This is a genomic window from Sphingopyxis sp. (assembly GCF_034380315.1).
In the GTDB taxonomy this organism is placed as follows: Bacteria; Pseudomonadota; Alphaproteobacteria; order Sphingomonadales; family Sphingomonadaceae; genus Sphingopyxis.
Map to the genome: position 1 here is coordinate 109,581 of NZ_JAXMPB010000003.1, position 230,686 is coordinate 340,266.

At 64.4% G+C, this 230,686-nt stretch carries 191 protein-coding genes, 2 tRNA genes, 1 other RNA gene and 2 riboswitches (2 of these 196 only partly in view); of the genes, 89 read left to right on the plus strand and 105 right to left on the minus strand.

What is annotated here, in order from left to right:
* Positions 1-1,851, minus strand: partial view of a S9 family peptidase gene (locus U0S50_RS06550; protein ID WP_322307964.1) — the 5' portion only. The gene continues 144 nt to the left of window position 1, outside the view; only the first 1,851 of its 1,995 coding nucleotides appear in the window; the start codon lies at positions 1,849-1,851; its stop codon lies off the left edge, out of view.
* 184 nt (positions 1,852-2,035) lie between these two features.
* Between U0S50_RS06550 and U0S50_RS06555 the strand changes: the two genes are divergently transcribed.
* The 5 genes from U0S50_RS06555 to U0S50_RS06575 all read left to right on the plus strand — a co-directional run bounded on the left by U0S50_RS06555 (position 2,036) and on the right by U0S50_RS06575 (position 6,796).
* Positions 2,036-3,721, plus strand: coding sequence for a M28 family metallopeptidase (locus U0S50_RS06555; protein ID WP_322307965.1), 1,686 nt, complete (start codon positions 2,036-2,038; stop codon positions 3,719-3,721).
* A gap of 210 nt (positions 3,722-3,931) precedes the next feature.
* Entirely contained in the window at positions 3,932-4,915 is a 984-nt protein-coding gene (locus U0S50_RS06560) for an agmatine deiminase family protein (RefSeq protein ID WP_322307966.1), read from the plus strand.
* Positions 4,912-5,265, plus strand: a complete 354-nt coding sequence (locus U0S50_RS06565; protein WP_322307967.1) for a TonB family protein — start codon at positions 4,912-4,914, stop codon at positions 5,263-5,265. The genes U0S50_RS06560 and U0S50_RS06565 overlap by 4 nt, the downstream gene beginning before the upstream one ends.
* Before the next feature lie 2 nt (positions 5,266-5,267).
* Positions 5,268-6,119: an N-carbamoylputrescine amidase gene (gene aguB, locus U0S50_RS06570; RefSeq protein ID WP_322307968.1), complete on the plus strand. Its 852-nt coding sequence runs from the start codon at positions 5,268-5,270 to the stop codon at positions 6,117-6,119.
* A 29-nt stretch (positions 6,120-6,148) separates the two neighbouring features.
* Positions 6,149-6,796 (plus strand): FABP family protein, encoded by a 648-nt coding sequence (locus U0S50_RS06575; protein WP_322307969.1) that lies wholly within the window; start codon positions 6,149-6,151, stop codon positions 6,794-6,796.
* 24 nt (positions 6,797-6,820) lie between these two features.
* Here U0S50_RS06575 and U0S50_RS06580 read toward each other — a convergent pair whose 3' ends face one another.
* On the minus strand, positions 6,821-7,492 hold the full coding sequence (locus U0S50_RS06580; RefSeq protein WP_322307970.1) for a PilZ domain-containing protein: 672 nt from the start codon (positions 7,490-7,492) through the stop codon (positions 6,821-6,823).
* A gap of 262 nt (positions 7,493-7,754) precedes the next feature.
* On the opposite strand from U0S50_RS06580, the gene cobO reads away from it, so the two are divergent.
* The 11 genes from cobO to cobU all read left to right on the plus strand — a co-directional run bounded on the left by cobO (position 7,755) and on the right by cobU (position 17,892).
* Positions 7,755-8,363, plus strand: a complete 609-nt coding sequence (gene cobO / locus U0S50_RS06585; RefSeq protein WP_322307971.1) for a cob(I)yrinic acid a,c-diamide adenosyltransferase — start codon at positions 7,755-7,757, stop codon at positions 8,361-8,363.
* A gap of 59 nt (positions 8,364-8,422) precedes the next feature.
* Positions 8,423-8,610, plus strand: a riboswitch (cobalamin riboswitch).
* Positions 8,611-8,752: 142 nt separating this feature from the next.
* Entirely contained in the window at positions 8,753-10,717 is a 1,965-nt protein-coding gene (locus U0S50_RS06590; RefSeq protein ID WP_322307972.1) for a TonB-dependent receptor plug domain-containing protein, read from the plus strand.
* On the plus strand, positions 10,717-11,265 hold the full coding sequence (locus U0S50_RS06595) for a hypothetical protein (protein WP_322307973.1): 549 nt from the start codon (positions 10,717-10,719) through the stop codon (positions 11,263-11,265). The genes U0S50_RS06590 and U0S50_RS06595 overlap by 1 nt, the downstream gene beginning before the upstream one ends.
* Position 11,266: 1 nt before the next feature.
* Positions 11,267-11,674: a DUF1636 domain-containing protein gene (locus U0S50_RS06600; RefSeq protein WP_322307974.1), complete on the plus strand. Its 408-nt coding sequence runs from the start codon at positions 11,267-11,269 to the stop codon at positions 11,672-11,674.
* Positions 11,671-12,687: a nicotinate-nucleotide--dimethylbenzimidazole phosphoribosyltransferase gene (gene cobT / locus U0S50_RS06605; RefSeq protein WP_322307975.1), complete on the plus strand. Its 1,017-nt coding sequence runs from the start codon at positions 11,671-11,673 to the stop codon at positions 12,685-12,687. Before U0S50_RS06600 ends, cobT begins: the two co-directional genes overlap by 4 nt.
* Positions 12,684-13,253 carry a histidine phosphatase family protein gene (locus tag U0S50_RS06610; protein ID WP_322307976.1) on the plus strand — a complete coding sequence of 190 codons (570 nt, stop codon included), beginning with the start codon at positions 12,684-12,686 and terminating at the stop codon, positions 13,251-13,253. Before cobT ends, U0S50_RS06610 begins: the two co-directional genes overlap by 4 nt.
* 24 nt (positions 13,254-13,277) lie before the next feature.
* The gene (locus U0S50_RS06615; RefSeq protein WP_322307977.1) at positions 13,278-14,009 is read left to right on the plus strand and encodes an adenosylcobinamide-GDP ribazoletransferase; all 732 of its coding nucleotides are present in this window, start codon (positions 13,278-13,280) and stop codon (positions 14,007-14,009) included.
* Positions 14,006-14,989 carry an aminotransferase class I/II-fold pyridoxal phosphate-dependent enzyme gene (locus U0S50_RS06620; protein ID WP_322307978.1) on the plus strand — a complete coding sequence of 328 codons (984 nt, stop codon included), beginning with the start codon at positions 14,006-14,008 and terminating at the stop codon, positions 14,987-14,989. The genes U0S50_RS06615 and U0S50_RS06620 overlap by 4 nt, the downstream gene beginning before the upstream one ends.
* Positions 14,982-15,923 (plus strand): adenosylcobinamide-phosphate synthase CbiB, encoded by a 942-nt coding sequence (gene cbiB, locus U0S50_RS06625; RefSeq protein ID WP_322307979.1) that lies wholly within the window; start codon positions 14,982-14,984, stop codon positions 15,921-15,923. The genes U0S50_RS06620 and cbiB overlap by 8 nt, the downstream gene beginning before the upstream one ends.
* Positions 15,908-17,377 (plus strand): cobyric acid synthase, encoded by a 1,470-nt coding sequence (locus U0S50_RS06630; RefSeq protein WP_322307980.1) that lies wholly within the window; start codon positions 15,908-15,910, stop codon positions 17,375-17,377. The genes cbiB and U0S50_RS06630 overlap by 16 nt, the downstream gene beginning before the upstream one ends.
* Complete coding sequence (gene cobU / locus U0S50_RS06635; RefSeq protein ID WP_322307981.1) at positions 17,374-17,892, plus strand: bifunctional adenosylcobinamide kinase/adenosylcobinamide-phosphate guanylyltransferase; 519 nt, start codon at positions 17,374-17,376, stop codon at positions 17,890-17,892. Before U0S50_RS06630 ends, cobU begins: the two co-directional genes overlap by 4 nt.
* Before the next feature lie 43 nt (positions 17,893-17,935).
* Here cobU and U0S50_RS06640 read toward each other — a convergent pair whose 3' ends face one another.
* On the minus strand, positions 17,936-18,229 hold the full coding sequence (locus U0S50_RS06640) for a hypothetical protein (RefSeq protein WP_322307982.1): 294 nt from the start codon (positions 18,227-18,229) through the stop codon (positions 17,936-17,938).
* Between the two features lie 42 nt (positions 18,230-18,271).
* Positions 18,272-21,382, minus strand: coding sequence for a bifunctional proline dehydrogenase/L-glutamate gamma-semialdehyde dehydrogenase PutA (gene putA / locus U0S50_RS06645; protein ID WP_322307983.1), 3,111 nt, complete (start codon positions 21,380-21,382; stop codon positions 18,272-18,274).
* A gap of 86 nt (positions 21,383-21,468) precedes the next feature.
* Between putA and U0S50_RS06650 the strand changes: the two genes are divergently transcribed.
* The gene (locus U0S50_RS06650) at positions 21,469-21,924 is read left to right on the plus strand and encodes an Lrp/AsnC ligand binding domain-containing protein (protein ID WP_322307984.1); all 456 of its coding nucleotides are present in this window, start codon (positions 21,469-21,471) and stop codon (positions 21,922-21,924) included.
* Between the two features lie 158 nt (positions 21,925-22,082).
* Here the strand turns inward: U0S50_RS06650 and U0S50_RS06655 are convergent, their stop codons facing one another.
* The 3 genes from U0S50_RS06655 to U0S50_RS06665 all read right to left on the minus strand — a co-directional run bounded on the left by U0S50_RS06655 (position 22,083) and on the right by U0S50_RS06665 (position 27,933).
* The gene (locus U0S50_RS06655; protein ID WP_322307985.1) at positions 22,083-23,714 is read right to left on the minus strand and encodes an amidohydrolase; all 1,632 of its coding nucleotides are present in this window, start codon (positions 23,712-23,714) and stop codon (positions 22,083-22,085) included.
* 99 nt (positions 23,715-23,813) lie between these two features.
* On the minus strand, positions 23,814-25,499 hold the full coding sequence (locus tag U0S50_RS06660) for an amidohydrolase family protein (RefSeq protein WP_322307986.1): 1,686 nt from the start codon (positions 25,497-25,499) through the stop codon (positions 23,814-23,816).
* A 106-nt stretch (positions 25,500-25,605) separates the two neighbouring features.
* A complete protein-coding gene (locus tag U0S50_RS06665) occupies positions 25,606-27,933 on the minus strand; it encodes a TonB-dependent receptor (protein ID WP_322307987.1) in 2,328 nt (775 codons plus the stop codon).
* Positions 27,934-28,252: 319 nt separating this feature from the next.
* On the opposite strand from U0S50_RS06665, the gene U0S50_RS06670 reads away from it, so the two are divergent.
* From U0S50_RS06670 to U0S50_RS06680, 3 genes are all read left to right on the plus strand, one after another.
* Positions 28,253-28,735: an N-acetyltransferase gene (locus tag U0S50_RS06670; RefSeq protein ID WP_322307988.1), complete on the plus strand. Its 483-nt coding sequence runs from the start codon at positions 28,253-28,255 to the stop codon at positions 28,733-28,735.
* Positions 28,736-28,931: 196 nt separating this feature from the next.
* The gene (locus U0S50_RS06675) at positions 28,932-30,605 is read left to right on the plus strand and encodes a sulfatase-like hydrolase/transferase (protein ID WP_322307989.1); all 1,674 of its coding nucleotides are present in this window, start codon (positions 28,932-28,934) and stop codon (positions 30,603-30,605) included.
* Positions 30,606-30,649: 44 nt separating this feature from the next.
* The gene (locus tag U0S50_RS06680) at positions 30,650-32,164 is read left to right on the plus strand and encodes a lipopolysaccharide biosynthesis protein (RefSeq protein ID WP_322307990.1); all 1,515 of its coding nucleotides are present in this window, start codon (positions 30,650-30,652) and stop codon (positions 32,162-32,164) included.
* A 12-nt stretch (positions 32,165-32,176) separates the two neighbouring features.
* On the opposite strand, the gene U0S50_RS06685 is transcribed toward U0S50_RS06680, so the two are convergent.
* From U0S50_RS06685 to dgcN, 4 genes are all read right to left on the minus strand, one after another.
* Positions 32,177-33,109 (minus strand): glycosyltransferase family A protein, encoded by a 933-nt coding sequence (locus U0S50_RS06685; protein ID WP_322307991.1) that lies wholly within the window; start codon positions 33,107-33,109, stop codon positions 32,177-32,179.
* 150 nt (positions 33,110-33,259) lie between these two features.
* Positions 33,260-34,144, minus strand: coding sequence for a LysR family transcriptional regulator (locus tag U0S50_RS06690; protein WP_416194971.1), 885 nt, complete (start codon positions 34,142-34,144; stop codon positions 33,260-33,262).
* A gap of 121 nt (positions 34,145-34,265) precedes the next feature.
* Positions 34,266-35,255, minus strand: coding sequence for an N-acetyl-D-Glu racemase DgcA (gene dgcA, locus U0S50_RS06695; protein ID WP_322307993.1), 990 nt, complete (start codon positions 35,253-35,255; stop codon positions 34,266-34,268).
* A complete protein-coding gene (gene dgcN, locus U0S50_RS06700) occupies positions 35,213-36,250 on the minus strand; it encodes an N-acetyltransferase DgcN (protein ID WP_322307994.1) in 1,038 nt (345 codons plus the stop codon). The genes dgcA and dgcN overlap by 43 nt, the downstream gene beginning before the upstream one ends.
* 259 nt (positions 36,251-36,509) lie before the next feature.
* Here dgcN and U0S50_RS06705 point away from each other — a divergent pair, with 259 nt between their 5' ends.
* From U0S50_RS06705 to dacB, 3 genes are read left to right on the plus strand one after another with little or no spacing between them, the layout of a single operon-like run.
* Complete coding sequence (locus U0S50_RS06705; protein ID WP_322307995.1) at positions 36,510-38,039, plus strand: permease; 1,530 nt, start codon at positions 36,510-36,512, stop codon at positions 38,037-38,039.
* Positions 38,036-39,052, plus strand: coding sequence for a serine hydrolase (locus U0S50_RS06710; protein ID WP_322307996.1), 1,017 nt, complete (start codon positions 38,036-38,038; stop codon positions 39,050-39,052). The genes U0S50_RS06705 and U0S50_RS06710 overlap by 4 nt, the downstream gene beginning before the upstream one ends.
* A complete protein-coding gene (gene dacB / locus U0S50_RS06715; RefSeq protein WP_322307997.1) occupies positions 39,049-40,548 on the plus strand; it encodes a D-alanyl-D-alanine carboxypeptidase/D-alanyl-D-alanine-endopeptidase in 1,500 nt (499 codons plus the stop codon). Before U0S50_RS06710 ends, dacB begins: the two co-directional genes overlap by 4 nt.
* Positions 40,549-40,582: 34 nt before the next feature.
* Here dacB and U0S50_RS06720 read toward each other — a convergent pair whose 3' ends face one another.
* Positions 40,583-42,973, minus strand: a complete 2,391-nt coding sequence (locus U0S50_RS06720; RefSeq protein ID WP_322307998.1) for a penicillin acylase family protein — start codon at positions 42,971-42,973, stop codon at positions 40,583-40,585.
* Positions 42,974-43,413: 440 nt separating this feature from the next.
* Between U0S50_RS06720 and U0S50_RS06725 the strand changes: the two genes are divergently transcribed.
* The gene (locus tag U0S50_RS06725; protein WP_322307999.1) at positions 43,414-46,287 is read left to right on the plus strand and encodes a TonB-dependent receptor plug domain-containing protein; all 2,874 of its coding nucleotides are present in this window, start codon (positions 43,414-43,416) and stop codon (positions 46,285-46,287) included.
* Between the two features lie 337 nt (positions 46,288-46,624).
* Here the strand turns inward: U0S50_RS06725 and U0S50_RS06730 are convergent, their stop codons facing one another.
* Positions 46,625-47,044: a DUF3703 domain-containing protein gene (locus U0S50_RS06730; RefSeq protein WP_322308000.1), complete on the minus strand. Its 420-nt coding sequence runs from the start codon at positions 47,042-47,044 to the stop codon at positions 46,625-46,627.
* Positions 47,045-47,241: 197 nt separating this feature from the next.
* Positions 47,242-47,326, minus strand: a tRNA-Leu gene (locus U0S50_RS06735).
* A 163-nt stretch (positions 47,327-47,489) separates the two neighbouring features.
* Here U0S50_RS06735 and U0S50_RS06740 point away from each other — a divergent pair.
* Complete coding sequence (locus tag U0S50_RS06740) at positions 47,490-48,728, plus strand: AI-2E family transporter (RefSeq protein WP_322308001.1); 1,239 nt, start codon at positions 47,490-47,492, stop codon at positions 48,726-48,728.
* 2 nt (positions 48,729-48,730) lie between these two features.
* On the opposite strand, the gene U0S50_RS06745 is transcribed toward U0S50_RS06740, so the two are convergent.
* Positions 48,731-50,182, minus strand: coding sequence for a coniferyl aldehyde dehydrogenase (locus U0S50_RS06745; protein ID WP_322308002.1), 1,452 nt, complete (start codon positions 50,180-50,182; stop codon positions 48,731-48,733).
* Positions 50,183-50,455: 273 nt separating this feature from the next.
* Here U0S50_RS06745 and U0S50_RS06750 point away from each other — a divergent pair, with 273 nt between their 5' ends.
* Positions 50,456-51,643, plus strand: a complete 1,188-nt coding sequence (locus U0S50_RS06750) for an acetyl-CoA C-acyltransferase (RefSeq protein WP_322308003.1) — start codon at positions 50,456-50,458, stop codon at positions 51,641-51,643.
* A 240-nt stretch (positions 51,644-51,883) separates the two neighbouring features.
* Positions 51,884-52,351 carry an RcnB family protein gene (locus U0S50_RS06755; RefSeq protein WP_416194966.1) on the plus strand — a complete coding sequence of 156 codons (468 nt, stop codon included), beginning with the start codon at positions 51,884-51,886 and terminating at the stop codon, positions 52,349-52,351.
* A 76-nt stretch (positions 52,352-52,427) separates the two neighbouring features.
* Here U0S50_RS06755 and U0S50_RS06760 read toward each other — a convergent pair whose 3' ends face one another.
* A complete protein-coding gene (locus U0S50_RS06760) occupies positions 52,428-52,886 on the minus strand; it encodes an SH3 domain-containing protein (protein WP_322308004.1) in 459 nt (152 codons plus the stop codon).
* Positions 52,887-53,014: 128 nt separating this feature from the next.
* On the opposite strand from U0S50_RS06760, the gene U0S50_RS06765 reads away from it, so the two are divergent.
* Positions 53,015-54,013 (plus strand): D-glycerate dehydrogenase, encoded by a 999-nt coding sequence (locus tag U0S50_RS06765; RefSeq protein WP_322308005.1) that lies wholly within the window; start codon positions 53,015-53,017, stop codon positions 54,011-54,013.
* A 77-nt stretch (positions 54,014-54,090) separates the two neighbouring features.
* On the opposite strand, the gene U0S50_RS06770 is transcribed toward U0S50_RS06765, so the two are convergent.
* From U0S50_RS06770 to U0S50_RS06780, 3 genes are all read right to left on the minus strand, one after another.
* Complete coding sequence (locus U0S50_RS06770; RefSeq protein ID WP_322308006.1) at positions 54,091-55,494, minus strand: NAD(P)H-dependent flavin oxidoreductase; 1,404 nt, start codon at positions 55,492-55,494, stop codon at positions 54,091-54,093.
* Positions 55,495-55,602: 108 nt separating this feature from the next.
* Positions 55,603-56,790 carry a glycosyltransferase family 4 protein gene (locus U0S50_RS06775; protein WP_322308007.1) on the minus strand — a complete coding sequence of 396 codons (1,188 nt, stop codon included), beginning with the start codon at positions 56,788-56,790 and terminating at the stop codon, positions 55,603-55,605.
* Positions 56,787-57,701, minus strand: coding sequence for an alpha/beta fold hydrolase (locus U0S50_RS06780; protein WP_416194967.1), 915 nt, complete (start codon positions 57,699-57,701; stop codon positions 56,787-56,789). Before U0S50_RS06780 ends, U0S50_RS06775 begins: the two co-directional genes overlap by 4 nt.
* Before the next feature lie 135 nt (positions 57,702-57,836).
* Between U0S50_RS06780 and astD the strand changes: the two genes are divergently transcribed.
* The 6 genes from astD to U0S50_RS06810 all read left to right on the plus strand — a co-directional run bounded on the left by astD (position 57,837) and on the right by U0S50_RS06810 (position 63,458).
* Positions 57,837-59,288 carry a succinylglutamate-semialdehyde dehydrogenase gene (gene astD, locus U0S50_RS06785; RefSeq protein ID WP_322308008.1) on the plus strand — a complete coding sequence of 484 codons (1,452 nt, stop codon included), beginning with the start codon at positions 57,837-57,839 and terminating at the stop codon, positions 59,286-59,288.
* A 139-nt stretch (positions 59,289-59,427) separates the two neighbouring features.
* Complete coding sequence (cobA, locus tag U0S50_RS06790; protein WP_322308009.1) at positions 59,428-60,225, plus strand: uroporphyrinogen-III C-methyltransferase; 798 nt, start codon at positions 59,428-59,430, stop codon at positions 60,223-60,225.
* Positions 60,222-60,518: a DUF2849 domain-containing protein gene (locus U0S50_RS06795; RefSeq protein ID WP_322308010.1), complete on the plus strand. Its 297-nt coding sequence runs from the start codon at positions 60,222-60,224 to the stop codon at positions 60,516-60,518. Before cobA ends, U0S50_RS06795 begins: the two co-directional genes overlap by 4 nt.
* Before the next feature lies 1 nt (position 60,519).
* Positions 60,520-62,151, plus strand: coding sequence for a nitrite/sulfite reductase (locus U0S50_RS06800; RefSeq protein ID WP_322308011.1), 1,632 nt, complete (start codon positions 60,520-60,522; stop codon positions 62,149-62,151).
* Positions 62,144-62,557, plus strand: a complete 414-nt coding sequence (locus U0S50_RS06805) for a DUF934 domain-containing protein (RefSeq protein ID WP_322308012.1) — start codon at positions 62,144-62,146, stop codon at positions 62,555-62,557. The genes U0S50_RS06800 and U0S50_RS06805 overlap by 8 nt, the downstream gene beginning before the upstream one ends.
* 127 nt (positions 62,558-62,684) lie before the next feature.
* Positions 62,685-63,458 carry a phosphoadenylyl-sulfate reductase gene (locus tag U0S50_RS06810; RefSeq protein ID WP_322308013.1) on the plus strand — a complete coding sequence of 258 codons (774 nt, stop codon included), beginning with the start codon at positions 62,685-62,687 and terminating at the stop codon, positions 63,456-63,458.
* Positions 63,459-63,522: 64 nt separating this feature from the next.
* On the opposite strand, the gene U0S50_RS06815 is transcribed toward U0S50_RS06810, so the two are convergent.
* From U0S50_RS06815 to U0S50_RS06840, 6 genes are all read right to left on the minus strand, one after another.
* Positions 63,523-65,127 carry a long-chain fatty acid--CoA ligase gene (locus U0S50_RS06815; protein ID WP_322308014.1) on the minus strand — a complete coding sequence of 535 codons (1,605 nt, stop codon included), beginning with the start codon at positions 65,125-65,127 and terminating at the stop codon, positions 63,523-63,525.
* Positions 65,128-65,229: 102 nt separating this feature from the next.
* On the minus strand, positions 65,230-65,637 hold the full coding sequence (locus tag U0S50_RS06820) for a GFA family protein (RefSeq protein WP_322308015.1): 408 nt from the start codon (positions 65,635-65,637) through the stop codon (positions 65,230-65,232).
* 4 nt (positions 65,638-65,641) lie between these two features.
* Positions 65,642-69,142, minus strand: a complete 3,501-nt coding sequence (dnaE, locus tag U0S50_RS06825; RefSeq protein ID WP_322308016.1) for a DNA polymerase III subunit alpha — start codon at positions 69,140-69,142, stop codon at positions 65,642-65,644.
* A gap of 100 nt (positions 69,143-69,242) precedes the next feature.
* Positions 69,243-69,719 (minus strand): glutathione peroxidase, encoded by a 477-nt coding sequence (locus tag U0S50_RS06830; protein WP_322308017.1) that lies wholly within the window; start codon positions 69,717-69,719, stop codon positions 69,243-69,245.
* A gap of 113 nt (positions 69,720-69,832) precedes the next feature.
* Positions 69,833-70,510, minus strand: a complete 678-nt coding sequence (locus tag U0S50_RS06835; protein WP_322308018.1) for an ABC transporter ATP-binding protein — start codon at positions 70,508-70,510, stop codon at positions 69,833-69,835.
* Positions 70,503-71,753, minus strand: coding sequence for a lipoprotein-releasing ABC transporter permease subunit (locus U0S50_RS06840; protein ID WP_322308019.1), 1,251 nt, complete (start codon positions 71,751-71,753; stop codon positions 70,503-70,505). The genes U0S50_RS06835 and U0S50_RS06840 overlap by 8 nt, the downstream gene beginning before the upstream one ends.
* 440 nt (positions 71,754-72,193) lie before the next feature.
* On the opposite strand from U0S50_RS06840, the gene ruvX reads away from it, so the two are divergent.
* From ruvX to U0S50_RS06860, 4 genes are read left to right on the plus strand one after another with little or no spacing between them, the layout of a single operon-like run.
* Positions 72,194-72,655, plus strand: coding sequence for a Holliday junction resolvase RuvX (ruvX, locus tag U0S50_RS06845; RefSeq protein ID WP_322308020.1), 462 nt, complete (start codon positions 72,194-72,196; stop codon positions 72,653-72,655).
* A complete protein-coding gene (locus tag U0S50_RS06850) occupies positions 72,652-73,002 on the plus strand; it encodes a DUF1294 domain-containing protein (RefSeq protein ID WP_322308021.1) in 351 nt (116 codons plus the stop codon). The genes ruvX and U0S50_RS06850 overlap by 4 nt, the downstream gene beginning before the upstream one ends.
* Before the next feature lie 13 nt (positions 73,003-73,015).
* A complete protein-coding gene (locus tag U0S50_RS06855) occupies positions 73,016-74,011 on the plus strand; it encodes an aspartate carbamoyltransferase catalytic subunit (protein ID WP_322308022.1) in 996 nt (331 codons plus the stop codon).
* A complete protein-coding gene (locus U0S50_RS06860; protein WP_322308023.1) occupies positions 74,008-75,219 on the plus strand; it encodes a dihydroorotase in 1,212 nt (403 codons plus the stop codon). Before U0S50_RS06855 ends, U0S50_RS06860 begins: the two co-directional genes overlap by 4 nt.
* A 3-nt stretch (positions 75,220-75,222) precedes the next feature.
* Here the strand turns inward: U0S50_RS06860 and U0S50_RS06865 are convergent, their stop codons facing one another.
* The 3 genes from U0S50_RS06865 to U0S50_RS06875 are packed head-to-tail and all read right to left on the minus strand — an operon-like array spanning position 75,223 to position 78,768.
* The gene (locus U0S50_RS06865; protein ID WP_322308024.1) at positions 75,223-76,596 is read right to left on the minus strand and encodes a HAMP domain-containing sensor histidine kinase; all 1,374 of its coding nucleotides are present in this window, start codon (positions 76,594-76,596) and stop codon (positions 75,223-75,225) included.
* Positions 76,593-77,495, minus strand: a complete 903-nt coding sequence (locus U0S50_RS06870; RefSeq protein ID WP_322308025.1) for a hypothetical protein — start codon at positions 77,493-77,495, stop codon at positions 76,593-76,595. The genes U0S50_RS06865 and U0S50_RS06870 overlap by 4 nt, the downstream gene beginning before the upstream one ends.
* Positions 77,496-77,553: 58 nt before the next feature.
* Entirely contained in the window at positions 77,554-78,768 is a 1,215-nt protein-coding gene (locus tag U0S50_RS06875) for a hypothetical protein (RefSeq protein ID WP_322308026.1), read from the minus strand.
* 314 nt (positions 78,769-79,082) lie between these two features.
* On the opposite strand from U0S50_RS06875, the gene gyrA reads away from it, so the two are divergent.
* Both gyrA and U0S50_RS06885 read left to right on the plus strand, forming a co-directional pair.
* The gene (gene gyrA / locus U0S50_RS06880; RefSeq protein ID WP_416194972.1) at positions 79,083-81,770 is read left to right on the plus strand and encodes a DNA gyrase subunit A; all 2,688 of its coding nucleotides are present in this window, start codon (positions 79,083-79,085) and stop codon (positions 81,768-81,770) included.
* Complete coding sequence (locus U0S50_RS06885; RefSeq protein WP_322308028.1) at positions 81,767-82,075, plus strand: DUF952 domain-containing protein; 309 nt, start codon at positions 81,767-81,769, stop codon at positions 82,073-82,075. The genes gyrA and U0S50_RS06885 overlap by 4 nt, the downstream gene beginning before the upstream one ends.
* Before the next feature lie 12 nt (positions 82,076-82,087).
* Here the strand turns inward: U0S50_RS06885 and U0S50_RS06890 are convergent, their stop codons facing one another.
* Entirely contained in the window at positions 82,088-82,570 is a 483-nt protein-coding gene (locus U0S50_RS06890; protein WP_416194968.1) for a DUF6456 domain-containing protein, read from the minus strand.
* 88 nt (positions 82,571-82,658) lie between these two features.
* On the opposite strand from U0S50_RS06890, the gene U0S50_RS06895 reads away from it, so the two are divergent.
* Positions 82,659-83,219 (plus strand): helix-turn-helix transcriptional regulator, encoded by a 561-nt coding sequence (locus U0S50_RS06895; protein WP_322308029.1) that lies wholly within the window; start codon positions 82,659-82,661, stop codon positions 83,217-83,219.
* Between the two features lie 100 nt (positions 83,220-83,319).
* A complete protein-coding gene (locus U0S50_RS06900; RefSeq protein WP_322308030.1) occupies positions 83,320-84,486 on the plus strand; it encodes a glycosyltransferase in 1,167 nt (388 codons plus the stop codon).
* A gap of 93 nt (positions 84,487-84,579) precedes the next feature.
* Here the strand turns inward: U0S50_RS06900 and secF are convergent, their stop codons facing one another.
* Genes secF through yajC form a run of 3 tightly spaced genes read right to left on the minus strand, consistent with a single transcriptional unit; the run spans position 84,580 to position 87,573 of the window.
* Complete coding sequence (gene secF, locus U0S50_RS06905; protein ID WP_322308031.1) at positions 84,580-85,560, minus strand: protein translocase subunit SecF; 981 nt, start codon at positions 85,558-85,560, stop codon at positions 84,580-84,582.
* Between the two features lie 13 nt (positions 85,561-85,573).
* Positions 85,574-87,187, minus strand: a complete 1,614-nt coding sequence (gene secD, locus U0S50_RS06910; RefSeq protein ID WP_322308032.1) for a protein translocase subunit SecD — start codon at positions 87,185-87,187, stop codon at positions 85,574-85,576.
* A 56-nt stretch (positions 87,188-87,243) separates the two neighbouring features.
* Complete coding sequence (gene yajC / locus U0S50_RS06915; RefSeq protein WP_322308033.1) at positions 87,244-87,573, minus strand: preprotein translocase subunit YajC; 330 nt, start codon at positions 87,571-87,573, stop codon at positions 87,244-87,246.
* Positions 87,574-87,845: 272 nt separating this feature from the next.
* Here yajC and U0S50_RS06920 point away from each other — a divergent pair.
* Both U0S50_RS06920 and U0S50_RS06925 read left to right on the plus strand, forming a co-directional pair.
* A tRNA-Pro gene (locus U0S50_RS06920) sits at positions 87,846-87,922 on the plus strand.
* A 76-nt stretch (positions 87,923-87,998) separates the two neighbouring features.
* Positions 87,999-88,772: a TSUP family transporter gene (locus tag U0S50_RS06925; protein ID WP_322308034.1), complete on the plus strand. Its 774-nt coding sequence runs from the start codon at positions 87,999-88,001 to the stop codon at positions 88,770-88,772.
* Positions 88,773-88,776: 4 nt separating this feature from the next.
* On the opposite strand, the gene U0S50_RS06930 is transcribed toward U0S50_RS06925, so the two are convergent.
* Positions 88,777-89,754, minus strand: a complete 978-nt coding sequence (locus U0S50_RS06930; protein ID WP_322308035.1) for an NADPH:quinone oxidoreductase family protein — start codon at positions 89,752-89,754, stop codon at positions 88,777-88,779.
* A gap of 69 nt (positions 89,755-89,823) precedes the next feature.
* Here U0S50_RS06930 and U0S50_RS06935 point away from each other — a divergent pair, with 69 nt between their 5' ends.
* Both U0S50_RS06935 and U0S50_RS06940 read left to right on the plus strand, forming a co-directional pair.
* Positions 89,824-90,393 carry a glycoside hydrolase family 108 protein gene (locus tag U0S50_RS06935; RefSeq protein ID WP_322308036.1) on the plus strand — a complete coding sequence of 190 codons (570 nt, stop codon included), beginning with the start codon at positions 89,824-89,826 and terminating at the stop codon, positions 90,391-90,393.
* Between the two features lie 64 nt (positions 90,394-90,457).
* Positions 90,458-90,871, plus strand: a complete 414-nt coding sequence (locus tag U0S50_RS06940; protein ID WP_322308037.1) for a holin family protein — start codon at positions 90,458-90,460, stop codon at positions 90,869-90,871.
* Between the two features lie 50 nt (positions 90,872-90,921).
* Here the strand turns inward: U0S50_RS06940 and U0S50_RS06945 are convergent, their stop codons facing one another.
* The 12 genes from U0S50_RS06945 to dapA form a co-directional block, all read right to left on the minus strand.
* The gene (locus U0S50_RS06945; RefSeq protein ID WP_322308038.1) at positions 90,922-91,368 is read right to left on the minus strand and encodes a hypothetical protein; all 447 of its coding nucleotides are present in this window, start codon (positions 91,366-91,368) and stop codon (positions 90,922-90,924) included.
* Positions 91,365-94,010: an alanine--tRNA ligase gene (alaS, locus tag U0S50_RS06950; RefSeq protein ID WP_322308039.1), complete on the minus strand. Its 2,646-nt coding sequence runs from the start codon at positions 94,008-94,010 to the stop codon at positions 91,365-91,367. Before alaS ends, U0S50_RS06945 begins: the two co-directional genes overlap by 4 nt.
* Before the next feature lie 72 nt (positions 94,011-94,082).
* Entirely contained in the window at positions 94,083-94,667 is a 585-nt protein-coding gene (locus U0S50_RS06955) for a hypothetical protein (protein WP_322308040.1), read from the minus strand.
* A complete protein-coding gene (locus U0S50_RS06960) occupies positions 94,657-95,283 on the minus strand; it encodes a glutathione S-transferase family protein (protein WP_322308041.1) in 627 nt (208 codons plus the stop codon). Before U0S50_RS06960 ends, U0S50_RS06955 begins: the two co-directional genes overlap by 11 nt.
* Positions 95,284-95,298: 15 nt before the next feature.
* Positions 95,299-96,114, minus strand: a complete 816-nt coding sequence (speB, locus tag U0S50_RS06965) for an agmatinase (RefSeq protein WP_322308042.1) — start codon at positions 96,112-96,114, stop codon at positions 95,299-95,301.
* A gap of 159 nt (positions 96,115-96,273) precedes the next feature.
* Positions 96,274-97,350, minus strand: a complete 1,077-nt coding sequence (gene recA, locus U0S50_RS06970; RefSeq protein WP_322308043.1) for a recombinase RecA — start codon at positions 97,348-97,350, stop codon at positions 96,274-96,276.
* A gap of 123 nt (positions 97,351-97,473) precedes the next feature.
* On the minus strand, positions 97,474-97,827 hold the full coding sequence (locus U0S50_RS06975; protein ID WP_322308044.1) for a response regulator: 354 nt from the start codon (positions 97,825-97,827) through the stop codon (positions 97,474-97,476).
* On the minus strand, positions 97,824-100,205 hold the full coding sequence (locus U0S50_RS06980; RefSeq protein WP_322308273.1) for a response regulator: 2,382 nt from the start codon (positions 100,203-100,205) through the stop codon (positions 97,824-97,826). The genes U0S50_RS06975 and U0S50_RS06980 overlap by 4 nt, the downstream gene beginning before the upstream one ends.
* 88 nt (positions 100,206-100,293) lie before the next feature.
* Entirely contained in the window at positions 100,294-102,360 is a 2,067-nt protein-coding gene (locus tag U0S50_RS06985; protein WP_322308045.1) for a M13 family metallopeptidase, read from the minus strand.
* Positions 102,361-102,456: 96 nt separating this feature from the next.
* On the minus strand, positions 102,457-103,035 hold the full coding sequence (locus U0S50_RS06990) for a DUF2062 domain-containing protein (RefSeq protein ID WP_322308046.1): 579 nt from the start codon (positions 103,033-103,035) through the stop codon (positions 102,457-102,459).
* A gap of 32 nt (positions 103,036-103,067) precedes the next feature.
* Positions 103,068-103,553, minus strand: coding sequence for an SsrA-binding protein SmpB (gene smpB / locus U0S50_RS06995; RefSeq protein ID WP_322308047.1), 486 nt, complete (start codon positions 103,551-103,553; stop codon positions 103,068-103,070).
* An 11-nt stretch (positions 103,554-103,564) separates the two neighbouring features.
* Complete coding sequence (gene dapA, locus U0S50_RS07000) at positions 103,565-104,440, minus strand: 4-hydroxy-tetrahydrodipicolinate synthase (RefSeq protein WP_322308048.1); 876 nt, start codon at positions 104,438-104,440, stop codon at positions 103,565-103,567.
* Between the two features lie 101 nt (positions 104,441-104,541).
* Here dapA and U0S50_RS07005 point away from each other — a divergent pair, with 101 nt between their 5' ends.
* From U0S50_RS07005 to U0S50_RS07015, 3 genes are all read left to right on the plus strand, one after another.
* Positions 104,542-106,575, plus strand: a complete 2,034-nt coding sequence (locus tag U0S50_RS07005; protein WP_322308049.1) for a lytic transglycosylase domain-containing protein — start codon at positions 104,542-104,544, stop codon at positions 106,573-106,575.
* Between the two features lie 19 nt (positions 106,576-106,594).
* On the plus strand, positions 106,595-107,080 hold the full coding sequence (greB, locus tag U0S50_RS07010; RefSeq protein WP_322308050.1) for a transcription elongation factor GreB: 486 nt from the start codon (positions 106,595-106,597) through the stop codon (positions 107,078-107,080).
* 88 nt (positions 107,081-107,168) lie between these two features.
* The gene (locus U0S50_RS07015; RefSeq protein ID WP_322308051.1) at positions 107,169-107,813 is read left to right on the plus strand and encodes a hypothetical protein; all 645 of its coding nucleotides are present in this window, start codon (positions 107,169-107,171) and stop codon (positions 107,811-107,813) included.
* A 55-nt stretch (positions 107,814-107,868) separates the two neighbouring features.
* On the opposite strand, the gene U0S50_RS07020 is transcribed toward U0S50_RS07015, so the two are convergent.
* The 9 genes from U0S50_RS07020 to U0S50_RS07060 form a co-directional block, all read right to left on the minus strand.
* Positions 107,869-108,024, minus strand: a complete 156-nt coding sequence (locus tag U0S50_RS07020; protein WP_322308052.1) for a hypothetical protein — start codon at positions 108,022-108,024, stop codon at positions 107,869-107,871.
* A gap of 65 nt (positions 108,025-108,089) precedes the next feature.
* Positions 108,090-108,479, minus strand: an RNA gene (gene rnpB / locus U0S50_RS07025) — RNase P RNA component class A.
* Between the two features lie 37 nt (positions 108,480-108,516).
* Positions 108,517-109,206, minus strand: a complete 690-nt coding sequence (locus U0S50_RS07030) for an N-acetylmuramoyl-L-alanine amidase (RefSeq protein ID WP_322308053.1) — start codon at positions 109,204-109,206, stop codon at positions 108,517-108,519.
* Between the two features lie 67 nt (positions 109,207-109,273).
* Entirely contained in the window at positions 109,274-110,131 is an 858-nt protein-coding gene (locus U0S50_RS07035) for a protein-glutamate O-methyltransferase CheR (RefSeq protein WP_322308054.1), read from the minus strand.
* Positions 110,128-111,246, minus strand: coding sequence for a chemotaxis-specific protein-glutamate methyltransferase CheB (gene cheB / locus U0S50_RS07040; protein ID WP_322308055.1), 1,119 nt, complete (start codon positions 111,244-111,246; stop codon positions 110,128-110,130). Before cheB ends, U0S50_RS07035 begins: the two co-directional genes overlap by 4 nt.
* Before the next feature lie 10 nt (positions 111,247-111,256).
* The gene (locus U0S50_RS07045) at positions 111,257-111,631 is read right to left on the minus strand and encodes a response regulator (RefSeq protein WP_322308056.1); all 375 of its coding nucleotides are present in this window, start codon (positions 111,629-111,631) and stop codon (positions 111,257-111,259) included.
* Positions 111,632-111,708: 77 nt separating this feature from the next.
* On the minus strand, positions 111,709-112,146 hold the full coding sequence (locus U0S50_RS07050; protein ID WP_322308057.1) for a chemotaxis protein CheW: 438 nt from the start codon (positions 112,144-112,146) through the stop codon (positions 111,709-111,711).
* Positions 112,143-114,536 carry a chemotaxis protein CheA gene (locus U0S50_RS07055; protein WP_322308058.1) on the minus strand — a complete coding sequence of 798 codons (2,394 nt, stop codon included), beginning with the start codon at positions 114,534-114,536 and terminating at the stop codon, positions 112,143-112,145. Before U0S50_RS07055 ends, U0S50_RS07050 begins: the two co-directional genes overlap by 4 nt.
* Positions 114,537-114,615: 79 nt before the next feature.
* Positions 114,616-115,257, minus strand: coding sequence for a histidine phosphotransferase family protein (locus U0S50_RS07060; protein ID WP_322308059.1), 642 nt, complete (start codon positions 115,255-115,257; stop codon positions 114,616-114,618).
* Positions 115,258-115,383: 126 nt separating this feature from the next.
* On the opposite strand from U0S50_RS07060, the gene U0S50_RS07065 reads away from it, so the two are divergent.
* The 6 genes from U0S50_RS07065 (at position 115,384) to mtgA (ending at position 120,963) form a co-directional block, all read left to right on the plus strand.
* Positions 115,384-116,340, plus strand: coding sequence for an RluA family pseudouridine synthase (locus tag U0S50_RS07065; RefSeq protein ID WP_322308060.1), 957 nt, complete (start codon positions 115,384-115,386; stop codon positions 116,338-116,340).
* Positions 116,341-116,419: 79 nt separating this feature from the next.
* A complete protein-coding gene (rpoH, locus tag U0S50_RS07070) occupies positions 116,420-117,322 on the plus strand; it encodes an RNA polymerase sigma factor RpoH (protein WP_322308061.1) in 903 nt (300 codons plus the stop codon).
* A 43-nt stretch (positions 117,323-117,365) separates the two neighbouring features.
* Positions 117,366-118,211, plus strand: coding sequence for a LytTR family DNA-binding domain-containing protein (locus U0S50_RS07075; protein WP_322308062.1), 846 nt, complete (start codon positions 117,366-117,368; stop codon positions 118,209-118,211).
* A gap of 93 nt (positions 118,212-118,304) precedes the next feature.
* Positions 118,305-119,408 (plus strand): M23 family metallopeptidase, encoded by a 1,104-nt coding sequence (locus U0S50_RS07080; RefSeq protein ID WP_322308063.1) that lies wholly within the window; start codon positions 118,305-118,307, stop codon positions 119,406-119,408.
* A gap of 76 nt (positions 119,409-119,484) precedes the next feature.
* Positions 119,485-120,192 (plus strand): hypothetical protein, encoded by a 708-nt coding sequence (locus U0S50_RS07085; protein ID WP_322308064.1) that lies wholly within the window; start codon positions 119,485-119,487, stop codon positions 120,190-120,192.
* Between the two features lie 60 nt (positions 120,193-120,252).
* Positions 120,253-120,963, plus strand: coding sequence for a monofunctional biosynthetic peptidoglycan transglycosylase (gene mtgA / locus U0S50_RS07090; protein WP_322308065.1), 711 nt, complete (start codon positions 120,253-120,255; stop codon positions 120,961-120,963).
* Positions 120,964-120,994: 31 nt separating this feature from the next.
* On the opposite strand, the gene U0S50_RS07095 is transcribed toward mtgA, so the two are convergent.
* From U0S50_RS07095 to U0S50_RS07125, 7 genes are all read right to left on the minus strand, one after another.
* Entirely contained in the window at positions 120,995-121,531 is a 537-nt protein-coding gene (locus tag U0S50_RS07095; protein ID WP_322308066.1) for a J domain-containing protein, read from the minus strand.
* A gap of 213 nt (positions 121,532-121,744) precedes the next feature.
* Positions 121,745-122,536, minus strand: a complete 792-nt coding sequence (locus tag U0S50_RS07100) for a polyphosphate kinase (protein WP_322308067.1) — start codon at positions 122,534-122,536, stop codon at positions 121,745-121,747.
* A gap of 85 nt (positions 122,537-122,621) precedes the next feature.
* Complete coding sequence (locus tag U0S50_RS07105; RefSeq protein WP_322308068.1) at positions 122,622-123,569, minus strand: hypothetical protein; 948 nt, start codon at positions 123,567-123,569, stop codon at positions 122,622-122,624.
* An 88-nt stretch (positions 123,570-123,657) separates the two neighbouring features.
* On the minus strand, positions 123,658-124,530 hold the full coding sequence (locus U0S50_RS07110; RefSeq protein WP_322308069.1) for an alpha/beta hydrolase: 873 nt from the start codon (positions 124,528-124,530) through the stop codon (positions 123,658-123,660).
* 3 nt (positions 124,531-124,533) lie between these two features.
* Positions 124,534-126,315, minus strand: a complete 1,782-nt coding sequence (gene aspS / locus U0S50_RS07115; protein ID WP_322308070.1) for an aspartate--tRNA ligase — start codon at positions 126,313-126,315, stop codon at positions 124,534-124,536.
* A gap of 103 nt (positions 126,316-126,418) precedes the next feature.
* Entirely contained in the window at positions 126,419-127,930 is a 1,512-nt protein-coding gene (locus U0S50_RS07120; protein WP_322308071.1) for an FAD-binding protein, read from the minus strand.
* Positions 127,930-128,259 carry a hypothetical protein gene (locus U0S50_RS07125; RefSeq protein WP_322308072.1) on the minus strand — a complete coding sequence of 110 codons (330 nt, stop codon included), beginning with the start codon at positions 128,257-128,259 and terminating at the stop codon, positions 127,930-127,932. The genes U0S50_RS07120 and U0S50_RS07125 overlap by 1 nt, the downstream gene beginning before the upstream one ends.
* A 109-nt stretch (positions 128,260-128,368) precedes the next feature.
* Between U0S50_RS07125 and rnd the strand changes: the two genes are divergently transcribed.
* Positions 128,369-129,574, plus strand: coding sequence for a ribonuclease D (rnd, locus tag U0S50_RS07130; protein ID WP_322308073.1), 1,206 nt, complete (start codon positions 128,369-128,371; stop codon positions 129,572-129,574).
* A gap of 29 nt (positions 129,575-129,603) precedes the next feature.
* On the opposite strand, the gene U0S50_RS07135 is transcribed toward rnd, so the two are convergent.
* From U0S50_RS07135 to U0S50_RS07150, 4 genes are read right to left on the minus strand one after another with little or no spacing between them, the layout of a single operon-like run.
* Positions 129,604-131,043, minus strand: a complete 1,440-nt coding sequence (locus tag U0S50_RS07135) for a Ppx/GppA family phosphatase (protein WP_322308074.1) — start codon at positions 131,041-131,043, stop codon at positions 129,604-129,606.
* Between the two features lie 55 nt (positions 131,044-131,098).
* The gene (locus tag U0S50_RS07140) at positions 131,099-133,267 is read right to left on the minus strand and encodes an RNA degradosome polyphosphate kinase (RefSeq protein ID WP_322308075.1); all 2,169 of its coding nucleotides are present in this window, start codon (positions 133,265-133,267) and stop codon (positions 131,099-131,101) included.
* Entirely contained in the window at positions 133,258-133,917 is a 660-nt protein-coding gene (locus U0S50_RS07145) for an HdaA/DnaA family protein (RefSeq protein WP_322308076.1), read from the minus strand. The genes U0S50_RS07140 and U0S50_RS07145 overlap by 10 nt, the downstream gene beginning before the upstream one ends.
* Positions 133,917-135,200 carry a heavy-metal-associated domain-containing protein gene (locus tag U0S50_RS07150; protein WP_322308077.1) on the minus strand — a complete coding sequence of 428 codons (1,284 nt, stop codon included), beginning with the start codon at positions 135,198-135,200 and terminating at the stop codon, positions 133,917-133,919. The genes U0S50_RS07145 and U0S50_RS07150 overlap by 1 nt, the downstream gene beginning before the upstream one ends.
* Before the next feature lie 85 nt (positions 135,201-135,285).
* Here U0S50_RS07150 and purM point away from each other — a divergent pair, with 85 nt between their 5' ends.
* Positions 135,286-136,392, plus strand: a complete 1,107-nt coding sequence (gene purM / locus U0S50_RS07155; RefSeq protein WP_322308078.1) for a phosphoribosylformylglycinamidine cyclo-ligase — start codon at positions 135,286-135,288, stop codon at positions 136,390-136,392.
* Between the two features lie 39 nt (positions 136,393-136,431).
* Complete coding sequence (gene purN / locus U0S50_RS07160; protein WP_322308079.1) at positions 136,432-137,379, plus strand: phosphoribosylglycinamide formyltransferase; 948 nt, start codon at positions 136,432-136,434, stop codon at positions 137,377-137,379.
* Between the two features lie 79 nt (positions 137,380-137,458).
* Here the strand turns inward: purN and ndk are convergent, their stop codons facing one another.
* The 4 genes from ndk to U0S50_RS07180 form a co-directional block, all read right to left on the minus strand.
* Positions 137,459-137,881, minus strand: coding sequence for a nucleoside-diphosphate kinase (ndk, locus tag U0S50_RS07165; protein WP_322308080.1), 423 nt, complete (start codon positions 137,879-137,881; stop codon positions 137,459-137,461).
* Positions 137,882-137,977: 96 nt separating this feature from the next.
* Positions 137,978-138,490 (minus strand): hypothetical protein, encoded by a 513-nt coding sequence (locus tag U0S50_RS07170; protein ID WP_322308081.1) that lies wholly within the window; start codon positions 138,488-138,490, stop codon positions 137,978-137,980.
* 14 nt (positions 138,491-138,504) lie between these two features.
* Positions 138,505-138,954: a DNA polymerase III subunit chi gene (locus U0S50_RS07175; RefSeq protein ID WP_322308082.1), complete on the minus strand. Its 450-nt coding sequence runs from the start codon at positions 138,952-138,954 to the stop codon at positions 138,505-138,507.
* Positions 138,955-139,071: 117 nt separating this feature from the next.
* Positions 139,072-140,523: a leucyl aminopeptidase gene (locus U0S50_RS07180; RefSeq protein WP_322308083.1), complete on the minus strand. Its 1,452-nt coding sequence runs from the start codon at positions 140,521-140,523 to the stop codon at positions 139,072-139,074.
* A gap of 132 nt (positions 140,524-140,655) precedes the next feature.
* Here U0S50_RS07180 and U0S50_RS07185 point away from each other — a divergent pair, with 132 nt between their 5' ends.
* The 4 genes from U0S50_RS07185 to rsmA all read left to right on the plus strand — a co-directional run bounded on the left by U0S50_RS07185 (position 140,656) and on the right by rsmA (position 146,287).
* Positions 140,656-142,959 carry an LPS-assembly protein LptD gene (locus U0S50_RS07185; RefSeq protein ID WP_322308084.1) on the plus strand — a complete coding sequence of 768 codons (2,304 nt, stop codon included), beginning with the start codon at positions 140,656-140,658 and terminating at the stop codon, positions 142,957-142,959.
* A 135-nt stretch (positions 142,960-143,094) separates the two neighbouring features.
* Entirely contained in the window at positions 143,095-144,435 is a 1,341-nt protein-coding gene (locus U0S50_RS07190) for a peptidylprolyl isomerase (protein ID WP_322308085.1), read from the plus strand.
* A complete protein-coding gene (pdxA, locus tag U0S50_RS07195) occupies positions 144,435-145,454 on the plus strand; it encodes a 4-hydroxythreonine-4-phosphate dehydrogenase PdxA (protein ID WP_322308086.1) in 1,020 nt (339 codons plus the stop codon). The genes U0S50_RS07190 and pdxA overlap by 1 nt, the downstream gene beginning before the upstream one ends.
* Positions 145,454-146,287, plus strand: coding sequence for a 16S rRNA (adenine(1518)-N(6)/adenine(1519)-N(6))-dimethyltransferase RsmA (gene rsmA / locus U0S50_RS07200; protein WP_322308087.1), 834 nt, complete (start codon positions 145,454-145,456; stop codon positions 146,285-146,287). Before pdxA ends, rsmA begins: the two co-directional genes overlap by 1 nt.
* Positions 146,288-146,338: 51 nt before the next feature.
* Here rsmA and U0S50_RS07205 read toward each other — a convergent pair whose 3' ends face one another.
* The 9 genes from U0S50_RS07205 to U0S50_RS07245 form a co-directional block, all read right to left on the minus strand.
* A complete protein-coding gene (locus U0S50_RS07205; RefSeq protein WP_322308088.1) occupies positions 146,339-146,878 on the minus strand; it encodes a hypothetical protein in 540 nt (179 codons plus the stop codon).
* A 179-nt stretch (positions 146,879-147,057) separates the two neighbouring features.
* Positions 147,058-147,879 (minus strand): glycine zipper domain-containing protein, encoded by an 822-nt coding sequence (locus U0S50_RS07210; RefSeq protein WP_322308089.1) that lies wholly within the window; start codon positions 147,877-147,879, stop codon positions 147,058-147,060.
* A gap of 120 nt (positions 147,880-147,999) precedes the next feature.
* Entirely contained in the window at positions 148,000-148,497 is a 498-nt protein-coding gene (locus tag U0S50_RS07215; RefSeq protein ID WP_322308090.1) for a GAF domain-containing protein, read from the minus strand.
* Positions 148,498-148,513: 16 nt separating this feature from the next.
* Positions 148,514-150,676, minus strand: a complete 2,163-nt coding sequence (locus tag U0S50_RS07220; RefSeq protein ID WP_322308091.1) for a prolyl oligopeptidase family serine peptidase — start codon at positions 150,674-150,676, stop codon at positions 148,514-148,516.
* 186 nt (positions 150,677-150,862) lie between these two features.
* Complete coding sequence (locus tag U0S50_RS07225) at positions 150,863-151,411, minus strand: tetratricopeptide repeat protein (RefSeq protein WP_322308092.1); 549 nt, start codon at positions 151,409-151,411, stop codon at positions 150,863-150,865.
* Between the two features lie 13 nt (positions 151,412-151,424).
* Positions 151,425-152,612 (minus strand): RsmB/NOP family class I SAM-dependent RNA methyltransferase, encoded by a 1,188-nt coding sequence (locus tag U0S50_RS07230; RefSeq protein ID WP_322308093.1) that lies wholly within the window; start codon positions 152,610-152,612, stop codon positions 151,425-151,427.
* Between the two features lie 117 nt (positions 152,613-152,729).
* Positions 152,730-154,187 carry an IMP dehydrogenase gene (guaB, locus tag U0S50_RS07235; protein WP_322308094.1) on the minus strand — a complete coding sequence of 486 codons (1,458 nt, stop codon included), beginning with the start codon at positions 154,185-154,187 and terminating at the stop codon, positions 152,730-152,732.
* A gap of 186 nt (positions 154,188-154,373) precedes the next feature.
* Positions 154,374-154,730: a hypothetical protein gene (locus U0S50_RS07240; protein ID WP_322308095.1), complete on the minus strand. Its 357-nt coding sequence runs from the start codon at positions 154,728-154,730 to the stop codon at positions 154,374-154,376.
* Between the two features lie 27 nt (positions 154,731-154,757).
* Positions 154,758-155,147 carry a hypothetical protein gene (locus U0S50_RS07245; protein WP_322308096.1) on the minus strand — a complete coding sequence of 130 codons (390 nt, stop codon included), beginning with the start codon at positions 155,145-155,147 and terminating at the stop codon, positions 154,758-154,760.
* Positions 155,148-155,258: 111 nt separating this feature from the next.
* Here U0S50_RS07245 and U0S50_RS07250 point away from each other — a divergent pair, with 111 nt between their 5' ends.
* Positions 155,259-156,497, plus strand: coding sequence for an MFS transporter (locus U0S50_RS07250; protein ID WP_322308097.1), 1,239 nt, complete (start codon positions 155,259-155,261; stop codon positions 156,495-156,497).
* On the opposite strand, the gene U0S50_RS07255 is transcribed toward U0S50_RS07250, so the two are convergent.
* Together U0S50_RS07255 and U0S50_RS07260 are read right to left on the minus strand one after the other, a co-directional pair.
* The gene (locus U0S50_RS07255) at positions 156,487-157,437 is read right to left on the minus strand and encodes a winged helix-turn-helix transcriptional regulator (protein ID WP_322308098.1); all 951 of its coding nucleotides are present in this window, start codon (positions 157,435-157,437) and stop codon (positions 156,487-156,489) included. The genes U0S50_RS07250 and U0S50_RS07255 overlap by 11 nt on opposite strands.
* Positions 157,438-157,544: 107 nt before the next feature.
* Entirely contained in the window at positions 157,545-159,833 is a 2,289-nt protein-coding gene (locus tag U0S50_RS07260; RefSeq protein ID WP_322308099.1) for a TonB-dependent receptor, read from the minus strand.
* Between the two features lie 126 nt (positions 159,834-159,959).
* Here U0S50_RS07260 and U0S50_RS07265 point away from each other — a divergent pair, with 126 nt between their 5' ends.
* From U0S50_RS07265 to U0S50_RS07285, 5 genes are read left to right on the plus strand one after another with little or no spacing between them, the layout of a single operon-like run.
* A complete protein-coding gene (locus U0S50_RS07265; protein WP_322308100.1) occupies positions 159,960-160,934 on the plus strand; it encodes a nitronate monooxygenase in 975 nt (324 codons plus the stop codon).
* Entirely contained in the window at positions 160,931-162,427 is a 1,497-nt protein-coding gene (locus U0S50_RS07270; protein WP_322308101.1) for a carotenoid oxygenase family protein, read from the plus strand. Before U0S50_RS07265 ends, U0S50_RS07270 begins: the two co-directional genes overlap by 4 nt.
* A gap of 1 nt (position 162,428) precedes the next feature.
* Entirely contained in the window at positions 162,429-164,120 is a 1,692-nt protein-coding gene (locus tag U0S50_RS07275) for a class I adenylate-forming enzyme family protein (RefSeq protein ID WP_322308102.1), read from the plus strand.
* A 1-nt stretch (position 164,121) separates the two neighbouring features.
* Entirely contained in the window at positions 164,122-165,351 is a 1,230-nt protein-coding gene (locus tag U0S50_RS07280) for an acetyl-CoA acetyltransferase (RefSeq protein ID WP_322308103.1), read from the plus strand.
* Between the two features lie 4 nt (positions 165,352-165,355).
* Entirely contained in the window at positions 165,356-166,516 is a 1,161-nt protein-coding gene (locus tag U0S50_RS07285; protein ID WP_322308104.1) for an acetyl-CoA C-acyltransferase, read from the plus strand.
* A 24-nt stretch (positions 166,517-166,540) separates the two neighbouring features.
* On the opposite strand, the gene U0S50_RS07290 is transcribed toward U0S50_RS07285, so the two are convergent.
* Genes U0S50_RS07290 through cyoA form a run of 7 tightly spaced genes read right to left on the minus strand, consistent with a single transcriptional unit; the run spans position 166,541 to position 173,297 of the window.
* Positions 166,541-167,074 (minus strand): response regulator transcription factor, encoded by a 534-nt coding sequence (locus U0S50_RS07290; protein WP_322308105.1) that lies wholly within the window; start codon positions 167,072-167,074, stop codon positions 166,541-166,543.
* Positions 167,074-168,378 (minus strand): ATP-binding protein, encoded by a 1,305-nt coding sequence (locus U0S50_RS07295; protein ID WP_322308106.1) that lies wholly within the window; start codon positions 168,376-168,378, stop codon positions 167,074-167,076. The genes U0S50_RS07290 and U0S50_RS07295 overlap by 1 nt, the downstream gene beginning before the upstream one ends.
* Positions 168,375-169,100: an SURF1 family protein gene (locus tag U0S50_RS07300; RefSeq protein ID WP_322308107.1), complete on the minus strand. Its 726-nt coding sequence runs from the start codon at positions 169,098-169,100 to the stop codon at positions 168,375-168,377. The genes U0S50_RS07295 and U0S50_RS07300 overlap by 4 nt, the downstream gene beginning before the upstream one ends.
* Positions 169,097-169,465 (minus strand): cytochrome o ubiquinol oxidase subunit IV, encoded by a 369-nt coding sequence (cyoD, locus tag U0S50_RS07305; protein WP_322308108.1) that lies wholly within the window; start codon positions 169,463-169,465, stop codon positions 169,097-169,099. Before cyoD ends, U0S50_RS07300 begins: the two co-directional genes overlap by 4 nt.
* Positions 169,462-170,091, minus strand: a complete 630-nt coding sequence (gene cyoC, locus U0S50_RS07310) for a cytochrome o ubiquinol oxidase subunit III (RefSeq protein WP_322308109.1) — start codon at positions 170,089-170,091, stop codon at positions 169,462-169,464. Before cyoC ends, cyoD begins: the two co-directional genes overlap by 4 nt.
* Positions 170,092-170,095: 4 nt before the next feature.
* The gene (gene cyoB / locus U0S50_RS07315; RefSeq protein WP_322308110.1) at positions 170,096-172,102 is read right to left on the minus strand and encodes a cytochrome o ubiquinol oxidase subunit I; all 2,007 of its coding nucleotides are present in this window, start codon (positions 172,100-172,102) and stop codon (positions 170,096-170,098) included.
* Between the two features lie 16 nt (positions 172,103-172,118).
* Entirely contained in the window at positions 172,119-173,297 is a 1,179-nt protein-coding gene (cyoA, locus tag U0S50_RS07320) for a ubiquinol oxidase subunit II (protein WP_322308111.1), read from the minus strand.
* A 175-nt stretch (positions 173,298-173,472) separates the two neighbouring features.
* Between cyoA and U0S50_RS07325 the strand changes: the two genes are divergently transcribed.
* Positions 173,473-174,798 carry an MFS transporter gene (locus tag U0S50_RS07325; RefSeq protein WP_322308112.1) on the plus strand — a complete coding sequence of 442 codons (1,326 nt, stop codon included), beginning with the start codon at positions 173,473-173,475 and terminating at the stop codon, positions 174,796-174,798.
* 54 nt (positions 174,799-174,852) lie between these two features.
* Here U0S50_RS07325 and U0S50_RS07330 read toward each other — a convergent pair whose 3' ends face one another.
* From U0S50_RS07330 to U0S50_RS07345, 4 genes are all read right to left on the minus strand, one after another.
* Positions 174,853-178,059, minus strand: a complete 3,207-nt coding sequence (locus tag U0S50_RS07330) for a CusA/CzcA family heavy metal efflux RND transporter (protein ID WP_322308113.1) — start codon at positions 178,057-178,059, stop codon at positions 174,853-174,855.
* Between the two features lies 1 nt (position 178,060).
* Positions 178,061-179,194: an efflux RND transporter periplasmic adaptor subunit gene (locus tag U0S50_RS07335; protein WP_322308114.1), complete on the minus strand. Its 1,134-nt coding sequence runs from the start codon at positions 179,192-179,194 to the stop codon at positions 178,061-178,063.
* Positions 179,191-180,459, minus strand: coding sequence for a TolC family protein (locus U0S50_RS07340; RefSeq protein WP_322308115.1), 1,269 nt, complete (start codon positions 180,457-180,459; stop codon positions 179,191-179,193). The genes U0S50_RS07335 and U0S50_RS07340 overlap by 4 nt, the downstream gene beginning before the upstream one ends.
* A gap of 61 nt (positions 180,460-180,520) precedes the next feature.
* Positions 180,521-180,850 carry a hypothetical protein gene (locus U0S50_RS07345; RefSeq protein ID WP_322308116.1) on the minus strand — a complete coding sequence of 110 codons (330 nt, stop codon included), beginning with the start codon at positions 180,848-180,850 and terminating at the stop codon, positions 180,521-180,523.
* A gap of 129 nt (positions 180,851-180,979) precedes the next feature.
* Here U0S50_RS07345 and U0S50_RS07350 point away from each other — a divergent pair, with 129 nt between their 5' ends.
* The 4 genes from U0S50_RS07350 to U0S50_RS07365 all read left to right on the plus strand — a co-directional run bounded on the left by U0S50_RS07350 (position 180,980) and on the right by U0S50_RS07365 (position 188,633).
* Positions 180,980-182,788, plus strand: coding sequence for a diguanylate cyclase (locus U0S50_RS07350; protein ID WP_322308117.1), 1,809 nt, complete (start codon positions 180,980-180,982; stop codon positions 182,786-182,788).
* Positions 182,789-183,024: 236 nt separating this feature from the next.
* A complete protein-coding gene (locus U0S50_RS07355) occupies positions 183,025-184,143 on the plus strand; it encodes an efflux RND transporter periplasmic adaptor subunit (RefSeq protein WP_322308274.1) in 1,119 nt (372 codons plus the stop codon).
* A gap of 7 nt (positions 184,144-184,150) precedes the next feature.
* Entirely contained in the window at positions 184,151-187,228 is a 3,078-nt protein-coding gene (locus tag U0S50_RS07360; protein ID WP_322308118.1) for an efflux RND transporter permease subunit, read from the plus strand.
* Positions 187,221-188,633, plus strand: coding sequence for a TolC family protein (locus U0S50_RS07365; protein ID WP_322308119.1), 1,413 nt, complete (start codon positions 187,221-187,223; stop codon positions 188,631-188,633). Before U0S50_RS07360 ends, U0S50_RS07365 begins: the two co-directional genes overlap by 8 nt.
* Before the next feature lie 118 nt (positions 188,634-188,751).
* On the opposite strand, the gene U0S50_RS07370 is transcribed toward U0S50_RS07365, so the two are convergent.
* Positions 188,752-190,431 (minus strand): DUF885 family protein, encoded by a 1,680-nt coding sequence (locus U0S50_RS07370; RefSeq protein ID WP_322308120.1) that lies wholly within the window; start codon positions 190,429-190,431, stop codon positions 188,752-188,754.
* 49 nt (positions 190,432-190,480) lie between these two features.
* Complete coding sequence (locus U0S50_RS07375) at positions 190,481-191,650, minus strand: pyridoxal phosphate-dependent aminotransferase (protein WP_322308121.1); 1,170 nt, start codon at positions 191,648-191,650, stop codon at positions 190,481-190,483.
* A 137-nt stretch (positions 191,651-191,787) separates the two neighbouring features.
* On the opposite strand from U0S50_RS07375, the gene U0S50_RS07380 reads away from it, so the two are divergent.
* The 7 genes from U0S50_RS07380 to U0S50_RS07410 are packed head-to-tail and all read left to right on the plus strand — an operon-like array spanning position 191,788 to position 198,143.
* Complete coding sequence (locus U0S50_RS07380) at positions 191,788-194,091, plus strand: bifunctional salicylyl-CoA 5-hydroxylase/oxidoreductase (RefSeq protein ID WP_322308122.1); 2,304 nt, start codon at positions 191,788-191,790, stop codon at positions 194,089-194,091.
* Between the two features lies 1 nt (position 194,092).
* Positions 194,093-194,854, plus strand: coding sequence for an SDR family NAD(P)-dependent oxidoreductase (locus tag U0S50_RS07385; protein WP_322308123.1), 762 nt, complete (start codon positions 194,093-194,095; stop codon positions 194,852-194,854).
* Positions 194,851-195,348 carry a MarR family transcriptional regulator gene (locus U0S50_RS07390; RefSeq protein ID WP_322308124.1) on the plus strand — a complete coding sequence of 166 codons (498 nt, stop codon included), beginning with the start codon at positions 194,851-194,853 and terminating at the stop codon, positions 195,346-195,348. Before U0S50_RS07385 ends, U0S50_RS07390 begins: the two co-directional genes overlap by 4 nt.
* Positions 195,345-196,154, plus strand: coding sequence for an enoyl-CoA hydratase family protein (locus U0S50_RS07395; protein ID WP_322308125.1), 810 nt, complete (start codon positions 195,345-195,347; stop codon positions 196,152-196,154). Before U0S50_RS07390 ends, U0S50_RS07395 begins: the two co-directional genes overlap by 4 nt.
* Entirely contained in the window at positions 196,154-197,320 is a 1,167-nt protein-coding gene (locus tag U0S50_RS07400) for an acyl-CoA dehydrogenase family protein (RefSeq protein ID WP_322308126.1), read from the plus strand. Before U0S50_RS07395 ends, U0S50_RS07400 begins: the two co-directional genes overlap by 1 nt.
* Complete coding sequence (locus tag U0S50_RS07405) at positions 197,320-197,736, plus strand: thioesterase family protein (protein ID WP_322308127.1); 417 nt, start codon at positions 197,320-197,322, stop codon at positions 197,734-197,736. The genes U0S50_RS07400 and U0S50_RS07405 overlap by 1 nt, the downstream gene beginning before the upstream one ends.
* The gene (locus tag U0S50_RS07410; RefSeq protein WP_322308128.1) at positions 197,733-198,143 is read left to right on the plus strand and encodes a RidA family protein; all 411 of its coding nucleotides are present in this window, start codon (positions 197,733-197,735) and stop codon (positions 198,141-198,143) included. Before U0S50_RS07405 ends, U0S50_RS07410 begins: the two co-directional genes overlap by 4 nt.
* 96 nt (positions 198,144-198,239) lie before the next feature.
* Here U0S50_RS07410 and U0S50_RS07415 read toward each other — a convergent pair whose 3' ends face one another.
* Positions 198,240-199,586: a M24 family metallopeptidase gene (locus U0S50_RS07415; RefSeq protein WP_322308129.1), complete on the minus strand. Its 1,347-nt coding sequence runs from the start codon at positions 199,584-199,586 to the stop codon at positions 198,240-198,242.
* A gap of 487 nt (positions 199,587-200,073) precedes the next feature.
* On the opposite strand from U0S50_RS07415, the gene U0S50_RS07420 reads away from it, so the two are divergent.
* The 5 genes from U0S50_RS07420 (at position 200,074) to U0S50_RS07440 (ending at position 205,618) form a co-directional block, all read left to right on the plus strand.
* Positions 200,074-200,478, plus strand: a complete 405-nt coding sequence (locus U0S50_RS07420) for a MarR family transcriptional regulator (RefSeq protein WP_322308130.1) — start codon at positions 200,074-200,076, stop codon at positions 200,476-200,478.
* 184 nt (positions 200,479-200,662) lie between these two features.
* Positions 200,663-201,442 (plus strand): cyclase family protein, encoded by a 780-nt coding sequence (locus U0S50_RS07425; protein WP_322308131.1) that lies wholly within the window; start codon positions 200,663-200,665, stop codon positions 201,440-201,442.
* A gap of 3 nt (positions 201,443-201,445) precedes the next feature.
* The gene (locus tag U0S50_RS07430) at positions 201,446-203,578 is read left to right on the plus strand and encodes an indolepyruvate ferredoxin oxidoreductase subunit alpha (RefSeq protein ID WP_322308132.1); all 2,133 of its coding nucleotides are present in this window, start codon (positions 201,446-201,448) and stop codon (positions 203,576-203,578) included.
* Complete coding sequence (locus U0S50_RS07435; protein ID WP_322308133.1) at positions 203,578-205,029, plus strand: indolepyruvate oxidoreductase subunit beta family protein; 1,452 nt, start codon at positions 203,578-203,580, stop codon at positions 205,027-205,029. Before U0S50_RS07430 ends, U0S50_RS07435 begins: the two co-directional genes overlap by 1 nt.
* 118 nt (positions 205,030-205,147) lie before the next feature.
* The gene (locus U0S50_RS07440; RefSeq protein WP_322308134.1) at positions 205,148-205,618 is read left to right on the plus strand and encodes a MarR family winged helix-turn-helix transcriptional regulator; all 471 of its coding nucleotides are present in this window, start codon (positions 205,148-205,150) and stop codon (positions 205,616-205,618) included.
* An 11-nt stretch (positions 205,619-205,629) separates the two neighbouring features.
* Here U0S50_RS07440 and U0S50_RS07445 read toward each other — a convergent pair whose 3' ends face one another.
* From U0S50_RS07445 to U0S50_RS07475, 7 genes are all read right to left on the minus strand, one after another.
* Complete coding sequence (locus U0S50_RS07445) at positions 205,630-206,931, minus strand: FAD-binding oxidoreductase (protein WP_322308135.1); 1,302 nt, start codon at positions 206,929-206,931, stop codon at positions 205,630-205,632.
* A gap of 144 nt (positions 206,932-207,075) precedes the next feature.
* Positions 207,076-207,975, minus strand: a complete 900-nt coding sequence (locus U0S50_RS07450) for a bile acid:sodium symporter family protein (RefSeq protein ID WP_322308136.1) — start codon at positions 207,973-207,975, stop codon at positions 207,076-207,078.
* A gap of 12 nt (positions 207,976-207,987) precedes the next feature.
* Positions 207,988-208,467 (minus strand): DUF3830 family protein, encoded by a 480-nt coding sequence (locus U0S50_RS07455; RefSeq protein WP_322308137.1) that lies wholly within the window; start codon positions 208,465-208,467, stop codon positions 207,988-207,990.
* 10 nt (positions 208,468-208,477) lie between these two features.
* Positions 208,478-210,151: a DUF885 family protein gene (locus U0S50_RS07460; protein ID WP_322308138.1), complete on the minus strand. Its 1,674-nt coding sequence runs from the start codon at positions 210,149-210,151 to the stop codon at positions 208,478-208,480.
* Between the two features lies 1 nt (position 210,152).
* Positions 210,153-212,390, minus strand: coding sequence for a prolyl oligopeptidase family serine peptidase (locus tag U0S50_RS07465; protein WP_322308139.1), 2,238 nt, complete (start codon positions 212,388-212,390; stop codon positions 210,153-210,155).
* Positions 212,391-212,483: 93 nt separating this feature from the next.
* The gene (locus U0S50_RS07470; RefSeq protein WP_322308140.1) at positions 212,484-215,321 is read right to left on the minus strand and encodes a TonB-dependent receptor plug domain-containing protein; all 2,838 of its coding nucleotides are present in this window, start codon (positions 215,319-215,321) and stop codon (positions 212,484-212,486) included.
* A 634-nt stretch (positions 215,322-215,955) separates the two neighbouring features.
* Positions 215,956-218,955, minus strand: coding sequence for a TonB-dependent receptor domain-containing protein (locus U0S50_RS07475; RefSeq protein ID WP_322308141.1), 3,000 nt, complete (start codon positions 218,953-218,955; stop codon positions 215,956-215,958).
* Between the two features lie 179 nt (positions 218,956-219,134).
* On the opposite strand from U0S50_RS07475, the gene U0S50_RS07480 reads away from it, so the two are divergent.
* The 4 genes from U0S50_RS07480 (at position 219,135) to U0S50_RS07495 (ending at position 224,556) form a co-directional block, all read left to right on the plus strand.
* Positions 219,135-220,037, plus strand: a complete 903-nt coding sequence (locus U0S50_RS07480) for a LysR family transcriptional regulator (RefSeq protein WP_322308142.1) — start codon at positions 219,135-219,137, stop codon at positions 220,035-220,037.
* A 171-nt stretch (positions 220,038-220,208) separates the two neighbouring features.
* Complete coding sequence (locus U0S50_RS07485) at positions 220,209-221,606, plus strand: serine hydrolase domain-containing protein (RefSeq protein WP_322308143.1); 1,398 nt, start codon at positions 220,209-220,211, stop codon at positions 221,604-221,606.
* A complete protein-coding gene (locus tag U0S50_RS07490) occupies positions 221,603-223,222 on the plus strand; it encodes an N-acyl-D-amino-acid deacylase family protein (protein WP_322308144.1) in 1,620 nt (539 codons plus the stop codon). Before U0S50_RS07485 ends, U0S50_RS07490 begins: the two co-directional genes overlap by 4 nt.
* Positions 223,223-223,287: 65 nt before the next feature.
* Positions 223,288-224,556 carry an FAD-dependent oxidoreductase gene (locus U0S50_RS07495; RefSeq protein WP_322308145.1) on the plus strand — a complete coding sequence of 423 codons (1,269 nt, stop codon included), beginning with the start codon at positions 223,288-223,290 and terminating at the stop codon, positions 224,554-224,556.
* A gap of 83 nt (positions 224,557-224,639) precedes the next feature.
* Here the strand turns inward: U0S50_RS07495 and U0S50_RS07500 are convergent, their stop codons facing one another.
* The 4 genes from U0S50_RS07500 to U0S50_RS07515 all read right to left on the minus strand — a co-directional run.
* Positions 224,640-225,833: a dicarboxylate/amino acid:cation symporter gene (locus U0S50_RS07500; protein ID WP_322308146.1), complete on the minus strand. Its 1,194-nt coding sequence runs from the start codon at positions 225,831-225,833 to the stop codon at positions 224,640-224,642.
* 200 nt (positions 225,834-226,033) lie between these two features.
* On the minus strand, positions 226,034-226,606 hold the full coding sequence (locus U0S50_RS07505) for a TMEM165/GDT1 family protein (protein ID WP_322308147.1): 573 nt from the start codon (positions 226,604-226,606) through the stop codon (positions 226,034-226,036).
* 18 nt (positions 226,607-226,624) lie between these two features.
* A riboswitch (yybP-ykoY riboswitch) is annotated at positions 226,625-226,803 on the minus strand.
* Entirely contained in the window at positions 226,782-227,138 is a 357-nt protein-coding gene (locus U0S50_RS07510) for a hypothetical protein (RefSeq protein ID WP_322308148.1), read from the minus strand. It overlaps the preceding riboswitch by 22 nt.
* A protein-coding gene (locus U0S50_RS07515; protein ID WP_322308149.1) for a translocation/assembly module TamB domain-containing protein crosses the window boundary here: on the minus strand, positions 227,138-230,686 show its 3' portion. Its footprint extends 702 nt past the window's final position; the window shows 3,549 of its 4,251 coding nt (coding positions 703-4,251); its start codon lies beyond the right edge, outside the window; its stop codon occupies positions 227,138-227,140. Before U0S50_RS07515 ends, U0S50_RS07510 begins: the two co-directional genes overlap by 1 nt.

Consider the following 230,686-nt stretch of genomic DNA (forward strand, 5'->3'; position numbering starts at 1 on the left):
TTCGATCGCAACATTCCGGTCGAAGCTGCCATGGAACATCAGTACCGGCGCCTTGATCGCCTCGGCATTTTGCGCCGGCGATCCTTCGCGCACATGCGGCCCCGACCCGATGAAGCGGGCATCGATTCTCGACCGGCCCTCCGCAGATGCGTCCGATTTCAGCTCCGCCAGATCGGTGACCGGCGCGATCGCCACGATTGCCCGGAACAGATCGGGCGCCACCACCCCCGATTGCAGCGCGGCATAGCCGCCATAAGACCAGCCGACGATCGACAGCTTGGCCGCATCCGTGCCCTGCGCCGACACCAGCCAGCGCCCGCCGTCGGCGACATCGCCGATCGCGGTGCGCCACGACTGAAAGCCATTATTCTGATACCATTGGTCGCCATATCCCGACGAGCCGCGAAAATTGGGTTGCAGCACCGCATAGCCCGACTGGGCGAAATATTGCGCGAGCCAGTCGAAGCCCCATTCGTCGCGTGCCGAAGGGCCGCCGTGCGGCATGACGATGGCAGGCAGGCCCTTTGCATCGCTGCGTCCCGGCGGCAGCGTCAGATAGCCGGGGATCATCGTGCCGTCGGCCGCCGGATAGCGGATAGGCGTCACCGGCGACAGCGTAAGCTTGGCAAGGGCATCGCGCGCACCGAGCAAGGGACGCAGTTCGCGGGCGGCCGGGGTGTAGAGATAATATTGGCCGGGATCGGTATCCGAATTCGCCCAGATGAGATAGCGGCTCTCGTCCGCTGCGGCGTCCACCACCAGCACCTGCCGGCCGCCCAGCGCCTTTGAGAGCGCGCCGGTCATCTTTGCGACCCGCTCGTCGGTCATAACCGCCTGGCGCTTTTCGGTCACGAACGAGGCCCCGACGATCCGGCCATTGCGCCCGATCCTAATGATATCGTCCACATCGACCTCGGGATGGGCAAAGATGGTCGTCGTCGCCCCCGATCCGTCGAGCGCCATCGCGACGATGGCCTTGCGCCCGTCGATCTTCTGGAACCCGTAAACACGGTCGGTCGCCGGATCGACGGCGCTGGCCAGAAAGCCCTCTTCGGTCGTGATGTTATATTGGGTCAGCGACGTCCAGCGCCCGCCATCCTTTGGACGAAACATATAGCGAATATTGGGATCGAGTTGGCCAGTACTCGAATTATACCCCTGAACGCCCATGATCCGCACATTTCCATGCCCGTCGGACAGATAGCCGATCGCGTTGGTACTGGGCGACACGACGCGCTTGCCTTTGCCCGTCGACGTGTCGACCCGGTCGACGCCCAGCCCTTCCTCATTGCTGGCGATGAGCGTTCCCACCGTACTTTCCGGGACATAGCTGCGCGTCATGAGCAAAGAGCCATCACCCTCCGATGACCAGTCAACGACCGTTCCGCCGCGCAGATCGTGATAGAGCGACCGGTAATTTCGGCGGTTGCTGAGGCTCTGAATCTTTTTACCGTCGGCCTCGATCGCCACCATCGCAGAGGAGGTAAGGACATCGCCCGTGATGTCGGTTCGGTAATAGGTCTGACAAGCCAATCGCTTGTTCGTCACCCACCCGCACCAGGAAAGGCTGCCGTCCTCGCCACCGTTGCTTTTCAGGAGGCTTTGCGGGACAGCACCCTCGCGCGTGTCGACCACCAGCAGCCGCCGCTTCTGATCGGGCAGATTCTCGATATAAGCGAGGCGCTGGCCGTCGGGGGACAGGCTGACATCCCGAATCGCCTCCAGCGCACCGAAGCGCATGGCATTGTCGATGGTGACGCTGCCTTGCGCCGCAGCCGGGACCTCCGTCAGCACAGCAGCCAGCACCGCCGCGGACGCCAGAATCTGGCCCAAAAACTTTGATCGTTTCAAGAAGCATCCCCCGAATTCAAATATTCCCGAAGAAAGAAACAACCCAGACGCCCCCGAAAATCAAGAAAAATTCGTTTCAATTCTGCTTACTTAAGCGAGGCGTCTTATCCGGCCGCGCGGCTTGCATGTCGTGGCGGCGGCTGGCACAAACGCGCCGTCGCAAACGAAAGCCCAAGGAATTTTCATGCTTCGCTTCCCCAGAGCCGCCGCGGCTGCCGCGGCCCTTTTGTCGCTCGCGGCGTGCAACGCCGCCGACGACGGCACCCAGGCGGGCAACGCCGCCATTCCCGACGTGTCGATTCCCGACATCTCGCTGAAGACCATGCAGGATGTCGTCGGTGCCCTCGCATCGGACGAGTTCGAAGGCCGGGCGCCCGGCACCGAAGGCGAAGAAAAGACCGTCGGCCTGTTGATCGAACGCTTCAAGGCGGCGGGGCTTGAACCCGGCAACAACGGCAGCTGGACCCAGGACGTGCCGCTGGTCGAAATGACCGCCGACAAGGTGTCGCCGCTGAGCTTTACCGGCGGCAAGGCACCGCTTTCGCTGGCGTTCGGGACCGATTTCGTCGCGGGAAGCTATCGCGTCCAGCCGAACATCTCGATCAAGGACAGCGATGTCGTTTTCGTCGGCTATGGCATCAACGCCCCCGAAAAGGGCTGGAACGATTATGCCGGGCTCGATGTGAAGGGCAAGACGGTCGTGATCCTGGTCAACGACCCCGACTGGGAAGCCAAGGAAGCCAAGGGCGAGTTCAACGGCCGCGCCATGACCTATTACGGCCGCTGGCCCTATAAATATGAAGAAGCCGCGCGCCAGGGCGCCGCGGCCGCGTTGATCGTCCACGACACCGAACCGGCCGCCTATGGCTGGAACGTCGTCCAGTCGAGCTGGACCGGCACCCAATATCTGGCCGCGAGCGAGAATAATGGCGCCGACCAAACCGCCGCCAACGGCTGGATCCAGCTTGGCAAGGCCAAGCAATTGTTCGCCGACGCCGGGCTGGATTTCGACAAGCTGCGCGCCGATGCGAAGAAAAAAGGGTTCAAGCCCGTTGCGCTGACCGGCGTGAAGGCATCGCTGTCGTTCGACAACAAGATCGAACGCAAGATGTCGAAGAATGTCATCGCCGTGTTGCCGGGCGCCAAGCGCCCTGACGAATATGTCCTCTATACCGCGCATTGGGACCATCTGGGCAAGTGTGAAGCCGTCGATGGCGACGGCATCTGCAACGGCGCGATCGACAATGCGACCGGCACCGCGGCGCTGGTCGCGATCGCCGAGGCGCAGAAGAAGGCGGGCGCACCCGACCGCAGCCTGGTTTTCCTGGCCGTCACCGCCGAGGAATCGGGCCTGCTGGGGTCGAAATATTATGCCGACAACCCGGTCTTCCCGCTCGCCCGCACGGTCGGCGGCGTCAATATGGACGCGCTGTCGGGTGCCGGTGCGGCGAAGGACATCGTCGTCGTCGGACGCGGCAAGTCGGAACTGGAAGCCTATCTGGCCAAGGCCGTCGCGATGGAAAAGCGCACGATCGTCGACGAACCGACCCCTGAAAAGGGCTTTTACTATCGCTCCGACCATTTCAGCTTTGCCAAGCGCGGCGTGCCGATGATCTATTTCGACGGCGGTGAAAATCTGGTCGAGGGCGGCACCGACGCGGGCAAGGCGTGGGCCGAAGCCTATACCGCCAAACGCTATCACGCACCGTCGGACGACATGTCGGCGATCACCAGCTGGGACGGCATGATGGCGGACCTGCGCCTTTACTATGCCGTCGGCCGGATGCTCGCGATGACGACCGCATGGCCGAACTGGAACGAAGGCGACGAGTTCCGCAAGGCACGCGACGAAAGCCGCAAGGGCGCCTGACGCCCACGCCGGGGGAACCTCGACGATGCAGGCCAGGCGGCCCGCCGTTCACCCGAACGGCGGGCCGCTTTGTTTTTGCGGCTGGGTTTCCCGGCGGGTCTCGTTTCTTTCCAACCCGCCCGCCCCGCCCTTGCCCGCCGCGCGGGATTGGCGCATGCACCGGGGCGACGGGCGGCCGGTCGCCGCCGAATCGTGACGCAGGATATTCGCATGACCTTGACCATGCCCGCCGAATGGGCGCCGCACGAAGCCGTATGGATCGGCTTTCCGCACCTTGCCGACGAATGGTCGGGGCAGATTGACGCGGCGCGCGCCGACGTCGCGGCCTTTGCCAACGCCGTCCATGACGAAGGGCGCGGCGAGGAGGTGCGGCTGGTGGTCAATGACGAGAGGCAGGCGCAGATCGCCGCGAAGCTGGTCGATCCCGGCGTGCGCATCCTCGTTCAGCCGCTCGGCGATATCTGGCTGCGCGATACCGGGCCGATCATCGCGGGGCGCGGTGCCGCGCGGCGCGCGCGCAATTTCGAATTCAACTGGTGGGGCGAGAAGTTCGTGATGCCCGGCGACAAGGAGGTCGGCGCGGCGCTGGCCGCGGCAAGCGGCCTGCCGGTCGACGAGCAGGACTGGGTGCTGGAGGGCGGCGGGATCGACGTCGATGGCACCGGCCTCGCCGTCACCACCGAGGAGTGCCTGCTCAACCCCAACCGCAATCCCACGCTGACCCGCGCGGACATTGCGGCGCGGCTGCACCAGTCGCTGGGGATCGAGCGGTTGCTGTGGCTGGGGGACGGGCTGATCGGCGACCACACCGACGGCCATGTCGACAATCTGGCGCGCTTTGTTGGCGAAGGGCGGCTCGCGCTGCCCGTCGCGGCGGGCGATGATGATCCCAACGCCGCCATCTATGCCGACGCCCGCGCGCGAACCGCCGCGTTCGGCGGGATCGAGATTGTCGACCTGCCCTCGCCCGGCCGGGTCGAGATGGACGGCGAGATTGTCGCGGCAAGCTATATGAATTTCTATATCGGCAACAGCGTCGTTGTCGTCCCGACCTATGGCGTCGCGAATGACGCGGCGGCGGTCGCGGCGCTCGCCGCGCTGTTCCCCGATCGCCGCGCGGTCGGCGTGCCCGCGCACGGGATTATCGCGGGCGGCGGCAGCTTCCATTGCTCGAGCCAGCAGGTGCCGAAATGATCAGGCATTCGATAATATCGTTCGGACTCTTTTGCACCATAAGCAGCGTCGCCTACGCGCAGCCCAAATATCAGGCAAACGAGACCTATCCCGCCGCGGCTCTGGCCGCGGGAGCACAAGGAACTGCCGCCTTCGAAATAGTGGTGGGCAAGAATGGTCAACCAAAAAGTTGTCGAATTACTCAGTCAGCCGGCCACCCTGATCTGGACAACGCAACATGCGAAATAATGATGCGGCGCGGCAAATTTCATCCCAAATTAGACGATGCGGGCGAACCTATAGAGTTCACCTATAACAACCGCATGCGCTGGGAGATTCCCGACACAACACAGGCAGCGAAGAGCAAATAAGCATGACCCGTTCGATCACCGTCGCCGCATTGCAGCTTCCCCTGCCCGGCCCCGTCCAGCCGAATATCGAGGCCGTCAGCGCGCTCGTCGAGGACGCCGCCGCGAAGGGCGCGCAGATCATCCTGCCGCCCGAGCTGTTCGAAGGACCCTATTTCTGTCAGGTCGAAGAGGAGGCGCTGTTCGCCAATGCGCGGCCGACCGCCGAGCATCCGAGCGTGCTTGCGATGCAGGCACTTGCGGCGAAACTGAAGGTCGCGATCCCGACGAGCTTCTTCGAACGCGACGGCCATCATTATTACAACACGCTGGCGATGATCGGCCCCGATGGCAATGTGATGGGGACGTATCGCAAGAGCCATATTCCCGATGGCCCCGGCTATGAAGAGAAATATTATTTCCGGCCCGGCAACACCGGGTTCAAGGTGTGGGACGTTTTCGGCACCCGCATCGGCGTCGGGGTGTGCTGGGACCAATGGTATCCCGAATGCGCGCGCGCGATGGCGCTGATGGGCGCCGAGCTGCTGTTCTATCCGACCGCGATCGGCAGCGAACCCTATGACGCCGACCTCGACACCAGCCGCATGTGGCGCCGCGCGATGCAGGGCCATGCGGTGTCGAACTGTATGCCGGTGATCGCCGCCAACCGCATCGGGTCCGAAGGCGAGGCCAATTTCTATGGCCACAGCTTTATCAGCGACGAGTGGGGCGATTTGACCCAGGAGTTCGGCGCGGGCGAGACAGGCGTGCTGGTCGAAACGATCGACCTCGACCGTGCGGCCAGGCATCGCGCCGGGATGGGATTTTTCCGCGACCGGCGCCCGCAGCTTTACGGACGGCTGGCCGAGGATATCTGAAACGGCGCCTTGGGAGGGGAGCGACGACGATGGACCTGCCCGACGATATTTTCACCGAGCCCGAAGACGTCGATCCCGACACCCTCGCCAATCTTGGCCCGCTGCGCCGCCTGGCCGGTGTCTGGGAGGGGCAACGCGGGGTCGACATCAACCCCAAGGCCGACGGCCCCGAGACGCGCGAATATTATGAGCGGATCGAGATGCAGCCGATCGACCCGCAAGCGAACGGGCCCCAGCTGTTCTATGGGCTGCGCTATCATATCCATGTCAACACGCGCGAGGAGGCGATCAGCTTTCACGATCAGGTCGGATATTGGCTGTACGAACCCGCGACGGGCCTGATCCTGCAGACGCTGACGATCCCGCGCGGACAGACCGCGATCGCCGCGGGCCATGCCGAACCCGATGCCGGAAAATTGGTGGTGCGCGCCGAACGCGGCAGCAGCGAATATGGGATTTGTTCGACCCGGTTCCTGGACCAGGCCTTTCGCACCGACAGCTATGAACTGACGGTCGAATTTCACGACGATGGGTCGTGGAGCTATGTTTCGGATACGATATTGATGGTGAAGGGCCGCGACGAACCCTTTGTGCATCGCGATCGCAATCATCTGATCAAGGTCGCCAGTCCCGACCTCAATCCATGGTTGAAGATCACGCGCGATCAACGGTCCTGAAGGCGCCCCCCGCGCCTTCGTTGTTCAGGAACCGGCGAAGCGGCGAATGCTTTCCAGATCGGCACGGTCGAGCGGCTGGGTCAGCCAAAGGCCGCCGCGGGTCCCGCGCGACCAGCGCACGATCGCCTTGCGCCGGATATCCTTGCCAAGCACCAGCTCCAGTTCCTTGCCGACCTCCAGATGCCCGTCATGAATGAAACCGGCGCCGTTCTGCGAAAGGTCGACCAGTTCGATGCTGGTCGTCACGCGGTCGGTAACCGCCTGTGCCAGCGTATGCACCTCGAGCCGGGGCTGGCGATATCCCGTCGCCCGCTGTTCCGCCGCCAATTGCTTCAGCATATGGGCGACATCGACCTCGTCGTCGAAGGCGACACCGCAGCGGCCATCGTCCGACCAGACGACCTTCCCCGCCACGACAACCGTATCCGACAGCGCGATCTCCAGCCGTTCGCCCACGGCGATCGGAACATCGGCGGCGAGCATCATGCCGCGATTGGAAATATTGCGCACCCGCCACAATCCGGCATCGCCGTCGCGGACGACCTTTGCGATCCGCCATACAGTCCGATAACGGTCGCCTGCACGACGATCACTATCAACTTGCCCGTTCCCTGCCCCCGAAATTGAACTTCCGGGATCCGGTTCAGAACGGAAAGCATTATTCATAGCACCCTCCTGATACGAAATGGCGCCCATTACTGAAGGGTGACACCCCTTTCTCTTTCGACATAATGCTATAACTTGACCTATACATACCGCAATTTTATTCCCCGTTCAATTGGGCGTTTGCCATAGTTAAAATCGCATTGGCATGCCCATCGCCACCCCGATCAATCTGTCCCTAAAGTATGAATAAAATGCCCAATTTTCCTTATTTAACGGCGCCACAACGGTGACATTAAATGCTAAAATGGACATAATTGACCGATTGCACGGCCGAGCGCCGACAGGAGAGATGATGACCGAACGCACCGAAGCGCAGCATCGCGAGAAAATGAAGAAGGTTCAGGCCGCCCACGGCCGCAAGATCGCCACCAAGACGGTCGAAAAAGGACTGGTGATCGTTCACACCGGGCCGGGCAAGGGCAAGACGTCCGCCGCGCTGGGCATGGCGGTGCGCGCGATCGGCCACGGCATGAAGGTCGGCGTGATCCAGTTTGTGAAGGGCGCGATGGCGACCGGCGAAAAGAGCGTTTTCGATCGCTTTCCCGACCTGATCGAATTCAAGCCGATGGGCGAAGGCTTTACCTGGGACACCCAGAATCGCGAACGCGACATCGAGGTCGCCCGCGCCGCATGGGACGAGGTAAAGCGCATGATCGCCGATCCCGCCTATCGCATGGTCGTCGCCGACGAACTGAATATCGTGCTGCGATACGGATATCTGCCGGTCGAGGAGGTGCTGGAAGCGCTGGCAGCCAAGCCCGCGATGACCCATGTCGTCATCACCGGCCGCAACGCGCCGCAACCGCTGATCGATGCCGCCGACCTTGTCACCGAAATGACACTGGTGAAGCACCCGTTCCGCGAACAGAATGTAAAGGCGCAGCCCGGAATCGAATTCTGATCCCGCCGTGCGCAATTATATCGCAACGCAGCAATTGACCCCCGCCCCGAAAAGGGAGTAACGCCCGCCCCGCGACAGGTTCCCCCGGAAACGGGGGATGAAAAGGGAACGGGAAAAACCCGGCTGCCCCTGCAACTGTACGCGGCGAGCCACCGGCCAATTGCCATTGGGACTGATCGTCCTGAGAAGGCGGCCGGGCGGCGATGACCCGCAAGCCAGGAGACCTGCCCGTCGCCGTCGTCTTTCGCGCGGACAGGGTGTGCCGAGCGAACGGGGGTGAACCCGAATGGCGACACTATTGGCCGTGCCGACGCGCGGGCCGATGGCGTGCGCCCGCAATGGCACCGCCATCGACCGTGCGCCGGAACGGTCTTGTCGATGGGGTCATCATGCGTAAGAATATCGTTCCAGGTTCCGTTTCCCTTGCCGTCCTGTTGATCGCGGCACCCGCGCAGGCGGCCGAAGCCGGCGACGCCGCATTCGATGCCGGCGCCGATGCCGGCGAACATATCATCGTCACCGCGACCCGCGTGCAGTCCCCGGTCGAAAATGTTCCGGCGTCGATCACCGTCCTCGACAAGCAGGCGATCGACCGCGCGCAGGACATGGGCGTCACCGAATTGCTGCTGCGCACGCCCGGCGTCAGCTTTTCACGCAACGGCGGCTATGGCACCGCCACATCGCTGCGGATCCGCGGCGCTGAATCCGACCACACGGTCGTCGTCATCGACGGGGTGAAGGTCAACGATCCCTCGTCGGCGGGCGGTGGGTATAATTTCGCCAACCTGCTGACCGGCGACATCGACCAGATCGAAATCCTGCGCGGGCCGCAATCGATCCTGTGGGGCAGCCAGGCGATCGGCGGGGTCGTCCATATCGTGTCGGCAACCCCCGAAAAGCCGCTGGAGGGCAGCTTTGACCTGGAAGCCGGATCGCGGAGTACGGTCAATGCCCGCGCCGCCATCGGCGGACGCAGTGGGCCGCTGGCCTGGCGGATCGGCGCCCAGAATTTCGTGACCGACGGCGTGTCGGCGCTCGCCCCCGCCTTTGGCGGCAAGGAAAGCGACGGATATCGCAACCGCAGCCTGTCGGGACGTGCCGAACTGTCGCTGACCGACAATGTCAGCATCGACCTTCGCGCCCATTATTCGCGGACCCGCGTCGAGTTTGACGGGTTCAACGCCGACAGCGCCGATTATGGCCTGGGCCGCGAGTTCATCGGTTACGCCGGGGTGAATTTCGACCTGTTCGGCGGGCGGTTCAAGAACCGGATCGCTTATACGCACACCGACACCGACCGCGATCATTTCAACCCCGACCGCGCCCGCCTGCGCAGTTTCGAGGCCGAGGGCAGCAACCGCCGCTGGGAATATCAGGGCGATTTCACGGTCAGCGAACAGATCGTCGCGACGCTGGGCATCGAGAATGAACGGTCCGATTTCAAGAGCCGCTCGCCGTCCGCGTCGCCGTCGACCCCGCTGCCCGCCTTTGCCGTGGGCAAGGCGGAGATCAACAGCGCCTATGGCCTGCTGAAGCTTGAACCGGTCGATGGCGTCACCCTGACCGGCGGCGTGCGTTATGACGATCACGACCGTTACGGCGCCCGGACGCTGTTCTCGGCCGGCGGGCTGTGGCGTCTGTCGACCGGCACCACCCTGCGCGCCAGCTATGGCGAAGGGTTCAAGGCGCCGACGCTGTATCAACTGTACAGCGAATATGGGAATGACGCGCTGGCCCCCGAAAAGGCCCATGGCTGGGAAGCCGGGATCGAACAGAGCCTGTTCGGAAACGCGCTGACCGTCGGGGCGACCTGGTTCGACCGCACGACGACGAACCAGATCGTCTATAATGGCTGTGTCCCCGGCACGACCAACCCCTTGTGCTTCGTGCCCGGCGCCCCGGCGACGCCTCGCTTCGGATATTATCTGAACGTCGCGCGCAGCGAAACGCGCGGCATCGAAGCAGCAGCGGCGCTGTCGCTCGGCGGCCTGACCCTAGACGGCAATTACAGCTGGATCGTCGCCGAGGATCGTTCGGCGGGAACCGCCAATTTCGGAAACTGGCTGCCGCGCCGCCCGCGTCACGCGGCCAATGCGTCGGCAAGCTACAGCTTCGACTTTGGCCTGACGCTGGGCGCCGCCGTGCGCTGGTCGGGGAAAAGCTATGACAACGCCAGCAACGCGCGCCAGCTCGACGATTATACGCTGGTCGATCTGCGCGCCGAATATGCGCTGTCGGACAATGTCCGCCTGTTCGCCCGGGCCGAAAACCTGTTCGACGAGCAATATATGACGGCCTATCGCTATGGCTCGCCGGGCCGCAGCCTTTATGCCGGCATTCGAGGGCGCTTCTGATGTTCGCGCCCCGGACCGAAGGCGGGACCGCCGCGCTGTGGGTGTCGCTGTTCATCGCATCGAGCACCGCAACGACCATCGCGCTGGCATGCGCGACGCCCTTTTCCTCGCTCGCGGCACTCGCGGCGGTCCATATGCGGCCGCGCGAGGGCTTTGCCCTGATGGGGTTGAGCTGGGCCTTTTCCCAACTGGTCGGCTTTGCGCTCCATGATTATCCGCGCGGCCCCGAAACGATCGGCTGGGCGGCATGCCTCGCAACCGCGGCGATCGCCTCGCTATGGGGCGCGCAGGCGGCGCTGCGCCGGATGGGCCCTGCCTCGACCGGGTGGCGACTGGGGGTCGGCTATGCCGCCGCCTTCGTCGCGTTCAAGCTGGTGGTGGTCGGATGGGCGCTGTTTCTGGGCAGCCTCGACAGCGTGATCGACCCCGCCATTCTGGCGCGGCAGTTCGCGCGGAACGGCGCGATACTGATCGGCCTGTACCTGTTGTACCGCCTGCTCGTCGCCGCGGGGGTTCCCGCCCTGCGGCGCCCGCTGGCCACGGCATGACATGCTGACGCGGGTTGATCCCGGCCCGGCGGTGGTGGTGTGCAACAGTTGCCGCCGCCACCCCGACGCCCGCACCGGCCCCGACGGCCTGACCGGCGGTCAGACGCTCGCCGGGGCTTTGCGCGAGGCGCGCGCCGAGCAGCCCGCCTATGCCGCCATCGCGGTACAGGAGATGCCGTGCCTGTTCGCCTGCGCCGATCATTGCACGGTCCACCTGCGCGCACCGGACAAGATCGGATATGTCCTCGGCCGCTTTGCGCCCGACAAGGCATCGGCGCACGCCATCCTCGATTATGCCGTGCATTATGCCGAAAGCCCCGATGGCCGCGTGCCCTATTCCGCATGGCCGGAGGGGGTGAAGGGCCATTTCATCGTGCGGGTGCCGCCACCGGGATTCGTCGCCGAATGAACCATTTCCCCTCCCCCGCCGCCTTTGAGGCCGCGCTGGCCGCGCTGCCGCCCGCTTCCACCGCCGCGCGCGCCGCCGCCGAAGCGCGCCAGTCGCGCCTGACCAAACCCGCCGGGTCGCTGGGGCGGCTGGAAGATATCGCGATCTTCCTCGCCGGTTGGCAACAGCGCGAACGGCCGAAGATCGAGCGCGCCCGCGCAATCGTCTTTGCCGGAAACCATGGCGTCGTCGCCCGCGGGGTCAGCGCCTTTCCCCCCGGCGTGACGGCGCAGATGGTCGCCAATTTCGAGGCGGGCGGCGCGGCGATCAACGCGCTGTGCCTTGCCGCCGGAATCGACCTCAAGGTCGTGGCGATCGATCTCGACCGCCCCACCGCCGATTTCGCCGAAGCCCCCGCGATGAGCGAAGCCGAATGCCTGGCAGCGCTGAACGCGGGCGCCGCCGCCGTCGAGGCCGATCTGGACCTGCTCATTCTAGGCGAGATGGGCATCGGCAATTCGACCGCCGCCGCCGCGCTTTGCGCGCGCAGCCTTGGCGGCGACGGCGCCCTGTGGGTCGGCCCCGGCACCGGGGTCGATGCCGAAGGCATTGCCCGCAAGCGCGAGGCCGTCGATCGCGCGCTGGACCTGCATCGCGGCGCCCCTGCCACCCCCTTCGACACGTTGCGCCGGGTCGGCGGACGCGAGATCGCCGCCATCGCGGGAGCCGTGCTGCGCGCCCGGCAGGCCGCCATTCCCGTCGTTCTCGACGGCTTTATCTGCTGTTCGGCCGTCGCGCCGCTCCACGCGGCCCAGCCCGGCATCGTCGCGCACTGCCTGGCGGGCCATTGTTCGGCCGAACCCGGTCATGCCCGTTTGCTGGAGCAACTGGGGCTTGACCCACTGTTGGCACTGGACATGCGGCTGGGCGAGGCGAGCGGCGCCGCGGTCGCGGCCATGGTGATCCGCGCCGCCGTTGCCGCCCACGACCGCATGGCGACATTCGACGAAGCATCGGTGTCGGCCGGATTGTGACGGGTTACGCGCTCCATCTGCTGCGCCACGGCGCACCCGAACAGACGGGGTTGCTGATGGGACGAACCGATTGCGCGCCCACCCCGACGGGGATCGCGGCCTGTGTCGCCAAGGCAAGCGGGCTGAACGTCGCGCACCTTTACGCATCGAACCTGGCGCGGTGCCGCCAGGCCGGCGAAGCGATCGGCACCGCCATGAACCTGCCGGTCACGATCGACCCGCGCTGGCGCGAGCTGGACTTCGGCGACTGGGACGGCCGGGCGGGCGCCGAGATCGATTCGGACGCGCTGGCCCGTTTCTGGGCCGACCCCGACGCGCACCCGCCGCCGCACGGCGAACGCTGGTCGGCGCTGGCCGCGCGCGTCGGCGCGGCGCTGGACGACCTGCCCCCGCGTCCGACGCTGATCGTCACCCACGGCGGAGCCATTCGGGCCGCGCTGCACCGGCTGTGCGGTTTCGACCGCCGCCAGCTATGGTCGTTCGACCTGCCCTATGGCGTTCTCGTCTCGTTGTCCGTTTGGCCCGGACCGCGCCCGAACGCCCAGATCGCGAGCATCCAGCCATGACCACACGAGCATGACGGAGCGGCCGTGAAGGGACTGATCATCGCCATCCAGTTTCTGACCCGCCTGCCGACCCCGCGCGTCGACGCGACGGGGGCGCAGTTCGCGGCGTCGATGCGCTGGTTCCCCGCCGTCGGCCTGATCGTCGGGGCGATCGTCGCGGGCGGTGGATGGGCCGGGGCGCGGATCGACCCGTGGACGGGGGCGCTCGCCGCGCTGTTGCTGTGGGTCGGCATCACGGGCGCGCTTCACCTCGACGGGCTGGGCGACGTCGCCGACGCAGGCGGCGCGGCCCACAAGCTGAAGGCCGATCCCGAACGGCTGCGCGCCGTGCTCGCCGATCCGCATGTCGGAAGCTTTGGCGTGACGGCCATCGCTCTGCAAATCGCAGCGAAGCTGGTGCTGCTCCACGCGCTGATCGCCGCGCAGGCCTATGCGGTCATCGCGCTGTGCGCCTTTGCCGCGCGGATCGGCCCGCTGTTCTGGTCGCGCTGGCTGCCCGACCTGCACGCGGGGCTCGGCGCGCGGTTCCGCGGTGCGGTGCGCCCCGTGGACCTTGGCCTTTGGGGCCTTGCCCTTGCCGGGGCGGCGGCCTTTGCCTCCCCCTCGCTTGTCCTGCTGCCCCTGATCCTGCTGGGGTGGAGCCGCTGGCTGCGCCGCACCCTGGGCGGAATATCGGGCGACGGCCACGGCGCAGGCATCGAGATATGCGAAAGCCTGTTGCTGTTATTCGCCTTGCTGTGGATCCACATCGCGTGACGGCGGACTGGACCTGGCATGGCGGCGCCCTCGACGCGGCGAAGCGGCGCTTCGGCCAGCGCGACGCCGACTGGATCGACCTGTCGACGGGGATCAACCCCGCCGCCTGGCCGGGGGCGGACGATGTGGCGATCGACTGGCGGCGACTGCCCGAAAGCGGCGCGATCGCGGCACTCGAAGCCGCGGCAGCCGATGTTTTTGGCGTCGATGCGCAGCGGGTCTGCGCGGTGCCAGGGACCGAAATCGGCCTGCGCCTGGTGGGCCGGATGATCGGGGATGCGCCGGGTGGCGGCGCGCATCACATGATCCCCTGTTACCGCACCCATGGCGAGATGATGCCGCACAGCATCGCGGTGCCGCGCGACGAGGCGGCGGCGACCGAAGGCAGCCTGCTGCTCGCCAACCCCACCAATCCCGACGGCCATGTGACGACGGCGGACGAGATGCGCCGGCTGGGTGCGCGCGACGGTTGGCTGATGATCGACGAGGCCTTTGCCGATACCGATCCGGCGATCAGCATGGCGCCCCAAGTGGCCGACGACCGGCGGCTGATCGTCTTTCGCTCGTTCGGGAAATTCTTTGGTCTCGCGGGGGTGCGCCTGGGCTTTGTGATCGCGCCCGGCGCCATTCTGGACGGCTTGCGCGCGATGCTCGGCGCCTGGCCGGTATCGAGCGGCGCAATCGCCATCGGCACCGCCGCCTATCGCGACAGCGGCTGGATCGCCGCGATGCGTGCCGCGTTGCCGCGCGAGGCCGCCGGGCTCGACGCGCTGCTCGCCCGGCACGGCCATGTCGCCATCGGCCGGTGCCCGCTGTTCCGCCTGATCGAGACCCCGCACGCCGCGGCGCTGTTCGACCGGCTGGCGCATTCCGCGATCCTGACGCGCCCCTTTGCCGAGCGGCCCGACTGGCTGCGCATCGGCCTGCCCGCCGATGCGGCGGCGGCGGCGCGGCTCGATGCGGCGCTGGCCGATGGCTGAGCCGCTGGCGCTGACCGCACTGGCGCTGGACGCCGCGCTCGGCTGGCCGACGGCGTTCTATCGCCGGATCGGCCACCCCGTCGGCCTGTTCGCCCGCGTCATCACGGCCTGCGAGCGGCGCTGGAACCGCCCCGACCGCAGCGCCCGCACCCGCCGCCTGCTGGGCATCGTCACGCTGGCGCTGCTGATCCTCGGCACCGGGGGCGCGGCCCTTGCCGCGGAGCGCAGCCTTTTGGCCTCGTTCGGGGCGGTCGGATGGCTGGCGGTCGCCCTGCTCGCCTGGCCCGCATTGGCCCAGCGCAGCCTGTACGATCATGTCGAGGCAGTCGCGCGGCCCTTGATCGCGGGCGACATCGCAACCGCACGCGGCGCGGTCGGCGCGATCGTCGGGCGCGATACCGCCACACTCGACGAGAGCGGCATCGCCCGCGCCGCAATCGAAAGCCTTGCCGAAAGCTTTTGCGACGGCGTTGCCGCGCCGCTGTTCTGGCTGTTGATCGGCGGGCTGCCGGGCGTCTGGATATATAAGGCGGTCAACACCGCCGACAGCCTGATCGGCCACCGCGAACCGCGATGGCGTGCCTTTGGCTGGGCGGCGGCGCGGGTCGACGATGCGATGAACCTGATACCGGCGCGGCTGTGCGCGGTGCTGATCGCCATCGCCGGGCACGGCGGGTGGCGGGTGATGATGCGCGATGCCCGCCAGCACGCCTCCCCCAACGCCGGCTGGCCGGAGGCCGCGATGGCCGGGGCGCTGGACGTGCGGCTGGCCGGGCCGCTGTCCTATGACGGTGTTGCGATGGCCAAGCCGTGGATCGGCGGCGAAGGGCGCGACGCCCGACCCGGCGATATTCGCCGAGCACTTCGCCTCTATGGCCGCGCCTGTCTGCTGCTATGGCTGATCGCCGGAGGTGCCGTATGGCTGCTGCCCTGATGTTGCAGGGAACCGGGTCCGATGTCGGAAAGTCGGTGCTGGTCGCCGGGCTTTGCCGCGCCCTGTCGAACCGGGGGCTTTGCGTGCTGCCGTTCAAGCCGCAGAATATGTCGAACAACGCCGCCGTCACGATCGATGGCGGCGAGATCGGACGGGCCCAGGCGTTGCAGGCGCTTGCCTGCCGCGCCGAGGCGCACAGCGACATGAACCCGGTGCTGCTGAAACCGCAGGCCGACCGGACGTCGCAACTGATCGTGCACGGACAGGTGCGCGGCACGCTGGGCAGCGGCAATTTTCGCGCGGCGCGCGGCGCCTTGCTGGACGAGGTCATGGCAAGCTATCGCAGGTTGCGCAGCCGGTGCGACCTGGTGCTGGTCGAAGGCGCGGGATCGCCGGCAGAGATCAACCTGCGGGCGGGCGACATTGCGAACATGGGCTTTGCCCGCGCGGCGAATGTACCGGTGCTGTTGGTCGGCGACATCGACCGTGGCGGCGTGATCGCGGCGATCGTGGGCACGCAGGCGGTGATCGACCGCGACGATGCCGCGATGATCAAGGGCTTTCTGATCAACAAGTTCCGCGGCGACCCGGCGCTGTTCGACGACGGTTATCGCGCGATCGAGGAGCGTAGCGGATGGCGCGGCATGGGCGTCATTCCCTGGATCGCCGCCGCGAGGCGGCTGCCGAGCGAGGATGCCGTGATCCTGGAAAGGCCCGCCGACCCGCGCGAGGGACGGCGCATCGTCGCCTGTCCGATCCTGCCGCGCATTTCGAATTTCGACGATCTCGACCCGTTGAAGCACGAACCCGCGATCGAAGTGGTGATGGTGCCGCCGGGACAGCCGATCCCCGCCGAGGCGGCGGCGATCATCCTGCCGGGGTCGAAGGCGACGATCGCCGACCTTGGCGCCTTGCGCGCCGAAGGCTGGGACATCGACATCGCGGCCCATCATCGGCGCGGCGGAATGATCATCGGGCTGTGCGGCGGATATCAGATGCTGGGGCGGCGCATCGCCGATCCCGACGGGATCGAGGGCCGTCCGGCGACCGTCGACGGGCTGGGCCTGCTCGACGTCGAAACCCGGCTGGCGCCCCACAAGACGCTGCGGCGGGTGCACGGCACCGCACTGGGCGCCCCGGTCGAAGGATATGAAATGCATATGGGCGAAACCACCGGATCCGGCACGCAGCGCGGCTTTGCGATGCTGAACGATGGCCGCGCCGACGGGGCGGTCGATGCCCGCGGGCTGGTGATCGGTTCCTACCTTCATGGCCTGTTCGGATCGGCGGCGCTGCGCCAGGCGCTGCTTGCACGGATCGGGCTGGCCGGAAACGGGCGCGACCATGCCGCCGATGTCGACGCAGCGCTGGACGAGATTGCCGACGCGATGGAGCGCCATGTCGATATCGATGCGATGATCGCGCTGGCCCGTACCGCCGGACCCCCGGCATGAGCGGCCGCCGCCTGTTCGTGATCGGCGGGGCGCGGTCGGGCAAGAGCCGCCATGCGCAGGCCCGCGCCGAAGCCCTGCCGGGACCGCTGATCTTCGTCGCCACCGCCGAAGCGCACGACGACGAGATGCGCGATCGCATCGCCCACCACCGCGCCGATCGCGACCGGCGCTGGCGCACGGTCGAGGCGCCGCGCGACCTGCCCGCCGCGATCGCCGCGCTCGATGCGCCCGATGCCGTGCTGCTGGTCGATTGCCTGACGCTGTGGGTGTCGAACCTGATGCTGGACGACGCCGATATCGACGCGGCGACCGATGCGCTGTGCGGCGCGGTCGGCCGTTTTTCGGGACACATCATCCTGGTCGCCAACGAGGTCGGGCTGGGCATCGTTCCCGACAATGCGCTCGCCCGCCGGTTTCGCGACCTGGCGGGGCGCGTGAATCAGCGGACGGCAGCGATCGTCGACGAGGTGATATTGATCGCCGCCGGATTGCCGCTGACGCTGAAAGCCTCCTGATCGCGCGGCACGGGGCGCACCGGCCCCACCCCATGCCCGCCGATCAGGATGCCGACGACAGCAGAAAGGCGTCGTCCAGCGCGTCGCGATCGACGCCGCCGCATTCGGACGGAAACTTCCGGCCCAGCGTTTCGACCTGTTCGGCATTGGCGACCACGCGCGCCTTCAGCCGCTGCGCCAGCGAATAGCGCACGGGATGACCGCCGTTGATCTTTATCCATGTGTTCCAGCTGATCCCGATCCGCCGCATGATGTCGGCCTGGCCACCGACCAGCGGCGCGATGTCGTCGACGAGCGCCGGGTTGATCACACACATGCGCTGCTTTACCTCTTTCACTGTTACCTTTCCTCCTGTGGTGCCGGGGGGCGATGGGCGAACTCAGCCGACGGGTTCGTCGATTTCGAGCGCGAAGAGACTCGCGTTGCCGCCCGCCGAGGTCGTATCGATCGAAATGGAACGTTCTGTGACAAAACGCAGAAGATAATGTGGACCGCCGGCCTTGAACCCGGTGCCCGACAATCCTTCGCCGCCAAAGGGTTGCGACCCCACCACCGCGCCGATCATCGAGCGGTTGACATAAAGATTGCCGACCCGGGCCCGCGCCCGCACGGTTTCGAGCGCGGTGTCGAGGCGGCTGTGAAGCCCCATCGTCAGGCCATAGCCGCTGGCGCCGATCCGTTCGACCAGCCGGTCGAGGTCGCCCGCCTTCCAGCGCACGACATGCAGCACCGGCCCGAAAATTTCGTGCCGAAGCGCCTCCGGACCATCGAGCGCAATGACCGCCGGGCCGACGAAATGGCCGTCGAGACCGGCGGGAACGGGAAGCTGAACGACCAGCCGCTCGCGGTGCGCCGCGATATGCGCCTCGATCCGTCGCTGCGCCTCGGCGTCGATCACTGGGCCGACGTCGCTGGTCGCCCGCCCCGGATCGCCCAGCGTCAGTTCCTGCATCGCCCCCGTCAGCAGTTCCAGAACCTGGTCGGCGATATCATCCTGCAGACAGAGGAGACGCAGCGCCGAACAGCGTTGCCCCGCGCTTTGAAACGCCGAGGTGATGACATCGGCGACAACCTGTTCGGGCAGAGCGGTGGAATCGACAATCATCGCATTCAGCCCGCCCGTTTCGGCGATCAGCGGAACGAGCGGACGCCCTTCGTCATCGAGCAGGCTGCGGGCGATCTGGCGCGCGGCGGCGGTCGAACCGGTGAAGGCGACCCCCGCGACACGGCGGTCGGCGACCAATGCGCGGCCGACGTCGGGGCCGCCCGGCAGCAGGTGGAGAACATCGACCGGGACGCCCGCCGCATGGAACAGGCGCACCGCGGCCGCAGCAATCAGCGGGGTTTGCGGCGCAGGTTTTGCGACCACCGCATTGCCCGCGACCAGCGCCGCCGAAACCTGTCCCAGGAAAATGGCGAGCGGGAAATTCCACGGGCTGATGCAGGCAAAGACGCCGCGCGCCGCGAGCGTCAGTTCGTTGCGTTCCCCCGTCGGTCCGGGCAGGCTGTCGACGACGAACCGGCGCCGCGCCTGATCGGCATAATAACGGCAGAAATCGACGGCCTCGCGCACCTCGCCCACCGCGTCGGCGATCGATTTTCCGGCTTCGCGAACGACCAGCGCGTAATATTGTTCGCGCTGGTCTTCCAAGAGGTCGGCCATGCGATCGAGACAGGCGCCGCGTTCGGCGACGGCGCGCGCGGCCCAGCCGGGCGCCGCCGCCGCCGCGCCGGCCAGCGCCCGTTCGATATCGGATGCCGCCGCTTCGACAACCTGTCCGATCGCCGCCCCGGTGGCGGGATCGTGGACCGGGATCGCCTGTCCGGTCGCGGCGCGGCCGCCGACGATCGGCGCCGCGCGAGACATGTCCGCCGGGACGGCGCGCACGGCCGCCTCCGCCGCGTCGATCGATAGGCGGTCGTTCAAATCATAACCCTCCGAATTGCGGCGTTCTGCGCCGTAAAGATGCTGCGGCAGCGGGATCGCCGGATGCGGCGCGCCGCCAGTGCGCGAGATAAGATCGACCGGATCGACGATCAGCGCCTCGACGTCGCAATCGGCATCGCCGAACTGGTGGACGAAGCTGGTGTTGGCACCATTTTCGAGCAGCCGCCGGACCAGATAGGGCAAGAGGTCGCGGTAGCCGCCGACCGGGGCATAAACGCGAACGCGAAGCCCGCTGTTCGCCAGGGCCGCGCGATAGAGTGGTTCCCCCATGCCGTGCAGGCGCTGAAATTCGACGTCGCGACGGTCGCCGATCCATTCGAGCAACGTCGCGACCGTGACCGCATTGTGGGTGGCAAAGGCAGGGGCGATATGCCTCGCCGCCAGCATGAGGCGCGCGCAGGCGAGATAGCAGACGTCGGTTGCGTCCTTGCGGGTAAAGACCGGATAGCCGGGCACCCCCTGTTCCTGCGCATGTTTGATCTCGCTGTCCCAATAGGCGCCCTTGACCAGCCGCACCGCGATTTTTCGGGCCGTACGCGCCCCCAGCGCATCGACCCATTCGATCACCGCGGGCGCGCGCTTTTGATACGCCTGGACCGCCATTCCCAGGCCGTCCCATCCCGCAAGCGACGGCGCCGCGGCGATCCCGGCGATCAGGTCGAGCGACAGTTCAAGCCGGTCGGCCTCCTCGGCATCGATGGTGATGCCGATGCCCCCGGCCCGCGCCTGTTCGGCGAGCGCGACGACCGCCGGGACAAGCTCTGCCATCACCCGGCCGCGCTGCGCCTCTTCATAGCGGGGGTGCAGTGCCGACAATTTGATCGACACCGAATGGCGGTTCAGATGATCCTTGCCGACGCCGACAACCGACGCCGCCGCGATCGCCCCCTGATAGGCGCGGAAATAGCGGGCCGCATCGGCCGCCGTACGCGCCGCCTCTCCCAGCATGTCGAACGAGCAGACATAATGGTGGCGCGCCGCGCGCTTCAGCGCCTCTTGGGCGGTGCGGCCGAGCACGAATTGCCCGCCCATCACCTGCATCCCCGTCGCGACGGCGCGGCGGATCACCGGATCGCCGAGCCGGGCGGCGAACGTCCGCATCGCGCCCGCCCCCGGAGCCTGCAGGGCCCGGGCCAGCATCAACCCGCGCGTCGCGCCGTTGACGAGCGCCGCGTTCGATCGGCCGCGGTGGATCGCCCAATCGCCCGCGGCGAATTTGTCGGCGATCAGGCGGCTTGCGGTCGCCCGGTCGGGGACGCGCAAATAGGCCTCGGCCAGCGACAGCAGCGCGACGCCCTCTGCACTGCCCAGCGGATATTCCTGCATGAAGCGTTCGACGAGCCCGCCGCGATCCTGGCGCAGGCGCGGCAACAGGTCGCGCAACCGGGCATCGATCGCGGCGTGCTCGGCCGGGGTCCGGCGCGCCATCGGCAAAAGCGCAGCGATCACGGCCCGCTCATCGCCGTAATGCAGCGCGGCGCGCGCGGCATGATCCGGGCCGGCCTGCCCTGCCCCTTCGCCGCGATGAACTTTCGGATCCATTGACATAAATTCTATTTATCCCTGGATTTTTCACATAATTATGGAAATATTGAACGGGAATCGCCGCGATTTCCGGAGAACAGCCGATGCTGAACGATGCCGACCGCCGCATCCTGAAGGTCATCCAGACCGAGGGGCGTATCACCAATCAGGAACTGGCCAGCCGCTGCGGCCTGTCGCCCTCCGCCTGTTTCGACCGGCTGAAACGCCTGCGCGAACAGGAATATATTCTGGGATTTCATGCGCGGCTCGATCCGACCAAGCTCGACCGCGCCTTGCTGATCTTCATCGAAGTGCTGATGGACCGGACGACCGGCGACGTGTTCCAGGAATTCGCCTCCGCCGTTTCGATCATGCCCGAGATACTGGAGTGCCACATGGTCGCGGGCGGTTTCGATTATCTGATCAAGGTCCGGGTGCGCGACATGGCGGCCTATCGCTCCTTTCTGGCCGACACGCTGGTCCATGTCCCCGGCGTGCGCGAAACCCGCACCTACGCCGTGCTCGAAGAGGTCAAGAACACGACCAACCTGCCGCTTTAGACCGGGCGATTCCAGCGGGAACGGAGCGAGGGATACGGACATGAGCTTCCCCTTCCCGGCGACACATGGGGCCGGGTGACGATCGATCGGAATGAAACGGGCGGTCGAAAAGCGACGGGAGCCGCGCAAAGCGGCGGCCCCCATCGGGCGGCGGCCGCCTATTCGCCGAGGCGGGCCTTTTCCGATTCCACCATCGCGGCAACATCGGCCAGCAATTGCTGGGCGTCATAGACGATGCCGTCCTTGACGGTGTATTTCACCCCGCCGACCTTTTCCTGCCGGTTGGTTTCCGAGTTGAGCCGCATGAAGCCCGTTCCATAGAGCGTCTTCAGATTTTGCAGCGGATTTTCCGGCACGATCACGAGGTCGGCGAGCATCCCCGCGCGCACCGCCCCGATCGGCGGTTTTTCACCGCGCGGTTCATAAAGCGTCTCGGCGCCCATCATCGTCCCGGCACGGATCGCCTCGAGCGGGGTAAAGCCCGCCTCGCGCAGCAGTTCGAGTTCCTCGACATAGGCAAAGCCATAGACCTTGTAGATAAAGCCCGAGTCCGTACCCACCGTCACGCGGCCGCCCATATTCTTGTAATCGTTCACGAGACGGAAGAAGAGGCCATAGAATTTCTTCCACGCAAATTCGTTCTCGGTCGTCCAGTCGAAGAAATAGGAACCGTGATTGTCGCGCGTCGACTGGAAATATTTCCAGAGCTGGGGTGTCGTATAGCGACCGTGCCAGTCGGCGTTGCGCGCCCGCATCAGGTCGCGCGAGGCGGCATAGATGTTGAAGGTCGGATCGAAATTGACGTGGTTCGCCTTTTGCGTTTCGAGATATTCGCGCCATTCCTTGGTTTCGGGACCATAGACCTGGTTCCAGATTTCCGCGACCTCGCCGAAACGGTGCTGTTCGTTGTTATAGTCATAGTTCGACGGGAAATCCTGGATCGCCCGATCCTTGAGCAGCGATTCCAGATGGCCGTAATAATGGGTGATGGTGTTGAGCCCCGCGGCCCCCGCCTGGCGGCCGTTGAAATTGGCCACACCGATCTGGCTGAGGTGCGCGGTGGTGCCGAGCCCGAGTTTCTGCGCTTCGTCGAGCGCGGCGGTGAAGACATCGGGGGTTTCATTCTCGCGGTTGAAGAATTTGATTCCGTCGATGTTGTTCTTGGCCGCCCAGCGCACCCATTCGCGCGCCTTCAGCGGGGTATCGACCACGCCGCCCGACCAGCCGGCACCCAGCGTCTGATAATTGAAGATGCGGGGCGCCGCGATCTCGTTGCGCGCCGAGCGGTTCTTTTCGTCGCTGGCCACCGTCGGCGCCGCAAGCGGCACCCCGCGCACCGTCGTCACACCATGCGCAAGCCACAGCTTGTACGCATAGCTGGCGTCGGGGGCCTTGTCCGGCCCCGGCAGGTGGACGTGCATGTCGGTGAAGCCCGGCATCACATACATGCCCGTGGCGTCAATTTCATAATCGGCATCGTGCGGCGCCCGATTGGCCGCCGACGGCAAGCCGGGCCAGCCCGACTGGGTGATCGAGGCGATGCGGTTGCCCTCTACCACAATGTCGAAACGCCCGCGCGGCGGTGCGCCGGTCCCGTCGATGATCGTCGCGTTGCGAATGACCATCTTGCGAAACGGCCCGGCGCCTTCGCCCGCCTTGCGCGCCGGTGCGCCCTTGCTGACCGGAAAGGCCGCAGCCGCCGGGGCCTTTTTGTCGGCCGCCTGGTGCGCGGCGGCGGGCGCGGTAAAGACCAGCGCGGCAAGTGCAAGCTTCGCGATTTTCGACTTCATAGATCCTCTTTCCCCGATTCAATTATATGATGGGCCGGTGGCCCGTTCGATTGCCTTTGGAAAAGGACGGCACCGCCGACACGGCACCGCCCCATCGGTTCAGGGCAAGGGAACCCCTTCCTCGGGCAGCCCCATCCGACGTTTTTCCGCCTTCACCATCTCTGCGACATCGGCGAGCAGCTTTTTCGCGTCATAGACGATGCCGTCCTTGATCGTGTAGCTGACCCCGCCGACGCGCTCCAGCCGTTGCGTCTGTTCGTTGAGGCGCAGCGCGCCGGTGCCGTAGAGCGTCTTGAAATTCTGGAGCGGGTTTTCCTTGACCAGCACCATGTCGGCGAGCTTGCCCACGCGCACGGTGCCGATCGGCGGCGCGACGATGCCCTTGGGTTCGTACAGCGTCAGCGCACCGTTGAGCGTCGCGGCCTGTACCACCTGCGATGGATTGAAGCCCGCTTCCTGCAGCATCTCCAGTTCCTCGACATAGCCGAAACCATAGGTTTTGAAGATGAAGCCCGAATCGGACCCCGTCGTCACCCGCCCGCCCATATTCTTGTAATCATTCAGCAATGCCATGAATTTCTTGTAGAAATTCCGCCAGCGCACCTCTTTTTCCGTCGTCCAGTCGAAAAAATAGGAGCCGTGATTTTCGCGCGATGACTGAAAGAAGCTCCAAAGCTGCGGCATGGTGTAGCGCGCGTGCCAGTCGGCGTTGCGCGCGTGCATCAGATCGCGCGAGGCGGCATAGATCGTCATGGTCGGGTCAAAGGTGACGCCGTTCGCCTTCTGGCTTTCCAGATAGGCTTTCCATTCGTCGGTGCCGGGCTCAAAACTTTCGCGGTACAGGTTGGCGACATCGGCGAAGCGATGCTGTTCGTCCATGTAATTATAGGACGGATCCCAGTCCTGAACCGGCCCGTTCTTGAGCAGCGATTCCATATGGCCATAGAAATGGGTGACGGTGCCGAGCCCCGCCGTTCCGGCATGGCGCGCGTCCATGCGCGCGACGCCGATCTGCGACAGATGCGCGACGGTGCCGATATTCTGCCTGGCCGCTTCGTCGAAGATCGCCTCCAGCACCTCTGGCGGCTGGTTGGCGTCGGCGGTCAGCTTGACCCCGTCGATCCCGGCCTTGGTCGCCCAGCGCACCCATTCGCGCGCCTTTTCGGGCGTGTTGGTGAGGGCGCCGTTCCAGCCGCGCCCCTGTCCCGGCCGGTGATAGGAAAAGATGCGCGGCGCGACGATCTCGTTGCGCGCCGACCGCGCCCGCTCGCTGAGCGCGATTTCAAAGGGCGCCAGATCGACGCCGCGCACGGTCGTCACGCCATGCGCCAGCCACAGCTTGTACGAATAGCTGAGGTCGGGGGCCTTGTCGTCGCTCGATCCGTGAACATGCATGTCGACGAAGCCGGGCAGCATGAACAGCCCCGTCGCATCGAGTTCATAGTCGAAATCGCGCGGAGCCCGGCCGGCGACCAGCGGCAGGCCGGGGGTGCCCGCCGCCTCGATCGCGGTGATGATATTATTCTCGACCACCACATCGACCGGACCGCGCGGCGGCGCGCCGCTGCCGTCGATCAGCGTGACGCCGCGAATGACCATCTTGCGGAAGGGGCCCGCCCCTTCGCCCGGCTGACGCGCCGGCGCCGGAACCGCGCCCGCCCGCGGCTTTACCGCCTGGGCCGCGGCCTCCGTGGGCGCCTGCCCGGAAGCCGGCCCCACCAAAAACAAAAATGCTGCCGAACCGGCCAACAGACCGCGCCGCGCGGCCAACCCCAAACCCTTCATGACGACCTCCTGCTGGGAATGCTTGAATCCATGCTGTCGGCGCCGCAGCGCCGTGCGCGCGGGGGCGGGCAACGATTGCCGCGCCGCCCCCCGCTCCGCCGTGTGATCAGCGGAAACGCTTGGTCAGATTGATGCCGATCGTCCGCGGCGGTGCGCCGTGGGTGATCGTCAGGCCACCATTGTTCGAGCTGCTCGATTTGGTGGTGATCGCCAGCGCATCGAATATATTGTTCACATAGAGATGCGCCGACCAGTTGCCGTCGGGGGCCTGGACGCCGAACCGGGCGTTGACCAGCCCGTAGCTGTCGACCTTGCGGCGGAAAGCGTCGGTCGCGGCGAGGGTCGAATAGGACGAGCCGACATAGCTGCCGTCGATCCGTGCCAGCGCCTCCAGACTGTCGCTGAGCGGCCACATATATTCGGCCGACGCGCTGAGGTTCCATTTCGGCACGAACGGCAGCCGGTCGCCCTTGCGCCCGGCCGCGACGACGATCGTGCTGACCTGATCTTCCGACAGTTTCGCATCGGTATAGCCGACATTGGCGATCAGCGAGAGACCGGGCAGCGGCGTCGCGTTGAGTTCGGCCTCGACACCCTTGATGCGCGCCGCACCGACGTTCGATATCAGCCCGAACACCGATCCGGTGCCCGACGTGCGCGCCGACACCTGCATGTTCGTCCAGTCGATCTGATATCCCGTCAGGTTGAAATAGACGCCCCGGACCGGCTGGCTCTTCATCCCGATTTCATAGTTCCACAGGCTGTCGGCGCTGTACCCCGCCATCGCGGCGGGCAGACCGATGACCTGGTTGACCCCGCCGGGACGAAAGCCCTCGGCCGCCTGGGCATAGATCATGAAATCGCGGCTGAATTCATAGGCCAGGTTGAATTTGAAGACGAAGCCATTCTCCTTCGACCGCGCCTCGGTATAGGAGGTTGGCACCGACGCATAATGGATCTGGCCCTTTTCGACGACGCCGCCGACGGTCTTGTCATATTCATACCAGCGCGTGCCAACCGTCGCCGTCAGTTTTTCGAAGAATTCGTAGGACAGCTCGGCAAACAGCGCCTTTTGCTTCAGATGGTCGCGGATCGTGCGGTCGTAATAGATATTCTCGTCGACGAAGGGCAGCAGTTCGCCCGACTGGGGATTGGCCGCCAGCAGCGTCGATCGCACGCTCGACTTGCGATCTTCCATATAGCCGCCGACCGTCCAGTTGAACGGCCCGCCGTCGGTCGAGCTGAACCGGATTTCGTTCGACCAGTTCTTGACGCTCTGCGGCTGATAAAGGCTGGAATAGAGAATAGTGTTGGTCAGCGTGAGATAGGATGCCAGCTGATCGGCGGTGCAGGTGGCCGCCGTGTTGCGCAGCAGATAGCGCGAGCAGCCCGCCGAGGTCGCACGGCCGTTGAACGTGTCGCTGACGTCGCCGACGACGATGCGGTCGCGGTCGAAATAGGTCGATACCGCGGTCAGCGCGACCGGGCCGAAATCATAGCGCAGCGTCCCGCTGTAGATACGGTTCTTGTCGTAATTTCCCGATTCCGCGCGGGCATTGGTCGTGTGACGCCGGCCGGTTTCGAAGAACCAGCGCGAGGAATCGGTCGCGACCTTCGTATAATAGGCGCCGAGATCGATCGTCAGATCCTCGGTCGGGGTGAAACGAAGCAGCGCGCGGCCGCCGTACGAATAGCCGTCGTTGATATTCTTGGTGCCGTAGAAGCTGTTGTCGATATAGCCCGCGAACTGCTGGTACGAGCCGACGACGCGCAGCGCGAGCTTGTCGGTCGCGATCGGCAGGTTGACCATCGCGTCGACCGACGCGCCGGGGCTGCCCCCCTTCACCGCCGACAGATTGACGCTTCCCGCACCTTCGAGTTCGTCGGTCTTCGGCTTTTCATAGATGATGCGCACGGTGCCGCCCATCGACCCCGATCCGTAGAGCGTACCCTGTGGGCCGCGCAGAACTTCGGCGCGTTCGACATCGAATACGCGGAAATCGGGAGTGCTGCCCGCCGCGTCGCTGGTCGTACCGACCGAACCCGACACCGGCGATTCGTCATAATAGACGCCGACGGTGGGCTCGCCCGACCCGACCACGCCGCGCAGGATGACGCGGCGGTTGCCGGGGCCATTGTCGACGATCCGCAGGCTGGGCGTATCGGAGGTCAGTTCGGTAAAGCTGGTGGTGCCGGCGCGTTCGAGCGCGTCACCCGTGACCGCCGAAATGGCCAGCGGCGTATCCTGAAGGCGGGTTCCGCGCTTCAGCGCCGTCACGACGATCTCGCCGCCGGTCGCCTGTGCGGTTTCCTCGCTCTGCGGCGCGTCCTGCGCATGGGCCGGCACCACGCCCACCACGGCCATGGCCGACGCCAACAGCGACACGCGGGTTGCCCCGGCCACACCACGCACAGATATTCCACCGATAGACATTCAGCGATCCCCTCTTTTTAAGATTTGCCCCTATTTTGGAATATTATGATGCTAACATCGCCCCCGCCGAAGGTGCGTTCTATTTTCGCTGGAAAGCAGTGAATTATTCCCGATTTCATCAAAATTCTGGATAATCTTCGGATTTGGCGTTTTCACTCCTGTTATAACATCTCCAAGCGCAGCCATTCCGCGTTGTTTTTCCGCTACGTAAGGCTGAGACCCATGAGAATCCGGGACATCTTCCATCCGATTCGGGTGATAATGCACGGAATTCCGCACACTTATTGCGAAGAGGAACGATCGGAGTAGGATGATTGCCATGCTGATTCGCCGCGCAACCGCCGAAGATCGTTCGGCCATCTGGTCGATCATCGCCCCCGTTATCCGCGCGGGCGAAACCTATACGCTCGATCGCGACATGAGCGAGGCGGAGGCGCTGTCCTATTGGCTGGCCCCCGACAAGGAAAGCTTCGTCGCCGAAGACGACGGGGCCATATTGGGCACCTATTATATCCGCGCCAACCAGGCAGGCGGCGGCGCCCATGTCTGCAACTGCGGCTATATGACCGCAGCCGCGGCATCCGGGCGCGGCGTGGCCCGGGCGATGTGCGACCATTCGCTGGCCGTCGCCCGCGACCGGGGCTTTCGCGCGATGCAGTTCAATTTCGTCGTATCGACCAACGAACGCGCGGTCCGCCTGTGGGAAGCCATGGGCTTTTCCATCGTGGGCCGCCTTCCCGGCGCCTTTGCCCACCCCCAGCGCGGCGACGTCGACGCGCTGGTCATGCACCGGAGGCTGTGACCAAAGGCTGTGAAACGCCGGGGCGAACGGCGCGCGCCGCCCATGCAGAAACGACGCTGAGCCATCGCGGCCAACGCCGTGCCGCGTCCGGCCAACAGGAAAACACCCTTTTTCAACGAACTCGCGCTATCGCCGTGCGATGGTGAATTTTTCCGCAACCCTGATGCGCCGGATCGCGCGCGCGGGCGATCCCCGCATGCTGATCAAAAGCGCGCTGGTCGGGGTCGCGCTGATCCTTGACCTGCCCGCGATCGGCGACCGCATTGCGATGCTGGGCCTGACGCCGCCGCTGATCCTCTTTTTCGGCCTGTACGCGCTGCTTGCCCTTGCGCTGTGGGGAAGCGCGTTCATCCGTCCATCGGCGCTGCGGTGGGGCTGGGCACTGATCCTGTCCGGCGGCGCGATGGTCGTCGGCAGCTATCAGACGGCGAGCGCCGACGTCATGAGCTATGACGCCTTTGTCACCATGATGCTGTCGGTGGGGTTCGCCGACGATGCCCTGCGGCAATATGGCGCCGCGATCGGCTGGACCCTGGCCGGGACCCTGCCGCTGTTGCTGGGGATCGGAATCAGGCCCGGGACGAGGCCCCGCCTTCCCGGCGCGGTGACGATCCTTGCCCCGATGGCCGGGCTGTTGCTTTTGTCGCTGCTGCTTTTCGCACGCGGTGGCGAAGGCGGACGCGGCCTTCCCAATGCGTGGGTGGGCAGCGCCTATTCGGCGCTGTTCGCCTATGAGGCCGCAACCCTGCCCGCGCTGTCGCGCCAGCCGGTCGCCATCGCGCGAACACGCCCCGCCGCCTATCGCGACATCGTGCTGATCATCGACGAAAGCATCGCGGGCCGCTATCTCGACATCAACGACCCCGACGGCGTGCGATCGGGCCTGACCGCAGCGCCCCGCGACGTGTCGATCGCCAATTTCGGCCTGTCGGCATCGATTACCCATTGCAGTTTCGGCAGCAATATGACGCTGCGCCACGGCGGCACCCGTGACGCCTATCAGCATATCAACGCCGTCATGCCCTCGATCTTCGCCTATGCGAAGAAGGCGGGCTATGCGACGCTGTATATCGACGCGCAGCGTACCGGCGGCGCCTATCAGAACGGTATGGACGACCGCGAAAGACGCAGCATCGACAATTTCATCCAGTTCGACGACACACCGGTCGTCGATCGCGACATGGCGGCGGCGACCGCGCTGGCGGCGGCGCTGAACAACGACCGGCGCGAGTTCATCCTGATCAACAAGATGGGGGCGCATTTCCCGGTCGCCGACAAATATCCCGATGCGGCGATGGCCTATCGCCCCGCCCTGCCCCGCAACCGGTCGGCGAACGTCACCGAAATGCAATTGCCCGAAAATCTGTATAGCGGGGCCGAGAGCTGGCGACTGTATCGCAACGCCTATCGCAACACCGTCGGCTGGACCGTCGGCGGGTTTTTCGACCGCCTGTTCGCACACGCCCGCCTCGACGGCGCGCTCGTCATCTATACCTCCGACCATGGCCAGAATTTGCACGAACGCGGCGACGCGGGCACGACCACCCACTGCAGCGCCGCGCCGGCCAGCGAGGAAGGCGCGGTCCCGCTGGTGATCATCGACGCACCGGGACGCTGGGACGCGGCGGCCAAACGCCACTTCGACCGGTCGAGCCAGTATCGCATCTTTCCGACCCTGCTGGATGCGATGGGATATGATCCGGCATCGGTGCGCGCGACCTATGGCCATGCGCTCGACGCCGACAGCGCCGACCCGAACAGTTTCAACGCGCTGTTCAATGCGCGGCTGGGGCGCGCGCCGCACTGGGTCGCGGTGCGCCGCGGCGACATCGCCCGGCCGCCCCCCACCGATCAGGCGGCCGCGCCGTGATGCCGCGCAACCCTTTTCCAACCAATCTATGCTAGGGCCCGGTCATGGAAGGCCAGACACTCCCCGACGATCCTGACATGCGACCGGCGCCCGCGACGGCAGCGCAATCGTCGGACTTTGGCCAGCGCATACGGCGCGCCGTGATCTGGCGTTCGGGATCGCAGATCGCCGGCCAGGTCATCGCATGGGCATCGACCTTTCTGGTCATCCGCATATTGACGCCAGAGGATTATGGGCTGTTCGCCCTGACCCAGGTGATGCTGATGCTGTTCACCATGCTGAACGGCCACGGCCTGGCCAGCGCGGCCATCCAGCGCGACGATATCGGACCGCGCGAGATGCGCCAGATTTTCGGGCTGCTGCTGCTGCTCAACGGCGCGCTGGCACTGGCCCAGATCGCCTGCGCGCCGCTTGCCGCTGCCTATTACCGCGAACCGATGGTCGCCGACCTTCTGCGCGTTCAGGCGCTGATCTATCTGACCATTCCCTTTTCCTCGCTCGCTTATGCCAAGCTGGCCCGCTCGCTGGAATTTCCCCGACAGGCCCAGGTCAACCTGCTCTCGGCGCTGGTCGGCGCAGGGGTCGCGCTGGGCGGCGCGCTCGCCGGATGGGGCGTGTGGGCGCTGGTATGGGCCCCGATCGCAATGTTCGCCAGCCGCGCCCTGGGACTGACCATCGCGGCGCGAAGCTGGATGTGGCCCAGTTTCGATTTTCGCGGCATCGGCACCATCGCCCGCTATGGCGGGTTGATCGCGGTGGGGCAGATTTTCGCCTTCATCCAGACCCAGTCCGACATTCTGGTCGCTGGACGCTGGTTCGATGCCCATCTGGTCGGCCTTTACACGACCGCGCTGTTGCTGACCCAGATCTTCAACAACAAGGTCGTGCCGCTGCTGAACGAGGTCGCCTTTGCCGCCTATTCGCGCATGCAGGACGACCGCGCGGCGCTGGCGCAGGCCTTTGCGCGATCGGCACGCGCGATCATGGTCGCGGCGATGCCCTTTTTCCTTGGCCTGGCCGCCGTTGCGGAGCCGCTGGTCCTGACCCTGCTCGGCGAAAAATGGCGCGACATCGTGCCATTGCTGCTGCCGCTCGCGCTGGCGATGCCGTTCTGGACGCTTTTCACCCTGTTGCAGCCCGCGACCGATGCGCTGGGCCGTCCGGGCATCGCATCGAGCAATGCGATCGTCGGCGCGATTCTGATGCCCGTCGCCTTTCTGATCGGCGCCCAGTGGGGCATCAGCGGGATCGCCTGGGCCTGGATCATCGCCTATCCCCTGCTCCTTATCCTCGCCGCCGCCCGCTCGCTGCCGGTGATCGGGCTCAAGGCCGAAGCCTTTGTCCGCGCGGTGGCCCCGCCGATCATCGCCGCCGCCGCGATGGCGCTGGTCGTCCTGTTCGTCGACCGGATGCTGCCCGCGCTGCCGCCGCTCGGGCGGCTCATCCTGTTGGTCGGCACGGGGGCGCCCATCTATTGCCTGTGGCTGTTCCTGTTCGCCCGCGAGACGGCAAACGACCTCATCCGCATGATACGCGGCCGCCGCGGCGAAGCCGCCTGACCGCTTCGTCGATCAGCGCGCGCTGAGCGACCGCACGGCCCGGCGGGTCGCGTCGATATAGGTATGGCCGCTGAACCGATAAGTGCCGATGAAATGGACGAAAGCCGCCCCCTGCGGCACGCCTTCGTCCCAGAAATTGAGATAGCGGTCATAGGGAAGCAAGAGCGCGTCGGGTTCGTTCGCGACGACCATGTTCGACGTCACCTGCTCGCTGCCCCATCGCGCCCAGCGTTCGGCGCCGAGAAGCTCGGCGGCGCCGCGCGAAAAGCTTTCGGCGAGCGTCCGGCCGCCAGCGCCGCGCGCAAAGCCCGCGAACCCCGAACAGCCGCGCACATAGAGCGGCGGATCGAGCATCGGCATCGGCACGCGGTCCAGTCCCGATTCAATCGCCCCCTGGACATGCGCCGCGGGGTTGAACAGGAAGGCGGCATCGTCGGTCATGCTGGCCATTTCGTCGAACGGCATGATCCGCGCCACGGCATCGCCGCGCAAGGTGAAGCTGCGGTTCGCCGCGATTGCGGCGGCGATTTCCGATACGTCGCCCAACGTCACCGTATCGGAATCGAGCTGGATCACATAATCGTCGGCCCGCAGGTCGAGCAGCGTCAGCAGCCGTTCCCACGTCCCGCCGCGCGGGCATGGTCCGGTATCGACGTCGGCGATGGCGATGATGCGCGGATGGCCGAGATGCGCCGCCAGGATCGCACGATCGCGATCGGTCAGCGTTCCATCGTCGAGGATCACGATACGGCCACGCTGCAACCGGGCATGGAGCGATTTCACCGCGACGAGATAAGGCAGCAGCACGCGCGTCCCGATCATCGAGAACAGGATCAGTCCGTCGTCGGAGGGCTCAAGCGGCGGTGTATCCAACACCTTTTTCGCCGCGGCATGCAGGCGGCGCTCTTTCCACATCGCGTTGAGCTTGTTGACTATTCGGTTCATCCGACCGCCCTAACATGCCACATTCGCCTTTGATAGGGGCGAAAACCCTTGGAAAATGTAGCTGGATGACATGGAAGGGCCTGTCCCGCTCCGGCACATTTCACGCAAAGGATAGCGGATTTTTCCGGGCGGCCGGGCCGGATCAGAGGGTCAGATATCGTCGATGATCTGCGCGACGACCTTCAGGAAATCGGTCGCAAGCGCAGTCGGCGGGCGATTGTGCAGATACATGGCATAAAGATCGAAGGCGAGCGGCGGGGTCAGCGGACGGATCGCCAGCCCCGGCGCCAGCGCCGCCTGTGCGGTAAAGCTGTCCACCACGGTCAACCCGACCCCCGCGCGCACCAGCGCGGTCGCGATGTAAAAGGTGCGCGCCGACATCGCATGATCGAACTCCAGACCTAGGCGCCGCTGTTCCTCGACGAACATCTGGCCGATGGGGCCGCTGGCCGCGACGCTGATGAAGCGATGTTCGCGCAGGTCGCCGAGCGCGAGCCGCGGCGGGGCATCGGGAATATCGGCTTCGCGGTACAGGACGACAAGCTCGCCCTCGCCCAGCCAGCGGCTGCCGATCGGCGCATTCTGCGGCACCTCTACCGCGATGGCGACATCGGTTTCGCGCTCGTGCAGCTTGCGCACCAGATCGTCATGATGGACCGTCTGAAGGTCGAAATTCATATTGGGGTGGTCGCGCAGGAAGCGGGCCACCGCTTCGGGCAGCACCCCGAGCGCCAGCGAGGGCAGCGCCGACACGCGCAGCATCATGCCGCTGCCGCGTCGCAGATTGCGCGCGCCTTCGCGAAAGGCGTGAACGCGATCCTGAATATCGCTGACTTCGGCGAACAGGATATGGGCATCGTCGGTCGCGACAAGTCGGCCGTTCGCGCGTTCAAACAGGGGAATGCCCAATATCGCCTCGGCGTGGCGGAGCGTCTTGGATACCGACGGCTGGGAAATGTTCAGCGAGCGGGCCGCCGCGCTGACCGAGCCGTTCGTATAGACGGCATAGAATATCTCGATATGGCGCAGGTTCATTGGCGACATCGTGGCCGCCGTGCCATCGCGCGGCAAGACAATTTATGCGCCCCTTTCGCCAGCCGCAATCGTCCCGCCGTCGTCCATGAACACCCCCCAATCCATCGCCGCTTTCGCCGCGTCAAACAGTCCCCCAGAAACCCGGCGACGGCGGTTCGAGAACGCCGTCGGTTCCGCGTACCCCGCCATCGCGGTCGGCCGCAAGCCACAAGGGGCCGTCCAGATCGACGAAGGCCGACCGGGCCGCGATGACCAGCGCCGGCGCGATCGATAGCGAGGTCGAGATCATGCTGCCCGTCATGACGCCAAGCCCGGCGGCCGCGGCGGCATCGGCAAGCGCGAGCGCCCCGGTCAGTCCGCCGGTCTTGTCGAGCTTGATATTGATGACCTGATATTTTCCCGCCAGCACGCCGACATCGCCCGCCACATGCGCCGATTCATCGGCCGCAATCGGAACCAGCGGGCGAAACCCATCGAGCCCGTCATCGGCGTCCGCAGGCAAGGGTTGCTCGAGAAGGTCGACCCGCAGTTCGGCGAGCAGCGGCTGCAACGCTTCGACCTCCGCCATCGTCCAGCTTTCGTTCGGATCGACGATAATCCGCGGGTTGGGCGCGACCGCGCGCACCACCCGTATCTGTTGGGCGGGGTCGGTGCGATCGACCTTGATCTTGATCAGCGGAACATCGGCCAGCGCGCGCGCCGCCGCCGCCATTGCCGGCAGCGTATCGAGCCCGACCGTCATCGCGGTCGGCGTCGCGCCGATGGCGGGCATTCCCAGCCGGTCGGTGACGCTGTGCCCCGAAAGCTTCGTTTCCAGATCCCATAGCGCGCAATCGACGGCATTGCGCGCAGCGCCGGCGGGCATGACGGCCAAAAGCTCGTCGCGGGTCGCACCAGCGGCGACGGCGTCCCGCGCCAGCGCGATCTGGTCGAGCGCGCCCGCGATCGTCTCTCCGTAGCGGGGATAGGGAACCCCCTCCCCGCGCCCGATCGCGCCGTCGGCGGCAATTTCGACGGTGATCACGTCCGCCACCGTCTTTACGCCGCGCGATATGCGAAACGGGCGGGCTAGTGCGAAAGCGTCGGCTCGCGCGACGAGGGTTCGAAGCATTCCTTGATCCTGTCGATGATGGGGTCGACCCCATGGGCATAGGGGTCGGTACAGGGCAATCCCAGCGCGTCGGACGTTTCGGCGCACAGCCGCGCCGCGTCGGCCGCCGACATCTTGGAGGTGTTCAGCGCCACGCCCACCGCCTGCACGCGCGGATTGGTCAGCCGCGCAACGCCGAGATTGGCATCGAGCGTCTCCCGCAGCCCCGGCGGCGTATAATGCGGCAGCCCGCGCATATGCTGGCGCATGGGATCATGGCACAGCAGCAGGGCATCGGGCTGGGCCCCATGGAGCAGTCCGGTGGACACCCCCGCAAAGGACGGGTGAAACAGCGATCCCTGTCCTTCGATCAGATCCCAGCCGTCATCGTCGCGTGCCGGCGAAATCTGTTCGATCGCGCCCGAGATGAAATCGGCGATGACCGCATCGAGCGGTACGCCGCCGCCCGCGATCAGGATGCCGGTCTGTCCGGTCGCCCGGAAATCGGCCGTCATGCCGCGCGCGCGCATCCCCTTTTCCAGGCAGAGCGTCGCATACATCTTGCCCACCGAACAATCGGTGCCGACCGTCAGCAGGCGTTTTCCCGCGCGCGGCTTTCCGTTTCCGATCGGAATGTCGGGTCGCGGATCGCGAACATCGTGGAGGGTGCGCCCGTGCCGCGCCGCCGCCGCAACCAGCGCCGGTTCGTCGCGGAGCCGGTTGTGCAGCCCCGAGGCGATATCGAGCCCCGCCTCGATCGCGGACACCGCATCGCGGACGAGGTCGTCGCCAAGCTTGCCGCCCGCATTGGCGATGCCGAGGATCAGGGTTTTCGCACCCGCGGCCACCGCCTCGGCAAAGTCCATGCACGGCAGCCCGAGCGTCAGTTCGCAATCGTCGTATCGAAATTCGCCGACGCACGCATCGGGCCGGAACACGGCAAGGCCGCGCGACGTCTTGATCCCGACTTCATCATTCACATGACCAAGATACAGAAGATATGGGCTGGCAATCATGACATGCCTCTCAACGGAAGATTGCGCATCATGGGTGAAGACGAAGGCCGACGCGCTTTCATTTATGGATGAGGCCTATAGCTGGCGGTTATAGGGGCGATCCGGGGCATCTTGACGCGCGGTTCCGGCTTGCACAGGATCACGCGCTTGGGGTCGATACGAACAAGATCGGGGCGAATGGGTCGATGAGAGCGGTGTTTCGCGGCGGAGCCGCTGTTCACATGTCGCGGGGAAGCGCGATCGCCCCGGAGACCGGCGCGTGACCGCCTCCGCCATCGATGCGGCGGGCGCGCCGGGCGCGGGCGCTTCGCCCTCCGATCAGGGCGCACCAGCGGCACAGCCCTCGCGGCGCCGGTTGCTCGGCCTCTACCTGCTTCTGGGCTTTGCCGCCGGGCTGCCCTTTTACATGTTCAACGCGGTCCTGACGCTCCGGCTGTCGCGGCATGGTGTTGATATCGTTATTATCGGTTTCTTTGCCTGGATCGCCCTGTTGCCGACGTTCAAATTCGCGTGGGCGCCGCTGGTCGAGCGATATGACGTCCCCGGTTTCGCGCGATTCTGGGGGCGGCGTCGCGGGTGGATCATGCTGTCGCAGCTCGGCATTTTCCTGTCGATGGTCGCAATGGCCTTTACCTCGAACGACGAGAGCCTGCCGCTGACCGCCCTGTTCGCGATCCTGCTGGCCTTCTGGACGACGACGCTGGAGGTGGCGGCCGATGGCTGGCGCATCGAACTGGCGCCCACCCAGGCCGAACAGGCGCCGATCGTCGCGGCCAATCTGTGGGGGTATCGCAGCGCGATGGTCGCGGCGGGCAGCGGCGCGATTCTGGTCGCCGCCTGGGCCGACTGGACGGTCGCCTATCTGGTCATCGCCCTTGCCGCCTTTGCCCCCTTTCCCCTGCTGGCCGCCATGCGCCCCGAGCAAATGGGCACGCGCGGTCGCGGCCGCGCGCTGGCGACCGGCATAGCCGCAAGCCTTGCGATCCTGTCGGCGGTAGCGCTGATCACCGCGCTGGCCGGTGCCGCGCTGCTGTCGGCGGCGCAAGGCGCGGGCCTGTCGGCCAAGACCAATGTGACCCCCATCGTCCTTGGCGTCGCGCTGTTGCCCTTTGCCGCGCTGGCGCTGGCGCTGCCCCGGATCAACCGCCTGCCCGCCGGGGCCCACGCCAATATTTCGGCCTTTGCCGCCCCCTATGTCGAGCTGTTCTGGCGCTATGGCTATGCGATGCTGGCGGTGCTGGCCTTCGTCTCTCTCTATCGCATGGGCGACGTGCTGACGCTGACGCTGTCGCACCCGTTGTGGAACGAAGCCGGATACAGCCTTGAACAGATCGGCGTCGCCGACGGCGTCGTCGCGCTGTCGGCCAGCATGGCGGGCGTCGCACTGGGCGGATGGCTGTCGACACGCATGTCGCTAGGCTGGACGCTGGCGATCGGCGCGGTGACGGCGGCGGCGGGCAACTGGATCTATATCTGGCTGTGGCACAGCGACCCATCGCCCTTCGTCCTTTATACATCGGTCGCGGTGGATCAGTTCGGCAACGGATATGCCGGAGCGGTCTTTGTCGTCTATCTGTCGATGCTGGTCAGCCCCAATTATCCGGGCGCCCAATATGCCCTGCTGTCGGGTTTTGCCTTTCTGTTGCCGCGCCTGCTCGCCGGGGCGTCGGGGTCGATGCAGACCGCGATCGGCTATGACGGCTTTTTCCTGTTGTCGGGTGCGTTGAGCTTTGCCGCCATCTTTCTGCTGCCGCTGATCGTCCGCGTGAAGGCGCGCGTGCCGGCATGACGATCGACACGATCTGCGAACAGGGATTTGCGCCCGCGCGCGCGGCGGTCGAGAGCGGGCGCATCCCCGCCGCCGCGCTGGGCGTGGTCAGCGCCGACGGACGCCGCGCGATCCGCTTTGCCGGCATGGCCGCGGTCGTCCCCGAACCCGAGGCGCTGACCCACGACCATTGGTTCGACCTCGCCTCGCTGAGCAAGGTCATCGCGACCACGACGATGATCCTGAAGCTCGCCGAACAGGGACGGATCGACATCGACCGGCCGCTGACCGACGCCATACCGGACCTGCGCCAATATGATGTCGCGGGCGCGGCCGAGCGCAGGCTGACCTTTCGCGACTGCCTGATGCACCGCACCTTCCTGCCCGCGGTCGAGCCCCTTTACACCTATGGCGACGACCCGGCCCGGCTGCGCGCTTTTGTCTTGCAATATGTATGGCCCCATGGACCGCCGGTCTATTCCGACATCAATTTCATCCTGCTGGGCATTGCGATCGAACGGATCACCGGCGCCCCCCTGTCGGACTGGCCGATCGGCGACGGGCTGGCGTTCGGGCCGCCCCCCGGCCCATCGGTCGCAACCGAGCAATGCCATTGGCGCGGCCGGGTGATGAAGGGCGAGGTGCATGACGAAAATGCCTTTGCCCTGGGCGGCGCGCCGGGCCACGCCGGATTGTTCGGGACGACCGACGGCGTTCTGGACTTCGCCCACGCGATGCTCGACGGATCGATGCTGTCGGCCGCGATGATGGCCGAAGCCCGCACCGCAAACGAGGCGCACCGAACCTGCGGCTGGGAACGCGCCTTTTCCGGGTGGCACGGCGGGGCGGCCTGTTCGGCCGACACGATCGGCCACACCGGCTTTACCGGCACCGGCCTGTGGATCGATTTCGATCGCGGGCTTGCCTGGACATTGCTCACCAACCGGGTCCACCCGACCCGCCACGCCGACAGCGGCATCCAGACCCTGCGCCCGCTGGTGGGCGAACAGGTCATCGCAGCATGGGACGCATGAACACCGATATGACGACACCGATAAAAAGCATCGCCCTTTCCGCCGCCTTTGCCCTGTCGCTGGCCCTGAGCGCCGCCCATGCCGAGGCCCCGGCAACGCCGCAGGGCAGCGCGCTGTCGAGCGCGGTCGAACGGCATCTGGCGGACAGCCCGCCGGGCGCGCGCCTTGGCCTTCTCGTCACGACGCTCGATGGCGAAACGCTGGTATCGCTCGCCCCCGACCAGCGTTTCATCCCGGCATCGAACACCAAGATGTTCACGACCGCGATCGCCTTTGCCGAACTGTCGAACCCCGGCCACATGCTGAAGGGCACCGGCGTTCGGCTGGAAACCGCCCCCGGCAACGTCGTCGACGTCGTCCTGCACGGGCGCGGCGATGCCGCGCTGTCGAGCGACGATCGCTGCACCGTCGATTGCCTGCAGACGCTGGCCGACGCGGTGGCCGCCAAAACGCGCCGCGTGCGTCACGTCATCGGCGACGACAGCCGCTTTCCCGACGAACGCTGGAGCCCGGGAATGAGCTGGAACAACATCCAGTCGCGGTACGGCACGGGCATATCGGCGCTGTCGCTGGACGATAATGAACTGGTCGTCGGCCTGACCCCGGCCGCGGTCGGCCGCGCGCCAGCGGTGCAATCGTCCGGATATTACCAGATCGAGAACCGGGTCGTCACCGTCGCGGGCGCCGAAGAATCGGTATCAGCCGACCGTATGCCGAACAGCCGCACCCTGTATCTGACCGGAACCATCGGAGCCGACGCGCCGCCGCTGACGCTGCGCTATGGCATCGACGACCCCGCCCATTATGCCGCTTGGCGCCTGGCGGCGCTGCTGCGCGCGCGCGGCGTCGAGGTCGGCGGAGACATTGCGGTCCGGCATCGGCCGCTGACCCCCGCCGACGACCCGGAAAACCGCGACGGCGCCCCCGCAACGGTTCCCGCCGAACCCGCCATGCTGGCCGAACTGCCCTTTCCCGCGCTGTCCGTAACGATGACCCGGATCAACAAGGAAAGCCAGAATCTGCATTCCGAACTGATGCTGCGCCTGGTCGCGCGGCAGTCGGGCAGCGGTTCGATCGCCGACGGACAGGGGGTGATGCGGCGGGTGATGACCGAGGCCGGATTGCCCGTGACCAGTTATGACTTTTCCGATGGGTCGGGCATGTCGACCTATAACCGCATCACACCGCGCGCCGCGGTCGACCTGCTGACCTGGATCGCGCGGCAGCCGTGGGGTGCGGCGTGGCGCGACACGCTGCCGATCGCCGGGCACGACGGCACGTTGCAGCGCCGGTTCAAGGGGACGCTGCTCGAAGGAAAGCTGGTCGGCAAGACCGGGTCGCTCAACGCCTCGCGCGCGCTGTCGGGCTATTTCACCACCCGCAGCGGCAAGACGCTGGTGTTTTCGGCGCTGGCGAACGACATGCCCGACGGCACCGACGATCAGGCGACCGCCGCGCTCGACCGCGCGCTGGTCGCCATCGCCGAAGCTCTGTAGGATCCTGGCCGAAGCGGCCCCGGGGGAGCCCCCCCTAGGGCCGCGGATCGGCGGGCGCCACGATCGTCCGTTCGGCCGCGTGGCGTTCGACCGCCGCCTTGCTGAACCAGAGCGGCTGCATTTCGCCGGCAAGCCATTTCGGATAGAAATCCCGATAATGGCGCGAGGCGGGGTCGGCCGATTGGCCGGGCAACAGCAGAAAGCGGCTGTTGTCCCAGGCACCGACATCGGCGACGAACAAATAGCTGGCCCCGTGCGACACGTTGAAACCGCGCCGCGCGTTGAACCCGCGCGCCATCGGCGTGGTTCCGTCGCCGCCCGACCGGCCACCCTCGATCTTTGGAAAAGCGGCCGCAATCGACGGATTGCTCGACAGGAAATGCGAGATGGAGACGCGGTGCAGGTCGCCCCAGCGCCATGCCGCCGGATCGGGTCCGCCCTCGACCAGCGCGCGTTTCCAACCCGCCACCAGCGCCCGGTCGATCATCGCATCGCGCGCCGCCGTCGGATCGTCGCCCAGCCGCTTGTCGGGCGATGCCAGGATGTGCAGCATTTCGGCAAGATTGACGGTGGGGATCAGATCCTTTGCCGCCGCCGGGACCATGCGGTCGCGGAAATCCGCCGACAGCGCGATCATCACCATTTCGTAGAGCAGCGCGGCGGCGCTGTCGGCCTCTATCCCGCAATCCCAGCGACGTAGCAGAGCAGCGGCCGGCGCCGCTTCGACCGACAGCTTGGCCGGCAGCAGCTTGAGCAGCGCGCGCGCCGGAAGCGACTGGACATCGTGCTGAAGCGCGATGCTGTCCTCTATCCGGTGGCGCGGCTGGCGGCGGAGCACCTCTGCGACGCGATTGTATCGAAAGGGGTCGCTCCAGCTGAAACTGATGATCCGTTCGCGATAGGGATAGGCGGCCGGCAGGTTCATCTCGTTCGCCGACGCGAACCAGCCTTCGGGCGGGTTATAGACATGCGGCATGTCCTGAACCGGCAACAGCCCGGTCCAGTCGAAATCCCCGTCGCCGGGCGCCGGAAACAGGCCGTCGTGCCGGGGACGACGCGGGGTAAAGCCGATCGTCTGCCATCCCGTATTGCCGTCGATATCGGCATAGTGGAAATTGGTGGGCGAGACGTGCAGCTTGAACGCCTGTTGCAGCGAAGCCCAGTCCCTGGACAGGTTGATCGCGATGATGGCGAAGCGCATGTTCGCGCCCGGCAACATGCTGACGGTGGCAAAGGCCACCGCGCGGTCGCGCGCGGCATCCTGTGACACGATCGGACGCCCGTCGGCATAGCGCAGCGTGACCCGTTCGGCGGGTGCGCCCTTTACCGGTATCTCGTCCTCGAACGTCTCGAACGCCTTCCATTCGCCCCGGTGCCAGTAAAGGTCGGGATTGTCCTTTTGCGTGCGCAATATGAACAGGTCGGTCTGGTCGATATGGAAATTGGTGCGGCCAAAGGCGAAGCGGTCGGTATGCCCCTGCATGATGCCGGGCAGCCCCGGCGCACCCGCGCCGATGACGTCGAGCCCCGGCGCCGACAGGTGCATCATGTGCCGCGGGCTCGCCCGCCCGATACCAAGATGCGGGTCATTGGCCAGGATCGGCCGCCCGGTGGCGCTGCGCGACGCCGCGATGGTCCAGGCGTTGCTGCCGAGCGCGAAGCGATCGCCCGACGAAAATTCGCGATCGAACCGCGCCTCCTCTATGGCATCGAAATCCACCGGCCGGTTCGCGGGATCGAGAACGCCCAGATCGCTCTCGTCCACCTCCGCGCAATCGAGCCCTTCGGGAACCGTAAAGGACCAGGCAGGGCGCAGCGGCATCATCAGCTGATCGGCGTCGAGCAGGCCGCGTGCCTGAAGCTGGGCCCGGCGCACCTCGTCATCGGCGTCGCCCATGCCGATCCCGCGTTTTTGTACGAGGTCGCGAACGTCCCAGCGCAGCGGGCGGATCCCCAGGATGCGATATTCGGGCGGCAGACGCGCCGGATCATCCTCCAGCTCGGCGATCCGGGCGTTCACCCCCGCGACATAGCCGCGCGCGCAGTCCAGCACGTCGGCGGGCAAGGCGGCCAGTTCGGCGTCGATATCGCCGCGATAATGGAACAGCCGCGCCGCCCGGTCGGCGGCAACGAATCGCGGCCCGAAAGCCTCTGCCATCCGGCCCATGTCGCGGCGATGCTCGATATCGATCTGGAACAGGCGGTCGCGCGCGACCAGATAGCCCTGCCCGAAAAAGGCGTCGTGGATCGACGCGGCGCGAACGTGCGGAACGCCCAGTTCATCCTCGACGATCTCGATCGGCGCCCGCGCGCCCGACAGGCGCAACCGGTGGGTCAGCCCCTTGATTCTCGGCGTTGCAGAAAGGGTGCCCGGTATTGTAACAAAGGCAACCGAGGCGAGAAGGAAAGCACGGCGCTCGATCAACAGGATCCCTCCGCAAGATGTTATTGACGTTGACGCCGCCGACTGTATCGCCCGTTGGCACCGGGTAGCCATAACAAGTAGGCGATGCCCTATAACTGCAGGCTATCCATGCTGCCGCCAGAACGGCGGAGCACCCCATTCATTCGGGTTATATATCCATATGCGCGGGTTAACGGCCTAGCTGTTGACCTGCTGCAACCGGCCTGTAACCTCGATGTCACGAAACGGGCTGTCCGCGCAAGCTTGTCATGATAAGGGCCGGGCCGCTACGACGGAAATAACAAGAAGCACACAAAGAATCATAATAATATGACGACGGCGGGTCGAGGCATCCGCCAGCGGCCAGGTAGGAAAATTGGGGCAAAGCCATCCGGAACCGACGCAGGGGCATGCATCGGGCCGCAGACGGCTTCGCTCGGGAAAATGGGGAGTTCAAGACAATGCGTGATGTTGGAAAAATTAGCCGGTTGCCACGCCGTGCGGGCCGCCTTGGCGCGACCATGACCGCGCTGGCGCTGGTCCATGCCGCTCCGGCGATGGCCCAGGATGCAGCCGCCGACGGCAGCACCGCCGAAGCCGCCGACCAGATCGTCGTCACCGGAACGCGCGTCGCCCGCGACGGTTTCCAGGCGCCGACCCCGCTGACGGTGCTGACCCAGGACGACATTCAGAACCAGTCGCCCACCAACAACATCGCCGACTTCGTCAACCAGGTTCCGGCGTTGGCAGGAAGCACTCGCCCCTCCAATTCCCGCCTCGCGATCAGCTCGGGCCTTGCTGGCGTGAACACGATGAACTTGCGCAACCTGGGCGAAGTTCGCACGCTGGTGCTGCTTGACGGTCGTCGTTCGGTCGGCTCGACAATCACCGGCCTTGTCGACATCAACACCTTTCCCCAATCGCTCATTAAGAGCGTCGAAATCGTGACCGGCGGCGCATCGGCCGCTTATGGATCGGACGCGGTTGCGGGCGTCGTAAACTATGTGCTCGACAAGAAATTTTCCGGCCTGAAGCTGGATGCCGACATCGGCATCACCGACGAAGGCGACGGCTTCAACTACAGCTTTTCCGCCGCAGCCGGCATGGCCTTCGCCGACGGCCGGGGCCATGTTTTGCTCGCAGGCGAATATGCGCATCGCGACGGCATTTTCCAGGTCGATCGCGAATGGAACCAGCTGGGCTATCGCACCGTGGCGAATTCAGCGGCGGCCATCGCGGCCGGCGGGCCCGCCAGCTTGGTCGTGTATGGCGCCGGCACCTGGAACAGCACGCCGGGCAGCATCATTCGTTCGCAAGTAGGGACGGGCGCCAGCCTGCGCGGTATCTATTTCGACCAGGGCGGAACCGTCAAAAACTATCAGTTCGGATCGCTCACCGACAGCTCGCAAACGGTTGGCGGCGATTGGCAGATCAACGACACATCGCGCCGGATCGGCCTGGACGCGACAGACGATCGCCGCGGTGTATTCGGCCGCGTCAGCTTTGACGTCGCCGACTGGATCAGCGTCTTTGGCGAGGCGTCCTACAACTGGAACAAGACCCTGTTCAACTCTGGCCCGCAGGCGGCTAGTTTTACCTTGCAAGCCGACAATGCCTATTTGATCCAGGCACTTGGTGCTGCGCAGCTGGCCGGCGTGACCTCGGTCAATCTGGGGACGTCCGCCGCCGACCTGCCGTTCCGCAAAAACAACAGCGCGCGAGAAGTTCAACGCTATGCCATCGGCGCGAACGGCGAGTTCGAAATGTTCGGCAACAAGGCGGTTTGGGGCGCCTATGTCCAATATGGACAAACCGATACGCGCGAACAGATCCGCGACATCATGAACAATAGCCGGATGGCGCTGGCGACGGATGCGGTGTTCGCACCCGCGGGCAATACGCTTGGCGTTCCGGCGGGAACGATTGTCTGCCGCTCTACGCTGACGGAGCCCACCAACGGCTGTATTCCGCTTAACCGCCTGGGCATCGGCGTGGCCAACCCCGACGCCATCGAATGGGTGCTGGGCGACCCCTATCGCAATCAGAAATTCAAGCAGACCGTGGCCGGCATCAACCTGTCCACGACGCCGTTTGCGACCTGGGCCGGCGATGTCAGCATCGCCGTCGGCGGCGAGTATCGCAAGGAAGAGGTGTCGGGCTTCGTCCCGCTCGAATTCCAGTCAGGTTGGTCGGTCGGCAATTTCCGGCCCACGATTGGCAGCTACGACGTCAAGGAAGCCTATCTTGAAACCGTCGTTCCGCTGGGCCTTGGCGCAGAATTCAACGGCGCCGTGCGCGCTACCGACTATTCAACCGCTGGCTATGTGACAACCTGGAAAACCGGGCTGACCTGGCAACCGATTGACGACATCCGCCTGCGCGGGTCCCTCTCGCGCGACATTCGCGCCCCCAACCTCAACGAACTGTTCCAGTCGGGACAGTCGCGCACCAATACCTTTAGTACAAATGTTCAGCTGGTTGGTGCCACCTATGCCGGCAAGAATTATCAGGAAATCACAACGGGCAATTTGAACCTGAAACCGGAAAAGGCCGACTCGCTGAGCGTCGGCGCCGTAATCCAGCCGCGCTTCCTGCCCGGCTTTGCCTTTTCGGTCGATTATTTCCGGATCGAAGTTAAGGATGCGATCGCCCAGTTTTTCGCCGGCGACATCGCACAACGCTGTAATGAAGGGCGTCAGGAATTCTGTAACGCCATTACCCCGGACGTCAGCGGTGCCCGCGATTTCATCGTCGCGGCCAGCCCCTTCAACTTTGCCCGCGTCAAGGTTCGCGGCATCGACTATGAGGCGAGCTATCGCATCCCGCTCGACCGGATTTTCGACAATAGCTCGAGCAGCCTGACTCTGCGCGGCACGGCAACCAACTATCTGGAAAATCTTGTCGATAACGCTGTCTCGACGCCGAGGAACAGCGTTGGCCAAAATAGCGGCCAGACCAGCGGCACACCCAATTGGATTTTCCGTCTGTCGGCGATGTTCGACACGCCGAATTATTCGATTTCGGCGGTGGGTCGGGGCGTGAGCTCGGGCACCTACGATAACAGGTACGTCGTTTGTCAGTCCGCCTGTCCGCCGAGCACGGCGGCCGCGCCGACGGTCAACAACAACCATGTTGATGGGACCTTCTACACCGACCTCAACTTCACCGCGAAGATCAAGGTCGGGGAATCACAAGGTCAGCTTTTCTTCAACGTCACCAACCTGTTCGACAAAGACCCCATCCTGCTTCCGGAAACCGGCTTGTCGGCCAACTCGACCTTCAGCGACCTGCTCGGCCGTTCGTTCCGCGTCGGCGTCCGTTTCAAGACCCGGTAACGCGCCAACGACAGGCTCGTCATCGGGCGCCCCGGAACCGCATTTCCCTTGCGGTTCCGGGGCGCCTTTTTCTTTCCGACAGCGCCATGTGGCGACGTGAAGCTGCCGAGAACGCGCCATTCCCTCTGGCGCCCAGCACGATCCACGCGCGCCTTGCACAGATGTGTATGACGCTTGCAGGCGAGGGTCCCCCTCGCCGCGCGGTCTGCCGCTGCGCCGCCTCTTCAGGGTCGCGGGGGCTTGTCCGGCGCGGGCGGAAGCCACCCCGTGAACGAGAGACTGGACGCGGCGGCGACGGTGCGGTTCTGCTCTGGGCTGAGCGCCCGGGCCTCGCGGCCTATCGCATGAAAAACAGCCACGCCGCGACCAGCCCGGCGAGGAACAGGGCGCGGATGATCAACCCCTTGCGAAGCGGATTGTCTTCCAGATGTTGCGCGAGGTCGGATGGGATGGGCATCGGCAACGTGGCGGAGACGTCCGCTCCGCCGGTATTGCCGACCGGCACCCAGCCCGCCATATGGAAGGGGCCCGCCCCCACCAGCCGCACAAGCTGCCCGCGCGCCTCGCTGGCATCCGATTGCCTGAGCGCGAGGCGCAACATGCGATAATGGGTTTTCACATGCGCGACATACCAGCATTGGCCGAGGATGTGCGCACGTTCCAGATGATGTTTGGCAAGCGCGAAATCACCCGCCGCCTCGGCCGCCGAGGCGCCGGCCATTTCCCCGTCAAAGGCCGCTTTCACACTCGATTTCATATCAGGCGCCTCCATAATCCGACGGCAAGGCTAGCACAGCCCCTGCCCCGCCAACGAGCGCCCAACTGAACCAGTACATCGCGCGCACAGGCTTCATGGACCGGCTGGCGCTGAACGGGCGAAGCCCGAGGACTTTCGGCCGGAGCCTTTCCCAATCCTGGCAAAAAGGACTTAGCCACAGGTGCTTAGAAAAATGGTGGTGCCCCTGGCCGGACTCGAACCAGCACTCCTTGCGGAACTCGATTTTGAGTCGAGCGCGTCTACCAATTTCACCACAGGGGCCCGTGGATGCCGCCCGGCGGGATCGATTCTCCGTCCCGGACGCCATTGACGGAGGCCCGTTGCCACAAAACACCACGGCGCGTCCAGCGAATAGCGGCAACGGGATCGACTTCGCTTTCCAGCAAGCTGTTGCGCGCTATCGTCGCGGCGATATGGTGGCGCGATGACCAAGAGCCGCAAGCCGCCGCGCACCGCGCCATCCCCTGCCCCCACCGGCCCTGCCCGCGCTGCCTCTACCCGCGCCGCTCCCGCCCGCGCTTCATCATCGGCCCGCGCCTCTACGTCGGCGCCGACCGCGGCGCCCGATCCCGCGGCGGGCGAAGTTTCACCCAAGGGTGCGCGCGCGGGTACCGATGCGGCCAGGGCGACGCCGGGTTATGGGCAGGCCCGCGTCGCCGCGACGACGCTGACCGTGCTGGCGATTGGCGCCGCCGCGTGGATGGTCGTCGAACTGACCCGTTTTTTCATGCTGGTGTTTGCCGCCGTCGTCCTGGGCGCGGTGTTCGATGCGATCGCCAGCTGGCTGTGCCGCCGGACCGGCATCGGTCGGCCGCTGGCGCTGGCCCTGTCGGTGGCGGGGATCATCGGGCTGTTCGTCGGCGTATTCGCGCTGTTCGGATCGCAGCTCGCGAACGAGTTCGATACCATCCGCCAGACGGTCCCGGCCGCGATCCAGAATGTCGAGGCGTTTCTCGATCGTTATGGCTGGGGCGACCGGATGCGCGAGCTGACCCAGATCGGCGGCGCCGACGTGTCGCGGCTGCTGTCGCAGGCGGGCGGCTATGCCATTGCGGCGGGCAGCGGCATCGCCGATTTCCTGCTCGTGCTGGTCGGCGCCATCTTTCTGGCCGGCGACCCCGCCACCTATCGCCGCGGTCTGCTGTTGCTGTTGCCCAGGCGGGCCGAGGATACGGCGGCGCTGGCGATCGACGATGCCGGGCGCGGGCTGCGCGGCTGGATGGTCGGTCAGGCGGTGTCGTCGCTGGTCGTTGCGGCGCTGACCTGGGCGGGGCTTGCCCTGCTCGGCGTTCCGGCGGCAGGCGGTCTTGGCCTGATCGCCGGATTGCTGGACGTCATTCCGATGGTCGGACCGGTCATCGCCGGTTTCCCGGCGGTGCTGCTGGCCTTCACCGTGTCGCCGGCCACCGCGCTGTGGACGCTGATCCTGTTCCTGGTCATCCAGCAATTGCAGGGCAATTTCCTGCAACCGATGATCCAGCGCCAGGCGGTCGACGTGCCGCCGGCGGTGCTGTTGTTCGCGGTCGTCGCGGCGGGGTTGCTGTTCGGTTTCCTCGGCGTGCTGCTGGCCGCGCCGCTGACCGTCGTGGTCTATGTCCTGGTCCAGCGGGTCTATGTAAAGACGCTGCTGGGCAAGGACATCAAGGTTGCCGGGCGGGACTGATCCTATTTCTTGAGTTCGCGCGCCAGCGTTTTGGCCGTCGCCTTGCCATAGGGCGGCTTGAAACCCGCAAGGCCCGCCACGTCCATCTTGGGCTGGCGATAGACGGCGCGCGCGTGGCTGAAGGTGCGAAAGCCATCCAGCCCATGATAATTGCCCATGCCCGACGGTCCGACGCCGCCGAACGGCAGATCCTCCATCGCATTGTGGAACAAGACGTCGTTGACCGTCACCCCGCCCGAAATGGTGCGCGTGAGCACACGGTCCTCCTCGCTCTTGTCCTGCCCGAAATAATAGAGGCCGAGCGGACGGTCGCGGTCGTTCACATAATCGATCGCCTCGTCGATATGCTTGTATGTCCGCACGGGCAGGATGGGGCCGAAGATTTCTTCCTGCATCACCTTCATCGCGTCGGTCGGATTGCGGACGATGTGGAGCGGCATCTTGTGCCCGTTCGAACTCGAAAAATCCTCATTCCCCGGATTGACCTCGATCACCTCGGCGCCCTTGTCGCGCGCGTCGGCGAGATAGGATTGCAGCCGGTCGTAATTGCGCGTGTTGACGACCGAGGTGTAGTCGTCATTGCCGAGCAGCGTGGGATAGAGCGCCGCCGCGCCCTTGCTGATGCTGTCGATCACCGCGCCTTCCTGATCGTCGGGAACGAGCAGATAATCGGGGGCGAGACAGATTTGCCCGGCGTTCATCATCTTGCCGAGCGCGACGCGCTGTCCCACCAGATCCTTGTTGGCGCTGCGGCCGATGAAGGTCGGCGACTTGCCGCCCAGCTCCAGCGTCACCGGCACCAGATTGTCGGCGGCGGCGCGCATGATATGCTTGCCCACGCTGGTCGCGCCGGTGAAGATCATATGGTCGAAGGCGAGCTTTGAAAAAGCGATCCCGACCTCTGCATCGCCGGTGAACACCGCCATCTCGGTTTCGTCGAAATAGTCGGGGACGAGCCGCGCCATCAGCGCCGATACATTTTCTGTGAACTCGCTGGGCTTGATCATCGCGCGGTTGCCCGCCGCAAGAATGCCCGCCATCGGCACGAACACCATGCCGACCGGGAAATTCCAGGGCGCGACGACCCCGACGACGCCCTTTGGCTGAAAGACGACCTCGGCCCTGGCGCCGAGCAGGCCGAGCGGGAAGGTCGGCTTGCGCTTTTCGCCCTTCGACCAGGCAGCCATATGCTTCTTTGCATGTTTGAGCGCGCTGACCGACGGCATGATATCGGTCATCAGCGTCTGTTCGCGGCTGCGGTGCCCGAAATCCTCGCTCACCGCCTTGGCGAATTCCTCCGCATTGTCGACCAGCAGCGCGATCGCGCGGTCGATGCGGTCGGCGCGCACCGACAGGCTTTCGGGCATTGCGGCGGTAAAGCTGGCCCGCTGCGCCGCGAGCACCTGCTGCATCCGCTGAATTTCGTCTGCGATACCGACTGCGACCGTTGCCATGGTGTTGCCCCTTTGCTTGCTCCTGCCTGTTTGATCATGAGCGCGGGCGCGTTGCAAGATGAAACCGGCTGGTGCGGACGCAAGCGATATATCTCAAAGCGCATCAAAGCATGGCGCCCTTTCCCCGGGCAGCCGGCCCGATGCGATCTTCTGCGCCATGGCGGGCAACGGGCACGGAGGTTCGCCCCCGCTTTCCCACTCCCCCTTTCGCAGTTGCAGCATTTCCGCTAGTCCCCCGCGTGACCTGATCTTTCTCCACCGGAGTCTTTTGTCATGACCGCCACCGATCCCGTTGTTTTCCTGTCCTTTGCTCGCACGCCCATGGGCGGCATGCAGGGCGCGTTGTCGGACGCGAGCGCGACCGACCTTGGTGCGACCGCGGTGAAGGCGGCGGTCGAGCGCGCTGGGGTTTCCGGCGACGATATCGAGCGCATCTATATGGGCTGCGTGCTGCCCGCCGGCCTGGGCCAGGCCCCGGCGCGCCAGGCCGCGATCAAGGCGGGCCTGCCCAAGTCGGTGCAGGCCACGACCGTCAACAAGGTGTGCGGTTCGGGCATGCAAACCGTCATCATGGGCGCCGAGGCGCTGGCCGCAGGCAGCATCGACCTGGTGGTCGCGGGCGGCATGGAATCGATGACCAACGCCCCCTATCTGCTGAAAAAGCATCGTTCGGGCGCGCGCATCGGCCACGACACCGCCTATGACCATATGTTCCTCGACGGGCTGGAAGACGCCTATGACGCCGGCCGCGCGATGGGCACGTTCGCGCAGGATACCGCCGACGCCTATCAGCTCAGCCGTCAGTCGATGGACGATTATTCGATCGAATCGCTGCGCCGCGCCCAGGCCGCGATCGCCGACGGCGCCTTTGCCGCCGAAATCGCGCCGGTGACGCTGACCACCCGCAAGGGCGAGGTCGTCGTCGACACCGACGAGGCGCCGGGCAAGGGCAACCCCGACAAGATTCCGACGCTGCGCCCCGCCTTTGCCAAGGATGGCACGATCACCGCCGCGACCAGCAGCTCGATTTCGGACGGCGCCGCCGCCGTGGTGCTGACGCGGCAGTCGGTCGCCGACGCCAAGGGCGCAAAGCCGGTCGCCAAGCTGGTCGCCCATGCCGCGCACGCGCAGGAACCCAAGGATTTCACCGTCGCCCCGGTCGGCGCGATCAACAAGGTGCTGGCCAAGGCGGGCTGGTCGATCGGCGACGTCGACCTGTTCGAAGTCAACGAAGCCTTTGCCTGCGTCGCGATGTTCGCGATGCACGACCTTGGCATTCCGCATGACAAGATCAATGTCCACGGCGGCGCGACCGCGCTCGGCCACCCGATCGGCGCCAGCGGCACGCGCATCATCACCACGCTGATCGCCGCGCTCCAGCGCCACGGCAAGACGCGCGGCATCGCCAGCCTGTGCATCGGCGGCGGCGAAGCCACGGCGGTCGCCATCGAGCTGCTTTGATCGGGGCCTGACCCCCATCATTGCGCGACCCCGGCGAAAGCCGGGGAAAGCCATCCAGGGGCGGCGTTCGCGAAACGTGGCGCCGCACCCGATTGCCCCGCCGCATCTTCGCGACAAATTGCGACACTAATGTCCTCAAAATAAACGCGGCATTCCGTTTCGGTTCAAGGGCCGCCGCCTATTCCCTTTCCTGTCATCGGGCAGATCCCCTCCCCCCTGACGGTATGAAAGGAATGGCAAATGAAGATGACCAAGCTGCTTACCGCCGGCCTGATCGCCGCGATGATGGTTCCCGCCGTCGCGCAGGCCCAGACCCGCGAAATCGAACGCGATCGCCGCGAAGTGCGCGAGGAGCGCCGTGACTATCGCGATGCACAGCGCCACGGCGACCGCCGGGACGTGCGCGAGGCACGCCGCGATTATGACGACGCGCGGCGCGACCTGCGCGAAAGCCGCAACGAATGGCGCCGCGACAAGCGCTATCAGCATTATCGCGCCCCGTTTCGTTATCAGTCGTTCCGCGTCGGATCGATGTTGCGCCCGGCCTATTACGCCCCCGCCTATCGGCTGAATTACGACAGCCGCTGGGGCTTGCCGCGCGCCAACCGCAACCTGGCCTATGTGCGCCATTACAACGACCTGCTGCTGGTCAATGTCCGCAGCGGAAAGGTGATGCGGGTTTACCCCAATCATTTCCGCTGGCGCTAAGCCGCGGCCATGATGAAAGCCATGGGGCCGGGCGGGAAACCGTCCGGCCCTTTTTCGCGCGCCGGACCCTCGGCCGTCAGTCGCCCCAGATATGGTCGGTGCGGATCCAGCCCTTGCGCCCCTTGACGTCGAACAGGCACCAGCCATTCTTGCAATCGCTGATCCGCCCGACGACGCCGGGTTCGGCGCGATAGCTGATCGGCGCGCCCGCGTCGGCGGCGGCGCGCATCACGCGCACGTCACCGATGACGATCGCGGTGCGCGTCCGGCTGAGCAGGCGGGCGGCCATCCAGCCCTGGGTCCCGTCGGGATCCTCGACCTTGCGCCAGTTTTCGTGGCGCGCGATCACCCGTACCGGCAGATCCTTGCGCCGATATTCCCAGATCACCGGCACGTCCTGCGACGGCCCCTTGCGCATCCGCGCCTCGTCGACGCTGATCGACGCCCAATAGGGCAGTTCGGGATCGGATTGGGCGGCGGCGGGAAAGGCGGTCGCGGCGGCGACAAGAACGACGAAAAACGGACGGCTGGTCATTCCCCTGCCTTGTCAAACTCCGCCCCGATTTTCAACCGCGCGCATCGGCTTTTGCGCACACTGTCCACAGGCTCGCGGCCGCCCTTCCCCTCTTGACCCCCGTGCGCTGGCGCGCTCTATCGGCGGCCATGTCCGATTCATCCCGCCCGAAACGCCCCCGCGTCATCGTCACGCGCCAGTTGATGCCGCATGTCGAGGCCCGCATGGCCGAATTGTTCGACGTCGCGCTGTCGGCGCACGACCATGCTTTTTCGGAGGATGAACTGAAACGGGCGGTCGCCGATTGCGATGTGCTGGTCCCGACCGTGACCGATCGCATCGACGCCGCGATCATCAATGCCGCGGGCGAGCGGCTGAAACTGATCGCCAATTTCGGCGCCGGGGTCGATCATATCGACCTTGCCGCCGCCCGTGCGCGCGGCATCATGGTCGCGAACACGCCGGGCGTGTTCACCGAGGATACCGCCGACATGACGATGGCGCTGATCCTCAGCGTGCCGCGCCGCCTGGCCGAGGGCGAAAAGCTGATGCGGTCGGGCCAGTGGCAGGGCTGGGCGCCGAGCGCGATGCTGGGCCACCGGGTCGGCGGCAAATTGCTCGGCATCATCGGCATGGGACGGATCGGCCTTGCGGTCGCACGGCGCGCCCGCGCCTTTGGCCTGTCGATCCATTACCACAATCGCAAGCGCCTTCCCGCCGCGCTCGAAGAGGAATTGGGCGCGAGCTATCACGCCAGCGTCGACACGCTGCTGCGGATCAGCGACGTGGTGACGATCCACTGCCCGCACACCAACGAAACGCACGAGATGGTCAGCGCGGCGCGGATCACGGCGATGAAGCCCACCGCTTACCTCATCAACACCGCGCGCGGCGAGATCGTCGATGAAAAGGCGCTGATCGCGGCGCTGAAGGCCCGCCGTATCGCGGGCGCCGGGCTCGACGTCTATACCCACGAGCCCGCGGTCGACCCCGACCTGCTGGCGCTCGACAATGTCGTGCTCCTCCCCCACCTCGGCTCGGCGACGATCGAAGGACGCGAGGCGTCGGGCGAAAAGGTCATCGCCAATATCCGCGCCTGGAGCGACGGCCACCGCCCGCCCGATCAGGTGCTGGAGGGGTGGGCCTGAACTTGACTGCAACGGCCGTTAAGGGCTGACCTTGGATTGCCTCCCCCGGCTTTCGCCGGGGTCGCAATGACGGGGGATCAATCCCCCGTCAGGATCCGGTCGACGAGCTCCTTCACCGTCGGGGTGAAGTTGTTCGAATAAAAGGGATCGGTCTTGAAATTGAACGCGGCGTGGCCCGCGAACATCAGATTCTGTTCGACATCCCCGTCATGCGCGATGTCCTGCAACGTTTTTTGAATGCAGAAGCTGCGCGGATCGGCGAGATAGCCGGTGGTGTAATCGTCATGGTCCTTCCACGCCGAAAAACCGCAGTGCGACAGACAGCCCATGCAGTCTGTCTGGTCCTTGCGGATCACCGCCTTGTCGGTTTCGGTGACGAAAACGACGGTGTTGTCCGGCGTCTTGAGCGCGCTGGTATAGCCTTCGGCAACCCAGTCGCGCGCGCGGTCGCGGTCGTGCGGCGTCACCCAGAAATTCTTGCCCTTCACCCCGGCATCGAGCTGCGCGACATGGTCGCCCGCTTCCTGTTTCGAATAGGGGATCTGGCGTTCCGAGCGCGCCTCGAGATCGCGCAGAAAGGGATTGCGCACCGCGCTGGAATAAAAGCCGGTGGGCGAGAAACGGTGGAGCAGCACGTCGCCTTCGTCGAGGGTGCGGAGGCGATCCTTCCACTGCTGCGGGATCGGGCTTTCGTGCGTCAGCAGAGGGCGGGTGCCGTACTGGAAGGCGATCTGGCCGAGTTCGGGATTGTCGATCCAATGTTCCCAGTCGCGCAAGTACCAGACGCCGCCCGCCATGACGATCGGCACATCGTCCGAAATCCCTTCGGCGCGCATCGTGTCGCGCAGCGCCTTGACGCGCGGATAGGGATCTTCGGGTTTCAGCGGGTCTTCGGCGTTCGACAGGCCGTTGTGCCCGCCCGCCAGCCACGGATCCTCATACACCACCGCCGCCATCAGGTCGGCGACCTTGTGATAGGCGCGTTTCCACAGCGCGCGGAAAGCGCGCGCCGACGAGATGATCGGCAGATAATGGACATTGTGCCGCGCCGCGATCTCGCTGAGCTTGTACGGCATGCCGGCGCCGCAGGTGACGCCGGTGACGAGGCCCTTGGCGCGTTCGAGCACGCCTTCGAGAACCTGCTGCGCGCCGCCCATTTCCCACAGGACGTTGATGTTGATCGCGCCCTTGCCGCCCGCGATGTCATGGGCGCGCTTCACCTGTTCGACGGCGCCGTCGATGGCATAGGCGATCAGTTCCTCGTGCCGTTCGCGGCGCGTTGCAGCACGATAGATTTGCGGGATGATCTGGCCATCGGCGTCATAGCTGTCGGCATTGACCGCCGAAACGGTGCCGATGCCGCCCGCGGCCGCCCAGGCGCCGCTCGACAGATGGTTGGTTGCCGACACGCCCTTGCCACCCTCGACCAACGGCCAGACTTCGCGTCCGCCGTACAGGATGGGCTTCAAACCTTTGAACACTGTAAAACCTCTTTCTCTCCACCGGCCGCCTTCGCGGCGCCGGCCCCCAGTTCCCGCTTCCGTAAGAGGAAGTCGGCCCCACTTGTCAATCAAAGCCTAGGGTAAAACCTAGGATTCCGCCCCCGGGGATCGCCCCGAAAAAACATCATAGCCGTCCAGCGCGCGAGCATAGAGCTTTTGATAGTCGCCGACCATCACTGATTCGTCGAAGCGCTTCGCCGCGACCCGCCGGTTTTCCTCGCCGATTTCGGCCCGCAGCGCCGCATCGCCGACCAGCCGCGACAGCGCCGCGCGAAAGCCGTCCTCGTCGCGCGCGACAAAAGGCCGGTTCGCCGTCCCGACCATCGCCGCGACGTCGCCGACATCGGGACTGACGACCGGCAACCCCGCCGCCATCGCCTCGATCACCGCAATCGGCGCCTGTTCGCTGCGCGACGAAAGGGCGAGCAGGTCGAAATGACCGATCCAGCGCGCCGGATGCGCCATGAAACCGGGCAGGACCAGCCGGTCGCCAAGGCCGCACGCCGCCGCCTCTGCCGCAACGGCGTCGCGCTCCGGGCCTTCGCCGACGATCACCAGCCGGACATGGCCGGGCAACGCGGCGACCGCGCGCACCAGCCGCGGCAGATCCTTGACCTTGCGCAGGCCCGCGACGGTCCCGACGACGACCTCGCCGGGCCGCCGTTCCAATCCCGGAATCGCGACCGACGGACCACCCGCATAAGCCGCGACGTCAATGCCGTTACGGATCAGGTGAACGCGGTTCGCCACCTTCCATTCATCGGCGGCGATCCCGGCGAGCAGCGTCGAGGGGACGACGACCGCCCCGGCCGAACCCAGCGCATGACGGCGGAACAGATTGCGTTTCCAGTTGCGCCGGACGCTTTCATCCTCGTTGAACCCGTCTTCGTGATGCACCAGATTGGGCGGCATGTCGTACCACCGGCGGCGCCAGAACAGGCGGTGCGCCATCACCCCGTCCATCGCGCCCCAATTATAGCTGAGCGCGAGGTCGAAGCGATAGATATAGGAGGCAAGCGCGCGATACCGGCCCCACGACGGCCGCCCGGCGAGCGACGGCGCGTCGGTTGGAAAGCGCACGTCGATGCCTGGATCAATCGCATCGCGCGCGCCGAGCGCCCCCGGCACCGCCGACAGGATCGTGTGCTGTGCCCGGTCGCCCATCAAATTCATCAGCCGGACCGCGCGGGCTTCCTTGCCGCCCAGCGAAAAGCTGGAATGCAGGTGGACGATGCGGACCGGACGGTCGCCCCGCGCGGGGTCGCCGGGCGTCACGCCGCGGGCAGCCCGGCCGCCCAGGCATCGATCGCGGCGCGCGACTTCGCCTCGTCCATCGTCGGGGCGTGGCCGACTCCCGGCACCTCGACCAGCCGCGCGTTCGGCAGCCGCTTCACCATTTTTTGCGCCGCCCCCTTCGCCAATATGTCGGACAAGGCGCCGCGCAGGATCAGCACCGGAATGTCGCCCAGCGCTTCATAGGCAGGCCACAGGTCGATCCCGGCCTCGTCGCTGGCGAGGCGCAGCGGCGCTGCGATCTGCTTGTCATAATCGGCGACGACACGCCCCTCGGGCGTCAGGCGGTGCGTCCGCTTGGTGATGCGCAGCCAGTCGTGAATGCCATAACCGGGATAGACGGCGGCGTTGGTTTCGGCATAGGCCCGCGCCGCGTGCATCCAGGTCGGCTGGCTGCCGCCCGCGCCGATATAGTCGCGAATGCGGTCGAGCCCGGCCTTTTCCAGTTCGGGACCGACATCGTTCAACAATACGCCAACCAGCCGCCCCGGCAGACTGGCCGCCATCAGCATCGACACCAGCCCGCCGAGCGAGGTGCCGACCGTCGCAAAGCGACCGATCGCCATTTCGTCGAGCAATGCCACGACATCCTGAACATAGGTCAGCGGCACATAGGTCATCGGATCCTTGGCATAGGCGCTCTCGCCCCGCCCCCGGAATTCGAGCACGACGACCCGGCGCCACTGTGCAAGATGCGGCGCCAGCGCCTCGAAATCGCGGGCGTTGCGGGCCAGCCCCGGCATGCACAGGATCGGCGGCGCATCCACCGCAGCGTCGGGGCCGGCATAGATTCGCGCGTGCAGCCGCACCCCGTCGGCCGACCACCAGAAATGATCCGTCCAGTCGCGACTTTCCTGTTTGAGCGAAATGGGTCGTCCCCTTGGTAGCATCATCTGGCGTCGAGCGGCGCCGCGTGCGCCTTTCAGCCGTCTATCGCGAACCCGGCGGCGCGGTGCAAGCCATCGCGTGCCGTTCCTGTGTGGGACAGGTTGCCGCCACCATCATTCGCCGATAAGAGGCGGTTGACCATGAGCGACGAACTGCTTTCCTTTGAGCCAGCTACCGGCGAGGAGCTGTGGCGCGGCCCGGCAAGCGATGTCGACGCCGAAGTGGACATCGCACGCCGCGCGTGGCCCGAATGGGCGTCGAAACCCGTCACCTTTCGCACCGAAACGCTGCGCCGCTTTGCCGACCGGGTGAAGGCGGAGGGCGACGCCCTCGCCGATCTGATCGCGCGCGAGACCGGAAAGCCGATGTGGGAAGCGCGAACCGAGGTGGAATCGGTCGCGAACAAGGTCGATATTTCGGTCAAGGCCTATGCCGAACGCACCCCCAACCGCCGCATCGAAGGCGCGATGGGCCTGCGCAACGCAGTGCGGCACAAACCGCATGGCACGCTCGCGGTGCTCGGCCCCTATAATTTCCCTGCCCATCTGCCGAACGGTCATATCGTCCCGGCGTTGATCGCGGGCAATTCGGTGCTGTTCAAACCGTCCGAAAAAACCCCGGCGACCGGCGCACGGCTGGTCAAACTGTTCCACGAAGCCGGCGTACCGAAAGAGGCGCTGCGGCTAGTGATCGGCGGCCCCGAAACGGGCAAGGCGCTGGCCGGTCATCCCGGCATAGACGGCCTGCTGTTCACGGGATCGGCGCGCACCGGCATCGCGATCAACCGCCAGTTCGCGAGCAATCCGGGCAAGATCGTCGCGCTCGAAATGGGCGGCAACAATCCGATCGTCGTGTGGGACACGGCCGATATCCGCACCGCCGCGACGCTGGTTGTCCAGTCGGCCTTTCTCAGCGCCGGGCAAAGGTGCAGCAACGCCCGCCGACTGATCGTCAAGCAGGCGCTCGCCGACGGGTTGATCGAGGAAGTGCGCAATCTTTCCAATCGCCTGATCGTCGACCATCCGCACGCCGACCCCGCACCCTATATGGGTCCGGTGATCGATAATGAAGCCGCCGACGGGCTGACCGAAAGCTTTCTTGTGCTGATGTCGAACGGCGGCCAGGTGATCCGCCACATGACGCGCCCCAATCCGGCGCGCCCCTTTTTGACCCCCGGCATCATCGACGTCACCGCGATGCCCGAACGCCCCGATATCGAGCTGTTCGGCCCGCTGCTCCAGGTCATCCGGGTCGACAGTTTCGAAGCCGCGATCGCCGAGGCGAACAACACCGCCTTTGGCCTGTCGGCGGCGCTGATCGGCGGCACGCCTCAGCTTTACGACCAGTTCTGGGCCAATGCCCGCGCCGGAGTGATCAACTGGAACCGCCCGACCAACGGCGCCTCGTCCGCCGCGCCCTTTGGCGGTATCGGCCTGTCGGGCAATCACCGGCCGAGCGCCTTTTATGCCGCCGACTATTGCGCCTATCCGGTCGCAAGTTCCGAAAGCGACGCCTTGCGCGCCTCGATCGGGGTCGGCCTGCGCGACGATCCGAACGAAGGGCCGAAGCTGGTCCGCAAGGGCTTTCTCTAGCGATCTCAGGCAATTTTGTGGCCATGCACCGCGTCATGGCGCGCGAAGCGAAGCAAAATGGCTGCCCGGCAAGTTTGACTTCATCGGGGGCAACAAAGCCTGCTTTGCGATTTTCCGGGGCGCGGACCATCTTGCCGCCATGGATAGAGACCCAACTTTGGCCCCGCGCCCGGGCAAGCTGTGGTTGGTCGGGGCTGGCCCCGGCGACCCCGACCTGCTGACGCTGCGCGCCGCGCGCCTGCTGGCAAGCGCCGATATCGTCGTCCACGACGGGCTGGTCGGCGACGGCGTGCTCGCGCTGATCCCGCCGCATGTACCGCGCATCAGCGTCGCCAAGCAGCGCAGCCGCCACACGATGAAGCAGGAGTTGATCAACGAACTGATCGTTCGCGAGGCGCTGGACGGCAAACAGGTCGTGCGCCTGAAGGGCGGCGACCCGTTCATCTTTGGCCGCGGCGGCGAAGAGCTTGATGCGGCGCGCGACGCGGGCGTCGCGTGCGAGGTCGTTCCCGGCATCACCGCCGCGGCGGGATGCGCCGCGCAGGCGGGCCTCCCCCTCACCCACCGCGACGATGCGAGCGCGGTCAGCTTTGTCGCCGGCCAGTGCAAGGATCTGTCCGATCAGGACTGGTCGGGGCTGGCGGGGCATGGCCGCACCCTTGTCATCTACATGGGCCTCGCGACCGCCAGCGCGATCGCCGACAAGCTGATCGCCGACGGCGTCGCGCCGGACCTGCCCGTCGCGGTGATCGAGCGCGGTACCACCGCCGATGCGCGCGTGCTGCGCACCCTTCTCACCGACCTTGGCGACCTGGTCGCACGCGAGGCGGTGCAGAGCCCGGCGCTGATCGTCGTGGGCAAGGTCGCGGCGCGCGCCGACGCGCTCGACTGCCTCGGCGCGCCGGGCATCGCCGAACAGATAAAGGATCTGACATGAAGCTTTTGACAGGCAATGACCTGAAGACGGGATTTGTCACCTGGTGGACCGGCAGCGACTGGTCGATCCACATCGAGGACGCCGCCGACGTCGGCGACAAGGGCGAGGCGATCGCCGCCGCCGAGGAAGGCGCGCGGCGGGTCAACGCCCCCTATATCATCAATGGCGAAGCCACCGCCGAAGGGCCGCGCCCCGCGCATATCAAGGACCGCATCCGCGCCCTTGGCCCGACGGTGCGCCCCGACCTGACCTTGAAACCTGCCGACCCCCATGCCGGCGACTGGGTGATCTGACATGTATAAATATGACCAATATGACCAGGCGATGGTCGAGGCGCGCGTCGCCGAATTTTCGGACCAGGTCCGCCGCCGCCTGGCGGGCGAGATCAGCGAGGATCAGTTCAAGCCGCTGCGGCTGATGAACGGCCTCTATCTCCAGCTTCACGCCTATATGCTGCGCGTCGCCATCCCCTATGGCACGCTCGACAGCCGCCAGATGCGGATGCTCGCCCATATCGCGCGCAAATATGACCGTGATTACGGCCATTTCACCACCCGCCAGAACATCCAGTACAACTGGATCAAGCTGGAGGATGCGCCCGCCATCCTCGCCGACCTCGCGTCGGTCGAGATGCACGCGATCCAGACCAGCGGCAATTGCATCCGCAACATCAGTTCGGACCAGTTCGCCGGGGCGGCCGCCGACGAGCTGACCGACCCGCGCCCGTGGGCCGAGCTGCTGCGCCAATGGTCGAGCTTTCACCCCGAATTCAGCTATTTGCCGCGCAAGTTCAAGATTGCGGTGATCGCCGCCGAGGAGGATCGCGCCGCGATGCGCCTCCACGACATCGGCATCCGCATCGTCGAGAAGGACGGCGTCCACGGTGCCGCTTTCTATGTCGGCGGCGGCATGGGGCGCACCCCGATGATCGCACCGCTGATCAAGGATTTCGTGCCGCTCGAGGATATGTTGAGCTATACCGAGGCGTGCCTGCGCGTGTACAACCGCTATGGCCGCCGCGACAATATGTACAAGGCGCGGATCAAGATCCTGATCCACGAGCTGGGCGCCGCCGAATATGCACGCCAGGTCGAGGAAGAATTTGCGCATGTGAAGACGCTGGGCATCGACCCGCCGCGCGCCGAATTCGACCGCATCGCCGCGCAATTCGCGCCGCCCGCGCTCGACGCCTCGGCACCCGACGCGGTCGACCGCAGCGATCCCGACTTTGCGGTGTGGGTCGACCAGAATGTCGCGGCACACAAGGTTGCCGGCCACGCCGTGGTGACGATCAGCCTGAAGCCGGCCGGCGGCATTCCGGGCGACGCAAGCTCGGCGCAGATCGACCTGATGGCCGACCTCGCGGAAAAATACAGCCATGACGAGCTGCGCGTCACCCATGCGCAGAACATCGTCCTGCCGCACGTCCGCAAGGCCGACCTTTACGCGATCTGGCAGGCGCTCGACGCTGCGGGCCTGGCGACGCCGAACCTCGACCTGATCAGCGACATCATCGCCTGCCCCGGCCTCGATTATTGCAGCCTCGCCAACGCACGCTCGATTCCGGTCGCACAGAAGATCGCGGCGCGCTTTGCCGACCTTGGCCGCCAGCGCGAGTTGGGCGAATTGAAGCTCAAGATTTCGGGCTGCATCAACGCTTGCGGCCACCACCATGCCGGCCACATCGGCATATTGGGCGTCGACCGTAAGGGCACCGAAAATTACCAGCTGCTGCTCGGCGGATCGGGGGCCGAGGATGTGTCGCTCGGCGCCATCACCGGACCCGGTTTCGACGAGGATGGCATCGTCGATGCGATCGAGCGCGTCACCGACAAATATCTGGCCGAACGCAGCGACGGCGAACGCTTCGTCGACACTTTCCGCCGCGTCGGCATGGCCCCGTTCAAGGAAGCAATCTATGGTTGAGCATCTGCACAGCGACGGCGAGGAACCCTGCGTCACGCTCGACGCCTTTCTGGAACAGTCGAACGCCACCGCGGTACGGCTGGAACCCGATGAGGATGCGCGCGCGCTGATCCCGCATCTGGACCGGCTGGCGCTGATCGAGGTCGCGTTTCCCAAGTTTCGCGACGGGCGCGGTTATTCGTCGGCGCGTATCCTGCGCGAAGCGGGATTTGCGGGCGAACTGCGCGCACAGGGCGACGTTCTGGTCGATCAGATCGCCTATATGAAGCGGTGTGGTTTCGACAGCTTTTCGCCAGAAAAGCCGCTCAATGCCGCCGATGTCGAGGCAGCGCTGACCCGCTGGCCCGAACATTATCAGACCGCCGCCGACGGCGCGGTGCCCATATGGAAATTACGCCATGGCTGATGCCGGAAAAGCCGTTGGTGCTGCGGAGGGACCGAGCTTGTCGAAGGCCCGTCTCGATGCATCGCTGGCAGCCCTTCGAGACGCCGTTTCGACAGGCTCAACGGCTCCTCAGGACGAACCCAGGAAGATGACCGAGCCCCGCACCCGCGACCGGATCGACGTGGCGCCGCGCTTTACCCAGGCCGACGTCATCCGGCTCAACAATCTGTTCCGCGGACAGGATGCGGCAGAGGTTGTCGCCAGCGTCATCGGCGCCGGGCTGATCGGCGACAGCGCCATCGTTTCGAGTTTCGGCGCCGAAAGCGCGGTGCTGCTGCATCTGGTGACGCGGGCGGCGCCCGACATGCCGGTGCTGTTCCTCGACACCGGCAAGCATTTCCCCGAAACGCTTGCCTATCGCGACACGCTCGCCGCGCGGCTGGGGCTGAATATCGTCACCCTGACCCCCGATGCGGCGGAACTGGCGGCGAAGGACGCAACCGAGCTGCGCTGGTCATACGACCCCGACGGCTGCTGCGACATCCGCAAGGTCAAACCACTCGAAAAGGCGCTGACCAATTTCGACACCTCGATCACCGGGCGCAAGGGGTTCCAGTCGTCGACCCGCCAGGGGCTGCCGCGCTTCGAACTCGACGGCGACAGCGGGCGGCTGAAGTTCAACCCGCTCGCCAACTGGACGCGCGAAATGCTCGACGCCTATTTCGCCGAACATGACCTGCCGCGCCACCCGCTGGAGGCCGAAGGCTATCCGTCGATCGGCTGTTCGCCCTGCACGTCAAAGGTCAAGCCGGGCGAAGACCCGCGCTCGGGTCGCTGGCGCGGCTGGGACAAGACCGAATGCGGTATCCACAGCGCGGTGACGCCGCTGGACGACGATCCCGCGAACGACCCGGCCTTCTGACCCGCCCGCGGCTGATCCGGCGGCGGACCAGCGGGGCGAAGTGCCCGCCAGTCCGCTCCGGCCGTCAGGCGTCGGTCAGCGAGCGTAGCTTGTAATCCTTGTAATCGTCGCGAAGCTGGCGCTTCAATATCTTGCCGGTCGCGGTGTGCGGCAGTTCGTCGACGAAAACCACTTCGTCGGGCAGCCACCATTTGGCGACCTTGTCCTTCAGATAATCGAGGATGCCTGCCTCGCTGGCCTCTGTGCCCGGCTTCTTGACGATCAACAGGATCGGGCGTTCGTCCCACTTCGGGTGATAGACGCCGACCGCCGCGGCCTCCTGCACCCCTGGCGCGCCGACCGCGGCATTTTCGAGCTCGATCGAACTGATCCACTCGCCGCCCGACTTGATGACGTCCTTGGCGCGGTCGGTGATCTGCATGACCCCGTCGGGGTGGATCACCGCGACGTCGCCGGTGTCGAACCAGCCGTCGGCGTCGGTCGCGTCGCTGTCAGCCTTGAAATAGCGCTTGATGATCCACGGTCCGCGGCATTGCAGCCGGCCGCTGCTCTTGCCGTCGCGGGGCAGCGGCTGGTCGGCATCATCGACGATGCGCAGTTCGACGCCAAAGGGCGGGCAACCCTGGCGGCAGACGATATCGACCTGTTCGTCAAAGCCGAGATCATCCCAGTTCCACGGCCGCTTGCCCATCGTCCCGATCGGGCTGGTTTCGGTCATCCCCCAGGCATGGCCAACGACGATTCCCGCCTTCATGAAACGTTCGATCATCGCGCGCGGCGCCGCCGACCCGCCGATGATCACCCGCTCCAGCTTGCCATAGCCGGTGCCGCTGGCGTCCATATGCGCGAACATCGCGATCCACACCGTCGGCACGCCCGCGCTGTGGGTGACGCCCTCCTGCTGCATCAGGTCGCACAGCCCCTCGGCATCGTTTGTCGCCGAAAAGACAAGCTTGGATCCCACGGTCGCCGCGGCAAAGGGCACGCCCCAGCTGTTGGCGTGGAACATCGGGACGATCGGCATGATCACGCTGCGGTTCGACAGGCCGAAAACATCGGGCTGAATTTCGGTGATCGCGTGGATCACATTCGAACGATGTTCGTACAGCACGCCCTTGGGGTTCCCGGTCGTGCCGCTGGTATAGCACAGCCCGACGGGATCGCGTTCGTCGAGTTCGACCCATTGAAAGTTGCCGTCCTCGGCATCGATCAGGTCGCGATAGGAAGAATATCCCTCGCGCGCCGGGGCGTCGAACAGGATGAAATGATCGATGGTCGGCAATTGGTCGCGCAGCCGTTCGACGATCGGCAGAAAGGCCGCGTCGAACAACAGAACCCGATCCTCGGCATGGTTGATGATATAGACGAGCTGTTCGTCGAACAGGCGCGGGTTCACGGTATGCAACACCCCGCCCATCCCCGCGCTGCCGTACCAACTGACCAGGTGATGGCCGTGGTTCATCGCCAGCGTCGCGATGCGATCGCCCTTGTTCATGCCAAGCCGGACCATCGCCGCGGCAAAGCGGCGCGCGTCGCGCCCGACCTCTCCCCAGCTGGTGCGCGTCTGGCTGCCGTCGGCCCAGCGCGACACGATCTCGCGATCGCTATGTTCGCGCGCGGCGTGGTCGATCAGGCTGGTGACGAGTAACGGCTGACCTTGCATTCCCATCGGTTCGGCATCCTCTTCCTCTTTATGGCTTTGTCCAGCGATAAGGGCAGCAGGGCGCGGCGCGCAAGGCCAAAGGCGCATTTCGTCGCCATCGCGCCGCGGTCAGCCCGGCAGGCCGTCCAGCCTGGCGACATGCTCCAGCCCATCGTCCCAGTCCGCCCGGCTGGCACAGCTGATATGCGCCGTCGGCTGGATCGCGATCGGATCGTCGAGGCATCCCGCCGGAACCACCAGCAAGGCGCCGTCCATCTGCACGCCCGGCAGCGCGCTGCCGCACGCGCCGCAAAAGCTCCGCTCGTGGCGGCTTTCCGGAACGCGCCAGCTTTTGACCTGCTCGCGCCCCGCCAGCCAGGCGACCGCCGCGCTGGAAGAAAAAAGATTCGCGGCATGGGCCGAACCGCTGCCCTTGCGGCATCGTGAACAGTGGCACAGGAAAAAGGCGTCGAACCCGCCCGAAACCTCGAAGCGGACAGTGCCGCAAAGACAGGAACCCGATATCGCCTGCGTCATCGGCCTAGCGTACCCTGAAATCCTTTGGCGCGACAAGCGACAGCCGTGGATCGACGATCCCCGCCACCGTGTCGAGCCGCGCGACGAGATCGGGGTTCAGGACGAAGCGCCGCCCCAGCTCGATTCGAATATCGGCCCCGGTTTCGGGGTCGGGGGTGGTAAGAATGATGCGCCCGCGCGCCTCATCATTCGTCGTCGCAAAGCGCGCGATGTCGTCGATCGCCTCCGCCGCATCAACCCGGCATTCGAGCTGAAGCGCTGCCTTTGCCGCGATATCGACCAGCGCCTGCGCACCGCGCACGGTGACGCGCGGGGTTTCCTCGCCCTCCAGCAGGTCGAGCTCGACCGACAGCATCGCGCAGCCACCGTCGCTCGCCAGCGCCTCCAGCACCTTGCCGGCGCCTTCGTCGAAACAGCTCGACTGGAACTGGCCGCTGCGGTCGGACAGAGTCAGGTTGAGGAAACGGTTGCCGCGTTGCGACACGCGCGGGCGGGCGCTTTCGACCATCGCCGCCATCACCATCGGGATGCGGGTGCCGGGCGTCATGTCGACATTGTCGCAAATATCGCCATAGGTCCGCGCGCCGCGCGCGGCCAGGATCGCTTCATACTGTTCGACCGGGTGCGACGAAAAATAGAATCCAAAGGCTTCCTTTTCGCGCCCCATGCGCTCGGCCAGCGTCCAGGGCGCGGCGGCGGGAAGCTGGAGCACCGGCGCCAGGTCGACGTCGCCGCCGAACAGCCCGCCCTGCCCCGTCGAGCGTTCGTGCGCGCTGCTGCTCGCGCAGGCGAGCAGCGCCTCGGCCCCGGCAAAGACGCGCGGCCGATCGGGCTCGATCGCGTCGAACGCCCCCGCGCCCGCCAGCGCCTCGATCTGGCGGCGGTTGAGCAGTTTCGGATCGATGCGCCCGGCAAAATCGTCGAGGCTCGCAAAATCGCCCCTTGCCTGACGTTCGGCGACCAGCGCCTCCATCGCCTTTTCACCGACGCCCTTGAGCGCGCCGAGCGCATAGCGCACGGCGAGGCCGCCGCCCTGCTCATCCCCGCTGCGGCTGACCGAGAAATCGGCCTCGCTGTCGTTGACCGACGGCGGCGCGACCGCAATGTCCAGCCGCCGCATATCGTCGATGAACACCGACAATTTGTCGGTCTGGTGGCTGTCGAACGACATCGAGGCGGCGAAGAATTCGTGCGGATAATGCGCCTTCAGCCACGCGGTCTGGTACGACAGCAGCGCATAGGCGGCCGCGTGGCTCTTGTTGAAGCCATAGCCCGCAAATTTGTCGATCAAATCGAACAGCTCGTTCGCGGTCTTGGCGTCGATCTGATTATGTTCGGCGCAGCCCGCGACAAAGCTTTCGCGCTGCGCGTCCATTTCAGCCTGGATCTTCTTGCCCATCGCGCGGCGCAAGAGGTCGGCGCCGCCCAGGCTGTAACCGGCCAGGATCTGCGCCGCCTGCATCACCTGTTCCTGATAGACGAAGATGCCATAGGTTTCGGCAAGAATGCCTTCGAGCAGCGGGTGCGGATAGGCGATCGGCTCGCGCCCGTTCTTGCGCGCCCCGAACAGCGGGATATTGTCCATCGGTCCGGGGCGATAGAGCGCGACGAGCGCGACGATGTCGCCGAAATTGGTCGGCTTCACCGCCGACAGGGTGCGCCGCATCCCTTCGGATTCCAGCTGGAACACCCCGACCGTGTCGCCGCGCTGGAGCAGTTCGTAAACCTGCGCATCGTCCCAGCCAAGCGTGTCGAGATCGACGTCGATCCCGCGCAGCGCGAGCAGCCGCCGCGCCTCCTTCAGCACCGACAGCGTCTTGAGGCCGAGGAAGTCGAATTTCACCAGCCCCGCGGTTTCGACATATTTCATGTCGAACTGCGTCACCGGCATGTCCGAGCGCGGATCGCGATAGAGTGGGACGAGCTGGTCGAGCGGACGGTCGCCGATCACCACCCCGGCGGCGTGGGTCGAGCTGTGGCGCGGCAGGCCTTCCAATTGCCGCGCCATGTCGAACAGGCGGCGGACCCCGTCGTCCTGCTTATATTCGGTCATCAGCTCGGCAACGCCGTTCAGCGCGCGTTCGAGCGTCCAGGGGTCGGTCGGATGGTTGGGCACCAGCTTCGCCAGCCGGTCGACCTGGCCATAGCTCATCTGGAGCACGCGCCCCGTATCCTTCAGGACCGCGCGCGCCTTCAGCTTACCAAAGGTGATGATCTGCGCGACGGTATCGCGGCCGTATTTTTCCTGCACATAGCGGATCACCTCGCCGCGGCGGGTTTCGCAAAAGTCGATGTCAAAGTCGGGCATCGACACGCGCTCGGGATTGAGGAAGCGTTCGAACAGCAGGCCAAGCTTCAAGGGGTCAAGGTCGGTGATGGTCAGCGCCCAGGCGACCAGGCTGCCCGCCCCCGAACCGCGCCCCGGCCCGACCGGAATATCATGCGCCTTCGCCCATTTGATGAAGTCGGCAACGATCAGGAAGTAACCGGGAAACCCCATCTGGGTGATGACATCGACCTCGAAATCGAGGCGTTCGACATAGGCTTGACGCTCGTCGTCGGACAGATCGGCATAGGGGGCGAGCCGCGCCGCCAGCCCGGCGTGGGCGTCGGCTTTCAACTGCGCCGCCTCGCCCTCGCGGTCGCCGGCCAGGCTTGGCAGGATCGGCTTGCGCTTCGGCGCCATGAAGGCGCAGCGCTGGGCGATGACCAGCGTGTTGCGGATCGCCTCGGGCAGGTCGGAAAAGGCGTCTTCCATTGCCTCGGCGGGTTTCAGCCACGCCTCCGGGCTGCTGACGCGGCGGTCCTCGCTTTCGACATAGGCCGACTGGGCGATGCACAGCATCGCATCATGCGCGGCATGGAATTGCGGTTCGACGAAATTGGCCGGATTGGTCGCCACCAGCGGCAGCGCGCGGGCATAGGCCATGTCGATCAGCGCGGCTTCGGCCGCCTGCTCGACCGGATCGCCGCGCCGCGACAATTCGACATAGAGCCGCCCGCCGAACAGCGCCTCCAGCTGCTCGACATAATCGTCGGCGGCGCTTTTCTGTTCGTCGGCGAGCAACCGCGCCAGCGCCCCTTCGCCGCCGCCGGTCAGGCAGATCAGGCCATCGGTCTTGCCCGCAAGCGCCGACAGCGCGACATGCGGGTCCTGTTCGACCGGCCGGTCGAGGTGCGCCGCCGATACCAGCGCGCACAGATTGTCATAACCCGCCTCGTCCTGCGCATAGAGGGCGAGCCAGTCGATCAGCGGCGCGCCGTTCGGCAGCCTCTGCCCCGGCCGCGCGACGCTGAGCAGCGCGCCGACCACCGGCTGCACCCCGGCCGCCTTGCACGCATCGCCAAAGGCCATGACGCCATAAAGCCCGTTGCGGTCGGCCACCGCCACTGCGGGAAAGCCGCGCTCGCGCGCCGCTTTCGCAATCGCCTTGGGGTCGATCGCCCCCTCCAGCATGGTGAAACTGGAAAAGACGCGCAGGGGAACAAAGGGGCTGTAGGCCATGGAATGACGCTAACGCCGCGCCCGCGATTCGACCACCGCCTCGTTTCACAAAAACGTCATTGCGAGCGCAACGACCGGGCAGAATGCCAGAGCGGAAGGTTTACCCCAACAGCGCCTCAATCTCCTTGCGCAGATGCTCGGGCTTGGTCGTCGGGGCGTGGCGCGATACCACCTTGCCGTCGCGATCGACCAGAAATTTGGTGAAATTCCATTTGATTCCGCTTCCGATCAGGCCGCTCTTTTCCTTTTTCAGATGCTTGAAGATCGGGTCGGCGTCATCGCCATTGACGTCGATCTTGGCCATCAGCGGAAACGACACATCATAAGTCAGCGAACAGAAATTGGCGATCTCCGCGGCATCGCCCGGCTCCTGCGCGCCGAATTGGTTGCACGGAAAGGCCAGCACCTCGAACCCGCGATCCTTGTAATCGCGGTACAGCGCCTCGAGCTCGGCATATTGCGGGGTGAAACCGCATTTCGAAGCAGTGTTGACGATCAGCAGCACCTTGCCGCGATAATCGGCCATCGATTGCGCCGCGCCGCCGGGAAGCTTCGCCGAAAGATCGTAGAATGCCATGTTCCTGCCCCCTCTCCCATTGCCGTTCGCTTCGCGCGAAATCGAGATGCCCCTCCGCCCTGCATCCAGCTAGGTGCCTCAACCGTGCTCGACACCAACGGAGGGATTTCAGCCTACGCCTCGATATGCCCTTCGTGCAAGCGCAGCACCCGGTCCATCTTGGCGGCCAGCCGCTCGTTATGCGTCGCCACCAGCGCCGCCGAGCCATGGTCGCGCACCAGCTTGACGAACTGGTCGAACACCCGGTCGGCGGTCGCCTCATCGAGATTGCCGGTGGGTTCATCGGCGAGCACCAGCAGCGGCCGGTTCGCCAGCGCGCGCGCCACCGCGACGCGCTGTTGCTCGCCGCCCGACAGCTTGCTCGGCTTGTGATGCAGTCTTTCGCCCAGCCCCAGCCGGCCGAGCAGGTCGGCGCCGCGCGCCTCCGCTTCGGCCTGGTTCGCGCCGCGGATCAGCTGCGGCAGCACGACATTCTCGATCGCGTTGAAATCGGGGAGCAGATGGTGGAACTGATAGACGAAACCGATCTTTTCGCGCCGCGTCCGCGTCCGTTCGCCCTGGCCAAAGCGGGTGACATCCTCGCCGTCGATGCGGATCGTCCCGTCAAAGCCGCCTTCGAGCAGGCCGACCGCCTGCAGCATCGTCGACTTGCCCGACCCCGAGGGCCCGAGCAGCGCGACGATCTCGCCGCGTTTCAGATGCGCGTTGACGCCGCGCAGCACGTCGATGGTAACATCGCCCTGGGTAAAGCTGCGCCTGAGGTCGATCAGTTCGAGCGCGAAATCATTCATAGCGCAGCACCTGCACGGGGTCGGTATTGGCGGCCTTCAACGCCGGATAAAGCGTCGCCAGAAAGCTGAAGACGATCGCCATCACCGCGATCCCGATGATCTCGAACGGATCGGGCTTCGACGGCAATTCGGTGAGGAAGCGGATCGACGGATCCCACAAAGGCTGGCCGGTGATAAATTCGACCGCGCGCAGCACCCCCTGGCGGAAATAGAGCAAGCTGAAACCGGCGATCATGCCGACGGCGGTTCCCGCGATGCCGATCGACAGGCCGATCGCCATGAAGATGCGCAGCACCGCATCGCGCGGCGCCCCCATGGTGCGCAAAATCGCCATGTCGCGGGTCTTGGCGCGGACCAGCATGATCAGCGACGACACGATATTGAACGCCGCGACCAGCACGATCAGCGACAGGATGACGAACATCGCGACGCGCTCGATCGACAGCGCCTCGAACAGGCTGCTGTTCATCGAACGCCAGTCGGAAACCACCGCCTGCGCCGCGACCTTTTCTTGCAGCGGCGCCAATATCTCACCAACCTTGTCGGGGTCGGTCGTCTTGACCTCGATCATCCCGACCTGATCGCCGGTGAGCAGGAGAAGCTGCGCATCCTCCATCGGCATCACCACATAGGCCTTGTCGAAATCATAGACGCCAATCTCGAAAATCGCCGCGACGCGATAGCTGATCTCGCGCGGCACGGTGCCGAAGGGGGTCGATCGGCCGGCGGGATTGATGATCGTGATGTTCGATCCCACCGTCGCGCCCAGATTCTTGGCGAGTTCGGTGCCGATCGCGACGTTGCCCGATCCCGGCGTCAGCGCGGCCAGGCTGCCCTGCTGCACCTTGCCGTTCAGCACATCGTTGCGGCGGATGTCCTGGACCAGCATACCGCGCACCAATATCCCCTCGACCCGCCCGTTGAAGGTGGTGAGCAGCGGCTGTTCGATCAGCGGCGTTGCCGAGGTAACGCCCGGGGTTGCCTTTGCCTGTTTCAGCACGTCGCGCCAGTCGTCGAGGCGGCCGCCGAAACCCTGCACCACCGCATGGCCGTTCAGCCCAACGATCTTGTCAAACAGGTCGGAGCGCACCCCGTTCATCACGCTCATCACGATCACCAGCGCCGCAACGCCGAGCATTACCGCGGTAAAGCTGAACGCCGCAGCGACGAAGATGAAACCTTCGCCGCGTTGCGGGAGCAGATAGCGTTTGAAGATGGTGCGCTCATAGGGACGCAATATCATGGGGCGTAGGGCCTTTGCAGCGCGGGGCGCAGGATGGTCATGCCCCGCTTTACGGAGCCGCCGCCGCACTGGCAATGGCCCGCAAGCCGCGACGCCGATGCGAATGAATCGCAAAACCTGTTGCCGAATGGCCACAGCCCTCCACAAAAGGACGCCGCATGTCCCGCAAAAGGGTGACAAAAGCCACCCCACACCCTAGCCCCATGACTTCTGGTTCAACGCGGCCCAAAGGCCCGGCTCCAGGGAGTGCAGATCCTTCGCCGGTCTGCGCAAAAGGGGGATGGCGAGTGTTCGTCACAGGCGCCCGGGTCTCTTCACGAGGCCCGGGCGTTGTGATTCCGGGACGACTTTGGCGGCCCACCGCCTCAGATGGCGATGCGCATTCACCCCAGCGCGCGACAGGACTTCGCTTTGCGTGCCATGCCCCTTATGGGGGAGCGATGATCACCACCGCCACCACCGATTTCGCCGCCGCACTTCCCGATGGTGGCCGCCTTGCCGGGCTCGATGTCGGGACCAAGACGATCGGCGTCGCGCTGTGCGACGCGGGCTGGAGCTTTGCGAGCCCCGACAAGACGATCATCCGCAAGAAATTCGCCGCCGATCTCGATGCGCTGCGCCAGCTGGTCGCCGCCCAATCGGTTGCCGGGCTGGTCGTCGGCCTGCCGCTCAACATGGACGGCAGCGACAGCCCGCGCACCCAGAGCGTCCGCGCCTTTGCCCGCAATCTCGCGCCGCTGGGCTTGCCTCTGCTGCTGTGGGACGAACGCTGGTCGACCGCCGCGGTCGAGCGCGCGATGATCGCCGCCGACGTCAGCCGCGCCAAGCGCGCCGAGCGGATCGACAGCGCCGCCGCCGCTTTCATCCTGCAGGGCGCGATTGATGCGTTGGTGTGCGCATGACCGAATATATCATCTATGGACTGATCGCCGCCAACGGGATCGCCTTCATCCTCATGGTGTTCGACAAACGCTATGCCGAAAATGGCAGCCGCCGGGTCCCTGAAAGCACCCTGCTGTTCTGGGCCTTTGCCGGCGGGGCGTTCGGGACGGTCGCCGCGTCGCGCCTCGTCCGCCACAAAACGCGCAAGCGGCCCTTTGCCACCTGGATGATGATCTGGTTCTGGCTGCAACTGATTCTGCTGCTGCTCTGGGCCCTGGGAATATTGGAGCCGCTGCTGCTCTGGGCTTTCGGAATATTGAAAGCGCTCGTCACCGCGGGACTTGCGGAAATCACCGGCGCGGCATAGAGGCTCGGCTTTAATGACAAGCGCAACTATCCGACCCGTCAGCGACTATCCGCCCGGCGGCGATGCTTTTCGCCATCGCCATCTGATCGGCATCGCCCAGCTCACCCCGTGGGAGATTTCCTACGTCCTCGACGCCGCCGAGCAATGGGTCGAAATGAACCGCGCCGGCGCCGCCAAGCATGATGATGCGCTCGCCGGGCTCACCATCATCAACGCCTTTTTCGAAAATTCGACCCGCACCCTGTTGTCGTTCGAAATCGCCGGCAAGCGGCTCGGCGCCGACGTCGTCAACATGCACGCCGCGCAGTCGAGCGTGAAAAAGGGCGAAACGCTGATCGACACCGCGATGACCTTGAACGCGATGCGCGCCGACGCGATGGTGATCCGCCACCAAAGCTCGGGCGCGGTGCAGCTGATCGCCGACAAGGTCGATTGCCCGGTGCTCAACGCCGGCGACGGCCGCCACGAACATCCGACCCAGGCGCTGCTCGACGCGCTGACGATCCGCCGCCGCAAGGGGCGAGTCGAGGGGCTGACGATCGCCATCTGCGGCGACGTGCTGCACAGCCGCGTCGCGCGCTCGAACATCCTGGCGCTCACCCTGCTCGGCAACGAGGTGCGGATCGTCGCGCCGCCGACGTTGGTGCCGCCCGCGATCGACCGCATGCACGTGCGCGTCTTTACCGACATGGACGAAGGGATCCGCGGCGCCGACGTCGTGATGATGCTGCGCCTTCAGAATGAACGGATGGACGGCGCCTACCTGCCTTCCGCGCGCGAATATCATGCGCTTTACGGCCTGACGCCGCAGCGGCTGGACAAGGCAAAGCCGGACGCGATCGTCATGCACCCCGGGCCGATGAACCGCGGGGTCGAAATCGACAGCAGCGTCGCCGACGATCCGGCGCGCTCGACGATCACCGAACAGGTCGAAATGGGGGTCGCGGTGCGCATGGCCTGCCTCGACATATTGACCCGCCGGACGCGAAAGGTGCCGGGATGGGCATGACGATGTTTCTGATCGACAACGCCCGCCTGCTCGGCGGCGAGCGCGGCCGTCTGCTGATCCAGGACGGCGTTATCGCGGCGCTCGACCCCGCCGATGTCCCCGCCGCGGCCGAACGCATCGACGCGCGCGGCCAGTGGCTGGCGCCGGGCATCATCGACCTTGGCGTCTTTGCAACCGACAAGCCGGCCTTTCATTTCGGCGGCATCAGCCGCGCCGCGCTGATGCCCGACGGCGGCCACCCGCTCGATCATCCCGGCATGGTCGAACGCGCAGCAAAGGGCGGCAAGCCCGACCTGTGGGTCCACCCGATCGCCGCCGCGACCAAGGGGCTGGCGGGCAAGGAGCTCGCCGAAATCGCGCTGATGAAGGGGGCGGGCGCGCGCGCCGTCGCCACTGGCCGGGCGCGGATCGCCGATGCTGGCACAATGCGCCGCGTCCTGTCCTATGCCGCCGCGCTCGACCTCGTCGTGATCGCCCATGCCGAGGATGAAGGGCTGACCGCGGGCGCGGTCGCCACCGACGGCGAAATGGCGACGCGGCTCGGCCTCGCCTCCGCCCCCGCAATCGCCGAGGCGATGGCGATCGCCCGCGACCTCATGTTGGTCGAGGAAACCGGCGCGCCGATCCATTTCCGGCAGGTCACCACCGCGCGCGGGCTGGAGCTGGTCCGCGATGCGAAGGCAAAGGGGCTGCCCGTCACCTGCGGCATCACCCCCGCGCATCTGTTTCTGTCGGACACCGCGATCGGCGATTTTCGCACCTTTGCCCGGCTGTCGCCGCCGCTGCGTTCAGAGGATGACCGCCACGCCTGCCTCGCGGCGATCAAGGACGGCACCATCGACGTCCTCGCCTCGGGCCACGACCCGCGCGGCCCCGAGGACAAGCGCCTGCCCTTTGCCGAAGCGCAGCCGGGCATGGCGGGGGCCGAAACACTGCTCGCGATGGGGCTCCAGCTCGTCCGCGACGGCCATATCACCCCGGCGCGGCTGTTCGACCTGCTCGCCGCCAATCCGGCGCGGCTGCTCGGCCTCGATGCCGGCCGCCTCGAAGCGGGGCTCGACGCCGACCTTATCCTGATCGACGAAGGCACGCCGTGGCAGGTCGATGCCAAGAAAATGGCCGCATGGGCGGGCAACACCCCCTTTGACGGTATGCCGGTGCAGGGCCGCGCCACCGCGCTGTGGAAGGGCGGCCAGCGGATTCGCTAAGCGTCAGGCGACATCGCGCGCGGGCAGGCTCAGCGTGAAGCGCGCGCCCTGCCCCGGCGCGCTGTCGACCGTCAGGTCGCCGCCCATCGCCCGCGCGAGGCGGCGCGCGATATAAAGGCCGAGACCCGATCCGCCGCTGTCGGTGCGCCCCAGCCGTTCGAATTTTTCGAACACGACGTCCTGCTGGTCCGAGGCGATCCCCTGCCCCTGGTCGGCGACGGTGACCATCGCGCGGTCGCCCTCGCGGTCGACGCGAATCCATATCTGCGAATGGTCTGGCGAATAGCGGATGGCATTGCCCAGCAGGTTGAGCAGCACTTGCAGCACCCGGCGGAATTCGCCGGTCGCGGGCATCTTGTCGTCCAGCTTGGGCACGTCGATGCGGATGCCCTTTTCCTCGGCCTTCATGCCGAGCAGGCCGACCGCCCGGCGCGCCAGGTCGCCAAGGTCGATTTCATCCGCCGCCGCCTTGAACCCCGGCCGTTCGATATTCTGCAAATCGGCCAGATCGTCGACCAGCCCCAGCAGATGGCGCCCGGCGTGCGCGATATCGCCAGCATAGCGTGCGTAATCGGCGCGGATCGGTCCGTCGAACTGCCCCGAAATCGTCTCGGCGGTCGCGATGATGCGGCTCAGCGGCCCGCGCAGCGCGCCGTCGATTCGCCGCCCGAATTGCGGATCGGATAGCGGCAGCGAACCAAAGGCCGGGTCGGTCAGATTGGGCGCGGCAGTGGCGGCAGGCGCGTCCTCGGCCGGAACCGCGATCCCGCGAAACCCCGAAAAGCGGCCGGTCGCGTCGAACTGCGGATCGCCCGACAATATCATCTGCGCCCGGTCGGCCGCGCCAGCGCGCACTTTCTGATTTTCGAACCGCGTCTGGCGGGCCAGCGCGTTCAGCACCGCGAACCGGCCGTCACCGTCGGGTTGCAATTCGAACAATTCGGACAACGAACGTCCGGCCCAGCCATCGGGAATGGGCGGAGCAGCGCGCCCGGCACGCAGCGCGATCATGCGCAATTGCTGGTCGCATTCCCACGTCCAGTCCTGCGGCGTCGGTGCTCGCTCGGGAACCGCCGCACTTGAAGGCTGGACGACCGGCCGTGCACGCCAATCGCTGATTTCGAGGTCCGCCCCCTCGGCATCGGGCATGATGCGCACGAGCGCCTGAATGTCGCTGTGGTCGTCCGCGGTATAGAGCGGCCGCGAAATGTCGCGCTGCAAGCGCATCGCCAGCATCGAAAGCCGGGCCAGATGCGGCAGCGCCAGCGGCTTGCCAGTGCCGGCGCCGGCGCGCTGTTGCAGACGCAGCAACGGCGGATCGGCGCTGATCAGCACCCCCGCCCGGTCGATGCGTCCGCGGATGATGCGCTCGCTCATCCTCCGCTCTCCTCCGACACCGCGCGTGCAGGCAACAGGGCAAGCGACGCCTCGACCGGCGCGATCGCCGCGCTGTCGAGACGCAGCGGAGCGAGCAGCGACGGCAACGCCGCCGCCTCTGCCGTCAGCAACGACAGCGCCATTTCCTGATAGCATCGATTCGAGGCGGCAGCCGCCAGGCCGATCAGCGTCGGCCAGTTATGGCGCGCCGCGGCGGTCGCGGCAGCCTCGTTCAACCGCCCTTCGGCGACCAGCAGATCATGATAGGCGCGCGCGGCATCGTCGATGCCCTTCTCCCTCGCCTGGGCGCTCATGGCGCTGCGAACGGCATCGCCCAATCCGGCCGCCAGCGCCTTGCTGCCGCTCAACTGCTCCAGCCGCCACGCGGCAACATCGTGCAGAAGCGCGCGGAACAGTCCGGCATCAAGGTCGGCGGGTGCGAGCGCCGGATGCCCCTGCGCGTCGAATCGGCGCCGGTCGGCGATTTGCAGGACAAGATGGGCGTCGTCGAGAATGGAGATGGCCGCGTCCGGCGCCTTGTCGGGCGCCACGGCGTCGGCCTCTTCGGCGTCCGCTGGCGCCGGATCGCCCCGCTGCGCCGACAGGTCGCGCCAGCGTTGTTCCTCCACACGCGCAAAGCAATGTGCGGAAAGCTGGTCCGCGCCCGGCAATCCCCGGCGCATCCAGTCGCTCCAGAGCATGGTCGCGTCGATCGCCGGATCGAGCCGCCCGGCGACTTCGACCACCAACCGCCGGGCGACGCCCAGCGACAACGCGCGCTGTTCCTCGGTCAACCGCCCGGACGCAGGCGCGGCAAAAAAGCCCGCCAGCTCGCGCAGGCGCGCCGTCAGCGTCGGCGACGGCAGGTCAATGCCGGACGGGGCGAGCGATTCATTCATGCGCCTGTGCCAATAGCAGCACTGCGTTAATGCCCGCTAAACCTTGAAGCGCTTTGTTTTACTTCGGCTCGGGGCGGCGCGCGAGACGCAGCCACAGCAGAATCTGCAACATGGCCAGCAAGGGCAGAATCGCGAACATCAGCGGCGCAAAGCCGAACAACAGCGCCGGGGCGAGCATGATCCACGCCTGATCGGCGTCGGGCAACAGCCAGTGGAAACGGCGCTTTTCTCCCGCATCTTCGTACAAGCTGCGCGCCAGAAGAATCGCCGCCGCGAGACAGGGCGCCAATGCGGCTTCGGAAAAGGGCGGCATCCGGTGCTCCGGTCCCGCCAGCGACAACAGCCATGGGAACAGCGCCAGCAACAGCCAGGCGAAAACACGGATCAGGTCGCGCGCACGATCCTGCGCCGCGCTTTCGGCACGAAAGGACGATAAATAGCGCATGGCGGCAAGGCAAAGCCCGGCCAGCACCGCGACGAGCGCCCCCGCCGCCGCCAGTCCACTTGCCGCCAACAGGGCGACGACAATCCACAGCAGGGCGGTCACATAGGGAAGATATCGGGCGGTCGCCGGCGATTTGACCAGCCATGGTCCGGCCAGCCGCACCAGCGGCATCATGATCGCCGATCGGCCTAGCCCCATGCCGCCATATTCGACCTGCTGCAAACTCGACTGTTCGATCAGCGCAGCGGTCGGGCGGTCGGTAACGATCGCGATCTCCCCCTGTTCGAACAGCGCCGGTTCGCAATAAAGCCGCCGCGCGCCGCCCTGGACCGCCAGCCGCAACAGCGTCAGCATCATGTCCCATTCACCGGGCATCGCAGCCAACTCGCCGACCATCGCGCTCGTCACGCTCGCCAACCCACCCCAGCGCCGCGTCGCGTCGATCCGCTCGAACATCTGGGTCAGCGGCGTGTCGCCGGTCACAAGAATGGCGGGCGATCCCGGCTTGGCGATGGCCGCATAGTGCATCCCGCCTGCGCGCAGCCCGTCGGCGACCAGAATGATGCGATCATCCTCGGCGACCAGCGCGCGCAGGTCGGCGGCGCTGCGCACCGGCGTCACCTTGATCCCGCGGCGGCCAATGCGGTCGCACGTCGCCAGCAGCTCGGCCGGCACCGCGCCGACCGCAACCGCGATTTGGGTCACACCCGCGTCGACCAGACGTACCGCCTGCCGCTCGATCAGCGTCTCGCCCGCCACGGTGACGAGCGCCCGCAGCCCGCCATCGGGCAATATTTCGCTGGCGCCGACCAGCGCGATCAGGGCCACCGGCACCCCCCAGGCAGGCTTTTTCTCATCGCCGGCGACCTTTAGGGACGATGACCGGATTGGCAAGGTGCGATCTTGCACCATGGCGTCATGACCCGCCCGATGATTAGCCCTTGTTTCGCGGCGATTTGGTCCCTGTCATCGGCCTTAAAAAATCCGCCGAAAATTGACCGAATCGCTGGTGTTTGCCCCAGCCATGGGCTAGGTCCGAAACATCTCCTGAAAGAGCGAATGAAGGCCGGGTCTTGACCGAAGAAAATACGCATTTGCCTCCGTCTGACGATGGCGTGTCGCCGATCAACATCGTCGACGAAATGAAGACATCCTATCTCGATTACGCGATGAGCGTGATCGTCAGCCGCGCGCTGCCCGATGTGCGCGACGGTCTGAAACCGGTGCACCGCCGCATCCTTTATGCGGCGCAGGAAGGCGGCTTCGTCCCCGGCCGGCCGTACAAGAAATCGGCGAAGATCGTCGGCGACGTGATGGGTAACTATCACCCGCACGGCGACAGCGCGATCTATGACGCGCTCGCCCGCATGACCCAGGACTGGTCGCTGCGCGTGCCGCTGATCGACGGTCAGGGCAATTTCGGATCGATGGATCCCGATCCGCCGGCGTCGATGCGTTACACCGAGGCGCGCCTTGCCAAGACCGCGATGGTGCTGCTGGGCGATCTCGACAAGGACACCGTCGACTTCCAGCCCAACTATGACGCCAGCCGCGAGGAACCGACGGTTCTGCCCGCGCGCTTCCCCAATCTGCTCGTCAACGGCGCGGGCGGCATCGCGGTCGGCATGGCCACCAACATCCCGCCGCACAATCTGGGCGAAGTGATCGACGCGACGCTCGCGACGATCGACAATCCGGCGATCACGCTCGACGAATTGATGCAGATCGTCCCCGGCCCCGATTTCCCGACCGGTGCGATGATGCTCGGTCAGGGTGGCGCGCGGAACGCATACGCCACCGGACGCGGTTCGATCATGATGCGCTCGACGTACATCATCGAAGAAGGCCGGAACGATCGCCAGTCGATTGTATTGACGTCGATTCCCTTCCAGGTCGGCAAGTCGGGCCTGGTCGAGAAAATCGCCGAAGCGGCGCGCGACAAGCGTATCGAGGGCGTCGCCGATATCCGCGACGAATCGAACCGCGAAGGCGTCCGCGTCGTCATCGAACTCAAGCGCGACGCGACCGCAGAGGTCGTGCTGAACCAGCTCTGGCGCCACACGCCGGCGCAGTCGAGCTTCCCCGCGAACATGCTCGCGATCCGCGGCGGCCGCCCCGAAATGCTGGGGCTGAAGGATATTCTCACCGCCTTCATCGCCTTCCGCGAAGACGTCATCACGCGCCGCTGTAAATTCGAGCTCGCGAAAGCGCGCGACCGCGCGCACATCTTGCTCGGCCTCGTCGTCGCGGTCAGCAACCTCGACGAAGTCGTGCGCATCATCCGCGGATCGCCCTCTCCCGCCGCCGCCCGCGAAGCGCTGCTCGCGCGCGAATGGCCGATCGGCGAGATCGCGCCCTATATCCGCCTCGTCGAAGCGATCGAGGGCGAGATGGAGGAAGCCGCCACCTATCGCCTGTCGGAAGTGCAGGTAAAGGCGATCCTCGACCTCCGCCTCCATCGCCTCACCGCGCTCGGCCGTGACGAAATCGGCAAGGAACTCGGCGAATTGGCGACCGAGATTGAGGAACTGCTTTCGATCCTCGCCGACCGCGTCAAACTTTATGCTGTGATGCGCGAAGAACTGGTCGCGGTGCGCGACGAATTCGCGACGCCGCGCAAGACGCTCGTCGCCCCCGCCGCCGACGGCATCGACGACGAGGATTTGATCGAGCGTGAGGAGATGGTCGTTACCGTCACCCTCGACGGCTATATCAAGCGCACCCCGCTCGAAACCTTCCGCGCCCAGCGCCGCGGCGGCAAGGGCCGCGCCGGCATGGCGACCAAAGACGAGGATGTCGTCACCAACCTGTTCGTCACCTCGACCCACACGCCGGTGCTGTTCTTCTCGACCGCGGGCAAGGTGTACCGAATGAAGGTGTGGCGCCTGCCCGAAGGCGGCCCGGCGACGCGCGGGCGGCCGATGATCAACCTGCTGCCGCTGGCGCAGGGCGAAACCATCTCGACCGTGTTGCCGCTGCCCGAGGATGAGGATGAATGGGGCAAGCTGCACGTCATGTTCGCCACCGCCAAGGGCAGCGTGCGCCGCAACAGCATGGACGCCTTCACCAACGTTCCCTCGAACGGCAAGATCGCCATGAAGTTCGAGGGCGACGATGAAGACGACCGGCTGATCGGCGTCGCGCTGCTCGACGAAAGCGACGATGTGCTGCTCGCGACGCACCAGGGCAAGGCGATCCGTTTCGCGGGCGAGGATGTCCGCGAATTCCAGAGCCGCAATTCGACCGGGGTGCGCGGGATGAAGCTCGCGCCGGGCGATGCGGTGATCTCGCTCTCGATCCTGCACAAGGTCGGCACGACCAGCGAGGAGCGCGAAGCCTATCTGCGCGCCGCGCCGTGGAAGGACAATGAGAATGAACCCACGCTCGACGGCGAGCGGATGGCCGAACTGGCGGCGCGCGAGGAATTCATCCTGACCGTCTGTGCCAACGGCTATGGCAAGCTGTCGTCGGCCTATGAATATCGCCGCACCGGTCGCGGCGGCCAGGGGATCACCAATATCGACAATATCGGCCGCAACGGGCCGGTGGTCGCCAGCTTCCCCGCCACCCAGGCACATCAGTTGATGCTCGTCACCGATCAGGCAAAGCTGATCCGCATGGGCCTCGACAGCCTGCGCGTCATCGGCCGCGGCAGCGCGGGCGTGCGATTGTTCGATGTCGCCAAGGACGAGCATGTCGTTTCGGCGGCACTGATCGAGGAAAGCGACGAAGAAACCGAAGGCGTCGAAGGCAGCGAAGGCAGCGAGGAATCCGCCGCCGAGGCGGGCGCCCCCGCGGCCCCGGCCGGAGACGGCGCCGCCAGCGAATGAACGCCGTCACCGCCTTCAAGATTCTGACCGCGCCGCAATGGGCGGACTTTGAACGCGAAGGCCGGTTCGGCGGCGCGCCGGTGGATATCGCCGATGGCTATATCCACCTGTCGACCGCTGAACAGCTGAGCGGCACATTGGCAAAGCATTTCGCGGGCCAGACCGGGCTGATCGTCGCCGAAATCGACCTTGCCCGGCTGGGCGATACCGTTCGCTGGGAAGCGGCGCGCGGCGGCGCGCTCTTTCCGCACATCTACGGCGATTTGCCGATGGATGCGGTGTTGGCGGCTCGGCCGCAGGGGTAAGGGCGCACCGGCTCATCCCGTTCCGTAAAAGCGCGCAAGCCTGTCGAGCGCGAACCCCAGTACCAGCTTTCCCGACCGCGCGGGCCAGCCCAACGCTTTTTCCGCACCGCCCACGCCCTCTCCCGCACAGATCACCCGCCAGCATATGTCGGCAAGACCCGGCCCCGCGGCATCGAGCGCGGCGTGGAAGCGCCGATGCGCGTCGATGCGCGCCAGCGATGCGTCGCTGGCCCGAACGCCGCCCTGTCGCCGCGACGGGGGCGCCGCATCCCAGCGCATCGTCACCCGCGCCTCCAGCCCCGCACGATGATAGTCGGCGCGAAGCCTCTCCCCCGCACAAAGCTGCGCCGCGCTCAACAACCCCCGCGCGGCAAGCCAGGCCAACGGACTTTCGGCAAGGTTGACCGTCACATGCCGCATCACTTGTGGCCCCGCCTTTTCCGGGTCGAGCGTGTCATCGGGGTGGGGACGAGTCGCGAGGCGGCGTGCATTCATATCCTGCTCCTTCCGGGATCGAAGCGGACTTGACATTGGAATATTTTGTAGGAAAGAAAAAACCAAATCGGTTATTGAAGGATGGGCGATGATCAACAGCATCCGCAGCGTGCGCCGCGCCAGGGGTTTGACGTTGGACGAGGTGGCACAGCGCTGCGTTCCCCCGACCACCGCGCAAACGATCGGCCGCCTCGAAACAGGAACCCGCACCCTGTCGCTTGGCTGGATGAACCGCATCGCAGCGGCGCTCGATGTCGATGCCGCCGAACTCGTCCGCCTGCCCCAGGACACACAGCTCAATATCACCGCCCTGCTCGGCGCCGATGGCGCAGCGGCGCCCACCCGGGTGGAACAGGCGCTGACCGCGCGCCCGAGCGAGGATATGGTCGCGGTTCGCGTTACCTCTTCGATCGGCGACTATCGGGCAGGCGACGAAATCTGGTGCCGCCGTATCGCGGGCGACTGGTCGGCGGCCCTCAACCGCGACCTGCTCGTGCCGCGCCCCGCCGGCCGCTTTTTCTTTGCGCGCCTGCTCAATATCGATGGCGAAAAGCTGCACCTCCTGCCCCTCGGCGCCGGACAGCGGCAACAGGTGGTCAGCAATCCGCCATGGGCGGCGGTCGCTGTGCGACTGATCCGGACGCTCTGATTCTCCCTTCCCTGGCGCCGCATATCTGCGCGCCCTTTTTCGGCTGCAAAGGAACGACCGTGATTCGACACGCGCGCCGCGACCGGATGAAGGCTTCGACATGACCTCCTTGCGCGTCCTTTCGATCGCCACACTGTTTCCCGATGCGGCGCGGCCGAACTTCGGCCTGTTCGTCGAAAAAAGCCTGCGCGCACTCGCCGCGCAGCCCGGCATCGAACTCACCGTCGTCGCGCCGCTGGGTCTGCCGCCCTTCCCGCTGTCGCTGCACCCGCGTTACCGGGCGCTGCGCGACCTGCCCCACCACGAGCCCTGGAACGGCCTGTCGGTCCATCGTCCGCGCTTCACGCTGCTCCCCCGGTTCGGAACACGGCGCAATCCGGCACAGGTCGCGGCCGCGGTGCTCGCCGCGGTCGATGGACAGGCGTTCGACGTCATCGACGCGCAATTCTTCTATCCCGATGGCCCTGCGGCGATGCGCGTGGCTGCGGCATATGGCCTTCCCTATTCGATCAAGGCGCGCGGGGCAGACATCAGCCATTTCGGCCATGACCCGGCGAGCGCCCCCCAGCTTCTGGCGGCGGCGGGATCGGCGGCCGGATTGCTCGCTGTTTCGGACGCGATGCGCCGCGACATGGCGGCGATCGGTATCGATGCGCAAAAGGTCACGGTCCATTATACAGGCATCGACCGCGCGCGCTTTTCGCCGGGCGACCGGGCGGACGCCCGCCGGGCGATCGGCATGGGCGACGCCCCGGCAATACTGACCGTCGGCGCCCTCATCCCGCGCAAGGGGCAGGCGCTGGTCATCGAGGCGCTGCCCATGCTGCCCGACGTTCATTACTGGCTCGCCGGTGCGGGCGAAGAGGAAGGCCGCTATCGCGCGCTGGCGTCACGGCTCGGGGTTGCGGACCGGGTGCATCTGATGGGGCCGGTCGCCAACGCCGACCTTCCCTTGCTGTATCGTGCGGCCAACGCCGTCGTCATGCCGTCGGTCAGCGAGGGCCTGGCGAATGCATGGGTCGAGGCACTCGCCTGCGGAACCCCCATCGTGATCAGCGATGCCGGCGGCGCCGCCGAACTCCTCACCACGCCCACGGCGGGCCGCATCGCCGCGCGGACCCCCGATGCCATTGCCGCCGCAGTCAGCGCCATTCTTGACGCCCCGCCGGCTGCCGAAGCGGTGGCCGCCAGCCTCGGCGATCGTTTCGACTGGGATCGCAACGGCCGCGAACTCGCCGCGCATCTTGCCCGCTGCGCCGGGCGCTGACCCGCCAAAAATGAAGGGCCCGCCTGCCGCTCGGTCAAGATCGAGCGGCAGGCGGGCCCATTACTGTTTAACATGCGCTGCGGGCGGCGTGGATCAGACCACGGCACCGTCGTCGTTGCGCGTCACCCGTTCGGCGCCTTCGGTCGCCGCCGTGGTGCGTGGCACGAAGCTGTCGGGGCCAACCTTCAGCCACACGAGGATCGGCGCCGACATGTAGACCGACGAATAGGTGCCGACGAAAATGCCGAGCAGCATCGCGGCGGTAAAGCCGAAGATCACATCGGGACCGACCCACAGCAGCACGGCCAGGGCAATCAACATGGTCAAGCTGGTCATCACCGTGCGCGCCAACGTCTCGTTGATGCTGAGATCAAGCAGCGGGATGATTTCCATCTTGCGATATTTCTTCAGATTTTCGCGGATGCGGTCGAACACGACGATCGTATCGTTCAGCGAATAACCGATGATGGTCAGCAGCGCCGCGACGATATTCAGGTCGAACTGCATCTGGGTCAGCGCAAAGAAACCAAAGGTCAGCGCAACGTCGTGGAACAGCGCGAACAACGCCCCGACCCCGAACTGCCATTCGAAGCGGATCCAGATATAGATGGAGATGGCGACCATCGCGAGCGCAAGGCTGAGCGCGCCTGTCCGCAGCAATTCGCCCGACACCTTGCCCGACACGGTTTCCACCGATCCGGTCTTCGCGGTCGGGAACGCCTTTTGAATCCCGTCGACCAGCTGCTTTCCGGCCCGGTCGGCGGCGGCCTTGTCGCCTTCGGGCAGCGCGGTGCGGATCGACACCGCCTTGTCCGACCCGAATTGCTGGATGGTCGCTTCGCCGAGGCCGATATCGCCTACCTTTTCGCGAATCTCATCGATCGGCGGCATTGCCTGGGTGAATTCGACACGGACCGACTGGCCGCCGACAAAGTCGACACCAAAATTCAGCCCGCGAACGGCGACCAGCACGATCGATGCGATGATCATCAAAAAGCTGATCGCCATGGCGACGTTGCGCCATTTCAGGAACTGGATGTTCGTGCCTTCGGGGACGAGTTTCAGCAAACGCATGGGTCGATCCCTATCAAATATTCAGCGTGGTCGGGCGCGTCTTGTGCAGCCAGCGGGCGGCGAACAGGCGCGTGACGGTCACGGCGGTAAAGACGCTGGTGATGATACCGATGGTCAAAACCACGGCAAAGCCCTTGATCGGGCCGGACCCGAACCAGAACATCAACCCTGCCGCGATGACGTTGGTGATATTGGCGTCGAAAATGGCGCGGCTGGCTTCCTTATAGCCGATTTCGACGGCCTGGAACACGCGACGCCCGCGTTTCAACTCTTCGCGAATACGCTCGTTGATCAGCACGTTGGCGTCGACCGCCGCACCGATGGTGAGGACGAAGCCTGCGATACCGGGCAGGGTCAGCGTCGCGTTGAACGCGGCCATGATCGCGATGATCAGGCCGATGTTGAAGATCAGCGCGATATTCGCATAAATCCCGAAGCGGCCATAAACGACGATCATGAACGCCAGCACAGCCACCGTCGCGATGATCCCGGCGATCGCGCCCTTGCGGATCGAATCGGCACCAAGCTCGGGAGTCACGGTGCGCTCTTCGACCACCGCCATCTTCACCGGCAGCGCGCCCGATCGCAGAGAAATCGCCAGCGCATTGGCGCTCGCAACACTGAAATTCCCCGAAATCTGGGCGCTGCCGCCCAGGATCGGTTCGTTGATCGACGGCGCCGACAACACCTTGCCGTCGAGTACCATCGCAAAGCGCTTGTTCACATTCTGTGCGGTGACGCGGGCAAAGGTGCTCGACCCCGCCGAATCGAACCGGATGCTGACGACCGGCTGGTTCGATTGCGGGTCATAGCTCTGCTGGGCGTTGATCAACTGTTCGCCGCTGATCATCACCTGGCGGCGCAGCACCTCGAACTGGGCGCCATTCCCCTCGCCCTCGGCATAGGGAACGATTTCGCTGCCCACCGGCACCCGGCCGGCAAGCGCTTCATTGGGGTCGGCATTGGCATCGACCATGCGGAATTCCAGCCGCGCGGTCTTGCCGATCAATTCCTTCAGCGCCGCCGGGTCCTGAAGCCCCGGCACCTGCACCACGATGCGATCGTCACCCTGTCGGATGATGGTCGGTTCACGGGTACCAAGCGCGTTGACGCGGCGGTCGATGATGTCGCGCGCCGTGTCCATGGCGTTGGCAACCGCCTGCGTGCGCCCGGCGCTCGTCGGGGTCAGGACGATACGGGTCGTATCGATAACGTCGATGTTCCAGTCGCGCTGGCCGGTCAGGCCCGCACCCTGCGTGACGCTGAACAACCGCTCGCGGGCGGCATCGAGCTGCGCCTGGTCGCGGACCAGAAAGCTGATCTGTCCATTGGCATTCGACAATTCCCCGATAGCGATATCATCGTCGGAGCCCCGCTCGCCGCGCATCGCCGCGCGGACGGTCTTTTCCATATTGGCCAGCTGCGTCTTTTCGAGGTCGGCAAGATCGGCCTCGAGCAGCAAGTGGCTTCCGCCCGCAAGGTCGAGGCCCAGATTGACCTTCGCCTGCGCGAAACCGGGCAGATTTTCGAACTGCTTTTCAGGCAGAAAGCTGGGAATGGAAAAAAGAATGCCGAGCAGCAGGATGATGCTGATGCCGACGGTTTTCCAGCGGGGGAAATCGAGCATGGATGAATTCCGCTTGCCAGGGCTTGCCCGCCGCGACCGCGGCGAGCCTTGCCGCGTCAGTCGTTGGCGGGCTTGCCGCCGGGCTGGAGAACGTCGGACAGGGTCGATTTGACGACCTTGATCTTCACGCCCTGCGCGATTTCGACATCGGCGAAATCATCGTCGACGCGCGTGACCTTGCCGACGATTCCGCCGCCGGTGACGACCTGGTCGCGCGGCTTTACCGCCGCGACCTTGGCGCGATGTTCCTTCATCCGCACCTGCTGCGGGCGGATAAGGAAGAACCAGAACACCACGAAGATCAGCAGATAGGGCACCAGCATCAGGAAACCGGCTGCCCCGCCGCCCGATCCGGCCGCCTGGGTCAGAAGCAATTGCGTCGACATGGATGAAAGACTTTCCGTTCAGATGGCGTACGCCGCTCGCACGAACGACCACGCAAAATATGGCGCGGCGCCTATCACGCAGGCGCGCGGCGCGCAACCAATGGCTGCATGCCCTCCCCCCTCGTCTCGGCCCCGCTGTTGCAGGTGTTTGCAAAATGGGGAAGCGGTTCGCGGGATCAAGGGCAGCCACGCAATCTTCACCACCGATGCCATCGCCGCTTGCATCGCGATCGAAGCCGCGCTAGGGGCCTCGCCTGCCCAACAGGGCCGGTCGGGACGTAGCGCAGCCTGGTAGCGCATCACACTGGGGGTGTGGGGGTCGGAGGTTCGAATCCTCTCGTCCCGACCAATTATTCCACTTAATCGACAATTTCTTTCGATCGGCGGCTGGCCTGCCGGTCGCGGTCGCCCTATGGGCGCCATCCATGGAATTTGCAGTCGAAACCGTCGCCCTTCTGATGGCCGTGGCCTTTGTCGCGGGAACAATCGATGCGATGGCGGGCGGCGGCGGGTTGCTGAGCATCCCCGCACTGATGGCGGCCGGCGTGCCGCCCGTTGCGGCGCTCGCCACCAACAAGCTGCAAAGCATGATCGGCACTGCCTCGGCCTGCTACACCTTCTGGCGCAACGGTCATGTCGACCTGGCGCGCTTTGCCTGGCCGGTCGCGGCCACCTTCGTCGGCGCCTTCATCGGCGCGACCACGGTACAGTTCATCAGTTCGGCCTTTCTGGGAGCACTCGTCCCGGTGCTGCTGATTGCCATGGGGCTCTATTTCCTGCTCGCGCCGGCGATGAGCGGGGTCGATCGCCACGCCCGCGTCGGACCGGTGGGGCTTGCCCTCATCACCTTTGCGATCGGCTTCTATGACGGCTTTTTCGGCCCCGGAACCGGCTCTTTCTTCACGCTGGCGCTGGTCGCGCTCGCGGGGCTCGGGCTGGTTCGGGCGATCGGCAATGCCAAGCTGCTGAACCTGACGACCAATGTTGCCGGTCTGATCGCCATGGGCGTCGGCGGTCATGTGCTGTGGACGCTCGGCCTGATGATGGCGGCCGCCAATGTCGCGGGCAACCAGCTCGGCGCGCGCCTGGCCATTCGTTTCGGCGGACGCGGCGTGCGTCCGGTGCTCGTCCTGATGTCAGCGGCGCTGGCGATCAAGCTGCTCAGCGACCCCGCTAATCCCATCTGGACGCTGTTCTGACCCATCAGGGTTTCAGCACCAGCTTTCCAATCACCTCGCGCCGTTCGATCATCGCAAAGGCCGCGCGCCAATCGGACAGGTCGAGCGCGGCGTGGACGCGCGGGGCAATCCCGCCCCTGGCGGCCAGCGCGTCGACCGCAGCCTGATTCTCTGCGCCGCGGGCGGGAAATTTTCGGCCATATTCGCCCGCGCGCACCCCGATCACCGCAAACCCCTTGATCAGCGCCCGGTTGACGGGAAGTTCAGGGATCCGTCCCGACGCGAAGCCGACCGCCAGCAGCCGCCCGCCAAAGGCGATGCAGCGCGTCGATTCGTCGAACACATCGCCGCCGACGGGGTCGAATATCACGTCGGCGCCCATCCCACCGGTCAGCGCCTTCACCTCCTCGTGAAAGCCGGGCGCCGCCGCGATCACCGCATCAGGCGCGTACAGACGCGCGATCGCCGCGCGCTTTTCCGCGCTGCTCGCCGCCGCGATGACCCGCGCGCCGCGCGCTCGGGCAAGATCGACGGTCGCAAGGCCAACGCCGCCCCCCGCGCCATGCACCAGCACCCATTCGCCCGCCTCCAGCCGTGCGCAGCGCACAAGCGCGACATGGGCCGTCAGATAGGCGACCGGATAGGCGGCGGCTTCATCCCAGTTCAGCCGCTCGGGCTTGGCCCGCAACGACGATGCCGGAACCACCGCATATTCGGCCATCGCTCCGCAGCGAGCGCCGCCGACCACCGCCGCTCCGGCCCGCCAACCGACGACGCCCTCGCCCACCGCATCGACTTCGCCGGAGAACTCCAGGCCAAGGACAAAGGGCGGTTCGGGGCGATATTGATAGGCGCCGCGCGTCATCAACAGATCGGGAAAATTCACCGCGGCGGCGCGCACCCGCACCCGTACCTCGCCCGCACCGGGTTCCGGAACCGCCAAGTCGGCAATCGATGCGCCGCGGTGATCGGGCAGATATTCGGAAACCTGCAGCGCGCGCATCGACAAACCTTTCCTACAATATCCCAATATGGTTCGTTTTCATAACACAGCAAACCAAAGGAGCGAATCATGACCGACGCCGCCCAATCGCGGTTCGACCCCGACACGCTTGTCGATGCCGTCATCGACCGCGAAGGCCCTTATGTAAACCACCCTGCCGATCGCGGCGGGCCGACCTGTTGGGGCATTACCGAAGCGGTTGCCCGGTCCCAGGGTTACACCGGACCGATGCGCAGCCTGCCGCGCGATGAGGCTGCCTCCATCTATCGCCGCATCTATTGGCTGCGCCCGGGGTTCGACCGGATTGCGTTGCGGGCACCGCGAATTGCGGCAGAGCTTTTCGACACCGGGGTCAATATGGGTTGCGCCACCGCTACCGGGTTTCTCCAGCGCGCACTCAACGCATTGAACCGCACCGCGCGCGATTATCCCGACATCGCGGTCGACCGCGCGATCGGTCCGCGTACCCTCTCGGCGCTCGACGCCTTTCTCCGCACGCGCGGCAAGGGGGGCGAGAATGTGCTGCTGCGCGCGATAGAGGCGCTGCAGGGCGAACGCTACATCGCGCTCGCCGAACGCCGCCCGAGCCAGGAGGCCTTTCTCTATGGCTGGCTCGCCCATCGCATCGGCCAGCCCTGATCCCGTTCAAAAAGTGAATCGCGAGTAAAGTTGCGCAGTTTTCCTAGCAAAATGGAGAATCGAAATGAGCATCATCGAAGGGTTGATCGGCCCCATTGCCAAGCTGATCGACAAGATCATCCCCGACCCCGAAGCGCGCGACCGCGCCAAGCTTGAGCTGCTGAAGCTCGAGGGCAGCCAGGAGATGGAGGCGATCCGCACCCGGATGACCGCGATCGTCGCCGAAGCCAGCAGCACCGATCCCTGGACCAGCCGCGCCCGCCCCAGCTTCCTCTATGTCATGTACGCGCTGTTGCTGTGGGCGATCCCGATGGGGCTGATCGCCGCCGCGCGGCCCGAGATGGCCGCAAGCATCGCGCGCGGCATGAATGCCTATCTCGCGGGTATTCCCGAACCGCTCTATGCGCTCTTCGGGACCGGCTATCTCGGCTACACGGCGGCGCGCGCCTGGAGCAAGGCCAAGGGGGTCGAGGCGTAACCGCCCGCCCGCCGAGCGGACGCCCGATGGGTCGCCCGATCGCAGCAGATTTATTCGGCCGGCGGCGCCCCGCGTGCCGCTGCCAGGCCAACCGGACCCGCGACCCGCTTTAACGGCTGCGATACCACGCCATCCCCCCAATCGGCGGTCAGCTCGACCGTGTCGGCGCCGTCGGGGGTGATGGCGACATCGACCGTCCGCTCACCCGCGACAAAGGCAAAGGACACACCGTTCAACCCGCGGCGCAGCGGCTGGCGCTCGACCTGCCCGCACCAGCCGTCGCAGCGCACGATTTCGATCGTCTTGCTCTCGCTGCCCTCGGCCAGATGCACTTCGACCCCGCGATACTCGCCGTTATCGGCGCCCTGGGCGACATTGCTGTAGAATCCGGGCGCGATACTCCACCCGTCCGCCGATGCGGCGGGATCGTCGCCGCCGGCGGAACAGCCGCCAAGCAAGATCAAGACCGCAACCGTCCGGATATGGCGCGGCCTCACGCCGCCAGCGCCGCCTTCACCGCCGCCACCGCCGCATCGCCCGCGGCGCCGTCGGGACCGCCGCCCTGCGCCATGTCGGGGCGGCCACCGCCGCCCTGCCCGCCCAGCGCCGCGACCGCCAGCTTGACCAGCTCGACCGCATTGTGGCGCGCGATCGCATCGTCGGTGACACCCACCGCGACCGAGGCGCGGCCGTCATTGACCGCGACCAGCATCGCGACGCCGCTGCCGACCTGTTTCTTCAGATCATCGACCGCGCCGCGCAGCCCCTTGGGGTCGAGCCCCTCGACGACCTGCGCCAGGAATTTGGTGCCGCCGATCTCTTCGACCGCCGGGCCGCCGCTCGCGCCGCCGCCGCCCATCGCCAGCGCCTTTTTCGCTTCGGCGAGTTCGCGCTCGGCTTTTTTCAGCGCCTCGGCCATCGCCGCGACGCGCGCCGGGACATCGTCGGGCGACGTCTTGAGCGCCGCCGCGGCCGCCTTCAGCGTTTCGTCGCGGCCATTCAGCCACGCCCGCGCCGCCTCGCCGGTCAGCGCCTCGATACGCCGTACGCCCGATGAAACCGCACTTTCGCTGACGATCTTGAACAGTGCGATATCGCCCAGCGCGCGGACATGAGTGCCGCCGCACAGTTCGACCGAATAGCTGTGATCGTCGGCCTTGCCCATCGACAGGACGCGAACCTCGTCGCCATACTTCTCGCCGAACAGGGCCATCGCGCCCGCCGCGATCGCATCGTCGGGGGTCATCAGCCGCGTCGATACCGGTTCATTGGCGCGGATCTGGGCGTTCACCGCCGCCTCGATATCGGCGATTTCCTCGACCGTCAGTGCCTTGGGGTGCGAAAAGTCGAAACGGAAGCGATCCTCGGCGACCAGGCTGCCCTTTTGCGTGACATGATCGCCCAGCCGCCCGCGCAGGGCCGCATGGGCGAGGTGGGTCGCGCTGTGGTTGGCACGAATGCGATCACGCCGCGCCGCATCGACGCTGAGATGCACGGTGTCGCCGACGCGCAACGTGCCGCTCTCCAGCGTGACCTGATGCGTATGCAGCCGCCCGAGCGGCTTGCCGGTATCGCGTACCGCGCCCTTCGCGCCTTCCAGCGTCGCGATCGTCCCGGCGTCGCCCATCTGGCCGCCGCTTTCGCCATAAAAGGGCGTCTGGTTGGTCAGCACCACCAGTTCATCACCCGCCTCGGCCGTATCGACCGGCGCGCCATCCTTGACCAGCGCGATCACCGTCCCCTCGCCCTCGGTCGAGCCATAGCCGGTGAATTCGGTGCTGCCGTTGGTCTCGGCGAGGTCGAACCAGATTTCGTCCGACGCCTTTTCGCCGCTGCCCTTCCACGCCGCGCGCGCCGCCGCTTTCTGTTGCGCCATCGCGGCGTCGAAACCGCCGCGATCGACGGCGATGCCCTGCGTACGCAGCGCATCTTCGGTCAGGTCATAGGGGAAACCATAGGTGTCATAGAGTTTGAACGCGACGTCGCCGGGCAGGGTCGCGCCCTCGCCCATGCCGCTCGTCGCCTCGTCGAGCAGGCGCAGCCCCTTGTCGAGCGTCTGGCGGAACTTCGTTTCTTCGCGTTCCAGCGTTTCCGCGATCAGCGGCTGGGCGCGGATCAGTTCGGGATAGGCGGCGCCCATCTCGGCGGTCAGCGACGGCAGCAGCCGGTACATCAGCGGGTCCTTGGCGCCCAGCAGATGCGCGTGGCGCATCGCGCGGCGCATGATCCGCCGCAGCACATAACCGCGCCCTTCGTTCGACGGCAGCACGCCGTCGGCGATCAGAAAGCTCGCCGCGCGCAGATGGTCGGCGATCACCCGGTGGCTCGCCTGCCGCGCCTTGTCGGCGGGAACCCCGGTCAGATCGACCGATGCCGCGATCAGCGCCTTGAACGTGTCGGTATCATAATTGTCGTGGACGCCCTGCATCACCGCCGCGATGCGTTCCAGCCCCATGCCGGTGTCGATGCTGGGGCGCGGCAGATCGACGCGCTCGCCGCCGGGCAGCTGTTCATATTGCATGAACACCAGATTCCAGATCTCGACGAAACGGTCGCCATCCTCTTCCGGCGATCCCGGCGGGCCGCCCCAGATATGGTCGCCATGGTCGTAAAAGATTTCGCTGCACGGCCCGCACGGCCCCGTGTCCCCCATCGACCAGAAATTGTCGCTGGTCGGAATCCGGATGATGCGCTCTTCGGGCAGCCCCGAAATCTTGCGCCACAGATCGAACGCCTCGTCATCGGTGTGATAGACGGTCGCGGTCAGCTTTTCGGGCGACAACCCCCAGGTGCCGGTGATCAGGTTCCAGGCATGGTGGATCGCCTGTTCCTTGAAATAGTCGCCAAAGGAAAAATTCCCCAGCATTTCAAAGAAAGTATGGTGCCGCGCGGTAAAGCCGACATTGTCGAGGTCGTTGTGCTTGCCACCCGCACGCACGCATTTCTGCGACGAAGCGGCGGTGCTGTACGGCCGCTTTTCCAGGCCGGTAAAGACATTTTTGAACGGCACCATCCCCGCGTTGACGAACATCAGCGTCGGGTCGTTGTGCGGCACCAGCGGCGCCGATGGTTCGATATGGTGCCCCGCCCCGGCAAAATGGTCGAGGAACGAGCGGCGAATGTCGTTGGTCGATGTCATGCGCGCGAATTAGGGACTTTGGCGCCATGTCACAAGCCGGGAAACGTCGATAAGTTCCATCGAATGTTCCGGTCAAAAAGCGGTGGCGATCCCCTTGCCGAGATAACAGGGCAATTGATGCAGCACGTCGACCTTTGGCACCCCATCCTCCATCAGTGCGCGGGGCACTTCGGACGTGTCGGTGCGCACCACGGTGAAATCGCCCCCCGGCGCCGCACGATGCACCACGACATAGCCGCAATCCATCGTGCCGTCCTGGCGGTCGCCGCGAAAATCCAACGCCGCGTACAGGCCGGGCGGCTGGCCCGCGGGGTCCTGATACCAGCTGAGCCGCACGACCCGCAGCGTCCCGTCGCTCCACAGCGCGGCTCGTTTGCGCAGGTTCATTTCCCATTCAAGCCGCGGGTTCGCCGCCTGGAACGACAGGCGCAGCATCGCATAGGCGGCCGCATAGTCGCGCTTCGCCAGCGCCATGACATAGGCCGCGAAGCGCTCCGATGCCGCCTTTTCATCCGCCGCCGACGCGGCAAAGCCGCTGCCTTCCGTCGCATGAACCACGCGTTCGGCTTCGGGTCCGACAACCTGCGCCCTCGCCAGACCGGTTCCGGCGACGAGCATCGCCGCGGCGCAGGCAAGGCCGATACGCTCAATAACCATAATAGGCGCCGCCCTTTTCCCGCGCGCGTTGCCAGGCCGGACGGGCGTGGCAGGCGGCCACAAAGGCGGCGAGCTTGGGATAGCGCGGCGCCATGCCCTGCATCACCGCAATCTCGGCAGGAAAGCTCAGCATGATGTCGGCGGCAGACAGGGCATCGCCAATAAAATGACCAGCGGCCCCCAACTCGCCCTCCATGTAGGAAAAATGCGCATCGAGCTGCTGCGCGATGCGCGGTTCGAGCGGCGCCGCCGCCTCGCCCAGTCGCGCCGTATAGATACGCAGCAGGATCGGGGTCATCGCCGACCCTTCGGCAAAGTGCAGCCATTCCAGATGACGGACATGCTCGTCGCTGCCGCGCGGCGGAACTAAGTGCGCGCCGCCGTGGCGCTCGCACAGATATTCGGTGATCGCCCCGGATTCGATGATCGCCCGGCCGTCATCCTCCAGCACCGGCGATTTGCCAAGCGGGTGGACAGCCAGCAGTTCAGAAGGCGCCAGATTGGTCACCGGATCGCGGTCGTAGAAACGAATCTCATAAGGAGCGCCGATTTCCTCGAGCAGCCACAATATGCGCTGCGACCGGCTATTGTTCAGGTGGTGGACGATCAGGCTCATCGAACATTCTCCCTTTCAGTGTCCGGCCGCACCATTGCGGTCGATCAGCGCGGCAAGCTCGCGCACCAGCTTTGCCCCGACGATCGCGGTCACGCCCCCAACGTCGCGCGACGGATTATACTCAACAATGTCCGCGCCGACGATCGGTGCGCGCTGGCGATGGAGGACCGCGATCAATTCGCGCACCGTCAGCCCGCCGGGTTCGGGATGCGCAACGCCGGGGGCCGCCGAAGGGTCCAGCCCATCGAGATCGATCGAAATATAGAGCGGGCCGTCCAGCACCGGCACCGTCTCCGGCACAAAAGCGGCCATGGGCACGACCTCGACGCCGAAGCGCGCGGCCTGCGCGCGGCAATGACTGTTCATCGTGCGGATACCGACCTGCACCAACCGGGCCGCATGTCCTGCTTCGCAAATGCGCGCAAAGGGCGAGGCATGGCTGCGCGGATTGCCACCGAAATCGTCATAAAGATCGGGATGCGCGTCGATGTGAAGGATGTTCAGCGGTCCGAAGCGTTCGGCGGTCGCGGCGATCAGGGGAAAGGACACCGCATGATCGCCGCCAAGCGCGATCGGAATTTCGCCATTGCCGTGAACCAGCGCGACATGGCGGCGGATCATCGCATCGTCGCGCGGCGTATCCTCGACGAGCGGCAAATCCCCGTCGTCGCAAAAGGCGATGTCGGTCCCGATTTCAGGACCCAGTTCGCTTGCCAGATTGCCACGCTCGCTTCGCAGTTCGGCGCGAATGGCGGCGGGGCCCGCTGCAGCGCCGCGCTCAAAACTGCTGTTGATGTCGGTTGGAAGGCCAAAAAGGCGGATAGCAGACATGCCCTGCTTCTAGACGCTGGCTGCCACCATGCAAGCAAGCGCATGGCCGAGGTGCGTAAACGGCGGGCGGGCCGACCTGCAAGCTATGCAGGATCAAGGGGCAAGGAGCCCGCCGCCGTTTCCGGCCGGTCGCTAGGAGAGGGAACCGGCCGGAGCTTGTCAGTCGTCGCCGTCCTCGTCGCCGGGCCCGACCATCATCTCTTCTGCCACAGCGTCGGTGCGGCTGCGGATCGCAGCTTCGAGCCGCTGCATCAGCTCCGGATTCTCGGTGAGGAAATTCTTGGCATTTTCACGCCCCTGACCGATGCGGATCGAGTCATAGCTGAACCAGGCGCCAGCCTTCTCGACGATCCCGGCCTTGACGCCGAGGTCCAGAATTTCACCGATTTTCGAAATACCCTGGCCGTACATGATATCGAACTCGACCTGTTTGAACGGCGGCGCGACCTTGTTCTTCACCACCTTCACACGGGTCGTATTGCCGACGATTTCATCGCGATCCTTGATCTGGCCGGTGCGGCGGATGTCGAGCCGAACCGAAGCATAGAATTTGAGCGCGTTGCCGCCGGTCGTGGTTTCGGGGTTGCCGTACATCACGCCGATCTTCATGCGCAGCTGGTTGATGAAGATCACCATGCAGCGCGAGCGGCTGATCGAGCCGGTGAGCTTGCGCAGCGACTGCGACATCAATCGCGCCTGCAGGCCGACGTGGCTGTCGCCCATCTCGCCCTCGATTTCGGCGCGCGGGACAAGCGCCGCAACCGAGTCGACAACCAGCACGTCGATCGCGTTCGAACGCACCAGCGTATCGACGATTTCGAGCGCCTGCTCGCCCGTATCGGGCTGCGACACGATCAGCTCATCGATATCGACACCAAGCTTCTTTGCGTAAACCGGATCGAGCGCATGTTCGGCGTCGACGAAGGCCGCGGTGCCGCCCATTTTTTGTGCCTCGGCGATGCAATGCAGCGCGAGCGTCGTCTTGCCCGAACTTTCGGGACCATAGATTTCGATGACGCGGCCGCGCGGCAGACCGCCGACCCCCAATGCGATGTCGAGCCCGAGCGACCCGGTCGAGATGGCCTCGACCTGCATCGCTTCCTTCGACCCCAGCTTCATCACCGAGCCTTTGCCAAAGGCGCGATCAATTTGTGCGAGCGCAGCGTCGAGCGCCTTCTGCCTGTCCGTTCCGTTCACTGATTTCCCCGATTCGACGAGTGACAATTGTCCGGCCATGACCGTCCCTTTCCTGCTCTAGAGCGAAGGCAGAACCATCGCAACGCCGGACCCATGTACGACATTTGTTCCGAAAGAACAAGTGAGGAACAAAATATGTTCCGCGAAAGGAATAATGGGAACTTATTCAGCCGAAAAGCCGCGCAGAACAGCCTCTATGTCATTCAGGCGAAAGGGCTTGCTGACAAGTTTTCGATCACTGTGCGCCGGCGGAATGACGTCGCCGCCCCCTGAGGTAAAGGCAAAGGGAATCCCGCGTTCGGCCAGCGCATCGGCGACCGGCCATCCCTTTTCCTCTCCCAGATTGATGTCGACAAGCGCGCCGCCGATCGGCTCCGAGGCCAGGATCGCCAGCGCCTCGGCGTTGCTGGTGGCCTGCGCCGGTTCGGGAAAGCCCAGAACATCGAACATGTCGACCAGCATCATGCCGATCAGAACATCGTCCTCGACGAGCAGGATGCGGCAATCGTTACTCATGCCTGAGCCCGATGCGCGGCATCGTCCAGCGCCGCCGACGTCGCCTCGGCGAGTTGCGCCACCGAAAAGGGTTTGGGCAGAAAAGCGACATTGTCGATGTCGATCGACTGGCGAAGCTGTTCCTCGGCATAGCCCGACATGAACAGCACCGGCAGATCGGGACGCCGGGCGCGCATCGCGCGCACCATTGCCGGGCCATCCATCGTCGGCATCACGACGTCGCTGATGATCAAGTCGACCTTCTCCATCTGCTCGAACCGTTCCAGCCCTTCTTCGCCCTGCGAAGCGGTCACGACCGTATAACCCGCACGGGTCAATGCGCGTTCCGCGACGGCCCGCACCATATCTTCATCCTCGACAAGCAGGATGGTTCCGGTTCCCCACTGGCTTTTTCTGGGCTTGGCGGGCGCCGTGGGCGGCGCGCTTGCCTCTCCCACCGCCGCGCGGTGGACGGGCAGATAGACGGTGAAGCTGGTCCCCTGCCCCGGCTTGCTGTCGGCAAAGATAAAGCCCGCAGACTGTTTGATGATGCCATAGACGGTCGACAGGCCAAGCCCCGTTCCCTTTCCGACATCCTTGGTCGTGAAAAAGGGTTCGAAAATCTTGGGCAACACGTCCGCAGGAATGCCGGTCCCCGTGTCGCTGACCTTAAGCGCGCTATAATCGGCGGGCGGCATGAATTCATTGCCCATCTGGCGCACCTCGGCAGCCGATACGGGATAAGTCTCGATCGTCAGCGTCCCGCCGCCCGGCATCGCATCGCGGGCATTGACCGCCAGGTTGATGATCACTTGCTCCAGCTGGCCTGGGTCGGCCCGCACCGCCCCCAATCCGCGCCCATGGTGAACCGCAAGCTGAACGGTGTCGCCGATCAGTCGCTTCAGCAAATGCGACACTTCCGAAATCACATCGGGCAATTGCAATATCTGGGGCCGCAGCGTCTGCTGACGCGAAAAGGCGAGCAATTGCCGCGTCAGGCTCGCAGCGCGATTGGCATTGCTGCGAATCTGCTGGATGTCGTCATAGTCACTGTCCCCGGGGGTATGGCGCATCAGCATCAGGTCGCAACTGCCAAGCACGGCGGTCAGTATATTGTTGAAATCATGGGCAACACCGCCAGCAAGCTGGCCCACCGCCTGCATCTTCGACGCCTGCGCCACCTGACGCTTCAACCGCGATTCCTCGCTCGAATCCTTCAGGCTGAGAAGCACTGCCGCCTCGCCCAGTCCGCGCACGCCAACGATACGCATCGACACGGGATCGTCGCCCTGCCCCGCAAGCCGGATCGACAGGTCGCCGCCAACCTGCTGGCCGCTGCTGTGACGGCGGATCATGTCGGCCAGCGGCCCCTTGTCCTCGCCCACCACCAGATCGCCCGGATAACGCGGCATACGGCCGTCGGCGACCCCGGCGGCCCGCATGAAAGCACGGTTCATGTAAAGGAAGCGACCATCGCGATCGACCATCGCCAGGCCAAAGGGCAGCAGCGACAGCAAGGTTTCGACATAGGTTTGCGCGGTGCCGCGATCAGCAGGGCCCATTTCCTCGTCGAGCATCGCGATCAGCACCGGGCCGTTCTCATCGGCCGGCGCCAGAGGAATCTGCAGCATCCGCAGCGGCGTCGCGCGATCCCCTTCGCGCGCGAAATACAGCGCACCTGCATCGTCGAGACGCAGCATCGGCGCGACATCGCGCCCCGCATAATGAACGGCATCGGTTTCGCCCAGCGCGCGCAGCAAGAAGGGCTGGTTGGCGACACGCAGCCGCCCTTCGGCATTCACCAGCGCCGCCATGATCCCCGCCTGCCCCAATGTCCGCCCAGCCGGGCCGTCGAGGTGGCGCATGACTTCGGACGCAAGGTCCAGCCGTTCGATCGCGGCGAATCGCCACACCAGATAATCTTCGGCCTGGCCGGCACGATTGACTTGGGCGCGCAGCCTCAGCGGGCCGACAGACACCTCTTCGACGCGGCCCTCGCCGTCGCGCCAGGCGGTTCGCCCCGCATTTTTGAGGAGATCAGCCCCGCGCCCATCGAGCGGCAGACCGGGCGGCGTCACGAAACCGCCCATCCAGGTTGCGAACAGATCATTCGCGCAGACCAGTCGGCCCGCGCGGTCGGTGACCGCGATGGCGACATCGTCATGGTCGACCGCCTGTCGCAACATGGTCCAGTCGGGCGCAGCGGCCTCTCCCGCCACAGCCGAAGGAAACAGGCGCCGAAAAAGTATCAGGCCAGCCGATGCAAGGGCGAGTCCGGCCAGAAAACCGCCCGCCAACAACGCATCCCGCGTTGCCCAGAAGAGCAGCGCAACCGACAGCAGGGCAAGCCCCGCAACAATCGCGATATCGATGCGCGACAGTTTCGGGGGATTGAGCAAGGCCGCAGCAGAGCCCGCCCCCCTGCTGAAGTCTAAATCAGCGGAAAGCGGACTTTGCGCGGTCAATGATGTCAATCCCTTGTTGGCGTCACCAGATGTGGACGCGATCCTTCGGCGCCAGATACAACTTCTGACCTTCCTTCACCTGATACGCCTTATACCAAGGGTCAAGGTTGCGCGAGACCCAAGTCCGCTGGATCGACGGGGAATGCGGATCGGTCGTGATACGCTGCGACAGATTCTTCTCGCGGTAATTGCGGCGCCAAACCTGCGCCCAGCCGAGGAAAAAGCGCTGGTCGCCGGTCATGCCGTCGATCACCGGCGCCTCCTTGCCGCCCAGAGACGCCTTATAAGCGTCATAGGCGATGGTCAGCCCGGCCAGATCACCGATATTCTCACCCAGCGTGAACTTGCCGTCCAGATGCTCGCCCGGAAGCACTTCATAGGCACTATACTGGTCGATCAGGGCCTGACCGGCGGCCTCGAACGCCTTGACGTCTTCGGGCGTCCACCAGTCGGCCAGCTTTCCGGTCTCGTCATATTTTGCGCCCTGATCGTCGAAATGATGGCTGATCTCGTGGCCGATCACGGCGCCGATGCCGCCATAGTTGATCGCCGCATCGGCGTGCGGATCGAAGAAGGGCGGTTGCAGGATCGCGGCGGGGAAAACGATCTCGTTCATGCCGAAATTGGCATAGGCGTTCACTTCCATCGGGGTCATGAACCATTCCCAGCGGCGGATCGGTTCGCCAAGCCGCCCGACATTGTCGTCATGGGCAAACTGGCGCGAACGCAGCAGGTTGCCGAACAGATCGTCCGACCGAACCTCAAGCTTGCTATAATCCTTCCAGCGGTCGGGATAGCCGATCTTGGTCGTGAAATTGGCAAGTTTTTGCCGGGCCTTGACCTTGGTCTGCGGCTGCATCCAGCTCAGCGCATCGATACGACGCCCCATGGCGGCGAGGATATTCTTGACCAGCTTGTCCATCTCCGCCTTGGTTTCAGGCGGATAATATTTGGCGACATAATCCTGACCGACCGCCTCGCCCATATTGTCGGTGGTAAAATCCACCGCGCGCTTCCACCGCTCCTGCATCTCGGGCGTTCCCGACAAGGCGGTGCCATAAAAGGAGAATGCCTCTTTCGCGACGGCATCGGGCAGCACATTGGCAAAGCTGTCGATGCTGCGAACGGTCAGAATATCGCGAACCAGCGCGATGGGCGCGGCGGCGATCAGTTTGGCTTCACCGGTAAAAGCGCTCGGCTGCGACACCAGCAGCGTATCCTGGCCAACGCCGACGCCGCGAACGAAGCCAGCCCAGTCGAAGCCCGGCGCCGCTTTCGCGAGATCCGCGATCGTCATCTTGTTATAGACTTTGGTCGCGTCGCTGCTGTCGTTCTTGTCCCAGTGAACCGCCGCGACCTGCTTTTCAAAGTCATAGATCGCCTTGGCCCGCGACGCGGCATTCGCCTCGCCCGCCAGCGTCAGGACATTTTCCAGATGCTTGAGATAGGCGGCTTGCAGCGCAGTGTTCCGCTCATTGTCTTTCAGATAAAAGTCACGGTCGGGCATGCCCAGGCCGCCCTGATACATCGTATAGATATAGACGTCGGGGTTCTTGTCGTCCTGCCCGACATAGCCGCCGAAGAAATGCTGGATGCCGTTGCGGTCGGCTTCGGCGAGCAGCTTGGCAAGCCCGGCCTTGTCGGTGGCGCGGACCTTGGCCAGCCACGGCTGAATCGGCGCCAGCCCCTTTGCCTCGACCGTCGCGCTGTCCAGATAGGAGCTGTAAGCGCGGCCGATCATGCTGCCCGGATCGTCCTTGGCGGCGTCCAGAATTTCGCGGGTACGCTTTTGCGACAGGTCGGCGAGCGCGGTGAACATGCCATAGTTCGACTTGTCGGCCGGAATCGCGGTGTTCTTCGCCCATGTGCCGTTGGCATAGGCATAGAAATCGTCGCCAGGCCGCACACTCTTGTCCATGCCGGTCGCGTCGAAACCATAGGTTCCCAGCTCGGGCTTGGCTGCCTGGCTTGCTGGCGCCTCGGCTTTGCCCTTTGCGCCATCCTTGGCGACAACGGGCGCTGCTCCCAACAACAAGGCGCTAAATGCCGCGGTCGCCATCAGGCGCGAAAATTGGATCGAGTTTTTCATGATGCTCCCCAGTATCAGGTCCAGACCGCGCCGCCATCCCCGACTGCGGAGAGGTGCACGTCGATAGCAACAGCTATACGCCCGGACGGCGGGGGTTCAACCGGCGGGCGTGTCGCTCGTCGATGCCTCAAGTCGTTGGTCGCCCGCGCGGCGCAATTTGCGCCGCCAGCGCAGCCGAATCCAATTGTCCCAGATCAGCGCAGCCAGAATATAGCCGACGACAGCCGAGACGACCGAAATGACGAACAGTCCCGCGACCAGCGCGGGCGCCGCGTCGGACAACAGCCAACCAAGCCATTGGGTCACAGAGGCGCCATTTTCGAGCATCGCCGAAAAGGTCGCGACATTGGCGTGCAACCCGAACATGCGATCGCCCAGCCACACCGACGCCGCAATGATCAGCGGCGTCGTCACCGGGTTGGACAGGAACGTCATCGCTGCGCCGATAGGGATATTGGCACGGCACGGCAAAGCGAGCAGCGCGACCCCCAGTATCTGAACGCCGGGAATCAGAAAGAAGATACCGACGAACAGCCCCAGCGCGGTGCCGCGCGGCACCGAGGTCCGTGTAAAACGCCACAAATGACTATGCGCCACGCGGTGCGCGAACGGCTTGATGAAGCGGCTTTCCAGCAGCTCTTCGCGCGATGGCGAGTGGCGGCGGATCCAGTTCATGACCGCCGCCTTGTCCCGGGGCTTGCCCCCGCTCATCCGCGGTCCTTCATCAGGCGCTGTTTGTCGCGCTTCCAGTCGCGTTCCTTGATCGATTCACGCTTGTCGTGCGCCTTTTTGCCCTTGGCCAGCGCCAGTTCCACCTTTGCGCGCCCACGGCTGTTGAAATAGACCGAAAGCGGCACCAGCGTCATGCCCTGCCGCATCACTCCGGCGTGCAGCTTGTTGATCTCACGTCCGTTGAGCAGCAGCTTGCGGGGCCGCCGTGGCTCATGGTTGAAGCGGTTTCCGTGGCTGAATTCCGGGATGTTGGCGTTGATCAGCCATACTTCGCCGCCCGTCACCTCGGCATAGCTTTCGGCGATCGTCCCTTCGCCAAAGCGCAGCGATTTCACTTCGGTCCCGTGCAGAGCGATCCCCGCCTCGAACACCTGTTCGATGGCATAGTCGAAGCGCGCGCGCCGGTTCTCGGCGACGATCTTCTTCTTGTCGAATTCGGCTGCGGACTGAGGACGGGCCATGGCGATAAAACTTACAACACTCCTGCCGCGGAGAGAGCGGCGTCGACGGCAGCGCGCGATGCGGCCGATGCGGGGATGATAGGTAGGCGCACTTCGGCAGAAAACCAGTCATGAACGCGCGACAGCGCATATTTTACCGGAGCGGGCGATGCATCGGTGAACATCGCATGGTGCAAGGCGAACAACCGGTCATGCAGTACCAGCGCCAGCGGCCAGTCGCCCGCCGCCGTGGCCGCAGCGAAATCGGCACACAGGCGCGGCGCGACATTGGCCGTTACCGAAATGCAGCCCACCCCGCCCATCGCGGCGTGGGGCAACCACAGATCGTCATTGCCGCTGAGTTGGCAGAAATCGCTCCCCGTTCCCAGACGCTGGATTGTGACGCGCGCAAGGTCGCCGCTGGCATCCTTGATCGCAACGACCGAAGGAATTTCGGCGAGCTTGCACATCGTTTCGGCGCTGATGTCGGTCACGGTGCGGCCGGGAACATTATAGACGACGATCGGCAGGTCGCTGGCATCGGCAAGCGCCTGATAATGCGCGAGCAGCCCCTCCTGCGTCGGCCGGTTGTAATACGGCGCGACGACCAGCGCAGCGGTCGCGCCGGCTGCCTGGGCATGGCGCATATGGCGAATCGCGGTTGCGGTATCGTTCGATCCGCACCCGGCGATCACCGGAACCCGGCCCTCCGCTGCTTCGATACAGGCATCAATCACCTGATAATGCTCGTCGAAACCCAGCGTCGGGCTTTCTCCGGTCGTGCCGCAGGGGACAAGAGCGCTCGTGCCTTCCTCGATCTGCCATTTGACGAAGCGCGCAAAAGCAACGGCGTCGAACGCACCGTCGCGAAATGGCGTCACCAAGGCAGGGATCGAGCCCGAAAACATGTTTGCGCTCCTTTACAAAAACCGGCCGCGACCGATAGGATCGTGCGGCGCGCCCGCTCATGGACGCCTATTCAGCGCCCCGCAAGGAGTTTGCCACTAAAATGGCTGTCATGTTTACGTTAGCCCCCATTTCCCGCCTGGCGCTTGCCGCCGCCATGATGCTGCCGACCGCCGCGATGGGGAGCGAACTGACGCCCGAACAAATGGCCTGGTACCGGGCCCAGATGGGGCTGGCCTCCGCCTCCGCCTCGCCGCCGCTGACGACCAGTTCGGTCGGCGATGCGGTTATGGAATGGCGCCGCCTGACCCAGAACAGCAACGCCTCCTTCGACCAGCTCTCACGCTTTCTGATGGCCAACCCAGGGTGGCCCGAAGGCGACAAGATGCGTGCTCGCGCCGAAAAGGCGATTGCGATCGACAGCTTCGATCCGGCCCGCACTCTCGCCTATTTTCAGGCCTATCCGCCGCGCACGCCCAGCGGCGAGCTGCGTCATGCACTGGCGCTCAACGCCAGCGGTCGCCGCGACGAGGCCAATGCGGCGGTCCGGCGCGCCTGGATCGGCGGCCCGCTGGACGAGGCCGAGACGAACCGTATCCTGACATTTTTCCCGGGTGCGCTGTCCCCTGCGGACCACGACGCACGCATGGATCGCCTGTTGTGGTCGAACAACACCGCCGCCGCCGCTCGCCAGCTCAACTTCACCTCGCCAGCGAAGCGCACCGTCTTTGCGGCGCGACTGGCCATGCGGTCGGGCGCCGTCGATGCCGCGATGCAAGCCTCGGCCGCCGAAAGCGCCGATCCCTCGCTGACCCGTTCCGACCCCGGCTATATCACCGCCAAGGCAACCTGGCTGCGCAAAGCCGGGCGGGCTGGAGAAGCGCGCGCGCTGCTTTCCGCACCGCGGGCGTTGAAAGCGCCTCCGCTCGATGCGGAAGAATGGCTGGAAACGCTGCTCACCAATGCCCGGCTGGCCGACAATGGCGGTGACAAGCTTACCGCTTACAATATTGCGCGCCAGATTGACGACGCGCTGCCGCCGGGCACGGTAATACGCGAAACCTCGCTCGGCGTGCGCGACGATTATACCTCGCTGGCCTGGCTCGCGGGTCAGCTTGCGTTGAACGATCTGCGCCGCCCGGCGGAGGCGGTGCGCCTGTTCCGCGCCTATGGCGAGGCCGCGCGGTCGGCGCAGACCCGAACCAAGGGCTTTTACTGGGCGGGGCGCGCTGCGCTGGCCGCCGGGGACCGATCGACCGCCAACACGCATTTCGCGGACGCCGCCCAGCATTATGACCAGTTTTACGGCCAGCTCTCGCTGGAACGGCTCGGCCAGGCGCAGCCGCGGCCAAAACCCGTCCCGACCATCGCGGTGAACGATCAGGAAAAACGCTCTTTCGAGGACGACCGTCTGGTTCGTGCGGCGCGCGCGCTGGGCGAAATCGGCGCCTGGCGCGACCAGTCGCTGTTCCTGCGCGCTCTGGCGCAAAAAGCGACGTCACCCGCCGACCATGTACTCGCCGGACAATTGGCGGCATCGATCGGCCGCCCCGACCTTGGCGTGATGATCGGCCGCAGCGCCCAGGCAAACAGCCTCGACGCCGTCGAGGTTTCCGGTTTCCCGACCGTTCGCGTACCCGCGGGCCACGAGAGCAACTGGACGTTCATCCATGCCATCACCCGGCAGGAAAGCCAGTTCGACCGCGCCGCGATCAGCCATGCCGGCGCGCGCGGCATGATGCAGCTCATGCCCGGCACCGCACGCGAGGTCGCCGGCAAGCTGGGACTGAGCTATGATGCGTCGTCGCTTACCACCGACACCAATTACAACATGACCCTGGGCTCGACCTATTTCCAGCAGATGCTGCGCTATTATGGCGGCAGCTATCCGCTGGCGATCGCAGCCTATAACGCCGGACCGGGCAATGTGAACAAATGGCTGCGCGCCAATGGCGACCCGCGCACCGGCGGCATCGACATATTGGACTGGATCGAAGCGATCCCGATCTTCGAGACGAAAAACTATGTCCAGCGCGTCCTAGAAAACGCCGTCGTGTACGACACGCTGCAATCCGGTGATCGCAAATTGCCCAATGCTCCGCTCAGCTTTTACCTCGGCAAGCGTACGCCGGGGTAATCGAAGGATTGAAAACCCGATGGCGGGCGAAAAGACCAACATCATCAGCCCGGCCGGCTTTGCCGCATTGCGCTCCGAATATCAGCTCTTGCTAGGACAGGAGCGCCCCAAGCTGGTCGAGGTGATCAGTTGGGCGGCGGGCAATGGCGACCGCAGCGAGAATGGCGACTATATCTATGGTCGCAAGCGGCTGCGCGAAATCGATCGGCGGCTAGGCTTTCTCGCGCGCCGAATGAAGGCTGCCCGCGTGGTCGATCCGGCCGCGCAGGCCGATCGCAGTCGCGTCTGGTTTGGCGCCACGGTCGAACTGGCCGATGACGATGACTCACGGCGCACCGTCACGCTGGTCGGCGACGACGAAGCGGATGCGGGCACGGGACGGATCGGGTGGAACAGCCCGCTTGCCCGCGCCCTGCGCGGCGCCGCCGTGGGCGATCTGCGCACCGTACAGCTTCCCGCCGGACCCAAGGAATGGGAAGTGATGTCGGTCGCCTACCCGTCCTGACGGGCGCCCCCGCCCCCTGTGATCGCCATCACAGCGGTCGAAATTCGTTTCGGTCATGCTGGCCGGATCGAGATTGGTCGGGGAGAGCGTGAAGATGCGAAACCTTGTCGTTGCCGCAATGCTGGCACCGCTGCTTCATTCGCCCGGCCTCGCAGCCCAGCCGCTGAACGAGCGGCAGGTTCAGGGCCTCCTGACCGCGACTGAGAGCATCGAGAACCGCATCGACGGCGACCTCAACGGCGACGGTCGGGCGGACACGGCCTTTGTCACCGCTGCCGGGACCGATGGCCCTCGTTCGCTCAAAGTGTTTTTCGCAGGCCAGGGCGCCGCGCCGCATGCGGCGGGGCAACTGAGCTTGCCGCAATCGCCGATCGGCCCCGCCGAGCTCACCGTCGAGAACGGCGTTCTGGTTGTGCATGACGTGACCGGCGGCACCACGGCGGTTGCCGCCACCTATCGTTTTCGCGGAGAGCCGGGTGCGGCGCGAATGCGGCTGATCGGCATCGATGCCAAATATCTTAGCCGGACCTTTGCGCACGATGGCAGCGAACTGAGCTGGAATCTGCTTACCGGCGACGTCATTTCATCGCAGCTCAAGGCCCCGTCGCCCGGAACCGAGAGCGGCTATCAAAAAACCGGGCTCAAGCGTACCCGGCGCTCGGTCAGCACCATCTATATGGAAGATACGCCCGACGCCGAGGACCTGTTCGCGGCGATCCCGCCGCCGCGCTGACAAGGCCGGACTCGACACCTGCGATCCTGCCAACTACCGTCGACCGCGGCCCTGGTCAGCGATCCAAAAGCGCCGGGATGATCCAAACCGCCGACATCAGCAGAATGGTCAGGATCAAAGAAATCGCCAGAACATAGCGAACGCCGTGCCCCTTGACCGCAGAGCTGGCTTCCTCGTCGGACATTTCGACGTGATTATCGACGACTTTCATGGTTCGTCTCCCGCATGGCTGCACTCGACCGGAAACGCTCCGCCACCCGTGCGGTTCCGAAAAAGCGTGCCAGAGGGTCTGTAAGCCGGGTTCTGTCCACCCCTGTAGAAGGGGATAGGCGATCATTCCTCTAGGCGTTCGATTGCCCGAACGCTCAAGCAGTCAACCCGGACGGCGGGGCCGGAACCAGCCCTGGAAATCAATCCGTGCCATCCCTATTCGACCTTGCTCCCAGTGGGGTTTGCCGTGCCGCGTCCGTTACCGTCCGCGCGGTGCGCTCTTACCGCACCCTTTCACCTTTCGCCGGGCCGAAGCCGTTGGCGGTCTGCTCTCTGTGGCACTTTCCCTGACTCCCTTTCAGGAGCCGCCGGACGTTATCCGGCACCGTGGTTTCCGTGGAGCCCGGACTTTCCTCCCCCTCGCTTGCGCGAAGCGGCGATCGCCCGACCCTCTGGCAATATCATTATACGCCCTGCCTCACGGCTTTGCGAGTCAATTGCCTTCGGGCTGAGGCAACAAAAGCGCCAGCAGGATCGCCCGGCATTCACCATCGATCGTGCCGTCGATCAGTTCGGGACGGAAACGACGCTGAAACGCGACCGTTGCGGCAAAGCCATCGGTCACGTCATAGCCGAACCGTTCCAGCGCGAGCAGGAAACCCGCGTCGGTCCACAAGGGGTCGGTCAACTTCTTCGTCGGACGCGGCAGTGCGAGGCGGCGGCGCGCCAGTTCGTCCCACGGAAACAGCTCGCCCGGGTCCTGCTTGCGCGTTGGCGCCACGTCCGAATGACCCACGATGTTGCCGCGGGTGATCGCGTGGCGATCCTTGATCATATGCACCAACCGCACGACCGACGCCACCTGCGCCGCGGGAAACGGAACATAGCCCAGCTCGTGCCCCGGATTGACGATCTCGATCCCGACACTCGCCGAGTTGATGTCGCTGACCCCGCGCCAGTGCGATCGTCCGGCGTGCCAGGCGCGCTTGTCTTCAGGCACCATCTGGGTGATCTGCCCATCGTCGTCGACGACATAGTGCGCCGATACCTTTGCTTCGGGATCTGCAAGCCGATCAAGAGCTTCGGCGCCGTTCTTCATCCCGGTATAATGAAGCACGATCATCGAAACCGGCAAGGCACGCTCGTCGAAATTGGGAGACCAGCGCTCGATGAAATCCTTCATGCCTGTCGTTGCCCGTTCCTAGCCAACACTCGGCCCCGCTTGGGCCAGCGCGGGGCAAATTGCAAGGTCAGGCCGCAACCGGACGGCGCAGCTGTTGCTCCGCCGGTTCATAAAGACCGCGCAGACGTGGGCTGGCAACGAACTGGTCGGTCTGTCCCAGCACCGTCTCCCCCGCCCCCAGCACCAGAAAGCTTTGCGGTGCTGCGGCGACCCGCAGCCGCGCAAAGGCCTTGTGCCGCATCGCCGGCGAGAAATACAGCAACAGATTGCGGCAGAAGATCAGGTCGGCGGGACGCGCCAGCGGCGGCCGGTCGGTGAGCATATTCTGCACCGAAAACTCGACCCGGCGCCGAAGGTCCGCCTTGGCCAGCCATCCGCCCTCGGTCTGGTCGAACCAGCGCACCATGCGTTGGATCGGAAGCCCCCGCTGGATCTCGAACTGGCTATAGAGACCGACCCGAGCCCTGGAAATGGCGTGATAGCTGACGTCGGTCCCGATGATCTGCACCTGCCAACCCGCCCATTTCGACTCCTGCTCGGCGAGCAGCATCGCCATGGAATAGGCCTCCTGCCCGGTCGAAACACCGCAATGCCAGATTGTCAGGCTGCGTCGCTGCGCATTGATTTCCCGTAGTTTTTCCAACGCGGTCGCCGCGATGTCGTCAAAAACGCTGTGCTCGCGATAAAAATATGTCTCGTTGTTCAGCATGGCGTCGACGGTGTCGTCGAGCAATTGCCGGTTGGTCGAGGTGACGAGCGCCGCGACCAGTGCGTCGAGATCCGCCACGCCGTGCCGCTGCATCACCGGCTTCAGCGACATTTCGATCCGCCAGATACGATTGGGCGACAATGTTTGGCCGGTTCGCGATTCCAGCACCCCCATCAGGATGCGATAAGCCGATTCACTGGCACCGCCATCAATCATCGACCGCCACCTCCCCGACGAAAGCCACCCAGAACGAGGGCAATGGCATCGGGATTGAGCGTCGCGGTCGCCAGTCCCGCCTTTGCCACGGCACCCGGCATTCCCCAGATGACGCAGCTTTCCGGCGCCTGAGCGAAAACCGCTCCGCCCGCCTGTTTCAACCGCTCGGCACCAAGCGCCCCATCACGTCCCATACCGCTCAGGATCACGGCGACAGCCCCCCGGCCATAGGCCTCCGCAACCGAATAGAGCATCGGGTCGGCCGACGGACAGCAGCCATTCTCCACCGGCCGCCTGTCCAACGCGATCTCATGCCCACGATGCCCGGTCACGACCGTCAGATGGGCATCGCCGGGCGCAAGATAGATATGATTCGGTTCGACCGTCATTCCGGGCTGCGCCACGCAGGCGATCCGGCTCGTCATCGTCGCGATCTGCCGGGCGTAAAACTCCATGAATGCGTCAGGCAGGTGCTGGGTGAGGAGGATCGGCGCGGTAATCCGCGGATCAAGATTGGCAAGAAATGTCGTAAAGGCGGGAATTCCCCCCGTCGAGGCCGCAACCGCGATGCAATCGATCGGATGCTCGGCCGCCGCGCTCACCGCCGCGGGTGTGGCAACGGGGCGCGCGCCCTCGCAAACCGGTGACAGATGTGCTCTCGGCTGCTGCCCTAGCGACAGGATGCGGTCCGTCAGCACATCGGCAAAGCGGCCGGAAAAGCTTCCGCGCCCCGGCTTTGCCAGCGTGTCGCTTGCGCCGAGCGACAGCGCCTCGATTGCCGCAGGACCGCCTTCCACGCAATTGGACGACAGGATCAGGACTCGCGCGTTCGCCGCCTGTTCGATGATATGGGGCAAGGCTGCTAGCCCGCTCATCCCGGGCATTTCGATATCGAGGATGATCACATCGACCGCATTGTCGGCCAGAAAGGCTAGCGCATCATGCGCCGATGCCATCGAGGCGCAGACCTTCAGCCCCGGACGTTGATCGATGATGCGTTCCAATATGCTGCGAACGACCAGACTGTCGTCGACCAGCATGACGCGGACCGCCCGCGCCGGGCTCGCGGCCCGTCCCGGCTCCGGATCAAATGGATTGGGTCGGAGGCTGGCCACCGAAGCCGCCTCAGGCGACGCCGACGAGCTGCAGCTTGCCTTCGAGCGTTTCGCGGTCGAAGGGCTTCATGACATATTCGTCCGCGCCGGCTTCGATCGCGGCACGAATGTGATCGATGCTGTTTTCAGTGGTACAGAACACTACCCGTGGCCGCTCTTCGACACCATAGTCCAGATCGTTGAAAGCCCCCAAAAACTCCATGCCGCTCATCACCGGCATATTCCAGTCGAGCAGGATCACGTCGGGACGATTTCCCTGACAGAAAATCAACGCTTCCTGACCGTCGGCGGCTTCATCCACCGCAAAGGACATGCTTTCAAGGATATGGCGCGCGACCTTGCGTATCACCTTGCTGTCATCGACGACCAAACAGGATTTCGACATTCTCTTTTACTCCGACCCCCCGGGGCTTTCGGGACTGTAAGGTGAACTCGTGTCCAGCCCGTTAACGCAAATTGCGATCATGCCGCGCGCGCTGTGGGTAAGGATATGAAATGTGACGGATCCACGACCAGCAACGAGGCGCCCTGATGCTCGATCACGGCATCGGCCACGCGGGCCCATCCTTCGGTGAGTTTTCCGGCAACGCGCGTTTCGGGTTCATCGATGAAGCAGACATCCTCGACCTCATCGGCGAGAAGGGCGTAACCATGGTCCGCGACATCGACCACGATCACCCGTTGGCCGGATGCGACGGGCACCGGAGGAAGGCCGATCACCACATGCGGGTCGATCAGGGTAAAGACCCGACTGCGCAGCGCAAACAGCCCCGCGACATGCGGCGGCGCCGCTGGCACTTCGACCGGCGTCCCTACCGCGACAACCGAGTGGATCGCCCGGCTGCGCAATGCCACGCGGGTGTCCGCAATGCGCGCGATCAGATAGAGCTTGTCCATCATCGTCCCCCCTCTCCGACCTGGCGGCGCAGTGCGTCGAGCAACGCCGCCCGATCATAGCGATAGACGCTGGCATCCTCCGGCCCCGTCGATGTCGCGTCGGCGCGAAGGCGGATGACGGGGACGCCGCCTTGGGCATGAATGCAAGCGCCATCATCGGCCGACAGGCACAGCAGAACATCGGGCCGCTCCGCGCTGTCGTCCTGAGCAGGCGCGACGCGATATCCTGCGCTTTGCAGGAGCGGCGTCAAAAAATTCGCGCCCCAACCGTCATGATCATCGGCAAGGTGGCAAAGCGGTTCGCGGGCCGGTGCCTTTTGCATGGCGCTGCCGCTGTTCTCCATCAACCAATAGGGATCGATCAACTCGACAGGTTTGCCCGCCACCAGGGCGACTCCGGCGATCAGGCCCGGCGTGACCGCGGCCTGAAAACTGTCGGGCAGGCGCACGATGTCGTTGACCGCAGCGATCGGATAGCAAAGCGCCGATCGGCCATCGTGGAGGCGGAGCAACTTGATCTCTCCGCTTCCGTCCGGTGCGCGGGCAGCATGAACCGGCAAAATTTCGCCGCCGATTTGCACCCGCACCGTGCCGGCCGTTTCGAACAGCGTATCCACCGGCACTTCCTCGACCCGCTCGACCACCGAAAGGCGTACACCGCGAAGACGCCCGCACATATCCTGGAACAACAGCAGTTGCGCCGCATTGCGCGCTGCGATGGCCTCCGCCTCTGCCCCATCATCATTGTCGCGATTGCGGCCCGCCTCGCTCGCATCGATTCCCGACGCGACCAGCAGCCCCTGCACGTCGAGCAACAGGACCGGACGGCCGTTATCGGGAAGCGTGGTTCCGGCGTATAATCCAGTCGCCATGATCATCGGCGCCGCTGGCTTGATGACCAGTTCTTCCTGATCATGGATTGCAGCGACACTGAGAGCATAGCTTTGCCCCTGCCCCGGACGCACGATGACCAATGCACGGTCGTCGGGATCGTCGGCAGGGTCAGGATTGCGCGCCAAAATGGATTCGAGCCGCAACAACGGATAACGCGCCCCGCGAACGGTCGCGATTTCGCCCCCGCCGATCCGGTCGAGGCGCACCGTGTCGCTGCTTTCGAGCAGGATTTCGCGAACCGATCCACGCGGAATAGCGAACTGATGCCCCGCGGCGTGAACCATCAACCCCGAAATGATCGTCAGCGTCATCGGAACGCGTAGCAGGATCGTCAGCCCGCGCCCCTCGTCATTCCGCAGCTCGACGACACCACCGATCTTTTCGACATTGGCCTTGACGATATCCATGCCGACGCCGCGGCCCGAGATTTCCGTAACCTCCGCCGCCGTCGAGAAGCCGGCCCGAAAGATAAGCTCCAGCTTTTCACGAGGGCTAAGCAGGCGCGCATCGGCGGCGGTCAACATGCGCGCCGCCACCGCCTTGGCCACCAGTGCGTCAGGCGACAGCCCGCGTCCATCGTCGCTGACCGCGATTTCGATCTGATTCCCCGATTGGCGCGCCGAGACCGCGATCGTTGCGGTATCGTCCTTGCCCGCGGCGGCGCGCACGGCGCTCCTCTCGACGCCATGGTCGAGCGCATTCCGGATGATGTGGATCAACGGATCGCGGATATTTTCCATCATCTCGCGATCGAGTTCGACCTCCCCGCCGCTCGTCTCGAATCGGACCTTTTTATCAAGTTCGCGGGCAAGGTCGCGAACGATGCGCGGCAGCGGCGCAAATAATTTATCGATCCGTTGCATCCGCATCTGGCTGACCGACTGGCGCATCCCGGCGATCGAATCCGACAGGCGATCGAACGCCGCGATGACCGACGGTTCCGCGCCCGATTCGCGCAGCATACGGGCGAATTCGTTGCGGGCCAGCACGATATCGGTCACGCCCGTCATCACCGAATCCAACAGTTGCAGTGGCACGCGGATCGACCGCCACCCCTGCAGATCGGAACCGAAATCATCCTCACGGCGCAATGGCACGCCGGCCACCTCGAACGACGTATCGGAGACGGCGTCTTGGGCAGTCAGCACATTGATCGCGTCGCTGTCGTCTCCGACCGGTTCGCTGCCCTCGCTACCCAGGATAGCGCACAGTTGGTTCAGGCGGTCGATAATTCCTAGGACAGCCGTGATCAACCCCGGGGTCGCGGGCCGCTTGCCCTGACGCACCTGATCGAGCGCATCTTCGGCGGCATGCGACAATGCTGTGACTCGCGGGAGCGCCAGAAAACCCGAGCTGCCCTTTATAGTGTGAACGAAGCGAAAAATGGCGTCGAGCTGTGCCCGGTCGTCAGGGTCGGCCTCCCACGCGACCAGTGCCCCACCGGCATCGGCGAGGATTTCGGTCGTTTCAGCCAGAAAGTCGTTCAGCAGATCGTCCATTGCGGTACCGGCGCGCCCCAAAATCGAAGCGTGACCATGACCGACAATGGTTAATGGAGAGTTTGCATATCGCCCAGAATCAACCGCGAAGCACCGCTCCGACCAACAAGGATGTCGGCGTTTCGCGCGCCAACATCACCGTCCCGCCGTTCTGCTTGGCGACAGCCTGTACCAGCACGGCCGGTGCCGTTCGCGAGGTCATGGCGGCGGCGGCCTCGCCTTCCTTCAGGATGCGTTCGACATCGGCATCGACAAGGATACGTTCGGCCTCCGCGTGGAGCGCGATTTCAATCGATCCGTCGGCCTGGCGTTCGCATCCGATGTCGAGCCGCCCGCCCCGTACCAGCGCATCGACCAGAATCAAGGCAAGGTTGAGGATGATCTTCACGGCAGGCTTCGGCAAAGGGTCGTCGCCGATCATCCAGTTGAGGGTGATCGGCCGGTCCGCCATGATCCCTTCGATCGTCGACCTGGCCTCGCTCGGCGGCACAGCCTCTCCGAAACCGCCGGCGGATCCAAAGGCGAGGCGAAAAAACTTCAGTTTCGCCGCCGACGTGCGAGCGCTTTGTTCGAGCAGGTCGATACAGCGCGCCCGCATGTCCGGATCTTTTTCATCGGCCAACAACTCTAGCCCATTGGCAAAGGCTCCAACGGGGCTGAGCAGGTCGTGACACAGGCGCGAAGCCATCATGGAGGCGAAATCGACGCGGTCGTCGGTCATGGATGAAAAGGCTCCCCAGCGCAGCGTCCGGATAATCCGGCTTGTCGCCGCTCCTAGGGCAGGCGCCCCCCAAAGGGCAAGCGCGATCCCCTTGAATTCGGTCGGCCGAAGCCCACATTCGCTTCAATGCAGGGGGACGACCAGATTTTGACGGTGACGCTGGGGGATGGTTCAGCTGGACTGCGGCTCGACCGGGCCCTGGCTGAAGCCCTTCCCAACCTGTCACGCGAGCGTCTGAAAATGTTGATCAAGGGCGGCCGCGTCGCCGACCTCGGCGGGGCCGTACTTCAGGACCCCTCCGCGAAAACTGCGGCCGGGATCACCCTTGCCCTCCGCCTTCCTGCCCCGGCCCCCGCGCAAAATGCCGCGCAGGATCTTGACCTCGTCATCGCCTATGAGGATGCCGACCTGATCGTCGTCGACAAGCCTGCGGGGATGGTCGTCCATCCCGCGGCGGGCAATCTCGATGGTACGATGGTCAACGCGCTTCTACACCATTGCGCAGGACAATTGTCGGGGATCGGCGGGGTTGCACGGCCTGGCATCGTCCACCGGATCGACAAGGACACCAGCGGGCTGATCGTCGCCGCAAAGCACGACAAGGCCCATGAAGGACTGGCGAAGCAATTCGCCGCGCACAGCATCGACCGCCGCTACATCGCCATCGCAACCGGCCGGCCGATGCCCGCCAGTGGTGCCATCGACGCCGCGCTCGGCCGCTCGTCCACCAACCGCAAGAAAATGGCGGTGGTCGCGGCAGGACGCGGCAAGCATGCGATCACCCATTATCGTACCGTCGAACCGCTGCGCGGCGCGACGGTCATCGAATGCCGGCTGGAGACCGGCCGAACGCACCAGGTGCGCGTTCATATGGCGCATATCGGCCACCCACTGGTCGGCGACCCGGTATATGGCCGCGCCAGAAAGCCGCTTTCAGAGCTGCTGAAGGCCCGGAATTTCGTAAGGCAGGCATTGCACGCCGCCCATTTGGGTTTTATTCATCCGGTGAACGGTAACAGAATTGCGCTCGACAGCGAAATCCCAGCGGACATGCGGGAACTGATCGATGAACTGCGCGTTTAGGTTTCGATTGAAAATCTATTTTGATCCGCGGAACCAACCGCGGCAGAATATTCTCAGGTTTTAGGGAAGACACTCTCCGATGGCTAATAAAAGCAATGTTCCGGCCGTAGTGCCCGCGCTGGGTGGTGAAGCCAGCCTGAACCGCTACCTGGCCGAAATCCGCAAATTTCCGCTGTTGACGCCCGAGCAGGAATATATGCTTGCCAAGCGTTTTCAGGAACATGGCGACAATGAAGCTGCGGCGCAGCTCGTGACGTCTCACCTGCGCCTCGTCGCAAAGATTGCGATGGGCTATCGCGGTTATGGCCTGCCGGTCAGCGAACTGATCAGCGAAGGCAATATCGGACTGATGCAGGGAGTGAAGAAATTCGATCCCGAACGCGGCTTCCGCCTGGCGACTTATGCCATGTGGTGGATTCGCGCCTCGATTCAGGAATTCATCCTGCGTTCGTGGAGCCTTGTCAAAATGGGCACCACCGCAGCGCAGAAAAAGCTGTTCTTCAACCTCCGCCGGATGAAGAACAATCTCGAAGCTTTCGAGGATGGCGACCTGAGCCCCGAAAATGTCGCGAAAATCGCGAAAGATCTGGGGGTCACGGAAGAAGAAGTCGTCAGCATGAATCGTCGCATGGCGATGGGCGGCGACACGTCGCTCAATGTGCCGATGGGCGAGGATGGCGACAGCCAGTGGCAGGACCTGCTGGGCGACGAAGGCCCGTTGCAGGATGAGCGCGTGGCAGAGGCGCAGGAACGCGACGTACGGCACGAACTGCTTACCGAAGCGCTCGAAACGCTGAATGAGCGCGAACGCCATATTCTGACCGAACGGCGCCTGACCGACGACCCCAAGACGCTGGAAGACCTTAGCCAGGTCTATGACGTCAGCCGCGAACGTGTCCGCCAGATCGAGGTTCGCGCGTTCGAAAAGCTGCAGAAGGCGATGCTCAAACTAGCCGGCGAGCGTCGGCTGATCGCCACCTGATCGCTCTGGCCCCGGACAGGCCCGACGCGGGGCGCGGCGACTGATGGTTCCTGCCCGCCCCGCTTGGCCGCCCAAGACGGCCGTCGGCTGGAGCCTGGCGCTTGTCCTGATTTGGTCGCTGGTTGCGCTTGCACAGGCGGGACAGGCGCAATTGGTCACCGAATATCGCGGATCGCCGCAAGCGTGGTGGCCCAGCCTGGGTTACGCCGCCGCCATATATTCGATCTGGGCGCTGCTGAGTTGGCCGGTCATCGGCGCCGTTCTTGCGATCCACCAATGGAAGGCGCCCCGATGGACGCGCCTTGCGGCCTATCTTCTGCTCTGGCCGCCGACGGCAGCCTCGCATATCAGCCTGTTCGCGCTGCTCTATTGGCCTCTGTACCGCAGCGAAGCCACCCCGACCCGCAGCGCCATGGCTGACGCGATGTTCGTGCGCAATTTCGATACCAATTCAGTATTCTACGCGGTTCTGGTCGCCGCCACGCTGATTTGGCAGCGCGCGCGGCAACGGCAGGCCAACGAGGGCGCGGCGACACCGAAGCCTGGCGTTGGCGCGGTCGAAATCCGTAACCGCGGGCATCTGACCCGCATCGCGCCGGAACGGATCGACTGGATCGGTGCGGCGGGCGATTATGCCGAAATCCATATGGGCGGCGAAACACGGCTGATCGACGAATCGCTGACGTCGCTCGCCCGCCAGCTCCCGGCCGACGATTTTGCCCGCATCCATCGCGGCACGCTCGTCCGGGTCGATCGCATCGACCGGATCGTTCCCCTGGGGCGCGGCGATGCCCTTGTTTGCCTGTCCGATGGGCAAGAACTGCGGTTGAGTCGTCGCTATCGCCGGAACCTCGCTTCGCTGATCACAGCTGCGCCGCCGCCCGCATAGCGGTCTCAGCGATCCCGCTCGGCGATTCCCGCTGGCGCGGCGCCCTCCATTGCGAACAGCCTCTCGCTCCCACACTTTGCGAAAGGATGTTCCGTGCTGCCCCTGTTTCTTGCCCTTCTATCCGAAATTCCGCCGCAAACCGCGAATGATATCGCACGCTCCGACGCCCCCCATGCCTTTCATTCCCTCCATCTCGAAATGCCGTACACTCCTTCGATCGCGCGCATCGATGGTGACGACCGGCTCGTTTACGAGCTTCATGTCACCAATTTTTCCGCTCGCCCCTTGAAGCTAAGCCGCATCGAGATACGTACGGAGGCAGATGGCACGTCGATAGCCGAACTCGATCCAGCCGCCGCAATGCGGCGCCTCGGCCCGACGGAGGGCGCACCCGGCCTCCTCGCTCCGGGCCAACGAGGCATATTTTACCTGTCCTTTCGCTGGCCCCGCCCTGCCCCCGCCTCGCTCGTCCACCGGATCGCTTTGGTCTCGTTGGCGGCGCACGATACGGGCCGTCGGGTCATGATCGAGGGCGGGCAATTCACCCCGTATCGTGCATTCACGGCGGCGCTGGGCGCACCGCTGCGTGGCGGCCCCTGGACGGCGGTGTGGTTGCCCGACATCGACAACGGCCACCGCCGGTTCCTTTATGCGGTGCGGGGCAGCGTACGCGTGCCGGGCCGTCATGCGATTGACTGGATGCCCGCGCATGGCTTCGTTCCAGCGACGGCGGGCACCGCCACCTCACCCGACGGGTCGGGCGCCGATGTGCTGGCCGTAGCCGATGCCGAAATCGTCGCGGTAAAGGACGGCAGGGTCGATCCCGCACGTCCTGATGTCGAAGATGAAACCGGCGCGATGATCGTCCTGAAATTGCCCGATGGCCGCCATGCATTTTACCAGCATCTGGCGCCGGACGTCGCAGCAACTCCCGGCACCCGCGTCCGAAAGGGACAGGTGATTGGCCGGGTGGGCGCAACAGGCCATGTGACCCGGCCGCATCTGCACTTTCATGTCGCCGATGGCATCGCCCCGCTCGACAGCGAAGGCTTGCCCTATCGCTTCGCGGCTGGTCATATTGTCGGCCGCTATGCTGCACCGACCGATTTCGACAATGGATCGGCGTGGGAAATCTCCCCCTCACGCGCCATCGACGGCATGCCCGCTGCCTTTTCGGTCATCCGCTTTGACGAATAGCCCGTTCCTCGGGCGTTTGACTTGCCGCCACGATGGGTTAGCCTTCATCCCATCTTTGACAGGAGGGGGAAATCCGATGTGGAAGTGGATCCGTGTTCCCAAGGCCGTCGCATTGCTGGCATTTTTGCTGCCGTGGATGACCGTCAGTTGCTCCAACCAGAAAATAGCCGAAGCGAGCGGAATCGGCCTTGCCTTTGGCCGGGTAACGGCAATGGGACGCGCTTCCGGGGCAGGTGACGGCGCTGCCATGAATATCTGGCTCATTCTTGCCATATTGGTGATCGCTGGCGGACTGTTCCTTCTTTTCACGCGCGGACGCGAAACGGCAAAGCTCGTACTCGGCACGTCGGCCGCCGCCTTGGTCCTTATCCTGATCGGCACCTGGCGTTACAGCAAGGACGCAATCATGGCCCAAGCTGCAAAAAATGGCAGCGGCGGCGACCTGGATCGCGCCGCGATGGCGATGATCCAGATTAATTGGGAATTCGGCTATTGGCTTGCCTTGATCGCGCTCGCAGCAGCGGCTGGCATGGCCTGGCTTGTCATGAGCGGCAAGGAGGCCGAGGCAGAAGCCAAAATGCGCGCACTCGCTGCAGAGGCAGCGGACACCGCCAAGGCCGCCGCGACAAAAGCCAGCGAGGCGGCAAAGGATGCCGCTGCCAAAGCGAACGAAGCGGCAGGTACCACCACAAAGGATGACAGGGCCAATTCCGGCGATGGCGGGACCAAGGCGGAGGACCCCGCTCCCGATGCAAAGCCAGGAGACAAGGCACCCAAAAGCTAAGCCCAGCACCTATCCCAATCAGCCGCTTGCCGCACGGCGGCGAGCGGCTATGGAATGTTCATGCCTACCGCCACTCGCAAGCCGAAAAGCCGCAAACTTCCCTGGTATCTCCGGCCTTTCAAATGGCTGCTCTGGTTCGTGGTGCTCTCGATTCTGTGGGTTCTGATCTACCGGATCGTCCCGCCTCCCGTCACCTTCACCATGCTGGCCGACAGCAATGGCATCACCAAGGACTGGACCAGCCTGTCCGCTATCGACCGGAACATGGTCCGCGCCGTTATTGCCGCCGAAGACGGCAAATTCTGTAGCCACGACGGCTTCGACCGCGACGCGATCGAACAGGCGATCGAGCGCAACGCCAAGGGCAAAAGGATGCGCGGCGGATCAACGATCAGCCAGCAGACCGCAAAGAACGCCTTCTTGTGGCAAGGTAGCGGCTGGACCCGGTACATCCGCAAGGTCCCCGAAGTGTGGTTCACCTTCCTGATCGAAAAATTGTGGAGCAAACGCCGGATCATGGAAGTCTATCTGAACGTCGCGGAGACCGGCATCGGCACCTATGGCGTCGAAGCGGGCGCACAGCGTTATTTCAAACATGGTGCCGGCAAGCTGACCCCAGCGGAAGCCGCCCGAATCGCCGCGATCCTGCCGCTGCCCAAAAAGCGCGAAGCGATCAGCCCGTCGGGCTTCACCCGCCGCTACGGCAACACGATCCACGCCCGGATCGGCGTCGTCCGGCGTGACGGTCTCGACGCCTGCGTCTACAACTAAGTCCCAGCAACCACGGCTGACATTCGACAGGTCAGTCAGGCTTCCAGCTTTTCCTGTCTTCGGCCTGCTTCAACACCTCGAACGCCGCCTGCCCGGCCGCAAAGCGCTTTGCGGCATCGGCATCGCCCGGTTTGACGTCGGGGTGACATTCCTTGGCCAGCGCGCGCCAGGCTTTTTTGGTCGCTTCGAAATCGGCGTCGGGATCGAGACCCAGTACCTCGAGCGCGCGCATCTCGTCTGCGCTGCGCGTTCCGTCGCCGGAACCGCCCCAGGCATAATGTTGGGCCCGGGCGTAGCTGCGCGTTCCGCGCTCTTCGTCGGCGGCCCGCTCCGCCGCTTCCTCGGCGGACAGACCGGCAAAATAGTCCCATCCACGGTTATATTCGGCAGCATGTTCGGTACAAAAATACCAGCGCTCGGGGCTGTTCGGCGATTTTGGCGCCGGACAATTTCCCGGCTCGCTGCATCCATGGCGGTCGCACAACCGTACCTGTTGCGCTTCGCGCCCGACGCCGTAGGGGCGCCAGCGGGGAAAGCCCCAATCGTCGGATCTCTTCGCACGGCTCATCCCGGCCCATGTAACAATTGGAGGCGGCGCTGGCTACCCGCCCACAGCCGAGGGCCACGGAAAATATCGCTTTCCTATGTAGTTTCGCCGTGTCAGTCGTCGGCTTTGCGCTCTTTCAAGGGTTGAACTTCATCGCTGCCGATCGAGCCTCGCGATGCGCCATCAAAGCCCCAAAACGACGTTCACACGGTACGCGCAAAGGTCCTTGTGGCTTTAGTCGCCATTCTTAGGAGCATAGCCAAACGCCTTTTTGGCCAGTTTGACGATTGCCGGGTCCTGCGCGGGGGGCGTCATCGGCACCGCCTTTTCCAATATATCGACCACGTGGGTCAACGCAGCGATCCGGGCCGCCTTCTTGTTGTTCCCGTCGATTACCTTCCACGGCGCCCAGCGCGTGTCGGTCTGCTGGAACATATCGTCCATCGCCGGCAGATAATCTGCACGTCGCGCCCGGTTGCGATAATCATCGGCGCCAGTTTTCCAGCGCTTCCACGGATCGTCGAGCCGGTCGGCGAAGCGCCTGTCCTGTTCCTCCTGCGTCACATGGACGAACAGCTTGACTAGATTGGTATTGCTGCCCGTCAGTTGCGCCTCGAACTCGTTGATTTCATCATAGCCTTTGCGCCACTCGGCCTCGGTCGCGAAACCCTCGACCCGTTCGACCAGCACCCGGCCGTACCAGCTGCGATCAAAGATCGACATTTCGCGCGTTCCTGGCAGGCGCTTCCAGAAACGCCACAGAAAGTGGCGGGCGCGCTCCTCCTCGCTGGGAGCTCCGATCGGCCACACCTCGAAATAACGGGGGTCAAGATGGGCCGTCATCCGTTTGATGATCCCGCCCTTGCCCGCCGCATCCCATCCTTCGAGCATGATCACGCTGCGCTGGCCGTGGGCGATGTGCGCCGACTGCACCCGTTCCAGCCGGTCCTGAAGCGCGGCGAGATCATCCCCATAGGCACCGGCATATTTGGCGCCCGATTCATGGTCGGAAAGCGAAATGGTCATGGCGTCTTCTTAATGCAGACACGCGCCCCGGGCCATGCCCGCAATCGATATTGTCCGCTTCCGGCACAGGTGCCGACGCCCTTTGTCAAAGTGCGCCGTCAACCATCGATTGCTGACGCACGGACCAGTCGGCCTCCGCACGGCGGGTCGCGGCCACACGTTCCAACGCTTCCGTTACCAGGCGCCCCCGCGTTCCCAAGCGCTGCGCCTGACCATACCAGTCGGTGGCGGCGCGCAAATCCCCGTCCATCTCTGCACACAGGCCAAGGTTATAGGCAAGGGCGCCGGTTGGCGCCGCCTCGCGGGCCATGGCTTGCCAGCTCGCGCAAGCTCCCAACGGGTCGCTCTTCGTCTGTCGGATCGCGGCCTTGAAACCTTCCTGCGCCGCCTTGGGCATCCCTTTTCGATTCTCGTCGACACGGACGTCGGTCCGATATTCGTCAGGAACGATGTCGCGGCGGATAGAGCCCACCTGTTGGCGCAGCGCATCGGTCACAAAATCGTCGATCGTCCGCCCGCCATCGCGATCAGGACAAAAAACCTGTTCATCGCGCGACGACAGTGGCCGCGAATAGCGGATGGCTCCATCCGACGCCGCGGCGAGCCGCACCGTCGTCGATACCGTCACCACGCGCCGCTGGCACCGAATGTCGACATCCACCTCTTTCAGACATTTTTTCTTGTCCCTGGGATCATGCTCGACGCAGCGCTTGCGATTCTCGGTCACGCGGTTCTCGCTAATGCTCGTTCGCACCGTGCCCGACACGATTGCATCGAAAGGAGCGCCGGTTTCGATTGCGATCATCCGGAAATAGGGGCGCCCTGCAAAGCGCGCGGACCCCAGTGCCGCTTCGACGGCCTGCGTCAGTTCGGCGCCGTCCTCGCCTTCGAAACGGTCCACGGCAATACGAAACAAGTCGTTGACGTTCGCCCGGGCAGCGGGAACGCTGCCCGCGACAGGCAGGGTTTCGGCAAACGCCGGGGGCGCGGCCATAGCCAGAACGGCCGCCAACCCTGTACGAACATATGACATAGCCGGTCCCTCAACTGCTTGCATTCAAGCACCTATTTCGGGCTATCGCAACCCGGAACGCCTTGTCAAAGCGCACGATGTAGCAATGTCAAATCCCGGCGAGAAGGTCCGCAAGGCGAGCGGGTGCTTCCATGGGAATGAAATGGCTGAGTTCGGCCCATTGCTCGTCGCGGACGGCACCGACGGTTGCGCCGAGCTCTGGCCAGGTCGGACTTACCGAAAAGTCCAGATTGCCTTCCCGTTCGCCGGTCCGGGCGCGGATCACGCTGACCGGCACAGTCACGGCGCCCAGCCAGCCATATGGGTCGGTCCGCAGCGCATTCTGATACACCGACGCCTCCAGATGCGGCGGACAGGCAAGCTCCCACCCCTCCCCGTCCGGCGCGGGCAAAAGGCCGTATCGGCAATAATCGGCGAGCACCGCAGGCTGCCAGTGGCTGTAGGGCGGCCGCGCGGAAAAATGAGCCGCCATCGCCTCCCAACTGTCCCATCGCGAACGACGGCGGGCGACGGGATGTTCGGCTGGATCGACGATTTCAGGCGCATTCCCGCCTTCGTAAAAGGTCGGCGGCATGATCACCGGATCCACCAGAACGATATGGCGAAAGGCCGCCGGGCGGAGCGCTGCCAGCCGGGTCAGCACATAACCACCCATGCTGTGCCCGCCGCCGGTCAACGGATTGCCAGCAAAACGGTCGATCAGCGGCAGAAGGAAATCCGCAGTCGCGGTCCAATCGGCGAGCGTCGAAGGCTTGGCGCTGCGGCCGTGCCCCCGATGGTCGGGCGCGATGACATGAACGCCCGGCGGCAGCGCCGCGACAAGCTGGTCCCACAGCCGCGCGTGAAAGCCCGTCGCGTGAAGCAACAGGAAGGACGGCCGGTCCGATGGGGCGCCCCATTCGAACCAGCACAATTCGCCGTCAGGCGTATCCAGCCGATGTTCGCGCGGCGCGGCGTCCACGCCTCAGCCCTTGGGGCCGTCGACGAGCCGGATGCTGAGTTCCTTCAATTGCTTTTCGCTGACCGGCGCCGGGGCGCCCATCATCAGATCCTCGGCCTTCTGGTTCATCGGGAACACCACCACCTCGCGGATATTGGGTTCGTCGGCGAGCAGCATCACGATGCGATCGACCCCCGGCGCCGAACCGCCGTGCGGCGGCGCGCCAAATTTGAAGGCGTTGATCATACCGCTGAAATTCGCATCGACATCGGCCTGGCTGTATCCGGCGATTTCGAAAGCCTTGTACATGATGTCGGGGCGATGGTTGCGGATCGCCCCCGACGACAGTTCGACGCCGTTGCAGACGATGTCATATTGCCAGGCCAGGATGTCGAGCGGATCCTTGGTTTCCAGCGCCTCCAGCTCGCCCTGCGGCATGCTGAACGGGTTGTGGCTGAAATCAATCTTGCCAGTTTCCTCGTCGGCCTCGAACATCGGGAAATCGACGATCCAGCACAGTTCGAACTTGTTCGCGTCGATCAGGTCAAGCTGTTCGGCGACGCGGGTGCGGGCAAACCCGGCCAGCTTGGCCGCCACCGCTTCCTTGCCCGCGGCAAAGAACAGGCCGTCGTCAGAACCAAGGCCGAGCTGCTCGGCAATCTGGTCCATTTTTTCGGGGCCGTGGTTCTTGGCGATCGGACCGCCCCATTCGCCGCCCTTGCGCGTCGCATAGCCAAGCCCGGCAAAGCCCTCGCCCTGCGCCCAGCTGTTCATATCGTCAAAGAATTTGCGGCTCTTGTCCGCGGTGCCCGGCGCCGGAATGGCGCGGACGACGTCGCCCGCCGCAACGATGTCCGCGAAGCGTCCGAAGCCGGACCCCTCGAAATGCGCCGAAACGTCGGTGATGATCAGCGGATTGCGAAGGTCGGGCTTGTCATTGCCATATTTCAGCATCGATTCGCGGTACGGAATGCGCGCGAAAGAGCCGGCCGGCGTTACAGACTTGCCATTGGCGAACTCCTCGAACACCCCTGCCAGCACCGGCTCAATCGCGTTGAAGACATCTTCCTGCGTGACAAAGCTCATTTCGAAGTCGAGCTGGTAAAATTCGCCCGGGCTGCGGTCGGCGCGCGCGTCTTCGTCGCGGAAACAAGGGGCGATCTGGAAATAGCGGTCAAAACCCGCAACCATCAGCAGCTGCTTGAACATCTGCGGCGCCTGCGGCAGCGCGTAAAATTTTCCGGGATGAACGCGGCTCGGCACTAGGTAGTCGCGCGCGCCCTCCGGCGACGAGGCGGTCAGGATCGGCGTCTGATATTCGGTGAAGCCCTGATCGACCATGCGGCGGCGCAGGCTGGCAATCACGTTCGAACGCAGCATGATATTGGCATGCAAGCGTTCGCGACGCAGGTCGAGGAAGCGATATTTCAGACGGATATCCTCGGGATATTCCTGGTCACCCGCGACCGGCATGGGCAGTTCGATCGCCGCCGACTGCACCGCAACGTCGCGCGCGCGCACCTCGATCGCACCGGTCGGCAGGTTGGCGTTGACCGTTTCCGCCGAACGCGCAACGACGTCGCCAGTGACCGTCACAACGCTTTCGACCCGCAGGCCATCAAGCGTCGCAAAGGCCGCATCGTTCGAATCCGCGACGATCTGGGTCAGGCCATAATGGTCGCGCAAATCGACGAACAACAAACCGCCATGGTCGCGCTTGCGATGGACCCACCCCGACAGGCGAACCGTCTGACCGACGGCTTCGGCGCGGAGCTGGCCGCAATTATGGGTGCGATAGGCGTGCATTGTTCGGTCTTTCAATGGCTGAGACAGCGCGCAGGAAAAACGCGCAAATATGGCCGCGCCTAAGGCAGGTCGCGGCGCCATTTGTCAAGGGTGGACGGCAGAGTCAGCCGGTAAGCCCCAATCCATCAAGGACCGGACTTCCAAACATGGCCCGGTGTTCGGGGAGCGGAATCAACCGATCGCGCGCCGCGCGCCACCGGCGAAAATCCTCGCCATAGTCCGACGCGACGCGACCGCCATCCAACTGACAACTCTTGGCCCAATGGCGCGTAAAGGGTATCCCTTCGGCATCGAGACGCTCGACGACCCTAGCATAGGCGTCGGCTGTGCGAGCACTGCGCGGGCCGTCAAAATCAATCACCGCATTATGCCGGAAACGGGCGGGCGCCAACAATCCCTGCGCTCTTTCCATGAACCGCAGCGTCACGACCGTCGAGCCGCCATGGCGGGCATAAACCGCACAAATCAGCTCGAATGCGTGGGACAGGTCCGCGCGATCGATCGTCACCGAAGCGTTGAACAAATTGCCCAGCGGGCGATGGGTATCCAGCCCCTCTCCCCAACTGCCAAAGACCGCAGGGTCATCGACATCGGGCCCGGACGCATAACCAAGCTTCATCGCATATTGAAGCAGGGCTCCGCGCGCCCAAGGGTAGCTATCCAGCAAACGCCCCAACAGGGCCAGCGCGTCATACCCAGCCCCAAGCTCGCCCGGCGTGGCGCGCGGATAATCGTCGCGCCACGGCTCTGCGTATAAGAAGCGCAACATCGCCGGACGCTTGAACGGCTTGTAGGGGTTGACGATCATCTGAACGAAATCGGGCTCGCGATCGAGCGCATAGGCCGCTGAAAAACGACGATAGTCGCCCGCCGCCAGCCAATCGAGTGCGCCGGGTTCGACGGTCCGCAGATTCTGGATCGGTCGCACAAGGAATTTCGGCACACTATCGACCACCAACGCTGTCACGACGCCCATTGCACCAACGGGCAACTGCGCCGCCGCGAAAAGCTGGTCGTCGCGATGCAGGATCGATCCGGTTTCCGTAACGAAGGCTTCACTCATGACACCAGCCTTGGGCTCGATCCAGTGAATGCCCGAGGGCGTAACGATCTGTATCGCACGCACATGGTCCTGAATGCCGCCGCGGCGCACCATCGAACCATGGGTTCCCGTGGCGCAAGCCCCCGCGAAGGTCTGCCCATTACCGGCACCGGCGGTCCACAACGAACGCCCCTGTTCTTCCAGCTTGTCCGATACCTCATCGACCAGCGCGCCAGCCTCGACCAGCATCAACGCTTGGGCATCGACGCCCGGAAGGACATCTTCGTCCGCGATACGAAAGCAGCGATTGAAACGCCGCGTATGAAGAAGCCAGCTATCCGACACGATATTGACGTTCGACGGCGACCATCCCGCCCCGAGCGGTCGCACTCGGCGGTTCGCCGCCAGTGCGCGGCCCAGCCAGTCCTGAACCGCCCGCGCCGCGATCGAGAGCTCCTCTCTGCCACGTACCGCATCGCCGCTGCGCAAGGCGTGACGAACCGCCGCGTGGCAGGTGCCGGTACCGTGATAGTTCGTCCAGCGCCCCTCTTCGCCCAGCGTCAGAATAGGCATCAGGCGTCTCCCAGCGGCTGAACACCGGCATGGGCACGCCATGCGACGGTAACGGGTCGCCTGAAACCAAAGGTCGCGATGGCCGTCAGCATCTGGCGACGGGTTGCGAATATGCGCACGTCACACACACCATAATCGGCCTCGGGTGTCACGAAAGGTTGCTTCGCGTGGGATGCGAAACCCCACCCTTTCAATGTAACAACCATGCGATCCTCGTCGAGCGGGCGCGGATTGGCGATCGACACGAAGATATCCGCCTGCCCGGACAGATACTGCCCGACCAGCAATGCAAAGCCCAGCGCGGCAAGCGCCCAACCGATCCACATCATCTTCAAACCCCTTCGTCAATTCCCTGGCCGGTGTTCCGGCTGTGTGCGACCCGAAGAGGGAGGACAATTTTTCCTGCCCGTCCTGTTCAACTAGCTGTATAGGCGCGCTATGCAAGTTTATCCGCTCATCGAAACCAGCGCCGCGCTCGCGGAATTCTGCGACCGTATCAGGAATAGCGATTTCATCGCTGTCGATACCGAGTTCATGCGCGAAAATACTTTCTGGCCAGAGCTTTGCCTGATCCAGGTGGCGGACAGTGACCATGCCGCCGCGATCGATCCCATGGCGCCGGGCATCGACTTGGCCCCGCTGCTCGACCTGCTGGTCGACAATGAGGATGTCCTGAAAGTCTTTCACGCAGGGGGCCAGGATGTCGAAATCATCTTCAACCTGACCGGCAAGACGCCGCATCCGATCTTTGACACGCAGGTTGGCCAGATGGCGCTCGGTCAGGCCGAGCAGGTCGGCTATTCGAACCTCGTCGAGGCATGGCTGGGAATCCAGCTCGACAAGGGCGCGCGCTTTACCGACTGGAGCCGCCGTCCGCTCGACAAGCGTCAGATCGATTATGCGATCGGCGACGTCACCCACCTCGCCAAGATTTTTCCGATGATGCTGAAAAAGCTGGTCAAGACTGGCCGGGGGCATTGGCTCGACGAAGAGATGGAAAGGCTCGCCGACCCCGCTGGCTATAATGTCGACCCGGAAAAGGCGTGGCAGCGGATCAAGATGCCATCGCGAAAGCCCGATGTGCTGGGCCGTCTCCGCGCCCTCGCAGCCTGGCGCGAACGCGAGGCGCGGACAAAAAACCTGCCGCGCGGCCGTATCGTCAAAGACGAAACGCTTGCGGATCTCGCCGCCCACCAGCCGAAGGACCAGGACGCGCTGGGCCGCGTACGAGGCCTGTCGGCGACATGGAAAAGCAACGACATCGGCGGCCGACTGATCGACGCGCTGGCCGCCGCGAAACCGCTGGCCAAGGAAGATATGCCTGACCGGGCGCCGCGCGGCCCCGGCCTCGGCAAGGAAGGAGCGCTGGTGGCCGACCTGCTAAAGCTTCTGCTGAAAATCCGTTCGCGCGAGTTGAATGTCGCGGCGCGGCTGATCGCGCGTAGCGACGATCTGGAGGCGCTGGCGGCCGGGCGGCGCGATGACATTCCGATGATGCGCGGGTGGCGCTACGACGTGTTCGGCCATGCCGCACTCGACCTTGTCGAAGGCCGCGTCGGCTTCGCCGTCAAGGGCGGCAAACTGGTAATGAGCCAGATCGAAGCAACCGCCGCCGCCGCGGAACCCGACGCCGCGACGGCATAAGGGCCAGACACCTGCCCTTCACAGAAAGCTTAAAGCAGGATCAGTTCCGGCTTTGCATCTAGCGCTTGCGCCAGCGAGCGCAGGCGGCGTTCCACGGACTCCCCGGCGAGATGGTGCCAATCACGCTGCAGGCCAAGCAGCAACTTGCCGTCTGCCAACGCCAGCGAACTCGCCCGCAGAGGCGCTTCGATACCTCCGGTCAATCGTTGCGCCAGCCGGATGGCGAGTCCCCACTGACGGGCGGATACCAGTCGTTCCGGCGCAACCAGCGTTCCCATCGCCGGAAAATCGGCGTCCGCACCGCCAAACCCGGCGTGCAGCGCGCGTGCCAACAGGATACGGCCCGGAATATCGATCCCGCGCCAGTTGCCATGCAGACCAATTTCGGTGCCTCGCTCGGCCCGGAAATCGGGGTTTGCCGACCATGCAACATCGCTGAGCAAGCTGGCCGCAAGTCGAATCCGACTATCCGCGGGCGATTCCTGCCTGAAGAGCGGCGCAATCCAGTCCGCGATCGCACGGCCGTGCGGCGCAAAACGAGCCAGGCGCAATCCCTCGAACTCGGCGGCTACGATCAACGGGTCCTGCGCCTGAACGTCGGGCGCCAGTGACTGATAGAGCAGCCCTTCGCGCAGCCCCGACGACGATACCGTCATTTCAGGAACATCAATGATGTTGACCAGTGCGGCCAACAACGCCGCGGCGTCCGGCAGGGACGCAGCACGGTTGGAGGCCATGCCCGGAATGGCGCGAATATCCTCATAGCTCATCCGCCTGGTCGCTCGGACAAGCCTGCGAACGGCGGCTCTTGGCAAGCTGTGCTGATCCAGCACGGCGAAGGAGGAGCGCGTGATTTCCAGGTCCAGCCGCGCCAACGCACGCCACGAACCGCCAACCAGATACAGCGGCAACCCGGCGAGACCACCCGGCCAGTCTGCGGCCTTCAACATCTTTCGAACCGACCGTTCGAACATCTGCTGGCCATTGACGCGCAGCGCAGGCAACCGCAGCACGCCCAGCGGAAACGACACGCAACGCCCGACCCGGCCATTCTTGACCTCAGCCAGTTCAAGGCTGCCACCGCCAAGATCGACGGCAATCCCATGGGCGTCCGGAATTGCGGACAGCACGCCGCATCCTGCCGCCTTTGCTTCTTCCTCTCCCGACAACAGCCGAATCCGGAGCCCGGCTTTGGCGGCTCCGGCTATGAAATCGGGTCCATTGTCGGCGTCACGCACGGCCGCTGTTGCGACGCATTGCAGGTCCTTCACCTCCATATGCTGCGCCAGCAACGCATAGCGGCGCAGCGCCGTCAGCCCCCGTTCCGCATCTTCCTCGGCAATACGGCCATCGACGGCGAGCCCGCGCCCTAGGCCGGCCGGCACCTTCTCGTTGAAAATTACGGCAGGCGCACGAGCGGGCCCTTCATAGACGACAAGGCGAACCGAATTGGACCCAATGTCGATCACAGCGGTCCGCCGGACCGCTGCCCTGGAGGATTGTTTCGATCCCAAAACTGTCTTCTCAATCTTCGCTTATATTGAACGCAAGCGTCGGAACATCCTGTCGCTTGTGAAGCGCGGTGCCGCGGCCCGACAAGGACGGATTCGTCATGAAATAGCGGTGCAGATTGAACGGCTTTTCGCCCGGGGTCACACGCACATAAGTTCCGTCGGGCTGCAACACCCAGCTTTGCTCATTGTCGATCAGGTTCGCGACCAGCACCTGATCCAGAATCTGGTCATGTACGGTCGGGTTCTCGATCGGGATCATATATTCGACACGGCGGTCAAAGTTGCGCGGCATCCAGTCCGCACTGGAAATATACAGCTTTGCGGCGCTGTGCGGCAAGGCGGCGCCGTTGGCAAAGGCCCAAATGCGGCTATGTTCCAGGAAGCGCCCGACGACCGATTTGACATGGATGGTATCCGACAGTCCCGGAACTCCCGGTCGCAAGCAGCAAATTCCACGCACGACCAACTCGACCGGGACACCGGCGCGGCTCGCTTCATACAGCTTGTCGATAATATCGGGATCGACAAGACTGTTCATCTTGGCCCAGACCCCGGACGGTCGCCCGGCCCGCGCGGCGGCTATCTCCGCATCGACCAACTCGCACAAATGCGCCCGCATGTTGAGCGGCGACATGGTGATCATCTCCAGCCGTTCAGGCTCGACATAGCCGGTGATGTAGTTGAACAATTGCGCGGCATCGCGACCGGCCCGCGGATCCGCCGTAAAAAAGCTCAGATCGGTATAGATGCGGGCGGTAATCGGATGGTAATTGCCGGTGCCGAAGTGGCAATAGGTGCGATAACCCTGCCCTTCGCGCCGCACCACCATCGAAATTTTGGCGTGCGTCTTCCATTCGATAAAACCATAAACGACCTGGACCCCCGCGCGTTCGAGCTGGTTGGCCCAGAGCAGATTCTGTTCCTCGTCAAAGCGCGCTTTGAGCTCGACGACCGCGGTTACCGACTTGCCGGCCTCGGCCGCTTCGATCAGCGCGCGGATCACCGGCGACTGGTTTCCGGCCCGGTATAGCGTCTGTTTGATGGCCACCACGTCCGGATCCGCGGCCGCCTGGCGAAGGAAGGACAGGACGACGTCAAAACTTTCATAGGGATGGTGGACCAGAATGTCCTTGCTGCGGATCGCCGCGAAGCAATCGCCACCATGTTCGCGGATACGCTCCGGAAAGCGCGCCGAAAAAGCCGGGAATTTCAGGTCGGGTCGATCGACGTCGACGAGCGCCGACAATGCAGCAAGGCCGACAAAACCGTCGATCTTTGCCACAATCGCTTCATGCCCCTGAATATCGGCATTCAGCACCGCCGCCAGTTCCCGCGGCATATCAGCGCCCAGTTCGAGGAGAATGACCCGGCCGCGCCGCCGCCGACGGATCGCCGTGCGAAACAGGCGGACCAGATCCTCCGCTTCCTCTTCGAGTTCGATATCGCTGTCGCGGATGATCCGGAATACGCCGCGCGAGCGGATGCGATAGCCCGGGAACAGCGTGTCGCCGAACAACTCGATCAGATATTCGATCGGGACGAAGCCCGCCGCCTCTCCCGGCACTGCGACGAAGCGCGCGAGCGAGGCCGGTATCATCACCAGTTCGCGAATATTTTCACCGCTCGCAATGCGCTCGAGGTCGAAAATGACACCCAAACCACGATTGGGGATGAAAGGAAAAGGATGCGCCGGATCCAGAACCTGCGGCGTCAATATCGGGAAAATCTGATCGATAAAATATTGCCGAAGCCTGTCACGCAACCGCGCCGCGTCCGATCCGGCGCCATAGACGGTGATGCCCTGCTCACCAAGCTGCCGGTGAAGCCGTTGCCATTCGCTCTGTTGCTGATCGACAAGGCGATTCACCTCGGCTTCGATCTCGGCAAGCTGCTGCCCCGGCGACCGTCCGTCGGCAGACGGATCGTCAATCCCCTGCAGTTGCTGCCCTTTGAGCCCCGCCACGCGGACCATGAAAAATTCGTCGAGATTGCTGCCCGAGATCGAAAGGAAACGAAGCCGCTCCAGCAACGGATGGGCCGGATTTCGTGCCTCTTCCATCACCCGCCGATTGAACGCGAGCCAGGATAATTCCCTGTTGAAAAATCGTTCGGGCCCGAATGCGGACAGGGCTGCGTCAGCATCATTGTCTGCGTGAAGAGAATTGCTGCCTATCGACATGTCGTGTCGTCCTGCCTTTCGATCAGATCGGGATCGATCAGCCCCTGTGACATTAATGTTTCACGTGTGAGACGCACACCCAGACGGCGCCCTTGTTCGAGCGAGGCGGCATCGAGCGCCGCCACCACGCGATGGATCATCGCATAGCTGCGCTCCATGCGGGGGACGATATAGGAGGCGACCTCTGGCGCGAGCACCATGCCGCGCTGCGCAAACAATGCGTCGATCAGATCGCGGGCCAGGCAATCGTCGGGTTCGCCAATCGTCAGCACCGGCACGGCCGCCAGGCGCGAAGCGAGATCGGGCAAAGCGACATTCCATGCAGTGGGCGGCGCATCGGCAATGATGAGCAACGGCACTCCGCTCGCTTGCGCGGCGTTCCAGGCGTGGAAGATCGCCTCTTCCGAAACGCTACGATGATCATCAATGATCTGGCCGCCGGTTTCCTCGGCGAACAGGCGGCCCATCAGGCTGCGCCCCGACCCGCGCGGGCCAACGAGCACAGCCGTACGCACCGGCCAGGTCGCAGCGTGGCGAAGATAGCGCACAGCGTCAGCGTTGCTGGTGCCTACGATAAGCGGGACATCGTATCCGCCTCCGCCATTCCATTCGAACGGCAAGGCGATCTGCCCGGACATGGGGCGGGCCATTAGCGGCTGATCCTGAGCTGGCCGCCGCCTTCCTGTACCTTGAAGCCCCGGGCTGCAAGCGCAGCCTTCAGCGCCGCAAGGTCGCCGCGAAACGTAACGCGCATCACCGATGTGCCGCCAAGCGCCACGCTGCTCGTTGCGGCGGACTGGACACCAGCGACACCCGCAACGGCTCGCTCGGTCGCAGACACCGACTCCACATCGGGCGAATTATACTGCACCGCGAAGGTCTGAGCCCCCACGGCCGGCGCGGTCGGAACGCTGTTGTCGGTTTCGCTAGGGACCGCCTCTTCATCACCAGCGACCTCGTCCGGAACATCCACCCGTTCGACGGGCTTCTCCAGGACAAGATAGGTGTCGGTGCGCAGCACGCCCTCAGACAAGGCCTTGATATAAATGGCGTCCATACGCGCCACGGCCTTTTCCATCATGTCGGGTATGGCAGCGGCGCTAGGACCGGTCATTACAAAGCTGTCGATCAGCTTGTTGTCGGGGCCGAAGCGCGCCGTAAAATATCCCTTCACCGGGCCGCCGGGATAGCCATATTCGATGCGCGCCATCGGCATCAGCACGTCGGCTGCGCCATACTGGTCGAGAATCACCCGCCACCACACACGCCCCCGGCGCCCGGTTTGGCCAGGATTGAGGAGCAGCGTATCGGCGCCGGTCCCGGAGGTGCGGACGTAGTCGATCGCGCTCTGCCCGGTATTATATTCAGCCCAGGCGCGCTGCCAGGCGCTGCGCTGTTCGAACACCTGTTGAATGCCATCGATCGAATAGACCGGAATGACGAGCAAGGGCGGCGAACGAAGCGTACGACCGCTGACCCCCAGAATCTGCCCGGCGCGGACCCGATCGAACTGTACACCCAGGGTAGCAACATAGCGGCGCGGTCCGATCTGTTCCTTTTCGACAACGATCGCCGTCACGATGCCGTCGAGCACCGAATCGGAAAGAGCCGGCCCGTCTCGGCCATTGGTGCGGCGGAACAGCTGCTGCCAACCTTGCCGCTGCGCCTCGCGCCAGCCCTTTTCGCGCGCCTCGTCGGGATTTTTCCCGGTCACATCGACCGCGATTCCTGTGGCCAGGAAATCGCCGCTGCTGTTGATCGGGGTGATGCCCCGATTGCCCCGGTTGACCTGCCCATCGACGACGCCGGCGACCAAAATCGCTAGAAACAGGCCAAAAAGTGCGGCCCAGCGCCAGTCGCGCGAACCGGTGGAACGAAAACGCAGGCGCGGGAGCAAGGACCCGGCAGCTCGAGGGGAAGCAGCGAAAATCATCTCTTCTCTATGCTCTGCCCAAAAGCGCGGCTCCGGACAAGGAAATCGTGGCATTTCTCGGCTGGAACCGTTAGTCGCGCGAGCCATGGATTCCAAGCACAACCAACCCGCCTCCTACACTTATGCCCAGGCTGGGGTATCGATCGACGCCGGCAATGCGCTGGTCCGTGCCATCGCTCCGCTCGCTCGCGCAACGCGCCGCGCCGGCGCGGACGCCGACCTTGGCGGTTTCGGGGGCTTCTTCGACCTCCGCGCGGCGGGCTTCAACGACCCTCTGCTGGTTGCGGCCAATGATGGTGTCGGCACCAAGCTGAAGCTCGCAATCGAATCGGGCCAGCATGACGGCGTGGGAATCGATCTCGTCGCCATGTGCGCGAACGACCTGATCGTCCAGGGCGCGGAACCGCTGTTCTTTCTCGACTATTATGCGACCGGAAAGCTCGACAATGACGTGGCAGCCCAAGTCGTTGCCAGCATTGCCGAAGGCTGCAAACAGGCCGGATGCGCGTTGATCGGCGGCGAAACCGCCGAAATGCCGGGCATGTATTCGGACGGCGACTATGACCTGGCCGGTTTCTGCGTCGGCGCGGTCGAGCGCGATCAGGTCCTGACGGCCGACAAGGTGGCGGCAGGCGATGTCATCCTCGGCCTTGCCTCGTCCGGCGTTCATTCGAACGGCTTTTCGCTCGTTCGCCGACTCGCGACCGACAAGGGCTGGAAGCTGGAGCGTCCCGCGTTGTTCGACCAGAATGTGCGGCTGATCGACGCGCTGATGGCGCCGACCCGTATCTATGTAAAAAGCCTGTTGCCGCTGGTGAAGACCGGCAAGATTCACGCGCTCGCTCACATCACCGGCGGCGGGTTGCTCGAAAATATCCCGCGCATCCTCCCCAAAGCACTCCACGCCCATATCGACGCCGATGCGTGGGAACAGCCGCGCCTGATGGCCTTCCTGCAGGCGCAGGGGAATATCGAACCGGAAGAAATGGCGCGAACGTTCAACTGCGGCATCGGCATGGCGGTCGTCGTTGCCGAAGCCGACGTCGCCGGGGTGACGGCAGCACTCGAAGCGGCAGGTGAAACGGTCCATCGCATCGGGCACATTGCAGCGGGCGAAAAAGGCTGCACGGTGTCGGGTGGAGCGGAAGCCTGGAGCGCGATGGCCGCGTGGTCGGCGACGCATCATGCATGACATACCCCTCCCTGTCGCCGCGCGATGGGGAGGACGTTCATGAAAGCACGTGTCGCCGTCCTGATTTCAGGCGCCGGGACCAATATGGCGGCGCTGCTTTATGCAGCGAAAGCCGACACCTGCCCTTATGAAATTGTCCTGGTGGGCAGCAACAACCCCGACGCCGCCGGTCTCGCGCTTGCGAAGGCCGAGGGTATCGCCACCTGGGCGCATCCCCATAAAGGCATGTCGCGCGATGCCTTCGATGCTCTCGTCGATGAACAACTTCGCGCCGCCGATGTCGAATATGTCGCACTGGCAGGATATATGCGGATATTGAGCGACGCCTTCGTCGCACGCTGGACCGATCGGATGGTCAATATCCATCCCAGCCTGTTGCCGCTCTACAAGGGGCTCGACACCCACAAACGGGCGATCGAAGCGGGCGACGCATGGGGTGGCTGCAGCGTCCATGTCGTGACCCCTGCCCTTGATGACGGGCCAGTGCTGGCGCAGACACCGGTTGCTATCGTCCCCGGCGACACACCCGACAGGCTGGCGGAACGGGTCCGCTTTGCCGAACACCAGCTTTACCCCGCAACGCTCGCGGCCTTTGTAGCCCTCACGCGATCGCCGGCCTATCTTCTCGACAGGGTACGCGAACTGGCGATGGCGATGCCGGAAGCGGACGAGGTTCTATCACACGGCATGCCTTGCTTCGGCATCGTCAAAGGCAAGAAATTCGCCTATTTCAGCCAGGATCATCATGGCGACAGCAGGATCGCGCTGCTGGTGAAAATCAGTGGTGCCGACGAGCAGGCGCAACTGATCGAGATGGACGCGGCGCGCTATTATCGCCCACCCTATTTCGGCATTGGCTGGATCGGCATCCGCCTTGATCTTGGCGACACAGATTGGGACGCGATTGCCGAATGGCTGAGGAAAAGCTGGCTTTCAATAGCGCCAAGGAAGCTGGCGGGACTGATGTCGGCAGCCGACGATTTCTGAGCATGAGAAAGGCCGCCGGATCGCTCCGGCGGCCTTTTTCCAATTCCTCGCCCCTTTAAAGGGCGATCGGCTGGTGCAATCAGCCGACGATTTCTTCGGGCTTGAAGAAATAGGCGATTTCGATCGCCGCATTCTCATCACTGTCCGAACCGTGGACGGTGTTCGCCTCGATGCTCTCGGCCAGCTCCTTGCGGATCGTGCCCGGCTCGGCGTTTTCAGGGTTCGTCGCGCCCATGATGTCACGGTTGCGCTGCATCGCATCTTCGCCCTCGAGGACCTGGACGACGACGGGGCCGCTGATCATGAATTCGACCAGTTCGCCGAAGAAGGGGCGTTCCTTGTGAACCGCGTAAAAGCCTTCGGCCTGTTCGCGGCTCATGTGGATGCGCTTCGAAGCAACGACGCGCAGCCCAGCATCTTCCAGCATCTTGGTGACGGCGCCAGTCAGGTTACGGCGGGTTGCGTCGGGCTTGATAATCGAAAAAGTGCGGGTAACCGCCATGGGAAAGCTCCTGTTATGTGTTTTATCTGATGCGCGCGCCTCTAGCCGCGCTTTTGTCGCACCGCAAGAAAAGAGCGCAGCCCCCTTCCCGCGCACCTAGCCGCCGAGGCCGTAGGTAAAGCTGCCCGTTACCATATCGCCATTCTGCGTCGCGGTGACGTGGACCCCCGTTTTGTCATCGCCGGGCTTTTCGGCACCAAAGCTCTGCATGTCCCCCATGCTGACTTCGCCGGTGATTTCCAGTCCCTGCGCTTCGGCCTGCTTGCGGAAATGCGCGATGACGTCCGATGCCTTGCCCTTGACCTCAAAGCTGGCCATTCCGCCCGCGCCTTGCTTGCCCGACGTTGTGACGCCGCCGAGCATCTTGGCGCCGGGATAAGGGGTAAAGCCATCGGGCAGCTTCGCCTCGGCCGTCGCGCCAAAGCTCATTTCGCCGTCCTTTGTCCTGATATTGACCTGCCCCTCGTCGCCCTCGCCGGTGCTCGTCACGGAATATTCGGTCGTCTCGCCGGTCTCCGGATCAGTCACCGTACCACTGGCAATTTCGGTTTCCGATTTCGAGCCGCACGCTGCGAGCGCCAAGGTCGCCGCCAACACCAGATAACGCATCAGTAATCCTCCTTTTACGGGCCCTCCGACCAGCGACCTTGGTCATCCTGCTTCCAGAAATGAATCTCCACCCCTGCGGCGGCGCTCAACGTCCGCCACGTGGCGCGGGCATCGTCGATGCGGCCATTATCGAAAAGAAGGAAAGCACGGTCAAACCCCAGCGCCGCCTCGCGCCACTCCCCATCGGCAAGCGCGACGAAGCGGGCGCCATTGGCGGCGGCTCCATCCAGCGCGCCAGCCAGCAACAGCGGCTCGATGGTTTCGTCGGGTGTGCCAGCGTGGCCATGCGGCAGGAAACTGGCGGGTTGATGTGTCCAAAGCGCGTCATCAATCGCCTGCCGCTGCATCGCTGAAGCGGCAACAATCAGCAGACGGTCCCCGCCGCCCAATATCCGCGCCGCAATCGCAGGCAAGACCCGTTCGACAGGGTCGCGGCTCAGCCGGTAGAAATCGACACGCGCCATATCCGCTCCGTCATGGCGAAGGACGCAAAACGATCTCCGGACAACGGCTCTTCACGAGCCGCTTTGCCGGAGATCGCCGCGTTATTTTCGGCGCCTCGCCATAACAAGGCGCCAGCATTACCCCTCGAAATTGTCCGCTACGAACTGGTCGAGCAAGCGCACGCCATAGCCGGTAGCCCCCTTGGCATAAGTCGGGCCTTCCTTGTCATGCCAGGCCATGCCCGCGATATCGAGGTGGGCCCATTGAACGCCTTCGTCGACAAACCGCTTCAGAAACTGCGCCGCGGTAATCGATCCGGCTTCGCGCGGGCCGATATTCTTGATGTCGGCGATCGGGCTGTCGATCAGCTTGTCATAGGCGGGCGACAGCGGGAAGCGCCAAAGCTTGTCGTTGCTGGCCAGCCCCGCATCGAGAAGCTTGGCCGCCAAGCCATCGTCGTTGGCAAACATGCCCGCATATTCATGGCCAAGCGAGATCACCATCGCGCCGGTCAGCGTCGCGAGGTCCACGATGACCTTCGGCGCATATTGCTTTTGGGCCCAGCTTATCGCGTCGCACAAAACCAACCGACCTTCAGCGTCGGTGTTGAGCACTTCCACGGTCTGTCCCGACATCGTCTTCACGATGTCGCCGGGGCGCTGAGCGTTGCCGTCAGGCATGTTTTCAACAAGCCCTACGACACCGACGACATTGGCCTTCGCCTTGCGCCCCGCGATAGCCTTCATCGCGCCGGCGACGGCCCCTGCGCCGCCCATGTCCCATTTCATCATGTCCATGCCCGCGCCGGGCTTCAGACTGATACCCCCGGTGTCAAACGTGACGCCCTTACCGATGAAGACCAGCGGAGCCTCGCCCTCCGCGCCGCCATTCCAGCGCATCGCGAGCAGGCGCGGCGGACGGACGGACCCCTGCGCAACGCCAAGCAGCGCGCCCATCCCGAGCGCCTTCATCTGCCGTTCGTCGAGCACCTCGATTTCGACGCCCAGGTCAGCAAGATGCTGACAGCGCTCGACGAAGCTTTCCGGGTACAGAAGGTTGGGCGGCTCGGCGACCAGCGTCTGGGTCAGCGCCACGCCATCGGCAACAGCCGAATAGCCTGCCCATCGCTCCACCACATCGCCTGCAGCCGACGCGATCACTATCGTTTTCAGGCTGGGCTTTGCATTGTCAGCCAGCCGGGTACGATAGGTATCGAGGCGCCAAGCGCGCAGCTTTGCCCCCATGGCAAAGGACAGGACGTCTTCTTCATCGCCCTGCCCTGCGAAATCGACATGGACGGACTGAACGCCGCTGGTCAGAAGCCTGCCGGTCAATGCCGCTCCGCCACGTTCCAGATCGTGCCGCGTGCCTTCGCCGATTCCGACCAGAAGCAAACGGCGCGCCCTGCCGCCATCAATTGCGGTGGTTTCCGCAATGGCCCCTGCCGCGCCCTCGAACCGCGCCTGTCCGGCGGCGGCCGCGAGCAGCGCGCCATTGGCGCCGCCAACGTCCGCAAGTGCGCCCTTGCGCACCGGGAAGGCGACGACGTCGGCAGACGCATCGATTTGCGCGACAAACTGAATGTCCATTTGGTTACTTTCTCATGCGATGATTGATTGAGACGTGCGGGACCGATAGGGGTTTCGCCAGCGAGTTGCAAAAACAAAGCAGCCGGACGTATCGCCAGCGATGCGCGGCAAGCGATGGGACAAAGTAGATTGATGAGCTGGGCTTTGTTCCGGAACAGCGTTAAAAAGCGCCCCTTCTGGCTGGCGACGGCGAGCGGCGCCGCGCTGCTGGCTGGGCCCGCAATGGCGCAAGAGAACAGTGATTCGCCGGCCGTCGCCGAGACGGTCAGCGAGCCTGACCTACGCGCGCCAGACATCGCGCCGACCACCGCCGATGCGCCGGATCCCGGCGACAGCCAGCAGATCGGCTTTGCTGCGGACAATCTGAATTACGACAGCGAGACCGAGGTCGTCATTGCCGAAGGCAATGTGCAGATGAACCGCGAGGCGATCGGCCTGCGCGCCGACAAGGTGACGTGGAATCGCCAGTCGGGGCAGGTCGTCGCCGAGGGCAATGTGATGATCCGCAATCCCGAAGGCGACACCGCCTATGGCGACCGCATCGAACTGTCCGATTCGCTTCGCGACGGGATCATCGACAATCTGCTGGTCGTACTTGAGAACGGAGCCAGGCTCGCAGCCGTCAAGGGAACCCGGTTCGAGAATGGCAATATCGAACTGGAAAATGCCGCCTATACTCCCTGCCCGGTCGAGGATGCACAAGGATGTGCAACCGAGCCAAGCTGGCAGATTCGGGCTGTTCGCGTCCTGTATGATCGCGCCAAGAACAAGGTGAAGTACAAGGGCGCGCGGGTCGAGATTTTCGGCCTGCCGTTGATCCCCCTGCCCGGCCTCAGCCACCCTGCGAACAACGAAGCGGGCAGCGGCCTCCTCGTGCCCGAAGTCCGCATCGACCGTACCAACGGGTTTGAGATCGCGGTGCCATATTATCTGCGATTTGCGTCCGACCGCGATCTGACCATCACCCCGCATGTCTATACCAATGCGGCGCCGATGCTGGAGGGAGAGTTTCGGGCCCTGACCGACATCGGATCTTTCCGAATCAAGGGTTACGCAACCTATAGCTCGGTCGTCCCGGTTTCGGGCCTCGTCACCAGTCGCCGCGATGATTTTCGCGGATATCTGGAAAGCGCGGGGAAATTTCAGTTCGATCCGCGCTGGAGTCTCAGCTATTCGGGCCGCATCGCGACCGATCGTACCTTCATGCGCCGCTATGACATCAACCGCGACGACCGGATGCGATCGACCTTTGAGTTGCAGCGCATCGGCGGGCAAAGCTATCTGTCGATTGCCGGATGGGCGACACAAACGCTGCGCGTCAACGACAGTCAGGGACAACAGCCGATCGCCTTGCCGGTAGTCGATTACCGCCAACGCCTCGACGATCCGCTGCTGGGCGGCCAGTTCGAGTTGCAACTGAATACGCTGGCCATCGGCCGCACAGCCGGCCAGGATACGCAGCGCGCCTTTGCCGGCGCCCGCTGGGATCTGCGCGGTCTGACCCGTCTGGGCCAGGAATGGACGCTGACGGCCATGGTGCGCGGCGATGTTTATCACAGCGACGAAAATCTGTTGACCTCCATCCCTGGATATCGCGGCAAATCGGGATGGCAAGCACGGGGCGTCGCGGCCGTGGCGGCCGACATGCGGTGGCCCTTCATCGGGGAATTTCTGGGCGGAACGCAGACGCTGACGCCCCGCGTCCAGATCGTGGCGACACCGCCCTTAAAGAATCTGGACATTCCGAACGAAGATTCGCGCGCATTTGACCTGGAAGACAGCAATCTCTTCGCGATCAACCGGTTCAACGGCTACGACCGGTTCGAGGACGGAGCCCGCGTTACCTATGGGATCGAATGGAATTACAGCCGCCCGGGATTCAACATCACCAGCGTCATCGGACAAAGCTATCGCCTGTCGGACAAGCCTTCCCTATTCCCCGACGGCACCGGCCTGACCGATCGGGCATCCGATATCGTCGGGCGCACGACGATCGCCTATCGCGACTTCCTCCGGCTCACGCATCGCTTCCGCCTCGACAAGGATAATCTGGCCGTCCGGCGCAACGAACTCGATGCCACGATCGGCGGGCGATCGACCTATGCCGTCCTCGGCTATTCACGCCTGAACCGTGACATCACTCTCCTCGGTGAAGATTTGCAGGATCGCGAGGAAGTGCGCGCCGGTGGGCGTGTCGCCTTCGCCCGCAACTGGTCGATGTTCGGGTCGGCCGTGATGGATCTCACCGGACAGGCGGATGCCCCCGGAAGCTCCGCAGACGGGTTCCAGCCGATTCGACATCGCCTGGGCATTGCCTATGACGATGATTGCCTGTCGATCGCCGTCACCTGGCGCCGCGACTATATCAATACCGGCGATGCCAAGCGGGGCGACAGCTTCGCGTTCCGTATCGCCTTCCGCAACCTCGGCTTCTAACGCTTGCCGCTCAGCCGCGGTTCAGCGTTTCGCGGCTATGCCGGACGGCAATAGCGTCCAAAGGGCGGTTTGCGCTGGACCATCGGGCGTGTCCGCTGATACGGAGCATGCCGTTATGTCTCGAATAGGATAACGATGACCAAATTTTCGACCATGATCGGACTGATTGCCATCGCCGGTGCGGGAGCCGTGCCCGTGCTGGCACAGACCGTCGCCGACAATGACGTTCCGACGACCAGCCTTAACATTCCGGGGAATGTCCAGCTTTTCGGCGACGGCAAACCGAATGTCTATCGCCCCTCCGCGACGGTAAACGGCGAAATCATCACAGCGACCGATATCGAGCAACGGATGGCGCTGATCCGGATCGCCAATGGCGACCTGGCGATGTCGCCCGAAGAAGCGCAGCGTCTGCGGCAACAGGTCTTCAGCAACCTGATCGACGAAAAGCTCCAGATTCAGGAAGCCAAGGCCGCCGACATCGCGATCGACGAAAATCTGATCAATCAGCAATTTGCGCGCCTGGCGACCCGCTTTCGGCAGACGCCCGAACAGTTCGAGCAATATCTGAAATCGAAGGGCTCGTCCGCAGCCGCTGTAAAGCAGCAGATCCGCGGAGAGTTCGCGTGGGACCGTCTGCTTTCGCGCAACATCCAGTCGACGACCAATGTCTCGACCGAAGAAGTGGAATCGGTTGTCCAGCGGCTCAACGAAGCCAAGGGGCAGAATGAGTTCCATCTGGGCGAAATCTATCTTTCCGCGACACCCGAAAATGCGGCTGCGGTGATGGAAAATGCGCAGAAAATCATTCAGGCACTCCAGGCTGGCGGCAGCTTTGCCGCCTATGCCCGCCAATTCTCAGAAGCGTCGACCGCGGTGGTCGGCGGCGACCTCGGCTGGGTGAAGGCCGGACAGTTGCCGCAATCGATGGCCGATGCGGCGCAGCAGATGCAGCCGGGCCAGCTTGTCGGACCGATCGAGGTTCCCGGCGGCATTTCAATCATGCTCATGATGGATCGGCGCCAGGTGCTGACCGCCGACCCGCGCGACGCGGTGCTCAGCCTGAAGCAGATTTCGCTGGAGTTTCCGTCGGGCACGACGCCCGCGCGTGCATCCGAGCTTGCCGGAAAATTCGCGGAAGCCACGCGCTCGATCGCAGGCTGCGGAGCCGCAGACGCGGTGGCCGAAGGACTAGGAGCAAGCGTGGTGTCACGCGACAATATCGCGATGCGCGCACTGCCCGCGCCGCTCCAGGCGACGCTGCTCGACCTGCAGGTCGGCCAGACCACCCAGCCCTTTGGCGCTGCCAATGAAGGGATCAGCGTGCTGGTTCTGTGTGGCCGCGACATGCCGCAAACCGCGACGGCGCCGGACTTGCAGGAGATCGAAAATCGACTGCTGGAGGAAAAGGTCAACAAGCGGGCCCAGCGTTATTTGCGCGACCTGCGCCGGGATGCCGTGATCGAATATAGCTGATGCCCGATTCTGCCCATCGGCCGCCAATAGCCGTCACCATGGGTGACCCGGCTGGTGTCGGCCCCGAAGTCATTGCCCGCGCCTGGGCGGCGCGGCACGATCATGGACTGACACCTTTCGTGGCCATAGGCGACGCTGCCGCCATCGCAGCCGTCTGGGACGGCCCGGTCGCGCGCGTGAGCGATATGGGCGATGTTATCCCGGCCTTTTCCAGCGCGCTGCCGATTTGGCATCTGGAAGACAGCGGTCCTGTGACGCCGGGTGCCCCATCGCCAGCTGGGGCGACCTGCGCCCTGCACGCCCTCGAAACCGGCATCGGCCTTACCCGAAACCAGGCGAGCACCGCGCTTGTCACCGGCCCGGTGTCGAAGCACGCCCTGCAGAGCATCGGATACACCCATCCCGGCCAGACCGAGTTCATCGCGGAACGCTGCGGCGTGATGGCAAGCAACGCGGTGATGATGCTGGCGGGGCCATCGCTGCGCGTTGTTCCGCTGACGGTCCATGTGCCGCTGTCGGAAGTCCCCGAACGGTTGACCAGCGAATTGATCATCTCCCGTATCCGTGTCGTGTGGCGGGGGTTGAAACGCGATTTCGGTATAGCGCAGCCGCGCATCGCCATCGCGGGGCTGAATCCCCACGCTGGCGAGAGTGGCCGGATGGGCGATGAGGAAATTCGCATCATTGCGCCTGCAATCGAACAATTGGCAGCCGATGGCATCAACGTCGACGGCCCGCTCGCCGCCGACGGAATGTTCGCGCCGGGCATCCGCGACCGCTATGACGCGCTGCTCTGCACCTATCACGATCAGGCGCTGGCGCCGTTCAAGGCGCTCCATTTTCACGATGGGGTCAATCTGACCCTCGGCCTGCCGATCATCCGGACATCGCCCGATCATGGCACCGCTTTCGACATTGCGGGCAGCGGCAAGGCCGATCCGGGCCCGACCATCGCGGCGATCCGCATGGCAGCGACACTCGCCGCCACCCGCGAGCATAGCTGCGCGCCAGCGCGGTGATGTCCCCGTCGCGCGCCCTTCCCCCACTGCGCGAAACGGTCCGCACGCACGGCCTTTCAGCAAGCAAGGCGCTGGGGCAGAATTTTCTGTTCGACGAACAATTGCTCGACCGAATTGCGGCGCTGCCCGGGGATTTGCGGGACACGACGGTGTTCGAAGTCGGCCCCGGCCCCGGCGGTCTGACCCGGGCGCTGCTACGCGCCGGCGCGCGCGTCGTTGCCGTCGAGCGCGACGAACGCTGTCTTCCCCTGCTCGCCGAACTCAGTGAAGCCTTTGACGGGCGACTGACGGTGATTTCGGATGACGCCATGGCTGTCGATGCCGATGCGCTGGCTGGCGGAAACCCATATCATATCGTCGCGAACCTGCCCTATAATGTCGGGACGGCGCTGTTCACGCGCTGGCTCGAACCACCGGTCTGGCCGCCGCAATGGGCATCGCTGACGCTGATGTTTCAGTTGGAGGTTGCGGAACGGATCGTCGCCCCCGTCGGCAGCAATGCCTATGGCCGACTGGCCGTACTGGCGCAGTGGCGCGCCGACGCGAGGATCGCGATGAAGGTCCACCGTTCGGCTTTCACGCCGCCACCAAAGGTCATGTCGGCCATCGTCCACGTCACCCCAAAGGCAGAACCAGAGGGCGTCGACCCGGCGTTGCTGTCGCGCTTGACGGAGAAAGGCTTTGGGCAGCGCCGAAAAATGCTGCGCCAGAGCCTGAAAAGTGTGGCTGGCGCGATCGAGGCGCTGGAGACGCTCGGTATAGACCCGACCCGCCGAGCCGAAACGATCAGCGTCAACGAATGGGTTGCGCTGGCACGCAGGCTCGCACGCTAGATCGGGTGAATTCTTCGTCCGGCCGCGAACCGGCGATCAACCATCCACTCCTTAACCGAACGACACATCGACCACGCGGCCGTTGCGATAGCTGCAACCGAAGCTGCACACTTCGCCGCCCAGCCGAGATGCGGTCCCCGTCACGTACCAGCCGTCGCCATTTCGTTCGGTGCTGCCGATCGTGTCGACGCGCGCATCATCGCCCATCTCGGCTTCCACGGCCCATCCGCAAGCATCTGCAGCGCGCGCTTCGGCTTCGCTGCGGCCATAAGCGCCGCGATCCTGCTGGCCGCTTCGATCGTCGCGTTCGTATCGCGGCGTGTCGCGGTAATCCCTGTCGCGATAGGGCGGCGGATCATAGCGCTCGTCCCGGTCGCGGCGGTCTCGCTTGTCTTTGCTCGCGGCGCCCGCAATCGCCGCAATCGTACCAATGATGAGCAGTCCGCCAATCACGTCCCCCGCGCTGACGCGATCGCGGTCTCGATAGCCCCATCCACCGTGGCGGTGACGCGCTTCTGCCGGAGTGGCGCTGAATCCGATGGCAGTCACAACGACCGCAGCGGCAGTGGCAAGGCTGGTCAACTTACGCATGGCCGAAATCCTGTCCTATCGCGCCGGTCCGCCCGGCCCGTCATCCCCTGTCGCTATCGCAACGATGCTTTCACAGCGCTGAACCGCCCGTTCGGCGCGACGGACCGAAAGGAAAAGGCCTGCCGTCCATTCCGACGGCAGGCCCTGTTCTATCGACCGACGTTCAATCGATCCAAGCCTCAGCAAACGCAACGCGGCTTTGGCTTGGGTTTCGGTTTCCACTTTTTCTTGGCCACATAGCGCTTCCGCGCCGGAACATTCTCATAATAGGTGCGGGTGCTGGTTTCGACTGTTTCGGTAACCACCGGCGCGCCATGGGTGATCGTCGTCACGACGACAACGCTCGGCGAGTACCAGCCATAGCCGCCATGATAATAGCTGCTCATATGGCCATGCCGATAATAGGCGGCTCGGCTGCCCCACCATTCTTCACATTTTTTTCGGTCGGCCGCGCTGCCGATCGCCGCACCCGCCAACGCGCCGACACCGCCGCCGATCAATGTACCCGCCGCACGGTCCCCACGACCAGCGATACGGTTGCCGGCAATGCCTCCGACGAGGCCACCGACAACCGCTCCCCCCACTGCGCCCCCCTGGCCGCAGCGCCGAAACATTTCCTCATCCTGTCGCGGGTCATAATCGCCGCGATATCCCTGATAATAAGCGTGACCCGGCGCACCTTCGACCGTGCCCTCATAGCGCCCTTCGAAACGGCGACCGTCGGCCGCCTCATAGGTGCCGTCCCACGTCCCGGTCCAACGCCCTTCGGCATCATATTGACCGTCGAAGGTCGCATCGACCGGCGGCGCGGGGTAGGTCGTGCCGTGACGATATTCGATGACGCTCGGCACGCGATCGGGTTGGCCGGTATAGACATGTGCGTCCGGAGAGGCTGGAACGCCATAGTCGAGCGTGGGTGCCGCGGGTTCGGCGCTTTGCGCCTGTCCCGCCAGCAACAGCAGCGATCCGACGGCGGCGCCGAAAAGCAAGAGGCTTCGCATGCTAAACTCCCTGTTACCGGGGCCCGCCGCTTCAGCGCGGGCAATTGGTTAACAGTTTGTTAGCAAATATGAACCACCTTCGCGAATCCGTTAACCTTCGAATTCACGTCCCATAATGGGTCACACCCCAGCCGGGCCGAGCGCGCCTGCAATCCTTGCTACCAGCATCTCGGCACCGATCTGGTCGGCCGCAGTAAAACGCGACGGAAGCGGGCTATCGAGATCGAGCACACCGATCAACTCACCGTCGGCCACAATAGGGACCACCAACTCGCTACGGCTCGCCGCATCGCAGGCAATATGCCCTGGAAAGGCATGAACATCGTCGACCCTCTGGCTTGTCCGAAGCCGCGCGGCGGCACCGCACACCCCTTTGTCGAGGGGGATACGGATGCACGCCGCCTTGCCCTGAAAGGGGCCGAGCACCAGTTCGGCCCCATCAAAACGATAAAAGCCCGCCCAGTTGAGAACCGGAATAGCCTGCCAGATCAGCGCCGCAACATTCGCCATATTGGCGATACCGTCGCGCTCCCCTGCGACGAGCGCCGCCGCAGCGGCAGCCGTTTCCGCCCATCGCTCGGCGGGATCGCTGGCAGAAAAGTCGAAGTCAAAGGACATGCTTGCCCCGCTTTCCCTATTCGACCGAAAGACCAGTCCATTTTGCGGCAAAGGCATATTTGTCCGCCGCCTCCGCGATGATCTTGTCGGTCGGCTTGCCCGATCCGTGGCCGGCGCGCGTTTCGATGCGGATCAGGTGCGGCTTGTCACCCGCATTGGCGTGCTGAAGCGCAGCGGTATATTTGAAACTGTGCCCCGGCACGACGCGGTCGTCGGTGTCGGCGGTCGTCACCAGCACCGCCGGATACACCGTCCCGTCCTTGATATTATGATAGGGCGAATAGGACAGCAGGTTACGGAAATCGGCCTCCTTCGACGGATAGCCATAATCATCGACCCAATAACGCCCGGCGGTGAAACGGTCGAAGCGCAGCATGTCCATCACCCCGACGGCGGGGAGCGCCGCCGCGATCAGGTCGGGCCGCTGGTTGGTCACCGCACCGACGAGCAATCCGCCGTTCGAGCCGCCCTCGATCGCCAGCTGACCCTTGCCGGTCACGCCCTCGGCAATCAGATACTCGCCCGCGCCAATGAAATCGTCGAAGACATTCTGCTTGTTCGCGAGCCGGCCCGCATCGTGCCACGCCTTGCCATATTCGCCGCCGCCGCGCAGATTGACGATCGCCAGCACGCCGCCCTTGTCGACCCAGGCGAGCCGCGTCGGCGAAAAGGCGGGGGTCAGCGACACGTTGAAGCCGCCATAGCCGTAGAGCAGCGTCGGCGATCCCTTGGCGCGATCGACACCCTTCTTCATCACCAGGAACATCGGCACCTCGGTACCGTCCTTCGATTTGAAAAAGCGCTGCTCGACCGTGAAATCGTCGGGCTTGAAGGTCAGTTCCGGCTCGGCGAAAATCTCGCTCTTCCCGGTCTTGGTATCGAGGCGATAGATGGTCGTCGGCCGCGCAAAGCTGGAAAAGGCATAAAAGGTTTCCGGATCGGCCGACTTGCCGCCAAATCCCGAAGCCGAACCGATATCGGCCAAATGAATATTGGCGACGGGCTTGCCGTCGAGCGCAACCATTCGCGCTTCCGATTTCGCATCGCCCAGATAGGACAGGATGATGCGATCACCGACGCGCGAAGCGCCCACCAGGGTCGCTTCATTTTCCGCGACAAGTTCGGTTACACTACTTGGCTTCCGAATATCGAGCGACACAATGCGCTGGCGCGGCGCCCCCTTGTTCGTCAGGAAGGTAAAGCGGGTGCCCTGATTGGTCACATATTCCCAATTGTTCGCGAAATCATCGACCAGGACGATCGGCTTCCCTACCGTTTTGCCGATGGGATAAAGCGTCAGACCATAGCGCTCGTCGGTGCCCTCCGATCCGACAACCAGCAAATAGGCGCCGTCATCGGTGACAATCGCGCTGTTGTTCAGCTTCGGCTTGTCGGGGGTAGCGTGGATCAGCACATCCTCGCTCTGCGCGGTGCCGAGCTTGTGGAAATAGACGGCGTGATTCTCGTTGAGCGATTGAAAAGCTTCGCCTTCCTTGGGCTCCGGAAACCGCGAATAATAGAATCCGCTGCCATCCTTGGCCCAGTTGAGTGCCGAGAATTTAACCCACCGCACCTCGTCTGAAAGATCCTTGCCCGTCGCGACGTCCTTGACCCGGACAATCCGCCAATCGGTGCCGCCGTCCTGCACGGCATACAGCAAATGCCGCCCATCTTCGGACGGCTTCCATTCGGCGAGCGCCGTCGCGCCATCCTTGGCCCACAGATTGGGATCGATCAGGACCCGCCCCTCTCCTTTCAGCCCTTCGCGGACGAAAAGAACCGATTGCGGCTGCAGCCCGTCGTTACGGCTATAGAAATAGCGTGCCCCGGCCTTGCGCGGCAGGCCAAAGCGTTCGTAATTGTAAAGCTCGGTCATCCGCTTGGCGAACAGGTCGCGCCCTGGCAGCGTGTCGAGATAGGCGTCCGTGACCTGATTTTGCGCCGCAACCCAGGCTGCCACCTTCGGATTGACCCGCACATCGTCTTCCAGCCAACGATAGGGGTCGGCAACGTCCACGCCGAACTGCGGGTCGACGGTGTCGCCGCGTTCGGTCGACGGATAGATCAGCCCTGCCGCACTTGCCGTCGTCGCGGCGTCTCCCCCCGCCTGGGCCACGGTCGGAGCGATCATGGCAAAGGCCAGCGCCAACGGCGCGCGAAGAAAATTGCGGGGGGGCATGGCAAAGTCATCCTCATCGTTCAGGGAAATTATCGTGCGTCCCTATGTAAGGATAGGACAGGCAGGGGCAAGCGGATTTGCCCCGAAACCGTGGAATGCCGCGACGGAAGCGCGTGCTGAGCATGCCGAATAATCAGGCCAGCCCGCAACTTGAGCAGACAGGCGAGCCATGGCTAAGGCATCCGATCAGTTCTTTTCGCTGACCGTCCCAACCGTTGCGACGGCCTTGGGTGCCACGGCTTCAGCCGCCACCAGACGCTTGGAGTCGCCGGCGGCGATAGCCTTCTGCAACGCTGCCAATTGCGGGCAGTTGGCAGCGCAAAGACGCTCCGCTGCCGCAAGCTTTTCGCGGGCGAGCTCGAGCGCGCCCTTGTCGGCCAAGGCCTCACCCTGCCCGGTCAGCGCAACAAGATCATTGGGTTCGAGCAGCAAGGCCTCGCGATAAAGGCCGATCGCCTTTCCGGGCAACCCCTGCGCGCGCGCAACCTGTGCCAACGCGATGATCGCCGAGCGGTTTCGCGGATCGGCCGCGAGTGCCGATTCATAATGGTCGATCGCGCTATCAAGGTCGCCGGCCTGCTGCGCCTTTTGCCCTTCCTGTTGCAGGGCGATGGATTGCGGCCGAATATCATTGTCGGCGCGCTGCGCATCCGAGGCGGTGGGCAGGCTGGCCAGAACGAGGCCGGCGCCGAGGCCAAGGAAACTGACGCGCATCGCATTCTCCCATCGGTTCATTTGCGCCTGCCTATCATGGCGCCGTCAACCGCGCGAGGAAAAAGCCATCGCAGCCGTCGTGCGCGGGGGTCAGCAGATAACCGCCGCCCGCGGCACGGCCGATGCCCGCGGGCAGATAATCGCTATCGGCCGTCCAGCCGCGATGCCGGTTCAGAAATTCTTCCACCTGGGCCCGCCCCTCGCGCGCAATGATCGAGCAGACAGCATAGAGAAGTTTACCGCCCGGCGCCACCAGATCGGCACCGATCGACAGCAGCCGCGCCTGATCGGCAAGATGGCGGTCAAGCCGCGACGGGGTGAGCCGCCAACGCAGTTCGGGGCTCCGCCGCCAGGTGCCGCTGCCCGAACAGGGGGCATCGACGAACACCCGCGCGGCGCGGCCGTGCCAGTCGGCGAGCATCGCCGCTTCCTGCCCGGGGTTCAGCAACCGCGTTTCGATACCCGAAGCGCCCGCCCGTTCGGCGCGAGGCGGCAGTTGTTGAAGCCGCCCGCGGTGCGTATCGCAGGCAAGAATTTGAGCGTCATTTCCGGTCAATGACGCGATAGCGAGAGCCTTGCCGCCGCCGCCCGCACACAGATCGACGATCGCCATGCCCGGCGCCGCATCGAGCGCACCAGCAGCATATTGGCTCGCCGCGTCTTGCACCTCGAACGCTCCATCGGCGTGGGCCGGATGCTGGGCCGCCGCGGTTTCCGGCGCCAGCCGCCAACCGTCGGGGGCGGCAGATATCTCTACGCCGTCAGGAAAAAGCGATGCCAAGTCGCTACGCGACGCCTTGATCCGGTTGGCACGCAGATCGAGCGGAGCCCGGGCAAGCATCCCAGCCCCTTCCTCCATCTCGACAAGCGGTTCGAAGAGCCCGATCAGGGCTTCCGCCGCGAGGCCGGTTTCGGCGCGCGGTTCGCCGTCAGCAATCGGTGCTGGACCATAGGGCGAACCATCGAACAGCGCCGCTATTTCGGGCTGCGCATCGGCGAGCGCGAGCATCGCCGCGCGCCCCGATGCCGGCGCCGAGCGCACGCACCGGATGGCGTCATAGACAAGAGCACGGATGGCGCGGCGATCCTTCGACCCCGCATAGCGGCGCTGGCGCATCGCGTCGGAGAAGATCGCATCGGCGGGCGGCCCGCCCTCGCGCGCCGCGGCGGCGATGGCATCGAGAATCTCGATCGCGGTCTGGACGCGCGCGGCGGGGGTCATCGGTTCAGCCTTCCATCGTCATTGCACGGCACCCGGCCAAGGATCGGGGTTCATGCAATCCTCCGCTATATCCCAACCAACCGCCAGCAGACATGCGTGCCGCTCAGTTTATGCCATTTATCCCGCCGGATAATTGGGCGCTTCGCGCGTGATCGCGACGTCGTGGACATGGCTTTCGCGCAGTCCGGCATTGGTGATGCGGACGAATTTCGCGCGGTCGCGCAGATCGCGCAGCGTCCGGCTGCCGGTATAGCCCATCGCCGCCTTCACCCCGCCGACCAGCTGGTGGATGACATCCTTTGCCGCGCCCTTGAACGGAACCTGGCCTTCGATGCCTTCGGGGACCAGCTTCATCTGGTCCTTGATGTCCTGCTGGAAATAGCGGTCCGCCGAACCGCGCGCCATCGCGCCGACGCTGCCCATGCCGCGATAGCTTTTATAGGTGCGCCCCTGATAGAGGAAGGTTTCGCCCGGCGCCTCGGCCGTCCCCGCGAGCAGCGAGCCGACCATCACGCACGACGCACCCGCCGCCAGCGCCTTGGCAAGATCGCCCGAGGTACGCAGGCCGCCGTCGGCGATGACCGGAATATTCTCCTTCGACGCCACCTCGACGCTGTCGAGAATGGCGGTGAGCTGCGGCACCCCGACCCCGGCGACGACGCGGGTGGTACAGATCGATCCCGGGCCGATACCGACCTTGACCCCGTCGGCCCCCGCGTCGATCAGTGCGCGGGTCGCATCGCCGGTCGCGACATTGCCCGCCAGCACCTGGACGCGGTTCGACAATTTCTTGATCCGTTCGACCGTCTGGCCGACCAGCTTGCTGTGGCCATGCGCGGTATCGACGACGATCAGGTCGCATTCGGCGTCGAGCAGCGCCTCGGCGCGTTCGACCCCCGAATCCCCGGTGTTGGTGGCCGCGGCGACGCGCAGACGGCCGCTGCCATCCTTGGTCGCATCGGGGAAGTTCACCGCCTTTTCCATATCCTTGACGGTGATCAGGCCGGTGCAGCGATAAGCATCGTCGACGACGAGCAGCTTTTCGATGCGGCGCTGGTGGAGCAGCTTGCGGGCTTCATCCTGGCTGACGCCGGGACGCACGGTCGCCAGATTATCGGCGGTCATCAGCTCGCGCACCGGCTGATCGGGATTTTCAGCAAAGCGCACGTCGCGGTGGGTCAGGATGCCGACCAGCTTACCGCCCGCCTCGACCACTGGAATGCCTGAAATGCGGTGCTGCGCCATCAGCGCCGTCGCCTCCGACAGCGGCGCATCGGGGGTGATGGTGATCGGATTGACGATCATCCCGCTTTCAAAGCGCTTGACCTGGCGGACAGCGGCCGCCTGTTCCTCGATCGTCAGATTGCGGTGGAGCACGCCAAGGCCGCCGATCTGCGCCATCAGGATCGCCATATCGGCCTCGGTCACCGTGTCCATCGCTGACGACAGGATCGGAATGTTGAGCGAGATTTCGCTGGTGAGCTGGGTCGCAAGATTGGCGTCCGACGGCAGGATGTCCGACGGGCCGGGCACCAGCAACACGTCGTCGAAGGTCAGACCGGTGATGATTTCCATGTGGGCCACTTTCTGGTGCGGGCGGCGCCTGCCCCGGGCGTTCGGAGGCGGCACGCGCGATTCGTTCGGTGGCGGCCCATGTAACCAGTCGAGCCGGTGCGCGCCAGTGGGGGACGCACGATTATTTCGCGCGGCGCGTGGCGCGGGCGGACAGCATGAAATGCCGCCCGCCCACGCCTGCTCCGTTCAGCCCGCCAGCAACCAGAACAACCCGCCCAGCAAAGCGGTCAAAAGGATGACAAAGGCAGCTCCTTCGCCGAACCCAAGCCGCAAGGCGCGATGATGATCCTGGCGAAAGGCTGCCACCTGATCCTTGATCTCCGGATTCCCGGTCACAAGACCGATGTCGAGGTGCCGCCCCTCCTTCAGGAACAGCAACAACTCACGCCGTTCTTCTTCTGAAATGTCAGGGTAACGACCGAATATCTCTTCCGCACGCTCGGCCGCGGGCTGCACGGCAGCCCCGGCTTCATTCTTGCATGTCATATATTTGCAATCCAACGTCGGGCTTCTCCGGCAATCAAAGAAGCCCTGATCCTTCAAGGCGACGCAAAGCGCCGCCGGTGTCAGTCAGATGGAATATGAAGAGGGAGGAGCGCGGGCCGCATAGGGCACGAGCGCGCATGAGGCGATCGCCACGGATCGCAGCGGCGAGATCGCCGAGCGTCGGGTGACGCGGCCCGGCATATCGGTACCGACGGACAAAATGGCCGGCGAGGGCCCGGATCCAGGCTCACCGCGCTCGTCCAGCGCTACGCGCTGATAAGCAGCCAGTTTGACGGCGACCAGCCGTCCGGCCTGTACCGGCGTATCAACCAGCAACCGTTTCGCGACAAATTCAGACGCCCCGACCGTCGGCTGCGCCATCGAAGGCGATTGCGCGAGCGCCATCGACGCCAGGGCAAGCCAGGCAAACAGTGCGACAAAACGCGCACGACCAAGGGCGAGGATCGAAATCACAGTTTGCAGAACGTCGGCAATGCGGAGGCCATGCCCTAACCCATATCGCACAGTGGGTAAACCGGCTGCCCGGCCTTGCCCCGCGATGTTTCCAGCGCTACGCGCCCGCCTGTGACCAGCGCCCATCCTCCTGCCCCTTCTGCCTTCGCGCCCTTTCGCTACCCGGCCTTTCGGGCGATCTGGACTGCCAACCTCGCATCGAACATGGGTTCGATGATCCAGTCGGTCGGCGCGGCATGGCTGATGACCGAGCTGACCCAATCGCACCTGCTGATTGCGCTGGTTCAGGCGGGCGCGACGATCCCCATCATGTTGCTCGGCGTATTTGCCGGCGCGATCGCCGACAATTTCGACCGCCGACGGGTCATGCTGGCCGCGCAGACCGGAATGCTGATCGTATCGGCCGCGCTGACGTTGACGACATGGATGGGGGCGATCACGCCGATGCTCCTGCTTTTCTTCACGCTCGCGGTCGGGTGCGGCACGGCGCTCAACGGCCCGGCGTGGCAGGCTTCGGTACGCCTTCAGGTCGGCCCGCGCGACCTGCCCCAGGCGATTGCCCTCAACACCATCGCCTTCAACCTTGCGCGCAGCGCCGGCCCCGCCCTCGGCGGGCTCCTGATCTCATTGTCAGGGCCCGCAACGGGCTTCGCCTTCAACGCGATCAGCTATGTCGCGCTGATCATCGTCCTGCTGCGCTGGCATCCAGAGGTTCCGACGCCGCAGCGCAAGCCGATGTTGTCGGCGATTGCCGCCGGGCTGCGCTTCTGCGCCCATTCGGACCCAGTACGCCGGGTATTGATCCGCGGGCTCGCCTTTGGATTGGGGGCAGCAGGGTTTCAGGCTTTGCTCCCATCGCTCATCCGCGATCGGCTCCATGGGACCGAGATCGACTATGGCTTGTGCCTCGCCGCCTTTGGCGCCGGTTCGATCTTCACCGCCTTGTGGGTCGGCAGCGTCCGGCGACGCTGGGGAAGCGACAAGGTCGTCACCTTTGCCGCGATCATTTTCGCGGCCGCGATGCTGCCTGTCGCGGTCACGCGATCCCTGCTCCCGTTGTTGGCCGCTGCATTCGTCGCAGGCGGGGCCTGGGTATCGACGCTGACGACATTGAACGTCGCCATGCAACTGCGATCGCCGGAGGAAATTCTGGGTCGCTGCCTGTCCATCTATCAGGCCGTGACGTTCGGCGCGATGGCACTCGGCGCCTGGCTACTTGGCATGTCGGCCGACCATTGGGGGCTGAAGGTCGCGATCCTGATTTCCGCCAGCTGGCTGACGATAACCGCTCTGTTCCTTCACTTTGTCGCCCCGATGCCTCGGCGCGACGAAGGCCGCGTCACGCGCTGACCGGCCCGGCCGCATTGTCGTTTATCTGGAACCGACTGTTCGACAGATTAATCTCGTCGCCGCAGTGGCTGCACGCCGCTTCCATTCGCAAATCATGGCCGCACGTCATATGCGTCAGGATCAGCGGCGGACCGCGATCGTCGGCGAACCAGCGATCCCCCCATTGCAATAGCGCGAGCAGCACCGGGTAAAGATCCCTCCCTTTCTCGGTCAGCCGATATTCGACCCGATCCGAATGGGTGGAATAAGGCACCGTGCGCAGGATTCCCTGACGCACCAGCCGTTCGAGGCGGCCGGTCAGAATATTCGTCGCCATTAGCGTGTCGCGCTGAATCTCGTCGAAACGATTGATTTGCGTAAACATCGCCCGCACCACCAGCGTCGCCCATCGATCGCCGAACAATTCGATCATCGTGTCGACCAGCGGTCGACCACCCGGGCGCCGGGCGCCGACATCGCCGTTGAAACGCCGCCGTTCATAGGCAGGAACGACCTGCACAAGCCCTGGGCCTTCGCGCCAGGCGACCGCGCGCGGGTCGATCTCCGCCCGGCAATGCGCACAAACGGGAACAGGCTCGGTTGCTGCACCGCAAGTTGCATGGTGCAGCCGAACCTGGAAGTCGCGGCTCGTCGCCTCCCATCGGTGCTGCCAGCGCAGCATCATCAACGCATTGGGAAACTGATCCCGCCCTTTTTGCGTCAAGACATAGTGAAAACCACGCCCTGTCTTTTTAGGCTTTTTGGCAAGGCAGTCTTCGTCGACAAGCTTCTTGAGGCGACCATTGACGACCGAACGGGCCAGACCAGTGCGAGTGACGAATTCGTCAAAGCCATGCACGCCCAAAAATGCCTGTTCCATGATGAGCAGCACCGGCACGTCACCAACGACGTCCAGCGCCCGCCATATCGAACAAGCCCGAATGGTACGTTCATGTTTCAACTCTGAGGCATCCTCCGCGACATGCCCCCACCCCTAAACCGGGCGAGGGCATGGCGGCAAGTCACGAGGCAGATACGAGGAGAGCAAGCTCCAACGCCTTTCCCCCGTCAGAAACGCCCGGTCAACTGTACCGCGATCGTGCGCGGACGGTCGATGATGCCATTATAGGCATTGCCGGCTCCCCGTGTGATCGTCGTCGCAAGCGGCATCGAACTTGCCGTCTGCATGATCCGCTGGTTGGTCAAATTTCGGCCGATCAGTGCCACTTCCCAGCGATTGTCGATTTGCCCCAGTGCCAGCCGCGCGCCCAGCTTGGCATAGCCGTCCTGATGGGTGCGTGGATCAAGGTTCGCGGCCGCGATATAGGAAGAGGAGAAGTCGGCATTGATGTTGAGCGCCACCTTCAAGCTGTCGTTGATCGGCGTCGTATAATCGAGATTCAGATTGCCCGACCATTTCGGGCTCAGCGCATTGCGCTTGCCGCTATAGTCACAGAATCCGCCCGGTCCCGACGCCTGCAGATAATAGCATTGTCCATCGGTGAAATTGGTGAATTCGAAATCAAGATAGGCCACGGCGCCGCTGACCGTCAGACCCGGCGCCAGCGCGGCACGAAAGTCGGCTTCGACACCCTGCGTCCGCGCCGCGGCGGCGTTGCGGACGTTGAAATTCAGCGTGCCGTCGAAAATATTGACCTGCAAATCCTTGTATTTGGTGCGATAGAAAGACAGGTTGAACGCGACATTGCGCCCCTTGTACTTCACCCCCGCTTCGAAATTGTCGGCAGTTTCGTTATCGAACATGAACTCGCCCGGCTTGGCGACGGTGGTGGAAGTCGGCAGCGAGTTGGACCGGATATCGAAACCGCCCGCCTTGGTTCCCCGCGCATAGGAGGCATAGACCATCAAATCGTCGGTTGCATCATATTGGATATTCACCATGGGGTTGAAGCTGTTTTCGCTCAGCTTGCCCGCGATGCTGTGCCCCTCGATATTGAGGGCCCGAAACACGGCGGCGACCACCGCCGCTGGCGCGGTGCTCAACGGCCCCTGAACGATCGCCAGATCGCGCCGACCGCTCTTCTTTTCATGATTGAAACGCGCCCCGGCCGTCAGGCGCAGCCGCTCGCTGAGCGACAGTTCGCCCTGCGCAAAGAATGAAATAAGATCAGATTTCTGGGCATAATCGCGATCGTTGCGGGTGTCGCCAAGGGCGTTGAAGGGCGCCCCTAAACCCAGAAAAGTTGGGTTGAACAGGGTGAAATCCTGCACATCCAGCTTGGCATGCTGATAATAAGCTCCGGCGATATAGTTGAACGTTTCTCCGCCCGGCGACGTCAGGCGCAGTTCCTGCGAAAACTGCCGGTAATCCTCGCGCAAATTCGTCCCGTCGAGAAAGCTGATGCCGGAAAAATCGACATCGACGATCTCGCGCGTCTTGTAATCGAGCAGCGACGTTACCGCCGTCAGTGTATGCTCCCCGATTTCCAGATCGGCGTTCAGCGTCGCGCCGAACACCTTGTTCCGGCTCTCATACCCATTGTCTTCGCGTACATAATCGGGATCGGTGCTGACAAAAAACGGTCCTTGGAAAACCAGATTATAGTTTCCGACCGCGCCGAAAACGTCGCGCGGCTGCCCCTTTGTCCTGAAGTCGGCATATTCAAGCTTCAGTTCGGCAGCGAATGGTCCGCCACGATCGAACTCCAGCTTGCCGCGCACATATTTCTCGTCGACGTTCGGCTCATCGCGTTTCAGCTTCTGGTTATAGAAATAGCCATCCATCGACCGATAATAGCCGACGACCCGCGCCTCGACGCCTTCGCTCAACGGCCCCGACAATACGCCATTGATTTGGAATTCCTTGTGGTTGAATTCGTACAGAGCCGACAGCGACCCTTCGAATTCGTCGGTGGGGCTGCGCGTCGTGATATTGACCGCGCCCGCAATCGCATTCTTGCCGAACAAGGTCGGCTGCGGACCGCGCAGCACCTCGACCCGCTCCATGTCGATCAGCGGCAACCGCGACAGCTGGTCGCGGCCATAATAAACCCCATCGACGAACATCGCGACCGATTGCTCGAACCCCTTGTTGTCGCCCGAAGCGATACCGCGGATAGCGATGCGATTGGCGATCGCCGTCTGGGTGATCTTCAGGTTGGGGACTGACGAGCTGATCTGTTCCAAATTGGTCTGACCATAGCTTTCCACCTGCTCTCCGCTGACAGCGGAGATGGAGATCGGCACGTCGGACAGGCCTTCCGCACGTTTTTGCGCGGTCACGATGATTTCCTGAAGCCCGCCCTGATCCTGGGCTGGCGCGGCGTCCTGCGCAAGCGCAATGCCGGGGGTGACGAGCGCCGTGGCGGTCAACAGCGCAACAAGATGAACCTTCATATGCCTCTCCCTTGCGACATCGTCTTGGCGACCACCGCCCGCGATGTTTTTCTTGCATTGCGACTCATAAGGGCTTTAAGTATCACTATGCAAGTCAGATTTGCGACGCGATTTCGGGAGAGAGAAATGACCGCGCCAAAGCGCCCCCTTCCACCGGCACTGACGCGAAACTTGCGCCTGCCCGCCATCGCCGCACCCATGTTTCTCGTGTCGGGGCCGGAGATGGTTATCGCGGCGTCGCGCGCCGGCGTGATCGGCAGCTTTCCGGCTCCAAACGCGCGCACCTCTGCCGATCTGGAAGATTGGGTCGGCCGGATCGACGCAGCGCTGTCGAACGATCCCGACGCCGCGCCCTGGGCGGTCAATCTGGTCGTCCATCCGTCGAACAGCCGACTATCCGAAGATCTGGCGTGCGTGGTGCGGCACAGGGTTCCACTGGTCATCACGGCGCTGGGCAGCCCGGCCCGGGTCGTCGAGGAAATCCACGCCTATGGCGGATTGGTCTTTGCCGACGTGAATTCGGTTGGCTTTGCACGAAAGGCGGCGGCAGCGGGGGTCGATGGTCTCGTCCTCGTCGCGGCAGGCGCCGGCGGTCACACCGGTGCCACCGCCGGGTTCGCCTTCGTCGAGGAGGTGCGCCAGTTCTGGAACGGCCCGCTGGTACTGGGCGGCGCCATCTCGACCGGCCACGCGATCCGCGCGGCCGAAATTCTGGGCGCTGATTTCGCCTATCTCGGCACCTCGCTGATCGCCTGTTCCGAAAGCATGGCGGCTCCTGCCTACAAGGAAATGGTCGTCGATGCAGGCGCAGAGGATATTGTCCCGTCCAAAGGGATTACCGGCGTCACCGCCAACTGGCTCAAACCCAGCCTGATCGCTGCGGGATATGATCCCGCGAACATGCCCGAAGACAAACGACCCAATTTTTCGGACGCGCAGGATGATGCCAAGGCCTGGAAAAATGTCTGGTCGGCAGGGCAAGGCGTCGGTGCGGTACGCGACGTCGAGCCGATCGGAGCCATCATCGACCGCCTCCAGTCCGAATATGATGCGGCAGCTGCCAAGCCGCGCTTTGTCCCCGCCGAAGGAGTGATCGCATGACCGCCGAGATTGTCGAAACGATCCGTTCAACTGTCCAGCCGAACGACCATCCCTATATGAAGGGCGCCTGGCAACCGACCTATAACGAATGGAACGCCATCTTCGCCAATGGCGATGCCGAAGTGATCGGCACGATCCCCGACGACATCGATGGCGTTTACGTCCGTACCGGCGAAAACCAGATTCACGAACCGATCGGACGATATCATCCGTTCGATGGCGACGGCTTCATCCACGCCATTTCATTCAAGAACGGCCGCGCCAGCTATCGCAGCCGCTTTGTCCGGACCAAGGGGTTCGAGGCAGAAAAGGAAGCCGGCCGTTCGCTATGGGCAGGCTTGATGGAACCGCCCCACAAATCGTCCCGCCACGGCTGGGGCGCGCAGGAATGGCTGAAGGATTCCAGCTCGACCGATGTGGTCGTCCATGCCGGGCGCATCCTGTCAAGCTTTTACCAGTGCGGCGAAGGCTATCGCCTCGACCCCTTCACGCTCGAACAGTTCGGCACCGAAAGCTGGGTGCCGCTCGACGGTATTTCGGCGCACTGCAAGGTCGACCTCGAAACCGGCGAGTTGATGTTCTTCAACTATTCGAAACATGCGCCCTATATGCATTACGGCGTCGTGAGCGCCGACAACCGGCTGAAGCATTATATTCCGGTCCCCCTGCCCGGTCCGCGGCTGCCCCATGACATGGCCTTCACGAAGAATTTCGTGATCCTCAACGACATGCCGCTCTATTGGAACGAGGAACTGCTCGAGCGCGACCTGCATGTCGTGCAGTTCCATCCCGACCAGAAAACGCGCTTCGCGATCATTCCCCGGATGGGCGCCCCGGAAGATATCCGCTGGTTTGAGGCTGAACCCACTTACACGCTCCACTGGCTCAACGCCTGGGAGGAAGGCGACGAAATCATCCTCGACGGCTATTATCAGGAAGAGCCGATGCCCAAATCCTACCCCAACGCGCCCGAGGGGTTGGAGCGGATGATGGCCTATCTCGATCAGGGCCTGCTCAAACCGCGGCTGCATCGCTGGCGGTTCAACCTCAAGACGGGGGCGACCATCGAAGAACGGCTCGATGAACGCGATCTCGAATTCGGGATGTTCAACCAGCGCTACGCCGGAAAGCCGTATCGCTACGCCTACAGCGCCATACCTGAACCCGGCTGGTTCCTGTTCCGCGGGCTGGTCAAGCATGATCTGGAGGGCCGCACGAGCGAACAATATGATTTCGGCCCCGGCCGTTTCGGCAGCGAAGCCCCCTTCGCGCCGCGCATCAACGCCAAGGACGAGGATGACGGCTATCTGGTCTCCTTCATCGCCGACCTTGAAACCGATCGATCCGAATGCGTGCTGATCGACGCAAAGAATATCGCGGCGGGGCCGGTATGCCGTATCATTCTTCCTGAGCGCATCTGTTCGGGGACGCATTCGGTGTGGGCCGGCAGCGACGAAATAGGCATGGGCGACAACAGCATATTGGCGGCCTGACATGATTGCCGCGGGAGAGGAAAAAAGGCGCCGCTATCGCGAGAGCGGCTGGTGGGGCGACAAGAGCTTTGCCGACCTGTTCGCGGCGAACGCAGCCGCCTATCCGGACCGGCCGGCGCTGATCGACGCTCCCAACCGCGCCGATTTTGCCTTTGGCGCGCCGCAGCGGCTGACCTATGCCGACCTGGCAGCCGAAATCGATCGGTTGGCGGGCGCTCTCGTCGCCGCCGGGATCGGCAAGGACGATGTTCTAATGGTCCAGTTGCCCAACATCAGCGAGTTCGTCGCACTCTATTTCGCAGCAGCCAAGATCGGCGCGATTGTCAGCCCGGCGGCGGTGCAATATCGCAGCCATGAACTTGTCGGCATGATCGGCATTGTGAGGCCGAAAGCCTTCATCTGCGCAACCCAGGTCAAAGGAAGCGACCATGTCGCGGTCGTGCGCCCGTTGCTGGACGACATCGCGCTAATGACCTTCGGTCCCGACGCTCCCATCGGTGCCACCGATCTGTCGCAGGTAAGCGGCAACGCCCAAGCCCTCGCCGCCCATGTAGCGGCGAACCCGGTCGATGCCGATGATATCTTCACCATCTGCTGGACATCGGGAACAACGGGCGTTCCCAAGGGCGTTCCGCGCAGCCACAATCACTGGATTGCGGTGGCAGCGGCCGGCTATGAGGCGATGAAGGTCGGGCCGGGCGACGTGCTGCTCAACCCCTTTCCGCTCATCAACATGGCCAGCATCGGCGGCATTACGATGTGCTGGCTGACCAGCGCGGGGACGATGGTGCTGCATCACCCCTTCGACCCCGGCATCTATCTGATGCAGATTGCGACCGAACGCCCCAGCCTGACCATCGCGCCGCCGGCAGTGCTCAACATGCTGCTCCAGAATGAGGAACTACTGGCGCGCATTGACTTGTCCAGCCTGCGGGTCATCGCGTCAGGTTCGGCCCCCTTGGCCCCCGCCATGGTTCGCGGGTTTCAGGAAAAGCTCGGCATCATCATTGTCAATGTGTTCGGATCGAATGAAGGGATGAGCTATATCACCGGCGAAGGCGACATGCCCGACCCCGAAAGGCGCGCCAGCCTGTTTCCCCGCCGCGGCCGCTATATCCCGCCCTATGGAGGCGAACGGGCACCCAATATCGAAAGCCGTCTCGTACCGCCGGGCGGCGGCGATCCGATTGAAGCCGACGGCGTTTCGGGCGAACTCCAGATCCGGGGACCATCGCTGTTCGAGGGCTATTATGACGCCCCCGACCGTACCGCCGAAGCCTTCACCGACGATGGATGGTTCCGGACCGGAGACCTTTTCGAGATCGCGGAAAATGGCGATTTCTATCGTTTCGTCGGACGCTGCAAGGATCTGATCATTCGCGGCGGGGTCAACATCTCTCCGGAAGAGATCGACCAGCTCCTGGGTGGCCACCCCCACCTTGCCGAGGCCTGCACCTTCTCGCTTCCCGACCCGACGATGGGCGAGCGTATCGGGCTTGCCTATGTTCCGCGCGGCGATGCCGACGTTGGGCTCGACACCGTGACCAGCTATCTGCGCGACAAGGATCTTGCGGTGTTCAAACTGCCCGAACGCCTGTTCCGTTTCGACGCGCTGCCGCGCAACGTCACGAACAAGGTGATGCGCAGCGAGGTGCGCGAGATGGCGCTGAAATCAATGACAATGGAGGGCTGACATGGCCGGGGACGTCTTTATCCTGGGCGGAGCCCAAACCGATTTCGCGCGCAATGTAGAGCGCGAAGGCGGCGGTCTGTTCAACCTTTTCCGTGATGCCGCAGAGGCGGCCTTTGCCGCGACCGGCATCCAGCCCAAAGAGGTCGAAACCGCACATGTCGGCAATTTCGTCGGCGAGTTATTCGCTGGTCAGGGCCAGCTCGGCGGCTTCTTCGGCCATGTTCATCCCGATCTTGCCGGCATCCCCGCGTCGCGGCACGAAGCCGCCTGCGCGTCGGGCAGTATCGCAATTCTTGCCGCGGCAGCGGAGATCGAAGCCGGGCGCTACGGCCTCGCGCTCGTGCTCGGGGTCGAATTGATGCGCAATGTGCCGGGACAGCGCGCCGCCGAATATCTGGGCGCCGCCGCCTGGGCAGGCCGCGAAGCGCAGGAAGCGCGCTATCTGTGGCCGTGGATGTTCGCCCGCGTCGCCGAGGAGTATGACGAGCGCTTTGGCCTCGACCGGGCTCACCTCTCAGCAATTTCGGCGAACAATTTCGCCAATGGCAAGCGCAACCCCAATGCGCAGACGCGCGGCTGGGCCATCACGGACGATCATCTGGGCGAGAATGACGAGGTCAATCCCCTGATCGAAGGCAGCCTGCGCAAATCCGATTGCGGGCAGGTAACGGACGGCGCAGCCGCCATCTTTCTCGCATCGCGCCCTGTCGCCGAACGCTATGCCCGGCGGCGCGGCATTGCGATCGACGCTATTCCGCGGATCAAGGGCTGGGGCCATGCCACCGCCCCCCTCCTCTATCAGACCAAGGTGCGCGACAGCCGCGACCAGCCTTATGTCTTCCCCAGTGTCCGGCGGGCGATGATGGACGCGCTGCGCCGTGCCGATATGCCCGATGTCTATGCCTGCGACGGGGTCGAGGTGCATGATTGTTTTTCGATCACCGAATATATGGCAATCGACCATTTCGGCATCACGCCCCCGGGTGAAAGCTGGCGCGCGATCGAGGATGGCACGATCGCACTGGGCGGCAAGCTCCCTGTCAATCCGTCTGGCGGTTTGATTGGCCTTGGCCACCCTGTCGGTGCGACCGGCGTGCGAATGATGCTGGATAGCTGGCGACAAGTCACGGGCCAGGCAGGCAACTATCAGGTCGAGGGCGCGCGCAATTTTGCGACCTTCAACGTCGGCGGCAGCGCGACCACGGCCGTCAGTTTCGTTGTTGGGGTCTGACCCCTTGGGCGACGTCTATCTCTATGACGCCGTGCGCACGCCGCGCGGCAAGGCACGGCCCGACGGCGGTCTTGCAGCCCTCAGCCCGCAGGAATTGGTGCGTCAGCAAGCCGCCGCGCTGGCCGATCGCTGCGGCGATGCCGCGACGGCGCCCGATGCGCTAATTCTCGGCTGCGTGACACAGGCGGGGGCGCAAGGCGGCCATATCGCCCTGGTGTCAAAGCTCCACGCCGGGCTACCCGACACGACCAGCGCACTCAGCCTCAACAATTATTGCGTATCCGGCCTGTCCGCCATCGGCCAAGCAGTCGCCAAGGTCGCCAGCGGCGAGGCGATATGCGCCCTTGCCGGCGGGGTCGAATCGATGAGCCGCAGCCCTTTTCTCAGCGACCGCGCGGCGTTTTACGGCGACGACAGCCTGCCCCCGCATCGCCGCTTTGTCCCGCCAGTGCTGGGCGCCGATCGGCTGGCGCATGCGGAGGGAATTTCGCGCGCCGACCTAGATGCGGTCGCCCTCGCTTCGCAGCAGAAGGCTGGCGCGGCGGACGCCGATCCGCTCCTTCAGCGGTCACGGATCGCGACCGGCACGCTTGTGGGCGAAGAATGCATTCGCCCGCAAACAACCGGCGCGGCACTGTCGGCGATGCCCGCGGCCTTTGGCGAATTGCAGGATGAATATTCAGCCGCTCTCGAAGGCGCTCGTTTCGCACCGTTGCACAGCCTCGCCCACGCCCCGCCGATGTGCGACGGTGCCGGGTTGGCGCTGGTCGGCCGCGAAGGCCTGGGCCCGAAGCCGCGCGCCCGCATCATCGCCTATGCCGAAAGCGGCGGCGACCCGGCGGCCTCGCTGACCGCAGGCTTTGCCGCGATGGACAAGGCGCTCGCCCGCGCCGGGCTGACCCTCGCCGACATGGACCGCATCGAATTCATGGAAGCCTTTGCCGTCACCATCGCCAAGTTCCTGCGCGATCGGGCGGCCGATCCGGCGCGGGTGAACGTCGGCGGCGGCCATCTTGCGAAGGGGCATCCGATGGGCGCCAGCGGGGCGATCCTGACCTCGACCTTGCTCGACGCGCTCGACGCGGCCGATGGCCGCTATGGGCTGGTTGCTCCATCGGGGGCAATGGGGGTCGGGGCGGCGATGGTCGTCGAACGGCTGGGCTGACCCCCACCCTTCTGCCTTCGGCCATCAACGTATCTGGCGCTTTTCCAATTTGCGCGCGAGGGTACGGCGGTGCATTCCCAGGCGACGAGCCGTTTCGGAGATATTGAACCCGGTTTCGACCAGCGTCTGATGGATATGTTCCCATTCGACGGTCTTGATCGACGTCGGGCGCGCGTCGAGCGGCGCGTCGACATTGCCTTCCTCCCGACCAAACGCGGCCTCGATATCATCGGTGTTCGATGGCTTGGCGAGATAATAGGAAGCACCAAGCTTGATCGCCTCCACCGCGGTGGCGATGCTGGCAAAACCGGTTAGCACCACGATCCGCATCGCAGAGTCGGTGGCGCGCAACGTCTGGACACATGCCAAGCCCGATGCCCCGCCCAGCTTCAAATCGACCACCGCAAAGCCAGGCCGGTAATCGCGAAGCAGCTCGTCCAGCTCCTCCGGTCCGTGCGCAACGCGCACCTCATAGTCGCGGCGTTCGAACGACCGCTTCAGCGTCCGGGCAAAGGATTCATCATCCTCCACGATGATCAATTGGCGTTGACCGACCATCAGCCTTCTCCTTCTTCGCGCGCAAGCGCCGACAGCGGCAGAAAGATGCGTACCAGCGCGCCCCCCGCATCGCGATTGGCGACGCTCGCGCCGCCCCCCAGCTTGCGCAAAACATTGACGAGCAGGAACAGCCCCAGCCCGCCGCCGGGTCTCCCCTTGGTCGACCGATAAGGCTGGCCGAAATTTTCCAGCATCTCGTCGCTGAAACCGGGGCCGCGATCGGCAATTTCGATAACCGCCATGTCGCCGTCACGCGATGCGGTCATGCCGATCCAGTCGGGCGACACTTCGGCCGCATTGTCCATGACATTGCCGATAACCTGACGCAGCGCCGGATCGGACACGATGGCGACATCGGCCCCGAACAGGTCGTTGAACTCGACCGTTCCGGGCATCCGCCCCGCGCGCGATTCTTCGACGATCTGCGTCAGAAACGCACGAACGCTGGTCAACTGCGGCGCTTCGCCTCGCGCTTCGCCCGCCGACATCAGGATGCCGCTGACGATCGCCTTGCAGCGCTGCACCGCCGCATCCATGTCGGCCAGATCTTCCTGCAGTTCGCGATCCTTGGCCAGCGCGGGCGATGCTTTCCAGTCGCCGATCAGCACCGACAGCGTCGACAGCGGAGTGCCGAGTTCATGGGCCGCCCCCGATGCAAGCAGCCCCATGCGCACGATATGGTCTTCCTCCGCGGCGCGTTGGCGGGCCGAAGCGAGCGCCGCATCGCGGTCGCTGATATTGCGGTTGATCCGGGTCACGAACGCAACAAGCAGCACCGCGATCAAGACGAAACAGACCAGGCTCCCCTGCAGGTAAAGCCGCATCGGATCGTCGGTATAGGGTAGCGGCAGCAACAGCGGCGTCGGATCGATCCGCAGCGCCGCAATGGCGAGCAGCGCCGCCGCGACGATTGCCCAAGAGGAAGCCGGAGTAAGCAGGATCGCGCCGATCACCACCTGCAACAAAAAGAGCGAAGCAAAGGGATTGGCCAACCCTCCGCTATGGTGCAACTGCCAGGCGAGCACCGCCACGTCGAACAGCAGCGCGGCGGTCAGCTCGGCATTGCTGACCACGCGGTCACGGCGCAGCAACACGCGGCTCGCGAGGTTGACCGCAATCAGCACGCCGATCGCGGCAAGCAGCGGCGTAAGGGGCGGATGGATGTGCAGAAGCGCACCGACCGCCGCGATCGTGAGTAGCTGCCCACCCACCGCAAGCCAGCGGAGCTGGATCAGCAGGCGCATGTTCCGGCGGCGGGCGGCGGCCTCGGGCACGGCCACGGTCAGAGCGGACAGGTCGGTCATATGTCCGCCATATTGGACCCGCGCGGTCCCGGACGCCACAGCCGCCAGGTAAAAAACAGGCTGATCAGCGCCAATCCGAACCAGGTCAAGGCATAGACCATGTGATTGTCGGTGAACTTCACAACCGTCAGGCCCCCGACCGGATAGCCCCCGTCATTGAATGCCGCATCGGCGTCGATGAAATAAGGGGCGGCATTCCTAATGTCGCGCGCTTTCGCAATGCCCGCAATGTCGCGCGAATACCAGCGATCGGCCACCGGGTCGTTCGAGCGCAGGAAACCACCGCCCGGCTCGCTGATGCGCAGCAGCCCGGTGACGCTGACAGGGCCTGCGGGATTGCCTTGCAAGCGCGCGGCGGCATCGCGCCGGTCCGGCGGAACGAAACCGCGATTGACGATCAACGTGAAATCCGGTGTCTCCAGCGGGGTCAACACCCAGAATCCCGCGCCGCGTTCGGTCACGGCCTGAACCAGCGTTTCGCGGTCGTGGCGAAAACGCCCCGTGGCGCGAACCCGGCGATAAGCATCGCGCGCCATATCGATCTTCGGCCAGGCCTGAGGTCCTGGCGCGGCGATCGGCGCAGCATGGATGCGCGCCTCGACCTTGGCGATCAGATCATGTTTCCAGGCGCGCCGTTCCAGCTGCCAGACGCCCAAAGCGATCAGGCAGGCCGTCAGGACCAGCGCTGCCACGGCAAAAGCCGCAGCACGCGGGCGTGTCACGGAAGCTGACTTACGTCGTGCGGCATCGGCATCATGTTGGTGTTGAGATGGTGCATCACCCATAGCGATCCTGCCAGCATGATCACGACGACAATGATCGTGAAGACAAGCGAGGTCATCGACCAGCCGCCTTCCGCCTTCGGCGTCATGTGGAGGAAATACACCATGTGGACGACAATCTGAACCACCGCGAACACCATGATGATCGCCGCCGTTGTTCCAGCTTCCAGCGGACGTGCCATCACCAGCCAGAAGGGGATCGCGGTCAGGATCACCGACAGGACAAAACCGATCGCATAATCGCGCATCGAGGCGTGCGGCATCTCGATCTCGTGATGATCGCCGTGATGGTTGTCGGGGCTCATCGCAGCACTCCCATCAGATAGACAAAGGTGAAGACGCCGATCCAGATGACGTCCAGAAAGTGCCAGAACATCGACAGGCACATGACGCGGCGTTTGTTCGCGGCGATCAGCCCGTGCTTGCCCAGCTGGACCATCAGCGTGACCAGCCAGATGATGCCAAAGGTGACGTGCAGCCCGTGGGTGCCGACCAGTGTGAAAAAGGCGGACAGAAAGGCGCTGCGCTGCGGCGTGGCGCCCAGTTCGATCAGATGATGGAACTCGTAAAGCTCGATGCCCAGAAAGGCGGCGCCGAACAGACCGGTGACACCAAGCCAGATCTGCGTGCCTTTCAGGTGACCGCGCTGCATCGCGAGCACCGCAAAGCCATAGGTGATCGACGAGAACAGCAGCATCGCGGTGTTGAGCGCGATGAGGTTGAGGTCGAACAGATCCTTGGGCGCCGGCCCGGCGGCATAGCTGCCGCCGAGCACCGCATAGCAGGCAAACAGGATCGCAAAGATGAGACAGTCGCTCATCAGATAGATCCAGAAACCCAGCATCGTACTGTGGCCTTCGGGATGCGGATGCTCGTCGAGCTCATAGAAGCGCACGGCGTCGTCGGTCGCAGGAAGCGTGGTGGTGCTCATGGCGTCAGGCTCCGGCCGCCAGCTGGCGGGTACGCGCGTCCTCCACCGCAGCGACGGTCGCCGCCGGGATGTGGAAATCGCGCTTGTAGTTGAAGGTGTGATAGATCGCGCCGCCGATCAGCGCGGCAAAGCTGACCCCGACCAGCCACCAGATATGCCAGACGAGTGCGAAACCCATCACCAGGCTGATCCCCGACAGGATGATCCCGGCGCCGGTATTGCTGGGCATATGGATGTCACGAAAGCCCGCAACCGGCCGCTGGTGCCCGCGCCTTTTCATGTCGTACCACGCATCCAGATCGTGGATCACCGGCGTGAAGGCGAAATTATAGTCGGGTGGCGGCGAACTGGTCGCCCATTCCAGGGTACGACCGCCCCACGGATCACCGCTTTCGTCGGCCAGCTCCTTGCGCCGCCAGATGCTGACCGCAAACTGGACGAACATGGCGGCAATGCCGACCGCGATGATCGCAGCACCGATCCCGGCGATGACGAACCATATCTGCAGGCTGGGATCGTCAAAGACGCGCATACGGCGGGTGACACCCATCAGGCCGAGCACATAGAGCGGCATGAAGGCGAGCCAGAAGCCGACGACCCAGCACCAGAAGCTGATCTTGCCCCAGAAAACGTCGAGCTTGAAGCCAAAGGCCTTGGGCCACCAATAGTTGATCGCCGCGAACAGCCCGAACAGCACGCCGCCGATGATCACATTGTGGAAATGCGCGATCAGGAACAGCGAATTGTGCAGCACGAAGTCGGCGGGCGGCACCGCGAGCAGCACGCCGGTCATGCCGCCGACCACGAAGGTCAGCATGAAAGCCACCGTCCACATCATCGGCAGGTCGAACCGGATGCGGCCGCGGTACATGGTGAAAAGCCAGTTGAACAGCTTGGCCCCGGTGGGGATGGAAATCACCATCGTCGTGATGCCGAAAAAGCTGTTGACGCTGGCCCCCGACCCCATGGTGAAGAAATGGTGCAGCCAGACGAGGTACGACAGGATGGTGATGCACACCGTCGCATAGACCATCGAGGTATAGCCAAACAGGCGCTTGCCCGAAAAGGTCGAGGTAACTTCCGAAAACACCCCGAACAGCGGCAGGATCAGAATATAGACTTCGGGGTGCCCCCAGATCCAGATCAGGTTCACATACATCATCGGCGACCCGCCGAGGTCGTTGGTGAAGAAGTTCGTCCCCGCATAACGGTCGAGCCCGAGCAGCGCGAGGCACGCGGTCAGCACCGGAAAGGAGGCGACGATCAGGATGTTGGCGCACAGGCTGGTCCAGGTAAAGACCGGCATCTTCATCAGCCCCATCCCCGGCGCGCGCAGCTTCAGGATGGTGACGATCAGGTTGATCCCCGACAGGGTGGTCCCCACACCCGCTATCTGCAGCGCCCATATATAATAGTCAACGCCGACATTGGGGCTATAGGCGATGCCCGACAGCGGCGGATAGGCAAGCCAGCCGGTCTGCGCGAATTCGCCGACGAACAGCGACACCATGACCAGCACCGCCCCTGCGGTGGTCATCCAGAAACTGAAATTGTTGAGGAAGGGAAAGCTGACGTCGCGCGCACCGATCTGCAGCGGGACGATATAGTTCATCAACCCGGTGATGAAGGGCATCGCAACAAAGAAGATCATGATCACCCCATGTGCGGTGAAGATCTGATCATAATGGTGCGCGTTCAAATAGCCTTCGGAGCCGCCGAACGCCATCGCCTGCTGGATGCGCATCATGATCGCGTCGGCAAAGCCGCGGATGAACATGACAAGGCCCAGGATCATGTACATGATCCCGATCCGCTTGTGATCGACGGTGGTGAACCATTCTTTCCAAAGATAGCCCCACAGGCGATATTTGGTGATCAGGGCCAGCGTCGCGATGCCGCCGATGACGACCGCGGCAAAGGTAAAGATCAGGATCGGTTCGTGAAGCGGAATCGCGTTGAGCGACAGGCGGCCCAGAAAGGGGCCGGTTTCGGGGGCGGGATGCGGGGTCATGGTGGTCTCGATCGGATCAGGACATCGGACGGGAAGAAGCGGCGTTCAGCGCGGTCTGCGGCGGCGGGTCGCTCGGCCGTCTCAGCCCGGCGCCGGTCAGCGGCGCAAGATCGACGGGGGTGGCGTCCGGCTTGTCGTTCGACATGATCGGCGAACTGCACAGCGCGGCGACATAGCGCGCGCTCCAGCGCGCAAGGTCGGCGGTGCCGCGCGCGGCGAATTTATCATAGGTCACGGCACGGACATTGCCGATCCCGGCAATGCCGGCGCCGCCCGCGGCATCGATCGACATCATATCGTGCATGCACATCTTGCCGGGTTCAACGCACATGTTGACGACCGCGTCGAAAAGCTGCGGTTCGACCGAGGCAAAATGCTGCACCGGTTCCTTTTCGCTCGGCTTCTCCAGCTTCAGATAGGCTAGGCGATCGAGCGCCGACGAACCCTTCTTCGCGCTTGCCACCCATTGTTCGAACTCGGCGGCAGGCAGGCTCTTCACAGCAAAGCGCATATTCGAAAAGCCCGCGCCCGAATAATTGGCCGAAAACCCTACATAATCGCCGGTTTCGTTGAACACGCCGTGCAGCTTGGTTTCCATTCCCGGCATCGCGTAAATCTGACCCGCGAGCGCCGGGATATAAAAGCTGTTCATCACCGACGAGGCCGAGATGCGAAAGCGCAGCGGCCGATCGACCGGCGCCGCCAGCTCATTGACCGTCGCAATCCCCTGTTCGGGATAGATGAACAGCCATTTCCAGTCGAGCGCGACGACCTGGACGTCGAGCGGCTTGACCTTTTCCGTCACCGCCTGCCCCGGCGCGGTGCGCGCGAGCGGGCGATAGGGGTCAAGAAGATGCGTCGCGACCCAGGTGACCGCGCCCAGACAAATGATGATCAGCAGCGGCGCCGCCCAGATCACCAGCTCAAGCTGGGTCGAATGATCCCAGTCGGGCTTGTAGGTCGCCTGCTTGTTCGAAGCGCGATAGCGCCACGCAAAAAAGATGGTCAGCGCCATCACCGGCACGATGATCAGCAGCATCAGCACCGTCGAAATGACGATCAGATCGCCCTGCTGCTGCGCGACATCGCCCGCCGGATCGAGAACAACCAGGCCGCAACCCGACAGAAAGGGCAGCAGCGCCAGCGGTGAAAGACGCCGGATCAGCGAAGGGATTCGGGGGGAGAGCGTGGCCATGCCGCGCGCCTAGGCCCGCTTTGCTGCACCGCACATAGGACATTTTGTCCAATCCCTTGATTGCGATCAATGACGCAGGGGCGTTTCCCTGAATGGGGCCTTTGCCCTAAAATACCGACTCGCGCCGCGATCCCGTTTGTTTTGGAAAGGGCGCCCGATGCAGGACCCGCAACCCATGTCTGCCGACACCGTGCCCTCCACCCAGGCCGAACGCGACGCGCGCGCGCTTCACGACGATGGCCACGCCATCGCGCCCGCCGAGATCGCAATCGGCGTCATCATCGGCCGCACGTCGGAGTTTTTCGACTTTTTCGTCTATGCGATCGCGTCGGTGCTGGTGTTCCCAAAACTGGTCTTTCCCTATATGGACCCGCTGCAAGGCACGCTCTGGTCCTTCGCGATCTTCGCCCTCGCCTTTGTCGCGCGCCCCTTTGGCACCATTATCTTTACCGCGATCGACCGCGCCTATGGCCGCGGCGCCAAGCTGACGGTCGCGCTGTTCCTGCTCGGCGGATCGACCGCCGCGATCGCCTTCCTGCCCGGCTATGAATCGATCGGCGTCGCCTCTGCGTTGCTGCTCGCGCTGTTCCGCATGGGCCAGGGCGTCGCGCTCGGCGGTTCGTGGGACGGGCTCGCCTCGCTGCTCGCGCTCAACGCGCCAGAGGGCAAGCGCGGCTGGTATGCGATGATCCCACAGCTCGGCGCGCCGCTCGGCCTGATCGTCGCCAGCCTGCTGTTCATGTTCCTGATCGCCTCGCTGCCCGCGCAGGATTTCCTTGCCTGGGGCTGGCGCTATCCCTTCTTCGTCGCCTTTGCGATCAACGTCGTCGCGCTGTTCGCGCGGCTGCGCATCGTGGTGACGCCCGAATATGCGCGGCTGTTCGAAAACCGCGACCTTCAACCCGCCCCGCTCACCGAAACGCTGCGTTCGGACTGGAAGGTGATTGCGGCGGGCGCTTTCGCTCCCCTCGCCAGCTTTGCCATGTTCCACATGGTCACCGTCTATCCGCTGTCGTGGGTGTTCCTGTTCACCGACGAAACCCCGGCGCGCTTCCTGGCGATCGAGGCGGTCGCTGCGGTGGTCGGCGTCTTTGCGATCATCGCGTCGGGTTATCTCGCCGATCGCGTCGGCCGCCGCACCGTGCTCGGCGTCACGGCCGCCGCGATTGCGGCATTCAGCGGCTTTGCCCCACAGCTTCTCGATGGCGGCGAGCTGGGCGAAGCTGCGTTCATGATCCTCGGCTTTGCGCTGCTCGGCCTGTCTTTCGGTCAGTCGTCGGGCGCGCTGTCCGCGAATTTCCTGCCGCGCCACCGCTATACCGGTTCAGCCTTCACGTCCGACCTTGCCTGGCTGTTCGGCGCCGGCTTTGCTCCGCTCGTTGCGCTGTGGTTGTCGAGCCAGTTCGGCCTGATCGCCGCCGGCGGCTATCTCTTGTCGGGGGCAATCGGCACGCTCGTCGCATTGTGGATGAACCGCGAACTTGCACGCACCATCGGCTGACCGACGGAAAAGGCGGTGCGATCCGACATGGACCGCCCCGCCATTCCCGGTCGGCTAGGCGCCCGATCGCCTGCCTGTGTCGGCGGCGGATGAGCGCGAGCCGCCGTAACGGGCATAGAGGGTCGGCAACACGAACAGCGTCAGCAGCGTTGCCGACACGAGCCCGCCAATCACCACCGTTGCGAGTGGCTTTTGCACCTCTGCCCCGGCCCCGGTCGCCAGCGCCATGGGCACGAAACCCAGCGAGGCGACCAGCGCGGTCATGACGACCGGCCGCAACCGCGCCAGCGCACCGACCCTGGCGGCTTCGGCGTGCGCGGCGCCTTCCGCTATCATCTGCTGAATAGACGTGACCATCACCAGCCCGTTGAGTACGGCAATCCCTGACAAGGCAATAAACCCGACAGCGGCCGAGATGGAAAAGGGCATCCCCCGCAGCAACAGCGCCAACATTCCGCCGACAAGGGCCAGCGGCACGCCGGTAAAGACGATCGCTGCGTCGCGTACGCTGCGAAGCGCGCCATAAAGAAGCAGCAGTATCACCGCGAAACAGACCGGTATCACGAGCGCCAGCCTCGCACGGGCAGAGGCCAGATTCTCGAACTGCCCGCCCCATTCGACATATTCGCCCGCCGGCAGGCGCAGTTGATCGCGAACTGCCGCGCGTGCCTCCTCGACCACGCCGGCCACGTCGCGGCCACGCACATTGGCCTGGACGACGATGCGCCGCTTTCCATTCTCGCGGCTTATCTGATTGGGGCCGTCGACGACCGCCAGCACCGCAATGCTCTCCAGCGGGACGAAACCTCCACCCGGCGTCGGCACCGGAAGCTGCGCCAGCGCCTGAAAGTCCGAGCGCGCCGCTTCCGCCAATCGGATCGTCACGGAAAAGCGCCGATCTCCCTCGAATATGACACCGGCATCCCGTCCACCGACCGCCGCCGCTACCGTGTCCTGCAAGCTAGCCGCCGTCACGCCCAGCCGGGCCATCGCGTCGCGCTTCGGGCGGATATCCAGCATCGGCAGCCCTTCGGTCTGCTCCACTCGGACATCGACCGCTCCCGGCGTCGCGCGCAGGATCGCCGCGATCCGGATCGCCGTCGCCGCCATCGCGTCGGTATCGTCACCGAACAACTTGACCGCGATATCGCCGCGCACCCCCGCGATCAGCTCGTTAAAGCGCATCTGGATCGGCTGACTGATCTCGAACGCATTGCCGGGAAGCCCTTCCAGCGTCTTTTCGACCCTGGCGGTCAATTCGGCCTTGGACAGGGCCGGATCGGGCCAATCCTTGCGGTCCTTCATGATGATGAACGTGTCGGAGATGTTGGGCGGCATCGGATCGGACGCGAGTTCGGCCGTCCCGGTCTTCGAAAAAACGAACTTCACCTCCGGCATCGCGGATAGCGCGCGCTCGACGCGAAGCTGCATCGCCTGGCTCTGATCGACCGACGTACCCGGCACACGCAGCAGCTGGGCCGTAAGGTCGCCTTCGTCGAGCTGGGGCAGAAACTCCTGCCCCAAGGCGGCATAGGCACCGACCGCCACCAGCAAGGCGGCGCCACCAGCCAGCATTGTCGCCCGCGGCCGAACCATCGCCCGGTCGAGGCGGGGCGCATAAGCCCGCCCCAGCCAGGCCATGATGCACCCTTCCTTCTCCTCGACGCGTCCCGACAGCAGACAGGCGAGCATGGCGGGCACAAAGGTCAGCGACAGCACGAACGCGCCAAGCAGGGCCAGAACGACCGTCAGCGCCATCGGCGTGAACGTCTTTCCTTCCACGCCGCTCAGCGTCAGCAACGGAACATAGACCAGGATGATGATCGCTTGCCCGTAAACCGACGGACGGATCATCTCGCGCGCCGCCCCGGCCACAACCGTCAGCCGTTCGTCGCGGTTCAAAATACGCCCCAATGCATGTTGACGCTCGCCGATCCGTCGCAGCGCATTTTCGACGATGATTACGGCACCGTCGACGATCAACCCGAAATCCAGGGCCCCCAGACTCATCAGATTGGCCGAAACCCCGCCTTTCAACATGCCGAAACTGGTGAGCAACATGGTGATCGGAATGACAAGCGCAGCGATCAGCGCCGCGCGAATATTTCCCAGCAAAAGGAAAAGGATGACGACGACCAGCAACGCTCCCTCGGTCAGATTCTTTGCGACCGTCCGGATCGTCGCGTTGACGAGGCCGGTGCGATCCAGAACCGGCTGGATGACGATGTCGGTCGGAAGCGAAGCGTTGATCTCGTCGAGCCGCAAGGCAACCGCGCTCGCGACATCGCGGCTGTTCTCGCCGATCCGCATGATCGCCGTTCCGACGACGACCTCACGCCCGTTTTCGGAGGCGGATCCCATGCGGATCGCTTGCCCTGTCTTTACCGTTGCCACCTGTCCCAGCGTGATGGGCGTGCCATTGCGGGTCGCCACAACGCTTGCGCTCAGTTCCGCGGTTCCGCCAATGCGCGCGTCGGATCGGACCGACAGCCCCTCGCCGTTCCGATCGATCACGCCGGCGCCGATCGCCCGATTATTCGCTTCCAGCGCGGCCGCCAGATCGGAAAGGCTGAGGCCCAGCGACGCAAGCCGCTGCACATCGGGAACCACCTGATATTGTTTTACATATCCGCCGATCGTGTCGACCCCGGCCAGGCCCGGCACGGTCTTCAGCAGCGGCGTGACGATCCAGTCCTGCGTCGTACGCAAATAGGTCGCCTTGTCAGCATCGTCGACAAGTCTATCGCCGTCCGGCGTGATATAGCTGCCATCGGGCTGCATCCCCGGTTCGCCGGGCTTGTGACGATCGTCGGGGCGATGCTCCATATGGACCGTCCACATGAAAACCTCGCCCAGTCCGGTGGCGATGGGCCCCATTTCCGGGTTTACGCCTTCGGGCAACGCTTCTTCGGCAGCACGCAGGCGTTCCGCAACCTGTTGCCGCGCGAAGTAAATATCGGTCGCGTCGGTGAAAATCGCCGTAATCTGTGCAAAGCCATTGCGGCTGAGCGACCGCGTGCTTTCGAGCCCCGGAACGCCGGCCAAAGCCGTTTCGATGGGGAAGGCGACCTGTCGCTCCACTTGCTCCGGCGACAGTGCCGGCGCGCGAGCATTGATCTGGACCTGATTGTTGGTGATGTCGGGGACAGCATCGATCGGCAGGCGCGCCAGCGCCCATGCGCCGATGATCGCCGCGATCGACGTGACAAGCAGCACGAGCCAGCGCCGTGCCACCGCGAAATCAACGATGGAAGCGATCATGTCAGTGCCCCCCATGCTCGGCTTCGCCCTTGCCGAGCTCCGCCTTCAGAGTGAAACTGCCCTCGCCTGCTATCGCTTCGGTGCCCGTCAGACCGGTGACGGTCGCAACCCCGCCGCCGCGCGAAATCACCGTGACCGGCACCATGCGAAACCCTTCGTCGGTGCGGACAAAGACGATACTCTGTCCCTCGATCGTCTGGATCGCGCTTTCGGCAACACCGAAGGCGCCATCGGCTTTCCCACTCGACAAGGCGACGGTCACCGCCTCACCCGGGCGCCACGATCCACCGCGATTGTCGAGCAATGCGACTGCAGGAACCAGCCCGGTGGAAGCGTCCAGAACCGGTGAAACAAAGCTCAGTCGCGCGGTCGCACGGCGGTCGCCCGCGCGCACCTCCACCGACATTCCGGCACGTATCTTTCCTGCATTTTCGGCCGACAGCGCCAGATTGATGGCTACTTTCCGCAAATCGGCGACCCGAAACAGTTCGGCATCCGGAGCCACGGTCTGCCCCAGCACCACGTTGCGCGCCGTCACCTGCCCCCCGATCGGCGCGACAACACCTATGCGGTTCAGCGCGCCGCCGGAGACGCCCGCCGCGGCGAGTTGCTGCTGCGTCAGGCGAAGCGCGATATTCGCCTCGGCCATCGTCGTGCGTGCGGCGATCAGATCGCGTTCGGGCGACACCTTCTGTTCGAACAGCCGCTCTTCGCGCGCCAGCTCCGAACGCGCGAGCGCGGCGCGCGCCTTGGCGGCCTCGGCCTCGGCGCGCAGTCCCGCCGCATCGCGACTCTCGATAACCGCCAAAACCGCACCGCGCCCGACAGGCTGTCCCAGATTATAGTTGAGCGCGACGATCCGGCCGCCGATCGCCGCCGAAACGGCCTGCGTCGCTTGCGGATCGCTTTCGATCGTGGCGGGAAGCGTCAACAAGCCGTCGACGCCCGCCTGTGGTCGGATGATGCCGATGCCGGCAGCCGCAATCTGCTGCGGCGTCAGATGGACAGTGCCTTCTTCATCGCCATGCGACTGAGTCGCCTTTGCTTCGGGACGTTCGCTCGCAGCCTCGCCGCAAGCGGCAAGGCCAAGCACGAGGGCGAGCGGAAGCACCGCCCGGTACAGACAATTGTTCATTGGATGTATCCTCCGTCACCGTTCAGGCGCGTGGTCAGCCGTTCGAGCAGGGCGGCGGCATCATGAAATTTTACGCGGGCATCGATCCCCGCGCCGCGCGCTTCCAGAAGCGTGCGTTCGGCATCGAGCAACACCATCTGGTCGAACTTGCCCTCGGCATAGCCGACGCGAGCGATCCGGGCCGCCTCGGTCGCTGCCGCCAGTGCCGGGGCGGCGGCCAGAACCGCCATCCGGGCACGATCGCGATCGGCCTCCGCTTCCGCGATCGCACGTTCGGCCTCGAACCGCGCTGCGCGCCACAGGGCCTGGGCGCGGTCGCGTTCCATCCGCGCTGCCGTCATCGTCGCCTTGCCGCCATTGAATATGGGAAGCGGGATCGACAGGCCGATCACCATCGCCTGATCGTTCGTCGCCTCCAAACGCCGCGTTCCGGCGGTCAGGCTGATGTCGGGCACGCGTTCGCTCCGCGCGAGCCGCAACGCCGCTTCGGCAAGCGCGGTATCCGCCGCAGCGGCTTCGAGGGCCAACGATCCCGTCACATCGACGGGCACCACCGGCCCCTGATGCGCCTCTGGCATTCGATCGAACCAGGCGATGTCCAATCGTCCCGGCGCGGCGTCCCCGACATATTGCCGAAGCATATCCCGCGCCGCCTGCACCGTGCGCCGCGCCGAGGCGGCATCTGACTCGGCGCGCAGTTTTTCCAGCATGGCACGCTGTTCGTCGATCGGCGAATTGGCACCGACCAGCACGCGGTCGCGGGCGACGCGAAGGCTTTCCTCCGTCACGGCAAGCTGGGATTCGGCAATCGCAGCGCGGTGATCGGCGGCAATCGCGCCGATATAAGCGCGCGCTACCTCCAGCCTCAGATCGGCACGCGCAACGGCCGCATCGACCGAGGCACGGCGCGTCCTTGCATCGGCACTTGCGATACGCGCCGCGCGCTTGCCGCCGCGCTCGACCGGAAAGGCAACGGCTACCGTGGTTTCGCTCTCGTCGAAACCTCGATAGGGGCCCGTCCCGAACATATTTTCGGTATCGATGGTGATTGACGGATTGGGACGCAGCGCCGCCACGCGCCGCCACGCCTCAGCCGCCCAGACTCCGGTTTCGGCTGCTTCGTTTGCGGGTGATCGGCGTGCGGCAACCGCCAGCGCCTCCTCCAGCGTCAGCAGGTCGCCCGTCGCCACGGGCGACGCGCTTTGCGCCTGCGCCGCAACGGCACAGAGCGGTGCGGCCAGAACGGCCGCCAACAATATTTTCATGATCAATTATCCTGAACAAGCCAAGTCAAGCCACTCGCTGGTCAGCGGCGGCGCGGCACGTTCAGGCGATCGGCGGTCGCAAATTGGGGTCCGCCGTCGATTGCGGACAAAAATGATCGGGACGCGCAAAGGCCATCGTCCCTGCAAAGATGTCAAAAGCGCCGTCCGCCGACCGAAAGGCGTCGGCCTGATGATGGCCGTGGCAGCCACCATGAACATGCAGTCCCTGCGCATCGCCGTCACCGCCGGTGTCGGCATCGCGGTCATCGACATGGGCGCCCGAAAGCTCCTGCACGCACAGCGAAGCCGTTTCGCCCGCATGCGCGACCGCCCCCAACCCGATTGAAAGGGTCGTCAGCAGACAGACAAGGGCGCGGATCAACGATCGCATGATCGGCGCCATAATCGATCGACGACGCCCTGTCATCACCGGAACATCGCAGACGCTTCGGTTAACGCCCGGCGAACATGTTCCGACTTTTGACTGGCAAGGCGCGCGGCATCGGCTATGCCTTTGCCCATGCGTTTGGCGACGATCACCAACTGGGCCTATGGCGCGACCGTTGTGCTGACTATCGTGTCGAGCGCCACCATGCTGCTGACCTCCAACGCGCAGGAGCGCGAACGCGAAGCCGTCGAACAGCGCTATCAACTGGACAAGGCGACCTCGGAACTCGGCACCGACATTTATGCGATGAGCGATCATGCCCGCCAATATCTGAACACCGGCGATGCCACCTATCTCGTCACCTATCGCAGCGATGCAGCGGCGCTGAAATCAGTCGAGGATCGCATTCGCCATATCGGCGATGCCGGCGCTACGCCAGGCGAGCTCGATACACTTGCCAAGGCGGTTCGCCTCGCGGATCTTTTGCACGACGAGCAGCGCGCGGCGATCGAGGCTCATGAACAAGGCGACGAAGCCCGCGCACGGCAAATTTTGTTCGGCGGCGAATATGAACGCCAGCTCGAACGCGCCGAACTTCAGGTTCAGCGTTTTCAGGACCAGCTCGACGCCAGGGTCGGCGCTCAGGTCGCCGACGCGACAAAACTTGCGACGACGTGGAAGCGCGTGTCCGAAATCGTTCTCGGCCTGACCGCGCTGCTGGTTCTGTTCGTTCTCTATTTCGTGTTCAAACAGCGCGTGCTGCGCCCGGTGGTAAAGCTCAGCGATGTCGTCAATCGGCTGGCGGTTCAGGATTTCGCCGTGGAACCGCCCAATGCCTCGCACATCGACGAAATTGGCGACATGGCGCAGGCCATCCGTATCTTTCGCGAAAATGGTCTCGAGCGACAAAGGTTGGAGGCCGAACGCGACAACGACCGGCAGATGCGCGACCTCTTGTCACGCATGACGCAGCGCATGCAGGGCTGCGACACGCTCGACGACCTCAAGGAAGTGGTGCGGCGTTTTCTGCCCCAGATCATGCCCGACCTTCGCGGGCGTCTTTACTTGGTCGACAAATCGCGAAACATGGTGGCGGTCGCTTGCAGTTGGCAGGAACCCCTCCACTCGCGCGAGGAGTTTTCAGTGCTTTCCTGTTGGGCGTTGCGGCGGGGGCTTCCTCACCGTCCGGGCGGAGATGCTGTCGATGTCCCCTGCGACCATCTCGACTGGGCCCAGGATACGCCGGTCGATACGCTTTGCCTGCCGCTCATGGCACAGCGCGAAACGCTCGGCCTGCTCTATTTCGAGGCGAAGTCCGCCGACGCCGCCATTCTGGCGGGACAGGAAATCTATCTCGACATGTTGGCCGAAAATATCGCGCTCGCGGTCGCCAACCTGCAATTGCGCGACACATTGCGCGAAATGGCGATGGCCGATCCGTTGACCGGGCTCGCCAATCGCCGTCAATTGACCCAGCTTCTCGAAGCTCAGCTGACGCAGGCTGAACGTCACGGCCATCCCCTCGGCTGCCTGATGATCGACGTCGATCATTTCAAGCGCTTCAACGATGTGTTCGGCCACGATGCCGGAGACGCCGTGTTACGGGCGGTCGGCGGGGTGCTCGGCAGTATCACGCGAGAGACCGGGCTGGCCTTTCGCTACGGCGGCGAGGAATTCATGATCCTTCTCCCCCAGCTGACGGTCGCCCAGGCTCAGGATCGCGCAGAGGAAATCCGAAAGCGCATCGCGGCGCTGCACATCACCCACGACAGCGGGCCGCTGGATTCGGTAACGGTTTCGATCGGCGTGGCGGTCGCGCCCGCACTTTGCCCCTTCGACCGGCTCGTCCGAACCGCCGATGCAGCGCTGCTGCGCGCCAAGGAACTCGGGCGCGACCGAGTCGAGATCGCGCAGCAACGCGATCCGCAGCCCGCCTCCTGATCGGCGGCGCATAGCTCCCACTCGGCGCCGCTTCCCCATCGGCGCCAACCTCAGACCCAGGGTCTTGCCAGCTCGCGACCATCACACGCTTAGCCGCGCCTCCACGCCGCGCGCATCCTCCGTTGACGCCCGCCCGTCCGCCTCAATTGCGAACGATTCGGAATTAGCGCTTTACCTAAACCTATATTGAGGTTCTATTTGACGCGCTCCTGATTCGAAGGGAGCCGATTTTGCACATGATTACAAAAGAGACCGCGCCAAAGCCGGTCCTGACATGGCGCCAGGCCGCGACCGCCGTGGGCCTGATTGTCTTGCTCTTCCTCCTCCTTTTCCTGTGGCGCGGATGGCGCAACGCTGCGCCGGCTCAGGCTGCCCCGCCCCCGACACCGGTAGCCGCCATGGTCGTCCAGCCCCGCGACGTCCCGGCGGAACTCGAAGCAATCGGATCGCTCCGCGCGGTCCAGGAAGTGATGCTGGCCCCGGAAGTCGCCGGGCGCGTAACCGCCATCCGTTTCCAGCCGGGTGCCCGGGTCGGTGCGGGCACCGCCTTGGTCCAGCTCTATGACGGCCCCGAACGCGCCGACCGTGCCGCCGCGGTCGCCCGCACCGATCTGGCTCGATTTCAGCTCGAGCGGACGCGCGAGCTTGTGCCGACCGGCGCTGAATCCCGCGAGGTCCTCGATCAACGGCGCGCCGAACATGCGCAGGCCATCGCCGCCGTGCGTCAACTCGATGCCCGCATCGCTCAGAAACGCGTTGTCGCGCCCTTCTCCGGCGAAATCGGGGTCCGCAAGGTCAATCTCGGTCAATATCTCAATCCCGGCGACCCGGTCGCGTCCTTGACCGCGCTCGACCGTCTCTACGCCGATTTCACGGTGCCGCAGCAACAGCTTTCGCATCTTCGCGTCGGCGGCTCGGTCCGGTTGCAATCGGACGCCTGGCCGGGGCGCAGCTTTTCCGCCCGCGTGACCACCATAGAGCCGCGGATCGGCGAAGACAGCCGCAATGTCATGATTCAGGCACTGCTGCCCAATCCCGGCCGACTGCTTCGTCCCGGAATGCATGTGTCCGTCGCGCTCGAACTGCCGGCCCAGTCGGGCGCGCTGCTCGTGCCCGTCACCGCCATTCAGACGTCTGCATCGGGCGACAGCGTAACCGTGGTTCGCGGCCCCAGGGCCCGAACCGAGGGCAAGGCCGACATCGTCGCCGTGACGACCGGCCGCCGGATCGGCGACAGCATCATCGTGACCAAGGGGCTGAAGGCCGGCGATGTCGTCGTGACCGAAGGCCAGATCCGCGTCCAGCCGGGCGCCGCCGTTCGCGTGTCGCGCCCCGCATCCGCGAAGAAGGAATGACATTCTCGTGAGCTTCACCGACCTGTTCATCCGGCGGCCCATTCTGGCCGTCGTCGTCAGCCTGCTGATCCTTCTCATCGGCGGCGCATCGCTGTTCATGCTCCAGGTTCGGGAATATCCGAACATGGAAAGCGCCACGATCGTCGTCAGCACCTCCTATCCCGGCGCCACGCAGGACGTGATGCAGGGCTTCGTCACGACCCCGATCGCGCAAGCGATCGCGACGGCCAACGGCATCGAATATCTGACCTCGACTTCGTCGCAGGGACGCAGCGAGGTGAAGGCCAAGCTGGTTCTGAACGCCGACGCCGACCGTTCGATGACCGAAGTGCTGGCAAAGGTTCAGCAGGTCCAATATCGCCTTCCCTCCGGCGCCAACGATCCTGTCATCACGAAGATCACCGACGGCGCATCCGCGGTCCAATATGTCGCCTTTCGCAGCGAAACACTGTCGATCCCGCAGATCACCGACTTTGCGACCCGCGTCGCCCAGCCGCTGATCACCGCGGTCCCCGGCGTCGCTTCGGCCGACATCAGCGGGGGCCAGACGCTGGCGATGCGGGTCTGGCTCGATCCGGACAAACTCGCCGCGCGCGGCCTGTCGGCCGGTGAAGTGGCCGGGGCGATGCGCGCGAACAATGTCCAGGCGGCTCCCGGCCAATTGAAAGGCACATCGACCGCGATCAACATCACCGCCGCCACCGACCTCACCAACCTTGACGATTTTCGCTCGATGGTCATCAAAAGCGGCACGGACGGGCTGGTCAGGCTCGGCGATGTCGCGACGATAGAGATCGGCGGTCAACATTATGACGCCAGCGCCACCAGCATGGGTGGTCCGGCGATCTTCATCGCCATTTCGCCGACGCCCGACGGCAATCCGCTGGAAATCGTTCGCACGGTAAAGGAACTGATCCCCGACATTCAGCGCGTCGCGCCCGCCGGACTGACCGTGGTCAGCCAGTTCGACGTCGCGCATTTCGTCAATGCGTCGATCAACGAGGTGACACGTACGCTGATCGAGGCGGTCATCATCGTGATCATCGTCATCTTCCTGTTTCTGGGATCGATGCGCGCCGTGATCATCCCGGTCGTGACCATTCCCCTGTCGCTGGTCGGAACCGCAGCCCTGATGCTGGCCTTCGGCTTTTCGCTCAATCTGCTGACGCTGCTTGCCATGGTGCTCGCAATCGGATTGGTCGTCGACGACGCGATCGTCGTCGTGGAGAATATCCACCGCCACATAGAGGACGGCATGGCGCCCGTGCGTGCGGCCTTGAACGGTGCTCGCGAGATTGTCGGGCCCGTGATTGCGATGACCATCACGCTCGCCGCCGTTTACACCCCGATCGGCCTGATGGGCGGGTTGACCGGTGCCCTGTTCCGTGAGTTTGCCTTTACGCTCGCAGGAGCGGTCATCGTGTCCGGCGTTGTGGCGCTGACCCTTTCGCCGATGATGAGCAGTTTCCTGCTTCGCGACAACATGGACGCCGGACGGCTCGCCCGCCGGATCGAGCGAATGATGGACAGGCTGGGGCGCGGCTATGAACAGATGCTCGCCCGTACGCTCGCGGCTCGCGGCGCCGTGCTGATGGTCGGCCTCGCCGTATTGCTGGGCATTGTCGTGCTGTTTTCAGGGGCGCGCCGCGAACTCGCTCCACCCGAAGACATGGGTTATATCTTTGTCCAGACCAAGGCGCCTCAATATGCGAACGTCGACTATACCGCGCGCTACGCTGCCGAGGTACAGCAGATATTCGAACAGATTCCCGAATATTTCGCATCCTGGTTCGATGTCGGCTTCGGCAGCGCCAATTCGGGGTTCGGCGGGATCGCCCTGACCGAATGGGACGAGCGCGAACGCAGCGCCGATGACATCCAGGCCCAGCTCAATGCGGAAGGGTCGGCGATTACCGGCGTTTATGCCACCGCCTTCCAACCCGCACCCTTGCCTGCCGGAAGCGGCGGCTTGCCGGTTCAGATGGTTATCCGGTCGTCCGACGGTTTTCCGGTAATCTATCAAAGCCTTGAAAAGCTGAAGGGCGCGGCTTGGGGCAGCGGTCTGTTCGCCTTCGTCGATGGCGACCTGGCCTTTGACAGCCCCGAGGCCCGTATCATCATCGACCGGGAAAAGGCGGGACAGATGGGGGTGTCGATGGACGCGATTGCCGGAACGCTGGCCACGCTGGTGGGCGAGAATTACGTCAACCGCTTCAACTGGCATGACCGTTCCTATGACGTGATTGCGCAGGTCCCGCGGGACAAGCGGCTTACGCCCCAGAATCTCGGACAATATCATGTAAAGGCGGCATCGGGCACGCTCGTCCCATTGTCGACTGTCGCCAGTGTCGACATGCGTCCGCAGGCAAACCGCCTGCCGCAGTTCAACCAGATGAACGCCGCCACCCTGTCGGCGGTGCTCGCGCCGGGCGTGACGATGGGCGAAGCCGTCGCCTTTCTGGACTCCCAGCCGCTGCCGCCCGGAATGACGGTCGACTGGTTGTCCGACAGCCGGCAATATGTGCACGAGGGCGATCGCCTGACCATTTCGTTCGGCTTTGCCCTGATCGTGATCTTTCTGGTGCTCGCCGCCCAGTTCGAAAGCTTCCGCGATCCGCTGGTCATCCTCGTCACCGTGCCCCTTGCAATCTGTGGAGCGCTGGTGCCGCTCTATCTCGGCTATGCGACGCTCAACATCTATACCCAGATCGGACTTGTGACGCTGATAGGGCTGATATCGAAGCACGGCATCCTGATGGTCTCCTTTGCCAACGAGATGCAGCATAGCGAAGGGTTGAGCCGGATCGAGGCGATACGCCGGGCGGCGGCGGTCCGCATGCGGCCCGTGCTGATGACGACGGCGGCGATGGTCGCGGGCCTGGTGCCCCTGCTGTTCGCCAGTGGCGCGGGTGCGTCCAGCCGCTTTGCCATCGGGATCGTCGTCGTCATGGGCATGTTGATCGGCACCCTTTTCACCCTGTTCGTGCTGCCGACAATCTACAGCTTCGTGGCCCGCGACCATCGTGCCGCCGCTGCCAGCGACCGGGCGCAGCAGATCGCAACGACGGAGATGGTCCATGCATAAGGCCCTGTTTCTTTCTGCCGCCCTTCTGGCGCTGGGCGGCTGTGCCGCCGGGCCCGACTATCGCCCGCCCGCACCGCCGCCGCCGTCCGCGACCGGCGTCTTCCTGTCCACGTCGGATCAGGTCAGCGGCGGCGAGCCACAGGATGATTGGTGGCGCCTTTACGCCGACCCGGCGCTCGACCGCCTCGTGACGCGCGCCCTCACCGCCAACACCGATCTGCGCATCGCCGCCGCGAATCTTGCGCGGGCCGATGCCGTGCTCCGCGAAACGGGTGCCCGCCGCCTGCCCTCGACCGACGTGTCGGGCGGCATCGCCTATGGCGACGGCAATCCCACCGGCAGCGGGGACGGGCGGCAATGGTCCTATGCGTCGGGCCTCGGCCTCGCCTGGGAGGTTGACCTGTCGGGCCGGATCGGTCGCGCGATCGAAGCTGCAGAGGCCGATCGCGATGCCGTCGCCGCCACCCGCGCCAGCGTCGCGGTGACGATCGCATCCGAAACGACGCGCGCCTATATCGACGCCTGCACGCTGGCGGATGCCGGCGCCGTCGCGCGTCAATCGGTGTACATCGCCCAGCGTGGGCACGACATCGTCGCGACGCAGGCCCGCGTCGGCACCGCCACCCGCTTTGACGTCGAACGGGCGGCGACCGCTCTCGCCAACGCGCGCGCACAGCTGCCCCCGATCGAGGGCGCGCGCCAGATCGCATTGTTCGAACTGGCGGCGCTGATGGGGCTTCCCCCGGCCGAAGTCCCGGACGAAGCGCAGCGATGTCTTCGCGCTCCGCACCCTGTCGCCGCGATACCGGTCGGTGACGGCGCCGGTTTGCTCGCCCGGCGACCGGACATTCGGGCGGCCGAACGCCGTCTGGCCGCCGACACGGCACGGATCGGCATCGCGACCGCCGACCTGTATCCCCGCATCAGCCTTGGCGGGTCCGGCGATTTCTTTCGCAATGACGATGTTCGCGGCAGCGATTCCTTCCGTTTTTCCCTGGGGCCTCTCCTGTCGTGGAGTTTTCCGAACGTCGCAGGTGCGCGCGCCCGGATCGCGCAGTCAGAGGCGCAAACCCAGGCATCGCTCGCCGCTTTTGACGGTGCGATCCTCAACGCGCTGAAGGAGGTTGAACAGGCGCTCGCAGCGCTCACCGCCGAAAATGGTCAATATGTGGCACTGGCCGAGGCAGCCCGGCGCGCTCAGGCGGCGCATGATCTGGCCGATCAACGCCATCGGGCCGGCGCGTCTTCCTATCTCGAGCTACTCGACGCCCAGCGCACGCTCGTTGACGCCCGGCGGACGCTTGCGGCTGCCGATCGCACCCTCGGCGGCGCCCGCGTCAACCTGTTCAAGGCGTTGGGCGGTGGTTGGTTGCCTCCGGCGGCGTCCAGGGAACCAGCGCCCTAAGCCTGCGGCGCGCCTGCGACCATCGCGACGCTGGACCGACTGCCGCAGTCCCGAATGGCGGCCGGCCGCAGCGGCCGCGCGACGAGCCGTCCGTCCCCCTCCCTTCCCGGACGGCTCGTCAATCGCGCATCCCTTTTACCTCATCGTCACGGCCGGTCATTTCCCACCGGATCAAGGATATGGGGATCGATCCTGCCGCCCGAAAACGATCGTGAAAGGATTTGATATCGAACGCCTCGCCGTCCTGCATCGCCATGTCCGCAAGCAGCTTTTCCAGTTCCACCTTCCCCATATAATAACCGATGCCATAGCCCGGCTGCCGCAGATAAAGTTCGATATCGAAGCGCGCGACCGCATCGCCCGGCTCCATCCATTTCGGTGTGCGCGCGATCAACGAGGCATTGGCCTGTTCCCAGGTCCATTCGTTCGCCTGCATCCGAATTTCGGGCAACACCCGCGCTGCGCGCTTGGCGCCCAGGATATAATCGATTTCGCGGGTCTTGGGTCGTTCGTCGAGCAGCCCCGCCTGCAGGATCAACTCTTCCAGGTAAAAGGCCCACCCTTCGTTTCGAACGCCGTTGACGAAGAATAGCCTGGGCTGGCCGCGAACCGGACGCGTATCGCGCGCCGCCTGCAACGCATCGAAGGCATGTCCCGGCAGATTGTGGGCGCGCAGCGGGCGCCCGTCGCGAAACTCGGCCTGAAAAAAGAAGTGCAGATGCTGCGGCGGGTCGAACAACCCGGGCTTCGAGGGATCCTTTTCAAAAGGAAACTGATAGGGCCCCTCGTCCGGATCATGCGCGACATAATCCGGAATCGTGACCCAGTCGCCGTCGCGCAGAAAGCGCAGAATATCCTCGTCCTCCGCCTTGCGCTTCGCGTCGAATTCGGCCCGCGTCGCGACTGGCCGGGGCATCGGAATAGCGCGATTGCGATGCTCCTCGATCTTCAGAAAAGCGATCTGTCGCTGATATTCCCGCTCGCCGATCGTTTCGATCTCTTCGGGCGAATAGGGCAGCAACAACACATGGCGAAGATACCAGGCATAATTGTCGCGGCCGACACCGCCATGCGCGGGCAGGCTTGATTCGATATCCTCCAGCCATGACTTGAACCCGGCCGCCGCGGCTTGCGCACGCCGCGCGGACGGCGCCAGTGCGGGCTGAACCTTCTCCGCCTCCGCGGCGAGGTCGCCGAACAGGTTCACTTCGACCGCCTTCTGGGCAATCGCCAGCCGCGCCAGGTCGCCGCGGGCGTCGGTCAAATTCTTCCGTGCCTGTTGCAACGCGGCGGGAACGACATCCAGCCGCGCCTGGAACGCCGCCGCTTCGTCGCCCGCCAACGGCAGTTTCGGAACCGCAAAGGCTCCATGCATCTTTGGCCCGAAGCCAAGGTTGGTCACGCTGTAGAAGGCCGGATCGCGCTTCCACGGTTCGGTCACGCGATGCTGGAACTCCAGCCCCCGCATTTCCGCCAGGACGACCATATAGTCGACCCGCTCGGAAATCGGCCAGTCGCTGTCGTCGATCGCCGCCAGTCGCGCCTGAAAGCTGCGAAGGGCGGCATAATGCGCCGCCACGCTGGCGGGCGAATAGTCGGGAACCCCGTCCACCATCGCCGGGGGCACGAAGGCGCGAAATTCGCGGTACAGATCAACAAGCGCCGCATAGGACGATGGCTGCGCCGCGGACTGCGACGACCTTTCATCCGCCATGATCGCCGGGGCGGCGATGCCATGAACGGACGCGACCAGGAGCGCGGCGGCAAGCCGGAAACGCGAGCGGAAACATGTCGGCATTCCATTCTCCCTCGTAACGATGACAGAGCCGGAGCGGCCCTCCCCTTCGTCAGGATGCGTTGAAAAAGCGGGCTAGCCGCTCCATCGCTTCGATCACGCGCTCTTCGGATTCGGATCCGAAACAGACGCGCAAATGCCCCTCACCGCCGGGGCCATAAAAGCTGCCGGCCTCGACCACCACATGCGCCTCTTGCAGGATCGCCATCGCCAGTTCGCTGGAACTGCGACCGGTACCCGTGATGTCGGGAAAGGCATAGATGGTGCCCTCGGGCTCGGCGCAGGTCACGCCCGGCATCTGGTTGAGCGTGCGAACAACGATATTGCGCTTGCGCCGATCGGCCTCGACCATCGCATGCATTGCATCCTGCGGCCCTTCGACGGCGGCGCGGGCTCCCTCCTGCACGAAGACGTTGACGTGCGTCACATCGGTCATGGCGATACGCAGGATCGCAGGCATCAGGCGGGCATCGGCCGCAAGATAGCCGATCCGCCACCCGTCCATCGAATAGGCCTTGGTAAAGGCAAAACAGGTGATCGTCCGCTCGCGCATGCCCGGCAGGCTGGCGATGCTGACATGCTCGGCACCGCCATAGGTGATATATTCATATACCTCGTCCGACAGCACCAGCAGATCATGCTCGATCGCCAGATCGGCAACCTGTTGCAGTTCGTCGCGGCGATACACCCGCCCGGTCGGATTCGCGGGATTGACGAGCACGATCATCCGCGTGCGGTCGGTGATCCTGGCGGCGATCGCTTCCTTCGAAATAGCGAAATCATTCGCCTTGTCGAGCTCGGCGATCACCACCTTGCCGCCGGCAAGCTCGGTCTTGCCGATATGCTGCGGGTAATAGGGGTCGAGCAGGATGACCTCGTCGCCCGGATCGATCGCCGCCATGAAAGCCGCAAAGGACGCATGGGTCAGCCCGTTCGTCACCAGCACTTCGTCAACGTCATAGTCCAGCTTGTTGAAATTTTTCAACTTTTCGACGAGCGCTTGGCGCAGCGACAGCGTTCCGCGGAAATCGCCATAATGGACGATCCCGGCGTCCAGCGCGGCCTTGCTCGCATCCTTGATATGCTGTGGCGTATCGGCATGCGGGCGCCCGAACTCCAGGTGGATCAGGTCAGCGCCCGCTGCATCGAGCTTCGCGGCCTCCTCATACATGCCAAAGCTCTTTTTCGAACCGTTTGCCAGACGTGCTGCGGGCCACTTCATTTTTCGTCTCTCCTCGCCATTCCCATATATATGAATAATTGCGTGATAAAGGATATTTCAAGTTTAAAATTTTAAGCTTGAAGCTTTTTCGGGTGATGCATAGGATCTCCGTCAGATATCATGACGGAGATTCGACGGTGAAGATCGCATGCGTAGGCGGCGGGCCCGCCGGCCTTTATTTCGCCATCTCGATGAAATTGCACGATGCAGACCATCAGATCGATGTGTTCGAGCGTAACCGCGCCGACGACACTTTTGGCTGGGGCGTGGTCTTTTCGGACCAGACGGTCGAAAATCTGATGGTCAACGACCCGGTCAGCGGCGCCACCATTCGCGACGAATTCGCCCATTGGGACGACATCGACGTTCACATTCACGGCGAATGCGTCCGCTCGACCGGCCACGGCTTCATCGGCATCGGGCGTAAGCGGCTGCTCGCCATTCTGCAGGACCGGGCCCGCGAACTCGGCATCACCCTGCACTTCGAGCATGAAGCGAGCGCCGACCCTGCCGACTGGACGGATTATGACCTGGTCATCGCCGCCGACGGCGCCAACAGCCGCATTCGCAGCGCCCATGCCGAACATTTCGATGTCGACATTCAGGTGCGCCGCAACAAATTCTTCTGGTTCGGAACGGCGCGGCAGTTCGACGCCTTCACCTTCGCCTTCGAGCAGACCGAGGCGGGCTGGGTATGGGCGCACGCCTATCGTTTCGACGACGATCTTTCGACCTTCATTGTCGAAATGGAACCCGAAACATGGGAAGCGCTGGGGCTCGACCGGATGGATCAGCCCGAGGCGATCGCGCTGTGCGAAAACATCTTTTCCCGCCATCTGGACGGCCATACGCTGATGTCCAACGCCCGGCATCTGCCGGGGCCGCAGGCATGGCTGAATTTCCGCCGCATCATCACCGGTCGCTGGTCCTACGACAAGTTCATTCTGCTCGGCGATGCCGCACACACTGCCCATTTCTCGATCGGGTCGGGGACAAAACTGGCGTTAGAGGATGCCATCAAGCTGGCGCAGGTGCTCAATCGCCCCGGCTTGAATCGCGCCGAGGCACTTGCCGAATATCAGGCCGAGCGCAATGTCGAGGTGCTGAAGCTTCAGAACAGCGCGCGCAACTCGACCGAATGGTTCGAAACGCTCAGCCGCTACCTCCCTTTCGCGCCGATCCAGTTCGCTTATTCGCTGTTGACCCGGTCCCAGCGCGTCAGCCACGAAAATCTTCGGCTGCGCGACAGGAACTGGCTGGAAAGCGTCGAACGCTGGTTCCAGTCGCAGGCGCCCGGCGGCCCGGCGAACGACATCGCTCCGCCGATGTTCGCTCCCTATAAATTGCGCGACATGACGCTCGACAACCGCATCGTGGTGTCGCCGATGGCGATGTATTCCGCAACCGACGGCACGCCGAACGATTTCCATCTCGTCCATTATGGCGCGCGGGCACAGGGCGGCGCGGGGCTGGTCTATACCGAAATGACCTGCGTTTCCCCCGATGGTCGGATCACGCCGGCCTGTCCCGGCATGTATGCGCCCGATCATGCCGCCGCCTGGCGCCGCATCACCGATTTCGTCCACGCGCATACCCGCGCCAAAATCTGCCTTCAGCTCGGTCATTCGGGTGCCAAGGGATCGACCCGGATCGGCTGGGAGGGGATGGACGAACCGCTTGCCGAGGGAAACTGGCCGTTGATGGCGGCATCGGATGTGGCGTGGAGCCCGAACAACCAGACCCCGCGCGCCATGACCCGCGCCGACATGGACAAGGTTCGCGACCAGTTCGTCACGGCGACCCACATGGCGATCTATGCCGGTTTCGACATGGTCGAAATGCACGCCGCCCATGGCTATCTTCTGTCCAGCTTCATCACCCCCCTGCTCAACCGGCGCCGCGACGATTACGGCGGCTGCCTGGAAAATCGACTGCGCTTCCCGCTTGAGGTGTTCGCCGCCATGCGCGCCGCCTGGCCCGCCGACCGGCCCATGTCGGTGCGTATTTCGGCAAATGACTGGATGGGTCAGGCAGGCGTGACCCCCGACGAAGCGGTGCTGATCGCACAGGCCTTTGACGCGGCCGGGGCCGACCTGATCGATGTATCGGCAGGCCAGACCTGGGCCGATTGCAAACCGGTATATGGCCGGATGTTTCAGACGCCCTTTGCCGATCAGATCCGCAACGAAGCCCGCGTTTCGACGATGGCGGTCGGCAACATCTTTGAAACCGACCATGCCAATTCGATCCTGGCCGCCGGACGCGCCGACCTGGTCGCCATCGGACGGCCGCATATGGTCGATCCCATGTGGACTTTGCGCGCCGCCGCGCAGCATGATTATCGCGGCGCCCATGTGCCGCCGAACTATCTTGCGGGAATGAGCCAGCTCGGCCGCAACCTCAAGCGCGCGGCCGAACAGGACGCGCTGTTAAGGGGCTGACATGAAACTGAACGACATTCATGCCGTCATCACCGGCGGCGGATCGGGAATCGGCGCCGCAATCGCCCACAAGCTCGCCGGGGACGGCGCGCGAATCACGCTTGTCGGCCGGCGGCGCGAAGCGCTGGAAACAACGGCATCGACCTTGTCCGATGCGTTCATCGCTCCGGCCGATGTCACCGATCGCACCGCCGTCGACGCGGCCTTCGATGCGGCCCGCAGGGCTCATGGCCCGATCGGCATCCTCGTCAACAACGCCGGAATAGCGCCGAGCGCGCCCTTTGTACGGACCAGCCTTGAAAGCTGGCGCTCTGCGATGGCGGTCAATCTCGACGCCCTGTTCCACTGTTGCCAGGCGGCGCTGGCCGACCTGCTCGCGGCGCCCGCCGGACGCATCGTCACCATTGCCTCCACCGCCGGGGTAAAAGGCTATGCCTACACCGCGCCCTATGTCGCATCGAAACATGGCGCGATCGGCCTGATGCGCGCGATGGCGGCCGAATTTGCGAGCACCGGACTGACCGCCAATGCGGTGTGTCCGGGTTTCACCGATACCGACATCGTCGCGGCAGCCATCGGCAACATCCAGGCCAAGACGGGGCGCAGCGCCGAAGAAGCGCTGGCCGAACTGACCCGCTTCAACCCCCAACGGCGCCTGATCGATCCCGAAGAAGTGGCGGACACGGTGCACTGGCTGTGCCAGCCCGGAGCGCGGTCGATGACCGGTCAGGCCGTGATGGTCGCCGGCGGAGAAGTGATGTGAGCGACGGCGGCGCCATTCGCGAAAAGCACGACGGCGCGCTCGACGATCGCGGAAGCGTTCGGCTCTGGCTGCGGCTTTTGACCTGTGCGACGGTGATCGAAAAGCGACTGAAAAGGCGCTTTTCCGATCGGTATAACATCACCCTTCCGCGCTTTGACGTCATGGCGGCGCTTGATCGGAACCCGCAGGGCATGACGATGGGGCAATTGTCGCAAGCGCTGCTGGTGTCGAACGGCAATGTCACCGGGGTCGTCCAGACGCTGGTACGCGACCGTTATGTCGTGATGTCCCCTTCGCCGACCGATGGCCGCGCCTCGATCGTCCGCCTGTCGCAGGCCGGGCGCGAATGTTTCGAGGGGCTGGCGGACGCACATCACCATTGGATCGATACGATGCTGGAGGGCCTCACCGCCGACCAGCGCGCCGCCCTCTATGACCTGCTCGGCGCACTCAAGGATTCGCTCGCCACCGATAATCGAGAGGAACAGATATGAACCCCGACCGCTTTGCCCCATCCCATTTCGGATGGCATTTCTCGAATGGCGTGGCGACCGTCACGCTGAACCGGCCCGAGCGCAAGAATCCGCTGACCTTTGAAAGCTACGCCGAACTGCGCGACATGTTTCGCGCGCTGGTTTACGTGCCGGCCGTGAAGGCTGTCGTCGTGACGGGCGCGGGCGGAAATTTTTCGTCGGGCGGCGATGTCCACGAAATCATCGGCCCGCTGACCGAAATGGCGATGCCCGAACTGCTGAACTTCACGCGCATGACGGGTGATCTGGTCAAGGCGATGCGCGCCTGCCCTCAACCGGTGATCGCCGCGATCGACGGCATCTGCGTGGGCGCCGGGGCGATCATGGCGATGGCATCCGACATGCGGATCGCGACCCCGGCGGCAAAGACCGCCTTTCTGTTCACGCGCGTCGGACTTGCCGGGTGCGACATGGGTGCCTGCGCGATCCTCCCGCGCATCATTGGTCAGGGCCGGGCGGCAGAGCTTCTCTACACCGGACGCATGATGACCGCCGACGAGGGCGAACGCTGGGGCTTTCACAACCGCATTGTGGCGCCCGAAGCGCTGCTGGACGAAGCGGCCGCCCTTGCCGCTTCACTCGCCGCCGGTCCCACCTTTGCGCATGGAATCACCAAGACCCAGCTCAGCACCGAATGGGCCGTCAGCGTGGAAACCGCGATCGAGATGGAGGCGCAGGCTCAGGCGATTTGCATGGCCACCAACGATTTCCGCCGCGCGTTCGAGGCGTTCGCCGCAAAACGCACCCCCGCGTTCGAGGGCAACTGATGGCCGACCACAGCTTCCTCGACTGGCCCTTCCTCGATGACGGCCATCGTCGCCTTGCCGCGGATCTCGACGCCTGGTGCGCCGATCATCTCAGCGACCATCATTCGGACGATGTGGACAGCGACTGCCGCGCCCTGGTCCGCGCGCTCGGCGACGCGGGCTGGCTACGCTATTGCGTACCCGCAGCCTATGGCGGCATTCACGAGCGTCTCGACATTCGATCGCTTGCGCTGATCCGCGAGACGTTGGCCCGCCATTCCGGTCTCGCCGATTTCGCTTTCGCCATGCAGGGCCTCGGATCGGGGACGATCAGCCTGCTCGGGACCGAAGCGCAAAAACAGGCCTATCTGCCCGACGTGGCCGCGGGACGGAAAATCGCCGCCTTCGCGCTGACCGAACCCGCATCCGGGTCGGACGTCGCATCGATGGAAACCAGCGCGACCCGCACCGCCGACGGCTTCCGGATCGATGGCGCCAAAACCTATATCTCGAACGGCGGCATCGCCGATTACTATGTCCTCTTTGCCCGAACGGGAGAGGCGCCGGGCGCAAAGGGCGTATCCGCCTTCATCGTCGATGCCGATACGCCGGGGCTTGCGGTCACCGAAAGGATCGCCGTCATGGCGCCGCATCCGCTCGCGACGCTGTGCTTTTCCGACATGCACATCCCCGAAACCGCGCTTCTTGGAGAGGCGGGGCGCGGCTTCGCCGCTGCGATGGCAACGCTCGACATATTCCGCACCACCGTCGGCGCTGCGGCGCTTGGCTTTGCCCGCCGCGCGCTTGACGAAGCCACCGCGCGCGCGCGCGCAAGGCGGCTTGGCGACGGAACGCTCGCCGACAATCCGATCACGCAGTCGAAGCTGGCGGAGATGGTGCTCGACATCGACACCTCGGCATTGCTCATCTACCGCGCCGGCTGGCTTCGCGACGTCCGCGACGAACGCAACACGCGCGAGGCCGCACTCGCCAAGCTCCACGCGACCGACAGCGCCCAGCAGGTGATCGACAAGGCCGTCCAATTATTCGGTGGTCTGGGCGTCACGGTCGGCACCCCGGTCGAGGCCCTCTATCGCGAGGTGCGCGCGCTGCGCATCTACGAAGGTGCCTCCGAAGTGCAAAAGATCGTCATTGCGCGGCAGCATCTGGCCCAGAGCCGCGGCTGATGTTCCAAACCCGCCTGCCGCTCCGGTTCGGGCACTGCGATCCGGCCGGCATCGCCTATTATCCGCGATGCTTCGAGCTTTGCGACGCGGCGGTCGAGGATTGGACCGCCGCCATACTCGGCGTCGACCGGCGACGGATGCATGGCGACATGCGCCTGGGATTGCCGACGGTCGACATGCACGCGACCTTTCACCAGCCGTGCCGCCTCGGCGACCTGCTCGATTTCACGGTCGATGTCGTTCGCGTCGGACGCAGCTCGATCGACCTTGACGTCGTGGCGGCCTGCGAAGGATCGGCCCGCTTTTCGGTTCGTTTCACCCAGGTTCTGACCCAGTTGGACCTTGGCCGGTCGGTCGCCTGGCCTACCGACTTTCGCACCGCCCTGAATCACGCCCTGCACAAGGAAATATCATGACCGTCCACCCCGCCCTGCTCCCTCCCGGATGGCCGCGCCCGCGCGGCTATGCCAACGGCATTTCGGCCAGCGGCCGCACCATCTACACCGCAGGCGTGGTCGGCTGGGACAGCGAGGAACGCTTCGTTGCCCTCGACCTTGCCGGCCAGTTTCGGCAGGTTCTGATCAACACCCTCGCGATCCTTGCAGAGGGTGGCGCCGGGCCGGAGCATATCGTGCGCATGACATGGTATGTGACCAGCCGCGACGAATATCTGGCCAGCCTGCCCGCCATCGGCGCCGCCTATCGCGAGCTGGTTGGAAAGAATTTCCCGGCGATGGCGGTCGTCGAAGTCGCCGGGCTCGTCGAGGCCGAAGCAAAGCTGGAGATCGAGACGATCGCGGTCGTTCCCGAAGGCAGCGCCTGAACGCCCCGCTTCCGCATACCGCGCCCGGTCGCGCCGCCCCGTTCCGCCCGGCATCCCCGCGCCGCTGCGATGCGGGGGCCAGCGCGATGGGCATCGCTATTTGATCAACAGGATCCGGTTATTGGCGGGATAGGTCCATTCGAACCCGCGTTCGGTCACGACGCCATTATCCTCCAGCGGAATCTTGATCTTGCGACGGCCCCATTCGGGTACCGGCGTATAGAGGAACAGCTCGATCGACAGGAAATTTCCGGGGCGTAGGACATAGGTCATGCGCAGCGGGTTGAAATCGGCCATCGACGGACCCGATCCATGGCCCCAGTCGCCGACCGAGTGGCTGCCGATGACCACGTCCGACACGCGGGCATCGGCACTGGGATCGTCATAGCGCCCAAGAACCAGTCCCTGGGTCGCCGCAACCCGCGCGTTGACGGCAGCCAGCGCATCGCCGGCGGTTACGCCGGGACGGACCGTATCGACGATCATCTGCCGTATCCCGCGTGCCTTGTCGAAGGCGCGCTGCACGCCCGGCGGCGGCGCATTCTCTCCGGCTTTCAGCACATAGGCCATGCGCTTCATGTCCGTATAGGCGAGCAGATAATTGACGCCCCAGTCCATCGTCAGCAGATCGCCGCGTTGAATGACATGGTCGCCCGATACCGGGCCACGTTCGCCGGGGCCCAGCACATAGATGCTGGGAAGTCCGAAACTGCTCCCCAGCCCTTCCTTGTGCAATTCTTCCATCATCCACCAGGCGACGTCGCCGGTGGTGGTTTGCCCCGGCTGGATCACCTCGTTCGAAAAGGCGCGTTCGGCGATCGTGCGCGCATATTCCCCAGCGCGCGCAAAGGCCGCGATCTCGGTCGCGGTGTGGCGCGACCGGAAATCGGACACCAGTTTCTCGGCCGACACCAGCCGCGACGCGAGATCGGCGCCCAATGTTTCACGCAATTTTTCGTGCAACGAATGGCTCAGCCCGTCGGCGGTCCCGATCTCGGTCGCGACATTGATCCCGATACGCCGGGGGTTGTGGGCAGCCACCAATTCGCGAAGCCGGTCGGGCCCACCGGTCGTGTCATAAAGCGGGCATTGCGCGAACGCCGCTCCGCCGATCCCCAGTGCCGCGCGGTGGATGCGTCCGCCCCGATCGGTGAAAATATAATAGCCGACATCGCCCACATATCCGCCGCCCAGCATCGAAGCATTGGGATCGTCATGTCCTTCACGTCCCGCGACAATCCACATGTCGATCGCATTTTCGCGCATGACCTCGGGCAGGATCAGGTCGAGCTTGTCCTTGCGGATCTGGCAAAGCTGTTCCCAGCGTTGCCGGGCTTCCTGGGCGGCGGCCGTCACCGGCGCGCTTACGCCCACCGGCGCCGCCACTGCCATCGCCGCCGGCAGCAAAGCCGTCACCAACCCCTTTTTGCGATTCGCCCGCATTTCCAGACCTCCTCCTGCCCCGCACTTCAACGCCGTTCGGGAAAATGCAAAATCTGCAGGATTATATATTCATATTCATATGATTTATGTCAATTTAATCCGGGCGCCATGACCTGCCGGCGCTGGTCCGGCCCATCGCGGCGCGGGCAACGATCGCCCGCGACAGATCGGTGTTTTCGCAAGCGCTTGCCGTAACGTCACCGCTGATGGATCGGCGTTGAAGGGAACACCTCCGGCGACCCCCGCCACGCCCGGAAAAGCAGCCACAAGATAACTAAGTGCAAATACATATGTTTTCGGCTAGTTCAGCCGTCCGCGGCGACTCCGCAGCCACGGAACCGCTTGATCGAACAGAGTAATTGAGGAACACATGAGCGCAAGGTCGACAAAGAAATCGACGAACAAGACGGAGGTACAAATGGAAAATCGCGGTGACTACGACCCCAGCAGTCCAAGTTTCCGTTTGGAAAATTCTCCATTTTACCAAATGGCCCACGCTGATTTCAAATATCACGAAGATATGGACAAGGTGCTTCACAAGCACGGGGTGTCGAAACCCGTCTATCGGGTCATGACGGTATTACGCGAACGCCAGCCCGCAAGCATCGGCACGATTGCAGAGGCGGCGCTGACCAAGCGTTCGACAATCAGCCGGATCATCGACCGGATGCTCGAACAGGGGCTGGTGACGACCGAACCCAATCCGGAGGATAATCGCGTCACCGAAGTGACCCTGACTCCCGCCGGTCAACAGACGCTGCGCAAGCTCACCCCGATCGTCGGGCGCCAGTTCACGCGCGCCATGGACGGCATCAGCAATCGCGACATCACCCAGTTGCTGCGCACGCTGCAAAAAATCAGCGCGAATCTCAGTAAACTGCCGATCGAATAGCCCGCCGGCCTCGACCGCGCCGGCACCCGCCTCCGATCTTGCCCTTGCGATCGGCACGGCCAGCGGGGATCCACCCCGCCTCATCCGGCTCCTGTTCCAGCGCCCCGCAACCACACCCCGATAATTTAGTTGCATATGCAAGTTTTGACCGGCACATTCACCCCATCCTCTGGGGAGAGTGATTATGACGATTGCCATATTGGAAGAACTGGCCGCCGGTATTGCCTCCGGCTCCATCCGTACCATCGATCTGACGCAAACGCTGTCGCCCGACACGCCGACGCTGGTCCTGCCGCCCGAATTCGGCCAGTGCGCCGCCTTCAGCCAGCAGGAAATTTCGCGCTACGACGAACGCGGTGTCGCCTGGTACTGGAATAATTTCACGGTCAGCGAACATACGGGTACGCACTTTGATGCGCCGATCCACTGGGTTACGGGCAAGGATCTACCGAACAATGCGGTCGATACCGCGCCGCCCGCCGACTTCATCGCCCCGGCGGTGGTCATCGACATTGCCGCCAAGGCCGCGGCCGATCCCGACTATCTGCTGACCGTCGCCGATATCGAGCAATGGGAGGCCGAACATGGCCGAATTCCGCCGCGCAGCTGGATCATGCTGCGCACCGACTGGTCGAAACGCGACGTCGATGCCTATACCAACCGCCGCGAGGACGGCGCGCACACGCCCGGGCCATCGGCCGAGGCCGTCGCCTTTCTGATCGACGAGCGCGATGCCCACGGGCTCGGCGTTGAAACGATCGGAACCGATGCCGGACAGGCGCATTTGCTCGATCCCGCCTACCCCGCCCACACCCTGTTTCACGGTGCCGGGCGCTACGGCCTGCAATGCCTTGAAAATCTGGACCTTCTTCCTCCGCGGGGAAGCGTGATCATCGCCACCCCGCTGAAGATCCGCGGCGGGTCGGGCAGTCCGCTTCGCGTCGTTGCGCTGGTGGCCGGCTGATCCATGGCCGAACGGTCCTTCAAGGCAGAGGTAGAGCGCCTGAAGCTCGGCGCGGGACAGACGTTCCACGGCGAAGGCATTCTGGCCGTCACAAAGGCGCTTCTCCAGTCGGGGGTCGCCTATGTCGGTGGCTACCAGGGCTCGCCGATCAGCCATTTGATGGACGTGTTCGCCGACGCCAGCGACCTGATGGCCGGGCTCGGCGTCCATTTTGAAAGCTCCGCGAGCGAGGCAACCGCCGCCGCCATGCTGGCGGCGTCGGTCAATTATCCGCTGCGCGGCGCGGTGGCATGGAAATCGGTGGTCGGCACCAACGTCGCGTCCGATGCCCTGTCGAACGTCGCGTCGGGCGGCGTGACCGGGGGCGCGCTGATCATCCTGGGCGAGGATTATGGCGAAGGCTCGTCGATCATGCAGGAACGGACCCACGCCTTTGCGATGAAATCGCAAATGTGGCTGCTCGATCCGCGCCCCAGCCTGCCGCTCCTCGTCGATATGGTCGAAAAGGGGTTCGAACTGTCGGAGGCGTCGAACACGCCGGTCATGCTCGAACTGCGCGTCCGCGCCTGTCATATGACCGGCAGCTTCGCCGCGCGCGACAACCGGCGCCCGGCGCTGACGGTGGGCGAGGCAGCCGCATCGCCGCGGCGCGATACCGACCGCATCGTCCTGCCCCCGGCGAATTTCCTGCACGAGGTCGAAAAGATCGAGAAACGCTGGCCCGCGGGGGTTGCCTTCGTGCGGGACAACGGGCTCAATGAACATTTCGGCCGGACCGACGGCGACATCGGCATCATCGTTCAGGGCGGCCTGTTCAACTCGCTCAACCGCGCGCTTGAACTCTTGGAACTCTCCGATGCGTTCGGCAATGCCGACCTGCCGGTCTATGTCCTAAACGTGACCTACCCCCTGATTCCCGACGAGGTGCGCGCCTTTTGCGAGGGCAAACGGGCCGTGCTGGTGGTCGAGGAAGGGCAGCCCGAATTCATCGAGCATGAACTCAACACGCTCGTGCGTCGCGCCGGTCAGGACACCCGCATCGTGGGAAAGGACGTGCTGCCGCGCGCGGGCGAATATACCGCCGCGGTGATCAAGGACGGGATCGCCGATTTCCTGCGCGCCCATTCGCCGGACCGTGCGCCGACCCGCGCGCCGGACAATATTCCGGCCGCACCGGACCTCCCGCCAGCGGCGGTGCCCCAGCGACCCGCGGGCTTTTGCACCGGCTGCCCCGAACGCCCGATCTTTTCGGCGATGAAGCTGGTGCAACGCGAAATCGGCGAACTGCACGTCTCTGCCGACATCGGCTGTCACCTTTTCTCGATCCTGCCGCCGTTCAACATCGGCAACACGACCATGGGCTATGGCCTTGGAACCGCGGGGGCATCGGCGTTCAAGCCCGAGGGGAAGCGTGCCGTCGCGATCATGGGCGACGGCGGTTTCTGGCATAACGGCCTGACGTCGGGGATCGGCAACGCCGTCTTCAACCGCGATGACAATCTCACGATCATCGTCGACAATGGCTATTCCGCCGCAACCGGTGGGCAGGATATTCCGTCGTCCAGCGCAAAGCTGCCGCATCGCAGCGCCAACAACCCGATCGAAAAGGCGGTTCGTGGTATCGGCATCGCCTGGGCCCGAACCATGACGCGCACCTATGATGTGGCGGGGATGCGCGATGCGATCCATGGCGCGCTGACCGCTCCGGAAAAGGGACCGAAGATACTCGTCGCCCAGTCAGAGTGTCAGCTCAACCGCCAGCGCCGGATCAAGCCGCAACTGGCAAAGGCCATGAAGGCTGGCGAGCGGGTGGTGCGCGAACGCTTCGGCGTCGACCCCGACACCTGCACCGGCGACCATAGCTGCATTCGCCTTTCGGGCTGCCCGTCGCTGACGATCCGCGCCAATCCCGATCCGCTGCGCCAGGACCCGGTCGCGCATGTGGAGAACAGTTGCGTGGGATGCGGCGTCTGCGGAGAGGTCAGCCACGCCGCCGTGCTCTGCCCTTCCTTTTACAAGGCGCGGATCATCGCCAACCCCAACCGCCGCGACCGGATACGTCATCGGCTGCGTGCCTGGGTCATCGGCGCGCTCCAGCGCCGCGCCGATCGACGGCTTGCCGCGAGGGCTTTTTGATGTCCGCCCGCCAGCGCATCACCATCGCCGTCCTCGGCCTCGGCGGACAGGGTGGCGGCGTCCTTGCCGACTGGATCGTCCAGCTCGCCGCCGCAAACGGCTTCGTCGCCCAGGGCACGTCGGTCCCCGGCGTCGCCCAGCGCACGGGCGCGACCGTCTATTACATCGAACTTTTTCCGGCCGGATCGGCTGCCAATCCCGTTCTGGCGCTGATGCCCGCTCCGGGCGACGTCGATATCGTGCTGGCGTCCGAATTGATGGAGGCCGGGCGGGCGATCCTGCGCGGTTTCGTATCCGGCAACAGCATTTTGATCGCATCGACGCACCGCGTCTATGCGATCTCGGAAAAGTCGGCGATGGGCGACGGCCGCGCGAGCAGCCAACGCATTCTGAACGCGGCAAGCGAACGCGCCGGACGGTTCATCGGCTTTGACATGGACGCCGTCGCCGATGCGGCGGGCAGCGTGATCAGCTCGACGCTGCTCGGTGCGCTCGCCGCAAGCGGTGCCCTCCCCCTTCCACGCTCGGCTTTCGAAGAGGCGATCCGCGCAGGCGGCAAGGCAACCGACGCCAATCTGCGCGGTTTCGCTGCCGGTTTCGACGCCGCGCTCGGCAATGTGGCGACAGCGGGCGGCACCGACACGCGGCCCCAGCCCATATCCGCCCCCGCCCCTACGACGGCCGCCGGGCGGGATTTGCAGCGGCGGATCGAAGCCGCCCTACCGGCCGAGGCGCATGGCTTCGCGGCAGAGGGCGTGCGGCGGTTGATGGACTATCAGGACGCCGATTACGCCGCGCTTTACCTCGATCGTCTCGAAACGCTGTCGGGCAACGGTGAATTGCTGACCGAAGCGGCGCGGCATCTGGCGCTCTGGATGTCCTATGAAGACACGATCCGTGTCGCCGGGCTGAAACTGCGCGCCGGCCGCTTTGCGCGCGTCCGCCGCGAGGTAAAGGCCAGCGACGAACAGATCGTCCAGCTCACCGAATATATGCATCCGCGGCTGGAGGAGATTTGCGAAACGCTTCCTGCCGCGATCGGCCACCGCATCCTGGCAAGCGAGCGTCTGTCGCGGCGACTAAGGCCACTGTTCACAAAGGGACGCCACGTCGAAACGACCAGCCTGCGCTGGTACCTGCTGCTCTCGCTGCTCGCCGGGACGCGGCGGTGGCGTCGGCGAACCTTGCGCTATCGGATGGAACAGGCGCGGATCGATGAATGGCTGTCGCTCGTCCGCGCGGCATCGCCCGACGAGGCGCTGGAAATCGTCAAATGCCAGCGGCTGATAAAGGGTTATGGCGACACATTCGAACGCGGTCTCGCCAACTATGGCCGGATCATCGCCCGCTATCGCACGGCGGGCATCGATGCCGGGGTCATCCGGCGTCTGCGCGACGCGGCGCTGGCGGACGAGGACGGCCTGGCGCTCACTGCGGCGCTGGCGGGCTAGGCGGCTTTCTGCCCCGCTCCGTCGATCAACGACCGAACGGTCGGCCTTGACCCGGGCTGACGGCGATACGGATCCGCGCGCGATTGCAACGTGCCGACGATCCTCTAAAGCGGCGTCCATGGACGCCTTTCAGTCTGGAAATCCGGGTTCGACGACCTTTCGGGTCGAACGCTACCCATTTTATCTGCTCAACCGCCTGGTCAGCCGGTACAATACGATCATCGATGCGCGGTTGCGCGCCATTGCCCTCGATATTCCGAGCTGGCGCGTGCTTATGATTCTCGGCGAAAAATCGCCGCGTGGTGCCCGCGATATCGCCGATGCCGCCGTGATCAACCTGTCGACGATGACGCGCATTCTTCAGCGCATGTCCGCCGCCGGACTGGTGGAAACGGCCAAGAGCGGAACCGACACGCGGGTCACGCTCGTGACCCTCGCCCCGGCTGGCGAGGCAAAGCTGGCCGATGCGCGGCGCGTGACGGCACCGGTGTTCGAGCATCTTATCGCGGGGCTCGCCCCCCGGGATTTCGAACGGATGATCGCGCTGCTGGGACAGCTCTACGACAATCTCGATCCGCTGGCGCCCTGATCCCTTCGGCTTCAGTTCGACAAACGCGCCATCGACATCAGGATTTTTGGCAGCATGGCCGCCCCGCGATAGAATGCGACGGGTGACGGCGCTCGCGGCCGTACCGACAGGGCCTTTTCGTCGCCGCTCGCCAGCCACGCCGCCACCTCTGCCCCGATCGTACTGTTGGTTGCAATGCCGCGCCCGTTGCAAGCCTGGATCGCTATCGCGCTGTTTCCAAGGTCATAGATTTCGGGAAGGAAGGACGTGTTCACCCACGCCGTACCGTGCCACAGATAGTCGATCCGGGGATCGGGAAGGACCGCAAAATGTTGCGCAAGCCGCCTTTTCGCCTCGCGGTGGCAACCGCGCGGACCGCGGACCAGATAGGACATGGGAAAGGCCGAGACCAGATGCCCGGCCGGATCGCGCCGCGCGGTGAACAGATAGGGGCGCTTGTCGGTAAAGGCCCCGCCCCTGGGCAGGATCACCTGCCGCGCCGCGCCGGACAGCGGCGCGCTCGCGAACTGAAAGACATGAAGCGGCAACGCCGTTTTGCGCAGCGCAGGGTGCAGGTCCGCGTTCCCGCCATTTGCCGCCAGAACCACCCGCCGCGCCGAAACGCTGCCGATCGCCGTGCGCGCGATCCAGCGACCGCCTTCCTGAACCAGTGCGTCGACCGGCGTATCCGCGAACAATCGCGCACCCTTCGCCGCCGCCGCCGCGGCGAGCCCGCGCACATAGGCGAGCGGATTGATGCTGCCCCCATCCGCAAAGTGCAGCGCCCCGCAATAACGCTCCGCCCCAAAGGAACGGCGGGTCGCGGTTCCCTCGACGAAGCTGACGTTATGGCCGCGCGAGCGCCACTGATTGGCGACCCCGCGCTGGCTTTCGGCGAGCGCTTCACTGTGCGCCGGGGTAAAAAAGCCGTCCTGCCGCGCCTCGCATGTGATGCCGTGCCGTTCGATCAGGTCGAACAATTGCTGAGCGGAGCGACCGATCATCCGCGTCATACGCTCGCCGTCGGCACTGCCCAGGACATCGCGGATCGTTTCCGGGGTGTGGCGGATATAATCGGGGGCGACGAGGCCGCCGCTCTGCCCGGTCGCGCCGTCGCCTGGCTGTCCCCGCTCCAGCAACAGGACATCGACGCCGGCTTCGGCCAGATGCAGCGCGGTCGACAGGCCCGCGATGCCGCCGCCAATGACCAGAACGTCAGTTTCGACGTCGCCCGAAAGCGGTGCCAGCCGGGGCCCCGGGGCCGCCGTTGCGGTCCACAGGGGCGCCGTCAGCCGCGCTTTTCCTTCGCGGTTGGGAAATGGTTGGTGCAGCATTACCGCGCTTTCACAAAGGCGACGGCCGGTCGCGTCGCAAAGATACGTTTGCGCACCCCTGCGAAGCCCGCTGCTCGGGACAACTTCATATCGTCGAACTTTCCTGCTCACCCGGTCTTGCCGGGATCTATGTCCTGTTATGTTTCAAATGGTTGTGGCCAGTCGGGGTTCGCGATGCGGCATCCGCCGCGCAACGGCGACAAACAGCAGCACGACGCAAAGCGCGACCGGGGTATTCATGATCATCGGCAACGACATTTCGTTGCTGCCGACGACCGAAACGGCGATGAAGATGGCGGTGCCTTCCTGGCGCATCAGATGTTCGACGCCGATCGCGATATTCTCCCGGCGGCTGAACCCGGCAAAGCGCGCGATCGCCATCACGACCGCGACCATGATCAGGTTGAGCGCGACGGTGATCCAGAACAATGCCCCCAGATTTTCGCGCAGCACCGGAATCTGGTCGAACAGGATCACGCCAAAGGATGCGAATAGCACGACGGTCGCAATCCGTTTCAGGTGCGACTTGAACCAGATGGCAAAGGCGGGCTTCCACGCGCGGATCAGAAAGCCGGTCGTCGCGGGCAGCAGGGTGATCGAGAAAATATTCCAGAAAAACGACCCCAGCGGCACCCGCACTTCCGCGGCCATTCCCATGAAGTGCAGCAGCGCGAAATGCGCGTAAAAGGGCACGACGAAGATATAGATGATGCTCACCATCAGCGTCAGCGACATCGACAGCGCCAGATCGCCCTTGGCCATGTCGGTGAACAGGTTAGACAGCATCCCCCCCGGCGTCGTCGCCAGGAGCACGAAACCGACCGCCAGCGCCGCCGTCGGCGCCACCGTGAGCGCCAGCGACACCCCGATCAGCGGCGGAACGATCAGCATCGAGCAGACGCCAAAGATCAGCGCGCGTCGATTGCGGAAAACCTGCCGGAAATCGTCCGGGGTCAGCGACAGCCCCATAGAGGCCATGATCGCGACCAGCGAACCGGGCAAAAGCCAGTTGCCCAGCAGCGACATGAGTTGATCATAGCTCATCGCGCCCGCCCCTCAGACCGTCTCGATCGACAGGGTGCACGCACCATTGCGGCGGATGCTGCGGCAATCGGCTACCGCTTTCGCCATATCCTCGTCGACGATCCGCGCGCACACATTGGCCTGTATCCAGCCAAAGGGCATCAACAGGCGTCCGCCACCGCCATAGAACAAACCGATGTCATAGAAATCCCCGGGCGGCAGCCCCTTGGTGCTGCCTGCCGCCAGATAGGCCAGCACGATATCGCCGGCGTCGGGATGGGATGTCGCATTTTCGGGCGGGACGGCCGGGCGGTCCATCCCGTCGGGCAGCGTCGACGCGGGCATTGGCACCGATATTTCGGGGCCGGTCCAGATCGCGTGCATCGCCTCGAAACCGGCCTTGCGTTCGGCAAGGCTCCACAGGAAAGCGGACGAAATCGGCGCTTCGTCGTCGAGCAGCCTGCACCGGGCAGACAATCCCGATTGCGGCTCGACCAGTCGGATCAGTCGCATAGCCCCCCCCCTATTTCCCTGCCGCCAACGCCAGATATTCTTCTTTTTGAAGCGCGATGGGGACATTGCCGTTCAGCCACAGATAGTCGTGAAAGCGCTTGAGGTCGAAATTCTTCCCCTCATGCACGCGCGCTTCGGCCAGAAACTCCGCCGTCTGCATCTTTCCGATCTGATAGCTGATCGCCTGCCCCGGCGCGGCGGCGAAAAACACCGCCTCCTCTTCGGCCGTGGCGCGGTCCATCGGCACCATCGCTTCCAGATAGTCGGCAGCCTGCGCGACGCTGAATTCACCGAGGGCCAACTTGACGTCGACCTCGACCCGCAATGCCCGCAACCGGGCAAAATTATATATGATTTCGCGCGTTTTCGGATCGTTCGTCCACAATCCGGCCTGAAGCATCATCTCCTCGGCGTAAAAGCCCGTCCCCTCGTTCGCACCGCTGTCGTAATAATGGCGACGCAGCGGGTTGGGGTGACGCCAGCCGAGCGTCAGCTGAAAAAAGTGGCCCGGCACACCCTCGTGCACGATGATCGGACGCGGATCGCGCGTGATCGACAGGTTGAAATATCCCAGTTTCGGCGACGGTTCGGGCAGATAGACGGTCGCGTCCTGCCCCACCCGCGTCCGGTCGGTCAGGTCGAACGTGCGCCCCAGCCAGCCGATCGGCGCGAGATAGGCGGGAAAGGGCTGTGCACGGTAATGCCCCGCCCAGTCGGGAATGGTCAGCAGATCATGGTCGCGCAGGAATCGGCGGACCTTCTGTTCGTCGGCGTCCAGCCGCGCGATCACGGTGTCGATCGAATCCGCGATCGGCAGCTCGCTCATCCCTTTGTTGCGGTTACGCTCCAACTCCTCGAACAGCACCGATCGGGCCCATTCCTGGCGTCCCATGACGAGCAGTTCGTCGGGCGAATAGGGATAGAGGGCCACGTCGTTCAGGAAATAGCGATAGCTGTCCCGACCAACCGCGGTCGCATCGGACAAACCGCCGCGCCTTTCGGTCAGAAAGGCCGCGAATGCGGAAAAAGCATCGATGGCCCTCTCGCTCGCGGCACGAAGCTGCCGCCGCTGCGCCGGGGTCGCGTGGGGCGCAAGCCCGGCGACCATGCCGCGCAGGCTCGCCGGAACATCGGCGATCTGGTGGAGGGCGGCCTCGACAAAGGGACCGCGCATATCATCCAGATTGCCCCGTGCGGCCAACAACAGATGCGGCGCATTGTCCAGATGACGGACGACGTCATCGATCCGGTCGGCTTCGACAGGGGGCGGGGGCAACAGCCGCTCGAAAATCGGGTTGAGCGCCTGCGCGATATAAAAATGCGGCTGGCGCCGCCATGCGGCCACATGATCCAGTTCCCACCGGACACGCGCAAGCGCAGAGCCGACCAGACGATAATCGACCCGTTCGCTCACCGTCCGCGGCGCGTCGGACAGCGTTTTCCACTGGGCTTCGAACGCGGACAGTTTGCGGCGCTGATCGGCCACCGCCGCTGCGGACCAGTCGGGCGTCCATTTTTCGGGGCGCACGATACGCGGAATATCGTCGCTCGACGCGGGTTGGGTCACGGCCCGCCACGTCCAGAAATCGGCGCCGAGCCGCTGCACTGCTTCCTGTGCGCCTGCCGTCTGCGCCGTCAGCATCGCCGCGCCCGCCAGCAACGAACATGTGATCTTTCGCAACATGCTATTTGGCGCCCTTTACATGGCGGTCAAAGAAATCGACCATCTTCTTGAAGGCAAAGCGCGCCTGCGGCAGCGTGTCGCTCGCCCACGCATGATTGCCGCCTGGCAAAGTCACCAGTTCAAACATCTGTTCGCGCTCGATCATCGTATCGGCCAGCGCGACCGTGTCGGAATAAAGGACCACCGGATCGCGCGTTCCGTGAATGACCATCAACGGATCGCGAATGCCCTTGGCCTGATACAGCGCCGACTGCGCTTCGTATCGCGCGGGCATGTCGGGGCCGTCGTGCGGGCCCATGATCCACATTTGCGCGGGATAGGCATGCCAGACATTGGTCGCGGGTGCCCCGGCAATTCCGGCGGCATAGACGCCGGGCTTCTTCGCCAGCGACATGATCGTCATCAGCCCGCCATAGCTGGATCCCCAGATGCCGATCCGCTTGGGGTCGGCATAGCCCTTTTCGATCAGGAAACGGACCCCGCTTTCCAGGTCGTTGATGTCGGTTTCGCCGTAGCTGAGATACTGGCTTTGATTATGGTCGCGGCCCTGCCCCCACGATCCCCGGATATTGACGTTGAGAACGATATAGCCCTGGGCGACGAAATACTGGTCGATGCCCCAGGTCGGGTGGGCCCGGCGCCCGCCCCACTGGTTGCGCACCGCGTCGGAATAGACCGAACCGACGATGACCGGATAACGTTTCGCGGGATCATAATTGGCCGGCAGGCTGATCCGCGCGACAAGATTGGTTCCGTCGACATGGCTGGGGAACTCCGCATATCCGATATTGGCCCAGGTCTGGCGATAGAAGGCAGGCTGCGGCGACGCCGTGACCTTCTTCGTCGCCGCGGGCTTCGCCGTGTCAATCAGATATAGTTCGGGCGGGGTCGCATCATTGCTGTACCAGTCGGCAATATGCCGGAAATCGGGTGAATAGACGGGCTCGTGCGTTCCGGCCGCGCGGCCGCTGATCTGTTCGACCGCGCCACCGGCAAAGGGCACGCGATAAAGCTGGCGGTCGGCAAGATGCGATTTGTTGGCGGTAAAATACAACTGGCCGCGCTTGGCGTCGACGTCGAAGGATGCGATCTCCCAGCGCCCGTCGGTGATCTGCCGCGGCGTGTCTCCCGCCCGGCGCTGGTGATAAAGGTGCAGCCAGCCGTCGCGATCGGTCAGGATGATCAGGCCGTCGTCGCCAGGCGCCCATGCGACCTGCCAATCGGGGCGCAGATGGCGGGGTTCGTGCAGTTGATAGAATGTCTCGCGTGCGCCCGAGGTCACGTCATAAACATAGATCGTATGTTCCTTGGCCTCCATGTCGGAGCCGCTGACGAACAGCCGCTTGCCATCGCTGGACAGCCCATAGCCCCAGATATGATGCTTTGCGTCGGGCCGCTCATACAGCCGCTGCTGGCCGGTCGCGACATCGACGACCCCCACGGTGGCCCGCGTGGTTTCGTCGCCGGGAAAGGCACGGATCACCCGGTTATTCTGAAGCCCGTCGCGTGTGTAATAGAATATGTCGCGTTCGGGCATCGCGCGATCGTCGGCCTGCTGAAAGGCGATCGTGCGTCCGTCCTTGGCCCATTCAAAGCTTTCGACATAGATTTTGGGATCATCGCTTCCCACCACGCGGCGCGCGGCCTCGCCTTCGCGGGCCGACAGGTCGCGCACCCACAAAAGGCCGCCCAGCGTGACACGGTTGCGGGCATCGACCGGCAGACCCGACACAAAGGCCAGCCGCTTGCCGTCGGGCGACAGCGCCAGCTTGCGCACCGCGCGCTTGTCGGTTTCAATCTGCGTCACCCTGCCGTCGGCTTCGCGGATGTGAAGCTGCCCCGCCAGGGTAAAGGCGGCCCGCCCCTTGCCCAGCGCGATTGCCTCGCCAATCCCCTTCTGTTCGGCCTCGGGCTTGCTGTCGCGGCCAAGGGAGGTCAGGCGGGTCTTTTTCCCGGTCCGCACCGAATAGGACCAGAGATCGCGAAAACTATATCCTTCGTCGTTCCACAGGAACAGCACGCTGTCCCCGTCCGGAGCCCAGCTATACCCCTCCGGACTGGTTCCGATCAGGCTCTTGTACCGATAGAGTTCGTCGATCGACAGGTCCGTGCCCGGCGCCTCGGCGCCGCCGTGGATCGGGGCATGGGGCCACGGCCGCTCTGGCGTCCGGTCCTGGGCGGCTAGCGCGGTCGAAAGAAGCAGCGCTGTCGCAACTCCGAACGATCGGAAAATCAACATCTTATTCACCTACAGCGATGGCAGCCTGGCCGGGTATGGGGACGCCCGACCGATCGGAACGACAGGATGCCGCCCCGACCGGCCTTTTGCCAATCAGAAGTTCGCCCGGAACCCGATCGTGAAGCGGCGCCCGATGGCGTCATAGGTTTCACGTTCGAACAGATAGAAGGGCGGGTCGCGGTCGAACAGATTGTCGACCGAGGCATAGATGCTGCTGTTGTCGGTCACGTCCAGATTGGCGCTGAGGTCGAAATAATGGACGTCGCCGGTCTCGGGCACGGCGAGCAAGGGGATCGCCGCGCCCGAAGCCTTCGCACCCGCAATGCGGCCGTCCTTCGCCGACCCGATGAAACGATGACGCAGCGAGACCTGAAGATTGTCCATGTCCCACGTCAGGCGCTGGGTGAAACGCCATTTGGGGTTGGCCGTCGAACAGCTTCCGCCGCCGATATAGCCCGCGCAATTCACCGGATTCACGATCGGGCTGCCCTGCGAGATCGCGTCGATCAAATAGGTCCCAGCCAGATAATAGGACAGGTTTCCGGCCGACCCCAGGCTGTGGCGGTAATCGATGCGATAATCGATACCCGACGCCTCGAGCTTGGCGATGTTCGCGTTGAGCAGCGGCACGTCGTAAAGCTGACCGTCGGGGGTACGGTTGCGCAATGGCGTGCAAAAGATGTTCGACAGCGACATGTCGGCGTTGCACGCATTGATCACCGACTGCAGCCCGCCGCCGAACGATCCGATCGCATCGTCGATCTTGATGTTGTAATAATCGACCGTGAGCTGAAAGCCCGGCAGGAATTCGGGGCGGAAGACCGCACCGACCGACCAGGTATCCGATGTTTCTTCCTGCAGGTTGGGGTTCCCGCCGGTGACGGCGCGAATCTGCTGATTTTCCTGCTGGAATACGTCGATCACCGACGCCGGAATGCCCAGTGCGTTGACGCAGAAATCGCGCTCCGCCGTGGTGCGCCCGGTCCCTGCATTACAGAAATCGACCGCCTGCGGCGCCGTGTTGGTCGCGCCCGAAAACAGCTCGACGACATTCGGAGCACGCACCGCGCGCTGGTACAGGCCGCGGAATTTCAGGCCGCGGAACGGCGAATATTCGCCGCCGATCTTGTACGACCAGACCGAACCCGCGGTCGAATAATCGGAAAAGCGGGCGCCGCCCTCGAACGCAAGCAGTTCGACGCCCGGCATATCCGCGAGGACGGGGACATAAAGCTCGCCATAAAGCTCCGCGACATCGAACGAACCGGCGGTCGGGCTGAGCCCCGCCGAGCGCGACAGCGCCTTGCCCATCACATAAAGCTGATCGGGATCGAAGGCCGAGCTTTCCTTGCGATATTCGGCGCCCAGCGAGATTCCGACATCCCCGGCCGGAAGCGAGAACAGCGAACCCGTCAGGCTAGCGCCGAGCTGTTTCTGCCGGATCGTCGTGATGTTGGTGAGGTCGGTATAGATATAGTCGATCATCTCGCGGGTCAGCGAGTTGAGCCCAAAGGGGTTGAGCACGACGCATTTGGGATCGGCGACCGCGCATTTATAGGGGTCTGACGGATCGGTACGGAAACCGTTCGCAAAGCTGTCGATCAGGACGCCGCCGCCCTGCACGTCCGTAACCTTGGTCTGCCCCTGGTTGTAAAAGACCTCCCACTTGAGCCGGTCGGTCAGGTCGCCCTTCAACCCCACGACAAAGCGCCAGAAATCGCGCGTCTGGTCGCTGGTGCGCGATCCGCCGTCCAGCAGGCGGCGGTTGATGTTCACCGGCACCAGGCTGTCGCCGTCGGCGTCCATATTGACGCTCAGAAAATCGCGCAGCGTCGGGTCGAGATAGGGGTTGCGGATATCGAGCTGGAACCCGGGGATAAAGCCCGAGCTGCTCATCGGCACCGCGCCCAGCGTCGAATTGATCTTGCTATGGACATAGGAGCCTTCCCAGAAGGCCCGCACATTGTCCGTCACGTCATAATGACCGAGCAGCGACCCCGACCAGCGCTGCATCGGCATCTGCAAATTGGTAAAGGGCCGGTCGTTGAATCCGTCGCTCTGGCGATAGGCGCGCCAGCCTTCGGGGGCAAAGAAGATGCCGGCCGTCCCGATGGTGTTGCCATAGGGGTCGGTCAGGCCGACGAGCTGCGGGCTGAATATCGTCCCCTGCGGTGTCACGCCGTTGCCCGACGGCACCAGCACCGGCTCGCCGTTCACGATGGCGTCGGCCAGATAGACGGTGGCATGGCTGCGCGCCGCACCCTTGACCTGCGCGCGATCGTAATAGCTGCCGTGGAACACCAGATTGCCGCGCCCGTCGCCGAAATTGCCGCCCGCGGTGAATTCCAAATTATAGCGTTCGGCATCGCCCTCATCGCTGATGCCATAGGAACCGCCGACCTCGAGTCCCTCGAAATCATCCTTCATCACGAAGTTGACCACCCCGGCCATCGCATCGGAGCCATAGACCGCCGACGCGCCGCCGGTGACGACTTCGACCCGCGCGACCAGCGAGGGCGGAATCATGTTCAAGTCGACGACGCCGTCCTGCGATGCCCCGACGATACGGCGCCCGTTCTGAAGGACGAGCGTACGGACCGTGCCCAGATTGCGCAGGTTCACCGTCGCCGAACCATTGCCCGTGTTCGACTGCGCGCCCGCACCCGAAACCGCCTGGGGCAAGGCGTTCAACAGCTGCTCGGTCTCGTTCGTCACCGACAGCTTGATTTCTTCCTCGCCGATCACGTTGACGGGGCTGTTCGATTCGACGTCAGGGCGCGGAATGCGCGATCCGGTGACGACAATGGCGCCTCCTTCTTCGCCGGCAACGGGCTCCTGCGCCATCGCCGTGCCCATCACCGCCATCGACAGGAACAACGCCGAACCGCCCCGAAGCCCCGTCCGCACCGATGAAACCCGCTTGATACCCATTGTCACTACTCCCCAACCTGGAATGCCCTATCCGACATTCACGATCGCCGACGCTGGACGCCGATCTTATCCGTGAACAGTTGCGTGATTTTGATCATATTTTTTTCGATGCGTCAATGCAGCGATGTAAAAATTGTGAAACATGCCGCCTCGCACCACCGTCTGCTGCGGCCTTTCGACGCGCGCCGGGCCGGGCGATCCGGATTCCGAACGGCGCCGCGTGCCGACAGATAATGTCAATCCTGGGAATGATTTCCGTAATGATTGCATGGACCTTCCGCAAATAGCGACCATCACTGTCGCCAAAACGAACCCGCGATTCGGCCTGGCCGCGGACGCGCCAACGCGCGCCCGCGGCGCGCCCCACGCTCCCCCATCGACTTATTTATATGCAATTTCACATGATTTTCATCTTTTAGTGGAGATGAATTCACCGAACGATCACCGTGAACAGCGCCACAGCGACCCCGCGCGCACCGCTGCCATCCCCCGGCCCCGCGACGGCGGCGGCGTGTCACGCCCCTTCCGGCGCGCAAACAAAAACGCCCGGGGGAATATCCCCCGGGCGTCCTGTTTTCGATCCTGCGCGCCTGTCCGCTGGACGGCATGAAAAAGCAGCAGGCGCTGGCCGGCTTTAGAAGCTGGCCTGGACCGACGTATAGAAGAAGCGACCTTCCGCGCTGTGCAGCTTGGCGTCATAGCCATAGGTTGCATCGAGGAACGGCGGCTTGGTGTCGAGCAGGTTGCGGACGCCGAAACGGATCCGCGATCCTTCGAGCGGCCCATCTTCGAAACGCTTCTGGACATAAAGGTTCATGGTGAAATTGTCCTTCACCTTCCAGTTCGCGCCCGTGTCGTCCTGGACGATACCGGTATCGAAATATTTGCCGACATAACGTCCGAACAGGCCGACGCTCCATCCCTTGTTCGACCAGGTCAGCGTACCCGAAGCCTGCCATTTCGGACGCCCGTTCCGCTCGACCAGATCGCCGATCGCCTCGAGCGGCACCACTTCGCCCAACGTGTCGCGGATCTGCTGCGCCTGTTCGGACAGGCCCTGATAGGCCTTGTCGATATAGGAAGCGTTCAGCTTGATGTTGAACTTGCCGACCGGCGTATCGGGAATCGTGTAGTAAAGGCCGAGATCAATGCCCGCGCTGGTACGCGTATCCAGATTGGTGAACAGATCGTCGATCTGGATGATCTCGCCCAGCGGGTTGAGCCCGCTGCCCTGATAATAGGCGATGTCGTCGGCGGTCGGATCGGCACGCAAGATGCCGGGCAGGCCACCATTGCCCTGGGTACGGCTGACATAGTCGAGCGCCGCGAGATTTTCGGCACCGAAGATGCCGACCAGGTTGCGCTGCTTGATATGCCAGTAATCGACCGTCAGCGTCAGGCGGCGCGCCGGGGTCAGCACGGCACCGAAGGAATAGCTGACGTTGGTTTCGGGTTTCAGGTCGACGTTGCCGAAGCGACGTTCCTCGACGCGGTCGTTGCCGACACAGGCGCCCAGATTGGCGGTATCGCCCTTGTTCACGCTCGCCTGGCACCGGTAATAATCGATCACCGTGCTGACGCGGGTGGTCACTTCATTGTTCAGCTGTTCCAGGTTGGGGGCACGGAAACCCTCGGCATAGGAACCGCGGAACTGAAGCTGGTCGATCGGATACCAGGACAGCGCGAATTTGGGGCGGAATACGCTGCCGACGTCCGAATAATGTTCGAACCGGCCCGCGATCTGAAGGTCGAGCTTGCGGATCAGCGGCACGTCCATGTCGCGGCTGACCAATGGCACGGCCAGTTCGGCAAAGGCCGAATAGACGTTACGCGAGCCGCTGGAATCGGCCGCGACGCTCGATCCCATGACGTCGGATTCATTGACGATGTCGCCGGTCAACGCATCGACATAGTTGATCGTGCCGTCCAGGCGGTCGTCATAATCCTCCAGATAGCTCTGGCGGCGCCACTCGACGCCCAGCGCCGCACCCACGTCACCCGCCGGCAGGCTGATCAGATTGCCGTTCGACAGTTTGAAATCGGCAAGGGCCAGGGTCGTTTTCCCGAACCGGCCGATATCGACCAGAAAGCTGTCGATCGTGGCCTGCGAATTGGGCGTCGTATCGCCCCAGTTCGGGTTGGCGATATCGCCGCCGTTGAACGGGTTATAGGCGCTGGCGTCGGTGCGGTTCAGCGCCTGGTGGAACAGGCTGTTGCTGACGCGGTCGAACGTGATGTCGTTCGTCGTCGCTTCCGAATAAAGAACCGCGCCATCCCAGCTCCAGTTGCCGAAATCACCGCGCAGGCCACCGAGGAAGCGGAAGGAGTCATTGTCGACGCGAATGTGACGCAGCCCCGCATCGACGACGCGATAGTTGGTCAGCGTGACGTCCAGCCCTTCGGCCGGGATATTGAAACCGGCAAGCCGGTTCGGGTTGCCCACGGCGCCCAGCGGGTTCCAATAGGCGTCTTTCGAAATATTGAACTGCGCCGAACTGAGGATCGACGATTCACCGCGATACTCGTCGGTGCGCGCGCGGTAATAACCCGCTTCGCCATAGAATTGAACGCCGCCGAAATCATGGTTGAGGAACAGGAAGGCGTTACCGCGCTTCACGCCCGGCCCCATCGTGCGCGAACGGTTGATGTCAAACCGCAGATCGCGGTCGAGGCTGCCGTCGTCGATGCACAGGCCGGTGCCCAGCGCCGCACGGCATCCCGCGACGGTTGCCGGCTGGATGTGGAACACGCCCGCCGAACTGGTCAGTCCGGTCACGCGCGAAGAGGCGGTGAACTGCCCCCACGGCGCGCTGCTCGACCGGTTGTCGAAACCGGTATCGCCTTCGAACTCGGTGCCTTCGACGAAGGGACGGCGATCGCTGGTCCCGGCATAGTCCAGTTCATGCGCCCAGACCCGCGACGCCTGATAATAGCTGAGAGCAAGCGACACGTTGGTACGACCGTCGTTGAACGTCCAGCCGCCCTGGAATTCGCCGCGCAGCTTCACCTTGCTGGTGTTCTCGGCGAACCCGAGTTCGCCCGACAACTGCATGCCTTCGAACTTGGTATCCAGCACGGTGTTGATGACGCCCGCGACGGCATCCGAACCGTAGATCGCCGACGCGCCGTCGTGCAGCACCTCCAGCCGCTCGATGCCCGTCACGGGCAGCGCGTTCATGTTGACCGTGGCGACCGGGACCGAATCCTCGGTCTGGTTGCCGGGGTGCTGAACCAGGCGGCGACCGTTCAGCAACACCAGCGTATTGCCCGAACCGATGCTCCGCAGGTTCACCGACGAAATGTCGCCGCGTGCCGAATGGACACCGCCCGACACGGTATCGGTGCCGTTGAAGTTCATCGTGCCGTTGGAAGGCAGCGCGGCGATCAGGTCCGAACCCGACGTTGCCGCGATCGCGTCCATATCGTCCTTGCCGATCACCGATACGGGCAGCTGGCCCGCGACCTGCGAATTGCGGATCTGGGTGCCGACGACGACGATATCCTGGTCGGTCTGCTGTTCATCGGCGGGCGCCGCCGAATCGGTCGACTGGGCGTGGACCGCCGGGGCCACCAACAGGCTGGCGGAAATCAGAAATGCGGCTTTCATGCTGCCGGTACGCGCTCGGACGGTCATCAACTACCCCTTATTATGGTCTGGATTGAATGTTCTGGATTGCGATCGGCGGCTTCTGGTGGCGCTCGACACAAATCTGTCATTGTTGATCCGACAAGCATGCGCCCGCGTCCAATATTCGAAGTTCCCCACCTCATAACCTTAGGCTATGTGGCGGGGCGCCCAGCCAGGAGGATCGCATGCGGCTACGCCATATCGAGGTATTCCACGCCGTGTACGAACATGGATCGGTGACGGAGGCGGCGCGTGCCCTCAACGTGTCGCAGCCGTCGGTCAGCAAGGTGCTGCGCCACGCCGAAGACCAGCTCGGATACATATTGTTCCGCCGTGAAAAGGGCCGGCTCATTCCGACCGAACCGGCGCACGAGCTGTTCCTGGAGGTGTCGGCCGTCTATACCCAGCTCGGGCGGCTGTCGCGCACCGCGCGCAATCTCGGTACACGGCGCGGCGGCCATCTGCGCATCGCTGCCCTGCCCTCGATCGGTTTGTCGATCGGCCCGCGCGCCATCGCCCGCTTTCGCGAAAAACAGCCCGACGTGTCGTTCGAGATCACGACCCTGCACAGCCGCGATGTCGAGCGCAGCCTGTACGAACATGAATGCGATGTCGCGATCGGCTATCACATCATCCGCCAGACCCATCTGGTTCAAGTGGGCCTGGGCAGCGCGGGCCTGCTGCTCGTCACGCCAAAGGGGCAGTTCGGCGAAGACGGCGCAGCGCTGCCGATGAGCATCCTCCACGGCACCGATTTCGTTGGGCTGCGCGACAGCGGCCCGTTGGCCGATATTTTCGCCAACGAATTGTCGCGGCTCGATATTTCACCGCGCGAAATTGCCACCGCCCACACCTATTACGCCGCGATCGCGCTGGTCCGCGAGGGGCTGGGGATCACCGTTGCCGACGAATTTACCGTCGCCGCGTTCAAGGGCGATACGCTGTCCGCCTATCGGCTGACCCCGGCGGTCCGTACCCCGGTCAGCGCGATCACGCTCGATCGCCCAGCCCACGCCGAACTGATCGAAGGCTTCGTCGAAGAGGTCAGCCGCGTCATCGCGGAGGAGGGGCGGCTCGGAACGCCGTGACGCCCACCCGCGCCTCGATCGCAGGCGCCCCATGCTCGCGGGCTATACCCTGCGAAAGAAGCATCATTTGCACCGCGGCGCCTCTGCGCGCATCACCGTGTCCGGACATCGCCGTTATGCTTACCGCTGTTTGGGCGCTCCACAGGCCCAGACCAGTGCAAGAGGATTGATTTGCCCCGCCCCTTCCCGCTTCCCTTCCGGCAACAGCGCGTGACCGCGGGCGCGGCGATCGCGGCGCTGCTCCTGCTGCCGATACCGGCAGCGGCGGCCGATCCCCTCGCGGCGGTCGTGACGGATCCCGCGTCGAAGCAGGCCCCCGGATGCATCGCGGCCCGCTTTGAGCGGGGGCAAATGACCGCGATGGCGGCATCGGGCTATGCCGACATCAAGCGCCGGACCCCCATCGATCCCGACACGCTTTTCTATGGCGCATCGCTGTCGAAACAGTTCACCGCCCTCGCCGCGGCAACCTTGATCGCCCAAGGCAAATTGTCGCTCGACGACGATGCCCGCGATCACCTGCCCGACCTTCCCCGCTACGCGGTGCCGGTGACGGTCGGGATGCTGATGCACCACAGCGCGGGTATCCGCGATTCGCTGGGACTGCTGCGCCTTGCCGGGATGGACAATGTCGGCCTGGCGTCCAAGCGGCAGGCGCTCAACCTTGTCTATGCACAGGCCGACACGGCGTTCACGCCGGGCACCCAATATCGCTATTCGAACGGCGGCTATCTGCTTCTGGCCGAGATTGTCGAGCGCGTCGCGGGCGAACCCTTTGCCCTTTATGCCGATCGGGCCATCTTCAAGCCGCTCGGCATGGCGCAAAGCCATTTCCTGAACGATGCCCAACCGCGCCCCGGCCGCGTCGCGCACGGCTATGTTCCGGTCGACGGCGGCTTTGCGATCCGCGACAGCTTTCCGCGCTTCAGCGGTTCGGGCGGGCTGATGATCTCGCTGTCCGACCTTGCCCGCTTCGAACGCGACATCGCGATCGAGCGCAAGGTCTGGACCCCTGCCGTCGCGCGGATCATGCTGACCCCCGGCCGCTTTTCGGGCGGTTCACCGATCCGCGATGCAAAGCTCGACATGGGCTATGGCGGCGGGCTCCACATCGGCCCGCTGAAGGGCGAATATCGCGTCCAGCACGGCGGATCGGCCGAGGGGTTCAAGCACAGCTATGTCCGCATGCCCGAACGCCACCGCGCCTTCGCCCTGCTGTGCAATCGCGGCGACTGGAGCGCCAGCGAACGCATGGAACGGATCATCGCCGCCTCCGATACGGCGTCCGATCCGGCGGCACGGACGCCCCCCGCGGGGCTGTTCCGCTCGGCCGAGCTTGGCGCCGACTATGCCCTCGCGCCGGATGGCGAACGCCTGATGGTCCGCATTTCGTCAAGGACCGCCGGGCCCCGCGCCCGGACGCTGCAATTCGTGCGCCAGCCCGATGGCAGCTACGCCGCCGACACGATCCGCATCCGCTTCGGCACCGACCCCGATCGTTTCACCGTCAGTCGCGGCGGTTCGGGCGACATCGGATTCGAACGAGTGAAAAAGGGACGCACAGAATGAAGACTCTTCCTTTCAAGGGCAGCTTTCTGGCCGCCGTGGCCCTGACCGCGCTCGCCGTCACCGCCGCGCCCGTCACCCCCACGCCCGCCATGGCCGCCGACGGCGCCACGACGGTCATCCGTGGCGGCACCATTTATGACGGCAGCACCCGCCCGCCGATCGTCGGCGACGTGGTCATCACCGGCGCGCGCATCACCTATGTCGGGCCGACGCGCCCGGCGGCGCGCGGCGCCCGCATTGTCGACGCGCGCGGGCTGGTCGTCGCGCCGGGATTCATCGATCCGCACACCCACCCCCGCGGCTATATCGACAGCGACGCCGCGCAGGACCGGTTGAACCTGCCCTGGCTGATGCAGGGCGTGACGACGATCTTCGTCGGCGTCGATGGCGGCGGCACGCCCCATGTCGCCGACTTTTTCGATGCGCTCGAAACAAAGGGCTTCGGCACCAATGTCGGGGCCTATGTGGGGTTCGGTCCGGTGCGCCGCGCGGTGCTGGAGGATGACGCGCGCGCGCCTTCACCGGCCGAACTCGACAAGATGAAGGCCCTCGTCGCCGGCGCGATGTGCGAGGGCGCGCTCGGCCTTTCGACCGGCCTCTTTTATGCGCCGCAAAGCTTTGCGAAGACCGGCGAAGTCGTGGCGCTCGCCCGCGAGGCCGCGGCACGCGGCGGCCTTTACGATACGCACCAGCGTGACGAATCCAGCTACAGCATCGGCGTTGCCCAGTCGGTAGCCGAGGCGATCGACATCGGCAAACAGGCGGACATTCCCGTCCATTTCGCGCATATCAAGGCGCTGGGCGTCGATGTCCACGGCAAGGCGGGAGAGATCATCGCGATGATCGAAAAGGCCCGCGCCGCCGGACAGCGCGTGACCGCCGATCAATATCCGTGGGAAGCGTCCGGAACCGGGATAGAGGCTGCGCTGTTGCCGCGATGGGCCGTCGACGGTGGGCGCAGCGCACTGCTCGCCCGGCTCGACAATCCGGCCGACCTGGCACGGATCAAGGAGGCGATGGCTGAAAATATGCGGCGGCGCGGCGGCGCGCATTCGCTGCTGCTGACCGCGCCGGACCGCGAATGGACCGCCCTTCGGCTCGACGCCATTGCCGCGCGGTGGAAAATGACCCCGATCGACGCTGCCCTGAAGATCGTCCGCCATGACGAGGACGGCGGATCGCTGGTGTCGTTCAACATGGCCGAAGAGGATATTCGCGCCTTCATGACCCAACCGTGGGTCGTCACCGGTTCGGACGGCTCCCCCGGCCATCCGCGCATGTTCGCATCCTTCCCCCAGAAATATGCGAAATATGTCGTCGATGGAAAACTGATCGACATGACCGACTTCATCAACAGCAGCACCGGCCGCACCGCCGACATTTTCGGACTGGCCGATCGCGGCTATCTGAAGCCGGGATATTATGCCGACGTGCTGCTGCTGGATCCCGCAACCTATCGCCCCCAGGCCACCTATGTCGCGCCGCGCGAACTGACGAAGGGGGTTCGCTCGCTGTTCGTCAACGGACAGCAGGTCATCGAAAGCGGAAAGCCCACCGGCATCGCCGCGGGCAAGGCCATCCGCCGCACGCCGCCGGGCGGAAGCTGCCCCGGATAAGCCACGGCGGACGGCGGCCCGGCGCTCTGCCGTCCTTCCTCCATCGGATCGCAACAGGAACGAAGATGATAAATTCGCGAAACGCGGATCAGGTGGCGCGCATCCACAGCGCGCCCGGCCGCGACATTTTGGTGTTGGGTGCGGGCGTCGTCGGCATGGCGACCGCCTATGCGCTGGCGCGGCGCGGGCTTTCGGTGGCGCTGGCCGATGCCGATGAAGGGCCCGGACGCGGCACCTCCTTCGCCAATGGCGCACAGCTCAGCTACGCCTATACCGACGCGCTGGCCCAGCCCGCGCTGATTGCCAAACTTCCCGCCATGCTGCTGGGGCTCGACCCCGCTTTTCGGGTCCGCCTGTCGCTCGACCCCGACTTCCTGCGCTGGGGCCTCGCCTTTCTGCGCCATTGCACCGCGTCCAGCTTTGAACGTCACACGATGTCGGCGCTGGCGCTAGGGCTCGAATCCCGCGCGGCAATGGCGGATCTGCTGGCCCGCCACCCGCTCGATTTCGGACATGCGGTCTCGGGCAAGCTCCATCTGATCCGCGATTCCGCTGCGCTTCCCCGCGCCCGGCAGGTCGCGGCGATGAAGGCCGGTGCGGGGATCGAACAGCATATTCTGGACGCCGACGAAGCGCGGCGGATCGAACCTGCGCTCGCCGATGCGGGCGATCTGGCGGGGGCGGTCTGGACCCCGGCCGACGAGGTCGGCGATCCCTACCGCTTTTGCGAACAATTGCTGCCCGTCCTCACCGGCCATCATGGCATAGAGGCGCATTTCGGCTTTCGGGCCGCCGCCCTGCAACGGGAAAATGGCATGATCGCGGTCAGCGACGGCGCCGGACGCCGCATCACCGCCCGGCGCATCATCGTCTGCCTCGGCGCTGACGCCCCGTCCTTTCTCGCGCCGATCGGCATCAGGGTGCTGGTTCGCGCCATGAAGGGATATAGTTTTACCGCACCCTCCACCCCTCATGCTCCGCGCGTCAGCATCACCGACACGGCGCGCAAGATCGTCTTTTGCAACCTCGCGGGCCAGATGCGGGTCGCGGGGCTTGCCGAACTCAACAATCGGGACAGCCGCGTCGACGACCGACGGCTACGCGACCTGATCGACAGCGCCCGCGCGGCGCTCCCCCTCGCCGCCGACTATGACCGCGCGGGGCATGGATGGGCCGGGCTGCGTCCGATGACGCCGCACTCGGTCCCGATCATCGCGGAAGCCGCCGACGGGATTTTCCTCAACGTCGGACATGGGATGCTGGGCTGGACCTTTGCCATGGGGGCGGCCGAACGGACCGCCCGGCTTGTCGAACGGGTTCGCGCCGACGCCTGAACGCCCGTCGCCCCTTCCCGCGCCCGCCGGACGTCCACCGGGCAAGGAAAGGGGCGACGCGATCCGATCGAACCGCGATCCGATCAGACGTCGTCGTCGGACCGATATTCCTCGACGTCGATTTCATTCGCCATCCGGCCGACCGCCACCGCCACCACGGCGTCGCCCGTGACGTTGGTCATCGTCCGCATCATGTCGAGCAGGTGGTTGATGCCCGCGACAAAGGCGATGGTTTCCAGCGGGACGCCGATCGACGACAGCACAAGGCTCATCATCACCAATCCCGACCCCGGCACCCCGGCAGCACCGATCGCCCCCAGCGTCGCGGTCAGCGCAATCAGGACATAGGAATACCAGCTCAGGTCGATGCCATAGGCCTGCGCGCCGAACAGGGCGACGACACCCAGATACATGGCGGTGCCGTTCATGTTGATCGTGGCACCCAGCGCGACGGTAAAGCTGGCGATCGATTTCGACACGCCCAGGTTGCGCTGAACGCAGCGCAGCGTGACCGGAAGGGCCGCGTTCGACGAGGCGGTGGAAAAGGCTACGGCCTGCGCATCGACGATCCCGCGATAGAAATCGACGATCGGCAGCCGCGCGATGAAGCGCAAAATGGCCGGATAGACGAGCAACAGGATGATCCCGCAACCGATATAGTTGAGCGCAACCAGCTTGCCGAGCGGGATCAGGGCGTCGAAACCGAACGTACCGGCGACCCAGGCGATCAGCGCAAAAACGCCGAACGGGGCGAGTTCCATCACAAAGATGGTCATTTTCTGCATCACCGCCGAACCCGCTTCCATCGCGCGGGCCAGCGGCGTTCCCTGGTCGCCGACCGCCAGGATCGAAATACCGAACAGCATGGCAAAGATGATCACCGGCAGGATGCTGCCCTGCGCCATGGCCATGATCGGATTGTCGGGGACCAGTTCGACGATCATCTGGGTCAGCGACTTGTCGGGCGGCGGCGGAACCGCGCCCCCCGCGACCGAAATGTCGAGCCCCAGTCCCGGCTGGACCAGCGAGGCCAGCGACATGCCCAGCGTCACCGCGATCAGCGCGGTTCCCATGAACAGCATCATCGCCTTGCCGCCGACCGAACCCAGACGGCCGATATCGCCGACCGCGGTAATCCCTGACACCAGCGAAAAGAATATCAGCGGAACGACCAGCATCTTGATCGCGCGGATGAACAGGTCGCCGATCCATTTGATCGACTGCACATCTTCACCAAGCAATATGCCGACCGCGACCCCCAGGACCAGGGCGAGCAAAATTCTTTTCCACAGCGGGACGCTAAACCAAAATCGGGTCAAGGGTCGGCCTCTCCAAGCTTGTCTTTCCGGGGATATTTTCGCGAGGCATAACAGGGTGGTCATGCGATGCGAGGGCTGAATCTTCGGCGGTCCATAACCCTTGGTTATTGCCGCTGCTTATCGTTGGGCGGCCCTTCTAACAAAAGGTGGCGCCGGCCTCAACCGACCCATCCCGCCGTCTGGACCAGCACCCACAGGCCGATGATCAGGAACAATGCCGCGGCGACCAGGCGTATCTTGTTGAGATCAAAACGCTTCAACAGTTCGTGGCCCAGGAAGATGGCCGGAACATTGGCGATCATCATGCCCAGCGTCGTTCCCGCCGTTACGGCCACAACCTGTTGATATTGGGCGCCAAGTGCGATCGTCGCCACCTGCGTCTTGTCCCCCATCTCGACGAGAAAAAAAGCGACCAGCGTGGTCAGAAAGGCTCCCGAACGCGACTTGGGCGCTTCGTCATCGTCGAATTTGTCGGGGATCAGCGTCCAGGCCGCCATTGCGACGAACGAGGCGCCGATCGCATAGCGAAAGGCCGCGCTGTCGAGCAGCGCGGCGACCTGCGATCCCACCAGCGCGGCGAGCGCATGATTGGCAAGCGTCGCCACCAATATGCCCAGGATGATCGGCAGGGGGCGCTGAAAGCGGGTGGCCAGAAGAATGGCCAAAAGCTGCGTCTTGTCGCCGATCTCGGCGAGCGCGACGACGGCGGTCGAGGTGAACAGGGCTTCCATGATCGAACTCCGGGGCCGGGCAGCAGGCGAATTCCAACGGACATCGCACCCTGCCGCCCGGCCCGGACGAAGGGTTCGATGCCATTGGTCTCGCCCAAGCAGATGATGCTTCCACCGCGCCACGGCCTCTCGACCGAGTATGTTGACGTGGCGGCCCGTCCCGATGGACGGCTGGCTACTCCCCAGATGACGGAGGCGGATTAGCGGCGCGGGCGGGCTCTGGCAAGTCCCCGCCGCCCGGCGGCGCCGTGCCCGCTGCGGCAGCGGCGGCCTTTTCGGCTTCGGCGATGTCGGCATCCATCGCCCGCGCCCGCGCCTCGATATCGGCGGCGGCCTTGTCATAGCGCTCGTCAAAGGCAGGTTCGGCCTGACACCCCGCCAGCAGCGCCAGCGCAAGCACCCCGGCGAAGGGCCGGACGGAGGGCAGGAAGGGTGCCAGCACCGACGCCACGATCGGCGTCTGGGCCGGGGTCACGGCAAGGGCCGGGGTCATGGCCTGGGTCTGGGTCTGGGTCGGACGGACACGGCGCATCAATAATCCTTGCGGTAACGGATGCTCATGTTCGTCTGCCCCGATCCCCCCGCCTGGCTCAGGATCGACAGCGCGCGGGTCAGGCTGATCTCCAGCTGGGTCGCGGTATAACCCTTTCCGTCGGTGATCACCTCCAGATAGATGTCCTTCGAGATATAATGGCCCGCCGCGATCGCGGTGCCGCGCCCTTCGGTATCGTCGGCGCCCAGCACCCGCAGCCGGTCGATGCCTGCCGCCGATCGCAGGACGCCGAGCGGGCTCAACCCGCCGCTGCCGCGCAGCGCGTTCAGCGACGCGGCAAGCTGGACCGCCTGGATCGGCGACAATTCGGTGATCGAATCCCCGAACAGGATACGCGAGACGATCTCGTCCTGCGGCAGGCCCGGCACGCTGGAAAAGCTGATCTGCGGATTCTGCGCCCGGCCCGACACATTGACGTTCACCGTCACCGTCTCGATCGTGTCCGACGCCAGCAGGCGGATCGCGGGGTCATAGGCATCGCCGGTCGGAAAGGTGATGCGCCCTTCCTCGAGTTCGAACGAGCGACCCGCGAAATCCAGCGTGCCGCGCACCAGTTCGACCTCGCCGGTCATGCGCGGCGCCTCGGTCGTGCCGCGCAGCGTCACATCGGCCTGCCATTCGGATTCCAGCCCCATGCCCGACACGTAAATCTGATCGGGCGCGCGCAGCCGGATGTCGAGCCGGATCAGGTCGAACAGGCTGCCGCCCACCGCCGCCAGCCCGTCGCCGCTGACCCGCAGCCGTCCCGACGGCAGCTTGCGCCGGACACCCGTCAGCGCGGGCACGCTCGCCGCGCCTTCGCGCACGATGCGATAGCGCGCCTCGGGCAGGCGCAGCGTCCCCGACAGCAGCGCGGTCTGGCCCGCCACCTTTTCGAGCGTCAGTTCGCCCGTCGCGCGGCCGCCCATATTTTCGCTGCGCGCCAGCCGCGCATTGTCGAGCGTCGCGACAAGGTTCATCGGATAGCCGTCGGCGGCGGCAAGGCTGATATAGCCCTTGGCCTTGACGCTGCCGTCGCCCGCGGTCGCCTGCATATCCTCGATCACCAGGCGGTTGCCGGTAAAGCGGCCGTTGACGCTCATGTCGGTCAGGCGCGTGCCATAGATCTGGTTTTCATAGGTCATGCCCTTGCCGCGCACGACCCCGTCGAGACAGGGATCGAACAGGCTGCAACTGAAATCCGCCGCGACCGCGATCGGCCCGCTGACATCCTGCTGTGCCGGCCCGGCAAAGCTGTAGAGCGTATCGGCGGGGCCATTATAGCGAAAGCCTCCGCCAAGCGGCGCGGCGCGCAGCCGGGTCATCCAGTCGCCCGCACCGGGGCCCAGCGGGCGCAGCGACGCCTGCAGCCGCCCGATCACCGTCCCGCGCTTGCGCATCACCGCCCGTGCCTCGCCCCCGTCGGCGAGCAGCTTGCCCGCAAAATTGACATCGACCGGCTGGCTGACCGATGCGGCGGTGGTGCGCGTGAAATTGGTGATCGTCAGCCGGGCATCGGCGCGGGGGAAAGCGTCGGCACCGGCCTGTTCGAAATCCAGACTCCCCGTCGCGCGCCCACCCAGCCCCATGTCGGGATAGACCGCGTTCAGGATCGCCATGTTGACGCGGTCGAGGCGGCTTTGGAGCATGATCCCCTCGCCAAAGCGCCCGGCAACGCGCGCATGGCTGCCACGTCCGAGATTGATCGTGGTGGGCAGCAATTCATAACCATCGGGTCCGGGGATGATCCGCGCCGGACTGTCGGTACGAAAGGCGATGCCGGTGGCCCGCCCGCGCACCGACGCACGCCACAGTTGCGGCGTCAGGTCGGCGTTGGCGGCGATACGGAACGGGACGCCGCTCGTCCCTTCGACCATCGCCTGCGCCTTGCCCGCGCCGTTCCGATAGTCGATCTTCACGCGCCCGACCGCGATGTCATAATCGCGGATGTGCGTCTGCGCGACCTGGATGTCGGCGACGACATGCGGCGTGTCATACAGCGTCACGTCGGCATCGACGATCGCCGAACCGACGGTCAGTTGCGCGGCACCGGGCAGCGCGACATTATTGGCACGCATATGGATCGCCGCCGCCTGATGCTCGCCCGCCGCGCTCAGCCGGACCAGGCCGCCAAGCCCCTGCCCCGCCGCGTCAAGCTGCCCCTCGAACGGCCCCGCCGCGCTTTGCACCAGCCGCCCGCTCAGCCCGATCCCCGACAGGTCGGCGCGCTCGACATCGATGGTCAGCGGCCCCTTGGCCGTCAACAGCACGACGTCCGCGCTCAGCGGGCCATAATCGGTCTCGCCCGTCGCGGCGAGCCGATAGCCGCCCGGCGCGCCGTTGACCCGCGCGACCAGATTGGCAAGCCCGATGCCCAGCCCCGGACGTTCGGCGGTCAGCGTCGCGCGCGGATCGCTGATCGTTCCCGCCAGTTGAACGCCCAGCGGGCCATAATCGGTCGATTGCGCGCGCGCGGTCAACTGCACCCGGCCGTCGGGGGCATAGCTGCCCTGCCCGCCCGTCACGCGCAGCCGCGGCGCGCTCAGCCGCAGGTTCGAAAATCGGACGATACCGTCGGTGCCATAGCGCAGGTCGCTGGTCGCCACCGCATTCCCGCCCAGCAGGTCGCGAACCCCCGAATTGAACAGGCGGGTCGAGCGCGCCCGCACCCGCCCGGCCAGTTCGAAACCGCCACGCGGTGCGGTTTTCAGGTCGACGTCGGTGCCGATGTCGAAAATGCCGACGCTCTCGATGCGATAATCATTGACCCGGCCGTCGATCGCCCCGGTATAAAAGCCGCGATTCAGGTCGGCGACGACGATTGCCTTGGCATCGATGCGCGGCGAACGCAGCCGCAGATTGTCGCTGAGCAGCCGCCCGTCCTTATAGGCGATATCGCCGTCCAGTCGTACCGATACCAGTGTCCCGCCCGCGGCGGTGTCCAGCCCGCGTATCCGTGCGGCGCGGCCCGCGACCGGAATGACGATCTGGTCGGCGTCGATCCGCGCCTTGCCCGACAGGTTCAGCGTCTCGACGACGATATCGTTGACCGCCAGCGCGTTGGCGTTCGCCTGATAGGCGATGGTCGGCAAGGCAAAGGCGCCGTCCAGCCGGGCGGTCGCGCGCACGCCATTGCCGCGCAGAGCAGGTGCCAGCGCCGCCGGGCGCAACAGGACAAACGCCAGTTGCAGGCCGTCGTAACGATTGCTGCCCAGATCGACGCCGCCGCTGATACCCAGGCGAAAGGCCTCTGATGAAAGCCGCCCGTCCAGATCGGCCTTGCGTTCGGCCAGCCGGGCCGTCAGGTCCACGCTGGTTTCGCCGCCCAGCAGCGCGGCCGTGCGGCCGGTGAACAGCCGCGCCGCCTGCGCCTTGCCCTTCGCCGCGAACAGGCCGTCGCGGGCCGACAGGGCAATGCGCGCCAATGGCGCCGTGCCCAGGTCGGCGACCAATTGCCCGTCCCACGCCTTCCAGTCGCCCTTGCCGTCCAGCCGCGCCGTCATCGGCGCGTCGAGGCCGCCGATCGCCGCGATCACCCCGCCTTGCGG

Excerpts from the sequence above, each read along its gene's own strand:
- U0S50_RS06760 (WP_322308004.1), bottom strand. The coding sequence starts at position 52,886 with ATGACCAGCCGTCCGTTTTTCGTCGTTCTTGTCGCCGCCGCGACCGCC.
- cbiB (WP_322307979.1), top strand. The coding sequence starts at position 14,982 with ATGGCTGAGCCGCTGGCGCTGACCGCACTGGCGCTGGACGCCGCGCTC.
- U0S50_RS06740 (WP_322308001.1), top strand. The coding sequence starts at position 47,490 with ATGACCAAGAGCCGCAAGCCGCCGCGCACCGCGCCATCCCCTGCCCCC.
- U0S50_RS07385 (WP_322308123.1), top strand. The coding sequence starts at position 194,093 with ATGAAACTGAACGACATTCATGCCGTCATCACCGGCGGCGGATCGGGA.
- U0S50_RS07075 (WP_322308062.1), top strand. The coding sequence starts at position 117,366 with ATGGTTCCTGCCCGCCCCGCTTGGCCGCCCAAGACGGCCGTCGGCTGG.
- U0S50_RS07265 (WP_322308100.1), top strand. The coding sequence starts at position 159,960 with ATGACCGCGCCAAAGCGCCCCCTTCCACCGGCACTGACGCGAAACTTG.
- U0S50_RS07470 (WP_322308140.1), bottom strand. The coding sequence starts at position 215,321 with ATGGGTATCAAGCGGGTTTCATCGGTGCGGACGGGGCTTCGGGGCGGT.
- U0S50_RS06655 (WP_322307985.1), bottom strand. The coding sequence starts at position 23,714 with ATGAAGTCGAAAATCGCGAAGCTTGCACTTGCCGCGCTGGTCTTTACC.
- U0S50_RS07260 (WP_322308099.1), bottom strand. The coding sequence starts at position 159,833 with ATGAAGGTTCATCTTGTTGCGCTGTTGACCGCCACGGCGCTCGTCACC.
- speB (WP_322308042.1), bottom strand. The coding sequence starts at position 96,114 with ATGTCTGCTATCCGCCTTTTTGGCCTTCCAACCGACATCAACAGCAGT.
- U0S50_RS07425 (WP_322308131.1), top strand. The coding sequence starts at position 200,663 with ATGACGATTGCCATATTGGAAGAACTGGCCGCCGGTATTGCCTCCGGC.
- U0S50_RS07335 (WP_322308114.1), bottom strand. The coding sequence starts at position 179,194 with ATGAACAATTGTCTGTACCGGGCGGTGCTTCCGCTCGCCCTCGTGCTT.
- ruvX (WP_322308020.1), top strand. The coding sequence starts at position 72,194 with ATGATCACCACCGCCACCACCGATTTCGCCGCCGCACTTCCCGATGGT.
- smpB (WP_322308047.1), bottom strand. The coding sequence starts at position 103,553 with ATGGCCCGTCCTCAGTCCGCAGCCGAATTCGACAAGAAGAAGATCGTC.
- mtgA (WP_322308065.1), top strand. The coding sequence starts at position 120,253 with ATGCCTACCGCCACTCGCAAGCCGAAAAGCCGCAAACTTCCCTGGTAT.
- U0S50_RS07345 (WP_322308116.1), bottom strand. The coding sequence starts at position 180,850 with ATGCGATCGTTGATCCGCGCCCTTGTCTGTCTGCTGACGACCCTTTCA.
- ndk (WP_322308080.1), bottom strand. The coding sequence starts at position 137,881 with ATGGCGGTTACCCGCACTTTTTCGATTATCAAGCCCGACGCAACCCGC.
- U0S50_RS07295 (WP_322308106.1), bottom strand. The coding sequence starts at position 168,378 with ATGACCGACCTGTCCGCTCTGACCGTGGCCGTGCCCGAGGCCGCCGCC.
- U0S50_RS07230 (WP_322308093.1), bottom strand. The coding sequence starts at position 152,612 with ATGACCCCCGCCGCGCGCGTCCAGACCGCGATCGAGATTCTCGATGCC.
- U0S50_RS07045 (WP_322308056.1), bottom strand. The coding sequence starts at position 111,631 with ATGTCGAAATCCTGTTTGGTCGTCGATGACAGCAAGGTGATACGCAAG.
- U0S50_RS07450 (WP_322308136.1), bottom strand. The coding sequence starts at position 207,975 with ATGAGCTATGATCAACTCATGTCGCTGCTGGGCAACTGGCTTTTGCCC.
- U0S50_RS07455 (WP_322308137.1), bottom strand. The coding sequence starts at position 208,467 with ATGCGACTGATCCGACTGGTCGAGCCGCAATCGGGATTGTCTGCCCGG.
- U0S50_RS06860 (WP_322308023.1), top strand. The coding sequence starts at position 74,008 with ATGACGATGTTTCTGATCGACAACGCCCGCCTGCTCGGCGGCGAGCGC.
- U0S50_RS06745 (WP_322308002.1), bottom strand. The coding sequence starts at position 50,182 with ATGGCAACGGTCGCAGTCGGTATCGCAGACGAAATTCAGCGGATGCAG.
- U0S50_RS06810 (WP_322308013.1), top strand. The coding sequence starts at position 62,685 with ATGACCGAGCCCCGCACCCGCGACCGGATCGACGTGGCGCCGCGCTTT.
- U0S50_RS07105 (WP_322308068.1), bottom strand. The coding sequence starts at position 123,569 with ATGTCATATGTTCGTACAGGGTTGGCGGCCGTTCTGGCTATGGCCGCG.
- U0S50_RS07020 (WP_322308052.1), bottom strand. The coding sequence starts at position 108,024 with ATGAAAGTCGTCGATAATCACGTCGAAATGTCCGACGAGGAAGCCAGC.
- U0S50_RS06595 (WP_322307973.1), top strand. The coding sequence starts at position 10,717 with ATGTTCGCGCCCCGGACCGAAGGCGGGACCGCCGCGCTGTGGGTGTCG.
- U0S50_RS06935 (WP_322308036.1), top strand. The coding sequence starts at position 89,824 with ATGACCGACGCCGCCCAATCGCGGTTCGACCCCGACACGCTTGTCGAT.
- U0S50_RS06990 (WP_322308046.1), bottom strand. The coding sequence starts at position 103,035 with ATGAACTGGATCCGCCGCCACTCGCCATCGCGCGAAGAGCTGCTGGAA.
- U0S50_RS07145 (WP_322308076.1), bottom strand. The coding sequence starts at position 133,917 with ATGGCCCGCCCCATGTCCGGGCAGATCGCCTTGCCGTTCGAATGGAAT.
- U0S50_RS07410 (WP_322308128.1), top strand. The coding sequence starts at position 197,733 with ATGACCGTCCACCCCGCCCTGCTCCCTCCCGGATGGCCGCGCCCGCGC.
- U0S50_RS07505 (WP_322308147.1), bottom strand. The coding sequence starts at position 226,606 with ATGGAAGCCCTGTTCACCTCGACCGCCGTCGTCGCGCTCGCCGAGATC.
- U0S50_RS07140 (WP_322308075.1), bottom strand. The coding sequence starts at position 133,267 with ATGTCGATAGGCAGCAATTCTCTTCACGCAGACAATGATGCTGACGCA.
- cobO (WP_322307971.1), top strand. The coding sequence starts at position 7,755 with ATGACCGAACGCACCGAAGCGCAGCATCGCGAGAAAATGAAGAAGGTT.
- gyrA (WP_416194972.1), top strand. The coding sequence starts at position 79,083 with ATGAAGACATCCTATCTCGATTACGCGATGAGCGTGATCGTCAGCCGC.
- U0S50_RS06855 (WP_322308022.1), top strand. The coding sequence starts at position 73,016 with ATGACAAGCGCAACTATCCGACCCGTCAGCGACTATCCGCCCGGCGGC.
- recA (WP_322308043.1), bottom strand. The coding sequence starts at position 97,350 with ATGGCCGGACAATTGTCACTCGTCGAATCGGGGAAATCAGTGAACGGA.
- U0S50_RS06660 (WP_322307986.1), bottom strand. The coding sequence starts at position 25,499 with ATGAAGGGTTTGGGGTTGGCCGCGCGGCGCGGTCTGTTGGCCGGTTCG.
- U0S50_RS06870 (WP_322308025.1), bottom strand. The coding sequence starts at position 77,495 with ATGAATGAATCGCTCGCCCCGTCCGGCATTGACCTGCCGTCGCCGACG.
- U0S50_RS06765 (WP_322308005.1), top strand. The coding sequence starts at position 53,015 with ATGTCCGATTCATCCCGCCCGAAACGCCCCCGCGTCATCGTCACGCGC.
- U0S50_RS07350 (WP_322308117.1), top strand. The coding sequence starts at position 180,980 with ATGCGTTTGGCGACGATCACCAACTGGGCCTATGGCGCGACCGTTGTG.
- U0S50_RS06940 (WP_322308037.1), top strand. The coding sequence starts at position 90,458 with ATGAGCATCATCGAAGGGTTGATCGGCCCCATTGCCAAGCTGATCGAC.
- U0S50_RS06670 (WP_322307988.1), top strand. The coding sequence starts at position 28,253 with ATGCTGATTCGCCGCGCAACCGCCGAAGATCGTTCGGCCATCTGGTCG.
- U0S50_RS07355 (WP_322308274.1), top strand. The coding sequence starts at position 183,025 with ATGATTACAAAAGAGACCGCGCCAAAGCCGGTCCTGACATGGCGCCAG.
- cyoD (WP_322308108.1), bottom strand. The coding sequence starts at position 169,465 with ATGAGCCCCGACAACCATCACGGCGATCATCACGAGATCGAGATGCCG.
- U0S50_RS07375 (WP_322308121.1), bottom strand. The coding sequence starts at position 191,650 with ATGAAGTGGCCCGCAGCACGTCTGGCAAACGGTTCGAAAAAGAGCTTT.
- U0S50_RS06975 (WP_322308044.1), bottom strand. The coding sequence starts at position 97,827 with ATGAGTAACGATTGCCGCATCCTGCTCGTCGAGGACGATGTTCTGATC.
- U0S50_RS06690 (WP_416194971.1), bottom strand. The coding sequence starts at position 34,144 with ATGAACCTGCGCCATATCGAGATATTCTATGCCGTCTATACGAACGGC.
- U0S50_RS06555 (WP_322307965.1), top strand. The coding sequence starts at position 2,036 with ATGCTTCGCTTCCCCAGAGCCGCCGCGGCTGCCGCGGCCCTTTTGTCG.
- U0S50_RS07205 (WP_322308088.1), bottom strand. The coding sequence starts at position 146,878 with ATGCGTAAGTTGACCAGCCTTGCCACTGCCGCTGCGGTCGTTGTGACT.
- U0S50_RS07325 (WP_322308112.1), top strand. The coding sequence starts at position 173,473 with ATGTCTGCCGACACCGTGCCCTCCACCCAGGCCGAACGCGACGCGCGC.
- purN (WP_322308079.1), top strand. The coding sequence starts at position 136,432 with ATGAAAGCACGTGTCGCCGTCCTGATTTCAGGCGCCGGGACCAATATG.
- aspS (WP_322308070.1), bottom strand. The coding sequence starts at position 126,315 with ATGCACGCCTATCGCACCCATAATTGCGGCCAGCTCCGCGCCGAAGCC.
- U0S50_RS06840 (WP_322308019.1), bottom strand. The coding sequence starts at position 71,753 with ATGATATTGCGTCCCTATGAGCGCACCATCTTCAAACGCTATCTGCTC.
- U0S50_RS07060 (WP_322308059.1), bottom strand. The coding sequence starts at position 115,257 with ATGACCGACGACCGCGTCGATTTCGCCTCCATGATGGCTTCGCGCCTG.
- U0S50_RS07340 (WP_322308115.1), bottom strand. The coding sequence starts at position 180,459 with ATGAAAATATTGTTGGCGGCCGTTCTGGCCGCACCGCTCTGTGCCGTT.
- putA (WP_322307983.1), bottom strand. The coding sequence starts at position 21,382 with ATGGATCCGAAAGTTCATCGCGGCGAAGGGGCAGGGCAGGCCGGCCCG.
- U0S50_RS07405 (WP_322308127.1), top strand. The coding sequence starts at position 197,320 with ATGTTCCAAACCCGCCTGCCGCTCCGGTTCGGGCACTGCGATCCGGCC.
- U0S50_RS07150 (WP_322308077.1), bottom strand. The coding sequence starts at position 135,200 with ATGATTTTCGCTGCTTCCCCTCGAGCTGCCGGGTCCTTGCTCCCGCGC.
- rnd (WP_322308073.1), top strand. The coding sequence starts at position 128,369 with ATGCAAGTTTATCCGCTCATCGAAACCAGCGCCGCGCTCGCGGAATTC.
- U0S50_RS06890 (WP_416194968.1), bottom strand. The coding sequence starts at position 82,570 with ATGAATGCACGCCGCCTCGCGACTCGTCCCCACCCCGATGACACGCTC.
- U0S50_RS06560 (WP_322307966.1), top strand. The coding sequence starts at position 3,932 with ATGACCTTGACCATGCCCGCCGAATGGGCGCCGCACGAAGCCGTATGG.
- U0S50_RS07430 (WP_322308132.1), top strand. The coding sequence starts at position 201,446 with ATGGCCGAACGGTCCTTCAAGGCAGAGGTAGAGCGCCTGAAGCTCGGC.
- U0S50_RS07065 (WP_322308060.1), top strand. The coding sequence starts at position 115,384 with ATGCAGGGGGACGACCAGATTTTGACGGTGACGCTGGGGGATGGTTCA.
- U0S50_RS07050 (WP_322308057.1), bottom strand. The coding sequence starts at position 112,146 with ATGATGGACAAGCTCTATCTGATCGCGCGCATTGCGGACACCCGCGTG.
- U0S50_RS07055 (WP_322308058.1), bottom strand. The coding sequence starts at position 114,536 with ATGGACGATCTGCTGAACGACTTTCTGGCTGAAACGACCGAAATCCTC.
- U0S50_RS07035 (WP_322308054.1), bottom strand. The coding sequence starts at position 110,131 with ATGATTGATGGCGGTGCCAGTGAATCGGCTTATCGCATCCTGATGGGG.
- U0S50_RS07460 (WP_322308138.1), bottom strand. The coding sequence starts at position 210,151 with ATGTTGCGAAAGATCACATGTTCGTTGCTGGCGGGCGCGGCGATGCTG.
- greB (WP_322308050.1), top strand. The coding sequence starts at position 106,595 with ATGGCGGGCGAAAAGACCAACATCATCAGCCCGGCCGGCTTTGCCGCA.
- U0S50_RS06565 (WP_322307967.1), top strand. The coding sequence starts at position 4,912 with ATGATCAGGCATTCGATAATATCGTTCGGACTCTTTTGCACCATAAGC.
- U0S50_RS06725 (WP_322307999.1), top strand. The coding sequence starts at position 43,414 with ATGCGTGATGTTGGAAAAATTAGCCGGTTGCCACGCCGTGCGGGCCGC.
- rsmA (WP_322308087.1), top strand. The coding sequence starts at position 145,454 with ATGTCCCCGTCGCGCGCCCTTCCCCCACTGCGCGAAACGGTCCGCACG.
- dgcA (WP_322307993.1), bottom strand. The coding sequence starts at position 35,255 with ATGCTTCGAACCCTCGTCGCGCGAGCCGACGCTTTCGCACTAGCCCGC.
- U0S50_RS06580 (WP_322307970.1), bottom strand. The coding sequence starts at position 7,492 with ATGGGCGCCATTTCGTATCAGGAGGGTGCTATGAATAATGCTTTCCGT.
- U0S50_RS07420 (WP_322308130.1), top strand. The coding sequence starts at position 200,074 with ATGGCCCACGCTGATTTCAAATATCACGAAGATATGGACAAGGTGCTT.
- U0S50_RS07290 (WP_322308105.1), bottom strand. The coding sequence starts at position 167,074 with ATGGTCGGTCAACGCCAATTGATCATCGTGGAGGATGATGAATCCTTT.
- U0S50_RS07170 (WP_322308081.1), bottom strand. The coding sequence starts at position 138,490 with ATGCGTTATCTGGTGTTGGCGGCGACCTTGGCGCTCGCAGCGTGCGGC.
- dnaE (WP_322308016.1), bottom strand. The coding sequence starts at position 69,142 with ATGGCCTACAGCCCCTTTGTTCCCCTGCGCGTCTTTTCCAGTTTCACC.
- U0S50_RS06685 (WP_322307991.1), bottom strand. The coding sequence starts at position 33,109 with ATGAACCGAATAGTCAACAAGCTCAACGCGATGTGGAAAGAGCGCCGC.
- U0S50_RS06850 (WP_322308021.1), top strand. The coding sequence starts at position 72,652 with ATGACCGAATATATCATCTATGGACTGATCGCCGCCAACGGGATCGCC.
- U0S50_RS06675 (WP_322307989.1), top strand. The coding sequence starts at position 28,932 with ATGCTGATCAAAAGCGCGCTGGTCGGGGTCGCGCTGATCCTTGACCTG.
- U0S50_RS07475 (WP_322308141.1), bottom strand. The coding sequence starts at position 218,955 with ATGACCGTCCGAGCGCGTACCGGCAGCATGAAAGCCGCATTTCTGATT.
- U0S50_RS07210 (WP_322308089.1), bottom strand. The coding sequence starts at position 147,879 with ATGCGAAGCCTCTTGCTTTTCGGCGCCGCCGTCGGATCGCTGCTGTTG.
- U0S50_RS07125 (WP_322308072.1), bottom strand. The coding sequence starts at position 128,259 with ATGATGTGGATCGGTTGGGCGCTTGCCGCGCTGGGCTTTGCATTGCTG.
- U0S50_RS06710 (WP_322307996.1), top strand. The coding sequence starts at position 38,036 with ATGACGATCGACACGATCTGCGAACAGGGATTTGCGCCCGCGCGCGCG.
- U0S50_RS06590 (WP_322307972.1), top strand. The coding sequence starts at position 8,753 with ATGCGTAAGAATATCGTTCCAGGTTCCGTTTCCCTTGCCGTCCTGTTG.
- U0S50_RS07100 (WP_322308067.1), bottom strand. The coding sequence starts at position 122,536 with ATGACCATTTCGCTTTCCGACCATGAATCGGGCGCCAAATATGCCGGT.
- U0S50_RS06815 (WP_322308014.1), bottom strand. The coding sequence starts at position 65,127 with ATGGGAATGCAAGGTCAGCCGTTACTCGTCACCAGCCTGATCGACCAC.
- U0S50_RS07185 (WP_322308084.1), top strand. The coding sequence starts at position 140,656 with ATGAGCTGGGCTTTGTTCCGGAACAGCGTTAAAAAGCGCCCCTTCTGG.
- U0S50_RS07465 (WP_322308139.1), bottom strand. The coding sequence starts at position 212,390 with ATGTTGATTTTCCGATCGTTCGGAGTTGCGACAGCGCTGCTTCTTTCG.
- U0S50_RS07435 (WP_322308133.1), top strand. The coding sequence starts at position 203,578 with ATGTCCGCCCGCCAGCGCATCACCATCGCCGTCCTCGGCCTCGGCGGA.
- U0S50_RS06755 (WP_416194966.1), top strand. The coding sequence starts at position 51,884 with ATGAAGATGACCAAGCTGCTTACCGCCGGCCTGATCGCCGCGATGATG.
- U0S50_RS07215 (WP_322308090.1), bottom strand. The coding sequence starts at position 148,497 with ATGTCCTTTGACTTCGACTTTTCTGCCAGCGATCCCGCCGAGCGATGG.
- U0S50_RS06780 (WP_416194967.1), bottom strand. The coding sequence starts at position 57,701 with ATGATGCTACCAAGGGGACGACCCATTTCGCTCAAACAGGAAAGTCGC.
- U0S50_RS06730 (WP_322308000.1), bottom strand. The coding sequence starts at position 47,044 with ATGAAATCGAGTGTGAAAGCGGCCTTTGACGGGGAAATGGCCGGCGCC.
- U0S50_RS07220 (WP_322308091.1), bottom strand. The coding sequence starts at position 150,676 with ATGCCCCCCCGCAATTTTCTTCGCGCGCCGTTGGCGCTGGCCTTTGCC.
- U0S50_RS06665 (WP_322307987.1), bottom strand. The coding sequence starts at position 27,933 with ATGTCTATCGGTGGAATATCTGTGCGTGGTGTGGCCGGGGCAACCCGC.
- U0S50_RS06800 (WP_322308011.1), top strand. The coding sequence starts at position 60,520 with ATGTATAAATATGACCAATATGACCAGGCGATGGTCGAGGCGCGCGTC.
- U0S50_RS06930 (WP_322308035.1), bottom strand. The coding sequence starts at position 89,754 with ATGCGCGCGCTGCAGGTTTCCGAATATCTGCCCGATCACCGCGGCGCA.
- U0S50_RS07495 (WP_322308145.1), top strand. The coding sequence starts at position 223,288 with ATGATAAATTCGCGAAACGCGGATCAGGTGGCGCGCATCCACAGCGCG.
- U0S50_RS07415 (WP_322308129.1), bottom strand. The coding sequence starts at position 199,586 with ATGCGGGCGAATCGCAAAAAGGGGTTGGTGACGGCTTTGCTGCCGGCG.
- U0S50_RS06680 (WP_322307990.1), top strand. The coding sequence starts at position 30,650 with ATGGAAGGCCAGACACTCCCCGACGATCCTGACATGCGACCGGCGCCC.
- astD (WP_322308008.1), top strand. The coding sequence starts at position 57,837 with ATGAGCGACGAACTGCTTTCCTTTGAGCCAGCTACCGGCGAGGAGCTG.
- U0S50_RS07175 (WP_322308082.1), bottom strand. The coding sequence starts at position 138,954 with ATGGCGCGTGTCGATTTCTACCGGCTGAGCCGCGACCCTGTCGAACGG.
- U0S50_RS07085 (WP_322308064.1), top strand. The coding sequence starts at position 119,485 with ATGTGGAAGTGGATCCGTGTTCCCAAGGCCGTCGCATTGCTGGCATTT.
- cobT (WP_322307975.1), top strand. The coding sequence starts at position 11,671 with ATGAACCATTTCCCCTCCCCCGCCGCCTTTGAGGCCGCGCTGGCCGCG.
- U0S50_RS06630 (WP_322307980.1), top strand. The coding sequence starts at position 15,908 with ATGGCTGCTGCCCTGATGTTGCAGGGAACCGGGTCCGATGTCGGAAAG.
- U0S50_RS07400 (WP_322308126.1), top strand. The coding sequence starts at position 196,154 with ATGGCCGACCACAGCTTCCTCGACTGGCCCTTCCTCGATGACGGCCAT.
- U0S50_RS07330 (WP_322308113.1), bottom strand. The coding sequence starts at position 178,059 with ATGATCGCTTCCATCGTTGATTTCGCGGTGGCACGGCGCTGGCTCGTG.
- U0S50_RS07190 (WP_322308085.1), top strand. The coding sequence starts at position 143,095 with ATGACCAAATTTTCGACCATGATCGGACTGATTGCCATCGCCGGTGCG.
- secD (WP_322308032.1), bottom strand. The coding sequence starts at position 87,187 with ATGCTCGATTTCCCCCGCTGGAAAACCGTCGGCATCAGCATCATCCTG.
- U0S50_RS06750 (WP_322308003.1), top strand. The coding sequence starts at position 50,456 with ATGACCGCCACCGATCCCGTTGTTTTCCTGTCCTTTGCTCGCACGCCC.
- secF (WP_322308031.1), bottom strand. The coding sequence starts at position 85,560 with ATGCGTTTGCTGAAACTCGTCCCCGAAGGCACGAACATCCAGTTCCTG.
- cyoB (WP_322308110.1), bottom strand. The coding sequence starts at position 172,102 with ATGACCCCGCATCCCGCCCCCGAAACCGGCCCCTTTCTGGGCCGCCTG.
- U0S50_RS07225 (WP_322308092.1), bottom strand. The coding sequence starts at position 151,411 with ATGAACCGATGGGAGAATGCGATGCGCGTCAGTTTCCTTGGCCTCGGC.
- alaS (WP_322308039.1), bottom strand. The coding sequence starts at position 94,010 with ATGACATCGACCAACGACATTCGCCGCTCGTTCCTCGACCATTTTGCC.
- U0S50_RS07270 (WP_322308101.1), top strand. The coding sequence starts at position 160,931 with ATGACCGCCGAGATTGTCGAAACGATCCGTTCAACTGTCCAGCCGAAC.
- U0S50_RS07510 (WP_322308148.1), bottom strand. The coding sequence starts at position 227,138 with ATGCGCCGTGTCCGTCCGACCCAGACCCAGACCCAGGCCATGACCCCG.
- U0S50_RS07180 (WP_322308083.1), bottom strand. The coding sequence starts at position 140,523 with ATGGACATTCAGTTTGTCGCGCAAATCGATGCGTCTGCCGACGTCGTC.
- cyoA (WP_322308111.1), bottom strand. The coding sequence starts at position 173,297 with ATGGCCACGCTCTCCCCCCGAATCCCTTCGCTGATCCGGCGTCTTTCA.
- U0S50_RS07370 (WP_322308120.1), bottom strand. The coding sequence starts at position 190,431 with ATGCCGACATGTTTCCGCTCGCGTTTCCGGCTTGCCGCCGCGCTCCTG.
- U0S50_RS06985 (WP_322308045.1), bottom strand. The coding sequence starts at position 102,360 with ATGAAAAACTCGATCCAATTTTCGCGCCTGATGGCGACCGCGGCATTT.
- U0S50_RS06960 (WP_322308041.1), bottom strand. The coding sequence starts at position 95,283 with ATGAGCCTGATCGTCCACCACCTGAACAATAGCCGGTCGCAGCGCATA.
- U0S50_RS06900 (WP_322308030.1), top strand. The coding sequence starts at position 83,320 with ATGACCTCCTTGCGCGTCCTTTCGATCGCCACACTGTTTCCCGATGCG.
- yajC (WP_322308033.1), bottom strand. The coding sequence starts at position 87,573 with ATGTCGACGCAATTGCTTCTGACCCAGGCGGCCGGATCGGGCGGCGGG.
- U0S50_RS06820 (WP_322308015.1), bottom strand. The coding sequence starts at position 65,637 with ATGACGCAGGCGATATCGGGTTCCTGTCTTTGCGGCACTGTCCGCTTC.
- U0S50_RS07395 (WP_322308125.1), top strand. The coding sequence starts at position 195,345 with ATGAACCCCGACCGCTTTGCCCCATCCCATTTCGGATGGCATTTCTCG.
- U0S50_RS06805 (WP_322308012.1), top strand. The coding sequence starts at position 62,144 with ATGGTTGAGCATCTGCACAGCGACGGCGAGGAACCCTGCGTCACGCTC.
- U0S50_RS07480 (WP_322308142.1), top strand. The coding sequence starts at position 219,135 with ATGCGGCTACGCCATATCGAGGTATTCCACGCCGTGTACGAACATGGA.
- U0S50_RS06650 (WP_322307984.1), top strand. The coding sequence starts at position 21,469 with ATGCTGAACGATGCCGACCGCCGCATCCTGAAGGTCATCCAGACCGAG.
- U0S50_RS07095 (WP_322308066.1), bottom strand. The coding sequence starts at position 121,531 with ATGAGCCGTGCGAAGAGATCCGACGATTGGGGCTTTCCCCGCTGGCGC.
- U0S50_RS07030 (WP_322308053.1), bottom strand. The coding sequence starts at position 109,206 with ATGAAGGATTTCATCGAGCGCTGGTCTCCCAATTTCGACGAGCGTGCC.
- U0S50_RS06865 (WP_322308024.1), bottom strand. The coding sequence starts at position 76,596 with ATGAGCGAGCGCATCATCCGCGGACGCATCGACCGGGCGGGGGTGCTG.
- cobA (WP_322308009.1), top strand. The coding sequence starts at position 59,428 with ATGGATAGAGACCCAACTTTGGCCCCGCGCCCGGGCAAGCTGTGGTTG.
- aguB (WP_322307968.1), top strand. The coding sequence starts at position 5,268 with ATGACCCGTTCGATCACCGTCGCCGCATTGCAGCTTCCCCTGCCCGGC.
- U0S50_RS06885 (WP_322308028.1), top strand. The coding sequence starts at position 81,767 with ATGAACGCCGTCACCGCCTTCAAGATTCTGACCGCGCCGCAATGGGCG.
- cobU (WP_322307981.1), top strand. The coding sequence starts at position 17,374 with ATGAGCGGCCGCCGCCTGTTCGTGATCGGCGGGGCGCGGTCGGGCAAG.
- dacB (WP_322307997.1), top strand. The coding sequence starts at position 39,049 with ATGAACACCGATATGACGACACCGATAAAAAGCATCGCCCTTTCCGCC.
- U0S50_RS07120 (WP_322308071.1), bottom strand. The coding sequence starts at position 127,930 with ATGCCTATTCTGACGCTGGGCGAAGAGGGGCGCTGGACGAACTATCAC.
- U0S50_RS07440 (WP_322308134.1), top strand. The coding sequence starts at position 205,148 with ATGGACGCCTTTCAGTCTGGAAATCCGGGTTCGACGACCTTTCGGGTC.
- dgcN (WP_322307994.1), bottom strand. The coding sequence starts at position 36,250 with ATGATTGCCAGCCCATATCTTCTGTATCTTGGTCATGTGAATGATGAA.
- guaB (WP_322308094.1), bottom strand. The coding sequence starts at position 154,187 with ATGGAAATCATCACCGGTCTGACCTTCGACGACGTGTTGCTGGTGCCC.
- U0S50_RS07445 (WP_322308135.1), bottom strand. The coding sequence starts at position 206,931 with ATGCTGCACCAACCATTTCCCAACCGCGAAGGAAAAGCGCGGCTGACG.
- dapA (WP_322308048.1), bottom strand. The coding sequence starts at position 104,440 with ATGTTTTCGGGCTCGATCCCTGCCTTGGTGACGCCATTTCGCGACGGT.
- U0S50_RS06925 (WP_322308034.1), top strand. The coding sequence starts at position 87,999 with ATGGAATTTGCAGTCGAAACCGTCGCCCTTCTGATGGCCGTGGCCTTT.
- pdxA (WP_322308086.1), top strand. The coding sequence starts at position 144,435 with ATGCCCGATTCTGCCCATCGGCCGCCAATAGCCGTCACCATGGGTGAC.
- U0S50_RS07280 (WP_322308103.1), top strand. The coding sequence starts at position 164,122 with ATGGCCGGGGACGTCTTTATCCTGGGCGGAGCCCAAACCGATTTCGCG.
- U0S50_RS06835 (WP_322308018.1), bottom strand. The coding sequence starts at position 70,510 with ATGAATGATTTCGCGCTCGAACTGATCGACCTCAGGCGCAGCTTTACC.
- U0S50_RS07365 (WP_322308119.1), top strand. The coding sequence starts at position 187,221 with ATGCATAAGGCCCTGTTTCTTTCTGCCGCCCTTCTGGCGCTGGGCGGC.
- U0S50_RS06895 (WP_322308029.1), top strand. The coding sequence starts at position 82,659 with ATGATCAACAGCATCCGCAGCGTGCGCCGCGCCAGGGGTTTGACGTTG.
- U0S50_RS07490 (WP_322308144.1), top strand. The coding sequence starts at position 221,603 with ATGAAGACTCTTCCTTTCAAGGGCAGCTTTCTGGCCGCCGTGGCCCTG.
- U0S50_RS06600 (WP_322307974.1), top strand. The coding sequence starts at position 11,267 with ATGCTGACGCGGGTTGATCCCGGCCCGGCGGTGGTGGTGTGCAACAGT.
- U0S50_RS06830 (WP_322308017.1), bottom strand. The coding sequence starts at position 69,719 with ATGGCATTCTACGATCTTTCGGCGAAGCTTCCCGGCGGCGCGGCGCAA.
- U0S50_RS06575 (WP_322307969.1), top strand. The coding sequence starts at position 6,149 with ATGGACCTGCCCGACGATATTTTCACCGAGCCCGAAGACGTCGATCCC.
- U0S50_RS07005 (WP_322308049.1), top strand. The coding sequence starts at position 104,542 with ATGGCTGTCATGTTTACGTTAGCCCCCATTTCCCGCCTGGCGCTTGCC.
- purM (WP_322308078.1), top strand. The coding sequence starts at position 135,286 with ATGGATTCCAAGCACAACCAACCCGCCTCCTACACTTATGCCCAGGCT.
- U0S50_RS07275 (WP_322308102.1), top strand. The coding sequence starts at position 162,429 with ATGATTGCCGCGGGAGAGGAAAAAAGGCGCCGCTATCGCGAGAGCGGC.
- cyoC (WP_322308109.1), bottom strand. The coding sequence starts at position 170,091 with ATGAGCACCACCACGCTTCCTGCGACCGACGACGCCGTGCGCTTCTAT.
- U0S50_RS06795 (WP_322308010.1), top strand. The coding sequence starts at position 60,222 with ATGAAGCTTTTGACAGGCAATGACCTGAAGACGGGATTTGTCACCTGG.
- U0S50_RS06955 (WP_322308040.1), bottom strand. The coding sequence starts at position 94,667 with ATGGTTATTGAGCGTATCGGCCTTGCCTGCGCCGCGGCGATGCTCGTC.
- rpoH (WP_322308061.1), top strand. The coding sequence starts at position 116,420 with ATGGCTAATAAAAGCAATGTTCCGGCCGTAGTGCCCGCGCTGGGTGGT.